This window comes from Pseudooceanicola aquaeponti (assembly GCF_050897975.1).
GTDB lineage: Bacteria > Pseudomonadota > Alphaproteobacteria > Rhodobacterales > Rhodobacteraceae > Pseudooceanicola.
Window position 1 is genome coordinate 278,042 of sequence record NZ_JBPAXY010000006.1, and the last position, 189,610, is coordinate 467,651.

At 68.2% G+C, this 189,610-nt stretch carries 179 protein-coding genes, 1 tRNA gene and 2 pseudogenes (1 of these 182 only partly in view); 94 read left to right on the top strand and 88 right to left on the bottom strand.

What is annotated here, in order from left to right; genetic code table 11:
* From ACRARE_RS16255 to ACRARE_RS16280, 6 genes are all read left to right on the top strand, one after another.
* Positions 1-22 carry the final stretch of an ABC transporter ATP-binding protein gene (locus tag ACRARE_RS16255; RefSeq protein WP_432657505.1) on the top strand. It extends 689 nt beyond the left edge of the window, so only the last 22 of its 711 coding nucleotides appear in the window; its start codon lies beyond the left edge, outside the window; the stop codon is at positions 20-22.
* Positions 23-33: 11 nt separating this feature from the next.
* Entirely contained in the window at positions 34-1,272 is a 1,239-nt protein-coding gene (locus ACRARE_RS16260) for a cytochrome P450 (RefSeq protein WP_432657506.1), read from the top strand.
* Positions 1,273-1,284: 12 nt separating this feature from the next.
* The gene (locus ACRARE_RS16265) at positions 1,285-1,608 is read left to right on the top strand and encodes a 2Fe-2S iron-sulfur cluster-binding protein (RefSeq protein ID WP_432657507.1); all 324 of its coding nucleotides are present in this window, start codon (positions 1,285-1,287) and stop codon (positions 1,606-1,608) included.
* On the top strand, positions 1,608-2,774 hold the full coding sequence (locus ACRARE_RS16270) for an NAD(P)/FAD-dependent oxidoreductase (protein WP_432657508.1): 1,167 nt from the start codon (positions 1,608-1,610) through the stop codon (positions 2,772-2,774). Before ACRARE_RS16265 ends, ACRARE_RS16270 begins: the two co-directional genes overlap by 1 nt.
* A gap of 16 nt (positions 2,775-2,790) precedes the next feature.
* Positions 2,791-3,315: a MarR family winged helix-turn-helix transcriptional regulator gene (locus tag ACRARE_RS16275; protein ID WP_432657509.1), complete on the top strand. Its 525-nt coding sequence runs from the start codon at positions 2,791-2,793 to the stop codon at positions 3,313-3,315.
* Positions 3,316-3,461: 146 nt separating this feature from the next.
* A complete protein-coding gene (locus tag ACRARE_RS16280) occupies positions 3,462-4,142 on the top strand; it encodes a dihydrofolate reductase family protein (RefSeq protein WP_432657510.1) in 681 nt (226 codons plus the stop codon).
* A 63-nt stretch (positions 4,143-4,205) separates the two neighbouring features.
* Here the strand turns inward: ACRARE_RS16280 and ACRARE_RS16285 are convergent, their stop codons facing one another.
* The gene (locus ACRARE_RS16285) at positions 4,206-5,423 is read right to left on the bottom strand and encodes an FAD-dependent oxidoreductase (protein WP_432657511.1); all 1,218 of its coding nucleotides are present in this window, start codon (positions 5,421-5,423) and stop codon (positions 4,206-4,208) included.
* 103 nt (positions 5,424-5,526) lie between these two features.
* On the opposite strand from ACRARE_RS16285, the gene ACRARE_RS16290 reads away from it, so the two are divergent.
* From ACRARE_RS16290 to sthA, 3 genes are all read left to right on the top strand, one after another.
* A complete protein-coding gene (locus ACRARE_RS16290; protein ID WP_432657512.1) occupies positions 5,527-6,147 on the top strand; it encodes a TetR/AcrR family transcriptional regulator in 621 nt (206 codons plus the stop codon).
* Between the two features lie 214 nt (positions 6,148-6,361).
* Positions 6,362-7,465, top strand: coding sequence for a hypothetical protein (locus tag ACRARE_RS16295; protein ID WP_432657513.1), 1,104 nt, complete (start codon positions 6,362-6,364; stop codon positions 7,463-7,465).
* Positions 7,466-7,763: 298 nt separating this feature from the next.
* Positions 7,764-9,155 (top strand): Si-specific NAD(P)(+) transhydrogenase, encoded by a 1,392-nt coding sequence (gene sthA, locus ACRARE_RS16300; protein WP_432657514.1) that lies wholly within the window; start codon positions 7,764-7,766, stop codon positions 9,153-9,155.
* Between the two features lie 139 nt (positions 9,156-9,294).
* Here the strand turns inward: sthA and ACRARE_RS16305 are convergent, their stop codons facing one another.
* A complete protein-coding gene (locus ACRARE_RS16305) occupies positions 9,295-9,609 on the bottom strand; it encodes a DUF6476 family protein (RefSeq protein ID WP_432657515.1) in 315 nt (104 codons plus the stop codon).
* Here ACRARE_RS16305 and ACRARE_RS16310 point away from each other — a divergent pair.
* A complete protein-coding gene (locus tag ACRARE_RS16310) occupies positions 9,608-10,660 on the top strand; it encodes an RluA family pseudouridine synthase (protein WP_432657516.1) in 1,053 nt (350 codons plus the stop codon). The two genes, ACRARE_RS16305 and ACRARE_RS16310, sit on opposite strands and share 2 nt — an antisense overlap.
* 299 nt (positions 10,661-10,959) lie before the next feature.
* Complete coding sequence (rpoH, locus tag ACRARE_RS16315) at positions 10,960-11,856, top strand: RNA polymerase sigma factor RpoH (protein ID WP_432657517.1); 897 nt, start codon at positions 10,960-10,962, stop codon at positions 11,854-11,856.
* A gap of 119 nt (positions 11,857-11,975) precedes the next feature.
* Here the strand turns inward: rpoH and ACRARE_RS16320 are convergent, their stop codons facing one another.
* The 5 genes from ACRARE_RS16320 to ACRARE_RS16340 all read right to left on the bottom strand — a co-directional run bounded on the left by ACRARE_RS16320 (position 11,976) and on the right by ACRARE_RS16340 (position 16,783).
* Positions 11,976-13,151 (bottom strand): dipeptidase, encoded by a 1,176-nt coding sequence (locus ACRARE_RS16320; protein ID WP_432657518.1) that lies wholly within the window; start codon positions 13,149-13,151, stop codon positions 11,976-11,978.
* Positions 13,152-13,223: 72 nt separating this feature from the next.
* Entirely contained in the window at positions 13,224-13,454 is a 231-nt protein-coding gene (locus tag ACRARE_RS16325; protein ID WP_432657519.1) for a hypothetical protein, read from the bottom strand.
* A 1-nt stretch (position 13,455) separates the two neighbouring features.
* The gene (locus ACRARE_RS16330) at positions 13,456-15,306 is read right to left on the bottom strand and encodes a M3 family oligoendopeptidase (protein WP_432657520.1); all 1,851 of its coding nucleotides are present in this window, start codon (positions 15,304-15,306) and stop codon (positions 13,456-13,458) included.
* 102 nt (positions 15,307-15,408) lie between these two features.
* Positions 15,409-16,386 (bottom strand): alpha/beta fold hydrolase, encoded by a 978-nt coding sequence (locus ACRARE_RS16335; RefSeq protein ID WP_432657521.1) that lies wholly within the window; start codon positions 16,384-16,386, stop codon positions 15,409-15,411.
* 100 nt (positions 16,387-16,486) lie between these two features.
* Positions 16,487-16,783, bottom strand: a complete 297-nt coding sequence (locus ACRARE_RS16340) for an SCP2 sterol-binding domain-containing protein (RefSeq protein WP_432657522.1) — start codon at positions 16,781-16,783, stop codon at positions 16,487-16,489.
* 188 nt (positions 16,784-16,971) lie between these two features.
* Between ACRARE_RS16340 and ACRARE_RS16345 the strand changes: the two genes are divergently transcribed.
* The 5 genes from ACRARE_RS16345 to ACRARE_RS16365 all read left to right on the top strand — a co-directional run bounded on the left by ACRARE_RS16345 (position 16,972) and on the right by ACRARE_RS16365 (position 21,943).
* Entirely contained in the window at positions 16,972-17,418 is a 447-nt protein-coding gene (locus tag ACRARE_RS16345; protein ID WP_432657523.1) for a tetratricopeptide repeat protein, read from the top strand.
* Between the two features lie 29 nt (positions 17,419-17,447).
* Complete coding sequence (locus ACRARE_RS16350; RefSeq protein WP_432657524.1) at positions 17,448-20,354, top strand: helicase-related protein; 2,907 nt, start codon at positions 17,448-17,450, stop codon at positions 20,352-20,354.
* Between the two features lie 24 nt (positions 20,355-20,378).
* On the top strand, positions 20,379-20,744 hold the full coding sequence (locus ACRARE_RS16355) for an Hsp15 family ribosome-associated heat shock protein (protein WP_432657688.1): 366 nt from the start codon (positions 20,379-20,381) through the stop codon (positions 20,742-20,744).
* A 50-nt stretch (positions 20,745-20,794) separates the two neighbouring features.
* Entirely contained in the window at positions 20,795-21,133 is a 339-nt protein-coding gene (fdxA, locus tag ACRARE_RS16360; RefSeq protein WP_432657525.1) for a ferredoxin FdxA, read from the top strand.
* A gap of 300 nt (positions 21,134-21,433) precedes the next feature.
* Positions 21,434-21,943 carry a CarD family transcriptional regulator gene (locus ACRARE_RS16365; RefSeq protein WP_432657526.1) on the top strand — a complete coding sequence of 170 codons (510 nt, stop codon included), beginning with the start codon at positions 21,434-21,436 and terminating at the stop codon, positions 21,941-21,943.
* A 99-nt stretch (positions 21,944-22,042) separates the two neighbouring features.
* Here the strand turns inward: ACRARE_RS16365 and cobS are convergent, their stop codons facing one another.
* Positions 22,043-22,780 carry an adenosylcobinamide-GDP ribazoletransferase gene (cobS, locus tag ACRARE_RS16370; RefSeq protein WP_432657527.1) on the bottom strand — a complete coding sequence of 246 codons (738 nt, stop codon included), beginning with the start codon at positions 22,778-22,780 and terminating at the stop codon, positions 22,043-22,045.
* A gap of 67 nt (positions 22,781-22,847) precedes the next feature.
* On the opposite strand from cobS, the gene cobT reads away from it, so the two are divergent.
* Positions 22,848-23,858, top strand: a complete 1,011-nt coding sequence (gene cobT / locus ACRARE_RS16375; protein ID WP_432657528.1) for a nicotinate-nucleotide--dimethylbenzimidazole phosphoribosyltransferase — start codon at positions 22,848-22,850, stop codon at positions 23,856-23,858.
* A gap of 107 nt (positions 23,859-23,965) precedes the next feature.
* Here cobT and ACRARE_RS16380 read toward each other — a convergent pair whose 3' ends face one another.
* The 6 genes from ACRARE_RS16380 to ACRARE_RS16405 all read right to left on the bottom strand — a co-directional run bounded on the left by ACRARE_RS16380 (position 23,966) and on the right by ACRARE_RS16405 (position 32,684).
* The gene (locus ACRARE_RS16380; RefSeq protein ID WP_432657529.1) at positions 23,966-25,843 is read right to left on the bottom strand and encodes a monovalent cation:proton antiporter-2 (CPA2) family protein; all 1,878 of its coding nucleotides are present in this window, start codon (positions 25,841-25,843) and stop codon (positions 23,966-23,968) included.
* Positions 25,844-26,074: 231 nt separating this feature from the next.
* Positions 26,075-28,855, bottom strand: coding sequence for a hypothetical protein (locus tag ACRARE_RS16385; RefSeq protein ID WP_432657530.1), 2,781 nt, complete (start codon positions 28,853-28,855; stop codon positions 26,075-26,077).
* A gap of 198 nt (positions 28,856-29,053) precedes the next feature.
* Positions 29,054-30,049: a GT-B fold glycosyltransferase domain-containing protein gene (locus ACRARE_RS16390; RefSeq protein ID WP_432657531.1), complete on the bottom strand. Its 996-nt coding sequence runs from the start codon at positions 30,047-30,049 to the stop codon at positions 29,054-29,056.
* Positions 30,050-30,239: 190 nt separating this feature from the next.
* Complete coding sequence (locus tag ACRARE_RS16395) at positions 30,240-31,460, bottom strand: CaiB/BaiF CoA transferase family protein (protein ID WP_432657532.1); 1,221 nt, start codon at positions 31,458-31,460, stop codon at positions 30,240-30,242.
* Positions 31,457-31,894, bottom strand: a complete 438-nt coding sequence (locus tag ACRARE_RS16400) for a PaaI family thioesterase (protein WP_432657533.1) — start codon at positions 31,892-31,894, stop codon at positions 31,457-31,459. The genes ACRARE_RS16395 and ACRARE_RS16400 overlap by 4 nt, the downstream gene beginning before the upstream one ends.
* Positions 31,895-31,898: 4 nt before the next feature.
* Complete coding sequence (locus ACRARE_RS16405) at positions 31,899-32,684, bottom strand: IclR family transcriptional regulator (RefSeq protein WP_432657534.1); 786 nt, start codon at positions 32,682-32,684, stop codon at positions 31,899-31,901.
* Between the two features lie 153 nt (positions 32,685-32,837).
* Between ACRARE_RS16405 and ACRARE_RS16410 the strand changes: the two genes are divergently transcribed.
* The 5 genes from ACRARE_RS16410 (at position 32,838) to ACRARE_RS16430 (ending at position 38,529) form a co-directional block, all read left to right on the top strand.
* A complete protein-coding gene (locus ACRARE_RS16410; RefSeq protein WP_432657535.1) occupies positions 32,838-34,403 on the top strand; it encodes an acetate--CoA ligase in 1,566 nt (521 codons plus the stop codon).
* Between the two features lie 33 nt (positions 34,404-34,436).
* Complete coding sequence (locus ACRARE_RS16415; protein ID WP_432657536.1) at positions 34,437-35,573, top strand: FAS1-like dehydratase domain-containing protein; 1,137 nt, start codon at positions 34,437-34,439, stop codon at positions 35,571-35,573.
* 59 nt (positions 35,574-35,632) lie between these two features.
* On the top strand, positions 35,633-36,121 hold the full coding sequence (locus ACRARE_RS16420; RefSeq protein ID WP_432657537.1) for a TRAP transporter small permease: 489 nt from the start codon (positions 35,633-35,635) through the stop codon (positions 36,119-36,121).
* A gap of 32 nt (positions 36,122-36,153) precedes the next feature.
* On the top strand, positions 36,154-37,155 hold the full coding sequence (locus ACRARE_RS16425; RefSeq protein ID WP_432657538.1) for a TRAP transporter substrate-binding protein: 1,002 nt from the start codon (positions 36,154-36,156) through the stop codon (positions 37,153-37,155).
* Between the two features lie 84 nt (positions 37,156-37,239).
* A complete protein-coding gene (locus ACRARE_RS16430) occupies positions 37,240-38,529 on the top strand; it encodes a TRAP transporter large permease (protein WP_432657539.1) in 1,290 nt (429 codons plus the stop codon).
* 94 nt (positions 38,530-38,623) lie between these two features.
* On the opposite strand, the gene ACRARE_RS16435 is transcribed toward ACRARE_RS16430, so the two are convergent.
* The 3 genes from ACRARE_RS16435 to ACRARE_RS16445 form a co-directional block, all read right to left on the bottom strand.
* Positions 38,624-40,606, bottom strand: a complete 1,983-nt coding sequence (locus ACRARE_RS16435; RefSeq protein ID WP_432657540.1) for a sensor histidine kinase — start codon at positions 40,604-40,606, stop codon at positions 38,624-38,626.
* 3 nt (positions 40,607-40,609) lie between these two features.
* Positions 40,610-41,074 carry a response regulator gene (locus tag ACRARE_RS16440; RefSeq protein ID WP_432657541.1) on the bottom strand — a complete coding sequence of 155 codons (465 nt, stop codon included), beginning with the start codon at positions 41,072-41,074 and terminating at the stop codon, positions 40,610-40,612.
* 211 nt (positions 41,075-41,285) lie between these two features.
* Positions 41,286-41,369: transfer RNA gene (locus tag ACRARE_RS16445), tRNA-Tyr, on the bottom strand.
* A 269-nt stretch (positions 41,370-41,638) separates the two neighbouring features.
* On the opposite strand from ACRARE_RS16445, the gene rlmB reads away from it, so the two are divergent.
* The 3 genes from rlmB (at position 41,639) to ACRARE_RS16460 (ending at position 44,129) form a co-directional block, all read left to right on the top strand.
* Entirely contained in the window at positions 41,639-42,418 is a 780-nt protein-coding gene (gene rlmB / locus ACRARE_RS16450) for a 23S rRNA (guanosine(2251)-2'-O)-methyltransferase RlmB (protein ID WP_432657542.1), read from the top strand.
* 316 nt (positions 42,419-42,734) lie between these two features.
* Positions 42,735-43,169, top strand: coding sequence for a CoA-binding protein (locus ACRARE_RS16455; RefSeq protein ID WP_432657543.1), 435 nt, complete (start codon positions 42,735-42,737; stop codon positions 43,167-43,169).
* Between the two features lie 78 nt (positions 43,170-43,247).
* Complete coding sequence (locus ACRARE_RS16460) at positions 43,248-44,129, top strand: DMT family transporter (RefSeq protein WP_432657544.1); 882 nt, start codon at positions 43,248-43,250, stop codon at positions 44,127-44,129.
* Between the two features lie 18 nt (positions 44,130-44,147).
* On the opposite strand, the gene ACRARE_RS16465 is transcribed toward ACRARE_RS16460, so the two are convergent.
* From ACRARE_RS16465 to hisA, 5 genes are all read right to left on the bottom strand, one after another.
* Positions 44,148-44,468, bottom strand: coding sequence for a phosphoribosyl-ATP diphosphatase (locus ACRARE_RS16465; protein WP_432657545.1), 321 nt, complete (start codon positions 44,466-44,468; stop codon positions 44,148-44,150).
* A 9-nt stretch (positions 44,469-44,477) separates the two neighbouring features.
* Positions 44,478-45,239, bottom strand: coding sequence for an imidazole glycerol phosphate synthase subunit HisF (gene hisF, locus ACRARE_RS16470; protein WP_432657546.1), 762 nt, complete (start codon positions 45,237-45,239; stop codon positions 44,478-44,480).
* 128 nt (positions 45,240-45,367) lie between these two features.
* Positions 45,368-45,712, bottom strand: a complete 345-nt coding sequence (locus tag ACRARE_RS16475) for a hypothetical protein (RefSeq protein ID WP_432657547.1) — start codon at positions 45,710-45,712, stop codon at positions 45,368-45,370.
* Between the two features lies 1 nt (position 45,713).
* The gene (locus tag ACRARE_RS16480; protein WP_432657548.1) at positions 45,714-46,073 is read right to left on the bottom strand and encodes a hypothetical protein; all 360 of its coding nucleotides are present in this window, start codon (positions 46,071-46,073) and stop codon (positions 45,714-45,716) included.
* Between the two features lies 1 nt (position 46,074).
* Positions 46,075-46,797 carry a 1-(5-phosphoribosyl)-5-[(5-phosphoribosylamino)methylideneamino]imidazole-4-carboxamide isomerase gene (hisA, locus tag ACRARE_RS16485; protein WP_432657549.1) on the bottom strand — a complete coding sequence of 241 codons (723 nt, stop codon included), beginning with the start codon at positions 46,795-46,797 and terminating at the stop codon, positions 46,075-46,077.
* A gap of 225 nt (positions 46,798-47,022) precedes the next feature.
* Here hisA and ACRARE_RS16490 point away from each other — a divergent pair, with 225 nt between their 5' ends.
* From ACRARE_RS16490 to ACRARE_RS16500, 3 genes are all read left to right on the top strand, one after another.
* Positions 47,023-47,406, top strand: a complete 384-nt coding sequence (locus tag ACRARE_RS16490) for a DUF2147 domain-containing protein (protein ID WP_432657550.1) — start codon at positions 47,023-47,025, stop codon at positions 47,404-47,406.
* A 359-nt stretch (positions 47,407-47,765) separates the two neighbouring features.
* Positions 47,766-48,206, top strand: a complete 441-nt coding sequence (locus tag ACRARE_RS16495; RefSeq protein WP_432657551.1) for a DUF2147 domain-containing protein — start codon at positions 47,766-47,768, stop codon at positions 48,204-48,206.
* A gap of 37 nt (positions 48,207-48,243) precedes the next feature.
* A complete protein-coding gene (locus ACRARE_RS16500) occupies positions 48,244-48,813 on the top strand; it encodes a P-loop nucleotide/nucleoside kinase family protein (protein WP_432657552.1) in 570 nt (189 codons plus the stop codon).
* Here ACRARE_RS16500 and hisH read toward each other — a convergent pair.
* From hisH to ACRARE_RS16515, 3 genes are all read right to left on the bottom strand, one after another.
* Entirely contained in the window at positions 48,797-49,441 is a 645-nt protein-coding gene (gene hisH, locus ACRARE_RS16505; RefSeq protein WP_432657553.1) for an imidazole glycerol phosphate synthase subunit HisH, read from the bottom strand. The two genes, ACRARE_RS16500 and hisH, sit on opposite strands and share 17 nt — an antisense overlap.
* 106 nt (positions 49,442-49,547) lie before the next feature.
* Positions 49,548-50,135, bottom strand: a complete 588-nt coding sequence (gene hisB / locus ACRARE_RS16510) for an imidazoleglycerol-phosphate dehydratase HisB (RefSeq protein ID WP_432657554.1) — start codon at positions 50,133-50,135, stop codon at positions 49,548-49,550.
* A 350-nt stretch (positions 50,136-50,485) separates the two neighbouring features.
* Positions 50,486-51,253, bottom strand: a complete 768-nt coding sequence (locus ACRARE_RS16515; RefSeq protein ID WP_432657555.1) for a sensor histidine kinase — start codon at positions 51,251-51,253, stop codon at positions 50,486-50,488.
* A 220-nt stretch (positions 51,254-51,473) separates the two neighbouring features.
* Here ACRARE_RS16515 and ACRARE_RS16520 point away from each other — a divergent pair, with 220 nt between their 5' ends.
* Positions 51,474-52,178: a response regulator gene (locus tag ACRARE_RS16520; RefSeq protein WP_432657556.1), complete on the top strand. Its 705-nt coding sequence runs from the start codon at positions 51,474-51,476 to the stop codon at positions 52,176-52,178.
* 623 nt (positions 52,179-52,801) lie between these two features.
* Here ACRARE_RS16520 and ACRARE_RS16525 read toward each other — a convergent pair.
* Together ACRARE_RS16525 and ACRARE_RS16530 are read right to left on the bottom strand one after the other, a co-directional pair.
* Positions 52,802-53,218 carry a response regulator gene (locus ACRARE_RS16525; protein ID WP_432657557.1) on the bottom strand — a complete coding sequence of 139 codons (417 nt, stop codon included), beginning with the start codon at positions 53,216-53,218 and terminating at the stop codon, positions 52,802-52,804.
* A gap of 3 nt (positions 53,219-53,221) precedes the next feature.
* On the bottom strand, positions 53,222-54,766 hold the full coding sequence (locus ACRARE_RS16530) for a PAS domain-containing sensor histidine kinase (RefSeq protein ID WP_432657558.1): 1,545 nt from the start codon (positions 54,764-54,766) through the stop codon (positions 53,222-53,224).
* Between the two features lie 302 nt (positions 54,767-55,068).
* Between ACRARE_RS16530 and phnC the strand changes: the two genes are divergently transcribed.
* The 5 genes from phnC to ACRARE_RS16555 all read left to right on the top strand — a co-directional run bounded on the left by phnC (position 55,069) and on the right by ACRARE_RS16555 (position 59,862).
* Entirely contained in the window at positions 55,069-55,890 is an 822-nt protein-coding gene (gene phnC / locus ACRARE_RS16535) for a phosphonate ABC transporter ATP-binding protein (protein ID WP_432657559.1), read from the top strand.
* A gap of 64 nt (positions 55,891-55,954) precedes the next feature.
* Positions 55,955-56,857 carry a phosphonate ABC transporter substrate-binding protein gene (gene phnD, locus ACRARE_RS16540; protein WP_432657560.1) on the top strand — a complete coding sequence of 301 codons (903 nt, stop codon included), beginning with the start codon at positions 55,955-55,957 and terminating at the stop codon, positions 56,855-56,857.
* Between the two features lie 66 nt (positions 56,858-56,923).
* Positions 56,924-57,814, top strand: coding sequence for a phosphonate ABC transporter, permease protein PhnE (phnE, locus tag ACRARE_RS16545; protein WP_432657561.1), 891 nt, complete (start codon positions 56,924-56,926; stop codon positions 57,812-57,814).
* 2 nt (positions 57,815-57,816) lie between these two features.
* Entirely contained in the window at positions 57,817-59,133 is a 1,317-nt protein-coding gene (gene phnE, locus ACRARE_RS16550; RefSeq protein WP_432657689.1) for a phosphonate ABC transporter, permease protein PhnE, read from the top strand.
* Positions 59,134-59,244: 111 nt separating this feature from the next.
* Entirely contained in the window at positions 59,245-59,862 is a 618-nt protein-coding gene (locus tag ACRARE_RS16555) for an LbetaH domain-containing protein (RefSeq protein WP_432657562.1), read from the top strand.
* A gap of 224 nt (positions 59,863-60,086) precedes the next feature.
* On the opposite strand, the gene ACRARE_RS16560 is transcribed toward ACRARE_RS16555, so the two are convergent.
* Together ACRARE_RS16560 and phnF are read right to left on the bottom strand one after the other, a co-directional pair.
* Positions 60,087-61,274 (bottom strand): alpha-D-ribose 1-methylphosphonate 5-triphosphate diphosphatase, encoded by a 1,188-nt coding sequence (locus ACRARE_RS16560; RefSeq protein WP_432657563.1) that lies wholly within the window; start codon positions 61,272-61,274, stop codon positions 60,087-60,089.
* 138 nt (positions 61,275-61,412) lie between these two features.
* Positions 61,413-62,156: a phosphonate metabolism transcriptional regulator PhnF gene (phnF, locus tag ACRARE_RS16565; protein WP_432657564.1), complete on the bottom strand. Its 744-nt coding sequence runs from the start codon at positions 62,154-62,156 to the stop codon at positions 61,413-61,415.
* Between the two features lie 108 nt (positions 62,157-62,264).
* Here phnF and phnG point away from each other — a divergent pair, with 108 nt between their 5' ends.
* Genes phnG through ACRARE_RS16580 form a run of 3 tightly spaced genes read left to right on the top strand, consistent with a single transcriptional unit; the run spans position 62,265 to position 64,440 of the window.
* Entirely contained in the window at positions 62,265-62,729 is a 465-nt protein-coding gene (phnG, locus tag ACRARE_RS16570) for a phosphonate C-P lyase system protein PhnG (RefSeq protein ID WP_432657565.1), read from the top strand.
* Positions 62,730-62,734: 5 nt separating this feature from the next.
* Positions 62,735-63,313, top strand: a complete 579-nt coding sequence (gene phnH / locus ACRARE_RS16575; RefSeq protein ID WP_432657566.1) for a phosphonate C-P lyase system protein PhnH — start codon at positions 62,735-62,737, stop codon at positions 63,311-63,313.
* Positions 63,313-64,440 (top strand): carbon-phosphorus lyase complex subunit, encoded by a 1,128-nt coding sequence (locus ACRARE_RS16580; RefSeq protein WP_432657567.1) that lies wholly within the window; start codon positions 63,313-63,315, stop codon positions 64,438-64,440. The genes phnH and ACRARE_RS16580 overlap by 1 nt, the downstream gene beginning before the upstream one ends.
* Before the next feature lie 83 nt (positions 64,441-64,523).
* On the opposite strand, the gene ACRARE_RS16585 is transcribed toward ACRARE_RS16580, so the two are convergent.
* On the bottom strand, positions 64,524-64,730 hold the full coding sequence (locus ACRARE_RS16585; RefSeq protein WP_432657568.1) for a hypothetical protein: 207 nt from the start codon (positions 64,728-64,730) through the stop codon (positions 64,524-64,526).
* Between the two features lie 16 nt (positions 64,731-64,746).
* On the opposite strand from ACRARE_RS16585, the gene ACRARE_RS16590 reads away from it, so the two are divergent.
* The 10 genes from ACRARE_RS16590 to ACRARE_RS16635 all read left to right on the top strand — a co-directional run bounded on the left by ACRARE_RS16590 (position 64,747) and on the right by ACRARE_RS16635 (position 75,292).
* Positions 64,747-65,613, top strand: coding sequence for an alpha-D-ribose 1-methylphosphonate 5-phosphate C-P-lyase PhnJ (locus ACRARE_RS16590; protein ID WP_432657569.1), 867 nt, complete (start codon positions 64,747-64,749; stop codon positions 65,611-65,613).
* A complete protein-coding gene (locus tag ACRARE_RS16595; protein ID WP_432657570.1) occupies positions 65,610-66,128 on the top strand; it encodes a GNAT family N-acetyltransferase in 519 nt (172 codons plus the stop codon). Before ACRARE_RS16590 ends, ACRARE_RS16595 begins: the two co-directional genes overlap by 4 nt.
* A complete protein-coding gene (phnK, locus tag ACRARE_RS16600) occupies positions 66,125-66,916 on the top strand; it encodes a phosphonate C-P lyase system protein PhnK (RefSeq protein WP_432657571.1) in 792 nt (263 codons plus the stop codon). The genes ACRARE_RS16595 and phnK overlap by 4 nt, the downstream gene beginning before the upstream one ends.
* A 10-nt stretch (positions 66,917-66,926) precedes the next feature.
* Positions 66,927-67,622, top strand: a complete 696-nt coding sequence (phnL, locus tag ACRARE_RS16605; protein WP_432657572.1) for a phosphonate C-P lyase system protein PhnL — start codon at positions 66,927-66,929, stop codon at positions 67,620-67,622.
* 1 nt (position 67,623) lies between these two features.
* Positions 67,624-68,196: a phosphonate metabolism protein/1,5-bisphosphokinase (PRPP-forming) PhnN gene (phnN, locus tag ACRARE_RS16610; protein WP_432657573.1), complete on the top strand. Its 573-nt coding sequence runs from the start codon at positions 67,624-67,626 to the stop codon at positions 68,194-68,196.
* A complete protein-coding gene (locus ACRARE_RS16615; RefSeq protein WP_432657574.1) occupies positions 68,193-69,359 on the top strand; it encodes an alpha-D-ribose 1-methylphosphonate 5-triphosphate diphosphatase in 1,167 nt (388 codons plus the stop codon). The genes phnN and ACRARE_RS16615 overlap by 4 nt, the downstream gene beginning before the upstream one ends.
* A 137-nt stretch (positions 69,360-69,496) precedes the next feature.
* Positions 69,497-71,968, top strand: coding sequence for a heavy metal translocating P-type ATPase (locus ACRARE_RS16620; protein ID WP_432657575.1), 2,472 nt, complete (start codon positions 69,497-69,499; stop codon positions 71,966-71,968).
* A gap of 200 nt (positions 71,969-72,168) precedes the next feature.
* Complete coding sequence (locus ACRARE_RS16625) at positions 72,169-73,179, top strand: C4-dicarboxylate TRAP transporter substrate-binding protein (RefSeq protein WP_432657576.1); 1,011 nt, start codon at positions 72,169-72,171, stop codon at positions 73,177-73,179.
* 78 nt (positions 73,180-73,257) lie between these two features.
* Entirely contained in the window at positions 73,258-73,890 is a 633-nt protein-coding gene (locus ACRARE_RS16630) for a TRAP transporter small permease subunit (protein ID WP_432657577.1), read from the top strand.
* A 1-nt stretch (position 73,891) separates the two neighbouring features.
* Complete coding sequence (locus ACRARE_RS16635) at positions 73,892-75,292, top strand: TRAP transporter large permease (protein WP_432657578.1); 1,401 nt, start codon at positions 73,892-73,894, stop codon at positions 75,290-75,292.
* A 96-nt stretch (positions 75,293-75,388) separates the two neighbouring features.
* On the opposite strand, the gene ACRARE_RS16640 is transcribed toward ACRARE_RS16635, so the two are convergent.
* The 3 genes from ACRARE_RS16640 to ACRARE_RS16650 form a co-directional block, all read right to left on the bottom strand.
* Positions 75,389-75,958 carry a pseudouridine synthase gene (locus ACRARE_RS16640; protein ID WP_432657579.1) on the bottom strand — a complete coding sequence of 190 codons (570 nt, stop codon included), beginning with the start codon at positions 75,956-75,958 and terminating at the stop codon, positions 75,389-75,391.
* Positions 75,959-76,239: 281 nt separating this feature from the next.
* On the bottom strand, positions 76,240-77,169 hold the full coding sequence (locus tag ACRARE_RS16645; RefSeq protein ID WP_432657580.1) for a hypothetical protein: 930 nt from the start codon (positions 77,167-77,169) through the stop codon (positions 76,240-76,242).
* Positions 77,170-77,728: 559 nt separating this feature from the next.
* A complete protein-coding gene (locus tag ACRARE_RS16650) occupies positions 77,729-78,163 on the bottom strand; it encodes an NUDIX hydrolase (protein WP_432657581.1) in 435 nt (144 codons plus the stop codon).
* 224 nt (positions 78,164-78,387) lie between these two features.
* On the opposite strand from ACRARE_RS16650, the gene ACRARE_RS16655 reads away from it, so the two are divergent.
* From ACRARE_RS16655 to ACRARE_RS16670, 4 genes are all read left to right on the top strand, one after another.
* Positions 78,388-79,290: a metal ABC transporter substrate-binding protein gene (locus tag ACRARE_RS16655; protein WP_432657582.1), complete on the top strand. Its 903-nt coding sequence runs from the start codon at positions 78,388-78,390 to the stop codon at positions 79,288-79,290.
* Between the two features lie 84 nt (positions 79,291-79,374).
* Positions 79,375-80,271 (top strand): manganese/iron ABC transporter ATP-binding protein, encoded by an 897-nt coding sequence (locus ACRARE_RS16660; protein ID WP_432657690.1) that lies wholly within the window; start codon positions 79,375-79,377, stop codon positions 80,269-80,271.
* Entirely contained in the window at positions 80,268-81,155 is an 888-nt protein-coding gene (locus tag ACRARE_RS16665; protein ID WP_432657583.1) for a metal ABC transporter permease, read from the top strand. Before ACRARE_RS16660 ends, ACRARE_RS16665 begins: the two co-directional genes overlap by 4 nt.
* A complete protein-coding gene (locus ACRARE_RS16670; RefSeq protein ID WP_432657584.1) occupies positions 81,152-82,000 on the top strand; it encodes a metal ABC transporter permease in 849 nt (282 codons plus the stop codon). The genes ACRARE_RS16665 and ACRARE_RS16670 overlap by 4 nt, the downstream gene beginning before the upstream one ends.
* A gap of 56 nt (positions 82,001-82,056) precedes the next feature.
* Here the strand turns inward: ACRARE_RS16670 and ACRARE_RS16675 are convergent, their stop codons facing one another.
* The 7 genes from ACRARE_RS16675 to ACRARE_RS16705 all read right to left on the bottom strand — a co-directional run bounded on the left by ACRARE_RS16675 (position 82,057) and on the right by ACRARE_RS16705 (position 88,955).
* On the bottom strand, positions 82,057-82,827 hold the full coding sequence (locus tag ACRARE_RS16675; RefSeq protein ID WP_432657585.1) for a cyclase family protein: 771 nt from the start codon (positions 82,825-82,827) through the stop codon (positions 82,057-82,059).
* Positions 82,824-83,798 (bottom strand): fumarylacetoacetate hydrolase family protein, encoded by a 975-nt coding sequence (locus ACRARE_RS16680; RefSeq protein WP_432657586.1) that lies wholly within the window; start codon positions 83,796-83,798, stop codon positions 82,824-82,826. The genes ACRARE_RS16675 and ACRARE_RS16680 overlap by 4 nt, the downstream gene beginning before the upstream one ends.
* A 4-nt stretch (positions 83,799-83,802) precedes the next feature.
* A complete protein-coding gene (locus tag ACRARE_RS16685) occupies positions 83,803-85,002 on the bottom strand; it encodes an alpha/beta hydrolase family protein (protein WP_432657587.1) in 1,200 nt (399 codons plus the stop codon).
* Positions 85,003-85,142: 140 nt separating this feature from the next.
* Positions 85,143-86,315, bottom strand: coding sequence for an MFS transporter (locus tag ACRARE_RS16690; protein ID WP_432657588.1), 1,173 nt, complete (start codon positions 86,313-86,315; stop codon positions 85,143-85,145).
* Positions 86,316-86,497: 182 nt separating this feature from the next.
* Complete coding sequence (locus tag ACRARE_RS16695; protein WP_432657589.1) at positions 86,498-87,631, bottom strand: FAD-dependent oxidoreductase; 1,134 nt, start codon at positions 87,629-87,631, stop codon at positions 86,498-86,500.
* Positions 87,632-87,633: 2 nt separating this feature from the next.
* Complete coding sequence (locus ACRARE_RS16700) at positions 87,634-88,011, bottom strand: Rieske (2Fe-2S) protein (protein WP_432657590.1); 378 nt, start codon at positions 88,009-88,011, stop codon at positions 87,634-87,636.
* On the bottom strand, positions 88,008-88,955 hold the full coding sequence (locus tag ACRARE_RS16705) for a VOC family protein (protein WP_432657591.1): 948 nt from the start codon (positions 88,953-88,955) through the stop codon (positions 88,008-88,010). The genes ACRARE_RS16700 and ACRARE_RS16705 overlap by 4 nt, the downstream gene beginning before the upstream one ends.
* Before the next feature lie 153 nt (positions 88,956-89,108).
* Between ACRARE_RS16705 and ACRARE_RS16710 the strand changes: the two genes are divergently transcribed.
* Positions 89,109-90,032, top strand: a complete 924-nt coding sequence (locus tag ACRARE_RS16710) for a LysR substrate-binding domain-containing protein (RefSeq protein WP_432657592.1) — start codon at positions 89,109-89,111, stop codon at positions 90,030-90,032.
* A gap of 27 nt (positions 90,033-90,059) precedes the next feature.
* On the opposite strand, the gene ACRARE_RS16715 is transcribed toward ACRARE_RS16710, so the two are convergent.
* The 7 genes from ACRARE_RS16715 to ACRARE_RS16745 form a co-directional block, all read right to left on the bottom strand.
* Positions 90,060-90,911: an SDR family oxidoreductase gene (locus ACRARE_RS16715; protein WP_432657593.1), complete on the bottom strand. Its 852-nt coding sequence runs from the start codon at positions 90,909-90,911 to the stop codon at positions 90,060-90,062.
* Between the two features lie 16 nt (positions 90,912-90,927).
* Positions 90,928-91,308 carry a hypothetical protein gene (locus ACRARE_RS16720; protein WP_432657594.1) on the bottom strand — a complete coding sequence of 127 codons (381 nt, stop codon included), beginning with the start codon at positions 91,306-91,308 and terminating at the stop codon, positions 90,928-90,930.
* A 314-nt stretch (positions 91,309-91,622) separates the two neighbouring features.
* The gene (locus ACRARE_RS16725) at positions 91,623-92,633 is read right to left on the bottom strand and encodes an AraC family transcriptional regulator (RefSeq protein ID WP_432657595.1); all 1,011 of its coding nucleotides are present in this window, start codon (positions 92,631-92,633) and stop codon (positions 91,623-91,625) included.
* A 190-nt stretch (positions 92,634-92,823) separates the two neighbouring features.
* Positions 92,824-93,255 (bottom strand): DUF4345 domain-containing protein, encoded by a 432-nt coding sequence (locus ACRARE_RS16730; RefSeq protein ID WP_432657596.1) that lies wholly within the window; start codon positions 93,253-93,255, stop codon positions 92,824-92,826.
* A gap of 153 nt (positions 93,256-93,408) precedes the next feature.
* Entirely contained in the window at positions 93,409-94,422 is a 1,014-nt protein-coding gene (locus ACRARE_RS16735) for an AraC family transcriptional regulator (protein WP_432657597.1), read from the bottom strand.
* Between the two features lie 111 nt (positions 94,423-94,533).
* Positions 94,534-95,841, bottom strand: coding sequence for an NtaA/DmoA family FMN-dependent monooxygenase (locus tag ACRARE_RS16740; RefSeq protein WP_432657598.1), 1,308 nt, complete (start codon positions 95,839-95,841; stop codon positions 94,534-94,536).
* A 75-nt stretch (positions 95,842-95,916) separates the two neighbouring features.
* Positions 95,917-97,995 (bottom strand): TonB-dependent receptor, encoded by a 2,079-nt coding sequence (locus ACRARE_RS16745; RefSeq protein WP_432657599.1) that lies wholly within the window; start codon positions 97,993-97,995, stop codon positions 95,917-95,919.
* A 181-nt stretch (positions 97,996-98,176) separates the two neighbouring features.
* Between ACRARE_RS16745 and ACRARE_RS16750 the strand changes: the two genes are divergently transcribed.
* A complete protein-coding gene (locus tag ACRARE_RS16750; protein WP_432657600.1) occupies positions 98,177-98,971 on the top strand; it encodes an IclR family transcriptional regulator in 795 nt (264 codons plus the stop codon).
* Between the two features lie 10 nt (positions 98,972-98,981).
* Here the strand turns inward: ACRARE_RS16750 and ACRARE_RS16755 are convergent, their stop codons facing one another.
* Entirely contained in the window at positions 98,982-99,770 is a 789-nt protein-coding gene (locus ACRARE_RS16755; RefSeq protein ID WP_432657601.1) for an ABC transporter ATP-binding protein, read from the bottom strand.
* A 185-nt stretch (positions 99,771-99,955) separates the two neighbouring features.
* Here ACRARE_RS16755 and ACRARE_RS16760 point away from each other — a divergent pair, with 185 nt between their 5' ends.
* The 5 genes from ACRARE_RS16760 (at position 99,956) to dusA (ending at position 105,031) form a co-directional block, all read left to right on the top strand.
* Positions 99,956-100,819 (top strand): siderophore-interacting protein, encoded by an 864-nt coding sequence (locus ACRARE_RS16760; protein WP_432657602.1) that lies wholly within the window; start codon positions 99,956-99,958, stop codon positions 100,817-100,819.
* A 16-nt stretch (positions 100,820-100,835) separates the two neighbouring features.
* On the top strand, positions 100,836-101,777 hold the full coding sequence (gene fepB / locus ACRARE_RS16765; protein ID WP_432657603.1) for a Fe2+-enterobactin ABC transporter substrate-binding protein: 942 nt from the start codon (positions 100,836-100,838) through the stop codon (positions 101,775-101,777).
* 14 nt (positions 101,778-101,791) lie between these two features.
* Positions 101,792-102,790, top strand: coding sequence for a FecCD family ABC transporter permease (locus tag ACRARE_RS16770; protein WP_432657604.1), 999 nt, complete (start codon positions 101,792-101,794; stop codon positions 102,788-102,790).
* Entirely contained in the window at positions 102,787-103,827 is a 1,041-nt protein-coding gene (locus tag ACRARE_RS16775; protein ID WP_432657605.1) for a FecCD family ABC transporter permease, read from the top strand. Before ACRARE_RS16770 ends, ACRARE_RS16775 begins: the two co-directional genes overlap by 4 nt.
* A 187-nt stretch (positions 103,828-104,014) precedes the next feature.
* Positions 104,015-105,031 (top strand): tRNA dihydrouridine(20/20a) synthase DusA, encoded by a 1,017-nt coding sequence (gene dusA, locus ACRARE_RS16780; RefSeq protein WP_432657606.1) that lies wholly within the window; start codon positions 104,015-104,017, stop codon positions 105,029-105,031.
* 17 nt (positions 105,032-105,048) lie between these two features.
* Here dusA and ACRARE_RS16785 read toward each other — a convergent pair whose 3' ends face one another.
* Positions 105,049-105,921 (bottom strand): alpha/beta hydrolase family protein, encoded by an 873-nt coding sequence (locus tag ACRARE_RS16785; protein ID WP_432657607.1) that lies wholly within the window; start codon positions 105,919-105,921, stop codon positions 105,049-105,051.
* 427 nt (positions 105,922-106,348) lie between these two features.
* Here ACRARE_RS16785 and ACRARE_RS16790 point away from each other — a divergent pair, with 427 nt between their 5' ends.
* Positions 106,349-107,146, top strand: a complete 798-nt coding sequence (locus ACRARE_RS16790; protein ID WP_432657608.1) for a hypothetical protein — start codon at positions 106,349-106,351, stop codon at positions 107,144-107,146.
* A gap of 52 nt (positions 107,147-107,198) precedes the next feature.
* Here the strand turns inward: ACRARE_RS16790 and ACRARE_RS16795 are convergent, their stop codons facing one another.
* The 3 genes from ACRARE_RS16795 to ccmI are packed head-to-tail and all read right to left on the bottom strand — an operon-like array spanning position 107,199 to position 109,185.
* Complete coding sequence (locus ACRARE_RS16795) at positions 107,199-107,471, bottom strand: DUF1289 domain-containing protein (protein ID WP_432657609.1); 273 nt, start codon at positions 107,469-107,471, stop codon at positions 107,199-107,201.
* Complete coding sequence (gene ruvX, locus ACRARE_RS16800; RefSeq protein ID WP_432657610.1) at positions 107,468-107,944, bottom strand: Holliday junction resolvase RuvX; 477 nt, start codon at positions 107,942-107,944, stop codon at positions 107,468-107,470. The genes ACRARE_RS16795 and ruvX overlap by 4 nt, the downstream gene beginning before the upstream one ends.
* Complete coding sequence (gene ccmI, locus ACRARE_RS16805; RefSeq protein ID WP_432657611.1) at positions 107,941-109,185, bottom strand: c-type cytochrome biogenesis protein CcmI; 1,245 nt, start codon at positions 109,183-109,185, stop codon at positions 107,941-107,943. Before ccmI ends, ruvX begins: the two co-directional genes overlap by 4 nt.
* 217 nt (positions 109,186-109,402) lie before the next feature.
* Between ccmI and ACRARE_RS16810 the strand changes: the two genes are divergently transcribed.
* On the top strand, positions 109,403-110,650 hold the full coding sequence (locus ACRARE_RS16810) for a sarcosine oxidase subunit beta family protein (protein ID WP_432657612.1): 1,248 nt from the start codon (positions 109,403-109,405) through the stop codon (positions 110,648-110,650).
* A 53-nt stretch (positions 110,651-110,703) separates the two neighbouring features.
* On the opposite strand, the gene ACRARE_RS16815 is transcribed toward ACRARE_RS16810, so the two are convergent.
* On the bottom strand, positions 110,704-111,099 hold the full coding sequence (locus ACRARE_RS16815; RefSeq protein ID WP_432657613.1) for a hypothetical protein: 396 nt from the start codon (positions 111,097-111,099) through the stop codon (positions 110,704-110,706).
* A gap of 332 nt (positions 111,100-111,431) precedes the next feature.
* Between ACRARE_RS16815 and ACRARE_RS16820 the strand changes: the two genes are divergently transcribed.
* The 7 genes from ACRARE_RS16820 (at position 111,432) to ACRARE_RS16850 (ending at position 117,410) form a co-directional block, all read left to right on the top strand.
* The gene (locus ACRARE_RS16820) at positions 111,432-111,584 is read left to right on the top strand and encodes a hypothetical protein (RefSeq protein WP_432657614.1); all 153 of its coding nucleotides are present in this window, start codon (positions 111,432-111,434) and stop codon (positions 111,582-111,584) included.
* Between the two features lie 149 nt (positions 111,585-111,733).
* Positions 111,734-112,063 carry a sarcosine oxidase subunit delta gene (locus tag ACRARE_RS16825; RefSeq protein ID WP_432657615.1) on the top strand — a complete coding sequence of 110 codons (330 nt, stop codon included), beginning with the start codon at positions 111,734-111,736 and terminating at the stop codon, positions 112,061-112,063.
* A 37-nt stretch (positions 112,064-112,100) separates the two neighbouring features.
* The gene (locus ACRARE_RS16830) at positions 112,101-115,115 is read left to right on the top strand and encodes a sarcosine oxidase subunit alpha family protein (protein ID WP_432657616.1); all 3,015 of its coding nucleotides are present in this window, start codon (positions 112,101-112,103) and stop codon (positions 115,113-115,115) included.
* The gene (locus tag ACRARE_RS16835) at positions 115,108-115,698 is read left to right on the top strand and encodes a sarcosine oxidase subunit gamma (RefSeq protein ID WP_432657617.1); all 591 of its coding nucleotides are present in this window, start codon (positions 115,108-115,110) and stop codon (positions 115,696-115,698) included. The genes ACRARE_RS16830 and ACRARE_RS16835 overlap by 8 nt, the downstream gene beginning before the upstream one ends.
* A 208-nt stretch (positions 115,699-115,906) precedes the next feature.
* Positions 115,907-116,506 (top strand): superoxide dismutase, encoded by a 600-nt coding sequence (locus tag ACRARE_RS16840; RefSeq protein WP_432657618.1) that lies wholly within the window; start codon positions 115,907-115,909, stop codon positions 116,504-116,506.
* A gap of 203 nt (positions 116,507-116,709) precedes the next feature.
* Positions 116,710-116,940: a hypothetical protein gene (locus ACRARE_RS16845; RefSeq protein ID WP_432657619.1), complete on the top strand. Its 231-nt coding sequence runs from the start codon at positions 116,710-116,712 to the stop codon at positions 116,938-116,940.
* A 14-nt stretch (positions 116,941-116,954) separates the two neighbouring features.
* Complete coding sequence (locus tag ACRARE_RS16850) at positions 116,955-117,410, top strand: host attachment family protein (protein WP_432657691.1); 456 nt, start codon at positions 116,955-116,957, stop codon at positions 117,408-117,410.
* 119 nt (positions 117,411-117,529) lie between these two features.
* On the opposite strand, the gene ACRARE_RS16855 is transcribed toward ACRARE_RS16850, so the two are convergent.
* Positions 117,530-118,108: an LOG family protein gene (locus ACRARE_RS16855; RefSeq protein ID WP_432657620.1), complete on the bottom strand. Its 579-nt coding sequence runs from the start codon at positions 118,106-118,108 to the stop codon at positions 117,530-117,532.
* 110 nt (positions 118,109-118,218) lie between these two features.
* On the opposite strand from ACRARE_RS16855, the gene ACRARE_RS16860 reads away from it, so the two are divergent.
* Entirely contained in the window at positions 118,219-119,628 is a 1,410-nt protein-coding gene (locus tag ACRARE_RS16860; protein WP_432657621.1) for a LysM peptidoglycan-binding domain-containing protein, read from the top strand.
* A 63-nt stretch (positions 119,629-119,691) separates the two neighbouring features.
* On the opposite strand, the gene ACRARE_RS16865 is transcribed toward ACRARE_RS16860, so the two are convergent.
* A complete protein-coding gene (locus ACRARE_RS16865) occupies positions 119,692-120,075 on the bottom strand; it encodes an ArsR/SmtB family transcription factor (protein ID WP_432657622.1) in 384 nt (127 codons plus the stop codon).
* Between the two features lie 137 nt (positions 120,076-120,212).
* On the opposite strand from ACRARE_RS16865, the gene ACRARE_RS16870 reads away from it, so the two are divergent.
* Positions 120,213-122,036, top strand: a complete 1,824-nt coding sequence (locus ACRARE_RS16870; RefSeq protein WP_432657623.1) for an ABCB family ABC transporter ATP-binding protein/permease — start codon at positions 120,213-120,215, stop codon at positions 122,034-122,036.
* Positions 122,037-122,344: 308 nt separating this feature from the next.
* On the opposite strand, the gene ACRARE_RS16875 is transcribed toward ACRARE_RS16870, so the two are convergent.
* Both ACRARE_RS16875 and ACRARE_RS16880 read right to left on the bottom strand, forming a co-directional pair.
* Positions 122,345-125,917, bottom strand: a complete 3,573-nt coding sequence (locus tag ACRARE_RS16875) for an efflux RND transporter permease subunit (RefSeq protein ID WP_432657624.1) — start codon at positions 125,915-125,917, stop codon at positions 122,345-122,347.
* Entirely contained in the window at positions 125,914-127,254 is a 1,341-nt protein-coding gene (locus ACRARE_RS16880; protein ID WP_432657625.1) for an efflux RND transporter periplasmic adaptor subunit, read from the bottom strand. Before ACRARE_RS16880 ends, ACRARE_RS16875 begins: the two co-directional genes overlap by 4 nt.
* Before the next feature lie 321 nt (positions 127,255-127,575).
* Here ACRARE_RS16880 and ACRARE_RS16885 point away from each other — a divergent pair, with 321 nt between their 5' ends.
* The 3 genes from ACRARE_RS16885 (at position 127,576) to der (ending at position 131,515) form a co-directional block, all read left to right on the top strand.
* Positions 127,576-128,226 carry a tetratricopeptide repeat protein gene (locus ACRARE_RS16885; protein ID WP_432657626.1) on the top strand — a complete coding sequence of 217 codons (651 nt, stop codon included), beginning with the start codon at positions 127,576-127,578 and terminating at the stop codon, positions 128,224-128,226.
* Positions 128,227-128,399: 173 nt separating this feature from the next.
* On the top strand, positions 128,400-129,749 hold the full coding sequence (locus tag ACRARE_RS16890; RefSeq protein WP_432657627.1) for an outer membrane protein assembly factor BamB family protein: 1,350 nt from the start codon (positions 128,400-128,402) through the stop codon (positions 129,747-129,749).
* Positions 129,750-129,973: 224 nt separating this feature from the next.
* On the top strand, positions 129,974-131,515 hold the full coding sequence (der, locus tag ACRARE_RS16895; protein ID WP_432657628.1) for a ribosome biogenesis GTPase Der: 1,542 nt from the start codon (positions 129,974-129,976) through the stop codon (positions 131,513-131,515).
* Positions 131,516-131,572: 57 nt separating this feature from the next.
* On the opposite strand, the gene ACRARE_RS16900 is transcribed toward der, so the two are convergent.
* The 3 genes from ACRARE_RS16900 to ACRARE_RS16910 all read right to left on the bottom strand — a co-directional run bounded on the left by ACRARE_RS16900 (position 131,573) and on the right by ACRARE_RS16910 (position 135,945).
* Entirely contained in the window at positions 131,573-132,295 is a 723-nt protein-coding gene (locus ACRARE_RS16900; protein ID WP_432657629.1) for a TspO-related membrane protein, read from the bottom strand.
* A 114-nt stretch (positions 132,296-132,409) separates the two neighbouring features.
* Positions 132,410-133,702, bottom strand: coding sequence for a serine--tRNA ligase (gene serS / locus ACRARE_RS16905; protein WP_432657630.1), 1,293 nt, complete (start codon positions 133,700-133,702; stop codon positions 132,410-132,412).
* A gap of 128 nt (positions 133,703-133,830) precedes the next feature.
* Complete coding sequence (locus ACRARE_RS16910) at positions 133,831-135,945, bottom strand: pentapeptide repeat-containing protein (RefSeq protein ID WP_432657631.1); 2,115 nt, start codon at positions 135,943-135,945, stop codon at positions 133,831-133,833.
* 308 nt (positions 135,946-136,253) lie between these two features.
* Between ACRARE_RS16910 and yajC the strand changes: the two genes are divergently transcribed.
* The 10 genes from yajC to ACRARE_RS16960 all read left to right on the top strand — a co-directional run bounded on the left by yajC (position 136,254) and on the right by ACRARE_RS16960 (position 143,522).
* Positions 136,254-136,547, top strand: coding sequence for a preprotein translocase subunit YajC (gene yajC / locus ACRARE_RS16915; RefSeq protein WP_432657632.1), 294 nt, complete (start codon positions 136,254-136,256; stop codon positions 136,545-136,547).
* 81 nt (positions 136,548-136,628) lie between these two features.
* Positions 136,629-138,272 (top strand): protein translocase subunit SecD, encoded by a 1,644-nt coding sequence (gene secD, locus ACRARE_RS16920; RefSeq protein WP_432657633.1) that lies wholly within the window; start codon positions 136,629-136,631, stop codon positions 138,270-138,272.
* Between the two features lie 2 nt (positions 138,273-138,274).
* Positions 138,275-139,246, top strand: coding sequence for a protein translocase subunit SecF (gene secF, locus ACRARE_RS16925; RefSeq protein WP_432657634.1), 972 nt, complete (start codon positions 138,275-138,277; stop codon positions 139,244-139,246).
* A complete protein-coding gene (locus ACRARE_RS16930) occupies positions 139,243-140,022 on the top strand; it encodes a TSUP family transporter (RefSeq protein WP_432657635.1) in 780 nt (259 codons plus the stop codon). Before secF ends, ACRARE_RS16930 begins: the two co-directional genes overlap by 4 nt.
* Before the next feature lie 22 nt (positions 140,023-140,044).
* Positions 140,045-140,398, top strand: coding sequence for an Mth938-like domain-containing protein (locus ACRARE_RS16935; RefSeq protein WP_432657636.1), 354 nt, complete (start codon positions 140,045-140,047; stop codon positions 140,396-140,398).
* A 344-nt stretch (positions 140,399-140,742) separates the two neighbouring features.
* Complete coding sequence (gene ccmA / locus ACRARE_RS16940) at positions 140,743-141,366, top strand: heme ABC exporter ATP-binding protein CcmA (protein ID WP_432657637.1); 624 nt, start codon at positions 140,743-140,745, stop codon at positions 141,364-141,366.
* Positions 141,363-142,019, top strand: a complete 657-nt coding sequence (gene ccmB, locus ACRARE_RS16945; RefSeq protein ID WP_432657638.1) for a heme exporter protein CcmB — start codon at positions 141,363-141,365, stop codon at positions 142,017-142,019. Before ccmA ends, ccmB begins: the two co-directional genes overlap by 4 nt.
* A 59-nt stretch (positions 142,020-142,078) precedes the next feature.
* A complete protein-coding gene (locus ACRARE_RS16950; RefSeq protein WP_432657639.1) occupies positions 142,079-142,828 on the top strand; it encodes a heme ABC transporter permease in 750 nt (249 codons plus the stop codon).
* Between the two features lie 2 nt (positions 142,829-142,830).
* On the top strand, positions 142,831-142,992 hold the full coding sequence (ccmD, locus tag ACRARE_RS16955; protein WP_432657640.1) for a heme exporter protein CcmD: 162 nt from the start codon (positions 142,831-142,833) through the stop codon (positions 142,990-142,992).
* Positions 142,989-143,522, top strand: a complete 534-nt coding sequence (locus ACRARE_RS16960; RefSeq protein WP_432657641.1) for a DsbE family thiol:disulfide interchange protein — start codon at positions 142,989-142,991, stop codon at positions 143,520-143,522. The genes ccmD and ACRARE_RS16960 overlap by 4 nt, the downstream gene beginning before the upstream one ends.
* A gap of 17 nt (positions 143,523-143,539) precedes the next feature.
* Here the strand turns inward: ACRARE_RS16960 and ACRARE_RS16965 are convergent, their stop codons facing one another.
* Both ACRARE_RS16965 and acnA read right to left on the bottom strand, forming a co-directional pair.
* Positions 143,540-144,292 carry a hypothetical protein gene (locus tag ACRARE_RS16965; protein WP_432657642.1) on the bottom strand — a complete coding sequence of 251 codons (753 nt, stop codon included), beginning with the start codon at positions 144,290-144,292 and terminating at the stop codon, positions 143,540-143,542.
* Positions 144,293-144,470: 178 nt separating this feature from the next.
* Positions 144,471-147,215, bottom strand: coding sequence for an aconitate hydratase AcnA (gene acnA, locus ACRARE_RS16970; RefSeq protein WP_432657643.1), 2,745 nt, complete (start codon positions 147,213-147,215; stop codon positions 144,471-144,473).
* A gap of 314 nt (positions 147,216-147,529) precedes the next feature.
* Here acnA and ACRARE_RS16975 point away from each other — a divergent pair, with 314 nt between their 5' ends.
* On the top strand, positions 147,530-148,312 hold the full coding sequence (locus ACRARE_RS16975) for a DUF1223 domain-containing protein (protein WP_432657644.1): 783 nt from the start codon (positions 147,530-147,532) through the stop codon (positions 148,310-148,312).
* A 92-nt stretch (positions 148,313-148,404) separates the two neighbouring features.
* Here the strand turns inward: ACRARE_RS16975 and ACRARE_RS16980 are convergent, their stop codons facing one another.
* Both ACRARE_RS16980 and ACRARE_RS16985 read right to left on the bottom strand, forming a co-directional pair.
* Positions 148,405-149,340, bottom strand: a complete 936-nt coding sequence (locus ACRARE_RS16980) for a lysophospholipid acyltransferase family protein (protein ID WP_432657645.1) — start codon at positions 149,338-149,340, stop codon at positions 148,405-148,407.
* A gap of 51 nt (positions 149,341-149,391) precedes the next feature.
* A complete protein-coding gene (locus tag ACRARE_RS16985; protein ID WP_432657646.1) occupies positions 149,392-150,336 on the bottom strand; it encodes a DMT family transporter in 945 nt (314 codons plus the stop codon).
* A 153-nt stretch (positions 150,337-150,489) separates the two neighbouring features.
* On the opposite strand from ACRARE_RS16985, the gene ACRARE_RS16990 reads away from it, so the two are divergent.
* Positions 150,490-151,017: a hypothetical protein gene (locus tag ACRARE_RS16990; RefSeq protein WP_432657647.1), complete on the top strand. Its 528-nt coding sequence runs from the start codon at positions 150,490-150,492 to the stop codon at positions 151,015-151,017.
* Between the two features lie 468 nt (positions 151,018-151,485).
* Here the strand turns inward: ACRARE_RS16990 and ACRARE_RS16995 are convergent, their stop codons facing one another.
* The 4 genes from ACRARE_RS16995 to ACRARE_RS17010 form a co-directional block, all read right to left on the bottom strand.
* Positions 151,486-152,547, bottom strand: coding sequence for a flagellar motor switch protein FliG (locus ACRARE_RS16995; protein ID WP_432657648.1), 1,062 nt, complete (start codon positions 152,545-152,547; stop codon positions 151,486-151,488).
* 78 nt (positions 152,548-152,625) lie between these two features.
* Positions 152,626-152,781 carry a hypothetical protein gene (locus tag ACRARE_RS17000; RefSeq protein WP_432657649.1) on the bottom strand — a complete coding sequence of 52 codons (156 nt, stop codon included), beginning with the start codon at positions 152,779-152,781 and terminating at the stop codon, positions 152,626-152,628.
* A gap of 285 nt (positions 152,782-153,066) precedes the next feature.
* Positions 153,067-154,374: an adenylosuccinate lyase gene (gene purB, locus ACRARE_RS17005; protein WP_432657650.1), complete on the bottom strand. Its 1,308-nt coding sequence runs from the start codon at positions 154,372-154,374 to the stop codon at positions 153,067-153,069.
* A 168-nt stretch (positions 154,375-154,542) separates the two neighbouring features.
* Entirely contained in the window at positions 154,543-155,133 is a 591-nt protein-coding gene (locus tag ACRARE_RS17010; protein WP_432657651.1) for an outer membrane protein, read from the bottom strand.
* Between the two features lie 191 nt (positions 155,134-155,324).
* Here ACRARE_RS17010 and ACRARE_RS17015 point away from each other — a divergent pair, with 191 nt between their 5' ends.
* The gene (locus tag ACRARE_RS17015) at positions 155,325-155,747 is read left to right on the top strand and encodes a DUF6314 family protein (protein ID WP_432657652.1); all 423 of its coding nucleotides are present in this window, start codon (positions 155,325-155,327) and stop codon (positions 155,745-155,747) included.
* 188 nt (positions 155,748-155,935) lie between these two features.
* Positions 155,936-156,541 (top strand): biotin transporter BioY, encoded by a 606-nt coding sequence (locus tag ACRARE_RS17020; RefSeq protein WP_432657653.1) that lies wholly within the window; start codon positions 155,936-155,938, stop codon positions 156,539-156,541.
* 62 nt (positions 156,542-156,603) lie between these two features.
* Here ACRARE_RS17020 and ACRARE_RS17025 read toward each other — a convergent pair whose 3' ends face one another.
* Positions 156,604-157,086, bottom strand: a complete 483-nt coding sequence (locus ACRARE_RS17025; RefSeq protein ID WP_432657654.1) for a GNAT family N-acetyltransferase — start codon at positions 157,084-157,086, stop codon at positions 156,604-156,606.
* A gap of 236 nt (positions 157,087-157,322) precedes the next feature.
* On the opposite strand from ACRARE_RS17025, the gene ACRARE_RS17030 reads away from it, so the two are divergent.
* Positions 157,323-158,105 carry a heme-dependent oxidative N-demethylase family protein gene (locus tag ACRARE_RS17030; protein WP_432657655.1) on the top strand — a complete coding sequence of 261 codons (783 nt, stop codon included), beginning with the start codon at positions 157,323-157,325 and terminating at the stop codon, positions 158,103-158,105.
* Between the two features lie 117 nt (positions 158,106-158,222).
* Here the strand turns inward: ACRARE_RS17030 and ACRARE_RS17035 are convergent, their stop codons facing one another.
* The 3 genes from ACRARE_RS17035 to ACRARE_RS17045 form a co-directional block, all read right to left on the bottom strand.
* Entirely contained in the window at positions 158,223-159,227 is a 1,005-nt protein-coding gene (locus ACRARE_RS17035) for a hypothetical protein (protein WP_432657656.1), read from the bottom strand.
* Positions 159,228-159,977: 750 nt separating this feature from the next.
* Positions 159,978-161,384, bottom strand: a complete 1,407-nt coding sequence (gene glnA, locus ACRARE_RS17040; protein WP_432657657.1) for a type I glutamate--ammonia ligase — start codon at positions 161,382-161,384, stop codon at positions 159,978-159,980.
* A gap of 27 nt (positions 161,385-161,411) precedes the next feature.
* Entirely contained in the window at positions 161,412-161,750 is a 339-nt protein-coding gene (locus tag ACRARE_RS17045) for a P-II family nitrogen regulator (protein WP_432657658.1), read from the bottom strand.
* Between the two features lie 156 nt (positions 161,751-161,906).
* Between ACRARE_RS17045 and ACRARE_RS17050 the strand changes: the two genes are divergently transcribed.
* The 3 genes from ACRARE_RS17050 to xylB all read left to right on the top strand — a co-directional run bounded on the left by ACRARE_RS17050 (position 161,907) and on the right by xylB (position 166,121).
* On the top strand, positions 161,907-163,475 hold the full coding sequence (locus ACRARE_RS17050; RefSeq protein WP_432657659.1) for an NAD(P)H-hydrate dehydratase: 1,569 nt from the start codon (positions 161,907-161,909) through the stop codon (positions 163,473-163,475).
* Between the two features lie 149 nt (positions 163,476-163,624).
* Entirely contained in the window at positions 163,625-164,683 is a 1,059-nt protein-coding gene (locus tag ACRARE_RS17055) for an NAD(P)-dependent alcohol dehydrogenase (protein WP_432657660.1), read from the top strand.
* A complete protein-coding gene (xylB, locus tag ACRARE_RS17060) occupies positions 164,667-166,121 on the top strand; it encodes a xylulokinase (RefSeq protein WP_432657661.1) in 1,455 nt (484 codons plus the stop codon). Before ACRARE_RS17055 ends, xylB begins: the two co-directional genes overlap by 17 nt.
* A gap of 13 nt (positions 166,122-166,134) precedes the next feature.
* Here xylB and ACRARE_RS17065 read toward each other — a convergent pair whose 3' ends face one another.
* Positions 166,135-167,133, bottom strand: a complete 999-nt coding sequence (locus ACRARE_RS17065) for a helix-turn-helix transcriptional regulator (RefSeq protein WP_432657662.1) — start codon at positions 167,131-167,133, stop codon at positions 166,135-166,137.
* A 127-nt stretch (positions 167,134-167,260) separates the two neighbouring features.
* Here ACRARE_RS17065 and ACRARE_RS17070 point away from each other — a divergent pair, with 127 nt between their 5' ends.
* Positions 167,261-168,625, top strand: coding sequence for an aminomethyl transferase family protein (locus ACRARE_RS17070; RefSeq protein ID WP_432657663.1), 1,365 nt, complete (start codon positions 167,261-167,263; stop codon positions 168,623-168,625).
* A gap of 135 nt (positions 168,626-168,760) precedes the next feature.
* Here ACRARE_RS17070 and ACRARE_RS17075 read toward each other — a convergent pair whose 3' ends face one another.
* Together ACRARE_RS17075 and ACRARE_RS17080 are read right to left on the bottom strand one after the other, a co-directional pair.
* Entirely contained in the window at positions 168,761-170,602 is a 1,842-nt protein-coding gene (locus tag ACRARE_RS17075) for an ABC transporter ATP-binding protein (RefSeq protein ID WP_432657664.1), read from the bottom strand.
* Complete coding sequence (locus ACRARE_RS17080) at positions 170,599-171,903, bottom strand: glycosyltransferase (RefSeq protein ID WP_432657665.1); 1,305 nt, start codon at positions 171,901-171,903, stop codon at positions 170,599-170,601. The genes ACRARE_RS17075 and ACRARE_RS17080 overlap by 4 nt, the downstream gene beginning before the upstream one ends.
* 118 nt (positions 171,904-172,021) lie before the next feature.
* Here ACRARE_RS17080 and ACRARE_RS17085 point away from each other — a divergent pair, with 118 nt between their 5' ends.
* Positions 172,022-173,557, top strand: a complete 1,536-nt coding sequence (locus ACRARE_RS17085) for a glycosyltransferase family 4 protein (protein WP_432657666.1) — start codon at positions 172,022-172,024, stop codon at positions 173,555-173,557.
* A 21-nt stretch (positions 173,558-173,578) separates the two neighbouring features.
* On the opposite strand, the gene ACRARE_RS17090 is transcribed toward ACRARE_RS17085, so the two are convergent.
* From ACRARE_RS17090 to ACRARE_RS17140, 11 genes are all read right to left on the bottom strand, one after another.
* A complete protein-coding gene (locus tag ACRARE_RS17090; protein WP_432657667.1) occupies positions 173,579-174,337 on the bottom strand; it encodes an SDR family NAD(P)-dependent oxidoreductase in 759 nt (252 codons plus the stop codon).
* Positions 174,334-175,662, bottom strand: a complete 1,329-nt coding sequence (gene hisD / locus ACRARE_RS17095; RefSeq protein ID WP_432657668.1) for a histidinol dehydrogenase — start codon at positions 175,660-175,662, stop codon at positions 174,334-174,336. Before hisD ends, ACRARE_RS17090 begins: the two co-directional genes overlap by 4 nt.
* Positions 175,663-175,714: 52 nt before the next feature.
* Complete coding sequence (locus tag ACRARE_RS17100) at positions 175,715-176,659, bottom strand: 3-hydroxyacyl-CoA dehydrogenase (protein ID WP_432657669.1); 945 nt, start codon at positions 176,657-176,659, stop codon at positions 175,715-175,717.
* On the bottom strand, positions 176,659-177,549 hold the full coding sequence (locus tag ACRARE_RS17105) for an N-acyl homoserine lactonase family protein (protein WP_432657670.1): 891 nt from the start codon (positions 177,547-177,549) through the stop codon (positions 176,659-176,661). Before ACRARE_RS17105 ends, ACRARE_RS17100 begins: the two co-directional genes overlap by 1 nt.
* Positions 177,550-177,574: 25 nt before the next feature.
* Positions 177,575-178,129: a hypothetical protein gene (locus tag ACRARE_RS17110; RefSeq protein WP_432657671.1), complete on the bottom strand. Its 555-nt coding sequence runs from the start codon at positions 178,127-178,129 to the stop codon at positions 177,575-177,577.
* The gene (locus ACRARE_RS17115) at positions 178,126-179,154 is read right to left on the bottom strand and encodes a LacI family DNA-binding transcriptional regulator (protein ID WP_432657672.1); all 1,029 of its coding nucleotides are present in this window, start codon (positions 179,152-179,154) and stop codon (positions 178,126-178,128) included. The genes ACRARE_RS17110 and ACRARE_RS17115 overlap by 4 nt, the downstream gene beginning before the upstream one ends.
* A 147-nt stretch (positions 179,155-179,301) precedes the next feature.
* The gene (locus tag ACRARE_RS17120; RefSeq protein ID WP_432657673.1) at positions 179,302-180,516 is read right to left on the bottom strand and encodes a sugar ABC transporter substrate-binding protein; all 1,215 of its coding nucleotides are present in this window, start codon (positions 180,514-180,516) and stop codon (positions 179,302-179,304) included.
* 75 nt (positions 180,517-180,591) lie between these two features.
* Complete coding sequence (locus ACRARE_RS17125; RefSeq protein WP_432657674.1) at positions 180,592-181,614, bottom strand: ABC transporter permease; 1,023 nt, start codon at positions 181,612-181,614, stop codon at positions 180,592-180,594.
* Positions 181,611-182,603: an ABC transporter permease gene (locus ACRARE_RS17130; protein WP_432657675.1), complete on the bottom strand. Its 993-nt coding sequence runs from the start codon at positions 182,601-182,603 to the stop codon at positions 181,611-181,613. Before ACRARE_RS17130 ends, ACRARE_RS17125 begins: the two co-directional genes overlap by 4 nt.
* Positions 182,600-184,168 carry a sugar ABC transporter ATP-binding protein gene (locus ACRARE_RS17135; RefSeq protein WP_432657676.1) on the bottom strand — a complete coding sequence of 523 codons (1,569 nt, stop codon included), beginning with the start codon at positions 184,166-184,168 and terminating at the stop codon, positions 182,600-182,602. The genes ACRARE_RS17130 and ACRARE_RS17135 overlap by 4 nt, the downstream gene beginning before the upstream one ends.
* A gap of 748 nt (positions 184,169-184,916) precedes the next feature.
* Positions 184,917-185,555 carry a TetR/AcrR family transcriptional regulator gene (locus tag ACRARE_RS17140; RefSeq protein ID WP_432657677.1) on the bottom strand — a complete coding sequence of 213 codons (639 nt, stop codon included), beginning with the start codon at positions 185,553-185,555 and terminating at the stop codon, positions 184,917-184,919.
* A gap of 87 nt (positions 185,556-185,642) precedes the next feature.
* Here ACRARE_RS17140 and ACRARE_RS17145 point away from each other — a divergent pair, with 87 nt between their 5' ends.
* Both ACRARE_RS17145 and ACRARE_RS17150 read left to right on the top strand, forming a co-directional pair.
* Entirely contained in the window at positions 185,643-186,836 is a 1,194-nt protein-coding gene (locus tag ACRARE_RS17145; protein WP_432657678.1) for an MFS transporter, read from the top strand.
* A gap of 586 nt (positions 186,837-187,422) precedes the next feature.
* A pseudogene (locus ACRARE_RS17150) lies at positions 187,423-188,177 on the top strand (IS5 family transposase); the annotation flags it as partial.
* Between the two features lie 240 nt (positions 188,178-188,417).
* Here the strand turns inward: ACRARE_RS17150 and ACRARE_RS17155 are convergent.
* Both ACRARE_RS17155 and ACRARE_RS17160 read right to left on the bottom strand, forming a co-directional pair.
* Positions 188,418-189,038 carry a hypothetical protein gene (locus ACRARE_RS17155; protein WP_432657679.1) on the bottom strand — a complete coding sequence of 207 codons (621 nt, stop codon included), beginning with the start codon at positions 189,036-189,038 and terminating at the stop codon, positions 188,418-188,420.
* 456 nt (positions 189,039-189,494) lie between these two features.
* Positions 189,495-189,610, bottom strand: a pseudogene (locus ACRARE_RS17160) (IS5/IS1182 family transposase); the annotation flags it as partial.

Consider the following 189,610-nt stretch of genomic DNA (forward strand, 5'->3'; position numbering starts at 1 on the left):
GGGTGTCGGCATCGAGGCATGAGGAGGACCGACATGGAAGAGACCACCGCAGAGATGATCGAAGGCCACCGCCGCATCACCCCGCCCCCGGGTATGCCGGTCTGGGATATCGACCCCTTCGACGAGGCCATCCTGGCCGATCCCACACCCTATTACGCCGAGCTGCGCGCGCGCGGTCCCGTTGTCTTTATCCCGCGCTTCTCGGTGCTGGCCTGTGGCCAGTACGAGACCACCCACAAGGTCTTTACAGATCACGAGACCTTCGTGTCGTCGCGCGGCGTCGGCCTGAGCGATTTCAAGGTCGTGCCGCCCTGGCGCCCGCCGTCGATCATCCTCGAGGCCGATCCGCCCGAGCACACCCGCACCCGCCGGGTGATGTCGCGCGCCCTGTCGCCCAAGGTGGTGAAGACCCTGGCGGATATGTTCGCCGAGACCGCCGAGGCGATGGTGGATGCGCTCCTGGCTCAGGGCAGCCTCGAAGGCGTGGTGGATTTCGCCGAACGTTTCCCCGTCTCGGTCTTCCCCCGTGCCGTGGGCCTGCGCGACGTGGATCAGCGCAAGCTGGTGGACTACGGCGCCTGCGTCTTCAACGCCATGGGTCCCGACAACCGCCTGCGCCGCCAGGCGCTGGAGCGCACCCAGGACATCGCGCCCTGGATCATGGCCGCCTGCGCCCGCGACCGGCTGACCCCGGACGGCATCGGCGCGATGATCTATGCCGATGCGGACGAGGGCACGATCACCGCCGACGAGGCCGCGATGCTGGTCCGCTCGCTGCTGTCGGCGGGGGTGGACACCACGGTGACCGGGATCGGCAACGCCCTTTACTGCTTTGCCGAGAACCCCGGTGAATGGGACCGGTTGCGCGCCGATCCCTCGCTGGTGCGCCCGGCCATTGAAGAGGTGCTGCGCTATACCTCGCCCGTCCATACCTTCGGCCGCACCGCCGGTCAGGCGACCGAGATTGCAGGCTTCCCGGTCGAGGAGGGGACGAAGATCCTCTGCACCCTGGGATCGGCCAACCGCGACCCCGAGAAATGGGGCGATGCCGACGCCTTCCGCATCGACCGCAAGCCCGTGGGCCACATGGGCTTTGGCGCGGGCATCCACGGCTGCGTCGGCCAGAACATCGCCCGCGGCGAAATGGCCGCCGTGCTGACCGCCATGCTGCCCCGCGTCGCCCGGATCGAGTTTGACGGCACGCCCGTCTGGCGCCCGAACAACGCGATCCACGCCCTCGACCGGCTGCCCCTGAAACTGATCCCCGCCTGAGGAGGCCCCCCAATGGTCAAAGTGACCTTCATCGACCACGACGGAACCCAAACCACGCTGGAGGCCGCGGAGGGCGACAGCGTGATGGAAACCGCCATCGCCAACGGCATCGACGGGATCGTCGCGGAATGCGGCGGCTCGATGATGTGCGCCACCTGCCACTGCTACGTGGATGACGCCTGGATCGAGCGCACGGGCACCCGGTCGGAAAGCGAGGACGACATGCTGGACAGCGCGGCGTCCGAGGTGAAACCCACCTCGCGCCTCTCCTGCCAGATCCGCCTGGGCGCCGATCTGGACGGTCTGGTCGTCCACCTGCCCGAAGAGCAGATCTGATGCGGGTGGTGATCGTCGGCGCGGGCCAAGGCGGGCTTCAGGCCGCGATGAGCCTGCGTCAGGAAGGCCACGAGGGGCCGATCACCCTGATCGGCGCCGAGCCGGGGTTGCCCTATCAGCGCCCGCCGCTGTCCAAGGCCTATCTGAAGACCGGCGAGGCGGCCAAGCTGACCCTGCGCCCCGAGGCCTTTTTCGACAAGGCCGGGATCGACCTAGTCAGCGATACCCGGATCGACAGCATCGACCGCGCCGCCCGTCAGGTCCGCGCGGGGGATCGGGTCTGGGCCTATGATCACCTGATCCTGGCCACCGGCACCCGCAACCTGCGCCCGCCCATCCCCGGCCTTTCCCGGGCGCTGGATCTGCGCAGCCTGGCCGACGCCGAACGCCTGCGCGCCGCCCTGGCCGGGGCAAAGGCGCCTGCGGTGATCGGCGGCGGTTTCATCGGGTTGGAGTTTACCGCCGTGGCGCGGGGGCTGGGCTATCCGGTCACCCTGGCCGAGGCCGCGCCCCGGCTGATGGCCCGCGCCGTTTCCCCCCAGATGTCGGCCCGTTTCACCGAGAAACACGCCGAGCTGGGCACCGACATTCGCTTGGGCCAGCCGGTGGTCGAGGTGACGGGCGAGGGGCTGTGCCTGGGCGACGGCACCCAGGTGCCCGCCGATCTGGTGCTGCTGGCGGCGGGCGTCCTGCCCAATACCGAACTGGCCGAGGCCGCCGGGCTGACCCTTGACAACGGGATCGCGGTGGATGCGCAGCTGCGCAGCTCGGATCCCGCGATCTCGGCCCTGGGCGATTGCGCCAGCTTCCCCGAGGCCCGCCGTGGCCGCCGGGTGCGGCTGGAAAGCGTGCAGGCCGCCACCGATCACGCCCGCGCCATCGCCAAGCGGCTGGTGAAGGGCGACGACAGCCCCTATGCCGCCGTGCCCTGGTTCTGGTCCGATCAGGCGGATTGGAAATTGCAGATCGCGGGCCTGGCCCAGCCGACCGATGCTGCCGTCACCGCGCCCTCGGGCGCGATCCTGCGCTTTGACGGGCCGAATTTGTCGGCGGTCGAGAGCGTCAACGACGCCAAGACTCACATGACGGCGCGCAAGCTGCTGCGCGATCTGCCGCCCGACCGTGACACCCTGGACGCGATTGGATATGACCTGACGCGGATCTGAGACGAAGAGGCAGGCGATGAACGACACGGCAGGGAAGGCGGCGCGGTTGTCCAGCCCGGTGAAGGACCGGGACGGGGTCACCGTGATCGACATCCGCAACTATGCCCCCTTCCTGATCAACGTCGTCTCCAACGCCTGGCAGCGCCGCACCTCGCCGATCTATCGGGCGCGCTTCGGCCTGGGCATCTCGGACTGGCGGGTGCTGTCGATGCTGAACATCGAGCCGGGCATCACCGCCAACCGCGTCTGCGAGGTGATCAGCATGGACAAGGGCGCCGCCAGCCGTTCGCTGCGGACCCTGCATGAGGGCGGTTATATCACCTACGAGGCCTCGCCCACCGATGACCGCAAGCGCCGCTGGTGGCTGTCGGACAAGGGCCAGGCGACCCATGACCAGATCCTGGCCATCGCCCTGGGCTGCGAGGGCGAGATGCTGGACGGCGTCGCGCCGCAGGATCTGGAGGTGTTCTTGCGGGTCATGCGCCAGCTGGCGGGCAACCTGGACCAGGGCGAAAAGCCGCGGGCCGAGCGGCGCGACTAGGCGGCGCGCGCGCCCCAACCCCGGCCCGGTTTCATGAGCAGGGGTCATCGCTGTCAGAACCCGGCGGCCCTGTCCGCACGGGTCCTTCTGCCCTAGATACCCCTGACGCGGGGCCTGTCCCGCGTGCGCATTGACAGGGGCCGCCCATGACACCTCCGCATATCATCTGCCACATGATCACCTCGCTGGACGGGCGGCTGGCGACCGAGCGCTGGCCGGTCTCGGAAGAGACCTTGCTGGAGATCTACGATCAGGCCGCCGCCGAGATCGCTGCCGATGGCTGGATCGTCGGGCGCGCCACCATGGCCGAGTTCATGCAGACCGGCGCGCCTGGGATCTCCGAAACCCCACGCCCGCGCCCCGATCAGCCGGGGCGGGCGGCGGGGCGGCGTCTGGGGATCTGCTTTGACCGGCTGGGCCGCCTGCGCCCCGAGGGCGAGGATCTGGAGGGCGATCACCTGGTCCTGGTGCTGTCCGAGCAGGTGTCCGACGCCCATGTGGCCTATCTGACCGGGATGGGCATCTCGGTTTTCTTCTCGGGCCCCGAGGGGGACGCACTTGGCCCGGCGCTGGCGCGGATCGGGGCGGCCTTCGGGGTGCACCGTCTGCTGCTGGAAGGGGGCGGGCAGTTGAACGGGGCCTTCCTGGCCGCCGGGCTGATCGACGAGACCAGCACCCTGATCTATCCGGTGGTCGATGGTCAGGGCGGGGTGCCCGCGATCTATGACCACGGCGGCGCCACTACGGCGGGCGCGCTGGAGCTGATCTCGACCCAGACGCGGGACCATGGGGTGGTCTGGCTCCGCCACCGCCTGGCGCGGGGCTGACGCGAAAACCCCGCCCCGCCGGGCAGGCGGGACGGGGCCGAAGATGGGCGCGGCAGGGCGCGCTCAGGCGACGTGCAGTTCCGACAGGGCCAGGGTCTGCACCTCGGAATCCGCCAGATAGTCCTTTTCCATCGTCACCTTCAGGAAGGGCGTGTGGTCGAAGACCAGATCGCGCAGCACCGCCGCCGGGGTCGGCAGGGCGTGGAACATCCGGCCCAGCTTGCGCGCCAGTTCGACGTGATGGTTGCAATAGGTCACCCGTTCTTCGTCGTAGCGGGCAAAGCCCGCCTTGACCGTCTGGGCCGTCAGATCCTGCCCGCCCAGGGCACGCATCAGGTAATAGCCGTCCTCGATGGCCATCCCCATCCCGTAGGCGGCATAGGGCGAGACCGGGTGCACTGCATCGCCGATGCCCGCCGCGCGGCCCTTGGTGTAGCCGGGCAGCGAGGGGCGGTTGTAGACCTCCCAGCGGAACATGTTGTTGGCGAAATCCGTCGCATCGGGGAAGCGCGGCAGCGGGTCGGCAAAGCCCGAGACGATGGCGCGCACATGGGCCTCGGCGTTTTCGGGCACCGGCGCCGTGGGCGAGGATTTCTCGACCACCCACCATTCGAACCCGGGCTTGCCGTCATGCAGCATCGGGAAGAAGGACGCCTGCTTGTGCCGCGAATGGCTGATCGCGCCCAGGTTCGGCGGCACGCCCTCGATCTGGGGGCACCAGGCCAGCCAGACCCGCACGCCGACGTGGAACAGACCGGGATCGCCAAAGGCCTGTTCCGTCACCTTCGAGCGGATGCCATCGGCGCCGATGATGATGTCGCCCTCGACGCTTTCGCCGTTCTCGAAATACGCGGTGACCGTGTCGCCGGTCTCTTCATAGCGGTCCAGGGCATGGCCGGGGATCAGGATCCCCTCGGGCAGCAGATCCAGCATCTTGGCGAAGGCGTTCGAGCGCAGCATCCCGTAGTGCCAGCCCGGAATGCCGGTCTTCTCCTCGACCAGCGGGTTGAAGGGCAGGTTGGCGCGCACCTTGCCGCGGGCATTGCGGAACTCGGTCCGGGTGTAAGACCCGAAACCCTCTAGGTCGATGCCATAGTGGCGCAGCACCGCCAGCACCGGCACCGACAGCAGCACGCCGCCGCCGATCGGCTTGGGGTCGGGGGTGCGCTCGTACAGGCGCACGTCATAGCCCTGTTTCAGCGCCGCCAGCGCGGTGGACACGCCGCCGGGGCCCGCGCCAATGATCACGACCCGACGTCCGGGCCTCCAGGTCTCTGTCATGATGTCTCCTCCAGCCGCCTCCTCTGGCGGTCTGGAAAAACTAGAATACGGATTCTTATTTGTAAAGATGGACCCCGTCGCGCCGCTTGGATAGCCTGCGCCCATGGTGCAGCAATTCATTCAGCCGGTTCAGGCGCGGTCGCGTAAATCCTTCGAGAAAATGGTCTCTGCGGGGGCGGAACTGATCCGCCGCAGCCCCGATGGCAGCTTCTCGATTCAGGAGCTGGCCAAGCTGTCGGGAACCTCTGTCGGCGCGATCTATCAGCGCTTCGGCAACAAGGAGACCGCCAGCGTGGTGATCCACAGCGCGATCCTCGACCGGATGGACGAGGAGGCGGCGGCACTGTTCGCGCCGGGCGATGCCCTGACCCCCGAACAGGCGGTGGAGGAGGCGGTGCGCCGCTTCTGCCAGCACACCAGCACGCATCGTGACGTGCTGCGCGGCATGGTCATGCAGGGCGAGGCGCTGCCCGAGTCGCGGGCGCGGGGCCTGGAAAGCTCGCGCCGGATCGGCCAGCTGTTCCATGGTTTCCTCGCCCATTACTTGGGCCCGGATCCGGCCCGGCACGAGATGGTCTTCCGCATGGTCTATGGCCTGGTCTGGCGCCAGATCTTCGAGGACGAGGGCAACGAATATGTCGTGCCCCTGACCGCCGAGGCGGTGATCGCCGAGACCGCCGAGATGGCGCGCCGCTATCTGCTGGACGGCCCCGGCGCGCGCTGAGGCCCGGGCAGAGACGCGCGCGACGGTCCCGGCAGGCCCGACGGGCCGGGGGAAATAATCAGAACCTGAATTCTTCTTTGTATCACTCCCGTGAATGGCTGGGATTGATGCAATGCGTTTTTCGAATGGTCTATCCCGCCCCTATGTTCAGCCCATCCGCGTAACCCGCCTCGAGGAGGAGGCCGGAGCGCGTCGAGTGGATTGGGAGGACATCATGAAAAGCACCCTTTGGGGCGCCGCGCTTGCCGTGGCCCAAGTATCTTGCGCCGTGGCTCAGGACGGCCCGCCGCCGGGGGCCATGCCGCCGGGCGGAATGCCGCCCCCGGGCGCGATGGCGCAGATCAACCTGGGCAATGCAGGGCTGATGGCCTCTTACTACAACGCCGACTACTTCGGCACGGTGCAGTTCCGCTCGGGCAACGGCCGCGCCGCGATCGGTGCCGCCGATGAGCCCGGCGCGCCGCAGTCGGGCTACAAGGACAAGGCCACCTCGCTGGTGGTGCCGCTGAACCTGATGCACGCGCTGCCCGATGGGCAGTCCTACCTGCGCTTCAACCTGACCGGCACCCTGGCCGATGGCGCCGATGAGCTGGTCGAGATGGACGGGCCGATCACCCGGCTTGAGGCGCAGTATCTGACCTTCCCCGATCCCAACACCATGTATGCCGCCGGGATCTTCGTCGAGAAGACCGACCTCGAGATCATCGGGGCGGGCACCCTGGTGCGCGAAGGCATCGGCCTGCGCTTCGACATGCTGAAGAAGTTCAACGATCATTGGGGCATGTCCGCCCGCGCCGAGTACTCGTGGGGCGAAACGGATCTGTCGCTGGACATCGGCCCGGGCATGGTTCTGCAACACGTCCAGGGCGACGACCGGCTGTATCTGCAAACCGAACTGGTCGGCACCTTCACCGCCGAGGACAGCGGCATGGTGCCCCAGGGTTGGGTGATGCACCCCGCCTTTGGTGCCTTGTTCCAGCGCAGCTATCTGGAAACCACCGCCAACAGCTTTGGCGCGCCGTCGTCGGGCGTTGTGGGCGATACCGAAGACTACGGTCTGATCTGGGGGCACCTGCGCTACGAGAAGAAGGTGGCGCCGGGGCAATGGGCGCCGAACTTCACCCTTGGCCTGGAACATGAGGTGGTCAACGACCTGGACGCCCTGACCCAGGACAGCACCTTTGCGGTGATCGGCGCGGGCGTTTCGCGCCAGCAGATGAACGGCAACCGGGTGGACCTGTCGGTGCTGCGTCACCAGGGGCTGAGCGGCGAAAGCTACAGCCAGACCCTGCTGGCCGCCTTCATCATGAACTTCTGAGCGCCGCCCCAGCTGGGGCGGCCTCTCTGTAGCGGGCTGGACCTCGGCCGGTTCCGTTGCCAGCGCCGCGCGATCGGGGGACGATCGCGCGGCGATTTGCGTTCTGCGCGGCCCTTTGCGCCCGAGGCGTGCCGGTGACGCGCCGGCCGAATTGCCCAATTGATGTGCGCGGCCTGTAACCGCTTCCTAACATCTTTGGCCGCAGGAAAGATCGCGGCCCGTCGCGCCCCCGGCGCGGTTGCGACAAGGCGGCAAAGCCGCTTGGCTTGACCCGGGACAGAGGAAGGATGCGCGTCAGATGGACAGGATCGACATGCTGGTGATCGGCTCCGGCCCCGCCGGGCGGCGGGCGGCGGTGCAATCGGCGAAGCTGGGGAAATCCGTGCTGGTGGTGGACAAGGGGCGGCGCCTGGGCGGGGTTTCGGTGCATACCGGCACCATCCCGTCAAAGACCCTGCGCGAGACGGTGCTGAACCTGTCGGGCTGGCGCGAGCGCGGGTTCTACGGTCAGGGCTACCGGGTCAAGCAGGACATCGGCGCCATCGACCTGATGCAGCGGCTGCACAAGACCCTGGATCACGAGGTCGAGGTGCTGCAACACCAGTTCATGCGCAACATGGTCCGCTCTGGCTTTGGCGAGGTGCGGTTTCTGGATGCCAACACCGCCGAGATCCGCACCGAGACCGGCGAATGCACCCTGGTCGAGTTCGACAAGGCGCTGGTGGCCACCGGCACCCATCCCTACCGCCCCGCCCATATCCCCTTCGACCGCAAACGCGTCTTCGACAGCGACGAGATCCTGGAGCTGGAGCGGATCCCGCGCACCATGACGGTGATCGGCGGCGGGGTGATCGGGGTGGAATATGCCACGATCTTCTCGGCGCTGGACGTGCCGGTGACCCTGATCGAGGCGCGCGACGAGATCCTGAACTTCGTCGACCGCGAGATCGTCGACGATTTCATCCACCAGATGCGCGACCGCGGCATGACCATCCGCCTGGGCGCGAAAGTGAAACAGGTCACCACCGGCACCACCGGGGTGGATGTGGAACTGACCGACGGGCGGCGCATCCGATCCGACACGCTGCTGTTTGCCGCCGGGCGGGCAGGGAACGTAGAGCGGCTGAACCTGGCCGCCGTGGGGCTGGAGCCCGACAGTCGCGGGCGGCTGAAGGTCGATCCCCATACCTTCCAGACCGAGGCCGAGAATATCTATGCCGCCGGGGACGTGATCGGCTTTCCGGCGCTGGCCTCCACCTCGATGGAGCAGGGGCGGGTGGCGGCCTGCCATGCCTTCGGCGTCTCGCCCCCGCCGCCGCCCGCGACCTTTCCCTATGGCATCTATGCGGTGCCCGAGATCTCGACCGTGGGCCAGTCCGAGGAAGAGGTGCGCGCCAGCGGCGAGGCCTATGAATGCGGCATCGCGCGGTTCCGCGAGACCTCGCGCGGGCATATCATGGGGGTCAACACCGGCTTTCTGAAGCTGATCTTTTCGCTGAAGTCGCGGCGGTTGCTGGGGGCGCATATCGTGGGTGAGGGGGCGACCGAGCTGATCCATATCGGCCAGGCGGTGATCAACCTGGGCGGCACGGTGGATTTCTTTGTCGAGAACACCTTCAACTATCCGACTCTGGCCGAGGCCTACAAGGTGGCGGGGTTGGATGCCTGGAACCGGATGGGCGCCAGCTAGGAGGGTGTGCCCGTGGCGGGCGGGGCGGTTGAGTATTTTTAGCCCGGTGAAAGAGCAGGGGGGGAGCGAGGCGGGTGCGGACGGCGCCCTGTGAGGGGCGAGGGGAACCGCCCCTGGCCTACGTCCGGCACCAGGGCGTTCAGTCGGCGAGCGTGACGGGGACGGTCTGGCGCAGGGCGCCCGTGGCGTCGAAGATCAGGATCTCTTGATCGGCGGTGACCACGGCGGTCCAGCCGCGGCCCCGGGTCACGGCCTCGGCGTGGGCGCCTGCGGGCAGGGTGATCTCGGCGGGCATCGCAGGGGCAGGCGGGCGCGCAAAACGGATGACAACCAGCCCGACCAGCGTTATCAGCCCCAGGATCATCACCACCAGAAGCGTTGTCACCAGGCGGCGCAGCAGACGCAGGCCGGGCGGTTCCGCCCCCTCCGCCGCCGCAGGAAGGTCTTTGTCCATGTCCGAGTCCATCTCCGAGATCTCCTCCGGCGCGCCCTTGTCGGTGCGGATCGGGGCCAATCCGCCCGGCCGTCTTGATAAGGCGCTTTCGCGCGATGTGCCAGAGGAGGCGGCCCTGTCGCGCACCCGGCTGGCGCGGCTGATCACCGAGGGGCAGGTCAGCCGCGCGGGTGTGGTGCTGAGCGATCCCAAGGCCAAGGTGGCCGAGGGGGACGTGCTGGAGATCGTGCTGCTGCAGGCGGTGGAGGTCGAGGCGCGGCCGCAGGGGATCCCCCTCGATATCGTCTATGAGGATGACGAGATGGTCATCGTCAACAAGCCCGCGGGGATGGTGGTGCATCCCGCCCCCGGCTCGCCCGATGGCACGCTGGTCAATGCCCTGCTGGCCCATTGCGGCGACAGCCTGTCGGGGATCGGTGGCGAGAAGCGCCCCGGCATCGTGCATCGGATCGACAAGGAGACCTCGGGCCTGCTGGTGGTCGCGAAGTCCGACCGCGCGCATCACGCCCTGGCCGCCCAGTTCGAGGCCCATACCGCCGAACGCGCCTATCTGGCGCTGTGCCACGGGGTGCCCGATCCGTCGGATCCGCGTCTGCGCGGGGTGCGGGGGGCGTCCTTCGAAAGCGGGGGCGTGTTGAAGATCACCACCCAGCTGGACCGGCACCGCAGCGATCGGCAGAAACACGCGGTTTATTTCGACCGCGGGCGCCATGCGATCACCCGGGCGAAACTGTTGCAGACCTTCGGCACGCCGCCCGCCGTGGCGCTGGTGGAATGCCGGCTGGAGACCGGGCGCACCCATCAGATCCGCGTGCACATGGCCCATGCGGGCCATGCGCTGGTCGGCGATCCGGTCTATGGCGGCAAGCGCAAGGTGTCGGAACGCGCCCTCGGCGTCGCGGGCGCCCAGGCGGTCACCCGCTTTCCCCGTCAGGCGCTGCACGCCGCCGTCTTGGGGGTGGAACACCCCGTCAGCGGCGACTGGCTGCGCTTCGAGGCGCCGCTGCCCGAGGATATGCAGGCCCTGCTGGACGCGCTTCCGGCCAATTGAGCGGCCCTTGGCGCCCGGGGCGCGGCGGGGTTCCATGTGCCTCAGCGCGCGCAATGCGGTTTTGCGCACGAAGATGTGCGCCAATGCGAGGGCGCTTTGTCTTGTGCCGACCCGGGCGGCGGCGGTAATCTGATCTCAACAGCGGGCCCTTGCCACCGTTATCCAACGGGATCCGGGGCCTGGAACGTTTACCTCCCGTCAGGGTTTGCATGACAGATGCTTGAACCCGCGGCCCTGCGCTCCCATGTAGATGTTAAGCTCATTTACATGAGGCGGGGAAACCTGGGAAGGACAGAGAGTTGAGTAACTATGCCAATCTGCCGGCTCCGACGCCGGAAGGCGGTCTGAACCGCTACATGCAGGAGATCCGCAAGTTCCCGATGCTGGAACCTGAGGAGGAATACATGCTCGCCAAACGCTGGGTCGAGCAGGAAGACACCGCCGCCGCCCATAAGATGGTCACGTCCCACCTGCGCCTGGCGGCGAAGATCGCCATGGGCTATCGCGGCTATGGCCTGCCTCAGGCCGAGGTGATTTCCGAGGCCAACGTGGGCCTGATGCAGGCCGTGAAGCGCTTTGACCCCGAGAAGGGATTCCGCCTGGCGACCTATGCCATGTGGTGGATCCGCGCCTCGATCCAGGAATATATCCTGCGGTCCTGGTCGCTGGTGAAGCTGGGCACCACCAGCGCGCAGAAGAAGCTGTTCTTCAACCTGCGCAAGGCCAAGGCCCGCATCGGCGCCCTGGAAGAGGGCGACCTGCGTCCCGAACACGTCAAGCAGATCGCCAATGATCTGGGCGTGACCGAGGACGAGGTGACCTCGATGAACCGCCGCATGGCGGGGTCTGATGCCTCGCTGAACGCCACGGTGGGCTCGGATGCCGACAGTACCATGCAATGGCAGGACTGGCTGGAAGACGAGGATGCCGACCAGGCCGGGGATTACGAGGCCCGGGACGAGCTGGACGCCCGCCGCGCCCTGCTGGCCGAGGCCATGGATGTGCTGAACGACCGCGAGAAGGACATCCTGTCGCAACGCCGCCTGTCGGAAGAGACCGTGACCCTGGAAGACCTGTCGGCGAAATACGACGTCAGCCGCGAACGGATCCGCCAGATCGAGGTGCGCGCCTTCGAGAAGCTGCAAAGCCGGATGCGCGAACTGGCCTCCGAGAAGGGGATGATGGCCCAGGCCTGACCTTGTCGCCCGCGACCGAGGGTCCGCTCTCTTTGGACCCTTAGCCCGTGATCCCTCCCATTCACGGAAAAAGGCCGCCCCTCGGGGCGGCCTTTCACGTTTCGGGCTTGTGCGCGCGCTTAGCCCGGCAGGCGGGCGCGCAAGACGCGTTCCATGTTGCCGCCCATGACCTTGGCGATCTGCGCCTCGCTCAGCCCCTGATCCATCAGGGCTTGGGTCAGCGCGGGCAGTTCCGAGATGTCGAAGGCGGTGGCCACCGAGCCGTCGAAGTCCGACCCCAGCGACACCGCATCCTCGCCCAGCTCGGCCACGGCGGCGGCGATCATCTCGGCCACGTTGGTGGGGCCCGCGTCGCCGCAGGTCACATCGGCCCAATAGCCCATGCCGACCACGCCGCCGCGCGCGGCGATGCGGCGCATCAGATCGACGGGGATGTTGCGTTTGACGTCGCAATAGCCCGCAAAGCCGCCATGGCTGACCACCAGCGGGATGTCGGTCATCGCCAGCACGTCCTCGACCACCTGGGGCGCGGAATGGGCCAGGTCCAGCACCATCCCGCGCGCCACCACCTCGGCCACCACGGCGCGGCCAAAGTCGTTCAGCCCGGCCTCGGAATGACCATGCAGCGACCCGCCCAGGGCGTTGTCGAAGAAGTGGTGCAACCCGATCAGGCGGAAGCCTGCGGCCTCGAGCCGGTCGAGGTTGGCCAGGTCGCCCTCCAGGGCATGGGCCCCTTCGATGCCCAGCAGGGCGCCCAGATGCGGCTGGCCCGCGGCGCGGGCGGCCAGAACGGCGTCGAGGTCGGCGACGGTACGGATCAGGGTCACCTGGCCGTCATGGCGGATGAAACCGTCCAGTTTCTCGGCCTGATAGAGGGCCCGTTCGGTCAGATCGTCCCAGGTCCGTTTCGGCCAGAGCGAGACCATGGACAGCAGGGTGATGTTGTCCCCCGCATCGGCCGAGTTTTCCTCGTAATTCTGGCCCTTGGGGCTTTTGGTGACGGTGGTGAAGACCTGAAGCGCGGCATTGCCTTCGCGCATCCGGGGGAAATCGACCTGACCACGGGTGCCGCGCTCTGTCAGGTCACGTTTCCACAGCAGGCTGTCAGAGTGCCAGTCGCCGATCAGCAATCCGTCATGCAGCGCCTGGGCCTCGGTCGAGACCGGGTAGGCGGGATGTTCGGCCACCGGGTTGCGGCTTTGTTCGACGTAGCCGGGCACGTAAAGCAGGATCACCGCCAGCGCGGCGACGGCCAGCCCCAGCAGGACCAGCAGGGTGTTTCGGATGAGTTTCATGGTGTTCCTCCCTCGCGCGCAGCCTAGGAGGGGGAGGGCGCCCCGCCTAGCAGGACGTGACGGCAAGCGGCTCTAGCGCCCGCGCAGGCGACGGATCAGCGGGGCCACGTCCAGCGCGGCCACGGCCAGGCCCAGGGGCAGCATCCAGAAACCGACGATGGGCAGGAAGCCCAGCACGCCCCCCAGCATCAGCAAAAGGCCGACGGGCAGGCGGGTGCCGGGAGGCAGGGTGCGGCGGATGCGGACCAGCGCCCGCCGCGACCAGCGTTTGAAACGTTCACGCCGGGTTGGCATGGGGGACATCTCAGTCCTCCATCGCCTCCAGCTCGTCGATGAAGCCTTCGATCATCGACAGGCCCTTGTCCCAGAAGGCCGGATCGCTGGCATCCAGGCCGAAGGGCGCCAGCAGCTCCTTGTGGTGCTTCGACCCGCCCGCCTTCAGCATCTCGAAATACTTCTCCTGGAAGCCTTCGGGCGCCTCTTCGTAGACGGCGTAAAGGGCGTTCACCAGCCCGTCGCCAAAGGCATAGGCGTAGACGTAGAAGGGCGAGTGGACGAAGTGGGGGATATAGGCCCAGTAGGTCTCGTACCCGTCCATGAAATCGAACGCCGGGCCGAGGCTTTCGGCCTGCACCGACATCCACAGGGCGTTGATGTCCTCGGGCGTCAGCTCGCCATGGCGGCGGGCGTCGTGCAACTTGCATTCGAAGTCGTAGAAGGCGATCTGGCGGACGACCGTGTTGATCATGTCCTCGACCTTGCCGGCCAGCAGGGTCTTGCGCTGTTCCTTGGTCTCGGCCTTGGCCAGCATGGCGCGGAAGGTCAGCATCTCGCCGAAGACGCTGGCGGTTTCGGCCAGGGTCAGGGGGGTCGAGGACAGCATTTCGCCCTGACCGGCGGCCAGCACCTGGTGCACGCCATGGCCCAGCTCATGGGCCAGGGTCATCACGTCGCGCGGCTTGCCGAGGTAGTTCAGCATCACATAGGGGTGCACGTCGGTCACGGTGGGGTGGGCGAAGGCGCCCGGCGCCTTGCCGGGCTTCACGCCCGCGTCGATCCAGCCCTTGTCGAAGAAGGGTTGCGCGATCTCGGCCATGCGGGGGGAAAAGCCCGCGTAGGCCTCCATCACCGTGGTCTGCGCCTCGTCCCAGCCAACCAGCTTGGGCGCTTCGGTGGGCAGCGGCGCGTTACGATCCCAGACCTGCATCCGGTCTAGGCCCAGCCATTTCCGCTTCAGCTCGTAATAACGGTGCGACAGGCGGGGGTAGGCGGCGACCACGGCATTGCGCAGCGCCTCGACCACCTCGGGTTCGACGTGGTTCGACAGGTGGCGGCCGGTCTGCGGGTTGGGCATCCCGCGCCAGCGGTCGATCACCTCTTTTTCCTTGGCGGTGGTGTTGTGGACCCGCGCAAAGGTGCGGATGTTTTCGCCCAGCACATGGGCCAGTTCGCGCGCCGCCGCTTCGCGTTTATCGCGGTCGTGGTCGGTCAGCAGGGTCAGCGTGGCCTCGATGCCCAGCTCGTCGCCGTCGATGCAGAAGGTCAGCCCGGCGATGGTCTCATCGAACAGCTTCTCCCAGGCGTCGCCCACCACGCCCAGGTCGTGCAGGAATTTCTCCAGCTCGTCGGACAGCTGGTAAGGTTTCATGGCGCGGATGCGGTCGAAGACCGGCTTGTAGCGCGCCAGCTCGGCGTTCTGGTCGAAGAGCCCGTTCAGATGATCATCCGGCAGGCGGTTGATCTCCAGCGTGAAGAAGACCAGCGGCGTGGTGAAATTGGTCAGCCGGTCCTGCATGTCCGACATGAACTTCACCCGGTCACCGGCGGTGGTCAGCTGGTAATAGCGCAGACCGGCGTAGGACATGATGCGGCCCGACACGGCCTGGATGCGTTCATTGCGCAGCACGCAGTCCAGGAAGCCCTCGGCGTCCAGGGTGGCCAGCTTGCCCTCGAAATCCTCGGCGAAGCGCGCGCAGGCCTCTTCCAGCCAGTCCAGGTCGCGCTTCAGCTCGGGCGCATCGGGGGAGGCGTAGAGGTCGCTCAGGTCCCATTCCGGCAGGTTGCCGAAGGGGGCCGCCTCGTCCCCGGGGGCGGCGTTGGCGTCGCGCAAGGGCAGGGGGGCGTGAAACGGGGCGGCAAAGGGGAGCGGGCGCATGGATCCTCCAGTTTGGTTCCGGACCTTCGACATAGGCCGCCGGGACCAGCAGGACAAGGCCGGGGTGGGGCCGCGCCGGGCCGCGAGGACCCGCGCCGTGGGTCAGCCGGGCAGATGGGCCTCGAAATGGGCGGCGCAGGCGTCGAAGACATGGGCGCGGATCTCGGGGCCTTCCATCATCACCTCGTGATGGGCGCGGGCGATCTGGTCCAGCCGCCCCTCGGGCCAGCTGGCCATGCGCTGATGGATGCGGTCGCAATCGACGATGGCCTCTTCGCTGCCCAGGAAGGTCAGGCAGGGCACCCGGGGCGCGGGCATCCGTGCCAGGTCGCGGGTTTCGCGCAGGGCCTCGTGCAGCCATTTCATCGTCGGCCCGCCGATCATCAGATCGGGATGCGCCTCGGCCTGGCGGCGCATATAGGCGTACATCTCGGCGTCATGGGTCAGCTTGTTCTTCTCGAAACTCTCGTACAGCACATAGGTCTCGGCCTTGGTGCCGGGGGTGATCGTCTCGACCATGCCCAGAAGATGCGAGGTGCCGGTCAGCAGCCAGGCGATCGGGCGCAGGGGGCCGGGCATCCGGATGCCCCACATGGGCGCGGAAAAGGCGGCGGCGGCGACCGGCAGGCCCTGATGCAGGGCGCGCAGGCCGATGGCGCCGCCCATGGAATGGGCCAGCAGGAACAGCGGCCCGTCGATGCCCAGATCGGGCAGGGCGGCCAGCAGGGCCTGAACATCCTGTTGGTAATCGCCGAACCGGGCCACATGCCCCAGGGCCGGATCGCCCGCCACCCGGTCGGCCAGGCCCTGGCCGCGCCAGTCCAGCGTCACGGTGGCAAAGCCGCGCGCGGCCAGATCGGCGGCGGCGCGGCCGTATTTCTCGGCATATTCGGTGCGTCCGGTGAACAGCAGCACGGTGCCCTTGGCGCCCGCCAGCGGCCAGAACACCAGGCGCAGGCGCAACCCGTCCTGGGTGGCGATCCAGAGCGCGATGCCGCCCTCGGGGCCATCGGCCACATCGGCGTAAAGCGGGGCGGTCTCGGCTTCGGTCTTGGCCGGGGCGTCGGTCGTCAGGGTCACCAGAGGCTCCATGGCAGGTCAGGCAGGTCGGGCGTCAGACCCGCGCCGGGACGCGCGGGCCGGAAGGGCGGGGCGACAGGGGCCGCCCCGCCGCAGCGGGTCAGGCCAGCAGCGAGCCCAGCTTCATGGCCGAGCCCATGTCGCCATCGACGCTCAGCTTGCCGGTCATGAAAGCCGAGGTCGGGTTAAGATCGCCCGAAAGCATGTCCTGGAAGGTGTCCGCCTCGGCGGTCATGGTCACATCGGCCTCGTCACCGGCCTCTGCGGGCTTGGCGCCATCAGAGCCCACAAGGATCTCACCTTCGCCTTCGATGACGAATTTGGCGGTGAAATCAATGCTTTCGTCTGCCAGCTTTGCGTTCAGTGCTGCCACTGCGGCGGTAATCACTTCGCTCATGTCGCGCTTCCTTCAATTTTACATGATTGGGGCTATGCGAGCCCTCTCCTCGCGCTACACTTATAGGCGTCATGCGCAGGTTCAATCGACATCTCAAATCCGCTCTGACGGCTTGTGCCGCAGCGTTATTCCTATCGGTTCCGACTTTAGGGTGGGCCGACGATTCGGTCACGCCCCTGCTGGACGGGTTGGCCGAGGCCGATACGGGCGAGGCGCGCCAGATCGTGCGCGAGCTGGAACTGATCTGGTCGCGCTCGGGCTCTTCCTCCATGGATCTGCTGTTGCGCAAGGGCCGCGATGCCCTGGAGGGGGGCGATGCCCCCGCCGCCATCGGCCATCTCAGCGCGCTGATCGACCATGCGCCGGATTTCGCCGAAGCCTGGCATCTGCGCGCCATGGCGTTCTACACGCTAGAGGAATTCGGCCAGGCGCAATCGGACCTTTTGCAGGCGCTGGCGCTGAACCCGGTGAACTTCCAGGCGGCCTATGGGCTGGCGGTGCTGATGGAGCAGACGGGCCGCATCGACGCGGCCTATGACGGCTACCGCGCGGTGCTGTCGGTCTATCCCGCCCATGAAGAGGCGCAGGCGGGCCGGGATCGGCTTGCACCTGCCGTGTCCGGCAGCGATACCTGACCCGTTAAGAGTTTCAGCGAGGGCAGGGCATGTCCCAAAAGGGCAGGATCACCGCGGTCCTCGGGCCGACCAATACCGGCAAGACCCATTACGCCATCGAACGGATGCTGGGGCATCGGACGGGCATTATCGGCCTGCCGCTGCGCCTGCTGGCGCGCGAGGTCTACGACCGGATCGTCGCCGCGCGCGGTCCCTCTGTCGTGGCGCTGGTCACCGGCGAGGAACGCATCGTGCCGCCGCGCACGAAATACTGGGTCTGCACAGTCGAGGCGATGCCCGAGGGGATGGGCTGTGACTTTCTGGCCGTGGACGAGATCCAGCTTTGTGCCGATCCCGAGCGCGGCCATGTCTTCACCGACCGGCTGTTGCGCGCGCGCGGGCTGACCGAGACGATGTTCCTGGGCTCGCATTCCATGCGTGGCGTCATCGCCGACCTCTTGCCCGAGGCGCAGTTCATCCGGCGAGAGCGCATGTCGCAGCTGACCTATGCGGGCGATCGCAAGATCTCTCGCCTGCCGTCGCGGTCCGCCGTGGTGGGGTTCTCGGTCGATAATATCTATGCCATGGCGGAACTTATCCGCCGCCAGAAGGGCGGCGCGGCGGTCGTCATGGGGGCGCTGTCCCCCCGCACGCGCAATGCCCAGGTCGAGCTCTACCAGAACGGCGACGTCGATTACCTGGTGGCCACAGATGCCATCGGCATGGGGCTCAACCTCGACGTGAAACACGTCGCCTTCTCGGCCACGATGAAATTCGACGGCCGCCGGATGCGCGAGCTGTTCCCCCATGAGATGGGCCAGATCGCGGGCCGCGCCGGGCGCGGCATGTCCGACGGCACCTTCGGCGTGACGGGTGAGGCCGGGCCGCTGCCGCCCGAACTCGCCGAGGCGATCATGGAGCACCGCTTTGCCCCGGTGCGGAAGTTGCAGTGGCGCAACCCGCAGCTGAACTTCGCGGGCATCGAACCGCTGATCGCCTCGCTGGAGGTTTCGCCCAAGGACGAACGTCTGTTGCGCGCCCGCGAGGCCGACGATCAGATCGCCCTGAAAGGCATGTCCAGCGACGCCGAGGTCCGCGCGCGGGCCTCTGACACCGCCTCTGTGCGGCTGCTGTGGGATGTCTGCCGGATCCCCGATTTCCGGGGAATCAGCCATAACGAACATGCGGGGCTGCTAACCCGTATCTTCGGCTTCCTGCACGAGAAGGGCCGGGTGCCCGACGACTGGCTGGCGACCCAGATCCGTCGCATCGACCGCAGCGATGGCGACATCGACGCGCTGTCGAAACGGCTGTCCTTCATCCGCACTTGGACCTATGTCGCGCAGCGCAATGGCTGGGTGAACGACGAAAGTCATTGGCGCGGTGAGACTCGCGCTGTAGAAGACCGCTTGTCGGACGCGCTGCACGCGCGCCTGACCCAGAGATTTGTGGACCGGCGTACCAGCGTGCTGATGCGGCGGCTCAAGCAGAAGGAGGCCCTCTTGGCCGAAGTCAGTGATACCGGCGATGTGACCGTCGAAGGCGAATTCGTGGGACGGCTGGAAGGTTTCCGCTTCCGCGCCGATAAAGAGGCCGAAGGGCAGGAGGCGAAGACCATTCGCCAGGCCAGCCTTCAGGCGCTGATCCCCCATTTCAACCTGCGCGCGGACCGGTTCTATAACGCGCCGGACACCGAGATCGACTTTACCGAACAGGGCGGTCTGATGTGGGGTGACCAGGCGGTCGGCAAGCTGGCCGCGGGCCCCGAGCCGATGAAGCCGCAGGTCGTGGCCTTCGTCGATGACGAGGCGGGCCCGGATGTGGCGCAGAAGGTGCAGCGCCGCCTGCAACACTTCATCGACCGCAAGGTGGCCGCGCTCTTCGAGCCGCTGATGAACCTGCAAAGGGACGAGACCCTGACCGGCCTGGCGCGGGGCTTTGCCTTCCGCATGGTCGAGGGTCTGGGCATCCTGCCGCGCGGCGAGGTGGCCGAGGACGTCAAGCAGTTGGACCAGGAGGCCCGCGGCGCGCTGCGCAAGCATGGCATCCGCTTTGGCCAGTACACCATCTTCATGCCGCTGCTGCTGAAGCCCGCGCCGACCCGTCTGCGCCTGGTGCTGTGGTCGCTGTCGAAGGATCTTCAGGAATTCCCCGAGGCACCGCCGCCGGGCCTGGTGACCGTGCCCGCCGACAAGGGCCTGCCGCAGGGCTATTTCGCCATGGCGGGCTATCGCGCTGCGGGCGAACGGGCGATCCGCATCGACATGCTGGAACGCCTGGCCGACATGCTGCGCGGCGAAGACAGCCGCGGCGGGTTCGAGGCCAAGGCCGACATGCTGTCGATCACCGGCATGACGCTGGAACAGTTCGCCGACCTGATGCAGGGGCTGGGCTACAAGGCCGAGAAGGGCGAGCGGGCCAAGATGAAACTTGCCGAGACCCCCGCCGCCGAGGCTGCGGAGGCCCCCGAAGAGGAAGGCGCGGCAGCCCCCGAGGAGGCCCCCGCCGAAGGCGCGGCCCCCGAGGCTGCGACCGAGGCACCGGCAGAGGCCCCCGTAGAAGCTCCGGCAGAGGCCGAGGCTCCGGCAGAGGCAGAGGCCGAAGCCCCCGCCGAAGCGCCCGCGCCCGAGATGGTGCCGGTGCTGGGCGAGGATGGCACCCCAGAGGTCGAGCTGTTCTTCACCTTCACCTGGGCGGGTCGTGGCGCGCGCCAGGCACGTGATGGCCAGCGTGGCCGTCCCCGGGGCGATCGTCCCCAGGGGGGCGAGCGTCAGGGCAAGGGCGCCCCGCGCGGCGACCGTCCCAAGGGCGGCAAGCCCAAGCGTGGCAAGCCCGAAGGCGGCCGTGGCGGCCAGAAGGCCAAGACCTTCGAATCCGCCCCGCCCAAGAAGAAGGACCGGATCGACCCGGACAACCCCTTCGCCGCCGCGCTTATGGGCCTGAAGACCAAGGACTGATCCTTGGATCCTGCTGCCCCCCGGATGCGCGTGGACAAATGGCTTTGGCAGGCGCGGTTTTTCAAAAGCCGCAGCCTTGCCGCCGCCTGCGTCACCGGGGGCCATCTGCGGGTCAACGGTAACCGCGCCGCCAAGGCCTCGGCCGCTGTCGGCCCGGGCGATGTGCTGACCTTCGCCCAGGGCCGTCTGATCCGCGTGATCAAGATCACCGCCCTGGGCACCCGTCGCGGCCCGGCCCCCGAGGCCCAGGCCCTTTACGAGGATCTGTCGCCCCCGGCCGAGCAAGAGCGGACCCCCGTTCCGCCGATTGCCCGGATCGAAGGCAATTCTCGTCCCACCAAGCGAGACCGCAGGAAACTCGATCTTGATCGACGCGGACCGCTTGAATGATCCGAAGCGCTGGATTAGCTAAGCTCCGGACCGCACTTCGAGAGTAAGCCATGACCTACGTCGTCACCGAAAACTGTATCGCCTGCAAATACACCGACTGCGTCGAAGTCTGTCCGGTGGATTGTTTCTACGAAGGCGAGAACACCCTGGTGATTCACCCCGACGAATGCATCGACTGCGGCGTCTGCGAACCCGAGTGCCCCGCCGATGCCATCCGCCCGGACACCGAGCCGGACATGGACAAATGGGTCGAGTTCAACCGGAAATACTCGGAACTCTGGCCTGTCATCATCTCGAAGAAAGACCCGATGCCCGGCGCCGACGACCGCGACGGCGAAGAGGGCAAGATGGAGAAGTACTTCTCCGAAGCGCCCGGCGAGGGCGGCTGAATCAGACCGCTTTGGGGGCTGTTCAGGGCCGCCCCCGGGGCCGCAAGGGCGGCCCGTTTACACAGGCCCGGGGCCGCGCAGGCGGCCTGTTTGCACGGAAATTCGGCGCCGCTTTGATTCGCGGTGATTCTGTGTTATGTACTGTCGTTACACATGACAAATACTGCCCCATCCGGGTTCGCGGGCGCTGCTGACCGCCGGACCATGATCTGAAGAGTTGGAAATGCACGTTTGGTGCCGCAGGCCGGCGCCGGACGTTTTCGTGCCCTCTGATGGACGGGTATGTGAGGAAGAAGCTCTATGACCAAGACCAAGAAACCCGAATTCCGCCCGAATGACTATGTCGTTTATCCGGCCCATGGCGTGGGGCAGATCGTGTCGATCGAAAGCCAAGAGATCGCCGGTCTCGAACTGGAACTCTTCGTCATCTCCTTCGAGAAGGACAAGATGACCCTGCGGGTGCCGACCCACAAGGCGACCGAGATCGGGATGCGCTCTCTGTCCAGCCCCGATGTGGTCAGCCAGGCGATGAAGACGCTGAAGGGCAAGGCCAAGGTGAAACGCGCCATGTGGTCGCGTCGCGCCCAGGAATACGAACAGAAGATCAACTCGGGCGACCTGATCGCCATTGCCGAAGTGGTGCGCGACCTGCACCGCAACGACGATCAGCGCGAGCAGTCCTATTCCGAGCGTCAGCTGTATGAAGCCGCGCTGGAACGTCTGACCCGCGAAGTGGCCGCCGTCTCCGGTGGGGACGAGGTGGCCGCCGCCAAGCAGGTGGACGAGGTGCTGGTCAGCCGCGCCGCCTGATCGGCGCCGGGGCCACAGCGCTCGACTAAATACGACAGGGCCGTCCCCCGGGGCGGCCCTTTTTTCGTGGCCCGCTGGCCTGTCTCTGCCTCCGCAGGCTCAGGCGATCAGCACGAACAGAACGGCGATCTCGGTCAGCTGCTGCGCCGCGCCCAGCACATCGCCGGTCTGGCCGCCGATCTTTGCCTGCGCCAGCCGTCCCAGGGCCAGGGTCACGCAGGCCACCGCCAGCAGGGCGGGCAGGGCGGCCCAACCCAGCAGGACCAGCGCCAGCCCGGCGCCCAGCCCCGCTGCCCCTCGGGCCACCAGGGGGGCGCAGCGCCCGACCGCGCGCGACAGGCCGGTGTCGCGGGCATGGGGCAGGGCGGCCATCAGCGCGGGCATCGCCGCCCGCGACAGGGCGGCGGCGGCCAGTACCGCCCAGGCCCCGCCCGGCGCGGAAAACAGCAGCGACAGCGCGCTCCACCTTGCCAGCAGCGCCAGCACCAGGGCGATCACCCCATAGGCGCCGATCCGGCTGTCCTTCATGATCTCCAGCCGCCGGGCGCGGTCGAATCCACCCCAGAACCCGTCCGCCACATCGGCCAGCCCGTCCTCGTGCAGCGCCCCGGTCAGCGCCACCGAGGTCCCCAGACAGACCAGCGCCGCCGCTTGCGGTGGCAGCGACAGGGCCAGCGCCGCCAGACCGGCTAGCGCGGCCAGCGCCCCCAGCACCGCGCCCGCCAGCGGATAGGCCCAGGCGGCGGGGGCGCCGCGCCCCTCATGGGCGGGCAGGGGCAGGCGGCTTAGCAGGCCGAGGGCCGACAGAAGGTCGCTCCAGGGGCGGGTCAGGTCCATCTTCGCGGTTGCTCCGGCGGTGGCAGGGAATAGACAGGGGGTGCAGGCGACATACAACGGATCCGACATGAACGACAGCCTTCCCACCCTCGATGCCTTCCGCGCCGCCCTGGTGGCGGCCCCCACCCCCGATGCGCAGGCGTCTGCGGCGGCGACGGCGCGCAACGGCGCGCTGACCAAGCCCCCGGGCGCCCTGGGGCGGCTGGAGGATCTGGCGATCTGGTATGCGGGCTGGCGCGGCGAGGCGCGGCCCCGGGTGCAGGCGCCGCAGGTGGTGATCTTCGCGGGCAACCACGGGGTCACGGCCCAGGGCATCTCGGCCTTCCCGGCAGAGGTGACGGCGCAGATGGTGGCCAATTTCCAGGCCGGCGGCGCGGCGGTCAACCAGCTGGCCGAGGTGGCGGGGGCGCGGATGGATATCGTGGCGCTGGATCTCGACCGGCCCACCCAGGATTTCACCCAAGGCCCCGCCATGACCGAGGCGGAACTGCTGAATGCTCTGAACGCCGGTTGGCAGGCGGTGGATCCGGCGGCGGATCTTCTGGTCACCGGCGAGATGGGCATCGGCAACACCACCTCGGCGGCGGCTCTGGCCCATGCGCTTTACGGTGGGGCGGCGGCGGATTGGGCCGGGCGCGGCACGGGGCTGGACCCGGCGGGCGTGGCGCACAAGGCCGATGTGGTGGCCCGGGCCGTGGCGCTGCACGCCCCCGACACCGGGCTGGCGGCGCTACGCTGTCTGGGCGGGCGCGAAGTGGCGGCCATGGCGGGGGCCATCGCGCGGGCCCGCGCCCTCGGGATTCCGGTGATCCTGGACGGCTTCATCTGTTGCGCCGCCGCCGCCTGCCTGGCGGCAGAGGCGCCGGGCGCGCTGGATCACTGCGTCGCAGGCCATGTCAGCGCCGAGGGTGCGCACCGGGCCCTGTTGGACAGGCTGGGCAAGGCGCCGCTGCTGGATCTGGGCCTGCGCCTGGGCGAAGGCTCGGGCGCCGCGCTGGCGATCAACATCCTGAAGGCCGCGCTGGCCTGCCATTCCGGCATGGCCACCTTCGCCGAGGCGGGCGTCTCCGAGGACTGACGCCCCCCTTTTCTCATTGCCAAAAATATCCCCGCTCGGCAGGCGTCGCCCGGCACGGGCGATAAGGGCGGGCGATACGGGCGGGGCGATACCGAAAGGGCGGGGCCTCAGCCCCGCTCGTCCAACTCGTCCAGCTCGTCGGACAGCTGCGACAGCAGCGCCGCTTCCAGCCCCTTCTCCAGCTCGCGCGACCGGGCGATATAGGCCTCGTTCTTGCTGGTCGGCACCGCCGGATCCCACAGTTCGGCCAGTTCGCGGATCGCGTCGCGGTCGTGGTGGAAGAAGATCTTCTCGGCCTCGGCGGCCTCGAAATCGCTCAGCCCGATGTTTTCCAGCACATAGCGCCCGGCGCGCAGCGAGCTGTCGAAGGTTTCGCGCACGATGTCGTCGGCACCTGCGCGATAAAGCTGATAGACATGGGTCCGGTCATAGGCGCGGGCGATGATATGCAGATCGGGCCGCTGCGCCCGGGCATAGGCTACCAACTGGGTTACCGCGTTGTTGTCATCCATCGCCGCCACCAGCACCCGCGCCTTGTCGAGGCCCGCCGCGTGCAGGATGTCGGGCCGGGTCGGATCGCCGAAATAGCCCTTGAAGCCGAAGCGCCGCATCAGCTCGATCGTGGCCATGGAATTGTCCAGCACGATGGTCTTGCAGCCCGAGCTTTGCACCATCCGGTTGACGATCTGACCGAAGCGACCGATGCCCGCGATGATCACCGGCCCGTCCTCGGCGATCTCGTCCGGCTCGGGCGCGCCCTCTTCGTTCATCCGTCGCGACAGCCGGTCATAGGCGATGAAGAACAGCGGTGTCAGCAGCATGGTCAGGGTGATCGACAAGAGCAGCTGTTCGGCCAGGGTGCCCGGCAGCACGTTCACCTGCTGCGAGAAGGAGATCAGCACGAAGCCGAATTCCCCCGCCTGCGCCAGGCCAAGGGTGAACAGCATCAGGTTGCGGTGGCGCAGCTTGAACAGCAGGCCGAGGGCCAGCAGGATCCCCCATTTCAGGGCCATCACGCCCACGGCGATCCCGAAGATCTTCAGCGGCGCATCCAGGAAGGTGTCGAAGTCGATTCCGGCGCCCACGGTGATGAAGAACAGGCCAAGCAGAAGCCCCTTGAAGGGCTGGATGTCGCTTTCCAGCTCGTGGCGAAACTCGCTGTTGGCCAGGACCACGCCCGCCAGGAAGGTGCCGAGCGCAGGCGACAGGCCGACCAGGTTCATCAGGAAGGCGATGCCGATGACGATCGCCAGGGCCAGGGCGGTGTACATCTCGGGCAGATGCGCGGCATGGATAAAGCGGAAGACCGGGCGGATCGCGTAGATGCCGATCAGGATGACCGCGGCCACGGCACCCAGGGTCACCAGCGTCACCCCCCAGCCCGGCAGTCCCTCGACCAGCGACATCCCCTCATGCGCCACCTCTGCCGTGCCGACCGAGATAGAGCCATCGGGGGCCAACTGCATCAGCGTCGGCATGGCCAGAAGGGGCAGGGCGGCGATCATCGGGATCACCGCGATATCCTGGGTCAGCAACACCGCAAAGGCCGAGCGCCCCCCCTGGGTCTGCATCAGCCCCTTTTCCGACAAGGTCTGCAAGACGATCGCGGTCGAGGACAGCGCCAGGATCATCCCCACGGCCAGCGCCGGTTGCCACTCCAGCCCGAAGGCGATCCCGGCGGCCATCACCGCCAGCATGGTCAGCAGCACCTGCATCCCGCCCAGGCCCAGCAACTTGTGCCGCATGTCCCACAGGGCGCGCGGCTCCAGCTCCAGCCCGATCAGGAACAGCATCATCACCACGCCGAACTCGGCGAAATGCTGAAGGTCGTGGTTGTCATGGCCGATCAGGTGCAGCACCGGGCCGATGATGATCCCGGCGGCCAGATAGCCCAGCACCGACCCCAGACCGAGGCGCGCCGACAGCGGCACGGCGATCACCGCGGCACAGAGGTAGATCGTGGCCTGATAGAGGAAGCCTTCCATGACGTCTCCTTAGGGGGCGCGGCGGCGGGGCAGGCCGACCGGACGGGGCGCGGGGGGACCGGCCGAAACCGGTGTGTCGGATCCATGATAAAGAGCCAGCCGCGCGGGGCGCAACCGGGCGCCGGGGGCAAAGCCCGCGAAATCGGCTGTGGGGCCGGGCGGCAGGGACCGGACTGCGCCCTGCGCAGGCGCCGGGCCCGTGCTGCGTCCCGAAGGGGCGGGCGCCGGGGGTTAGTCGGGCATTTCCAGCAGCAGGTTGCGGTTGCCCTTGACGTAGCGCAGCTCGCCCTCTCCGATGGCCGCCACGCGGCCCCCGTCCAGGCGGTCGCCGACCTGCACCTTGCGGATGCGTCCGTCCGACAGGCGCACCAGCGCGGTGCGTTCCGAGGGGCTGCCCGAGACGCCGATCAGATTGACGTTGTTGAGGTTGATCGCGTTCTCGACCGTGGCCTGGCGTGCGACCGAGGGCTGGACGGGCGCGGCCGGGGTGACCGAGGGGGTCGGCACGGTGATCACCGGCGCGGCCAGGGCGGCGGCCTGGGCGGCGGCGACCAGGGCCTCGAAATCCTCGGGCCGGGGGCGCGGGCGCAGGGCCAGGCTGGCGGCCAGATCGGTGGCGCTCTCGATGGCTTCGGTGTCGATGTCGGCCTCAGGCTCGGCGGCGGCCTCGGCCTCTGCGTCGGTTTCAGGCGTGGCCTCTGCCTCTGCCTCGGGCGCCAGGCCCTCGGGGCGCAGGCGCGGGCGCAGCTGGTCTTCCGGCGCGGTGGCGGTGGCTTCGGTGGCCTCTGCCACGTCTGCCTCAGGGGCCTCGTCCGTCGGGGTGGCCTCTGCCTGCGGTTCGGTCTGTGCCTCGGCCTCGGGCGCCGGGGTCTCGGCACTGTCGGCGGGCGGGGTGGCCAGGGGCAGGGCCACGGGCTGCGCCTCGGCCCCTTCGGCACCCGGTTGCAGCGTCTCGGCGGGGCGCGCGGGCGGCACGACGGGCGGGCGCCCGGCATAGACCATATGGCCTTCGGGGGTGCGCGCGCCCTCTGCGGTGCCCGCGACCAGGCCGCGCGCGTCCAGGGTAAAGCGCTGATCGGCCAGCGGCGGGTTCGGCGGGCTGGTGAAGGTCACCGGCGGGCGGGCGGCAGAGGTGTCGGGCAGGCCGGTCACCGGGGCCACGCGGTCGGTGGGGGTCAGGGCCGCCAGGGCGATCTCGCCCAGGGGGGTGGCCACGGGTGAGACGGGGGGCTGCGGCGCGCGCTGCCAGATCCCGGTGGCGGCATAGCGCGCGGCGGCCTCGGCCGGGGTGGCCGGCGCGGGGCGGATCTCCATCGGGGTCAGCGGCAGGGCCGGGGTCTCGGCGGCGGTCTCTTCCGGCGCGGCGGGCTCTGCAACCTCGGGGGGCGGCGGCGTGGCGGCGGCTTGCTCGGGCGCCTCCTCGGGGGGCAGCAGGGCGATGGCCTCGGGCTGTGTCACGGCGGCGGACTCGGCGGGCGCGGGCTGGGCCTCGGCCTGTTCGGGCGCCTCGGGGGCCGGGTCGGGCTCGATCCCCAGCAGGACCCAACCTGCGACCAGCAGCGCGACCAGGGCCACGCTGCCCAGGGCCAGACGGCGCATCCCGCGGCGCGGCGCGGCGGGCAGATCCTGTTGCGAGGGGCGGGCACCGAAGACGGTCATCTTCTCGGCCTCGCGGGCGCGCAGGTCGCCTTGGGCGGGGGCCTTGCGCGGTGCGGCGGGGGCGCCGTCGCCCGGTTGCGGGACCGGCGCGGTCAGCGAGGCGGCGGCGGCGGTGGGCGAGGGGGGCTTGGCCGGGGCCTCGACCACGGGGGCCTTGGGGGCCTTGGGCGCGGCGCTGCGGCCCTTGGCAGATTTGGGCGCGGTCGACTTTGCGGGGCCGGGCTTGGCGGGGGCCGCCGGGGCCTTGCGCGCCGGGGGCGCTGCGGACCCCTTGGCGGCCGCAGGGGCGGCCGGCGCGGGAGTGTCCGAAGGCGCGCCGTCGGTGGCGGGGGAGGCGCCTTTCTGTGGCGCCTTGGGGGCGGCAGGGCCGCTTTGGGGCGCGGGCGGGGCGCTGCGCACCGAGGCAAAGCCCTTGCCCACATCGCGCGGCGTCTCGTCACGGGCCGCCGGGGTGTCCGCAGGTTTGGCCGGGGTACGGCGCGCGGCGGGCGCGGCAGGCTCTGCCGGGGTGTCCAGGTCGAAGAGGTCGCGCCGGGCGCGGAAGGTGACCTGCGGCGGGGCCTCGGCGGCGGGGGCGCTGTCGGTTGGCGCGTCTTCCTGGGCCGCCTCGGCAGGCCCGGCAGACTCGGGCGGCGCGACAGGGGGCGGCGCGGGCGGTTCCGGGGCCTTGGGAGTGGCCGCCGTTTGCGGCGCGGCCTCGGCTTCCGGGGCGGCGGGTGCCTCGGCTTTTGGCGGTTCCGGGCGCTCGGGCGTCTCTTCGGCGTGCGGCTCGGCGGCGGCGGGCTCGTCGGGCAGGGACGGCAGGCTGGCGTTGCCCAGCACATGGACCTGCACCGCGTCGCGTTCGACCCTCTCGCCCGCCAGCAGGGTGTCCGCCAGGCCGGTCGGGCCGAAGAAGGGCTCGCCCAGATAGGGGGCCTCGCCGGGAATGGCGACATAGCTGACCGGGTTCAGCTGATGTTCGGTGGCGAAGGCCTCGGCCTCTTCCAGGGTCTCGCGGGCCACGGCGGCCACATGGGTGGTGGTGCCGGAAACGGACCAGCAGATCCCCAGGTCTTCCAGCGCATAGGGGGTGGCGCCGTCCAGTTCCGACATCACCAGCGCGCGGCGGTCGGCCTCGGTCGTGGCGCCGGTATAGACCGACAGATACCTGATCTGATCGTTGGGCAGAATCAGCTTGGTGCGCATCGGCGCGGGGTCCAGCGCCTGCCCGAGGCGCCGCAGCCGCGCCAGCGAGGCCGCCATGTCGGGATCGTCGAAGGACACATGGCCGACCCTCTCCCAACCGGGCGAGGCGCGATGCAGAAGGTCCAGCCCGTCGGCCAGGATGTTCAAGGCAAAATTCGGTCGCATTGGTCCCACGGATCTTCGCCTGGCGGGCTGTCTTTTGCGACGGCGGCACGACGGCCACTGCAAGAAAAAGGCATAACCCCCCGATTTTCTGCGAGACAGTAACGCGTTGTGCGCCGCAGGCAAAGGGGGCGCCGCCGGGCTCGGCGGGAAATCGTCACCGGCGCAGGGGGCGCGGGCGTCGCGCCTGCACGGTCCGGCTTAGCGCATCCAGAAGCCTTCGCGTTTCAGGCGATTGCGCAGGGCCTGTTCCTTCCGCGGCAGCGGCTGGCCGTCGAAGAGGGCGCGCACCTTTGCGCCGCGCCCCTGGTAGATCATCCGCTTCATCGGTTCGTACTGCTTCAGCACCTTCTTGATCTTGTTGGGCGCTGCCACCTCTTCCAGCACCTTGACCACCCGGTCGTCCTCGCGGGCGTATAGAAGCGGGAACAGGCGGTAGTGGCAGGTGGTCTGCCCGTCCAGCCAGCCCTGGGGCAGGGCCTCGCGCCCGCCGCCGAAGGAATGGATCACCAGCGGCAGGGCCACCTGATCCAGCCAGGGATCCAGGCTTTGACAGACCAGCGTTTCGGGCGGGTCGTCGCGGATTGCCAGGGCATAGTCGAGGAAGCGTTGCCCGAAGGCCTGTGGATCTTCGTGGTAGAAGAACCCGGCGTTGAAATAGAGGTAGCGGCGCCAGAATTCCTCTGGCCAGGCGGGATCGAGCGAGGTTTCGAAATCAAGCCCGAACTTGTCGTAGAGGCTGCGCCAGGTCTCGGTATAGCCCGGACCGTAGAGCTCGATCTGCGGCCAGGTGCCCTCGCAGCGCAGCGAGGCCGAAGGGCGGGCGAAGTCGAAGGGCACATCGGTCAGCTCGTCCAGCACCAGGGTGTCGCTGTCGAAGAAGATGAAGGGTTCGCCGGGCGGCAGGGCGGCGAGGCATTCGATCTTGTTGCCATAGGGGTAGCCGTCGCCGAAATGGCGGCTCTCGAAGGGCAGGATCTCGGCGCCGAGCGCGTGCAGCGTCTCGCGCACCAGGGCGTTGGTGATGCGCGGATCGCCGGGCCACATCGGCCCGGGCTGGGGTTCGGCCACGAAGAGGCGCCCGGCGAAACCGGGGCTGCGGGCCCGCAGCGAGGCGGCAAAAAGCACCGCTTCGTATTGCAGCCGACCGGATTGGCCGACGATGACGATATTGAAGGGCTTTGCCTGCTGCGTCATGCGCCTCGCTCTGTCTTTGGGCCCGGGGGCCGTCGGGGTCTTTGGGTAGAGTATAGACAGCGGGAGCCGGGGCCGGAAGGGGCGCTGCGCCGCGGCGGCGGAGACGGGCCGGGCCTGCCGTCCGCGCCGCCCGCAAGCCGGGCGGCGCGAGGGCTTTTGCCGCATGGCGCGGCTAGGGCGTGGGGCGCGGTCAGGCCCCGGCCAGCACACCCCGGGCGCGCAGGGCCGCGATCTCTTCGGCGCTCATCCGCAGCTGCTCGCGCAGCACCTCGTCGGTTTCCTCGCCCAGCAGGCTGGGCGGGCGGGCGGGGGCCGCGCCCTGGCCGTCGAAGCGGATCGGGCTGCGCACCAGGGTCATGTCACCCGCCACCGGGTGGTGGACCTGGTCCAGCATCCCGCGCGCCGTCACATGGGGCTGCGTGAGGGCCTCGCCGATCGACAGGATCGGCGCGCTTGGCACGTCGAACTCGGCCAGCCGCTCCAGCCAGGTGGCGGTGTCGTCCTGGCGCATCCGCGCGGCGATCAGCGGTTCCAGCGCGTCGCGATTGGCCAGCCGCGCCTCATAGGCGGCAAAGCGGGGATCGGTGATCAGGTCCTCGCGCCCCAGGCAGCGGGCGAAATTGTGCCAGAACCGCTCCGTCAGACAGGCCACGATGACGTGGCCGTCAGCGGTCGGGAAGGCGCCATAGGGGACGATGCTGGGATGGCGGGTGCCCACGGGCTGGGGGCTTTGCCCGGTCAGGAAATAGATCTGCGACAGGTAGCCCTGCATGGCGATCAGGCTGTCCAGCATGGCCACCTCCACATGCTGTCCGCGCCCCGTCACGCCGCGTTCGTGCAGCGCCGCCAGAAGGCCAAACAGCGAAAAGATGCTGCCCGCCATGTCGCCCAGGGGCAGGCCCAGGCGGTTGGGCGGCTGATCGGGTTCGCGGTTCACGCTCATCACCCCCGACAGGGCCTGGGCCACGATGTCGAAGGCGGGCTTGTCGCCCAGCGGGCTGTCGGCGCCGAAGCCGGTGATCGAGCCGTAGATCAGCCCCGGATTTTCCGCCGCCAGCGTGTCATAGCCCAGCCCCAGCCGGTCCATCACGCCCGGACGGAAGTTCTCCAGCAGGATGTCGCTTTGCGCCGCCAGGGCCCGGGCGATGTCGCGCCCCTCGGGTGCCTTGAGGTCCAGCGCCACGCTTTTCTTGCTGCGGTTCAGGGCGATGTAATAATGGCTCAGCGGCCCCTGATGGGGCGGAAAGCCGCGGGTGTCGTCGCCCCGGCCCAGGGGTTCGATCTTGATCACCTCGGCGCCCAGATCGGCCAGCACCATGCTGGCATAGGGCCCCGACAGGATGCGCGAGAAGTCGAGAACGCGGATCCCCGAAAGCGGGCCCTTGCGGGGCGGGGTCTGGGTCTGGGTCATCCGGGGGTTCCTTTGCGTCTTTGGATCTTCATCACCGCCGTGGCATCGGCTACGGGGCGGTCGGCCACGGTGATCTCTCCGTCCAGAAAGATCAGGCTGCGGGTCAGCTGGCGGATGCGCGGGCGCGCGATCAGCAGATCGCCGGGCCGCGCGGCCCCCAGAAAGCGGGTGTCCATCTGCACGGTGACCGTGGGCTGGCGCTCTGCCGCCTCCCAGGCGATCAACGCCAGGGCCTGATCCAGCAGCGCGGTCAGCACGCCGCCATGGACCAGGCCCAGCGGGTTGGCGTGGCGCGCGTCGGTTTGCAGGGCATAACGCGGCGGCTCGGCCTGCGGGTCGGGCCGGGGATCGGGGCGCAGCAGGGGGCCGATCAGGCCGATCAGGCCCTCGATGCGCATCGGGCGCCATCCGGCGGGGGGCGGTGTCTGGTTCATGCGCTTAGGCCCCCATCACAACCTGGCTGTCCTGAAGATCGTCGCGGATCTGGATCAGTGCCTTGGCCAGTTTCGGTACATCGCCCTTGTCCAGCCGCTCGGTGATGCCGATGGCCACCAGCGAGCGGATCATCTTGCCGCGCGCATCGAAGACCGGAACGGCGATGACCGTGACCCCCGAGATATAGCTGCCCTGATCGACGGCGAAGCCGCGGGCCCGCGCCTCGGCCACCTCGGCCTGCCATTGCTCGAAACTGGGCGGATGATCCCAGACCAACCGGGCAAAGCGCGCTTGCAGGCGCTCGGGGTCCAGTTCGGTAAAGGCCGCGAAAAGCCGCCCCGTGGCGCTGATCAGGGTGGGGAAGCGGCTGCCCATGTCCACCTGAAGGCGGAAGGGCATATTGGAATGGGCCAGGGCAACCACCACCATCTGGTCCGGTTCCGCCAGCTGGGTGGCGATGCCGGTGACGTCGAACTGGGCCGACAGCTGCGACAGGCGCGGCTGCACCAGGGTCGAGAAAGAGTTCTTCTGAAGCGCCGCGCGGGCCAGGGGCAGGATGCCGATTCCCATCGAATAGCGCTTGGTCCGCGAATCGAATTCCACCAGCCCCTCGTCCTGCAACACCCGCAGGATGTGCAGGCAGGTCGAGGGGATCAGATCCAGTTCCCGGGCCATGGGATTGACCCCCACGGGTTCGGGCGAGCGGGCCAGAAACCTCAATATTGCAACGGCTCGCGTCACCGCCGGCACCTGCCGTTTGGTGGTCGTCTTTGCCTCGTCCGTGGTCACGCCAGCCTCCTGATTTCCTTGGATTTCATTGCCTATATACAATGATATAAGCGTATTGACAATAATTCGCCTCGATCCTTACGCTTGTCAACGAGCCGCCTGACGAAAGTCGGGACCGGTCCGAGAGGCCAGAAGCGAGGGAGGGGTTTGCGGATGACACTGCTGACGGAGTTCACGTCCTACGGGGACGCTCAGGCGCAATATGCGAAGGACAAGCTGTGGGCGCTGTTTTCCGGCGACCGCGCGCGGTTCAACATCGCCGAGGAATGCATCGACCGGCATGTCGATGGCGACCGGGTGGCGGTGCGCGTGGCCCATGCCGATGGCCGTGACGAGGTGATCAGCTTTGCCGAGATCGCCCGCCGCTCGTCGCAGATCGCGCATTTCCTGACCGAGCAGGGCATCGGCAAGGGTGACCGGGTGGCGGTGATGATCGAACCCTCGCTGCCCTTCTACTGCGCGCTGTTCGGCGCGATGAAGGCGGGCGCGGTGGCGGTGCCGATGTTCACCCTGTTCGGCCCCGACGGCATCCGCCTGCGGGTCGGCGACTGCGATCCGCAGGTCTTCTTCACCAATGCCGAAAAAGCCCCCGAGGCGCGCGAGGGCGGCGCTCGGAACGTCATCGCCTGCGACCGCAAGTTCCTGGAAAGCCTGGATCATCTGCCCGCGACCTACGACTGGGACACGGCGGGCGACGATCTGGCGGTGCTGCAATATACCTCTGGCACCACCCGCGCCCTTCCGGCGGCGGTGCGCCACAGCCACCGGTCCATCGTCACGCTGATGGTGGCCGCGCTTTATGCCACGGGCATCCGGCCCGGCGATCGCTTCTTCTGCCCGTCCTCGCCCGCCTGGGGCCACGGCCTTTGGCACGGCACCCTGGCGCCGCTGGCCATGGGGGTCTCGACCGGCACCTTCTCGGGCAAGTTCGATCCGGTGCGCCTGCTGAAGGCCTTGCAGGATTTCAAGATCACCAACCTGACGGCGGCGGCGACCCATTACCGGATGATGCGCAACTCGGGTCAGGCGGAAAACTTCACCTATTGCTTCGACAAGCTGTCCTTCACCGGCGAGCCCATCGACAGCGAGACGGCGGCCTATGTGGAGCGCGTCTTCGGCACCAAGGTGCGGTCCATGTACGGGACCACCGAGATTGGCGTGATCATCGCCAACTACCCCGGCGCCGACGACCTGGAGGTGCGCGACGGCGCCATGGGCAAGGCCGTGCCCGGCGTCGAGGTCGAGGTGCAACGCCCCGACGGCAGCCGTTGCGACCCCGGCGAGACCGGCGAGCTGATGGTCAAGAAGGGGGGCAAGTGGTTCCCCACCAAGGACCTGGGCCGGGTCGACGCCGACGGCTATTTCTACCACGGCGGCCGCGCGGATGACGTGATCATCTCGGCCGGTTGGACCATCGGCGCGGTCGAGGTCGAGGATGCGATCCTCAGCCACCCCGCCGTGGCCGAATGCGGCGTCATCGGCAGCCCCGATGCCCTGCGCGGCCTGGTGGTGAAGGCCTTCATCATCCTGAAGGACGGCCAGGAAGGCGGCGAGGCCATGACCCGCGCCATTCAGGAACACGTCCAGGCGCGCCTCGCCCGCCACGAATATCCCCGCCAGATCGAATTTGTCACCGAGCTGCCGAAAACCCCGGCCGGCAAGGTGAACCGCAAGATCCTGCGCGACCAGAATGCTGAAACACTCGCCGCCGCTGATTGAGCCGCGCCGAGCCATCTTTGAAGGAGGAAAAAGATGAACGAGATGACACGGAAGTTTCCGAAGATCACCGAGGAAGGCCTTGATGATCTGCGCAAGCGGATTGGCGTGAAGATTGAACGCACCGTCGAGCCCTGGTGCTATGAGGCGACCCGCGACAATATCCGCCACTACGCCCATGGCATCGGCGACGACAACCCGCTGTGGTGCGATCCCGAATACGCCAAGACGACGAAATACGGCGACGTGATCGCGCTGCCCAGCTTCCTGTTTGCCACCAGCCGCATCATCTCGGGCTATGTCGGCGGCCTGCCGGGCGTGCACGCCATGTGGTCGGGCGCCAACTGGACCTGGCACAAGCCCATCATGCGCAACACCGAGTTCCGCACCGAGGCCTACCTGAAGGACCTGGTCGAGCATCAGACCCGCTTTGCCGGCAAGGCCGTGCAGCAGATCTATCACGTCGACTTCTTCGACGCGAAGACCGGCGACATGCTGGCCGAGGCCGACAGCTGGTGCTTCCGCACCGACCGCGACGCGGCGCGCGAAAATGGCACCAAGTATACCGAGGCCAAGGAGAAGGGCCGCCGCGTCTGGACCGAGGAAGAGCTGCAGGAGTACTACAAGTACTACGAGCAGGAAGAGATCCGCGGCGCCGAGACCCGCTATTGGGACGACGTGAACGAGGGTGACGAGCTGCCCACCATGGTCAAGGGTCCGATGACCGCGACCGGTTTCATCGCCTATGCGCAAGGCTGGGGCGGCCTTTACATCCGTGCCAACAAGCTGGCCTGGCAGCTGCAGCAGAAACACCCCTCGGCGGGCATCAAGAACCGCTTCGGCATCCCCGACTGCCCCGAGCGGGTGCACTGGGAAGAAGAGTTCGCCCTCGAAGTGGGCGCGCCCGGTGCCTATGACTACGGCCCCGAGCGGACCTCCTGGCTGACCCATCAGGTCACCAACTGGATGGGCGATGATGGTTTCCTGCGTCAGGCGAAATGCCAGGTGCGGCGGCACAACCCGGAAGGGGACATCATCCTGATCCACGGCACCGTGGTGCGCAAATACGAGGAAGACGGCCGCTATCTGCTGGAGATCCGCCAGCAGGCAGAGCAGCAGGACGGTGAACTTTCCGCCGCCGGCTCGGCCATCGTCGAGCTTCCGAAACGCTAAGGGCTTTGCGCCCCTGCGGGGGCGCAGCACCCTTCTTGTCAACCAACTGGGAGGTAAGGTTGCAGGTTTTCGGTCAAATCTTGTCGAAACTGGAGGACATCCTGCATCTTGTGGGGTGCCTCTGTCTGGTCGTCGTCGTGGCGCTGATCAATGCGGACATTCTGTTGCGGCTCGGGGTGAATTACCCGGTGCAGTTCCAGTTCGAGTTCACCGAACTCTACCTGATGCCCGCGTTGGCCTGTCTGTCCCTGTCGCGGGTGTTCCGCGACGGCGGGCACCTGGCGCTCGACTTCGTTCCCCATCACCTGCCCGGACTGTTCGGCAAGATCGTGGCGCGTCTGCGCCTGCTCTTGCCCGCGGCCTTCTTTGCCGCGGTGACCTTCATGTCCGGGGGTTTCGCCCTTCATGCCTTCGCGCAGGGAGACGTGGAATTCGGTGTGGTCGATTGGCCGCTTGGGTGGGCCTATATCGTCGTGCCTTTGGGCTGCGGCGTGCTGGTCCTGCGGCTGCTCTATGACGCGATCGGAGGACAAGCGTCGGAGGAGTGAACCCGTCAACATTTCTTTGGGAGGAGAAGACAATGACGATGATGAAAACGGCACTGGCCGCCCTGAGCGGCGTGATCGCCCTGGGCGCCACCCCGGCGCTGGCGGAAACGCTGAGCCTGGGGGATTTCCAGTCCACCAGCCATATCGTGTCGGTGGAAGGCACGACCAAATGGATGGCCGCGGTGGAAGAGGCGACAGGTGGCGCGGTCACCTTCGACCACTTCCCGTCGCAGCAGGCGGCGAAGTCGAAGGCGCAGCTGGACGCGGTGAACTCGGGCATCCTGGACGCGGCGCTTCTGGGCACGCTCTATCATTCCGAAACCCTGCCGCTGAACTCGGTCGTGGGTCTGCCGGGCTATTACGGCACCGCCGTGGAAGGCACCCGCGCGGTCCAGGCCCTGCTGAAAGAGGGCCCGCTGCGCGACGAACTGCTGGCCGCGGGCGTGACGCCGATCTTCGGCTTCGTCCTGCCGCCCTACCAGGTGCTGGCCAAGACCCGTCTGGGGATGCCCGCCGACTGGGACGCGCTGGACATCCGCACCTCGGGCGCCACGCAGGCGATGACCGCCCGCAGCCTGGGCGGTGTCGGCATCTCGATCCCCGGGCCCGAAGTCTACACCGCCGTCGAGCGCGGCCGTCTGGATGCGGTGCTGTTCCCGCTGGCCTCGGTGCCGGGGTACAAGCTGAACGAGGTCGTCAGCCATATCTCGACGAACGGTTCTTTCGGCGGCTACAGCTTCGTCATGGTGCTGCGCACCGAGGTCTTCGACGGGCTGGCGCCGGAGGTGCAGCAGGCGATGATCACCGCCGGTGACGAGATCGCGGCCCATGTGGCCCAGGCCCAGGACGACAGCGTGGGCGATCTGATCCAGCAATGGACCGGCGAGGGCATCGACACCTACAGCTTCACCGACGAGGAACTGGCGACCCTGCGCGACGGCATGGCCCCGGTGACCGAGGACTGGGTGACCCGCATGGGCGGCGAGGCCGCGCAGCAGGTGCTGGACCTCTACCAGGCGGCGATGAGCGAATAAGTCGCGCCCCTTCACCCTTTCGACGGACAACGGCGGCCGGACCTGCGGGCCCGGCCGCCTCACTCAAGGGCTTGCCTTCGCAACATGCTGACTTTCTTTGCCATTCTCCTGCTGCTGGCCGTGCTGATGGCCTTCCGCGTGCCGATCGCCTTTGCCATGGGCATCACCGGCTTCCTGGGGCTGTCGCTGCAACTGGGGCTGAAACCGGCGCTGTCGGTGCTGGAACGCAGCTTCTTCGACAGTTCCGCCAGTTTCATCCTGGTGGCGATCCCGCTGTTCATCCTGATGGCCGAACTGCTGACCTTCGGCGACGTGACCCGCCGCGCCATCCTGGCCTGCCAGGGCTGGCTGGGCCATGTGAAGGGCGGGCTGGCCATGGCCACCGTGGGCGCCTCGGTGATCCTGGCGGCCCTGGTGGGCAGCTCGACCGCCTCGACCGCCGCCATGGCCTCGTCGGCCTATCCCGAGATGCGGGCGCATAACTATTCCCGCCGCCTGGCCGCCGCCGTGGTTTCGGTGGGGGGCACCCTGGCCGTGGTGGTGCCGCCCTCGATCGTGCTGGTGGTTTACGGCGTGCTGACCGAGACCTCGATCGGCAAGCTATTCATCGCGGGCATCGTGCCGGGCCTTCTGACCGCCGCCGGGCTGGCCGTGGTGATCAAGTTGATTGCCCATACCACCGACCAGGCCCCGGCGGGCGAACCCTTCGAGCTGAAGCGTGCCGTCAAGGCCAGCCGCCATGTGCTGCCGATGATCGTGCTGATGGTGCTGGTGATCGGGTCGATCTACGGCGGCATCGCCTCGCCGTCAGAGGCGGCGGCGCTTGGGGTCATGGGCTCGCTGATCATCGTGCTGCTGCAACGCACGATCAGCTTTGCCACCTTCAATCGCTCGGTGTCCGGCGCGATCCGGGCGACGGTGATGATCGTGGCCATCGTGGCCTGTTCGGCGATCTTCTCGAACTACCTGGCCTTCACCCGGATCACCCATGCCCTGCTGGAGTTCGTGGCCGAGACCGAAATGTCGCGCACCGCGATCATGGCGATCATCATCCTGGCGCTGTTGGTCATGGGGATGTTCATGGATCAGCTGGCGATCCTGTCGCTGGCCATGCCGCTGGCCTTCCCCACGGCGATGGCGCTGGACTTTGACCCGGTCTGGTTCGGCATCGTGGTCACCAAGACGGTGGAGATCGGCCTGCTGACGCCGCCCCTGGGCCTGAACGCCTATGTGGCGGCGGGGCAGACCGGGGTGCCGCTGAAGACGATCTTCCGGGGCATCCTGCCCTTCGTTGCGATGGAGATCCTGGTGCTGCTGCTGCTGTTGCTGGTGCCGCAGATCACCCTCTGGCTGCCCAGCCTGATGCTGCGCTAGCCAGGCCCGCGGGCGGCGAGAGAGCCCCGCGTGCCCCCTTGCTCGGGTCCGGTTCGCGGCGCCCACAGGCCGCGGACCGGGGCGGGCAGGGGCCTTAGCGCGGCAGGATGGGCAGGGGCGGCTGGCCCGGGGGCGGTGGCCTCGGCCAGCGCCCCGCTGGCACGGCGGGGGCCGCCCGCCTGGCCACCTCGCCCTGCGGGGGGCCGCGCCCGGCGAAATCCGCCGGCAAGGGCAGGGTCAGGCGCACGATCAGTCCACGTCCCGGGGCATCCAGTAGCTCGACCGTGCCGCCGCGCCGGTCGGCGATCTTGGCGACGAAGGCCAGGCCCAGCCCGGTGCCGCCCCCTGAATCCTTGCTCTTGCCGGTGCGCAACGGCAGCAGCACCTTGGCCTTCATCGCATCGGCAACGCCCGGCCCGTCATCCTGCACCTCGATACGGAAGGCGGCCCCGGCACGGGCCAGCCGCACCACGATCAGGCCGCGGTCGCGGTCGTGATGGCGGATCGCGTTCTGCACAAGGTTGCGCAGGGCGATCTCGAACTCGACCGGGACGCAGTGGATCAGGGGCAGGCCGACGTCCAGTTGCAGGGCGATCCCCGGGGGCGGGTCGCAGGTGCGCAGCACCCGTTCGATCACCGGCAAGGGATCGAAGGCCTCGGGGCTGCTGTTCTCCTTGCCCAGCAGGGAATAGCGCAACAGCCCGTCCACCAGATCCTCCAGCCGCTCCGACTGGGTCTTCAGCTCGTGCAGGTGCTGGGACAGGGGCGGGCCAAGATCCGCCACGTCCTCTTCTATGAAGGTGGGCAGGATGCGCAGGGCGCGCAGCGGCGTCTTCAGGTCATGGGCGGCGGCGCGGGCAAAGCTTTCCAGATCGGCGTTCGAGCGTTGCAGCTCGAGGTTGGTATCCTCCAGCTCGGCCCGGGCGCGTTGTTCCTGGGTCAGGGCCTGTTCCAGCTCGCGGGTCATGCCGTTGAAGGCCAGGCCAAGGAGCGCCACCTCGTCGTCGCCCACGGTCACCACCTGCACGTCGCGGCGCCCGGCGGTGATGTCGCGCGCGGCGCGGGTGATGATCTCCAGCCGCCGGGCCACCCGTTGCAGCGCGTACCAGATCAGCAGCCCCGCCAGGGCCGCCAACAGCCCGGCGGTGCCCGCCAGGGTCAGGATGTCGCGGTAGAGAAGCTGGTTCAGATGGCTTTCGGGCAGGCTGGCCAGGATCAGCCAGCGCAGGGCGGGGTTCGGCCCCAGATCGGTCCATTGATAGGCAGCCAGGGCGCCGCTTCGGCCCCCCTCGGCATCGGGCGGCAGCGACAGGTCTCCGGTGCGCGCCGACAGCCGGTGCAGCGACAGGTTATATTCCGCCCCCGGTCCCGCGCCGCTTTGCAGATCCAGGCCGAAGGTCTGGGTCGGATCGGGGTGGAGCAGATAGTTCCCCTCGGCCGTCAGAAGCCGCAACTCGGTCTCGCCGATCCGCGCGGGCGGCAGCAACAGCCGCCCGTCGAGGTTCAGGACCAGCAGCGCCGCCCGCTGTCCTTGCAGATCGAAGACCGACATCAGGACGCGGATCGTCGGGCGCAGCGGATATTCGATGGCGCCATGTTCGCGGTTCGGCTCCAGTGCGGTCAGGGCCACGGCGCCGGGGGGCAGGCCCTGGGCCAGCCGCACGTAGTCGCGCCCCGACTTGTCCTGCAAGTCCGCCGCGGGCACCAGGCGCGCGGCGCCGCGCAGCCGGTCGACCCGCAACTGCTCGCGCCCCTCGGGGGTCAGCAGCCGGGCCTGCATGATCTGCGGCTGGTTCGCCACCAGCGCCGTCAGGCGCCGGGCCATGACGTCCGGATCGCCGGTGGCCAGGAAGTGCTGCATCGCGGGGCCGCCGGCCAGCCCGCGCAGCAGCTGTTCCGAGGCGTCGATGCGGGTGCGAATCCGGCTGATCTGGGTGCTGGCCTGCGAGGCCAGCGTCTCGACCAGGTGCTGGCGCAGCAGCTTGCGGTGGTTCGAGCTGATCAGCGCCACCAGAAGGGTGGTGACGACAAAGAGGCTCAGCAGGGTGATCCGCTGCGCGCGGCCCGCCAGGCCCATCCGTCAGACCCGCACCGGCAGGCAGCCGTCGGGCAGATCGACCCGTTTCAGATAATCCTTCAGCAGGGTCAACTTGCCCTGAAAATCCTTGAAGTCGGAATCCTTGGTCAGATAGCCCGCAACGTTCAGGGCATAGGCGCGCTGGACATCCGCATAGGCGGTGGAGGTGGTCAGTACGAAGACGATGTGGTCGCGCAGCCCCTCGTCGCGGCGCAGGGTTTCGAGGAATTCGAACCCGGTCATGTTGGGCATGTTCAGATCCAGAACGATCAGTGCCGGACGCGGGCCCTCCAACTGGTTGCGATGCAGGGCGCGCAGATGCGACAGCGCCTCGACCCCGTCCGAGGCGACCTCGATCCGGGCCTGAAGCGCGACCGCCTGGGCCGCGCGTTCGAAGATCTTCACATCCATGCGGTCATCCTCGACCAGCAGGATGCAGGGCGCCTCGATCTGTTCCGTCATGGCCATACTCCGCACCTTCGGGAACTGCCAGATGACGCCGGAAACCTGAAATCTCCGTTACGAACGGCCGCCGGAGTAGGCGTGATTTTACGGATCTTTTGCTTTGCAGCGCGGCGGTTTGGCAGGGGGACGGGGCAAGGAGGGGAAAACGCGTGAGCGCGACCGAAAGGGCGCGTCGGACCGGCTGAAGCGCCGCGTCAAGGATGATGGGGGGGAGTGGTGGGCGACCCTGGAATCGAACCAGGCATGGGTCTCCCCGGCGGAGTTACAGTCCGCTGCCGCACCTTGCAGCTCGTCGCCCGAATTGGCTGTGAGCGTTGCGCCCCGCCAACCGTGAGCGGGTGTTTACGGGCGCTGGCCGGGGGCGTCAACAGGAAAATCGGCCCCTTTTTCACCCCCGCGATCCTTGCGCAGAAATCGGGGGCAGCGTAGGAGGCCCGGACCCTGTAGAAGGGAAGAACGGCCCCTGCCTGCGCTATGGGATCCGGGCGCGACAGCGCCGGGATTGCGCGGGTGCCGGGGGCGGAAATGTGGCGGGGCCGGGGGCGCCCGAGGGGCGGGAGTGACGCGATGAAGAAACCGCAATGGGTGATCGACAAGGAAAAGGGCAAGCGGGCCGCGGCGGCGGAAACGCTATGGCTGTTCGGCCTGCACGCGGTGCGGGACGCGCTGATGAACCCGGCACGCGAAAAGGTCCGCCTGGTGGTGACCCGCAACGCCCTGGACAAGCTGGCCGAGGCCGTGGCCCAGGCCGGGATAGAGCCCGAGATGAGCGACCCGCGCAAGTTCGCCGCCCCCATCGACCCGCAATCGGTGCACCAGGGCGCCGCGTTGGAGGTCAAGGCGCTGGACTGGGGCAGCCTGGAAGACGTGGCCCTGTCGAACCGCGGATCCGGCGCGCCGCGCCTGGTGCTGCTGGACCGGGTGACGGACCCGCATAACGTCGGCGCCATCCTGCGCTCGGCCGAGGTTTTCGGCGCCCTGGCCGTGGTCGCGCCGCGCCACCATGCGGCGCCGGAAACCGGCGCCCTGGCGAAGACCGCCTCGGGGGCGCTGGAACGCCAGCCCTATCTGCGCATTCGCAACCTGGCCGATTCCATCCTGGAGCTGCAAAAGATGGGCTATCTGGTGCTGGGCCTGGACGGCGAGGCGGAACAGACCATCGAAGAGGCGCTGGAGGGCCGCCGCGACCGCCCGGTGGCGCTGGTGCTGGGGGCCGAGGGGCCGGGGCTGCGGGCCCGCACGCGCGAGGTCTGCGACGGGTTGGTGAAGATCGCCTTCGCCAGCGACTTCGGCTCTCTCAACGTGTCCAACGCCGCTGCCGTGGCGCTTTACGCCGCGCGGGGCTGAGGGCGGGGCTGATCTCTGGGCGCCTGCCTGAGCGAAATTTCCCTTTGTGGCGTCCGGCAGGGCGCAACTTAGGGTTTTGTTCACATTCTTATTACAGCCTCTTCATGTCCGGTACGGCGAGCTTACGTATCGTACAGAAGCACCGGCTTGGAACGCCGATGTTTCCTTTCACTGTCCCTCGTTCCGTACTAGCGCCCAGGTAAGCCTGGGCGCTTTTTTCTTTTCGGGCCGCCAGGCATAGGCAGGCGGGGCGGGCATTGCACCTGCCGCGCTTTGGCGCCAGTCTGGCGCGGCGCAAGGACGGAAGGACCCCCAGATGACAATCGAAGACGACGCCGGGTTGCGGCGTATCCTTGGCACGCAGCGGGTAATCGCCATGGTCGGCGCCTCGCCCGACGCCACGCGGCCGAGCCATGGGGTGGGAGAGTATCTGACCGCCAAGGGCTATCGGGTGATCCCGGTGCACCCGGGCCATGTGGGCGAGACGCTGTTCGGCGAGAGGGTGCGCGCCGATCTGGCCGAGGTGGGCCGCGATTTCGGCGCGGCGGTCGAGATGGTCGACATCTTTCGCCGCTCGGACGCTGTGCCGGGGGTGGTCGAGGCGGCGCTGGCGGCCTTGCCGGGGCTGAAGACGGTCTGGATGCAGATCGGCGTGATCAGCCCCGAGGGCCGAGACCTGGCCGAGGCGCAGGGCGTCGAGGTGGTGATGGACCGCTGCCCGAAGATCGAGATCGCGAGGCTGGGCCTATGAGACGGTGCGTTTGGGGCGCCGGCGATTCCTTTGCCCTTGCGGGCCTCCACGGCGGGGCGTCACGCCAAGGGGGAACCGATGCGCGGGGCTGAGCTGGCGGGGTTGATTGCCCTGGTCTTTGCCGCCGTCACCTCTGTGGTGGTGGGCGACACGGCGGGCAAGCTGATGACCGCCTCGGGGGTCGATCCCTTCTGGGTGGCCTGGACACGCTTTGGCCTGGCCACCCTGGTGCTGGCGCCCTTCAGCGGGCTGCGCCGGGCCGAACTGCCCAGCCTGACCGACTGGCGCGTGGTGCTGCGCGGTGTCTTCATCGCCGCCGGGATCAGCTGCATCCTGACCGCGCTGCGCACCGAGCCCCTGGCTAATGTCTTTGGTGCCTTCTTCATCGGCCCGGTGGTGGCCTATGTGCTGGCGATCCTGTTCCTGGGCGAACGCCCCGCGCCGCTGCGCAGCCTGCTGCTGGCGCTTGGCTTCGGCGGCGTGATGCTGGTGGTGAAACCGGGATTCGGCGCCACGGCGGGCATGGGCTTTGCCCTGGCGGCGGGCACCTTCTATGGCGCCTATCTGGTGATGACCCGGGTCGTGGCGGGCAGCTATCGCCCGCGCTTCCTGCTGTTGTCACAGCTTCTGCTGGGCACCTTGATGCTGACCCCGTTCAGCCTCAGCGGTGACTGGCCCAGCCTCAGCCTGCCGCTGGCCGGTCTGGTGGTGCTCAGCGCCGGGGGCTCTGCCTTCGGGAATTTCCTGCTGGTCATGGCCAGCCGCCGGGCCGAGGCCAGCCTGATCGCGCCGCTGGTCTACAGTCAGCTGCTGTCGGCCATGGTGCTGGGCGGGCTGGTCTTCGGCGACTGGCCCGATGCCTGGGCCCTGGCCGGGCTGGCGCTGATCGCGCTGTCGGGGATCGGCTCGCTGCTGGTCAGCCAGCGGCAGGCGCGGCTGGCGGGGCAGGGGGCGGCCTGAGCCTGAAAGGACGGGGGATCAGCCCTTCGGGCGGGCGGCCTTTTCGGCCACGCCCGAGGTGCCCTCGCGCGCCGCCAGCACATCCAGCACCGCCTGGAAGGGCACGTCGCGCGCCGCCAGCATGACCAGCATGTGATAGAGCACGTCGGCACATTCCGAGGCCAGCTTTTCGGGGTCGTTCCGGACCGCCTCGATGATCGCCTCGACGGCCTCTTCGCCGAACTTCTCGGCGCATTTCTCGGGGCCCTTGGCCAGCAGTTTGGCGGTCCAGCTGCTGTCGGGGTCGGCGCCGCGGCGCGCTTCGATGGTGGCGGAGAGGCGGGTGAGGGTGTCGGTCATGGCGGCCTCTTAGTGCAGACGCATCGGGATGCCCGCGGCGGCCATGTGTTCCTTGGCCTCGCGGATGGTGTGATCGCCGAAGTGGAAGATCGAGGCGGCCAGCACGGCGGAGGCGCCGCCCTCGGTCACGCCTTCGACCAGGTGATCCAGCGTGCCCACGCCGCCCGAGGCGATGACGGGCACCGAGACCGCATCCGAGATGGCGCGCGTCAGCGGCAGGTTGAAGCCCGCGCGGGTGCCGTCGCGGTCCATCGAGGTCAACAGGATCTCGCCCGCGCCTTTCTGGGCCACAAGCTTGGCGAACTCCACCGCGTCAATCCCCGTGGGCTTGCGCCCGCCATGGGTGAAGATCTCCCACTTGCCGGGGGCTACGGTCTTGGCGTCGATGGCGCAGACGATGCATTGGCTGCCAAACTGGTCGGCGGCGCGGGCCAGAACGTCGGGGTCGGCCACGGCGGCAGAGTTGAAGCTGACCTTGTCGGCCCCTGCCAGCAGCAGGTTGCGCACGTCCTGCACCGTGCGCACGCCGCCGCCCACGGTCAGCGGCACATAGCAGTTCTCGGCGGTGCGGGTGACCACGTCGAACATGGTGCCGCGGTTTTCATGGGTGGCGTGGATGTCGAGGAAGGTGATCTCGTCGGCGCCTGCCAGATCGTAGGCCTTCGCGGCATCCACCGGATCGCCCGCATCGCGCAGGTCGACGAAGTTGACGCCCTTGACCACGCGGCCATCGGCCACGTCGAGGCAGGGAATGATGCGGGTCTTCAGCATGGGCGGGCTCCGGTGGTTCGGCCCGGGTTTAGCGCGGGGCGCGCGCAAGGGCCAGAGGGAAGCCGGGGCGCGAGGCGCCGGGGTGGCGTCGTCGGGGCAGACGGCGGGGGCGGGCCCCCTCCGCCCTGTCAGGCGGCGTCGGCCTTGTAGCGGCTGTGGATTTCCAGCCCAAGCGAGACCAGCAGCAGCAGCGGGCCCAGCAACAGCGCGGCGGTGGCGCCCAGCTGGATGACCGGCGCCAAGGCGGTGAAGATCTGGCCCAGCACGGCGCTGTCGGCGCATTGCGCAAATCCGCCGCGCAGCGAGCCCTGGCAGATGTTGACCGCCAGCACCGACAGCGCCAGCGACAGCCCGAAGGTCAGCCCGCCGATCCGCAGCAGCTGCGCGGCCAGCCGGTTATGGGCCATGCTACCCAGAAAGAAGGCGCCGGCGGCGATCAGCACGAACAGCGGGCCGATAAGATGTTCGGACATTTCAACGCTCCTTTGGGGGATCCTTGGGGTCGGTCTGGGCGGGGCCGGTCTGGGCGGGGCCGGTCTGGGGCAGGGCAAACAGCAGCATGAGGCGCGTCAGCCCCCAGAGCAAGGCGAAACCGCCCGAGAAAGGCAGCACCAGCAGCCCGCCCCAGGCGGCGAAGACGCCGGTGGAATAGGCGAAATTCGACAGGTCCAGCCCGGCCAGGGTGCAGGGATGGGCCCCGCCTTCGTCGATGGCACAGCCCGCCGCCCCCAGGGCCAGGGCCACCCCCATGGCCAGCAACCACAGCGCCAGCGGCGCCAGCACCAGGATCAGCGCGATCCGGTCGATCCGGCGGGTGGCAGGGCTGCGCGCCATGTCAGCCCTTCATCACCGCCAGGGCCTCGGCCAGGTCGATGGCCCCGTCATAGAGCGCCCGGCCCGAGATCGCCCCGTTCAGCGGCGCACCGCAGGTCTTCAGCGCCCGCAGGTCGTCCAGCGAAGAGACCCCGCCAGAGGCGATCACCGGGATCGACACGGCATTGGCCAGCGCCGCCGTGGCCTCGACATTGGGGCCCTGCATGGCGCCGTCGCGGTTGATGTCGGTATAGATGATGGCGGCCACGCCCGCGTCTTCGAAGCTGCGCGCCAGGTCGGTGACCTGCACATCGGTCTCGGTCGCCCAGCCCTTGGTGGCCACATAGCCGTTGCGGGCGTCGATGCCCACGGCCACATGGCCGGGGAAGGCCTTCGCCGCCTCGCGCACCAGGGCGGGGTTCTCCACCGCCACGGTGCCCAGGATGACCCGTTGCAGGCCCTTCGAAAGCCACATCTCGATGGTCGCCATGTCGCGGATGCCGCCGCCCAGCTGGGCTGGCACCTTGCAGCGCTCCAGGATCTGTTCCACCGGCGCGGCGTTCACCGGACTGCCCGCGAAGGCGCCGTTCAGGTCCACCAGGTGCAGCCAGTCACAGCCTGCCGCGACGAACTCCATCGCCTGGGCGGCGGGGTCGTCGTTGAACACGGTCGCCTTCTCCATGTCGCCCTTGAACAGGCGCACGGCCTGGCCGTCTTTCAGGTCGATGGCGGGGTAGAGGATCATCGCGCAGGCCCTTTCCTTGGTCGCCAAAGCCTATGGCACGGCGGCCCCGCCCAATGCAACGCGAAGGCGCGCCCGCATGGCCGGGAAATTAGGGGGCAAAACGGGCGCCGGGCCGGGTGGGACAGCAAGGCTGACGTTGACGTCAAGTCATACCTCGGCCCCCTTGCGCGGTGGACCTTTGAAGAGTCAGGGTATGCCCAGAGGAGTTCTGAGGGAGGAAATCTCATGTTCAAGGCATTGGTTGCGGCCGCGCTTGTGGCGGTCGGCGCCGGGGCGGCCCTGGCGGATCCGGTCGAGGGGATCTGGAAGACCGAAGTGGATGACGGCAGCTATGCCCATGTCACCTTCGCCCCCTGCGGCGCGGCGCTTTGCGGCGTGATCAGCCGCACCTTCAACAGCTCTGGCGAATACCAGAGCGAGAACCGCGGCAAGCCCATCGTCTGGGACATGCAGGCCGCGGGTGAGGGTAAATATGGCGACGGCAAGATCTGGCAGCCCTCGACCGGCAAGGTCTACCGCTCGAAGATGGAACTGGCGGGCGATGTGCTGCGGGTGGCGGGCTGCGTCGGCCCGATCTGCAAGAAACAGACCTGGACGCGCGTGCGCTGATCCCTGGCGCCGGGCCCCCGGGGTCCGGCCCTGCCGCTTTGGGTCGGGTGGCGCACCCGACCGGCCCAGCCTGATCAGGCGCTGGCCTGACAATCCGCAAGGCGCTCCCCGGACAAGGGCGGGCGCCTCGTTCTGTTGCCAGGGCGGCGCGCCGCTCTGCCCCGATCTGGGCCATTTTCTGCGAATTGGCGCGACTTTCTCGGCCAAATCCTGCCTTTTCCCCGCTTTCCCTGCCGCCCTTCTCCTTTCGCGAAGGATATTTTGCTACGTCCTTGTCGCCGATCATGGCAGCGGCGCCCGGGCGCCCTAGAATTGGCTTTGCAACCTGGGTGGGACCACTCCAGAAGGGAGAGCGAGCAATGTTTGAGGCAAAGAACACCACGCGGGCCACCGGCCCGGCACGTCGGCGCCGTCTGGGCGGGGCCGTCTTGGGGTGTGTGCTGATGGCGCTGGCCGGACAGGCGGGCGCGGCAGAGGCGGTGCTGGGTACCTGGGCCTCGCCGCCCGACCGCAAGGGCCAGACCGGCCATGTGGTGATCCGCGATTGCGGCGGCGCCTATTGCGGCCGCCTGGAACGCGCCTTTGACCCGCAGGGGCAAGAGATTACCACCCGCGCCGTGGGCGAGATGGTCCTGCGCGGCATGGCGCCGGAAACCGCGGGCACCTATCATGGCGAGGTCTACGTGCCGCTGCTCGACAAGGTGGTCGAGGCCCGAGTCGAGGTACAGGGCGACCGGCTGGAGGTGCGCGGCTGCGCCGGGATCATCTGCAACAGCCAAACCTGGCAGCGCGTTCCCTGAGGGCGGGCGGGCCGCGGGGCGAACGAGGTGAGTTGACGTGATCGTCCTGCTGAACGGCTATCCCGGGATCGGCAAGCTGACCATCGGGCGGCATCTGGCCGCCCGCAGCAACGCTGTGCTGCTTGATCTTCACACCCTCTACAACCCGGCCTACGCCCTGGCCGCGCCCAAGTCGCAGGCCTATTTCAATATCATCCGCGAGATCTGGGCGGTGGTGGATCCCCGCGTTCTGGCCTTGCCGCCGGGGCAGCGGGTGATTTTGACCGATGTGATGGCCGGCCGGCCCCCGCATGAGCCTTGGATCGAGGAAAACCTGGCGCGGCTGCACCGGCTTGGCGCGGCCCGGGGCGGGCTGGCGGTGGTCAACCTGTCCTGCGCGCGGGCCGAGAACCGCCGCCGCATCACCGCGCCGGAACGGGCCGGGGCGGGCAAGCCGCGCGATCCGGCCTATGCGGATGCCAAGCACACCGCGGCCAAGCCCCTGCTGTCCTGCGGCGCTGATCACCTGCTGGAGCTGGATGTGACGGAGCTGTCCGCCGAGGCGGCCGCCCTGCGCATCGCCGCCTGGCTGGACGCGCCAGAACGCGCGGTCAGGGGGTCCAGCTAAGGAAGTTGGCGATCAGCCGCAGCCCGTTGGCCTGGCTCTTTTCCGGGTGGAACTGGGTGCCCACCATGGTGTCGCGCCCGACGATGGCGGTCACCGGCTGGCCATAGTCCACATGGGCGATCAGCTGCGCCGGATCGGCGACGCTCATGTGGTAGGAATGGACGAAATAGGCGTGGTGCCCGGTCTCGATCCCCTCCAGTACCGGGTGGGGGCGGTCGATGACCAGATCGTTCCAGCCCATGTGCGGCACCTTCAGCTTCGGATCCTCGGGGATGATCCGGGTCACCTCGCCGTCGATCCAGCCCAGGCCGGGGCATTCCTCGTATTCATGACCCACCCGCGCCATTAGCTGCATCCCGACGCAGATCCCCATGAAGGGGCGGCCCTTCACCTCGACCGCCTCGCGCAGCGCCTCCAGCACGGATCCCGCGCCAGCCCCCGCCAGCGCGGCATGGCAGGCCGGAAAGGCGCCGTCGCCGGGCAGCACGATGCGGTCGGCCCGTGCCACGTCCTCGGGGCGGTCCGAGACGATCACCTCGCCCGCACCGACCTCGCGCGCCATGCGCTGGAAGGCCTTCTCGGCGGAATGGAGGTTGCCGCTTTCGTAATCGATCAGCACGGTCAGCATGTGTCACGTCCTTGTCGGGGGGGGCGTCCGGCTCTTTATCATCGGGCCCGAAATACTCCGGGGGAATTCGCCGCAGGCGAAGGGGGCAGAGCCCCCCAAACCGGGCCTAGAGGGTGCCCTTGGTCGAGGGGATCGCATCCGCCTTGCGCGGGTCGCTTTCCACCGCTACGCGCAGGGCGCGGGCCACGGCCTTGAAGGCCGCCTCGGCAATATGGTGGGAATTCAGCCCGTGCAGTTTGTCCACGTGCAGCGTGATGCCGCCATGGGTGCTGAAGGCCTGGAAGAACTCGCGCACCAGCTCGGTGTCGAAGGTGCCGATCTTCTCGGTCGGGAAGTCGACGTTCCAGACCAGGAAGGGGCGGCCCGACAGGTCCAGCGCGGCGCGGATCAGGCTGTCGTCCATCGCCAGGTGGCAGTCGCCATAGCGGCGGATGCCGCGCTTGTCGCCCAGGGCCTTGGTCAGGGCCTGGCCCAGGGCGATGCCCACATCCTCGACGCTGTGGTGATCGTCGATGAAGGTGTCGCCCTTGCAGGTGACCGCGATGTCGATCAGCGAATGGCGCGACAGCTGGTCCAGCATGTGGTCGAAGAAGCCCACGCCGGTATCGCACTCGTACTGGCCGGTGCCGTCGAGGTCGATGGTGACGTGAATATCGGTTTCCGCAGTCGAGCGGGTGACCTGGGCGCTGCGCATGAAAGCCTCCGGTGTTTCCCGGGGCTTATAGGCCGGGAGGGGAGGATTTGGGAAGGGGGTCTGTCCCGGGGCGCTGCGTCAGGGCGTGGCGCGGTTTGGGCGCGCCGCCCGAAGGGCGCATCCGCAGGACGAAAGGGCGCGGCCCGTCTGTGCGCCTGGCGCTACGTGTATCGGCGCGCGCGAGGGGCCGCAGCGGAGGCAGCCTTTCGCCCTTCACCCCAAGAGCATATCCGCACGATCAGAGGGCGCGGCCCGTTGGCCCGCGTGGCGCCGCGCGTGTCGAGGTCTGCCCTTCGGGCGCGGCGCTGGCGGGGCGTGCCGCCGGGCAGGTGGGCCTCGGGCGCTTGGCCTCAGTTCAGGCGCGGTCGCGGCGGTTCTTCCAGGATTTCGCCCGGCAGGGTGAAGACCAGGGCGGTGCCCCGGTCGGCCCCGGCATCCGCGCCCTCGGGCTCGGGGCCGGTGATGCGGATCGTGCCGCCCAGGCGGGTGACGATCTTGCGCGCGATGGACAGGCCCATGCCCGACCCCTCGCACTGGTCGCGCGGTCGCAGGGTGCGCAGCGGATCGAAGACCACCTCGCGAAAGCGTTCCGGGATCCCCGGCCCGTCGTCGCGCAGCGTCACCTCGACCAGCGGCGGGGACGGGGCCAGGGTCACCTCGATGTGGCACTGGGGGCGGTCATGATGTTTCACCGCATTGGACAGGAGCGCGGCAAAGAGCATGGCCAGCTCATTGCCCGGGCCGGTGAACCGTGCCTGCCCGGCCACATGCAGATGCGCCGTGTCGGGCAGGGCAAACAGATGCGCTGACCGGGCCAGGATTTCCGACAGCGAATGTCGGGCCGTGGGTTCGGCCATGCGACCGACGCGGGAATAGTCGCGCAGATCCAGCAGCATCCGGTCGGCGCGCGCGGCCTGGATCGCCAGCATGTCCAGATGCTCTGACACCAGCGCGGCGCGGTCCGGCGGCAGGGGGCCCATGTCCTCGCGGATCCAGTCCGGGATGGTCTGGAAGGCGCGGAACGAGGCGCGCAGGTCATGGGTGACGATATAGAGGAACTGTTCCACCTCGGCGCCGGGATCGTCCGACCCGGGCGCGACGGGGGGGGCGCCCTGCACGCGGGCGCCGGAAGAGGGAGATCCGTCAGACATGCGTACAGAATGGCGGCGGATCGCCAAGAAGCCGTTAACGGCGCCTGGCGAGCGCGGGGCGGGCTGCGCGGCTTTTGCGGAAAATTGCGCGGGCTTTTCGGCGGGATCGCGGGCCGGGCTTAACAGCTTGGCAAGGCTGTCGCGGGAAGCTTTCCCCGGGGAGCGCTGGCCGAGAAGGAGATGGGAGATGGAGGTGCACCAGGACGAGCCGGAGAAGGCGCGCGTGCCATTGCCGACCACGGGTCTTCACGCGACGCCACCGGAGCCCGAACCGGCGCTGATCGAGGTGCTGGTGCTGGATGACAGCCGGTTCGACGCCATGCAGTTGCAACGCGATTGCCGCTCGACCGACCTGCCGGTGCGGGTCTCGATCGCGACGGGCATCGAGGAATTCCGCCAGATGCTGCTGGCGCGGCGCTATCATGTGGTTTTCATCGACTATCTGCTGCCCGACGGCGACGGGTTGGCGGCGCAGGAGATCCTGCGCGGGATCGAGAAGAACGGCCAGTCGCCGGTGGTGATGATCAGCGGCGAGGCGCGCCATGACGTGGCGGTCGAGGCGATCCGCAGTGGCTGTATCGACTACAAGGCGAAGTCGGATCTGGACCGTGAGGCGCTGAAGACGCTGATCCTGCGCGCGCTGGAGGCGGGCAGTCGGGTGGCCCAGCAGAACCTGCAATCGGCCCTGGAGGCACAGCGCGAAGAGATCGTTCGGGCAATGCGCGCCATCCTGCGCGAGGAATTGGCGCGCGGCGCGGGCGAGGGGGCCGAGGGGGGCGCGGTAACCTTGCAGATGCTGCGCTCCTACGGGTTGATCCCCGAAGACAGTCCGAGCAAGTGGGAGGATCTGCTGGAAGAACCCTCGGTCCCCTTCGTCTTTCGCAAGCATTGAGACGGTGGCCTGCGCCTGGCGCAGGGAAAGACCCATGGGCGGCTCGGGCGCTCATCGGACGCCCTGAGGCTGCGCCTGTCCCCCTCTTCGTGGGGGCGCGGTGCTGAGCATCTATCAGGGCGGGATCTTCGCGGATCGGGACAGATGACCTTCCCTGTCTTCCAAGGATGGCCCGCTTGGTGGCGGGCAGGCGCATCGGGTGCGCCGAACTGCGCCTGTTGCCCCCTTTGCGGCGGCGCGATCTGGCAGATACGATCGGGGGCGGATCCTCTTCGAGCCTGTATCGTTTGCGTACCATCCCGTGGTTTGGGGGGGCTGCCGACAGGGGCGAGGCCCATCGGATGCTCCGGGGCCGCGTCCGTCACGCTCTTCGCTGGGGCGCCTGTGGGCTGACCCAAGGCCGGTTTGGCCAAATTCGTTGCGATCTGGAAACCTGAGGGCGATCGGCCAGTGGCAGGGCACGGCAGTGGTATTCGGCACCAGGCGAAGAGTGTGAGGCACCGGGCAGGGGGGGGCGGGCCGCCGTCCTGGGCGGCGGGGTGCCGCCCGATGCCCGAGGGCGCGGCCCCCCGGGCGGTAGCGTGCCGCGCCTTCCTCTCCTGGCACCGCTTGCCCCTAACGGGTCAGAGATAGCCCCGGGCGCGGTAGGTCTCCAGGATCTGGTCGATGGCCGCATCGCTGATCGGCTTGGTGAAGAAATGCTCGACAATCCCCGAGGTCTGCGAGCGTTCCAGGTCGCGCTCATTGTCCGAAGAAGAGAAGAGCGCGACGATCTGCTTGTGGCTGTCCTCGGGCGCGCGGCGGCGCTTCAGCTCTTCGATGGTCTCGAACCCGTCCAGCTCGGGCATGTTGATGTCGAGCAGGATCAGCTCTGGCGTGTCCCCCTCGGGGGGCGGGCGATCAGGGGCGAAATAGCGCTCGAGGAACTCGGCTCCGTCGGCGGATTCGCTGACCGGGTTGAAATGGCCGTTCTTGGTCAGACGGCGACGGGCGATGTAGCGGTCAGAGGCCACGTCATCGACGATATAGGTTGGGATCATCGCTCAGCTCCCCAGGGGCAGGGTCAGGGTGAAACAGGTGCCCGCAGCCGAACTGTCCAGGGTGATCTCGCCGTTCAGGCGGCGCACATGCTTGTGCACGATGGCCAGGCCCAACCCGTGGCCGGTGCTGCGGCCGGAGCGGCGGAACATCTCGAAGACGCGCGGTTGGTCCGCCGCCGGGATGCCGGGGCCGTTGTCGGCCACTTGCAGGATCAGCTGCCGGTCGCCGGTGGTATCCAGCCGCAGCTCGATCCAGCCATAGGGCTTGGCGGGATCGCGAAAGCGGCAGGCGTTGGACAGCAGGTTCTCGATCACCGTGACCAGGGTCGGCCCCTCGGTGCGGATCCAGCCCGCGCCGCGGCGGCTGATCACGAAACCGGGCCGGGTCGCCGTGCCGGGCGACAGGTCGTCCCAGATGGCCTGGGCCGTGGCGACCAGGTCGATGTGTTCCTCGGGGATGGAATCCAGCCCGGCCCGCGCCAGGGTCAGCACCTGTTCCACCTTGTTGATATTGCGCCGCGCGGTGATCATCGCATCGGTGATGTTGCGCCGGGTCTCGGCGGTTTCGCCCGCCGCCAGATCCTCCAGGCACAGTTCCAGCAGCCCGGCGATGGTGGCCAGGGGAGAGCGCAGGTCGTGACTGGCGGAATAGGCGAACTGGGTCAGTTCCTCGTTCAGGGCCGAGAGGCGGGCGTTGCGCCGCTCCAGCTCCTGCTCCTTGGCGTGGATCTCGGTCAGGTCCACCAGGGTGGCCATGATGCGCTGGCCGCCGACGCCGTTGATCGGGGTCAGGGCGATATGCACCGGGGTGGCGTGGCCATCCAGGCCCACCACCTGCAATTCCCGGGCCGAGGTCATGGCGCGGGGGCGGGGGGCCGACAGATAGCTTTGCCGATAGACCGAATGTTGCAGCCGCGAGCGGCGGGGTACGAAACTGTCGACGTTGCGGCCCACCAGATCGCGCGGTGCCCCGCCCAGCATTTCGCAGGCGCGGGTGTTGACCAGTTCGATCTGCCCGTTGGGCGCCACCAGCACCATGGCCGTGGCTGAGGCATCCAGCGCCTCGCGCAGGCGGCGTTCGTTCAGCCGCCGTTCGCTGATGTCCACCACGGTGGTGAAGGCCAGGGTGTCCATCCCCAAGGGCACGGGCGACAGGCCGATCTCGACCGGGATCAGGCTGCCATCGGTATGCTGGCCAAAGACCTCTCGGCCCTGGCCCATGCCCCGCTGGGCGGGCATCAGGAAGAAGGCGTCGCGCAGTTGCGGATGACGGTCGCGCGAGCTGTGCGGCACCAGAACCTCGACCTTTTCGCCGATCAGGCTGCCCGTGGGGTGACCGAACAGGCGGTCCAGCGCGGCATTGGTCGACAGGATCGCCCCCTGCTGATCGGCCAGCAGCGCGGGCACCGGGCACAGCGCCACGGCCAGCTCATAGCGCGCCAGGGTCTCGGCCTCGGACAGCGGAGGCGCGCCGGGGCTGTCGGGCGGCAGCCACGGCCCGTGCAGCGCGGGGCGTGGCGCGTCAGGCGTGCCGCTGAATAGGGTCATGGCGATCATCCCGTTTCATCCAAGCCCCCCGTTACACGCCGGGGCGGGTCGCAGCCTGCCCGCGGGTGCAGGGCCCCGGCCCGCCAGGGACAGGTCGTTGGGGCAGGGTAGCGGCGGGGGCCTGAAGAAGCGGTTAAAAATCACCTGTCTGGGGGAGGGGCGGGCGCAAAGCCGCCGTAAAATCCCGCAACCATCCCGCGCCGGACAGGCCAGTGCCTGCTGTTACAAAAAGTTAATCGTAACGATACAAATCCGTTTTCCATCCCGCCTAGGACCGGCCCGACGACCTAGGGGATGACTTCGTGCTTCGCATCGAGCAACTGACCAAGAAATTCGGCCGCAACACCGCGGTGGACAGCGCAACCATTCATGTGGACAAGCCGATGATGATCGGCGTGATCGGCCGTTCGGGGGCCGGGAAGTCCACCCTGCTGCGGATGCTGAACCGGCTAGAGGATATCACCGAAGGGACGATCACCTTCGAGGATCGCCAGGTCAGCAGCCTGACCGGCGCCGCCAAACGTGCCTGGCAGGCCGATTGCGCGATGATCTTCCAGCAGTTCAACCTGGTGCCGCGCATGGATGTGGTCTCGAACGTGCTGCATGGCACGCTGAACCGCCGCTCGGCCCTGACCAGCCTGTTCAACCTCTATCCCAAAGAGGACATCCACCGCGCCATCGACATCCTGGAGCGGCTGGGCATCGCCGAACATGCGCCCAAGCGCGCCGAGGCCCTGTCGGGCGGCCAGCAACAGCGCGTCGCGATTGCCCGCGCCCTGATGCAGGATCCGAAGATCATCCTGGCGGATGAACCCATTGCCTCGCTCGACCCGATGAATGCCCAGGTGGTGATGGAGGCCCTGCGCCGCATCCACGAGGAAGACGGCCGCATGGTCATCGCCAACCTGCACACCCTGGATACCGCGCGGCGCTATTGCGACCGGGTGATCGGGATGCGCGGCGGCCGCATCGTCTTTGACGGCCTGCCCGAGCAGCTGACCACCTCGATGGCGCGCGAGATCTACGGCGCCGACGCCAGTTTTTCGGAAGAGGCCACCTCGACCGAGATCGACACCATCGACCGCAGCACCGCCCCGCGGCGCAACGCGCAGATGACCGTCTGACGACCCCAAGTTTCATCTGCCCCGGGGACAAGGGATTGCCGGGGCCAATCCAAGGAGCTGAAAGATGAAAAAACTGATCGCGGCCGCTCTGGCCACCACCGCCCTGGCCGGCGTTGCCCAGGCTCAGGACATCACCGAATTCCGTCTCGGCATCCTGGGTGGCGAAAACGCCCAGGACCGCATGACCTCGAACCAGTGCTTCGCCGACAAGATCGCCGAAGCCCTGGGCGTCGAGGTGAAGGTCTTCACCCCCGCCGACTACAACGGTGTGATGCAGGGCCTGCTGGGCGGCACCATCGACGCGGCCTGGATGGGCGCCTCGTCCTACGCCGGCACCTACATTGCCGACCCCGAAGCGGTCGAGCCCGTGCTGGTCAAGCAGAACCTGGACGGCTCGATCGGCTACTACTCGATCGGTTTCGCCCGTGCCGACAGTGGCGTGACCTCGCTGGAAGACATGGCCGGCAAGAAATTCGGCTTCGGTGACCCGAACTCGACCTCCGGCTACCTGATCCCCTCGATCGAGATCGCCGAAGCGGGCTTCTCGATGGAGCCGGGCGACTACTTCTCCGACGTCGTCTTCACCGGCGGCCACGAGCAGACCATCGTTGCCGTCAACAACGGTGACGTCGACGCCGGCGTGACCTGGGCCGACGGCCAGGGCAACTGGGAAGACGGCTACAACTCGGGCGCCCTGCGCAAGGCCGTGGACGCGGGCCTGGTCGACATGAACGACATGGTCCAGATCTGGCAGTCGAACGTGATCCCCGAAGGTCCCTTCGTCATCCGCAAGGCGCTGCCGCAAGAGGTCAAGGACATCGTGACCGAGCTGACCGCCAACCTGTGGGAAGAAGACGCCGAGTGCGCCTATGGTGTGGCCGCGGGCGACGCCAAGGACTTCGTCCCGGTGACCCACGAGACCTACAAGTCGATCGTCGCGGCTCGCCAGTCGAAAATCGGCGGCTGATCGCCTGACGTCTGAAGGGCCCGCGCCGTGCTGCGCGGGCCCTTCGCCCATTTTGCGGGATCCTCCATGACCGACCTGACCGCGACGCCCCCGGGGGCGCCCTCGACCGCTGACATCCGTGAAAGCTACATGGCGCAGACGCGCCGCAAGCGCCTTTATGGCGGCGTGATACTGGCGCTGTTCGTGGCGCTGATGGCGGGCGGGTTCCTGACCGCCGAAGACCGCAATGCGGGTGGATTCTGGGGCGGTCTGCATCAGCTGGGGGATTTCCCCGCCGCCGTGCTGTCCGAGGCGGCCGAGAAGATCGCCGAACTGCCCACCAACCTGGTGACCTATTTCCCTGCGCTGATCGAGACGCTGAACATCGCCGCCGTTTCGACCCTGATTGGCGCGGCCGGGGGCATCCTGCTGTCGATGCTCGCGACCCGGGGCCTGGCGCGCTGGCCGCGGCTGATCCCGCTGTGGCGCCGCATGATGGACGTGATGCGCGCGGTGCCCGAGATCGTCATCGCCCTGGTGCTGATCTTCGTGCTGGGCGGCGGGCCGGTGCCCGCGATGATCGCCATCGCCTTCCACACCGTCGGCGCCCTGGGCAAGCTTTTCTCCGAGGTGAACGAGAACGCCTCGCTGAAGCCGGTCGAGGGGCTGACCTCGGTCGGCGCCAGCTGGACGCAGCGTATGGTGCTGGGGGTGATGCCGCAGGTGGCCCCCAACTACCTCAGCTATGCGTTGCTGCGGTTTGAGATCAACATCCGCGCCTCGGCCATCCTGGGCTTCGTCGGCGCCGGCGGCATCGGCTACGAGCTGAAGAACGCCATGGCCTGGGGCATTGGCCGCTATGACGAGGCCTTCGCCATCTTCCTGCTGCTCTTCGTCACCATCGTCGCGGTGGACCAGATCGGCAGCTATTTCCGTGACCGGCTGACCCATGGCCGCAAGGAGGAGATCCTGGCATGACCATGACCGCCGACGCCCCCATTTCCGACCTGAAGGCGCAGACCGAACAGCTGTTCCGCGCCAAGCGCCTGTGGTCCTTCGGCCTGCCCGCGCTGGTGCTGGCCTATCTGGCCTATGCCTTCTTCGCCTTCGACGTGGCGGGTCTGATCGACCGCGCCCGGCCCGAAAACGGCGCCACCCTGGTGCGCGACGTCTACAGCTACAAGACCCATGTGGAACGCGACAACCGCTCGGGCGTGGTGGCCTATGCCATCGAGGGCGAGCGCAAGGGCGAATATCCCGAAGGCGCCCATCCCGACTGGGTCAGCGTCGCGGGGGATGTGACCACCATCGCGCTGCCCGGCGGGCAGGAGGTGCGGTATTTCCCCGATCATGTCGAGATGGACGTGCCGGGCTATGGCACCATCAGCGCGGCCCCCGGCAATGGCGGCGCCAATGCGACCTTCCCCGAGGGGCCGCTGCCCGACTATATCAGCGCCTCGAAGAACCGGGTGATGGTGCTTTTGCCCGATGCGCGGCTGACCATCACCCGCAACCGCACCGAGGTCTTCCGCTATGCCTTCGGCTGGGAGCTGTTCTTCTTCACCCTCGACAGCCCCTATCACGGGATGTCGCCGGGCGAGCTGCTGTCGCGCGCCGTGAATGGCGAGGCGTCGGCGATCTGGGATGACTTCTGGCACAATGCCATGTGGCGCCATTCCGATGTGGCCTGGGCCCTGTTCGAGACCCTGCTCATGGCCTTCCTGGGCACCTTCGGTGCGGCCATCGTGGCGTTGCCGCTGGCCTTCCTGGCGGCGCGCAACTTCACGCCGCTGATGCTGGTGCGCCAGCTGTTCCGCCGCATCTTCGACCTGTGCCGCGGGGTGGACGCGCTGATCTGGACCATCGTGCTGGCCCGCGCCTTCGGCCCCGGGCCGATGACCGGGGCGCTGGCGATCTTGCTGACCGACACCGGGTCGTTCGGCAAGATGTTCTCGGAGGCGCTGGAAAACGTCGATGAAAAGCAGATCGAGGGCATCCGCTCGACCGGGGCCAAGCCGGTGCAGCGCTACCGCTTCGGGGTGATCCCGCAGGTGACGCCGGTGCTGCTGTCCCAGGTGCTGTATTTCTTCGAAAGCAACACCCGCTCGGCCACGGTGATTGGCGCCATCACCGGCGGCGGGATCGGTCTGTTGCTGACCCAGGCGATGATCACCCAGAAGGACTGGGAAGAGGTCAGCTATTACATCATCCTGGTGGTGCTGATGGTCTTTGCCATGGACAGCTTCTCGGGCTGGCTGCGCCGCAAGCTGATCAAGGGCGACGAGGGCGGCCACTAGCCCGCCGGTTCCCTTTGCAAACCAGGTGCTTTGCAGCTTTGCTAGGCCGATAGACTGATTTGAAAGGGCGCGGGAGGATCTCCGCGCCCTGCCGCTTCCAAAGGACATCCCATGGCCCGACTGACCGCCGAGACCCCCTATCTGCACCCGGATGTAGAGCTGAGCGAGGCCCGGCTGGGCCGCTATGTCGAGATCGGCCGGGGCAGCCGCATCGCCCATTCCAGTTTCGGCGACTACAGCTATTGCGACCGCTACGCCGATGTGGCCAATGCGACCATCGGCAAATTTGCAAATATCGCCGCCTTCACCCGGATCGGCGCCACCGATCACCCGCTGGAGACGGCGGCCTGCCATCATTTCCTCTATCGCTCGGCGGATTACTGGGACGATGCCGAGAATGACGCGGCCTTCTTCGAGCATCGCCGCGCGCGGCGCTCCTACGTGGGCCATGATACCTGGATCGGCAATGGCGCGATGATCAAGCCCGAGGTCAATCTGGGCGACGGCGCCGTGGTGGCCGCGGGCGCCGTGGTGACCAAGGATGTGGCGCCCTATACCATCGTCGCGGGCACCCCCGCCCGTGTGCTGCGCCGCCGCCAGCCCGAGGCCCTGGCCGACCGGCTGATCGCCCTGGCCTGGTGGGACTGGGATCACGCCACTCTGCGCGACCGGCTGGAGGATTTCCGCGCCCTGAGCGCCGAGGCGTTTCTGGAGAAATACGAGGGCTGAGGGGGGCTACCCCCCCGTCGCCGGATGGCGACACATGGCAGGGGTAAGGGGGCTCTGCCCCCCTTGAGCCCGTGCCGGGTTCAATTCCCCCCGGGATATTTTTGGCAACGAGAAAGGTGGGGCGGGGTGCCCTGAGGGCGAGGGCGCGCGCGGGTGCCTTTGGGAAGATATGCTCTGCGAGGGGGCCGGGCGGCGGGTAGGGCGGGGTTTAGCCCGCCTTCCGCCTATTCCGCCGCCAGGGCGGGGCGCTGGGGCAGGGCGGCGAAGCGATGTGCGGCCTCGCCTGCCAGGTGGGTGATGCGGCCGCCCGAGATCGTGGCCTCGATGGCGCGGGTCTCCTGGTTGATCACCACCATGTCGGCGCGCAGCCCCGGGTGCAGGCGGCCCCGGTCGGGCAGGCGCAGGATCTCGGCGGGGCGGGCCGAGATCATGTCCCAGGCCGCGGGCAGGGGCAGCAGCCCGCTGTCGACCAGGGCGAAGGCCGCCTGGTGCAGCGCCGGGTAGTAGTAATCCGAGACCAGCGCGTCGCAAAGACCGGCGCGGATCAGCTCGATCGCGGCGATATTGCCCGACTGCGAGCCGCCGCGCACCACATTGGGCGCCCCCATCAGGATGGGATCGCCGACCGCCCGGGCCAGGGCCGCCGCCGAACGGGCGGTGGGAAATTCGCAGACCTTGGCGCCGATCATCGAGAAGGTCTCTCGGGTCTCGCCGTCGGGGTCGTCATGGCTGCCGTAGATCACGCCCATGTCGTCGAACTGCTCGGCCAGGCGGCAGAGATAGCGGGGCACCTCGCGCGCCTGACGCTTGGCCGCCTGCACGATCTGCATATGGTCCTGGGCGCTGCGCCCGGCCTTGCGGGCCCAGAGGATCAGCTCTTCCTGGCGGCTTTCCATCATCAGCACCGCCTCGTCGAGGTGGTTGTTGAAAATCACGTAATCCACCCCGTAGCGGCGCACCGCGTCCAGCAGGCGGGCCTCGGTCTCGGCGGTGTGGGTCTCGCAGCGGATCTGCACGCGCAGGTCGGTCAGGGCATGGCCCGCGCCGCGATAGGCGCGCAGCCCCTCCAGCAACGACAGGGCGAAATCGGGGCCGCGGTGGCCGCCCTCCCAGGACCAGCTTTGTGCGAGCCAGGCGGTGGTGATGCCATTGGCGGCCGCGTCGCGGTCGGTGGCGCGCAAGCCGGTGGCGATCGGGAAAGGGGCGGTCGGGCGCGGCGCGATATGCCGCTCGAAGGCGTCGCCGTGCAGGTCGATGATCCCGGGCAGCACCAGATAGCCGGTCAGGTCCACCTCGGGCAGCGGCCCACGGGTGATCCGGCCTTCGGCGAAGGCGATGGACCGCTCCTGAAGGGCGCCGTCCCGCAGGATGGTTGCGCCGGTCAGGCGCAGGCTGGGCAAGGTCTGGGGCATGGCTCTGCTCGAACTTTTGTTCGCTGTGGATAACCTCTGATTGTATCGGCGGCGTGACGTAACGGCGCCCATTCGTTCAAATTGGGCTGAAATCGCCGTGATTACAGCTTTGAATCGCCTTTGCCCCAGAGGGGCGGGTCAGGCCCCCTCGTCCTCGCCCAGGGTCAGGGTGACGCGGTCGCCCGCAAACCAGGTGCGCCCGTATTCCAGCGGCTGCCCCTCAGGGTCGACGTTCAGCGAGGTGGTGCGCAGGATCGGGTCGCCCTCGCGCAGCTGCAACTGCACCGCCTGATGGGCATTGGCCAGCTTGGCGGTGATCCGCGTCCAGGCGCGGGTATAGTCGGGGATGCCATTGTCGCGCAGCGCCAGGGTGATCGACGACAGTCGCGCCAGGCTGTCGGGCAGGCCGGGCAGGCGGGTCACCGGAAAGATCGACCGGAACAGTGCCACGGGCTGGTCATCGGCCAGCGAGATCCCCTCGGTCGCCAGCACCTGGGTCGCCGGGTCGAGGTGCAGCAGCGCCGCCTCTTGCGCATCGGCGGCGCGGGTTTCCACCAGCAGCAGTTTCTTGGTGGGCAGGCGCCCGGCGGCGCGGATGTTCTGGTGAAAGCGTACCCGGCGCCCGATGGGATAATCGGTGGGGCTTTGCGCCACGAAGACGCCCGCGCCGCGCCGGGCATGGGTCAGCCCGGCCTCGGCCAGGGCCGCCAGGCCGCGCCGCACCGTGTGCCGGTTGACGCCGAAACGGGCCGACAGTTCGGCCTCGGTCGGCAGGCGGTCGCCGGGGCGGTAGCGCCCCGAGGCGATGTCATTGGTCAGCGCATCGGCGATCGAGCGCCACAGCGGGGTCTTGCGGGACAGCGAACCATCGGGGGGCGTCATGAAACTTTCACTCTGAAAATGGGGTGCCTGGGCTTGTGCGACTCGGGTCGGATGTCTAAGGATTTGTCTAGTTGTATAGAAATCTAGACAAGTCTGCAAGGATGTCTAATGGCCGATCGGCGGGAATTGACGAAAGAGGAGGCGGCCCGGAAAGCCTGGATGTCGCTTCTGGCGAAGGCCCCTGCGGGGCGTCTGGCGACCCTTTGGGCGGCGGCGGGAACCGAAGTTGGTTTTAGCTGGCTGCGGGCGCCCGAGGTGGGCGGCGTGATGGTCCGGGGCCGCACCGGCGGCACCGGGGCGGCGTTCAATCTGGGCGAGATGACGGTGACCCGCTGTTCGCTGCGCACAGAGGCAGGGGCGGTCGGCCATGCCATGGTGCAGGGGCGCGACCGCAAGAAGGCCGAGATCGCGGCGCTGGTGGACGCGGCGATGCAGGGCCCCGAGGCGGCGCGCCTGCGCGCCGAGCTTCTGGAGCCGCTGGAGGCCGAGATGACGGCGGCCCGCGCCGCCCGTGCGGCCCGGGCCGAGCAGACGAAGGTGGATTTCTTCACCATGGTACGGGGAGAAGACTGATGGTCATGGCAAGCGAAGCCCTGTTGGGCGGGTTCAGCGACGGCCCACGCCAGTCGGCCCGCGCCTTCCGCGCCGCGCTAGAGGCGATGGCGCGTCCGGGCGAGGTGCAGCATCTGGCCGAGACGGGCGCCGCGCCCGCGCCGGTCAGCCCGGCGGCGGCCACCCTGCTGCTGGTTCTGTGCGACCCCGAGACGCCGCTGCATCTGGCGGGCGATCATGACCGGCCCGAGCTGCGCGACTGGATCACCTTCCATTGCGCCGCGCCGCTGGTCGGCGCCACCGAGGCGGCCTTTGTGCTGGGCGATTGGGCGGCCATGGGCGATCTGGGCCAATACGCCATCGGTACGGCGGAATATCCGGACCGGTCGGCCACGCTGATTGTCGACGGCGCCTATGAGGGCCAGCCGGTCAGCCTGAGCGGGCCGGGGATCAAGGACAGCCGCGCGGTCTCCTTGCCTGCGGTCACGCCCTTCCAGGGCAACCGGGCGCTTTTCCCGCTGGGGCTGGATTTCTACTTCTGCGACGGCAGTTCCCTTTGGGCGCTGCCCCGTTCGACCCGCGTGAGCGAAGGGGAGGCTGTCTGATGTATGTGGCAGTGAAAGGTGGCGAAAAGGCCATCGACAAGGCCCATGAGTGGCTGGACGAGGCGCGCCGGGGCGATCTGGCGGTGGCCGAGCTGTCGGTGGCGCAGATCCGCGAACAGCTGGCCCTGGCGGTGAACCGGGTGATGGCCGAAGGCTCTCTCTACGATCCCGATCTGGCGGCCCTGGCGATCAAGCAGGCGCGGGGCGATCTGATCGAGGCGATCTTCCTGATCCGCGCCTACCGGACGACCCTGCCGCGCTTTGGCTATTCCCATCCGGTGGACACCGGCGCCATGGCCTGCGACCGGCGTATCTCGGCCACCTTCAAGGATGTGCCGGGGGGCCAGGTGCTGGGCCCGACCTTCGACTATACCCACCGTCTGCTGGATTTCGCGCTGGAGGCCGAGGGGCTGACGGGCGCGGAAGCCGCGCGCGAGGCCGAACCGCAGGGCGCGGCCGAGCCCCCGGTGATGCCGCGTGTCACCGCCTTTCTGAACCAGGAGGGGTTGATCCAGGACGAGGTGCCGCCCGTGGCGGAAGAGGACCTGCCGGGCGATCTGACCCGCGAACCGCTGGAGCTGCCCGCCAACCGCCCGCTGCGCCTTCAGGCGCTGACCCGGGGCGACGAGGGCTTTGTGCTGTCGATGGCCTATTCGACCCAGCGGGGCTATGCCAAGAACCACCCCTTCGTGGGCGAGCTGCGCATCGGCACCGTTCCGGTCGAGGCCGAGGTGCCCGAGCTGGGCTTTGCCATCGAGCTGGGCGAGATCACCCTGACCGAATGCGAGACGGTGAACCAGTTCCTGGGCTCGAAATCCGAGCCGCCGCAGTTCACCCGCGGCTATGGCCTGGTCTTCGGCCAGACCGAGCGCAAGGCCATCTCCATGGCCCTGGTCGACCGGGCGCTGCGCTGGAAAGAGCTGGGCGAGGACAACAAGGGCGCCCCGGCGCAGGACGAGGAATTCGTGCTGTACCATTCGGACAATATCCAGGCGACGGGCTTTCTTGAGCATATCAAGCTGCCGCATTACGTCGACTTCCAGTCGGAACTGGAGCTGGTGCGCAAGATCCGCCGCGAGGCGGACGAGGCGCGGGCCCAGGGCGCCAGCCGGGAGGCGGCGGAATGAGTGGTCATCCCTCTTTCGACCCGTGCCGGGCCGATGCCTTCGGCGAGAGTATTTTCGGCTATCGGATAGGGGCAGGGGGCGCCTCAGCCCTCGGGCGGGCGCTTGGCCTTCGGCCTGCCATGGCCCGGCGTCGGGCGGATCGCCCGGCCATGGACGCGGGTGCGGCGGGCCGGGCCGGAATTCGGCAGGTCCTTTGCGCTGCCGAAGAAGACGCGCCAGCCGGCGATGCCGACGATCAGCGCCACGACCAGCGCCAGAACGCCGAAGAAGGCGATGAAAACCATGTCCATGCGGGGGGCTCCTGTCATGTCTGAATACAACTTTGCCTATCTCGACGAGCAAACCAAGCGGATGATCCGCCGTGCGCTGCTGAAGGCGCTGGCGATCCCGGGTTATCAGGTGCCCTTTGCCAGCCGCGAGATGCCCATGCCCTATGGCTGGGGCACCGGCGGCGTGCAGATCTCGGCCGCCATCATGGTGCCCGAGGACCGCTTCAAGGTGATCGACCAGGGGGCGGATGACACCACCAACGCCGTGTCCATCCGCCGCTTCTTCGAGAAGGTGGCCCAGGTCGCCACCACCGAGAAGACCGCCGAGGCCACGGTGATCCAGACCCGCCACCGCATCCCCGAACGTGACCTGACCGAGGGCCAGGTGCTGGTCTACCAGGTGCCGATCCCCGAGCCCCTTCGCTTTCTTGAGCCGTCGGAGGTGGAGACCCGCAAGATGCACGCGCTGGAGGAATACGGGCTGATGCACGTCAAGCTCTACGAGGACATCGCGCGGCACGGCGAGATCGCCACCTCCTACGCCTATCCGGTGAAGGTGGAGGGGCGCTATGTGATGGACCCCAGCCCGATCCCCAAGTTCGACAACCCCAAGCTGGAGATGGCGGGGATCCAGCTGTTTGGCGCCGGGCGCGAGCAACGCATCTATGCCCTGCCGCCCTATTGCCAGGTCGTCAGCCTGGATTTCGAGGACTACCCCTTCACCCGGATGAAGGCCCAGCATGGCTGCGATCTCTGCGGCGCCCAGGACAGCTATCTGGACGAGGTGATCACCGATGACGCGGGCGGGCGGATGTTCGTCTGTTCCGACACCGATTACTGCGGCGAGCGGCGTGCGGCGGGGCATCTGGGCCCGCTGGGCGTGGCGGCGGAGGATGCGGCGTGAGCGCCGATCTGCGTGCGCCACGCCCCGAGGATCTGGCCGATCTGGTCGAGATCCTGGGCGGCGCCCAGGTGCGCCTGGGCACCATGCGGCTGCCCTATCCGACCGAGGCCGAGGTCCGCGCGCTGTTCCTGCGCGGCGACGGCGAGGGCACGGCGCGCAGCATCGTGGCGGTGCTGCAAGACAAGGTGGTGGGCCTGGTCTGCCTGATGCCGCGACGTGGCCGTCAGGGGCATATGGCCGATCTCTTCCTGGCGGTGCACGACGATTTCGCCGGGCGGGGCCTGGGCGGCCAGCTGATGACGGCGGTGCTGGATCTGGCCGACAACTGGCTGGGCCTGCGCCGCATCTACCTTGAGGCGGCGGCCGAGAATGCGGCGGCGCTGGCGCTGTATGAGAAACACGGGTTCGAGCGCGAGGGTCTCTTGCGCGGGGACACGATGACCGAAGGCTATCTGGCGGATTCCATCGCCATGGGGCGGATGCGCCCCGGGCTGGAACGGAGAGGCGAGAGATGAAGGATTTCGACAGGGTCACCGACCGCCCGCTGCTGCGGGTGGAAGAGGTGGCGAAATACTACGGCGGGCGGATCGGCTGCGAGGACGTGTCCTTCGATCTGTACCCCGGCGAGGTGATGGGCATCGTCGGCGAAAGCGGCTCTGGCAAGACCACCTTGCTGAACTGCCTGGCGGGCCATCTGGCCCCCGATCAGGGCCGGGTGCTGTTCGATCAGCAGGGCGCCCTGGTGGATACCGTCACCATGAGCGAGCCCGAGCGCCGGATGCTGAGCCGCACCGACTGGGCCTTCGTGCATCAGCACGCCCACGAGGGGCTGCGGATGAACGTCAGCGCCGGCGGCAATGTGGGCGAGCGGCTGATGGGGCTGGGGGCGCGCCATTACGGCGACATCCGCGCCAAGGCCGAGGACTGGCTGGGCCGGGTCGAGATCGCCGCCGACCGCATGGATGACCGCCCGACCGCCTTCTCGGGCGGGATGCGGCAGCGCTTGCAGATCGCGCGCAACCTGGTCACCGGGCCGCGCCTGGTCTTCATGGATGAACCCACGGGCGGGCTGGACGTCAGCGTGCAGGCGCGTCTGCTGGACCTGCTGCGCGGGCTGGTGCGCGAGATGGGCCTCTCGGCGATCATCGTCACCCATGACCTGGCCGTGGTGCGCCTGCTGGCGGACCGGCTGATGGTGATGAAATCGGGCCATGTGGTGGAAACCGGCCTGACCGATCAGGTGCTGGACGATCCGCAGCACGCCTATACCCAGCTGCTGGTCAGCTCGGTTCTTCAGGTTTGAGGAAAGCACGATGACGGATGCGATGATCTCGGTCGAGAATGTGACCAAGACCTTTACCCTGCACAATCAGGGCGGCACCACCATTCCGGTGATGGAAGGCGCCTCGCTGTCGGTGATGCCGGGCGAATGCGTGGCCCTGGTGGGGGCCTCGGGGGCCGGCAAATCCACCCTGATGCGGATGATCTACGGCAACTACCTGGCCGCCAGCGGGCGGATCCTGGTGGGCGGCGTCGACATCGCGGCGGCCGAGCCGCGCGAGGTGCTGCGGGTGCGGCGCGAGGTGCTGGGCTATGTCAGCCAGTTCCTGCGCGTGGTGCCCCGGGTGCCGACGCTGGAGGTGGTGGCCGAGCCGCTGTTGTCGGTCGGCGTGGCCCAGGACGAGGCGCGGGCGCGGGCCGAAGCACTGCTGCGGCGGCTGAACATCCCCGAGCGCCTTTGGGGGCTGTCGCCGCTGACCTTCTCGGGCGGCGAACAGCAGCGGGTCAACATCGCGCGCGGCTTTGCCCGGCAGTACCCAGCCATGCTGCTGGATGAACCGACCGCCAGCCTGGATGCCACCAACCGCGAAGAGGTGCTGGGCCTGATCGAAGAGGCCAAGGCGCGTGGCGCGGCCATCGTCGGCATCTTCCACGACGTCGAGGCGCGCGAGCGGGTCTGCGACCGCGAGATCGACGTGACCGGCTTCACCCCGGTTCGGGCGGCCTGAGATGGCGGGCAGGCTTCTTGGCATCGTCGGCCCCTCGGGCGTCGGCAAGGACAGCGTGATGGCGGCCGTGGCCGCCGCGCGGCCCGGGATCCGGCTGGTGCGCCGGGTCATCACCCGGCCCAGCGAGGCAGGGGGCGAGGAGTTCGACGGCGTGACCGAGGCCGAGTTCACCCGGCGCGCGGCGGCGGGCGACTTCCTGCTGTCCTGGCCCGCCCATGGGCTGCACTACGGCATCCCGCGCGGCGTGCTGGCGGATCTGTCGGCGGGGCAGGACCTGCTGGTCAACCTGTCGCGGGCCGTGCTGCCCGAGGCCCGGGCCAAGGTGCCGGGCTTTACCTGCGTTCTGCTGACCGCGCCTGCGCCGGTGCTGGCGGCGCGGCTGGCGCAGCGGGGCCGCGAAACGGCGGCAGAGATCGAACGGCGCCTGGCGCGGGCGGGCTTTGCCCTGCCCGAGGGCGTCGCGGCCGTGGAACTGGACAATTCCGGCCCGCTGGAGGACACCGTCGCGGCGGTGCTGGCGCTTCTGGATAAGGCCCCGCAGGACGCGGGCGAAGAGATGGGACAGGTGCAATGAAGGACGAAATGGCAACGACGCGGACGGGCGAATGCGTGCTGGCCAATGCCATGCTGGTGCTGCCGGACGAGACCCGGCCCGGCCATGTGGTGATCCGGGATGGCGAGATCGCCGAGATCGGCAGCGGCGCCGTGCCATCGGGCGCGCTGGACTGCGAGGGCGATTTCCTGTCGCCCGGTCTGATCGAGCTGCACACCGACAACCTGGAGCGCCACATCACCCCCCGCCCCAAGGCCCACTGGCCGCATCACGCCGCCATCGTCGCCCATGACGCCGAGCTCTGCGGCTGTGGCATCACCACGGTCTTTGACGCCATCCGCGTGGGTTCGATCGTCGAAGGGTCGAAGGGCGACTACCGCCGTTACGCCCGCCCCATGGCCGATGAGATCGCGGCGATGCGCCGGGCCGGGGCCCTGAAGATCAGCCACAAGTTGCACCTGCGGGCCGAGACCTGTTCCGAGACCCTGATCGAGGAACTCAGCGAGTTCGGCCCCGAGGACAACGTCGGCATCGTTTCCCTGATGGATCACACGCCGGGCCAGCGCCAGTTCAGCGACATCTCGAAATTCGAGGATTACGTTTGCGGCAAGCATGGCCTGTCCAAGGAAGGTTTCGACGACTATTGCCAGTTCTTGTACGACCTGCACGACCGGCTGGGGGCGCGGCACGAAGAGGCCTCGGTTCAGGCCGCCGCGCGCTATGGTGCCGTGCTGGCCAGCCATGACGACACCACCCGCGCCCAGGTCGAGACCTCGGCCGCCCACGGGATCCGCCTGGCCGAATTCCCGACCACGGTCGAGGCGGCCCGGGCCTGCCATGACCACGGGATCAAGACCATCATGGGGGCGCCCAACCTGGTGCGCGGCGGCTCGCATTCGGGCAATGTCAGCGCCATGGAACTGGCCGATCTGGGCCTTCTGGACATCATCAGCTCGGACTATGTGCCCGCGGCGCTGTTGCAGGCCGCCGTCATGCTGGGCGAGCATTGGGGCGACATGGCGCGCGGGTTGTCCACGGTGACGCGCGCGCCCGCGCGGGCCTCGGGGCTGAACGACCGGGGCGCGCTGGAGGTGGGCCAGCGGGCCGACCTGATCCGCTTTGCCAAACGGGGCAATGTGCCGGTGGTGCGCTCGGTCTTCGTCGCGGGTGCGCGGGTCGGCTAGGCAGCGCCTGCTGGCGATTGCAGGCAGGGAAGGGCGGCCATGCGCCGCAGAAGGGGCAGCAGGGCTGCCCCTTGACCTTTGGTGAGCGGCGGACCCATGTATTTGGTCATACCCCATTTGCCAGAAGGTCAAACCCCATGGACCAGATCGTGCCGCAGGATCAGACCCTCACCCTGGAAGTGACCGGATTGAACTGCGGCGGCTGCGTGCGCCGCGCCGAGACCGCCCTGTCGGACATGCCCGGCACCCGGGCCGCGCGGGTGAACCTGGCGACCCGCAAGGCCGAGATCGACCACGACGGCAGCCTGACCCCCGCCGCCGTGGCGGCACGGCTGCAAGAGGCAGGCTATCCGGCGGCGGAAACCACCCTGGTTCTGGATGTCGAGGGCGCCACCTGCGGATCCTGCGCGGCCCGGATCGAAGGCGCGATGACCGCCCTACCGGGGGTCGAAGAGGCCGGGTTCAACCTGGCCAACGGCACCGCGCGGGCCCGCGTCCTGACCGGCGCGGTCAACATGAAAGACCTGGTGCAGGCGATTGAAAAGGCGGGATATTCCGCGCAAGAGGCCGAGGGCGGCGCCAGTGCCGCAGATCAGGCTCAGGCCCGGGCCGAGGCGGAAACGGCGGCGCTGCGGCGCGACACGCTGGTGGCGGCGGCGCTGACCCTGCCGGTGATGGTGCTGGCCATGGGCGGCCACCTGGTGCCCGCCTTCCACCACTGGATCGCCGCGACCCTGGGCCAGACCACCTCCAACGTCATCCAGTTTGTCCTGACCACCCTGGTGCTGGCCTGGCCCGGCGCGCGGTTCTTCCGCCTGGGCCTGCCGACGATCCGCCACCTGGCCCCGGACATGAACGCCCTGGTGGTGTTGGGCACCTCTGCCGCCTGGGCCTATTCCACCCTGGCGACCTTTGGCCCGGCCCTGCTGCCCGAGGGCGCGGCCCATGTCTATTTCGAGGCCGCCGCCGTCATCGTGACCCTGATCCTGGCGGGCCGCTGGATGGAGGCCCGGGCGCGCGGGCGCGCCTCGGCGGCGATCCGGCGGCTGGCCGGGCTTCAGGTGCGCGAAGCCATGCTGCGCGCCCCCGATGGCACCCTGTCGGCGGTGCCGGTCAGTGCTCTGCAACCGGGGGACATGATCGCGCTGAAACCCGGCGACCGCCTGCCGGTGGACGGGGTGGTGGCCGAGGGCGCCTCGGATATCGACGAAAGCATGGTGACGGGCGAGCCGATCCCGGTCACCCGTCGCGCGGGCGATCCGGTAATCGGCGGCACGGTGAACGGCGCGGGCGCGCTGGTGATGCGCGCCACGGCCACGGGCGAGGATACGGTTCTGGCCCGTATCATGCAGGCCGTGGACGAGGCCCAGGGCACCAAGCTGCCGGTACAGAACCTGGTCGACCGGATCGCCGGGGTCTTCGTGCCCGCGGTGATCGTCGCGGCGGCTCTGGCCTTCGCGGTCTGGTGGATCGCCGGGGGCGGGCTGGGGGCGGCGGTGGTCGCCGCCGTGTCGGTGTTGGTGGTGGCCTGCCCCTGCGCCATGGGGCTGGCGGTGCCGGTCTCCATCATGGTGGGCACCGGGCGGGCCTCGGAACTGGGGGTTCTGTTCCGCCGGGGCGACGCCCTGCAACGGATGCAAGAGGCGCGGGTGGTGGCCTTCGACAAGACCGGCACCCTGACCCTGGGCAAACCGGTGCTGGGCGGCATCGCGGCGGTTGGCGACGAGGATACGGCCCTGGCCCTGCTGGCCGCGCTGGAGGCGCAGTCGGAGCATCCCATCGGCCGCGCCATCGTCGCGGGCGCCGAGGCGCGCGGGCTGCCCTTGCCCCAGGCCGAGGGGGTGACCGCCATCCCGGGCGAGGGGCTGACCGGCACGGTGGGTGGCGAAGAGATCCGCATCGGCAACCGCGCCTTCCTGCGCGCCGAACTGCCCGAGGCCCTGGCGGCACAGGCCGAGGACTGGGAAAATGAAGGTGCCACGGTGCTTTATGCCGAGAAGCTCGACCAGCCGCTGGCGGTTCTGGCGATCTCTGACCAGATCCGGGATGAGACCCGGGCGGTGATCGCGGCGCTGAAGGCGCGCGGGCTGCATCCGGCCATGGTGACCGGCGACAGCCCCGCAGCCGCCCGCCATGTGGCCGAAGAGCTGGGCATCGAACATGTTCGCGCCGGGGTCAAACCCACCGACAAGGCCCGCGCCGTGGAAGAGCTGCGTGCCGAGGCAGGGGCGGTGATCTTCGCAGGCGACGGCATCAACGACGCCCCGGCGCTGGCGGCGGCGGATGTGGGCCTGGCCATGGGCTCGGGCACCGATGTGGCGATGGAGGCGGCCGAGGTGGTGCTGATCGGCGGCGACCTGCGCGGTGTGGTCACCGCGCTGGACCTGTCGCGGCGCACCATGGCCAATATCCGGCAGAACCTGTTCTGGGCCTTCGCCTATAACGTCGCGCTGATCCCGGTGGCGGCGGGGCTGCTGGCGATCTGGGGCGGGCCGATGCTGTCGCCGATGCTGGCCTCGGCGGCCATGGCGGCCTCCTCGGTCATCGTGGTCACCAATGCGCTGCGGCTGCGTCGCGTGGCGCCCGCGCTGAAAGCCACCTCAGCCTAAGATGTTGAAAAAGGGAAAGGATGCGGGGATATCCACAACCTGAAAGGGTGGATGCCCCGTATTCCTATTAGTTCCGTCCGGGCGGCGTTCCCGGCTCTACCGGATTTTCGGTAGGGAAATTTACTTGCGCGACGGGTCTCAGCCTTTAGGCTTCTCCCCGCAACCGGCCCCGGAGGAGAGGGCCTGCAAGGGAGGACATCATGAAGACCATTATGACCGGCGCCGCCGTGGCGGCGCTGTGCCTCGGTGCAACCGGCGCTGCCCAGGCGGATGAGTGGAGCGTCTCGCTCTGGGGCAAGCCGCGCGCCTTCACCGCCCATGTGGAAAAGCTGGCCGAGGTGCTGGACGAGACCACCAACGGCGAATTTACCCTCAACATCAGCTACGGCGGTCTGTCGAAGAACACCGAGAACCTCGACGGGATCTCGATCGGGGCCTTCGAGATGGCCCAGTTCTGCGCCGGCTACCACCGCGACAAGAACCCCTCGATCACCGTGCTGGAGCTGCCCTTCCTAGGGGTGAACACGCTTGAGGAAGAGATCGCAGCCTCAATGGCGGTCTATAACCACCCGGCAGTAAAGGAAGATCTGGGCCGCTGGAACGCCATGTTGCTGATGCCCTCGCCGCTGCCGCAGTACAATCTGGTGGGCACCGGCGCGCCGCGCACCACCCTGGAAGATTTCGAGGGGATGCGGGTGCGCGCCACCGGCGGCATCGGCGAGGCCTTCCGCACCGTGGGCGCCGTGCCGACCTCGGTCACCTCGTCCGAGGCCTATGCGGCGCTGGACAGCGGCACCGTCGACACGGTCAGCTTCGCGCCCCATGCCCACCTCAGCTTCCGTACCATCGACATGGCGGACTGGTGGACCACCAACCTGAACCCCGGCACCGTGAACTGCCCCGTCGTGGTCAATACCGATGCCTATGACATGCTGTCGGACGAGCACCGCGCGGCGCTGGACGCCGCCATCCCGGTGGTGATGGAGCATTACCTGGCCGAATACGGCAAGATCTACGAGAAGTGGGACCAGGTCCTGGCCGAACGGGGCGTCGAGAAGGTGACCTTCTCGGAAGAGGATCTGGCGGCCTTCCGCGCCAAGGCGGCCGATCCGATCCGCGAACAGTGGATCGCCGACATGACCGCCCAGGGCCTGCCGGGGCAGGAGCTTTACGATACGATGATGGCCGCGCTGAAAGAGGCGCAGATGTAATCTGAAACCTGAAGGCCGCCGTGCAACTGTCTGGCATGGCGGCCTTTTTGTAACTTTTCGCATGTCAGGGGGGTGGCAATGGCCGGTCTATCGTCGGTATTGGAGGACGGCTCGGCGCTGAGCCGGTTGGATCGCGGGCTATACCGCGTGGAACGGGTGTTGGCGCTGGTCTCGGGGGTGGCGGTCTTCTCGCTGATGGTGCTGGCGGTGGTCAGCGTCGGCGGGCGCAACCTCTTCAACGCGCCGCTGCCGGGGTATGTTGACTGGATTCAACAACTGATGCCTTTGATCGCCTTCATGGGGATTTCCTTCACACAGCGTGACGGGGGCCACATCCGCATGGACATCCTGGTGGGCCGCCTGAAGGGCCGCGCCCTGTGGAGCGCGGAGTTCCTCACGACCTTCTTCATGCTGGTCCTGATAGTCCTGCTGATCTGGGGATCCTGGGCGCATTTCGAACGCAGCTTCGATTTCGCCCGCCCGCTGTGGAGCCGCGACAGCTCGATCGACATCGCCCTGCCGCTTTGGCCCGCCAAGCTCTTGGCGCCGGTGGCCTTCTCGATCCTGTCGCTGCGGCTGGTGCTGCAACTGTGGGGCTATGCCCGGGCCATCGTCACGGGCACGGCGGCGCCGGTGGCGGTGCCGCTTGTGCAATCGGCCGCCGAACAGGCGGCGGAAGAGGCGATGCTGGTTTCGGAAGGAGAGCGCTAAGATGGACCCTATCGACATCGGTATTGCCGTCTCGGGCTTTCTTCTGCTGATCGTGGTGCTGGGGATGCGGGTGGCCTTCGCCGCCGGCATCGCGGGCCTGGTCGGACTGATCTGGATCTTCTGGGCGAAGTTCGGCTACGATCCGGACCGCTTCGGCAAGGCCCTGACCGTGGCGGTGAAGACCGCAGGCCAGGTGCCCCATTCCAAGGTCGCCAGCCAGTCGCTGTCGTTGATCCCGACCTTCATCCTGATCGGTTACCTGGCCTATTACGCGGGCCTGACCAAGGCGCTGTTCGAGGCTGCCAAACGCTGGGTCGGCTGGTTGCCGGGGGGGCTGGCCGTGTCGACCGTCTTCGCCACGGCGGGCTTCGCCGCCGTCTCGGGCGCCTCGGTCGCCACCTCGGCGGTCTTCGCGCGCATCGCCATCCCCGAGATGCTGAAACTGAACTACGACAAGCGCTTCGCCGCAGGCGTCGTCGCCGCGGGCGGCACCCTGGCCAGCCTGATCCCGCCCTCGGCCATCCTGGTGATCTACGCCATCATCGTGGAACAGGACGTGGGCAAGTTGCTGCTGGCGGGCTTCATCCCCGGCGCCTTTTCGGCGCTGATCTACGGGCTGCTGATCGTCGGCCTGGCCCTGGCGCTGCCGAAATTCGGGCCCCCGGTGAAGGGGTTCACCTGGCGGCAGCGGTTCGCGGCGATCCCGCCGGCCTTCCCGATCTTCTTCGTGATCTTCATCATCGTCTTCTTCATCTACAACCCCTTCGGCGGCGACCCCTGGGGCACACCCACCGAGGGCGGCGCCCTTGGCGCGGCGGTGGTCTTTGTCATGGCCCTGCTGAACGGGCTGAAATGGGCCCAGCTGAAAGAGGCGCTGATCGAGACGGCCAAGCTTTCGGCGATGATCTTCACCATCATCTGGGGGGTGCTGATCTATGTCCGCTTCCTGGGCTTTGCCGACCTGCCGCGCGCCTTTTCGGACTGGATCACCGGTCTGGACCAATCGCCGATGCTGACCCTGGTGCTGATCCTGCTGGCCTATGCGGTGCTGGGGATGTTCATGGATGCCATCGGGATGCTGCTGTTGACCCTGCCGGTGGTCTATCCGGCGGTGATGGCGCTGAACGGGGGCGAGTTGGTCTCGGCCGCCGAGAGCACCTTCGGCATGTCGGGGCCGATGTGCGCGATCTGGTTCGGGATCCTGGTGGTGAAGATGGCCGAGTTCTGCCTGATCACGCCACCCATCGGGCTGAATTGCTTTGTCGTGGCAGGCGTTCGCCCCGAAGTCTCGGTGCAGGACGTGTTCCGCGGCGTGATGCCCTTCTTCGTGGCCGATGCGGTGACCATCGCCGGGCTGGTGGCCTTCCCGCAGATCGTGCTTTGGCTACCCAGCCTGGCGTGACGGCGCTGTCCGCCCCTGGGGATATCCGAGAGCCGGAAATACTCCGGGGGAGGCGTGCCGCAGGCGGGACGGGGGCAGAGCCCCCCCCCATACCCTTCAGCGGGTCAGGCGCGCCTCTGGTGCATCGCGCCAGGCGCCGGGTGCCAGATCGCCCAGCTCCCACGGGCCGATGGCGGCGCGGATCAGGCGCAGGCAGGGGTGGCCCACATGGGCGCACATGCGGCGCACCTGGCGGTTGCGGCCCTCGGTGATCTCGATCTGGATCCAGGCATCGGGGATGCTTTGCCGCACGCGGATCGGCGGGTTGCGCGGCCAGAGGCCCGCCGGTTCCTCGATCCGCTGCACCTTCGCCGGGCGCGTCGGGCCGTCCTTCAGGGTGACCCCCTGGCGCAGGGCGTCCAGGGCGGCGGCCTCGGGGATCCCCTCGACCTGGGCCCAGTAGCGTTTGGGCTGCTTGAACTTCGGGTGGCTGATGCGGGCCTGCAACCGCCCGTCCGAGGTCAGCACCATCAACCCTTCGCTGTCGCGGTCCAGCCGTCCGGCGGGATAGACGCCGGGCAGGTCGATGTGATCCGACAGGGTCGGGCGGGCCGAGCCCTCGGTGCCGCGGTCGGTGAACTGCGGCAGGACGCCGAAGGGCTTGTTGAAGAGGATCGTGCGGGTCATCTTCCGCGCTTAGCGCGGCGGGCGCGGGAAATCCAGATGCGGCGGGGCAGGGCGCGGGCGCTGACACGCAGCCTTCACGGCCCTGTCACGCGAATGTCATCCCCGGGGCCTAGGGGATCTGCATCATCTGTGACCATGGATCGGGGGATGCCATGACCGAGATTTCACCGCTGCGTTTCGTCCTGCATTGCCTGGTCGCGCCCCGCAAGGGCGGGGTCACCGAATGGCTGCTGCTGCGCACGGGCGTCCTGCGCGCCTGAGCCCGCCGCGACGGAGCGCGCCTAGCCCGCGATGCTCAGCGGCAGGGCCCCGAGGCCAAGGTCGATCCGGCAACTGCCGTTGCCACAGTCCGTCAGCGTCGCGCCGGCGCTGCACTGGAACAGGCGCTCGGCCCGGCGGCGGGCGATATCGGCCCCGGTCAGCAGGGCACAGCCCCGCGCCCGGGCCACGCGTGTCAGCGGTGTGGCCCCCTCGGTGGCGGCGATATCCACGATCCACAGCGGCGCGGCCAGCCCGCAGTCGGGCAGCACCTGCCCCGGACGTTGCGCGCTGCCCACCGGGGTGGCGTTGACGATGCCATCCAGCCAGCCAAGGGTCACGCCCGGCCGAGACATTTCGTGAAACAGCCCGTCTGTGGTGGCCAGCAGTGCCGCCCGCGCGCCGGTGGCGCGGTGGATCAGGTTGGCCAGGGCGGCGGCGCGGCCCATGTCGTGATCGTAGAAGGTCAGCCGCTCGACCCCGAGCGCGGCCAGGGCCATGGCCACCGACTGCCCCTCGGTGCCCGCGCCGATGATCAGCACATGCTCGGCGCGGCGCCCCGACAGGAAGGGGGCCAGCTGATCCTGAAGGGCGAAGGTGCCCGCGTCGCAGCCCTGGGGCGGGCCATCGGCGCCGAACAGCAAGGTGTCCACCAGCCGCCCTGGCGTCAAGGCAGAGCGCCGGTCGCTCAGCAGGTCGGTGATGTCGCGGCGCAGGGGATCGGCGAAATGCACCGCGTCAAAGCCCCCCTGACGGGCCGAGCTGAACAGCTGGCGCGAGGCGTCGGGGCGGCTGAGGTCGGGCAGGGGGAAGCGCCGGAGACGCAGGTTCATCTTGCGCTGCGCGGTCTCGCTTTCCAGGATGCGAATAACAGGTTCCAGCGCGCTATCCTGCCCGGCGATCCCGATCGTGACCGGGCCGCCTGGCTGCCGCGCCTCAAAGGCATTTGGCATTTCGGTAACTTCTGACACTCAATAAAACACTGACCCCACAGTTATACACAGGGGGCTGTGGGGAAATCCGACTATCGTATGGGTTGTGTGTCAGAGGGGGATGGTCCCGCGCCGGTGGCGGGGTGGTCCCATGCGGCTGGCTGGCGACCTGGCTTGCGGGCCCCGAGGGGCGGCGGGCTGGGCGGCTGGCGGGCAGCGTCGGATGGATCCTTGAGGCTGGCGGCCTGGCGGGCGGGGTCCGGCGAAGGGACCGGGCTGGCGCGGTGGCGAGCGGATCGGATCTGCGATGGTGGGACGGTGCGGGCGGACGGACCTGGCTATGGGCTGGGGCGTCGGCTGGCGTCTGGTGATGGCTTGCTGGCGAAGAGCTGGCTTGCTGTCTTGAACCCTAGATAGCCGCACCGGGGCCGAAGTTCAATAGAAAAAGTGAATAAAATCAAATAGTTGACTGAACTTGTCGGGTTTTGGCGTCCGAGTCTTTTGCTCGGGTTTTGCCCGTTCCCGGGGGCGGCGTGCGCAACCCCTTGGCAAGACGCGACTTTGTCACGCGCTCCCCGGTCTAGCCCCGGGCGGTCCGATGTGCCAGCCGGGCCAGGTCGGCGACGCCCGCGCTGGTCGGCAGCGCCTCGATCTGTTCCAGCGGCACCCAGGCAGCCTCTTGCGCGTCATCTGCGGCCTGGGGGGCGGGGGCATCCTCGGGCAGGGGGCAGAGCAGCGCCAGAAGCACGTAGTGAAACCGCAGCGCACCGTCGGGGCCGTGGTCCAGAACATCGCTGGCGCCCAGCACCGGCCCGGCCGACAGGGCGCTCAGCCCGGTCTCTTCGTGCAGCTCGCGCAGGGCGGCCTGGGCCATAGTTTCGCCCCGGTCGATCTTGCCCCCGGGAAAGCCCCAGAGCCCGGCATCGGGCGGGTTGGCACGGCGCACCAGCAGCACGTCGTCACCGCGCAAGCAAACGCTCAGCACGGCGGGAATCGGGTGGGGCAGAGGGGGCATCGGCGCCTCCTTTCAGAGGGGTGGTTCAGCGATGGATCGGCTGTGCAGCCGCGCGGGCCACGCTAGGGCCTGGGCGCGGCCAAGGCCAGAGGCGGCCAAACGCCTGTTTTGCAGGCGGCCCGGCGGCTTTGATGACATTCCTGCGAATGGTTCGCAACTGCATTGACATGCCCCTTGCCTTCTTTTTAGTTGAGAATAAGTTGCAACAGCGAAAGGGGCCCTTCATGACGACGACATTCAAGGCCATTCTGGGCGGCACGGCTTTGGCCATGGTTCTGGCGCAGGGGGCCGTGGCTGCCGACAAGATGAAGGTTGTGACCACCTTCACCGTCCTGGCCGACATGGCCAGCGTGGTGGCGGGCGAGGCGGCCGAGGTGGTCTCGATCACCAAGCCCGGGGCGGAAATCCACGGCTACGAGCCGACGCCGCGTGACATCGTGCGCGCCCATGACGCCGATCTGATCCTGTGGAACGGGCTGAACCTGGAGCTGTGGTTCGAACAGTTCCTGTCCAACCTGCGCGACGTGCCTGCCGTGACCCTGTCCGAGGGCATCGACCCGATCTCGATCTCGGCCGGGTCCTACGAGGGCAAGCCCAATCCCCATGCCTGGATGGGGCTGGACAACGCCCTGATCTACATCGCCAATATCGAGACGGCCCTGGCCGAGCATGACCCCGAGAATGCCGAGACCTACCACGCCAACGCCGCGGCCTATGCGGATCAGCTGCGCGCCACGCTGGAGCCGCTGCGCGCCGAGATCGCCCAGATCCCCGAGGCGCAGCGCTGGCTGGTGACCTGCGAAGGCGCCTTCAGCTATCTGGCGCGCGATTTCGGCCTGAAAGAGCTGTATCTCTGGCCGATGAACGCCGACCAGATGGGCACGCCGCAGCAGGTGCGCGCGGTGATCGACGGGGTGAAGGCCAACGACATCCCCGTGGTCTTTTGCGAAAGCACGGTGAACACCGACCCGGCCAAGCAGGTGGCGCGCGAGACCGGCGCCGCATACGGCGGCGTCCTCTACGTGGACAGCCTGTCGGAGCCGGGCGGGCCGGTGCCCAGCTACCTGGACCTGCTGAGGGTCACCGCCGAGACCGTTGTGGACGGCCTTGAGGCAGGCCTGAACTAGGGCGCGACCTTTTCGCCGGCCCGCGATCCTTGGGCCGGTGTCACGACACTGGGCCCGAAGGGCGGGCCGATGGAAAGACGCATGATGACAGACAGCCAGTCCCACCCCGCAGATCCCCGCGCCGAGGCGGCGGGGGGCGGCATCCGGGCCAGCGACGTGACCGTGACCTATCGCAACGGCCACACCGCCCTGCGCCACGCCACCTTCGAGATTCCGCGCGGCACGGTGACCGCTCTGGTGGGGGTGAACGGCGCGGGCAAATCCACCCTTTTCAAGGCGATCATGGGCTTTGTCCCCGTCGCGGGGGGCGAAATTCGCCTGCTGGGGATGACGGTGAAAGAGGCGCTGAAGAAGAACCTTGTGGCCTATGTGCCCCAGTCCGAAGAGGTCGACTGGTCCTTCCCGGTGCTGGTCGAGGATGTGGTGATGATGGGCCGCTATGGCCATATGGGCCTGCTGCGCCGCCCCAAACCCGCCGATCATGCCGCCGTGGCCGAGGCCCTGAGCCGGGTCAACATGACCGAATTCCGCCACCGCCAGATCGGCGAGCTGTCGGGCGGGCAGAAGAAACGGGTCTTCCTGGCCCGCGCCTTGGCGCAAGAGGGCCAGGTGATCCTGCTGGACGAGCCTTTCACCGGGGTCGACGTGAAGACCGAGGAACAGATCATCGCCCTGTTGCGAGAGCTGCGCGACGAGGGCCGGGTGATGCTGGTCTCGACCCACAACCTGGGCACGGTGCCCGAGTTCTGCGACCGCACCGTGCTGGTGAAGGGAACCGTGCTGGGCTACGGCCCGACCGAGACCACCTTCACCCACGAAAACCTGGCCCGCGCCTTTGGCGGCGTGCTGCGCCATTTCACCCTGGGCGGGGCCGATCTGCATGACGACGACGACGAACGCCATGTCACCATCCTGACCGATGACGAACGCCCCTTCGTACAATACGGCGACCGGACCCGGGTGGCGGAGGGCGAAAAGTGAGCCACCTGCTGGAACCCTTCACCTACGGCTACATGCTGAACGCCATGCTGGTCTCGGCCCTGGTGGGGGGCGTCTGCGCCTTCCTGTCCTCCTACCTGATGCTGAAGGGCTGGTCGCTGATCGGGGACGCCCTTTCGCACTCGGTCGTGCCAGGGGTGGCGGGGGCCTATATCCTGGGCCTGCCCTTCGCCCTGGGGGCCTTTCTGTCGGGCGGGCTGGCGGCGGCGGCAATGCTGTTCCTGTCAGACCGTTCGGGGTTGAAGACGGATGTGATCATCGGGCTGATCTTCACCAGCTTCTTCGGGCTGGGCCTCTTCATGGCCTCGGTCAATCCGATGGCGGTCTCGATCCAGACCATCACCATGGGCAATATCCTGGCGATCTCGCCCGAGGACACGTTGCAACTGGTGATCATCGGGGCGGTGTCGCTGGTGGTGCTGCTGGCCAAGTGGAAAGACCTGGTGGTGGTCTTCTTCGATGAAAGCCACGCGCGGTCGATCGGGCTGCGGCCGGGGCTGCTGAAGGCGGTGTTCTTCGTGCTGCTGGCGGCCAGCGTGGTGGCGGCGATGCAGACCGTGGGGGCCTTTCTGGTGATCGCCATGGTGGTGACCCCCGGCGCCACGGCCTATCTGCTGTGCGACCGTTTCCCGCGGCTGATCGTGACCTCGGTCTCGATCGGCACCGGCACCAGCTTTGCGGGTGCCTGGATCAGCTATTTCCTGGACGGGGCCACGGGGGGCGTGATCGTCATCCTGCAAACCCTGATCTTCCTGGCCGTCTTCGTCTGGGCGCCGAAACACGGGATGCTGGCGGCGCGCCGCCGCGCCCGGGCCGCCCTGGCCGAGGATATCGGCGCGGATCTGAACGGCGAGGCCGAGGCATGACCGAGACCCTGTTGCTGCCCTTCCAGTTCCCCTTCATGCAGATGGCCTTTCTGATCTGCGCCATCGTTGCGGTGCCGACCGCGCTGCTGTCGTGCTTTCTGGTGCTGAAGGGCTGGGCCCTGATGGGCGATGCGATCAGCCATGCCATCCTGCCCGGCGTGGTGCTGGCCTATATTCTGGGCCTGCCGCTGGTGCTGGGGGCCTTCGCGGCGGGCATGGTCACCGCCCTGGCCACCGGCTATCTGGCCGAGAACAGCCGGGTGAAACAGGACACGATCATGGGCGTCGTCTTTTCCGGCATGTTTGGGCTGGGCATCGTGCTTTATACTTCGATCACGACCAACGTGCATCTCGACCACATCCTTTACGGCAACATGCTTGGCGTCGGGGCGCAGGATCTGTGGACGGCGGGCAGCATCGCGGTGGTGGTGACGGCGGCGCTGCTGCTGAAGTGGAAGGATCTGCTGCTGTTCAGTTTCGACCCGGCCCAGGCGCGGGCCTCGGGGCTGGCCGTGGGGCTGCTGCACTACGGGCTGCTGACCGTGCTGTCGCTGACCATCGTGGCCACGCTGACCGCGACGGGGCTGATCCTGGCGGTGGCGCTGCTTATCGCGCCGGGGGCCATCGCCTTTCTGACCACCCGCAGTTTCGGGCGGATGCTGGGGGTGTCAGTGCTGGTCTGCCTGCTGTCGATGCTGGGCGGCACCTATGCCAGCTTCTGGCTGGACAGTTCGCCCGCCGCCACCATCGTTCTGGTGCTGACCGGGGTCTTTCTGCTGGCCTTCGTCAACCGGATCCGCCTGACCCGCCGCGCCTCGCGCAGCCTGGGCGCGGGGCAGGCCTGACGGCAACAGGGCGCGCCCGGCCGACGCGCCCTGTCTCATCGCCCGGTAAGGGGCGCCTAGTCGGCCAGGATTGCCACCGGGCGGCACCAGCCGGCAGAGCCGCGCGCCACCTTCACCGGGAAGGCCATGACCTGAAAGCCGCTGTCGGGCAGCTGGTCGAGGTTGGCCAGCTTCTCCATGTGGCAATAGACCGTCTTGGCCCCGGCCTTGTGCCCTTCCCAGAAGAGCTCCCACTGGCCGGTCGCCTTGGCCTTCTCGGCCACGCCCTTCAGCGGCGCGTCCCAGCTCCAGGCGTCGGTGCCGCAGACCTTCATGCCGCGTTCGGTCAGCCACAGGGTGGCCTCGCGCCCGATGCCGCAGCCCGCCGCCACATAGCCCGGTGTCCCGTAAAGGGCGCCCGCGCGGGTGTTGACCAGCACGATGTCGCCGGGGCGCAGGTCATGGCCGATGCGGGCGAACTCCGCCTCCATCTCGGCCGCCGTCACCACATGGCCGTCGGGCACCTCGCGAAAGTCCAGCTTCACCCCCGGGCCCATGCACCATTCCAGCGGCACCTCGTCGATGGTGATCGCGCGCTGGCCGTGGTTCATCGTCGGGTGATAATGCCAGGGCGCGTCCATATGGGTGCCGTTGTGGGTGGTCAGGGTCAGCCGCTCCATCGCCGCGCCCGCCTGATCCAGCTGATGTTCGACGGGCACGCCGAACATCTTTTGGTATTCCTCAGCGCCCGCGTCATGGGCCTTGTAGGTGACCTCCGGGCCCATGCCCGGGGGATCGGCGGGGAAATCGTCGGTCAGCGTGACGGACAGGTCGATGATCCGGCTCATGCGCGGCCCCCTTTCACCACTTTCTGGTCGATGGCGCCAAACAGGGCGCCGCCGTCGCGCAGGCGGCATTCCATGCGTACCCGGTCCCCGAAGGACAGGAAGGGGGTGCGCGGCGCGCCCTCGTCCAGCAGCTCGATCGCCCGGCGTTCGGCCATGCAGGACGAACCGATCTCGCGGAAGTTCTCGTTCGACACGGTGCCAGAGCCCAGCACCGTCCCGGCGACCAGGTCGCGGGTGCAGGCCGCATGGGCCAGCAGCTCGTCAAAGCCATAGGACATCGGGTAGCCCTCGGCGCGGCCAAATTCGGCGCCGTTCAGATCCACCGCCAGGGGCAGGTCGACCCGGGCATCGCGCCAGGCCGCGCCCAGCTCGTCCGGGGTCACGGCCACGGGGGCCATCGAGCAGGCGGGCTTGGCATGGATCCAGCCGAAGCCGGTCTTCATTTCGACCGGGGCCACGGCGCGCAGCGACCAGTCGTTGATTTGCACCAGCAGGCGGATATGGGCGCGCGCTTCGGCGGCCGTCGACCCCATGGGCACCGCATCCACGATCACCCCGAACTCGCCCTCGAAGTCGATCCCGTCTTCCTCGCGCGGCAGGGGGATGTCGCAAAGCGGCCCGTAGAAGCGATCCGACAGGCCCTGATACATCAGCGGCCGCCCCTTGGGGTTCGGATCGTGGTTGAAGACCTTCTGCATCAGGTCGCCGTGGCTGTCATAGGCCGATCCGTCCAGCCATTGCCAGGCGCGCGGCATCGGCGCCATCACCGGGGCGGCGGTGAAATCGGGGCCTTCCTCGCTGGCGTTCAGCGCCGCGTATTGCTCTTCCAGAGAGGGGGCCAGGGCGTCCCAGCTCTCGATCAGCTGTTGCAGGGTCTGCACCCCCTCGGTGGGGATGCAGCGCAGGTTGTCGCGGCTGACCAGATGCAGCCGTCCGTCGGGGGTGCCGTCGTGCAGGGTGGCAAAACGCATCGGCTCAGCTCCGCAGCAGATCGGGTTTCGAGATCGGCGCATCGGGGGCGGCGCGCCCGCCCAGCACCTCGACGAACCAGTCGGCGATATAGCCCCGGCCATAGCTCATGTTGTCGGCGCCCACATGTTCCACGCCGCCCTCGCGTTCGGTGAAGATCTTCAGCCGGCGCTTGGGCGAGTTGGTCAGCTGGTCATAGGCCTGATGGGCGTAGTCCAGGGCGATCTGACGGTCCTTCGAGCCATGGGTGACCAGGAAGGGCACGCGGATCTTCTCCATCTGGCCGTTGAGGTTGAAGCCCTCGGCCTTGGCCAGGAATTCGTCCATGTCCTTGGCGCCGAAGACCCACATGACGTGGTTCCAGTAGTGCGGCACCGGGTTCTCGCCCTCGCGGTTCAGGCGCTTTTGCTGCACTTCGGCCCAGTTGTGGTTGGCGCCCCAGACGGCACCGGCGGCATAGCGCGGTTCGTTGGCGCAGACGCGGGGGGTGTAGTAGCCGCCCAGCGAGATGCCGGTGATGCCGATCCGCTCGGCGTCCACGTCGTCGCGCGCGGCCAGCCATTCGTAGATCGGCGTGCCCCATTTCTCGCTGTCATAATGGGCGGGCAGGTCTTGCAGGCGCAGGCTTTCGCCGGTGCCGGGCTGATCGACGCAGAGCGAGGCGATGCCGCGCTTGGCCAGCTCATGGGGCAGGAAGGACCAGTAGAGCAGCTCTTTGCAGCTATCGAGACCGTTCAGATAGACCACTGCCGGGGCCGGGCCCTCGACGCCCTGGGCCGGGGTGTAATAGGCCGAGATTACCTTGTCGCCATAGGGAATTTCGACGCGGGTGACGCTTTCGCCCGCCTGGGAGGTGCCCTTGGCAAAGTTCTCCAGGCCCTTGCGGTAGGTCACCATGCGTTCCGGGTCGCCCTGGCCCTGCATCCGTTCGGCCAGGATGTAGTAGAGCGCCGCGCGCTTGCGCTTTTCGGCGGCGGAAAAGAGGTTGCCCAGCTCTTCTTCCTCTTCGGCGATCGAGACCAGCTTGTCGGCCACGCGCACCCATTCGACCATGAAGTCCTTGGTGCCCGCATCCTCGCCGTTCTTGGATTTCTCCAGCAGGGGTTGGCACATGTCCATGATCTCGCCCATCTCGGCGCCCGAGGCGATGGCGATAGAGACGGTCAGGTTCCAGACATAGTTGGGGAAGTAGTCGAACATAGCCATGGGAAGGCTCCTTGCGTTGGAAAGGCTCTCGGGCGGGGCCCCGGGGGATCCCGCCCGGTGGTATGGGCGCCCTGACCATTGGGAAAATGGAAAGGGGGAATGCCGGACATTCAGCGGGTGAATGCCCGGGTGGGGCCGCGTCAGGCGTGGCGCGTGCCCCGGGCGAAGGCGGTGATCGCCAGGGCGGCGATCAGTACCGCCATCAGGCCCAGGGCGTGGATCGAGAAGGTCTCGAGCAGCAGGCCGCCGACGATCGGGCCGAAGGCCGAGCCGGTCATCAGCATGGCGGGCGTGGCCGCCACGGCGCGGCCCGTGGGGTCCATCCGGGCCAGCAGGCCGAAGGCGAAAGTGTGGGTGAAGATCTGCACGCCGACATAGATTGTCGCCACCGGCGCCCAGACCGCGAAGGCGGTTGCGAAGGTCAGGGTCATGGCCAGCACCGCTTGCAGCGCCGGGCCGGTCAGCACCACGCCGCGCGCGGGCAGGCGTTTTTCCAGCAGCGCCGCCAGGGGGGCGGGGCCGACGAAGTTGACGATGCCCATGACAATCAGCGTCGCCACGATGGCCTGGGGGGCATAGTCGCGGGCATGGGCGATCACCTCGACGAAGGAAAAGACCATGGTCTGGTTGAAGGTCATCAGGCTGACGCCCGCGACCACCGCCAGAACCCCCGACGCCAGCGCCACGCGCGGCGCGCTACGCTCGCTGCGCACCACATCGGGCAGGCGCGGGAAGGCCAGCAGCGAGGCCAGGGTGGCGACACCCATGATCACCCCGAAGGCGAGAAAGATCACATGGCCGCCCTGGGCCTCCAGCAGGGTGGGCACGGCGCCCATGAAGATCACCCCGGTCAGGCCCAGGCCCGCGCCCGCGATGGCAAACAGCCGGTGCGGGTTGGCGGCGCGGCCCATGCTGCCATGGACCAGCGACAGGGCCATGCCATTGGCCAGCCCGCCCACCAGGTGCAGCGCGGCCAGGGGGGCGAAGGCGGTCTGCTGGCTGGCCAGCAGGAAACAGACCATGGCCACCGCATAGCCCGCCACGGTCAGCGTCTTGCGCGGCAGACGGGTAAAGGCGCGGGCGGTCAGCACGCTGGCCAGCACCGCACCCAGCAGGAACAGCGTCACCAGCGCGCCGCCCTCCTTGGGGCTGAAGCCAAAGCGCGCCACCAGGGCGCCGACCCAGACCGGCAGGGCCACCAGGTCGATCAGACCGGCGCAATGGCCGACCACCAGCGCCGCGGCGCCGATGCGTGGCAGGCCGCCAGAGCTTTGCGCGGGCGCGGCGCCCGCCTCGGTTGCGGTATTGGTCATGTCTTGTCCCTCCCTCGGGCCGCATCCTCCGCCAGCCCGTTGTTGTGTTTATTGATCTGGGCCAGGGGTCATTCCGGCCCGGTGCAGCGACGACCGGCGCCCCGAAGGGGCCCCGGCCGGTCTTGCGGCGCCGCGCGCATGGGACAGATCCCGCCCGCGCGACGCGGGATGTCACGCCGGGCTCAGATCGGCTCGGCCAGGGCGCGCATCGAGCGGCCCATGATCTCGTTGTGTTCGCCCTGGTCGCCGCCGGTGATCTCGATCTCGGACAGGCGGCCCGAGTTGTTCACCACCATGGCGCAGCGCTCCCAGCGGCGGGCCTCATGGGCGGCGAAGGCCTCGGCCACGGTGGCGTGGCGTTGCAGCTCTTCGGCGATGACCAGCCCGTCTTCCATGCCGATGCAGGCGCCCGCGCCCAGATGCGGCGTTGTGGCGTGTACCGCGTCGCCGATCAGCAGGACGCGGCCCACATGCCAGGGCTGGGGCAGCAGCATCCCCTTCAGCGGGCGATAGATCAGCTTGCTGTCCTCGCTCAGCCCCTCCTTGACGGCGCTCAGCATGGGCGAGGGGAACGGGTCCAGCAGCGCCTTCATGCGCGGCAGCAGATCGGCGTCCTCGACCCAGATGTCCTCGGGGCAGTCCTCGGTGATGAACATATAGCTGCGGCCGGGCGAGACCGGGTTGATGCCAACCTTGACGCCCTTGCCCAGCCACATGCTGAGGGTCTCCAGACCCTCGGGCGTGGGCAGTTCGGCGCGCCAGACCGCCTGGCCCACATAGGCGGGCTCGGGGGCCTCGGGCAGCAGCAGGGCGCGGGTCTTGGAGAAGAGGCCATCGGCCCCGATCACCGCGTCATAGCGCCCCGAGGTGCCATCGGTGAAGGTCAGCTCGACGCCGTCTTCGTCCTGGGTCAGGGTCTCGAAGGTGACGCCCAGGCGCACGTTGACCCCGGCGGCGCGGGTGGCGCGGGCCAGGATGGCGGCCAGGGCCGGGCGCATGATGGCGGCATTGCCGGGCAGGTCGATCCCCGGCATCGAGGGCGTCGGGATCTCGACGATGACCTGGTCATTGTGCGGCATCCGCACGATCAGCCCGCTGGTCGCGGCGCCCTCGGCCTTGAACTCCTCCAGGATGCCCAGTTCCTGGAACACCCGCAGGGTGGCGCCGTGCAGGCTGATCCCCGCGCCATAGCTGCGCCAGCCCTCGTCGATCTCGACCAGGTCCACCTCGATCCCGGCGCGGGCCATCATGATGGCCGCCGACATGCCCGAGAAGCCCCCCCCGATGACCAGAACCTTCTGTGCTGCTGCCGTCATGGCTATCCCTCCCGTGCGGCGCGCCCAGCCACCTGGGCGGGCACCGTGATGGACCCGTCCGCCTCTTCCGTCAGCGGCACCCGGGTCAGTTTGCGTCCCAGACAGGGGCCCGACACGCAGGCCCCCGTATCAATGTCGAAAAGTGCCCCGTGGGCGTGGCAGGCCAGATGGGTGCCCGCGGCGTTCAGGTAGGCATCCTTGCGCCAGGCCATGGGCGTGCCGCCGCGATAATGCGGGCAGCTGTCCATGTAGGCGTCGAGCCGGCCCGCGCGGTTGACCACGATGACCTGGCGCGGCGCGCCGGGCAGGGGCAGAAAGCCACGGGCGGCGCCATCGGGAACATCGTCGCGATGGCACAGCCGAAGAGGCGGGCGGCTCATGCGCCGCCTGCGTCCTCGGGGCCTCCGCCCGGCGCCCATTTCTCGCGCCATTGCAGCAGGAACATCTGGCTGGCCTCGGGGCCATTGGGCGCGGCGCGCGCCACCCAGCTGTCGTCATGCTTGTCCATGTCGGCGTCATATTCGAAATGCACGCCGAGGGGGCTGTTGAAGTACCAGAACCAGTTCGAGCCGAACTTGTGCCGCCCCGGACCCCAGAAGCTTTGATAGCCCTTGCGGACAAAGCGGTCGCCCGCCACCATCAGCTCGGTCGGGCCGCCCATGTGGAAGGCCAGATGCTCCAGCCCCTGCATGTAAGCGGGGGTGCGGATGAAGAACAGCGTATGGTGATCGTCGTTGGCCGCCGGGCGCAGGAAGGGCCCGGCGCCGGTCAGCTCATCGGTGATGATGAAGCCCAGACGGTCGCGGTAGAAGCCGATGGCCTTGTCGTTGTCGGGGCTGAACAGCACATGGTGGCTAAGGGTGCGGGGCAGGGCGGCCATGTCGTCGCTGACGCCCAGCTCGTTCGGGGCGCGCTGCGCCGGGGCGCCGGGGGCGTTGATCTTTTCGGCGGGCATCGACAGCGGGCGCCGGATCGTCACCTGGAAGCGCAGCGAGAAGCCCAGGTCGTCCTGGCATTCCAGGCCGCCATCGGCCAGGCGGGTGACGCGGCGGTCGCGGCCCAGCTCGGCCTCGATCGCGTCCAGCGTCTCGGCGTCGACCACCCCGTAGATCTGCTGGCGCAGCATGTTCGAGGTCGGCAGCGGCGCGGGCAGTTTCGGGTCGTCGCGGTGCCGGATGATGACGCCGGTGCCGTCCAGCGCCTCGTACAGCCAGCCGGTGGCGTCCAGCTGCACCGGCGTCAGGCCGAAGTCCTCAAGATAGGTCTTGGATCCGTCCAGATCCTCGACGCCGAAGACAAGATAATCAGGTCCGATGATTTTCATCGAATGCCCCCTCCCTCATTTGAAAATCCGCCAGGCGGATTGCGATTCTGCTTGGGAAAGTTGTAAGAGGGGTCGAGGTATTCAGAAAATTGCTTCGATGAATGTGTGGCATTCATCTGGTGAATTGTCGGTCAAGGGGCCGAGGGGGACGGGATGCGGTTCAACAAGCTGGACATGAACCTGCTGGCAGCGCTGGACATTCTGCTGAAGACGCGCAGCGTGACCCGGGCGGCGGAAGAGATGTTCATCACCCAATCCGCCATGTCGAACGCCCTGGGACGGCTGCGCACCTTCTTTGACGATCCGCTGCTGGTCCAGGTGGGCCGCGCGATGGAGCTGTCGCCCCTGGCGCAGACCCTTCAGGGGCCGGTGCGCGACATCATGATGCGGGTCGAAAGCGCCACGCGCATCCGTCCGGCCTTCGATCCGCTGACCGACAGCGCGGTGTTCAACGTGGTGATCTCGGACTACTCGCTGTCGGTGCTGGGGGCGGGCCTCAGCCGGGTGGTATCGGATCAGGCGCCGAACATCCAGCTGAACCTGCGCCCGCAGCACGCCCGGCCCAGTGTCTTGCTGGAACGGGGCGAGGCGGATCTGCTGATCGTGCCCGACTACCTGAGCAATGCCGAACACGAGGGCCAGATCCTTTACGAGGACGATCTGGTGGTGCTGGTGGCCAGCGACGGCCCCCATGCCGGGGTGCCGATGACGCGCGAGCGGTTCTGCGCTGCCCGCCATGTGCTGATGGAGCCCTTCACCGGTCAGGACAGCTATTCCGCCGTGGTGATGCGCGAGGCGGGGGTCACGCCGGTCAAGGTGCTGTCGACCTATTCCTTCTCGTCCATCCCGGCGCTGATCCGGGGCACCGACCGGGTGGCGCTGATCCAGCATCGGCTGGTGGCGCCGGAACTGGCGCGCGGCGGGCTGGCGATCAAGCCCGCGCCCTTCGACTTCGCCCCCCTGCGGCAGTCGATCTGCTGGCAGGCGCACCGGTCGCGCGACCCGGGGCTGCGCTGGCTGCGGGAAAAGATCATCGACTGCGCCCGCGCCGCCCCGGTGCCCGCGCCGGTGGCCTGAGGGGCAGGGGCGAAAGGCGCCGCGCCCTCAGTGGCGGGCCTTCGGCTCCTGCGCCAGGCCGGCGAAGTGATCGGCCAGGTGATGCCTGCCGAAGCGGGGCGCCACCATGTCCATCCCCATGGCCGTCAGGAAGAACCGCGCAGGCCCGCCGATCCGGCGCGGCAGGGCGGGCAGCAGCGCCAGGGCGCCACGGCGCAGGGCGTCGGGCAGATGGGTGATGCGCGGCGTGGTGCCCAGGGCGGCGAAGGCGGCGCGGGCGACCTCTTCCTGGGTCATCACATCGGGGCCGCCGACCTCGACCCAGCCCCGGCGCGCTGCGGTCGCCTCGGCCACGGCCTGGGCCAGATCGGCGCCGTGGATCGGGTTCAGCCGCCCCTGGCCATCACCGAACAGCCAGACCCGGCCCCGGCGCGCCATGGCCAGGATGTCGCCCATGTCCGAGAAATAGCCCGTGGGGGCAATCACGGTGGCGGGCAGGTCCGAGGCCTGAAGGGCCGTGACGAAGGCGGCCTTGGCGGCCACCAGCGGCACCTCCGCCATGGCCTGGGCGTTCAGCACATGCACATAGGCAAAGCGCCCCACGCCCGCCGCCTCGGCTTCGCGCAGCAGGTTCAGGTTGGCCTGGAAATCCACCTCGCGGTAGCCCAGCCCGTCGGCCTGCCGGGTGATCCCCAGCGAGGAAACCACGAGGTCGATCCCGTCCATCACCCCGCGCAGGGTCTCGGGGCGGGTGGCCTCGGCCTCGACGGTCAGGTCGGCGTGGCCGGGGGCGCGGGCGCGGGCGCGCACCAGTGCGGTGACATGCTGCCCGCGCCGGGCATATTCGGCGCAGAGGTGGCGCCCCAGATAGCCGGTGGCCCCGGCGATCAGAACTTTCATGACGTCCCTCCGCTGTTCAGGCCAGACCGACGCCAAGGGCGGCGGCGGCCATCAGGGCGAGGACGGGGGTCCACAACAGGCGCTCGGGGCGCGAGGGGCTGGCGGCATTGGCCGCGAGCGACAGCAGGGTCAGCACCACGGCGGGCCAGAAGAGCAGCGCCAGCGGCACCGCGGCGGGGCCGGTGATCAGTTCCGCCCGGCTCAGCACCGCCCCGGCCATGGTCAGCAGCAGAGCCGCCTGGACCAGCGCCAGAGCCCGCCAGGCGGGCGGCAGCTGGTGCGCAAAGCGGCCGCCCACCGTCCAGCGGCCCAGCGGGGCCCCGGCGGCGAGGGCCAGATGCATCAGCACCGGCAGGCAGGCCAGCGCCGCGTAGGCGAGGGCAAGGGTCTGGCTCATGCGCCGCCCCTCCGCGACCAAAGCCTCAGCCGCAGCGACAGGGCGCGCGCCGGTCTGCGCGGCCGGACCGGGCGAGGGGGGACGGCGCGCGCGGGTGTCTGCCCCTGGGCCGGGGCGTCCCCGCCGGTCAGCAGGCAATGCAGCGCCCCCATGCGGCTGTGCCCGGCCCCGGCGGGCTGGTCCGGATGGGGCGCGGAAAGGGTCAGGGTTGGCATGAGGTCTCTCCTTCGGTGGCAGGCCTGTCCGAAAGAGGGTCTAGCCGGTCGCGCCGGGCGGCGGCATGACCGCAGCGATCAGCCTTTTGACCTCGGGCCTCAATCGGCCAGCCAGGCGGTCGGGCTGGCCCCGGTCCAGCGCCGGAAGGCGCGCACGAAGGCCGAGGCCTCGGAAAAGCCCAGCAGATAGGCGGTTTCACCGACCGAGACCTTGCGGGCGCTGAGGTAATCCATCGCCATCCGGTGGCGCAGCTCGTCATGGACCTGGGCGAAGGTCACGCCCTCGTCCTTCAGGCGGCGATAGAGGGTCTGGCGGCTGACGCCCAGGTCGCGGGCGATGCGGTCCATCGACAGGGTGCCCTTGTGCAGATCGGCCAGCATCCGGGCCTCGACCGCGGCGCGGATGCTGTCGTTGCTGGCCAGTTCCTCCAACAGGCTGTCCGCATGGCGAGTGAAGACCCCGAAGACGTAGTCCTTGCCGCCGTCGAAGGCCTCTTGCAGCCAGACCGGGTTGATCCGCAGCGCATTGCGCGCGGCGCGGAAGGTCACCGGCACCCGGAACAGCTCGGGGTAGCGGTTGGCATGGGGCGGCGGCGCATAGGTGACATCCAGCGCCAGTTCGAACGGATACTCCGGGGCCGAGCGGCGGAATTCCGAGATGAAACGGGCAAAGCCCGCCTCGGTCGACATCCAGTCGCCATCGGCGGGGCGGTGATCCACCAGCCAGACCGCCTCGCCCTCGTGCAGCAGTTCGAACCGGTCGCGCCCCGCCGCCAGCGGCACGTCGGCCATCAGCCGGGCATAACGGTTCAGCTGCTCCAGGCTGTGCGGGAAAGAGGTCGAGGCATGGACGATCTGGCCGACGATCGACATCGTTTCAAGCCGGGTTTCCAGCACATGGCGCAGCAACAGCGAGGTGTCGCCCGTGGCCTCGATCCCGGCGCCGATCAGGGTCTGATAGGCGGTGACGGGAATGCGGTTGTCCTGATCGGCCAGATCCGCATCGCTCAGCCGGGCGGCGGCCATCAGCGGCGCGCGGGGTGCGCCCTGTTCGACCGCATAGTCCAGAAAGGCGGTGGCGAAACCGGCGGCCATGGTCTGTTCGGCCATGCGGCTGTCTCCTCGGATCAACTCGGCTCAATGTCTTTGGGGCCAATACCGCGCCCCGGCCGCGCCGGTGCAGAATCGGCGCCGAGTGATTTTCCTGAGACCATGGCGCAAGACAACCCCTTGCGGGGCTGCTTGCCAGTGGGGATCGCCCTTGATCCATGCGGGGCCAAAGGGGGGGGCGCCGGGGGGCCTAGCGTGCGGGATGCGACAGGGGCGCGCGCGCCGCCGGGTCGGACCAGAGCCGCCGCCGGAAGGCCGCGAGGCAAAGCGCGGCCAGGATCAGCTCGGCAACAAGGGCGCCGATGACGGGGCCAGAGGGCAGGCCATCGACCGCCAGCCCGACCAGCCGCCCGGCGGGAAAGGCCAGAAAGACCACCAGCGCCGTGGCCATGGAGGTGGGCAGCAGCGCCCGGCGCCACAGACCCAGCAGCATCAGCAGGCCGAAGCCCGCCAGGGCCGCGGCGGGGGCGCGCATCTCGCTCAGCAGGCTGGGGTCGGGGCCGAGGGGGATGCCGTAGCCGGCGTAGAAGTCCTGCGGCGCGATCAGGATAGAGGCGCCGATGAAGAGGGCCACGAGGCCAGCAAGGCCAAGGGCGGATTTCTCGAAGAGGGTCGGGGGCATTTCGGGGTCCTTTGTCGGGAAGGGGGGCAGGCCGGGGCGCCTGCCGGTGCAGCCCGGGCATAGGCGGGGGCGGGCGGGGCGGTCTTGACCGATCCGGCCAGGCTTTTGACCGTTGCCGCCAGGGCGTGCCCGCCGCCGCCTCGGGGCGGCGTCTCAGCCCCGGGCCGCTGGGGCCATGTCCCGGCGATAGCTGGCGGGGGTGGTGCCGACCCAGCGTTTGAAGGCGCGGGTGAAGGCGCTTTGCTCGGAAAAGCCGGTCAGGAAGGCGATTTCCGCCAGGGAATGACGCCGGTCCTTCAGCAGCCCCTGGGCCAGTTCCCTGCGGGTGTCCTCGGTCAGGGTCTGGAAATTCAGCCCGTGATCGGCCAGGCGCCGGTGCAGAGAGCGCGCGCTGAGCCCCAGACCGCGGGCGATGTCGGCGACCTTGGGCACCCCCTCGCTCAGCGCCTGGGCGATGGCGGCCCGGGCCTCGGCCACCAGGGCCGGATCGCGGGTCAGGGCCGTCAGATCGGCCTCGAGATGCCCGGCGAGGTAGCCAGAGAGCCCCGCGTCGCCCAGGATATTGGGTCTCGCCATGGCGGCGTCGTCATAGAGGATCGCGTCGAGATCGGCGTCGAACCGCACGGGGCAGCCGAACCAGTCTTCATGGGCCGTGGTGCTGCGCGGGGCGGGGTGGCGCAGGTGCACCTCGACCGGCGACAGGGGCTCTTGGCAGACCTCGCGCGCCAGGGCCAGGGCGCTGGCCAGGGTCGCCTCGTTCGACAGCCGCATCCCCAGGCGCCGGTCGCCCGCCCGGTGCAGGATGAAGAGGGTGCCGCCCCGGGCCGGGCGGCATTCGTATTCCACCACGCTGGTCCACAGCCGGGCATAGCGTTCCACCCGCGCGTGCGCGGCTCCCAGGGTGGTGGCCGCCTTGAAGGCCAGGCCAAGGGCGCCGTAGTCGTCCAGCCGCATCGAGGCGCCGGTGCGCAGGGGCAGGTCGGTCCCGTCGATCTGCCGGGCGATCCGTTCCAGCATGTCGTAATAGCGCTCGGCGGGTACCATCTGCGCCGGATCCCAGGGGGCGGCCGGGTCGAGGCCGACCAGGGCCAGCAGCGCATCCGCATCGACCCCGTCGCCCGCGGCGGCGACCATCTTGCGCGCAAAGAGCGAAGTCACGTGTCCCATCCGGCGCAGTCTAGAACCCCGGGCCGGGGCCGCCAAGCGGAGGATCGGTCTGGGCGCCTTGGCAGGGCCGCCAGACGGGGGGCGCCAGCGGGCAGGCGCCAAGGTCTGGCCTCAGCCCTCGTTCAGGTGCCCGGCCAGGGTGTCGGAGGTGTAGCGCCGCCGGAAGAGGCCCGCCTCGGCCAGGCGCGGCACCAGCTGTTCAAGCGTCAGATGCATCGAGCGGGGGGCGCCCCCGGGCACCGCCACGAAGCCGTCGATCGCTCCGGCCTCGAACCAGTGCGAGATGGTCCGGGCCGCATCCTCGACCGTGCCGATGATCTGCCAGTGCACCGAGGCCAGCAGTTCGGGCCGCGCCAGAAGGCTGTCCACCGTCAGTTCCTCCTGCGCGATCAGCGCGCGCAGCAGCGCCCCGTAGGAGGGAAAGCGCGAGGGCGGCGGCACGGCGGGCAGATCGGCGGCGCGCACCGGGTGGTCGCCGGGCCAGGTGGCCAGGTCGAGGCCCGTCGCCTCGCGCAGCCGGGCCAGCCGGGCGGGGCGGTCGACCCGGGCATGATTGGCCTCGAAAAGATCGCGCGCCTCGGCGCGACTGTCGGCCAGGTAAAGGCTGAGCCCCGGCAGCAGGCGCACGTCCCGGGGTGCCCGCCCGGCGGCCTCGGCCGCCCGCGACAGGGCCTGACGGGCGGCGAGGGCATCTTGCAGGGTCAGGGCCTGGGCAAAGACCATCTCCGCCATCTGCCCGGCCAGGGCGACCCCGCCTGCCGAGGCCCCGGCCTGCATCATCGGGATATGGGGGCCGGGAAAGGCGGGAATGTTCAGCGGCCCCTCGATGTCGAAGGCCGCGCCATGGTGGTCGGCGGGGCGGATCAGGGCGGTGTCGGCGAACTGTCCCGCTGCGCGGTCGATGCGCAGGGCCTCGGCCGGAAAACTTTGCCACAGGGCCTGCATCGCCGCGACGAATTCGGCGGCCCGGGCATAGCGCTCTGCCGAGCTGGGCATCTCGGTCAGGCCGAAGTTCTGCTGCCCCTGCAAGGCGGTGACGATGTTGCACCCGGCGCGCCCCTCGCTCATCCAGTGCAGCGACATCAGCTGCCGGGCGGTCGGGTAGGGGTGGCCGAAGGTGGTCGAGATGGTCGGCACCAGCCCGATGCGCGAGGTGCCCTGCACCAGCGCCGCCATCATCAGCACCGAATCCAGGCTGGCGAAGCCGAAGGAGGTTTCCATCACCGGCACCGGCAGGCTGTGGGTATCGGGGCGGAAGACGAAATCGAGATGTGCGGCCTCGGCCCGGCGCGCGATGTCCAGGGCGAACTCGGCCGAGAACAACCCCTCGATCCCGCTGTCGGGTCGCCGCCAGCCTTCATCGCGCAGCCAGGTGGGGGCCAGGGACATGCCAATGCACAGGGTGTCACGCAGTTTCATCGCAGGGATCCTTGCTGATCGCGAAGGGCCGGCCCCTGACAGGCCGGCCCGGTTTTCTGGTCGTCTGGGCGTCGCTCAGAACTGACCGCGCAGGCCCAGGCCGATCATCCGCGGGGCGGTCATGCTGGCCTGGGTGAAGGGCGCGGCGCTGCCCCGGGCGGCCTGTTTCAGCACCGGCGCGCGTTCGTCGAACAGGTTGTTGACGTAGCCGTAGAGTTCCAGCCCGCCCGACAGCGCATAGCTGGCGTTGAGGTCGACCAGGCTGTAGCTGTCGATCTCGTAGCTGTCGGTATTGCCGATGTCGGACTCGTAGCCCCCGACAAAGCGGGCCTGGCCGCCGATCGTCAGGGCCTCGGTCGCCTGCCAGTCGACCCCCAGGCTGACCATGCCGCCCGGCGCGCGGGCAAAGGCGTTGCCGGTATACTCCGGGGCGGCGGCGAATTTCGTCACCTCGCTGTGCAGCAGGCCCAGCCCGGCGTTCAGGCGCAGATCCTCGTTCGGCTGGTAGGTGGCCGAGATCTCCAGCCCGTAGGCCTCGGCCTCGTCGGCGTTGATGGTGTGGATATTGGCGACCCCGTTCACGATCTGGGTGATCGAGTTCTGCGCATCGCGGTAGTCCATGTAGAACAGGTTGCCGTTCAGATGCAGGCGGCCGTCCATCAGGCTGGCGCGGGCGAAGAGCTCGTAGTTCCAGACGGTTTCGGCATCGTATTCCGTCCAGTCGTTCGATCCGGTGAAGTCGAGCGAGACGCCGCCCGGGTTGTAGCCCTTCGAGATCAGGCCGCCGATGGTCAGCTCGGGGCTGACCTCATAGGCCAGGGTCACCTTGGGCAGCAGCTCTTCGAAGGTCTCGGAATAGTCCAGGTCGCTGTTGGCGAACAGCGGCGAGACCTCGCCGCTGCGGCTGACCTCATCGCGCTGGTAGCGCAGCCCGCCGGTCAGGGTCCAGCGGTCGGCCAGGCGCCAGCTGACCTCGCCATAGACACCCAGGTTTTTCTTGTCGTCGTCGAAGGTCGACACGCCGCCCTGGTCCAGCCAGTCGTCCTGGGTGACATGGGCGTAGTAGAGGCCCGCGACACCGCTGACCAGGTCGCCGGTCTGGCCGAAGGTCAGCTTGGTCTCATTGCTCCAGCTGTCGCGGCTGATGTCGGCATCGCCCCGACCCGCCGCGCCGGTGCGGCGGTGGATGGTCTGTGTCGAGCCCTGCATCTGGTTGGTCAGGGTGAGGCCATTGGCGAAGTCATAGGTGGTGTCCCAGACTAGCGTATCGGTCAGCTGGTGCCAGCCGGGCATCATGGTGGTGATCGTGTCCAGATCGTCATAGGGCGGCGAGGCGCCCTCGGCACTGGGGCGGGTGGTGTCGGTGTTGCTGTAGGTCAGCAGCATTTCCAGCCCCGGCAGTTCCGAGGGTTGCCACAGAAGCTTGGCCCGGCCGTTCAGGGTCTCGAAATCCTCGCCGATCTCGTTCTGGATGAAGCCGGGCTCGACATAGTCGATGAAGGTGTCCCGGGCGCTGTAATCCAGCGTGACGCGGGCGGCGAAATCGCTGCCCAGGGGGGTGTTCCACATCAGCGAGCTGCGGCGCTGGTTGTAGCTGCCGAACTCCAGTCGATAGGCGCCCTCGCGCTCGAAGGTGGGTGCGTTTGTGTTGACGATGATCGCCCCGCCGATGGCATTGGCCCCCTGCGAGGTGGTCTGCGGACCGCGGAACACCTCGACGCTGTCCAGATCCCAGGCCGAGGTCGCGCCGAAGTAGAGCTCGTTATAGTCGAGGTAGTGACCGTCAAGGTTGACGGTGGCGCGCGGCACCGTACCGCCGAAGAAGGCGTTGGCCCCGGTGTGCGGCCCTTCCGAGTTCTGGCCGCGGATGATCGGCGTGCTGACGCTGTCGGTATAGATCACGTTGGGCGTGCCCGCGATGACAGAGGCCACGTCGGACTTGCCGGCCTTGGCCTCGATCTCTTCGCCCGACAGCACGGCGACGGAAGAGGCGGTGTCCATCATGTCGCGATCGACCTTTTCGCCGGTCACGGTGATCGGCGCCAGGGTGATCGCGGCGCCGGTCTGGGCCTGGGCGCTGCCAGCCGCCAGGGCGATGGTCAGGGAAAGGAAGCTCGCATGGCGCGCGAGCCGGGCGCGATTGGTTCTGTGCATTTTGACCCCCGGGTCCTTACGTGGAAACGGCTGGCTTGGAGGGGTCCGGCTGGCGCGATGATGTGTTTCGCATTGCATGACGCATCCCGTATGTCAAACGCATGTCGGTGGAAAACCTTTACCCGGGGCGGGCTGTCGGATTAAGGTCACAACCTGACAGCCAGCCGGGAGGGGACCAGCCATGCAAGAGGCCTTCGCCGATCATACCGCCGAGGAGGGGGCCGAGCCGCGCCGCTCGGCCACGATCCAGTCCATCACAATGGCCGCCCGCTTCCTGCGGCTGCTGGCCAGCTCGAACACGGCGATGCCGCTGAACGAACTGGCACGCGGCGCCGAGACGGGCCGGTCGACGGCGCATCGCTACATGCAGTCGCTGGTGAAAGAGGGGCTGGTGCGCCAGGACCCGGCCAGCAGCCGCTACGAGCTGGGCGCCGAGGCGCTGAGCCTTGGGATCGCGGCGCTGCGGCGGGTGGAAGAGGTGGAACTGGCCGGGGCGCAGATGAAGATCCTGGCCGAAACCCACCCGATGAGCGGCGGCGTGGCAATCTGGACCGAGCGTGGCCCGACCCTGGTGCGCTGGTATCGCAGCGCCGAATTCTCGATCACGCCGCTTGGCCTCGGGGATGTGCTGCCCGTGGACAACACCGCCTGCGGTCTGGTCTTTCAGGGCTATCTTGCCCCGGCCCGGGTCGAGGCGGCGCGGCGGCAGCAGCCGGATCATTTCCGCGGCGAGGCCCCGACGCGGGCCGAGATCGAGCGCATCCGCGCGGCGGGCTGGGCCGAGTTGACCAACCACCTTCTGTCGCAGGTCACCGGACAGGCCGCGCCGATCCTGGATGCCCAAGGGCAGCTGGCCTGCGTGGTGACCACGACGACCGACCTTGGCCGCCTGCGCGCCGCCGATGACCGGCTGGTGCTGCAAGACGTGGCCCGGCTGGTCAATCGCGCCACCGGCGGCCAGGCCTGGCTGGGCTGAACGGGGGGGCTCAGCCTGCGGGCGGGCGGCGGGGAATGATCATCGGGCGGCCGGTTTCGGGGTCGGCCATGACCCGGGCGGGCAGGGCGAAGACCTTTTCGATCAGCGCCTCGGTGACGATCTCTTCGGGCGCGCCCCGGGCCACCACGGCGCCGTCACGCATGGCGATCAGGTGGCTGGCATAGCGGATCGCCAGGTTCAGCTCGTGCAGCACCGCCACCACCGTGCGCCCCTGCCGGTTCAGCCGCGACAGAAGCTCCAGCACCTCGATCTGATGCGCGATGTCGAGGAAGGTCGTGGGTTCATCCAGCAGCAGAATCGGCGTTTCCTGGGCCAGGGCCATGGCGATCCAGACCCGCTGACGCTGCCCGCCCGACAGCTCTGCCATGCGGCGTTCCGCCAGATCCAGCGTGCCGGTCAGCGCCAGGGCGTCGCGGGTGGCGCGCTCATCCTCCGGGGACCACTGGCGCAGAAAGCTTTGATGCGGAAAGCGCCCGCGCGCCACCAGATCCGAAACGGTGATGCCGTCGGGGGCCACGGGCGATTGCGGCAACATGCCCAGACGGCGGGCGACCTCGCGCGAGGGCACCTCGCTGATCGCCTTGCCGTCCAGGATCACGCGCCCCGCCTCGGGCGGCAAGAGGCGCGACAGGGCGCGCAGCAGGGTGGACTTGCCGCAGGCATTGGGGCCGACGATCACGCTGAAGCCGCCATCGGGAATGGACAGCGACAGGCCTTCCGAGATCACCCGCGCCTCATAGCGCAGCGTCAGGTCTTCGGCACTCAGGCGGTCGGTCATCTCCGTCTCCGGTGGCTTCTCCGGCCTGGATGCCGGTCGGACCTCGTATTGCATTGCGGAATGCGCTCTGCAATATGGTTGCAGCCACGTTGAGCGACGCCGCGCGCCTCGCTTTGCGGCAGCCAGCCATCATTTCCATACCTCCACGCGAACCGGGCCCCTTTCCGCCCGGAAGAAAGGCCGCCATGGCAGATTTGCGAAACGAAGTTGTCGAAGACCGGACCAATGCGCTGGCGGGCAAGGATCACATGCGCGACATGACCCGGGTGCAGCTGACCGTGTTGAAGATCGAGCGCCCGTTCCCCACGGTGTCCCGGGTGACGATCCGCATCCACACCGAAGATCCCGCCGCCTGGAGCGTGCCAAACGTCGCCGTCCGGCTGGAGGTGGCCGAGATCGAGGGGCATCGCCCGATCTCGCGCATCTATACCATCCGCCGCTTCGATCCCCAGACCTGCGAGGCCGAGATCGACTTTGTGATGCACGAGGACGACAGCCCGGCGATGCTGTGGCTGCGCGCCGCCCGTCCCGGCACCACGGCGCTGATGATCGGGCCGCGTCCGCATTTCTCGCCCGCCTTCGAGGCGGGGAAAAAGGTGGCGATACTGGCCGATGAAACCGCCATTACCGCCGTGCTGTCGATCCTTGATGCCTGGCCCGAGGGAGAGGTCGCCGAGGCCTGGATCGAGACCGCCGATCGCGCCGCCTTCGACGAGCTGCCCCGCCCTAAAGGCGTGACCCTGCACCACCTGCCGCGCGCGGCCCAGGCGCCCGCCGGCACCACCGGCGCCCTGGCCGCCGCCGCCCGCGCGGCGATCACCGATGGCAACTGGACGGTCTGGGCCGCGGGAGAGCGGCGCGACATGCGCGAGATCCGCGCCGTCTGCGCCGAGCAGGGCATCGGCCGCGAGGGCCAGCAGATCATGGGCTACTGGAAGCTGGGGATGAGCAGTTCCGAAATCGACCGCCACCGCCTGGCCACCTATGAGGCGCTGAAGGCGCGTGGCGCGGGGCTCGACAACCTCAGCGACGCCGACCTCGACATCTGAGCGGAAGGTGAGACGCATGTTCAGACAGACCTTCGCCGCCCTGACCCTTGCCCTGCTGCCCGCGCTGGCCGCCGCCGACGACGGCTGGCCGCGCCGGATCGAGCACGCCACAGGCACGCTGACCCTGGCCGCGCCGCCCGCGCGGATCGTGTCGACCTCGCCCAGCCTGACCGGCACCCTCTTGGCCATCGAGGCGCCTCTGATCGCCACCGCCGCCGCCACCCGCAGCCGGTTATCCGACGAGGCGGGCTTCTTTCGCCAATGGGCCGAGGTGGCCCATGGGCGCGGGGTCGAGGTGCTGTATCCCGACCTCAGCTTCGACATCGAGGCGGTGATCCTGGCCAATCCCGACCTGATCGTCGTCTCGCAGACCGGCGGCGACAGCGCGGTCGAGTTCGTGCCCGAGCTGGAGGCCATGGGCTTTCCGGTCATGGTGCTGAACTACGGCATCAACCCCTGGGAGGCGCTGGCGCAGACCCTGGGCCGCGCCACCGGGCAAGAGGCCGAGGCCCGGGCCGTTACCCAGGCCTTCACCGACCATGCCCGGGCGGCAGGGCGCGCCATCACCCACCCCGAGGGCAGCGTCAGCATCATTTCCTACAACTTCTACGGCTCTTACGGGGTCAGCAAGCCCGAGGGCGCCCAGGCCCGCGTCCTGGCCGAGATGGGTTTTGAGGTGACCGGCGTGCCGCAGGCGGCGCAGGGGCTGGTCCAGGCCTCGCGCGAGTTCGACTTCGTCTCGCATGAGAACCTCTCGGCGGCGATCAGCGGCGATACGATCTTTCTTCTGGCGGCAGAGCCGGAGGATGTGCAGGCGGTGCTGGACGATCCGGTGCTGGCCAACCTGCCGGCGGTGAAGGCCGGGCGGGTCTACCCGCTGGGGGCCACCTCTTTCCGGATGGATTACTATTCCGGGCGGGCGATGGTCGACAGGGTCGCGGCGCAGTTCGCCGAATGACCGGGGCAGGGCGCGTGCAACGGGTCAGAACGGGGGCGTTGGCAGGGCTGGCGCTGCTGGCGCTACTCTTCGGGCTGGGCCTCGCCATCGGGTCACGCCCCATTCCGCCGGTTGAGGTCTGGCGCGCGCTGGTGGCCTATGATCCGGGCAGCGATCTGCATGTCATCGTCCGTGCCCTGCGGCTGCCGCGCGATCTGCTGGCGGTCAGCGCGGGCGCCGCCCTGGGCCTGGCGGGGGCGCTGATGCAATCGCTGACCCGCAACCCGCTGGCGGAACCCGGACTTCTGGGGGTGAACGCGGGCGCGGCGCTGGCGGTGGTGCTGGGCACCATGGCCTTTGGCCTGACCTCGGTTGCGGGCTATGTCTGGTTCGGCTTCCTCGGCGCCGGTCTGGCCGGTGTTGCCGTCTTCGTGCTGGGCCGGGCCCATGACAGCGGCACCGACCCGGTACGGCTGATCCTGGCCGGGGCCGGGCTGACCATCCTTCTGGGCACGCTGAGCAGCCTGCTGATGCTCAACTCGGGGCTCGAGGTGCTGGACATCCTGCGCAACTGGCAGACCGGCGCCCTGGACGGGCGCGGCTACGGGGCGGCGGGCATCATGGCGCTGGCACTGCTGGCGGGGGCCACGGCCAGCCTGGTCGTGGCGCCCGCGCTGGATGCCCTGGCCCTGGGCCAGGACCTGGGCCGCACCCTGGGGCTGGATCCGCGCCGGATCTGGGCGCTGGCCTGCCTGGCGGTGATGCTGCTGGCGGGCGCCGCCACGGCCACCGCCGGACCCATCGCCTTTGTCGGGCTGATCTCGCCCCATGTGGCGCGGATGCTGGCCGGGCCCGCCAACCGCAGTGTGCTGCCCCTGTCGGCCCTGATGGGGGCGATCATGCTGCTGGCCGCCGACATCCTGGGCCGGGTCGTCGCCATGCCGGGCGAGGTGGCCGCCGGGATCGTGGCGGCGCTGATCGGCGGGCCGTTCTTCGTGCATGTGGTGCGGCGCTACCGCCTGGTGCAGCTGTGACGCCGGGGGGGCAACGCCTGCTGCGGGTCGGTGGCGTCAGCCTGCTGTGGCGCCCGCGCGCCCTGGCGGTCGGGCTGGGAGCGCTGGCGCTGGCGCTTGGTCTGGCGCTGCTCTTGCTGGGCACCGGGACGATGCAGTTATCCCCGGCGCAAGTCCTATCGGCCCTGTCGGGCAGTGGCGAGGACCCGGTCGCCAACCGCATCCTGCAATATGTGCGTCTGCCGCGCCTGCTGACCGCCGCATGCGTCGGGGCGGCGCTTGGCATGGCGGGGGCGGCCTTTCAGTCGATCTCGCGCAATGCGCTTGGCTCTCCGGATGTGATCGGCTTCACCTCCGGGGCCGCGACCGGGGCCATTGCCCTGCTGGTCTTCGGCACCCCCGGGGCCTTCGACACCGCCGCCGCGGCAGTGGCAACGGGGATGTTGACGGCGCTGGCGGTGCTGGTCCTGTCGGGCCGGGGCGGGGCGGGCGGCGGTTACCGGCTGGTGCTGATCGGGATCGGCGTCGGCGCGGTGCTGACCGGGCTGAACACCCTGCTTCTGGCCAAGGGCGCGCTGGACCGGGTGATGTCGGCACAGCTGTGGTTGGCGGGCTCGCTGAACGCCCGCAACTGGGGTCATGTCTGGATCGCGGGCAGTGGCCTTTTGCTCTTCGCGCCGGTGCTGGTGGCCCTGTCGCGCCGCCTGGCGGTGCTGGAGATGGGCGAGGACATGGCGCGCCAGTTGGGCCTGCCGGTCGCCACGACCCGCATCCTGACCGTTGTCACCGCCGTTGGCCTGACCTCGCTGGCCACGGCCGCGGCGGGGCCGATCGCCTTCATCGCACTGGCCACACCGCAGATCGCCCGGGCGCTGTCGCGCTCCTCGGACGTGCCGATGGTGACCGGGGCGCTCTGTGGGGCCGTGCTGATGCTGGCGGCGGACCTGATCAGCCAGGCGGCCAGCTTTGGCCTGGTGATGCCCATCGGGCTGGTCACCGGCAGCCTCGGCGGCGCCTACCTGCTGCTGGTGCTGACGCGCCGCGATGGCCTGCGCTAGGCCCCTCTCGGCGCCGTGCGGCCCGCGCTCGATCACGGCGCCGTGGGAATGCGGCCCGCCTGGCGTAAGGGTGGATGACGCCCGCCGCGCAATATGCTATCGCGCCGGTCTTCCGCCGCCATTTGCGCTGACCGCAGGAGTGGTCGAGGGCGAGGAAAGGATCCTGTCTGTGTGTGGGGTGACATAAGTGACTGAGGTCAAAGAAATTTCAGAGGTCGCGCTGGCCGCACGCCTGTCCGTCGCCCCGATGATGGACTGGACCGACCGGCACTGCCGCTATCTGCATCGGCTGCTCTCGGCGCGCACCCTGCTTTACACCGAGATGGTCACCGCGCCCGCGCTGGTGCGTGGCGGCGCGCTGCATCTTCTGGACTACAACCCCGAGGAACACCCCGTGGCCCTGCAACTGGGCGGGTCCGAGCCCGAAGAGCTGGCCCAGGCCGCCCGGCTGGGGGCCGAGGCGGGTTATGACGAGATCAACCTGAACTGCGGCTGCCCCTCGGACCGGGTGCAATCGGGCACCTTCGGCGCGGTGCTGATGAAGCACCCCGAGCTGGTGGCCGACTGCGTCGCCGCCATGGCCGAGGCGCAGCCCGCAGAGGTGACGGTGAAATGCCGCATCGGCGTGGATGATCAAGAGCCGGAAGAGGTGCTGCCCGACTTCCTGGAAAAGATCCGCGCGGCGGGGGTGCGACGGGTGACGATCCATGCCCGCAAGGCCTGGCTTCAGGGGCTCAGCCCGAAGGAAAACCGCGATATCCCGCCGCTGGATTATGACCTGGTGCTGCGGATGCGCGCGGCCTTCCCCGATCTGCATCTGTCGATCAACGGCGGTATCGCCTCGCTGGATCTGGCCGAGGATCTGCTGGCGCGGGGGATGGACGGGGTGATGATCGGCCGCGCCGCCTATCACGAGCCCGCAAACATCCTGTGCCAGGCCGACCGCCGGATCTATGGCGAGGAGGGCGCCGCCCTGACGCCCGAAGAGGCGGTGCGCGCCATGCTGCCCTATATCGAGGCCCATGTCAGCGCGGGCGGCAAGCTGGCGCAGGTGACGCGCCACATGCTGGGCCTGTTCCAGGGCCGCCCCGGCGCCCGCGCCTGGCGGCGGCATCTGTCGGAACAGGGGCATCGCGCGGGCGCCGGCCCCGAAGTGGTGGCCCAGGCCCTGGCCCTGGTCGCGCCGGAGGCCGCCCAGGTCTAGGCCGCGCCGCGCGGGCCTCAGTTCTCCTGGAAGAAGGCGATGGTGCGGGCGATCAGCGCATCCAGCGCCGCCGTTTCGGTGAAGATGTTGAAACTGTGGTCCATCTCGTCGGTGTATTTCACCTCTGGCCCGTCATGCGCCGCCAGCAGGCTGTCGGCAGAGGCGGGCGCCACCAGCACGTCCTGGCTGCCCTGGGCCACCAGCAGCGGGCCCGGGTAGGCGGCGATCTCGGCCAGCGGATCATAGCTCTGGACGCCCTCGAAGAAGGCCGGTTTCAACGCCACCTCGGCGCCCCAGGGTAGGCCGGTGGTGACCGGCTGATCGGGATCCTCGGCCGCGGCGGCGGCATCGAACATCGCCTGGCCCAGCAGGCCGGTATAGGTGGGCAGCGGATCGGCCACGGCGTTCCACAGGGCCACCGCGGCGATCCCGTCGCTGCGCCCGGCGGTGCCGGTGGCGACCAGGCCGCCCTGGCTCCAGCCCAGCAGATAGACGGGGCCGTACCCGGCCTCTTGCAGCCAAGCGAGGGCGGTCTGGGCATCGGCGACCTGCCCCTCGAAGGTGGTATCGGCGTAGGTCATGGTGCCGGTGCTGTCGCCCGAGCCGCGAAAGTCGATGCGCAGGCTGGAGAGCCCGGCCTCGGCCATCAACCGCGCGGTGCGGGAAAAGACCCCTTCGTCGGTGCCGGGAATGGCCAGCTCGTCGCGGGTGCCGGTGAAGCCGTGCAGCAGCAGCACGACCGGGCCGGGCGCCTCGGCCCCGTCGGGGGTTTCCAGGGTGGCGGCGATATCCTGCACCGGCGCGGACAGGGTCAGGGGGCGTTCCATGGCAAGACCGGGTTGGGCGAGGCCCAGAAGGGCGGCGCAGGACAGGGCAAGAGGGCGGATCATGGCAGGTCTCCGGTCAGGGGCAAGGGGGCGCGGCGCGCGCGATGCCTCCACCTTAGGGGCGGCGGTGTGGCCCGCAAGCACGGGCGGCCCTGGTGGGGCGCCCCGGGGCGCGGATGCCTGTCCCGCAGGCGTGCTGGCCGGTTTTCGCCCATCCCCACGCGACCCTGTTCTGACCCACGAAATAGGGCGCATTTTTGCCATTTTTTCCTGCCTGGGCCCCCGCAACATGCTGCGGGGGTCTGATGGGTAACCGCTAGAGCTGGGAAAATATGGGCAATTCTACCGATGGATTGTCATGGATTATAGCAATCTTGCGCGACAATGATTTTCCCGTTCTCAGATCGTTTCCGAAACGTGGATTTTTCCCCGCTGGCCATAGGGCAGCCATATTCACCTGCGACAAAGGGCTCAGCAAAGGGATCAAGCCATGTTGGAGCTCATTTCGGTTGTTGCGCTCGCCGCCATCGGCGTGGCCTTCACCTCGTATCAGGGAGAGCAGGAAAGCTCTTCGGCGGCGCGGCGTGCCGCCCTTCAGGATGCGGATGAGCAGGCGGAACCGGTGGGCATCTTCGGCCATGACGTGGGGCGCCGCCTGCGCGACCGGATGCGGTTCTTCGGGGCGCGCAGCGAAGAGGACCAGGCGGCGCTGGACGAGGCCGAGGCCCTGGCGCAGCGCCTGTCGGCGGAGATGGCGCAGGACACGACCGAGGGGCCGGAGCCGGACGCCCTCCCGACTGCCGCGCCGGTTGCGGCCTCTCATCCCGAAAGCTGGGATCATGACATCACCGATGGCGAGGTCGACGCGGTGCTGGCCACCGAGCCGGACCTGACCGACGAGGGCTTCGAGGCGCCGCTGGAAGAGGCCTGGGCCTCGTCCCTGGGCTCGCTGGTGGCCGAGGCCAATGCCGGGCTGGAGAACGAAGCGGAGGAGGCGCCTGCCATGTCGCTGGATGCCGCTTTCGAGACCGCGACGCGTGCGCCCCTGAACGCGCCGGTGATCCAGGATTTCGACCCGGCGCGCGACCAGATCGTGCTGGAATACCGCCCCGAGGATGCGGGCAATGGCCGCGTCGGCATCATCACCGATGACCGCCATCCCGGCGCCGCGCTGATCACCCTGGGGGGCAAGGTCGTGGCCATCGTCGAAGGCGGCGAGGGGCAGGTGACCGCCGCCCATGTGGAGCTGGTCCAGGAAGAGCCGCGCGGCAGCACCGCCGCCGCCTGACCGGCCGTCCCACTGTCACTCTAAGCTCTCAGGCCGGGCGCTTGCCCCGGGTCTATCCGTCCTCGTCGCGCGCCCGGCGCGACAGCCGCCCGGCGCGTCCGCCCCGGCGGCTGCCGATCAGCGGGCCGCGGGCGGGCAGTTCGGACATGATGCGCCGCCGCTCGTCTTCGCTCAGGCCCGACCAGGCGGCGATCTCGTCGAGCGAGCGCAGGCAGCCGGTGCACAGGCGCGCCTCGGGATGGATCACGCAGATATTGACGCAAGGGGAGGAGACCGCCTCGCGCCGCCAGACCGCCTGGCCCCGGGGATCGTCGCCCGTGCTCATCCCTCGGCCTTGAGGTGGCGCAGCCGGTCCAGCGCCCCTTGCAGGATGTAAGAGGCGGCGACGTGGTCGATCACCTCGGCCCGGCGGCGGCGCGAGGTGTCGGCCTCCAGCAGGGCGCGTTCGGCGGCGACGGTGGACAGGCGTTCGTCCCAGAAGGTGATCGGCAGATCGGTCAACCGGGTCAGGTTGCGGGCAAAGGCGCGGGTCGACTGACAGCGCGGCCCCTCGGACCCGTCCATGTTGCGCGGCAGGCCCAGCACCAGACCGCCCAGGCCACGCTTGGCGATGATCGCCAGAAGGGCCTCGGCATCGACGCCGAATTTCTTGCGCCGGATCGTCTCTAGCGGGGTGGCCACCGACAGGAAGCTGTCAGAGACGGCCACGCCGATGGTCTTGTCCCCCAGATCCAGCCCGGCCAGCGCCTGCATCGGCGGCAGGGCGGCGGCGAACTCGGCGATATCCTCGAAGATCATTGCACCACCCCCGCGTCACGGGCAGCCCCGGCCAGCAGGGCCAGGGCCTCGGGGTCGGCGACGAAGACCTGGCGGGCCTCGTCATAGATCGCGCGGGCCTGGGAGGTCTCGCCCAGCACCCCCAGGGACGAGATCAGCCGCCCCCATTCCTGCGCCGTGCCGCCCTCGTTGGCCAGACGCTCGCTGAGGCGCCCGACCATGCCGCGCACCATCTCCTGGCGGTCGGCATCGGACAGCTCGGCGGCATTGGCGATGTCTTCCTGCGAGGGACCCGCCAGCGGGGCCATCGGTGCGGCAGGGCTGGGCAGGGTATAGTCATCCTCGCCCGCGAGGCTGGCCACTCGGGGCATCTGCGCCCGGATCAGCGGCACCCAGGGGGCATCGGCGGGCGAATTGTGCAGCAGCCCGTCCCAGAGGCGGAAGGCGATATCGGGCCGCCCGGTGCGGGCCATCAGCAGGCCCGAGTAATAGCTGGCGGTGCCGTTGCGCGGATCCAGCCGCAGGGCCTGTTGCAGCGCCGTGCCCGCCTCGGCCGAGATCTGGCCCCCGGCGGCGAGGATCAGCATATCGGCGTAATCGGCATAGTCCTGGCCGCTGGCCGCCGGGCCCGAAAGGCGCAGCAGCGCTTCCTGGGCGCGGGCGGCGGCGGTGAAATTGCCCAGGGCGGCCTCGTTGCGGGCCAGAAGGCGCTGGCCGCGCGGATCTTCGGGGCGTTCGACCACGGCGGTGCGCAGCTGTTCCATCAGCTGGATGAACTCTTCCGAGGGTTGGGGAAACTCCATCTCGAGGGGGCGGGCCGTGGCCTCCAACTCGGCCTGGGCGGGCAGGTCCTGCAACATCTGTTGCGCCTCGACGATGCGGGCCGCGCGGGGCATGTCGCCATAGCCGGGCGCGCCCAGATCGAAGGTGTAAAGGGCAAGCGCCCCCACCACCAGCGTTGCTGCCGCGCCCAGGGGCACCCAGAGGCGCGGGCCCTGGCCGGGGGCGGTGCCGTGCCCCTGGCGCGCGGCGGCATCGGCGGCCAGCAGGCGGCGCGACACCTCGGTGCGCACCCGCGCGGCCTCTTCCTCGGGCAGGGCGCCCCGGGCCAGGTCGCGGTCCACCTCGGCCAGCTGGTCGCGGTAGATCTCGACGTCATAGGCGGCGGCGCTGCCCTCGGCGCGCGGGCCGGTCACCGTCTTGCGCACCAGCACAAGCACGGTGCCGGCAGAGATCAGCAGGGCGAACAGCCAGAAAAGCATCGTCTTCACCTTCTATGCGGCGGGGTTTCCCCGGGTCTATCGCGGGCGGGCACGGGGCAAAAGGCCCTTTCGGCTGCGACGTGCGCCCATGTCGCAAGCGTGGCGTATTGCGGCGGATTATGGCGGGGTTATCCTGCCGAAGGGACTAGGGTCGCTCAAAGGTGCCCCCGGGGGTCCTGTTCTGCGATTCACCTTAGATGAAAGTTGCGAGAGGCCGATGAAACGCTATTCCGCCTTTGCCATTGCCCGCGAAGCCGCCCGTTATCACACCGGCTGGGAACGCGCCTGGACCTCTCCGGTGCCGAAGAAGAAATACGACGTGATCATCGTCGGCGCCGGGGGTCACGGTCTGGCCACGGCCTATTACCTGGGCAAGAACTTTGGCATCACCAATGTGGCGGTGATCGAAAAGGGCTGGCTGGGCGGCGGCAACACCGGCCGCAACACCACCATCATCCGCTCGAACTACCTCGAGGACGACAGCGCGGCCATCTTCGAGAAGGCCCGGTCGCTTTACGAGACCCTGAGCCAGGATCTGAACTACAACGTGATGTTCAGCCCCCGTGGCGTGCTGATGCTGGCCCAGTCCGAGCATGAGGTGCGCGGCTGGAAACGCACCGCCCAGGCCAACGCCTATCAGGGCGTGGAAACCGAATATGTGGACGCCAAGCGCGTCAAAGAGCTGTGCCCGATCATGAACATCGACGGGCCGCGCTATCCGGTGCTGGGCGCCCTGTGGCAGGCCCGGGGCGGCACCGCGCGCCACGATGCCGTGGCCTGGGGCTATGCCCGGGCGTGCTCCGACATGGGCATGGACATCATCCAGAAATGCGAAGTGACCGGTGTTACCTCCGAGGGGGGCAAGGTCACCGGCGTGGAAACCACCAAGGGCGCCATCGGCTGTGACAAGCTGGGGATCGTGGTGGCGGGCCACTCGGGCGTGCTGGCCGAAATGGCGGGCTTCCGTCTGCCGGTCGAGTCGATGGCGCTGCAAGCGCTGGTCAGCGAGCCGATCAAGCCCTGCATGGACGTGGTCGTGATGGCCAACACGGTGCACGGCTACATGTCGCAATCCGACAAGGGCGAGATGGTGATCGGCGGCGGCACCGACGGTTTCCTGAACTACACGCAGCGCGGGTCGTTCCACCATATCGAGGAAACCATCCGCGCCCTGATCGAGACCTTCCCGATGGTGTCGCGTCTGAAGATGCTGCGCCAGTGGGGCGGCATCGTGGACATGACCGGCGACCGCTCGCCCATCATCTCTCCCACGCCGCTTGGCAACTGCTTCATCAACTGTGGCTGGGGCACCGGCGGCTTCAAGGCCATTCCGGGGTCCGGCTGGGCCATGGCCGACATGATGGCCAAGGGCACCCCCGGGCCGCTGGCCAAGGGCTTTGGCCTGGAGCGGTTCCGCGAAGGCCGCTTCATCGACGAAAGCGTCGCCGCAGGCGTGGCGCACTAAGTCCGATGACCTCGCGCTGCCATCCCCTCCTTGCCTCTGCGCGCGCGGGTCGCCTATTCGGCGGCCAGCGGCGCGGCGGGCGTGACGCTCAGCCGGGCGGCCTCGATCGCGCGCAGCGCCGCGCGGCGGGTGTTGATCGGCGCGTCATGGGCCGCGCCCAGGGCGCAGGCCAGGGCCGGACCGTCGGCGCCGTCGGGCAGGGGGGCAATGGCCTGGGTGTAAAGGCCCTCGCGCAGGGCCAGGGCGAACTCTTCGCCTTGCGGCAGGCGGGTCAGGCGGTCGGCATGGCCGAAAACCAGCGGGTGCAGGGCGCCCGCGCGGTCGCGCCCCAGAAGGACGTAAAGACCGGGCTGATCTGGCAGATCCTCGAGCTGATCGAGGCGGGTAAAGCTGATCTGCACGGGCGCGCCGCCGGGCTGGGCGAGCGGGAAGTCGAAGGTCTGGATCATGCTGCTTTGTCTCCGTCGCAGGGTGCAGGGTCGCGCCGTTGTCCGAAAAGCCTAGCACAAAGTCTTGTGGCCCCGTTAACGCCATCACCCTTTCGCTGGGGTGTCGCAGGCCAGGCGCCCGATTCTGCGGCAGCCCGGGGCGAAAGCGCTTTGCCTTCCGCGACTTCCGCCGCATCCCTGCGGGCGCCGGGCGCCCCTGTGGCGCGTCGAAACCGGGCGGATTGCCGCAGCTTTGGTGATTTTTCTTCGATCCCCTCCGGCAAGGGGCATGGGAACCGGACGGCCGACGGGGGCGTTTCTTCTGCAACTGATGCAAGAAGAAAGGACATCCCATGGCAGAGAACTCCGGCAAATCCGGCCTCGCCTTCATCCTGGGCGCCGTCGTCGTCGTGCTGGCGGGCGTCGTCTGGTACGTCTCGACCGGCGGTGACATCCCTGCGGCGGATGAACCCGAAATTCAGATCGACCTTCCCGACGGCGGCTGACGCCAAGGCAGCCCCGTTTTCCCCTGACGGCCAGGCGCCCCGTGCGCCCGGCCTCACTGTCGCAGGCCGGTTGCGCGTCGCAGCGCCCGGCCTGTTGTCTTGCGCGATCCCGGGGCATCCCGTCCCGGGGCTGAAAACTGGAGGCTGCGATGCTGCTGCTTGAATGTCCCTGTTGCGGCCAGCGGGGCGAAGAGACCGAGTTCCACTGCGGTGGCGAGGCCCATATCACCCGCGAAGGCCCCGGCGCCGATGACGCCGCCTTCGAGACCTACATGTTCGAGCGGGTGAACCCCAAGGGCGTGCATTTCGAACGCTGGCGCCATGTGCATGGCTGCGGCAAGTGGTTCCACGCCGCCCGCGACAGTGCCACACTGGAGGTCTTCGGGACCTATCCGGCCGACACCACCCGGCCGCCCGAGGCGCTGCTGGACATCATCCGGGCCAAGCGCCCGGGCTTCAAATGGCGCGAACTGGCATGAGCCGGACCGGATTTTCGACGAAAGGAGCAGGGGCGCGATGAGCAGCAGGCTGCAAAAGGGCGGTCGCCTGATCGACCGTGGCGCAATGCGGGAATTCACCTTCAACGGCAAGCGGATGAAGGGCTATGCGGGCGATACGCTTGCCTCGGCCCTGCTGGCCAACGACCAGGTGATGATGGGCCGCAGCTTCAAGTATCACCGGCCGCGCGGCGTCGTGGCCTCGGGGGCGGAAGAACCCAATGCCCTGATGGGCATCGGCACGGGTGGGCGGTTCGAACCGAACCAGCGCGCCACGCTGCAAGAGCTGTTCAACGGGCTGGAGGCCGCCAGCCAGAACCACTGGCCAAGCCTGGAATTCGACGTGGGCGCCATCAACACCAAGATGTCGCGCTTCTTCCCGGCGGGGTTCTACTACAAGACCTTCCTGTGGCCGCGCAGCTTCTGGGAAAAGGTCTATGAGCCCATCGTGCGCCAGGCCGCCGGTCTGGGCAAGGCGCCCACCGAGGCGGACGCGGACACCTACGAACACCTTTACGCCTTCGCCGATGTGCTGGTGATCGGCGGCGGTGTCGCCGGTCTGACCGCCGCACGCGAGGCGGGCCGGGCAGGGGCCAAGGTGCTGCTGCTGGAGCAGACCGCCCATTGGGGCGGCCGCGCGCCGGTCGATGGCGGCAAGATCGCCGGTGCCGAGGCCGAGGCCCATGTGGCCAGCCTGGTGGCCGAGCTGGAGGCGATGCCCAATGTCACCCTGCGCCTGCGCTGCATGGGGGCGGGCGTCTATGACCACGGCTATGTCCTGGGCTACGAGCGTCTGACCGACCACCTGGCCGACAAGACCGGCCCCCGTCACCGGCTGTGGCGCATCCGCGCCGCGCAGATCGTGGTGGCGGCGGGTGCCATCGAACGGCCGCTGTCCTTCGCGGGCAACGATGTGCCCGGCGTCATGTTGGCCTCGGCGGTGCGTGACTATGCGGTGAACTACGGCGTGGCCCCGGGCGACCGGGTGGTCGTGGTCACCAACAACGACGACGCCTACCGCACCGCCCTGGCGATGAAGGCCGAAGGGCTGGACGTGCCGGTGATCCTGGACGCGCGCCCCGCAGGCGGCGGCGCCCTGGCCGAACAGGCCCGCGCCGCTGGCATCCGGGTCGAGCCGGGCCGCGCCGTGGCCAAGGTGCTGGGCGGCAAGCGCGTCACTGGCGTCGAAATCTGCGCCCAGTCGGGCAGCGGATCGGCGACCGAGACCGTGGCCTGCGACGTGGTTGCCATGTCGGGCGGCTGGTCGCCGGTGGTGCACCTGTGGTCCCATTGCGGTGGCAAGCTGTACTGGGACGAGGCCAACGCCATGTTCCGCCCCGATGCCGACAAGGCCCCCACGGGCGCCGACGGCAAGGGTTTCGTCAGCTGCGCGGGCACGTCGAACGGCGCGCTGCTGCTGTCCGAGGTGCTGGCCGATGCCGCCCGCGCCGGTCTGGCCGCTGCCGAGGCCGCGGGCTTTGAGGCCCCGGTGGCGCAAAGCTGGCAGGTGGACGAGGTGGCCGAGCTGCCGCTGGCCCCGGTCTGGCTGATGCCCGCGGGTGCCAGCTATGACAAACGCTCGAAAACCTGGCTGGACTATCAGAACGACGTGAAGGTCAGCGACATTCAGCTGGCCGCCCAGGAAGGCTACGAGTCGGTCGAACACGCCAAGCGTTACACCACGCTGGGCATGGCGACCGATCAGGGCAAGCTCAGCAACATCAACGGCCTGGCGATCCTGTCGGACAGCCTGGGCGAGGCGATCCCCCAGGTCGGCACCACCACCTTCCGCCCGCCCTATACGCCCATTTCCATGGGCGCGCTGGCGGGGCAGGGCCGGGGGGAAACCTTCCAGCCGCTGCGCCGCACCCCGATCCACGACTGGCACGAAAGCCACGGCGTGGAGTGGGAGCCAGTGGGCTACTGGCGCCGTCCCTTCTGCTTCCCCCAGCCGGGCGAAAGCACCCATGACGCGGTCAACCGCGAGGTGCTGACCGTGCGTGAAAAGGTCGGGCTGCTGGACGCCTCGACCCTGGGCAAGCTGATCGTGAAGGGGCCGGATGCGGGCAAGTTCCTGGATCTGCTCTACACCAACATGATGTCCAACCTGAAACCGGGCCGCTGCCGCTATGGGCTGATGTGCAACGAGAACGGCTTCCTGATCGACGACGGCGTGGTCGCCCGGATCGACGAGAACACCTTCCTGTGCCACACCACCACCGGCGGCGCCGACAGCATCCATGCCCATATGGAAGAATGGCTTCAGACCGAATGGTGGGATCTGAAGGTCCATGTGGCCAATGTGACCGAGCAATACGGCCAGATCGCCGTGGTCGGACCCATGGCGCGGCAACTGCTGGAGGTGCTGGGCACCCCCGAGATCTCGAAAGAGGAACTGCCCTTCATGGCCTGGGCCGACCGGGTCGTGGGCGGCATCCCCTGCCGGATCTACCGGATCAGCTTCTCGGGGGAACTCAGCTACGAGATCTCGGTCCCTGCCGGTCAGGCCCGCGCCCTCTGGGAGGCCCTCTATGAGGCCGGTCACGGCTTCGGCGTGGCGCCCTATGGCACCGAGGCGCTGCATATCCTGCGCGCCGAGAAGGGCTTCATCATGATCGGGGACGAGAGCGACGGGACGGTGATCCCGCAGGATCTGAACCTCGACTGGGCGATCTCGAAGAAGAAGGAAGATTTCATCGGCAAGCGGGGCCAGCAGCGCCAGCATCTGGCGCTGAACCCCGACCGCTGGAAGCTGGTCGGCCTGGAATGCGCGGACGGGGCGGTGCTGGAAGACGGTGCCTATATCCTGGACGCGGGTCAGAACGACAAGAACCAGCGCAACATGCAGGGGCGGATCACCTCGACCTACTGGTCGCCGACGCTGAAAAAGGGCATCGCCATGGCGTTGCTGAAGGGCGGCATGAGCCGCGCCGGAGAGACCGTCGAGGTCACGCGCCTGGGCACCACCCCGGTGCTGGCCACGGTCGTTGACCCGGTGTTCTACGACAAGGACGGAGAGAAGCAGAATGTCTGATCTTTCGGGACCCGCGCCGGTTCTGGCGCTTGGTGGCGCGGCCTTCGACGGCTACGTCCGCGTGGCCGAGGAACCCCTGCGCGCCATGTTCACCCTGCGCGGCGATCTGTCGGCGGCGGCGTTGAAGAACGCGGCCACCGGGCTGGCGGCGGTGGACATGCCGGGGCAGGGCCAGGTGGCGCTGAACGGTGAGCACTGCATCGCCTGGATGTCGCCGGACGAACTGCTGGTGATGACCCCCTGGGCCGAGCACGCCAAGGCGCTGAGCCAGCTTGACGCGACCCTGACCGACCCGGCGCTGAACTACACCGATGTCAGCCAGGCGCGGGCGCTTTTCTCGCTTTCGGGCCCCGACGGTCTGGTGCGCGAAGTGGCGGCGAAACTGGCCCCGGTGGACCTGTCGCCCGCGGCTTTCCCGGCGGGCAGCTTCCGCCGGTCGCGGATCGGGCAGGTCTCGGCAGCGATCTGGATGCCGGCGCCGGGGCGGATCGAAGTGGTCTGTTTCCGCTCGGTCGCCGATTACGTCTTCAGCCTGCTGCGGGACGCGGCACGGCCCGGCAGCGAGGTCGGCCTTTTCGGCTGAATTTCGCGGCCTTCGTTGGCGGATGGAAATTCAAGGGGGCGGCCTGGCCGCCCCTTTTTGCGTGTGTTCAATGGCTTATGCAGCACCGCCCCGGTTTTCAAACAGGCCGATGTGCGCGAAAGCACTGGGATAATCCCTTGACCTTCCCCGCCTTCGGATAACATCTAGGCGCAGACCTTATAATCAATCCAGGAAAGGGGGCCCTCCCATGGCTTTTGAACTTCCCGATCTTCCCTATGCCCACGACGCGCTCGAAGCGCTCGGCATGTCCAAGGAGACGCTGGAATACCACCACGACATCCACCACAAGGCCTATGTCGACAACGGCAACAAGGCCATTGCCGGGACCGAGTGGGAAGGCAAGTCCGTCGAAGAGATCATCAAGGGCACCTATGACGCCTCGGCCGTCGCCCAGAACGGTATCTTCAACAACGCCTCGCAGTTCTGGAACCACAACCAGTTCTGGGAAATGATGGGTCCGAACCAGACCGCCATGCCCGGCGAGCTGGAAAAGGCCATCGTCGAAAGCTTCGGCTCGGTCGACAAGTTCAAGGAAGATTTCTCCGCCGCGGGCGCGGGCCAGTTCGGTTCGGGCTGGTGCTGGCTGGTGAAAGACACCGATGGCGCGCTGAAGGTGACCAAGACCGAAAACGGCGTGAACCCGCTGTGCTTCGGCCAGACCGCCCTGCTGGGTTGCGACGTGTGGGAACACTCCTACTACATCGACTTCCGCAACAAGCGCCCTGCCTACCTGACCAACTTCCTCGAGAAGCTGGTGAACTGGGAAAACGTCGCCTCGCGCCTGTAATCTCGTGACGCGGCGCGGGCCCCATGTGGCCCGCCCTTTCAGACGCCCCCGGCCAGAGATGGTACGGGGGCGTCTTGCGTTTCGGCCCCCCCTGGCGGCGGCGGGCCCCTGCTTGCCGCGCTGCGGCAAGGAACCTGCGGTTTTCCCATGCGTTTTTCTGGTGACCCGCCCGGCTCTCGGGCGGACCACCGAAGGAGGACATCATGGCAGAGCGTGCAAGATCCAAGGATATGAGCCGCGACACCGAAGAGGTTCTGGGCGAGGCCCCTGAAGAGATGGATCCGGCCCCCGGGGCGCAGGGCCGCAAGGGCGGCGAGATCCAGCGCAAGGTTGGCACCCGTGACGAGAAGAAACGCATCAGCGGCGCCGCCACAGGCGCCACCCGTCCCCTGGCCCAGGATCAGGACGGCAGCGGCGACAAGGAGAAGGTGTGATGAGCAACGCGACGATGACCCATATCCCCCATGACGCCTGGGTCCTGGTGGCCGATGGCGAGAAGGCGCTGTTCCTGCGCAACGTGACCGATGGCGAAGATCCCTATCTTCAGGTCGTCAGCAAGCAAGAGCAGGAGAACCCGAAGGACATCGACCAGTCGGCCAACCGGCCTGGTCGGATGCCTGATACCGGGGGGGGCCAGCGCTCGGCCCTGGATGACACCGATTGGCACGAGCTGGCCAAGGAGCGGTTCGCCGACGATCTGGCCGAGCTGCTGTATCGGCGCGCGCATCGTGGCGACTTCGACCGCATCGTGCTGGTGGCGCCGCCCAAGACCCTGGGCGAGCTGCGCAAGAAGCTGCATGGCGAGGTGGAACGCCGGGTGATCGGCGAGGTGCCGAAGACCCTGACCAACCATCCCGTGGATGAGATCGAGACCCAGGTCAGCGCGGCCCTGGCCGAGGGCTGAGCGCCAGGCGCCCGGGGGCGCGGGGCAGGGGGCCTCGCGCCGGGTCTGGCGGTGCCATGCCCGCCCACCCCCTTGCCCCGCTGGGGCCTTCGACCCGCGATGCGAGGGCCTGGGGCCGATCAGGCCCCGGGCGCGGGCTGGTCGAGCTGTTCGAAATGCCGGGCCAGGCTGTCGATGGCGCCATCGGCATCCTCGACCACACGGACGCTGTGCAGCATGGCGGCATCGGCGAACCCATGCGCCGCCATCTGCTCCAGCATCTGCACCAGCGGATCCCAGTAGCCGCCGACATTCATCAGCACGATGGGCTTGTGATGCAGCCCCAGCTGGCGCCAGGTCAGCACCTCGAAGAACTCGTCCAGCGTGCCCGCGCCGCCCGGCATCACCACCGCCGCGTCGCAGTTCATGAACATCACCTTCTTGCGCTCATGCATGGTCTGGGTGACCACCAGCCGCGCCAGGCCGCTGCGTTCGCGCTCGACCCCCAAGAGGTGCTGCGGGATCACCCCGAAGAGATCGGCACCATTGTCGCGCGCCGTGCGCGCCACCTCGCCCATCATGCCCACGTCGCCCGCGCCATAGACCAGGCGCCAGCCCTGTTCCGCCAGGCGGCGGCCGAACTGCCCTGCCTGATGCAGATAGGAGGGCTCCAACCCCGGACGTGAGCCACAATAGACACAGATGGATGCTTTCGTCATGCCGCGACCTCCTCCAGGCGTTGTGCTTTTGACCGGTCTAGTCCGTGTTGATATATGGGCTCAACCTCTTCTTGAGAGGTAAACAAAGGTCATTTTCGGGGGGATTTGGCGTGAAATTGGGGAAACTTGGCGGGACTTCTGCCCTGACGGGCGGCGCGGCGGTGGTCGTGGCTGTGGCGGTGGCTGTCTGGCAGGGCTGGTTCGGCCTGGACGCGGTGACCGGTCTGCGCAGCGGCGCGCCCGAGACCCCGGCACCGGAACCGGCCGCCCTGACGACCCCCGAGGCCGCCCCCGACGCGGCCACCGAGACGGCCCAGGCCGCAGTCGCCACCCCCGAGGACAGCCTGACCGAGGAAGAGGTGGCCGAGATCACCCCGCCGCGCTTCGACGTGGTGCGCGTGGAACCCGATGGCACGACCCTGGTCGCGGGCGTCGCGGCGCCTCTTTGGCGCGTGGCGGTCCTGCTGGACGAGGCGGCGCTGGAGACCCTGGACGCGGGCGAGGACGGCCAGTTCGTCACCTTCCTGGATCTGGGCGTCTCGGATGCGCCCAGGGTGCTGAGCCTGCGCATGACCAGCCCCGCGGGCGATGTCGAGATCCTGTCGGACGCCCAGGTGATCCTGGCGCCCAGCCCGGCCCAGCCTGCGCCAGAGCCTGAACCCGCGCCTGAACCCGAGGTCGTGGCAGAGGCCCCCGCCGCGCCGCAAGAGACGGGCGCCGAGACCGCCGCCGTCTCCGAACCCGCCGAACTGGCCGAGGGCGCCGCCCCCGAGACCGCCGAGCCTGCCGCTGAAATGCCCGCTGGCGATGTCGCCGAGGCCATCGGTGCCGTTGCGGGCGCCCTGGTGGCCGAGGCCGTCGAAGGGGCAGGCGAGGCGGTCGCCGCCCTGACCGAAGCCGTCACGACCTCTGCGCCCACGCCCGAGGCGGCCCCCGTGCCTGCAAAGGTGCCCGAGACCGGCACGGCGGAACCGGCCCCCGCCGCCGCGCCCACGGTGCTGCTGTCGGATGCCGATGGCGTGCGCGTGCTGCAAAAGCCCGGCGCCCCCGAGGTGTTGGACAATGTGGCGCTGGATTCCATCTCGTACAACGATGCGGGCGACGTGGTCCTGTCGGGCCGGGGCACCCCGGGCGCCTTCGTGCGCATTTATCTGGACGATACGCCCATCACCTCGTCGCGCATCGCCGAGGATGGCAACTGGCGCAGCGAACTGCCCAATATCGACACCGGCATCTACCGTCTGCGGGTGGATGAGGTGGACGAGGGTGGCGCGGTGCTGAGCCGGGTGGAAACCCCGTTCAAGCGCGAGGCCTCCGAGGCGGTGGCCGAGGCGCTGGAGACCAGCCCGGTCACCCAGGTGACGGTGCAGCCCGGCAATACCCTTTGGGCGATCGCCCGGGACAACTATGGCGACGGGGTGCTCTATGTGCGCGTCTTCGAGGCCAACCGCGCGCTGATCCGCGATCCGAACCTGATCTATCCCGGTCAGGTCTTCACGGTGCCCCAGCCGTCTGAGTGATCCCCCGAGTAAGGCCCGTTCAGGGCTGCGCGAGGCCCAGGTGGGGCAGCGGACGCGGGCGGCTCAGCTCTGTGGCGGGCACCCCTCGGCGCGGCGCTGGCAGCAGGCGCTGACCTGCGGGTCGCCCCGGCAGCAATCGTTCAGAAGATAGTGGATCAACCCGCCCATGGCGGCGCGGTCCACGGAGTACAGCACCTGGCGCCCGCGACGCTCGGCGCTGATCAGCCCGGCCTGTTCCAACGCGCTGAGGTGGAAGGACAGCCGCGAGGCCGAGACGGCGACGGCCCGAGCGATCTCGCCCGCGGGCATCCCCTCGGGCGCGGCCTCTGCCGCCGCCCGTGCGCCACAGCCCCGTGCCGGGCCGTGCTCGACCAGCAGCCGCACGATCTGCAACCGGGTTTCATTGGCCAGCGCCGAGAGCGCGTCCAGGGCCTGCGCCTGATGCATAGCTTCAATTACTCATGAACTGTTGAACATTCTCCGAGGTAAGATATATGACCGCCCGGGGCAAGCCCCGGCCGCCGCGCCGCCCCGGCGCCGCGACCCGGGCCTGTCCGTCCAGCCGAAACCTCAGCGAGACATCCATGAACCTGCGCAACAAGCCCACCACATCGACGGAATTGCCCGACAACCCGGGCCGGATCCTGATCCGCGTGGCCCCCTATCTGTGGCCGGCCGAACATCCTTGGGTGAAACGCCGGGTGGTGGCGGCGCTGGTGGTGCTGGTGCTGGCCAAGCTGGTGACCGTGGGCACCCCCTTCCTTTACAAGGCGGCGGTGGACAGTCTGGCGGGCGAGGGCGACAGTGCCAGCTGGCTGCTGGCCTATGGCGCCATCGGGCTGACCGTGGCCTATGGGGTGGCACGCGCCGGCGCCGTGGGCTTTCAGCAGCTGCGCGACGTGATCTTCGCCCGCGTCGGCCAGCGCGCCCTGCGGCAGCTGGCGCTGGAAACCTTCACCCATATTCACCGCCTCTCGATGCGCTATCACCTGACGCGCAAGACCGGCGGCCTGAGCCGGATCATGGAACGCGGGGTGAAGGGGGTCGAGTTCCTGCTGCGCTTCATGCTGTTCTCCATCGGGCCGCTGATCCTGGAGCTGATCATGGTCTCGGTGGTGCTGGCCGTGGTCTTCGACCTCAGCTACGTGCTGGTGGTGGCGGTGGTGATCGGCCTTTACATCGCCTTCACCTTCAAGGTGACCGAATGGCGGGTGACCCTGCGGCGTCAGATGAACGAACAGGACACCGACGCCAACCAGAAGGCGATCGACAGCCTGCTGAACTTCGAGACGGTGAAATATTTCGGCGCCGAGGCGCGCGAGGCGCGGCGCTATGACGCCTCGATGGCGGGTTACGAGACGGCGGCGGTGAAGACCCAGAACTCGCTGGCCTTCCTGAACTTCGGCCAGTCGGTGCTGATCACGGCGGGCCTGATCGGGGTGATGGTCATGGCGGCCCTGGGGGTCGAGCAGGGGCGGCTGACCGTGGGCGATTTCGTCATGGTCAACGCCTATATCATCCAGATCTCGATGCCGCTGAACATGCTGGGCACGGTCTATCGCGAGATCCGCCAAAGCCTGGTGGACATGGGCGAGATGTTCCACCTGCTGGACCAGCCCGCCGAGGTGCGCGACGCCCCCGATGCCCGCGCGCTGGCGGTGACCGGCGGCGAGGTGGTCTTTGACGACGTGCGCTTCTCCTACGATCCCGAGCGTGAGATCCTGAAGGGCGTGTCGCTGCGCGTGGCGCCGGGGCAGAAGGTGGCGCTTGTGGGCTCGTCTGGGTCGGGCAAGTCGACCATCGGGCGGCTTCTGTTCCGGTTCTACGATGTTACCGGCGGCGCGGTGCGGATCGACGGGCAGGACCTGCGCGCGGTCACCCAGGACAGCCTGCATGATGCCATCGGCGTGGTGCCCCAGGATACGGTGCTGTTCAACGACACGGTGGGCTACAACATCGCCTATGGCCGCGACGGCGCCACGGCGGAAGAGATCGTGCAGGCCGCCCAGGCCGCGCAGATCCACGATTTCATCATGTCCCTGCCCGAGGGCTACGAGACCCGGGTGGGCGAGCGCGGGCTGAAGCTTTCGGGCGGCGAAAAGCAGCGCGTGGGCATCGCCCGCACCCTGCTGAAGAACCCGCCGGTGCTGCTGCTGGACGAGGCCACCTCGGCGCTGGACACCGACACCGAACGCGAGATCCAGGCGGCGCTGAACCGTGCGGGCGAGGGGCGCACGGTGCTGGTCATCGCGCACCGCCTGTCCACCATCGCCGATGCCGACCGCATCGTGGTGCTGGAAAAGGGCGAGGTGGTCGAGGAAGGCACCCATGCCGACCTGCTGGCCCGTCAGGGACGCTACGCGGCGCTTTGGGCGCGCCAGTCGGCGGAAAGCGAAGAGGCGGCCTGAGGACGCCCGGAAGAGTATCGGCCTGTCGGCCGATGCCTCCGGCGAGGGTATTTTTGGCCAACGAATAGAGAGGGGCGGGGCACAGCAAAGCCCAGGCGGCCCCCCGGCCGCAAAGTCCGCCGACAAGGTGGTCCTTTCCGCCGCGCGCCCGGTTGGCCTACGTCACAGCCGGGGCGCGGGTCGGGCTTTCGAGGGCCAGCCCCTTACCTTTCTCATTTTCAAAAATATCCCGGGGGAGTCGCCGAAGGCGACGGGGGACAGAGCCCCCCGCGTCCTTTCCATTTGTCGCCATCCCGTGACAGGGGCCGCTATTCGGCGGCGTTCAGCGGCGAGACCCGCGGCGCGGCGGGGGCCTTGGGATCCTCTTCCAGCGGCCAGAGGATCTCGGGCGCCTTCAAACGGCGGGCGGCGCGGTTCAGCGCCCAGTCGCGGGCGGCGCGGCTGGAACTGCCCAGGGACAGTTTCGCCAGCAGACGGGCGATCCAGGTGACATAGGTGCCCGCCCAGACCCGAAGCGCCAGCATCGAGGGGGTGAAGACCAGGGTCAACATGGTGGCGATGCCCAGGCCGAAGACCACCGCCGTGGCCAGCTGTTTCCACCACAGCGCCGTCGGGCTGTCGATGGCATAGCCCCCCGCCCAGAAGTCCAGCGACAGCCCCAGCATCATTGGCGCCAGCCCTGCCATCGTTGTGACAGTTGTCAGCAGCACCGGGCGGATGCGGTCCTCGGCGGTGCGGATCACCGCCTCGATCCGGGGCATATAGGCGGCGTATTCCTGGTAGGTGTCGATCAGCACGATGTTGTTGTTCACCACGATCCCGGCCAGGGCCACGATGCCGGTCCCGGTCATGATGATCGAAAAGGCCTGGTCCATGACCAGCATCCCGATCAGCACCCCCGCCGTCGACAGCACCACCGCCAGCAGCACCAGCACCGCATTGTAGAACGAGTTGAACTGCGCCAGCAGGATGATGAACATCAGCGCCAGCGCCGCCGAGAAGGCGGTCATCAGGAAGGTGGCGCTTTCGTCCTGATCCTCTTGGTCGCCGGTCCATTCGGTGCTGACCGAGGCCGGCAGGTCGGCCGTGTCGAGCCAGGTCTGAAGGGTGGCGATCCGTTCCGCCGGGGTCATCGGCACCTGGATTTCCTCCCCGGTGCGCGGGTCGCTGCCGTCGGTCATCCGCCCGGGGGCCACCGCTGCCTTGACGTCGAAATAGCGCTTCTGGTCGACCCGCTTGATCTGCGCCAGCTTGGCCACCGGGGTGCGGGTGATGAAGTTCGACAGCGGCACCAGACCCTGGGCCGTGCGCACCTTCAGCGTGTCCAGCGTCGCCAGCACCCGGTCCGCCTCGGGCAGGCGGACGCGGATCGAGATCTCTTCGTCGGAACTGGGAACCGGCATGGTGTCCAGCTCCAACCCCTGGGTGATCAGCTGCACCATGGCACCCACCGTGGCCACGTTGGCGCCATAGCGCCCGGCCTTCTCGACATCGACGTCGATCTGCCAGTCGATGCCGGGCAGGGGCAGGGTGTCCTCGACCAGGGTCAGGCCGGGGGTGGCGTCGAACTGGGCACGGATGCGGGCGGTGGTCGCCGTCAGCTCGTCCCAGTTGTCGCCCATGATCCGCAGATGCACCGGCTTGGCCGAGGCGGGGCCCATGCTGGCCGAGAGGATCTCGGTCTTGATGCCGGGGATGCGCGCCGTGGCGTCGGTCAGATCGGCGATCACCAGGTCGCCGTCCAGCTCGGGGCGGTCGCGGCGGTCTTCCCAAGGCACGATTTCCAGCTGGATCTGGCCGATGGTGTCCAGGGGCGGCTCGGCGCCGCCGGTATTGGTCGACAGCCCACCGTCGCCCGCAAAGGCGAAGGCGTTCAGCACGCCGGGATGGGCCAGCACGATATCCTCGACCTGGCGCACCAGATCGTCCTTCTGGCCCAGCGACAGGTTGCCGCGCGCCCGGACATAGACGATGGCCTGTTCCGGCTCGCTTTCGGTGAAGAACTCGGTGCCGTTGTTGTTGGCCCCGTAATAGCCGAAGGTGGCGACCACAAAGGCGATGACGGCGGCGATGGTCACCAGCGGCATCACCGGATTGGCGGTAATGGCCCAGATCACATAGCCGAAGGGGCTGCGCCGGTTGCCCGCGCGCAGGCGGCGACGCCGGGGGATCTTGGCCGCGCCCAGGGTGATCGAGGCGGCAAAGCTGGCGGCCAGGAACAGCACCGCGCCGGGCAGCACTGCCGCTGAACCGGGCAGGGGCGCCCAGCTCAGGAAGCCCGGGTTCAGCACCAGCATGGCGCCCAGATACATCCCCAGCAGGGCGGGCGGCACCAGTAGGGCGCGGACGACCCAGGGCAGCCGGGCGCGCAGCGCGTCCGAGCTGTTCGCGAAGACGCGCGAGATGCGCCCCGTCACGCCCCCCATCACCGGCAGATAGATCAGCGCCACCACCAGCGAGGCGGCCAGCACGAAGATCAGGGTGACGGGCAGCATCCCCATGAACTCGCCCGGCACCCCGGGCCAGAAGAGCATCGGCAGGAAGGCGCAAAGCGTCGTGGCGGTCGAGCTGACCACCGGCCAGAACATCCGCTTGGCGGCCTCGACATAGGCGCGCATCGGCCCGACCCCGTCGGAAATCCGCTTGTCGGCATATTCCACCACCACGATGGCCCCATCCACCAGCATCCCCACGGCCAGGATCAGGCCGAACATGACGATGTTGGAAATGGTGATGTCCATCAGCCCCAGCAGGACGAAGCACAGCAGGAAGGACGTCGGGATGGCAAAGCCGACCAGCAGGGCGGGGCGGGGGCCGAGGGCCGCCAGCACCACGATCATCACCAGGGCGATGGCGGTCAGCACCGAGCCTTCGAGCTGATCCACCATGGATCCCACCACGCGGCTTTGATCGTTCGAGGTGCCCACGTTCACCGCGGCGCGCAGCTCGTCCGGCCAGTCGGCGGCGGCCTCGGCCACGACCTGTTTCACCTCTTCGGCGGTGTCGATGATGTTGAAGCCCTTGCGCTTGACCACCTGCAAGGCCACCGTGGTCTCGCCGTTGAAGCGCGCGGTGCCGTCGCGATCCTCGAAGGTCAGGCGGATGGTGGCCAGCTCGCCCAGGGTCACCACGCGATCGCCGTTCATCTTCACCGGCAGGGCGTAGATGTCGCGCACATCGTCGAAACTGCCCGGGATCTTCACCGAGAAGGCCCCGGACTCGCCCTCGACCTCGCCCGCGGCGATCAGCTGGTTGTTGTTCTGCACGACCGAGATCAGCTCATCCGCCGTGACGTTGTAGCTTTCCAGGCGCAGCGGGTCGATCAGCACCTCGACCATCTCGTCGCGCTTGCCGGCAATGCCCGCCTCCAGCACCGCCTCGATGCCTTCCACCCGGTCCTGAAGATCCTCGGCCACCCGGGCCATGGTGCGTTCGGGCACGTCGCCGGTCAGGTTGACGATGATGATCGGGAATTCCGAGAAATTGATCTCGTTCACCGAATAGCTGTCATAGCCTTCGGGGAACTTGGCCTCGGCCCGGCCCATGGCGTCGCGCACCTCGGCCATGGTCTCGGTCTTGTTCCAGCCGAACTCGAACTCCAGCGCCAGGCCGGCATAGCCCTCGGCCGCCGTGGCGGTCATCTGTTTCAGCCCGTCGAGATCCGACAGTTCGGTCTCCATCGGCTTGACCAGCAGGGTTTCGCTGTCCTCGGCGGAAATGCCCCGGAAGGGGACCGAGACGAAAAGCGCCGGGATCTCGATATCCGGCTCGCCCTCCTTGGGCAGCGAGACATAGGCAAAGCCCCCCGACAGCAGCGACAGGGCGATGAAGGCCAGGATCATGCGGGCGCGGGCGGCGGCCCAGTCGATGAGGCCGGTCATTGGGTGGCCTCCGTGGCGGCGGCCTCTTCGGCGAAGCTGGCGATCACCGGCACCCCGGCAATGACGTATTCCTGGCCGATGATGATCACGTCGGCCCGCTCGGGCAGGCCGGTCAGCCAGATGCCCTCGACCTCGTCGCGCAGCACGGCGACGGGGGCAAATTCGGTCAGGCCACCCGCACCGACCAGACGCACCCCCAGGGTGCCCTCATCGTTCAGGGTCAGCGCGGACTGGGGCAGGAAATGCGCCATCAGCCCCTCGGCCTCGATGGCGATCGCGGCGGTTTGTCCCTCGCGGATGGCCAGATCGGGATTGGGCACCGAGACCTCGACCTTGAAGGTGCGGGTGGTGGCATCGGCAGAGCGCGACAGGAAGGTGACCTGGCCCATGACCTCGCGCCCCGAGGCGGTCAGCCGGGCACCTGCGGGGGCGCCGATCTCGACCCGTTCGACCTCGGTCTCGGGCAGGTAGCCGGTCAGGCGGATCGGATCGAGGGCAATCAGGGTGGCGCATTGCCCGCCCACGGGCAGGAAGGCGCCCAGCTCGGCGGTGTCGTCCTCCAGGATCCCGGCGAAGGGGGCGTGGATCTGCAACCGGGCGATTTCCTTCTCGGCCGAGGCGATGGCGGCGCGGGCCGACAGGATCCCGGCCTCGGTGGTGGCCAGCCCGGCCTGGGCGGCGGCCACGCCCGCCTCGGCGGCGCGCACCGTGGCGCGGCGGGACGCCAGGGTGGTGGTCGAGGCAAAGCCCCCTTCCGACAGTTTCTCAGACGCCGTCAGGTTGATCTGGGCCTCTTCCAGCCGCGCCTCGGCCTCGGCCAGCGAGGCGGCGGCGGTGGGACGGGCGGCCTCGGCCTCGGCCAGGCGGGCGCGGGCCTCGGCCAGGGCGGTGTCACGGGTGCCGGGGTCCAGCTGGCACAACAGCTGGCCTTCGCGGATCAGGCTGCCCTTGGGCAGCGGGTCGGACATCACGGTCGAGGCGGTCTCGGCCAGCAGGGTGACGCGCCGCGCCGCCTCGGTCTGGCCGCGCAGGCGCACCGCGCTGTCGACCATCTGCGCGGCAGAGTGCAGCGCCAGCACGCGCACCGCGCGGGGGTCTTCGCCCTTGGCTTCGGCGGCGGTGTCGGCTGCGGCCTCCGCGGCGCCCTCTGGGGTCTCCTCGGCGGGGGACAGCGCGGCCAAGACCGCGGCCGAGGGCTCGGCCTCGCCACGCGCCACTGCCAGGGCCTGATCAAACCCCTCGCCATAGGCGAAGGTCAGTAGCGCCGGGCGTTGCAGCAGGACCAGGTACAGGGCGCAGACCACGAGGATGGCGGAAAGGATGGAGAAGATGCGCATATGGGAACCCGGTGCGTTTGCGTTGCTCTGCGATCGGCTTAGAGACGGTAGGGAATGTTGCAAGCCTCGGGCCGCTGTCGGCCCCTGTCAGCGGCAAGCCTGCGGGGAACGGGGCCTTTAGGCAACAGATTTCGCGGCGCCGCGGCGACGGGGCGCGGTCCGGGGCAGGGCGCCCGGGGCCGGGTTCGCCGGATCAGCCCGGGGCGAGGGGGGCCGCATCGGGGCCCGCCATCCGCTTGCCGCGCCGCCGGGCCAATGGACGCCCTTGGCACGCCCCGGGGGACCGGGTAAGGAGGGGCCAAACGCCAAGGGAGGCCGAACGTGAGCGACGCCGACAGTTTCATCGAAGAAGTCAATGACGAGGTCCGCCGCGACCGCCTGTTCGCGCTCTTGCGCCGCTACGGCTGGATTGCCGTGGTCGCCGTGGTGCTGATCGTCGGCGGGGCCGCCTGGAACGAATGGCAGAAGGCGCAGGCCCGGGCCGAGGCCGAGGCCTTCGGCGATGCCATCCTGGCCGCGCTGGACGAGGGCGACAGCGAGGCGCGGATCGCCGGGCTGGAGGCGGTCGCCGCCGCCACCCCCGAGCAGCAGGCGCTGCTGGCCTTCCTGACCGCCTCGGAAGCGGCCGCAGGGGCCGAGGATCCGGCCCGCGCCGCCGATGCGCTGGCCGATACCCCGGCCACCGGCATCTATGCCGATATCGCCCGCTTCAAGCGGCTGCTGCTGGAAACCGGCCGCATGGCCCCTGCCGACCGGCGCGCCGCCCTGCTGGAGCTGGCAGTTCCGGGCAACCCCCTGCGGCTGCTGGCGGAAGAGCAGATCGCGCTGACCCATGTGGCGGAAGGCGACAGCGCGCAGGCGATTGGCGTGTTGCGCACGATCCTGGGCGACGCCGAGGTGACGGAAGGCTTGCGTCAGCGGGCAAGTCAGTTGATGGTGGCCCTGGGCGGCGACCCCGCCGAGGCGGGCTGACCCCGCTTGGGCCCTGGGGCCCGGTGACGAGAGACAAGTCGAGAGACAGGGGTGGGGCGTCAAGTCCCTGACCCGGCAAGAAAAGGCCAGGGCGCAGCAGGCGTCGGGGCCGGGACAGGCGGAAGGTGATGCGCGGCATGACGAAGCAGGGCAGCTCGGTCGGAAATCGGATCATGGCAGCAGGGAAGCAGCGCGCAGGCGCGGCCCGGTGGTTGCCGCTGGGACTGGCCACGGTGCTGGCGCTGTCGGCCTGTGCCGAGCGCGAGGTGACGCTGATCGGCGAGCGCGAAGAGCTGCGCTCGGTCCTGAGCGAGCAGGTGCCCGGGGACATCCCCGAAGCGCCGGTGAACCAGGAGGCGCCGATTGCGCTGCCCGCCCAGGTCAGCAATGCCAACTGGACCCAGGGCAGCGGCACCCCCTCGACCCGGGTGGCCCATGCCGCCCTCGGCGCCGCGCCGCAGCTGATCTGGCAAGCCAAGATCGGTGAAGGCGACGGGCGCAAGGTCTTCATCACCTCCGATCCCGTGGTCGCAGAGGGCCGTATCTTCACCCTGGATGCCACCGGCCATGTGGCCGCCACCGCCCCCTCGGGCGCGGCGCTGTGGATGACCGATCTGGTGCCGCCGCAAGACCGCGTGGGCCAGGCCTCGGGCGGCGGCATCGCCTATGGCGCAGGGCGGGTCTTCGTCACCACCGGCTTTGGCGAACTCTCGGCGCTGGATCCCGAAACCGGCGCGGTGCTGTGGCAGCAGAAACTGCTGGCGCCCGCCACCGGCGCGCCCACCGTCTACGATGGGCTGGTCTATGTGACCTCTGGCGAATCCCAGGCCTGGGCGCTGGATGTGGAAACCGGCCGGGTGAAATGGCAACTGTCGGCCACCCCCGACGTCAACAACTTCTCCGGCGCGCCCAGCCCGGCGCTGACCGATCAATTCGCGCTCTTCGGCTTCGGCTCGGGCGAGGTGCAGGCGGCCTTCCGCCAAGGCGGCATGTCCGTCTGGTCCACCGTGATCACCGGCCGCCGCCCGGGCTTCGCCCGCGCCAATGTCAACGACATCACCGGCGACCCGGTTGTGGTAGGTGACACCGTCTATACCGGCAACCAGTCGGGCCGTTTCGTGGCGCTGGACCTGGCCTCGGGCACCCGCCAGTGGACCGCCGACGAAGGCCCGATGGGCCCCGCCTGGGTGACCGGCGGCGCCGTCTTCCTGGTCAGCGACCGCAACCAGCTGGTGCGCCTGGATGCCGAAACCGGCGCCCGGGTCTGGGGCGTCGATCTGCCCTATTTCCAGAAGGCCCGCCCGCGTCGCCAAAGCGCGGTCTACGCCCATTTCGGCCCGGTCCTGGCTGGCGGTCGCCTGGTGGTGGCCTCCTCCGACGGTTACCTGCGCTTCTTCGACCCGGTGTCTGGCGCCCTGACCGGCACGGCCGAGCTGCCCGCGGGCGCCGCCTCGGCCCCGGTGGTGGCGGGGGGCGTCCTCTACGTGCTGAACAAGAAGGGCCAGCTGCTGGCCTATCGCTAAGCCGGACCGGCCCCTGGCCGGTTGCCTCCGGCGGGAGTATTTAGGGCCGTCGAATGACAAGGGCAGGGCGTCCCTTCCATTCGACGGCTGAAAATACTCCTGGGGAGTCTCCGGCACGGAGACGGGGGCAGCGCCCCCTCTTGGCGCCCGGCGCGTTGCGATCAGCCTTTACGGCGGCCCCCATTCCGCGCTATGCGGCGCTTTCGCAACCCTGAGAGGCGTTCATGTCCTTCACCCTGGCCATCGTGGGCCGTCCCAATGTCGGCAAGTCGACGCTGTTCAACCGCCTGGTCGGCAAGAAGCTGGCCCTGGTGGATGACCAGCCCGGCGTCACGCGCGATCTGCGCGAAGGCGCGGCGCGCCTGGGGGATATCGACTTTACCGTCATCGACACCGCCGGTCTGGAAGACGCCACCGACGACAGCCTTCAGGGGCGGATGCGGCGCCTGACGGAACGGGCCGTGGAAATGGCCGATGTCTGTCTTTTCATGATCGACGCGCGTACCGGCGTCACGCCCACCGATGAGGTCTTCGCCGAGATCCTGCGCAAGAAGGCCGATCACGTGATCCTGGCCGCCAACAAGGGCGAGGGGGCTGCCGCCGATGCGGGCGTGCTGGAGGCCTGGAACCTGGGCCTGGGCGAGCCGGTGCGGCTGTCGGCCGAACATGGCGAGGGGATGGCCGATCTCTTCGGTGCGCTGCTGCCCCTGTCCGAGACCTTCTCGGAGCGCACCGCCGTGGCGGTGGCCGCCGCCCCCGCAATGGACGTGGCCGTGGCCGAGGAAGACGGCGGCGAGGCCGAGGCCGAGGCCGCCTGGGTGCCCAGCGAAGAGCGCCCCTTGCAGATCGCCGTGGTGGGGCGCCCCAATGCGGGCAAGTCCACCCTGATCAACAAGATCCTGGGCGAGGATCGCCTGCTGACCGGGCCCGAGGCGGGGATCACCCGCGATTCCATCTCGTTGCGGATCGACTGGGCGGGCACGCCCACGCGGATCTTCGACACCGCGGGCATGCGCAAGAAGGCCAAGGTGCAGGACAAGGTCGAGAAACTGTCCGTGGCCGATGGCCTGCGGGCGGTGAAGTTTGCCGAGGTCGTGGTGGTCCTGCTCGACGCCGCGATCCCGTTCGAGCAGCAGGATCTGCGCATTGCGGATCTGGCCGAACGCGAGGGGCGCGCGGTGGTGATCGCGGTCAACAAATGGGATGTCGAGGACGAAAAGCAGGAGAAGCTGAAGGCCCTGAAAGAGGCCTTTGAACGGCTTCTGCCGCAGCTGCGCGGCGCGCCGCTGATCACCGTCTCTGCCAAGACGGGGCGCGGGCTGGACCGGCTGCATGATGCGATCCTGCGGGCCCATACGACCTGGAACCGCCGCGTGTCCACGGGCAGGCTGAACCGCTGGCTGACCGGCATGCTGGAACAGCACCCGCCGCCCGCGCCGGGTGGCCGCCGGATCAAGCTGCGCTACATGACCCAGGCCAAGACCCGGCCCCCGGCCTTCGTGGTGATGTGCAGCCATCCCGACAAGATCCCGGAAAGCTATTCGCGCTATCTGGTCAACGGGCTGCGCGCCGATTTCGACATGCCGGGCACCCCCATTCGCCTGACCATGCGCGGGCAGGGGGACAAGAACCCCTACAAGGGCAAGACCAAGTCGACCCCCTCGCGCCTGCGTAAGCACCTGGGCAAGGCTCCGGCCAATGAAAAGCCCAAGCGCGGCAGCCGCCCCTCGGGCGGGCGCCCCCTGGGCCGCAAGCCGGTGAAGTGACAAGATAGGAAAGGGCGCCCCCCGGCGCGCCCTTTTTGCTGGGTCAGAGGGGCGGGCCTAGGCGGCGCGGAAGCGCCGCAGGTGGCCCGCGAAGATCGGCAGCAGAACCACCATGATCACAGCGGCAAGGCCTGCGAAGATCCAGCGGCCCGCGTCGGCGTTGTCGATCACGATCCCCAGCACGGCCCAGAGCATGGCGCCCAGGTAGAAGGGCCGCGCCCCCGGCGACAGCCGCGCCACGGCCACGGCAATCCAGCTGGCCAGCAGCAGGAAGGCCCCATGCACCCAGAGCACCGGCGCCGCGCCATAGCCCGTGGCCAGCACCCCGGTCCCCACGCAGCAGGCCGCCGTCAGCCAGCCCGCGTAAAGGCCAAGGGGCGCTTGCAGCCACAGCCGGTCGCGCCCGGGCACCCGCCACAGCGCCCAAAGGGCGGTGGCCCACATGATCCAGATCAGCACCGTCGCCCAGATCGGCGTCAGATTGGCCACCGGGATCCAGGCCGCCCCGACCACCAGCGAGGCGAAAAGCGGCCAGCGCCCGGCGTCCCAGCCCGCGTCGTCGGCGCGCTTGATCAGCCCGTAGACCGCCATGACGATCAGCCAGCCATAGATCACCGTCCAGATCACCGCGAAGGTCAGCCCCATGGGCTGGATCGGCGGATCGACCTGGGGCACCGGGAACTGATCGGCGGTAAAGCCCGAGAAGCCGGGCGAGAGGACCGGCGACAGGGCAAAGGCGATCGTGGCGCAAAGCACGAGAATGGCTTTCATGCGGAACATGGGGAACCTCCGTTTGTCATAAGACAAACGCATGAGGCCCCGGTGTGGTTCACCGGGGCCTCGCCTTTTGTCATTTTGTCGCAGGCCTTTGGCCGCTGGCACCTAGGCCCGCGCTCAGGCCAGCACACCTTCGGCGGTCAGGGTCAGCTTGCCGCCCAGGTAGGGCGCCAGCACCTCGGGCAGCTTGACCGAGCCGTCTTCCTGCTGGCCGTTTTCCAGCACGGCGATCAGGCAGCGGCCCACGGCCAGGCCAGAGCCGTTCAGCGTGTGCACGAACTGCGGCTTGCCGCCATCGGCGGGCTTGAACCGCGCGTTCATCCGCCGTGCCTGGAAATCACCGCAGACGGAAACCGAGCTGATCTCGCGATAGGTGTTCTGCCCGGGCAGCCAGACCTCGATGTCATGGGTGCGCCGCGCGCCAAAGCCCATATCGCCGGTGCAAAGGGCCACGGTGCGATAGGCCAGGCCCAGCTTTTCCAGGATCCCTTCGGCGCATTTGGTCATCCGGTCCAGCTCGTCGCGCGAGCTGTCGGGATGGGTGATCGAAACCATCTCGACCTTCTCGAACTGGTGCTGGCGCAGCATCCCGGCGGTGTCGCGGCCGGCGGAACCGGCCTCGGAGCGGAAGCACTGGGTGTGGGCCACGTAGCGGCGCGGCAGGTAGCTTTCTTCGACCACCGCACCGTTGACGATATTGGTCAGCGGCACCTCGGCGGTCGGCACCAGCCACCAGCCATTGGTGGTCTGATAGCTGTCTTCGCCGAACTTCGGCAGCTGGCCGGTGCCCAGCATCATCTCTTCGCGCACCAGAACCGGGGTCCAGGTCTCGGTCAGGCCGTTCTCGTCCACATGGGTGTTGACCATGAACTGCGCCAGCGCCCGATGGATCCGCGCCACGGCGCCCGACAGCACCACGAAGCGAGAGCCCGAAAGCTTCGCCGCCGTCTCGAAATCCATGCCCGGGACGACGCCCGCCAGCTCGTAATGCTCTTTTGGATCAAAGGCGAAATTGGGGATCGAACCCCAGCGGTGGATCTCGACGTTGTCGTCCTCATCCTTGCCGTCCGGCGTGTCGTCGAAGGGCAGGTTGGGAATGCCCATCAGGGCCTCGGTCAGCTGCGCGTCCAGTTCTTTGGCCTCGGCCTGCATGGCGGCAACCGCCTGTTTCTTCTCGGCCACCAGGGCGCGCAGCCGCTCGAACTCGGCCTCGTCGCCCTTGGCCTTGGCGGCGCCCACCTGCTTGGAGGCGGCGTTCTGCTCGGCCTGGGCGGCCTCGGCGGCCTGGATCTTGGCGCGGCGCTCTTCATCGAGGGCCAGCAAGGAGGACGACACGGGCGAGGCGCCACGGCGGGACAGGGCGGCGTCGAAGGCGGCCGGATTGTCGCGGATGGTGCGGATGTCATGCATGTCGTGCACTCCTGGAATGGGGCGGCGCGGGGCCGCGTTGAGTCGGGGGCCTTATGCCGCAAAAGCCCGCGAAAGGGTACAGGGGAGTGCGGGGGCGGGCGCGGCAGGCGCGGAGTGTGGCGCGGGGGCTAGCGGAGGTGGTCGGGCAGGGTGTCCGGGTGATGCGCGCGCTGCCAGGCACGCCAGGCTCGGTTGAGGTCGCCAAACTCAAGAACGTCCCGACGGTCCTCGTAGGGCCACTTCGGCATGTCGCTGGTGATCACGCCGGGGAGGGTGATGGAGCCGTCGAAGAAGACCTGATCGGGGTCGAGATGCGCGTCGATCTGTGGGACGTTGGTAAAATCGACAAAGCGCAGCAGCGCACCTCGGAGAGTAGCGCTGCTGAGCTTTGTCGCGGCGTCGAACTCCGCGCCCATGAGGTTCGCCCCCTGCAACTTCGCGTCCCCGAGGTTCGCCCCCTGCAACTTCGCGCCCCCGAGGTCCGCCCCCTGCAACTTCGCGGCCCCGAGGTTCGCCCCCTGCAACTCCGCGTCCCAGAGGTTCGCCCCCTGCAACCCCGCGCCGAAGAGGTTCGCCCCCTGCAACTTCGCGCCCCTGAGATCCGCGTCCTGCAGCCCCGCGCCCATGAGGTCCACCCCCTGCAACCCCGCGTCCCCGAGGTTCGCCCCCTGCAACTCCGCGTTCCTGAGGTGCGCCCCCTGCAACTTCGCGCCCCCGAGGTTCGCCCCCTGCAACTCCGCGTTCCAGAGGTGCGCCCCCTGCAACTCCGCGCCCCCGAGGTGCGCCCCCTGCAACTTCGCGTCCCAGAGGTGCGCCCCCTGCAACTTCGCGTCCCCGAGGTGCGCCCCCTGCAACTTCGCGCCCCCGAGGTCAGCCCCCTGCAACTCCGCGCCCCCGAGGTGCGCCCCCTGCAACTTCGCGCCCCCGAGGTGCGCCCCCTGCAACTCCGCGTCCCTTAGGTCCGCCCCCTTCAACTCCGCGTCCCCGAGGTGCGCCCCCTGCAACTTCGCGCGCCTGAGGTCCGCCCCCTGCAACTGCGCGAACCCAAGGTCCGCCCCCTGCAACTCCGCGCCCCGGAGAACCGCCTTTTCCAACGCCCGCCCTCGCAGGTCCAGCCCTGTTCCCGCGAGCCGTTCCAGCCCCAGCTGGAACGCCGGCTCCTGTGCGGCCTCCGCCGCCTTGCGCCCCGCCCCGCGCCGTTTGATCACCTTCAGCGCCATGTCGATGTCAAGCCGGGGTGCTGTGCGCTCCGCTTTTCCCCATGCGCGCCAGCCGTCAGGTGTCTGATCCTCTGGCAGGGGTGGGATGGGCCGGTTGCCGATATTCTCCCGGATATAGGCGCAGAGGATTTCCATGATCTGGATATGGTCTCGCGCACTGTCCTGCGCGATCCGCTCCAGCGAGAGGATGGCGCCGATGCGTACCTCGAGATTCGGTTCGCTGCGGGAAAAGACCTGCCAGTCGCCCTTGCTCGCCAGATGCTCGTCGGAGGCTAGTGATAGGCTGTTGTCCTCCCACTCGATGCGGGTTTCCTCGTCGGTCCAGGTGGTGACCTCGCGCGACCAAAACCCGTCACCGTCGCGACCGTCTGAGGTGTTCTCGACCCATTTCTCCCGCTTTGCAGTAGAGCGAGGGGGAAGGACAAAATCCTGTTTGCTCTTGTGCAGGTCGTCATAAACGTCCTGTTCGCCAAAGTAGATCGTCAGCGGCCGACCGATCTGATCTACCTTCTTCTCTGCCCCCAGCCCCTCGACCGCCTTATTGATCCGGTCGGTGATCAGCCCTTCTTCGGTCGCTCGCGTCGTCCGTTCGTTGGTCCAGACCCGGATCAAAGAGAAGATCAGCGTGGCGGTTGCTGCCAGAACGCCGATCAGCACGGCGGCGGTGTAGCCGATGTTGCGGAGGTCTTCGTAGCTGGCGAAGGTGATCTGGCCGGTTTCGGGGTCGGTATAGTCGGCACGCTCTAGCGCCGCGCGTTCGCGCAGCAGGTCCACGAGGTCATGAATCGAAAGGCCGACCTCGAGCAGGTAGAACCAGAGCGCTCCGGCAAAGAGGGTCAGGGCGGCGGCGGTCAGGAAAGAGACGTAGTGGCGGCGCAGGTGGTCCATCGGGGATGTGCGGTTGGTCTTGCGCTGTGTGCCGTCCTTGGTCGAGTTCGCCCCCTGGATCAGGAAGACCAGCACGGTGAACCCTGCCGCGATCCATAGAAACGGATGCGTCACCACTTGCAGATAGCTGTCCATCTTTTGCCTGTCCCCCGCGTCCCAAGATCCCCACCCGAATGGTTAACGCCCTGACGCCAGAGCGCAACAGCGGCGACGGGATCCCGGGGCGTTTCCCGGGGGCAGGGCGGCGCGATGCCCGAAAGACGGTCACCCTACGGGGCCCAACCTCACACCGCACCCCGCCGCACCGCCGCACGCCCCCCGCGAATGTGTGCGCCACGACCCCGCCCGCGCCCCTTCTCACCTTGCAATCCCCCAGCACCGCACATAGGTTCCGGCCAAATTCCGCGGGGCAGTCTCGCGGGTGGCCAAAAGAGGGGAGCCCCATGGAAGGCAACGCACTCGCGCAGTTCCTGCCGCTGATCCTGATCTTCGCGATCATGTATTTCCTGCTGATCCGTCCGCAGCAGAAGAAGATGAAGGAACACCGCGCCATGGTCGAGGGCGTGCGCCGGGGCGATCAGGTGATCACCCAGGGCGGGCTGATCGGCAAGGTCTCGAAGGTCAAGGAAGACGGCGAGGTCGAGGTCGAGATCGCCGAGGGCGTGAAGGTGCGCGTGGTGAAATCCACCCTCGCCAACGTGGTCTCCAAGACCGAGCCCGCCACCGAGGCGAAGTAAGGCCCCGGCCCCCGGGTGTGGCGCCAGACGGCGCCCGCCGCTGCGGGGGCGTCCGGCACATGCCTTCAGGAAAGGGCCGACATGCTGCAAATCGAAACGTGGAAACGGGTCCTGATCTGGGGGCTTGTCGCCCTCGGTCTGCTGCTGGCCCTGCCCAATCTCTTCTACCCCCGGGTCGAGCGCTATAACGACGAGGTGGCGGCCCAGGCGGGCGATACGACCGGCGTCAGCGGTTGGCCCGGTTTCCTGCCCTCGGGGCTGGTGAACCTGGGCCTCGACCTGCGCGGCGGCGCGCATCTGCTGGCCGAAGTGCGGGTGGAAGAGGTCTATCAGACGCGGATGGAGGGCCTGTGGCCCGAGGTGCGTAACCTGCTGCGCGATCATCGCGACGAGGTCGGCACGATCCGCCTTCTGCCCTCCGAGGACGGCACCCTGGTGGTACGCATCGGCGATGCCGCTGGTCTTGACCGCGCGGTCGAGCTGGTCCGCAGCCTGGCACAGCCGGTCGCCTCGCTGACCGGGGCGGGGGCAAGCGACATCGTGGTTTCGGGCGAGGGGGACACGATCACCGTGCAGCTGTCGGAGGCCGAGCGCCTGGCGACGGACGACCGCACGGTGCGCCAATCGCTGGAAATCATCCGCCGCCGGATCGACGAGGTCGGCACCCGTGAACCCACCATCCAGCGCCAGGGTAGCGACCGCATCCTGATCCAGGTGCCGGGCATCGGCTCGGCGGCCGAGCTGAAAGAGATCATCGGCACCACCGCCCAGCTGACCTTCCAGCCTGTGGTCACCTCGACCACCAATGGCGACACCCGCCCCTCGGCGGGGCAGGAGGTGCTGCCGTCGCTGGACGACGAGGGTCTGTTCTATGTGCTGGAAACCGCCCCCGTCGTCTCGGGCGAGGAACTGGTGGATGCGCAGCCCAGCTTCGACCAGAACGGGCGGCCTGCGGTGTCCTTCCGCTTCAATCCCTCGGGCGCGCGCAAGTTCGGCGATTACACCGCCGAGAACATCGGCAACCCCTTCGCCATCGTGCTGGATGACGAGGTGATCTCGGCCCCGGTCATCCAGGCGCATATCGCCGGTGGCTCTGGCATCATCACCGGCAACTTCAGCGTCGAGGAAAGCACCCAGCTGGCGGTTCTGCTGCGCGCAGGCGCCCTGCCAGCGGGCCTGGATTTCCTGGAAGAGCGGACCATCGGCCCGGAACTGGGCGCCGACAGCATCCAGGCGGGCAAGATCGCCTGTATCGTGGCGGGCATCGCCGTGCTGGTCTTCATGTTCGCTAGCTATGGGCTGTTCGGCGTCTTCGCCAATATCGCCCTGGTGCTGAACGTGGGGCTGATCTTCGGCCTGCTGTCGATGATCGGCGCCACGCTGACCCTGCCGGGGATCGCGGGGATCGTGCTGACCATCGGCATGGCGGTGGACGCCAACGTGCTGGTCTTCGAACGCATCCGCGAAGAGCTGAAGACGGCCAAGGGCCCGGCCCGGGCCATCGAGCTGGGCTATGACCGGGCGCTGTCGGCGATCATCGACGCCAATATCACGACCTTCATTGTGGCGGTGATCCTCTTCGTGCTGGGCTCTGGCCCGGTGCGCGGCTTTGCCGTGACCCTGGGGATCGGCATCCTGACCTCGGTCTTCACGGCCATCTACATCACGCGACTGATCGTGGTCATGTGGTTTGAACGGGCGCGGCCCAAGACGCTGGAGATCTGATCATGCGGCTGAGACTTGTTCCCCAGGATACGAAGTACGACTTCTTCAAGTACCGCTTCCTGACCTTCGGGTTCTCGGCGGTGGCCATGGTCGCCTCGGTGATCCTGTGGCTGGTGGTCGGGCTGAACTTCGGCATCGACTTCCGCGGCGGCACCACGCTGCGCACCGAAAGCACCAGTTCCGTGGACGTGGGCGCCTATCGCGACGCGCTGGACCCGCTGGGGCTGGGCGACGTGGTGATCTCCGAGGTGTTCGACCCCTCCTTCGGCGAGGGCAAACACGTGGCGATGATCCGCATCCAGGCCCAGGACGACCAGGAGGCCGTCGCCGCCGATACGGTGGCAACGGTCGAGGCGGCGTTGCAGGAGGTGGATCCTTCGATCCGCTTCACCAGCGTCGAAAGCGTCGGGCCGAAGGTCTCGGGCGAGCTGATCCGGACCGCCGTTCTGGCGGTCTCGGCGGCGCTGGCGGCGATCCTGTTCTACATCTGGCTGCGCTTCGAATGGCAGTTCTCGCTGGGGGCGGTCTTCGCGCTGTTCCACGACGTGATCCTGACCATCGGGATTTTCAGCCTGCTGCAAATCCGCTTTGACCTGGCGACCATCGCGGCGCTGCTGACGATCATCGGCTATTCGATCAACGATACCGTGGTGATCTTTGACCGGCTGCGGGAAAACCTGCGCAAGTTCAAGACGCTGCCCCTGATCGACGTGATGAACCTGTCGGTGAACGAAACGCTGAGCCGGACAATCATGACCTCGGGCACCACCCTGCTGGCGCTGATCGCCCTGCTGGTGCTGGGCGGCGACGTGATCCGCAGCTTCGTCTTTGCCATCACCTGGGGCGTGGTCATCGGCACCTATTCCTCGGTCTATGTGGCCAAGAACGTGGTGCTGTGGCTGGGGGTGAAACGCGACTGGTCGAAGAACTCGGGCGGTGGCGCGGGAACCAAGTTCGCCAATATCGACGCATGAGCAGCACGCTTTTCGAGACGCTGATCCAAGGATTGACCGGGGCTTTCACCAGCCCCGGTCTTTTCGTTCTGCTGGGCACCTGCCTGCTGGCGGGGGTGGTGCGGGGCTTCTCGGGCTTTGGCTCGGCCCTGATCATCATGCCGGTGGCGGGGATCTTCCTGCCCATCCCCGAGGCCATCGTGGTGGTCATGGGGATGGGGGTGCTGACCTGGCCGGTGATCGTGCCGCGCGCCGCGCGCGAGGCGGACCGGGGGCAGGTGGCGGTGCTGGCGGGGGCGGCCATCCTGGCCGCGCCGCTTGGCCTTTGGTTGCTGGGCTGGCTGCCGCAGTCGACGCTGCGCTGGTGCGTCAGCGGGGCGGCGGCGCTGACCCTTGCCGCGCTGGTCTCGGGCTGGCGCTATGGCGGGCGGGTGCGCTGGCCGGGCCTGGCCGGGGTCGGCGCGGCGGCGGGCGTGCTGGGGGGCACCACCGGGCTGACCGGGCCGCCGGTGATCCTGTTCTACCTGGCAGGCCCCGCGGGCGCTGCCGTGGTGCGGGCCAATACGATCCTCTTCCTGGCGCTTCTGGACATCGCCATCATCGCCGGGCTGTTCTGGCAGGGGCGGGTCACCGCAGGGGCCCTGTGGCTGGCGCTTCTGCTGGCGGTGCCCTATGCTTTGGGCATCACCCTTGGCCAGCGTCTGTTTGCGCCCGAGCGCGAGCGCGCCTACCGGCTTTTGGCCTATGGGGTGATCGCCCTGGCCATCGCCTCGGGCCTGCCGATCTTTCATTCCTGAGCCCCTCTGACGGAGAGACCCCATGGAGCTTGTCGAAATTTCCTATGACGATGCCCGGCCGATCGACGGCTACGGGCCCGGGCTCTTCCGCGTCGGCGGCAAGGTGGTGGACGCGCCGGTGCTGGTGCTGGCCAATACGACCCGGGTCTGGGGCGGGGTGGAGGATGCCGCCCCGCTGACCGCCCTGGCAGGCCAGGTGGACGTGATCCTGCTGGGCACCGGCGCCACGATGACCCCGGTGCCCGCCGCCCTGCGCGAGGCGCTGGACGAGGTGGGTGTGGGGATCGAGCCCATGGCCTCGCCCTCGGCCTGTCGCAGCTTCAACATCCTGCTGTCCGAAGGCCGCCGGGTCGCCGCGGCGCTGCTGTCGGTCTGAGGGGCGGGGGCTCTGCCCCCTCCGTCGCCGGAGGGCGACATATGGAAGGAAAAAGGGGGCTCTGCCCCCCTTGAGCCCTCACGGGCTCAATTTCCCCCCGGGATATTTTTGGCAATGAGAAGAATGGGGGCCGGGCCCCGGGCAGGGGCGGGGCGCCCCTTGAGCGGGGGTGGCCGGGGCCCTTTGGTGAAAGTGGGGCACGCCGGGGGCGTGGGCTGTTCCCATTCGACGGCCATAAATACTCCCGCCGGAGGCGGCGGGGCAGGGTGACCTGACCCATGTCAAGGACGGGGCGGGGCGCATCGGTTCTTTTGTGCGTCGCGTGAACGGGTTATGGATTTCCCATGGAGATGAAAGTGACCGATCTGGCCGTCGCCCGGGGGGGCGTGCCGCTGTTGGCGGGGGTGAGTTTCACCCTGGCGCCGGGGCGGGCGCTGATCCTGCGCGGCCCGAACGGATCCGGCAAGACAACGCTGTTGCGGGTGCTGGCCGGGTTGCAGCCGCCCCAGGGCGGAACCATGTCCTTTGACCGCGAGGCGGTGGCCTATGGCGCCCATGCGGACGGGCTGAAGGCGCAGATGTCGGTGGTCGAGAACCTGACCTTCTGGGCCGCCGTCCATGGGCTGCGCGATATTGCCCCGGCGCTGGCGGCCTTCGATCTGGAGGGGCTGGGCGACCGGCTGGCGGGCACCCTGTCGGCCGGGCAGAAGCGGCGCCTGGGGCTGGCGCGGCTGATGGTGACGGGGCGGCCCCTGTGGCTGCTGGATGAGCCCACGGTGTCGCTGGATGCGGCCTCGGTCACGCTGTTTGCCGAGGCCGTGCGGGGGCATCTGGCGCGGGGCGGTATGGCGGTCATCGCGACCCATATCGACCTCGGCCTGCCCGAGGCCGAGGTGCTGGATGTGGGGCCATTGAAGGCCGCCTTGCCCCTGGGCGGGCTGGATGAGTTCGACGAGGCCTTCCTGTGATCGCGCTGCTGGCAAGAGACCTGAAACTGGCGGTGCGCGCGGGCGGGGGCTTTGGCCTCGGCCTGGCCTTCTTCCTGATCCTGGTGGCGCTGGTGGCCTTTGGCGTCGGCCCCGAGGGGGCGCTGCTGGCGCGGATCGCGCCGGGGATCCTGTGGGTCGGCGCCCTGCTGGCCTGCCTTCTGTCGCTGGATCGGATCTTTGCGCTGGACCGCGAGGATGGCAGCCTGGACCTGCTGGCCACCGCGCCCCTGCCGATGGAGGGGATCGTCACCGTCAAGGCGCTGGCGCACTGGATCACAACCGGGCTGCCGCTGGTGGTGGTGGCGCCCCTTCTGGGGCTGATGCTGAGCCTGCCGGGGCCGGGCTATCTGTGGCTGTTCCTGTCGCTGCTTCTGGGCACGCCGGCCCTGTCGGTGCTGGGCACCTTCGGCGCGGCGCTGACCGTGGGGCTGAAACGGGGCGGCTTGCTGATGTCGCTGATCGTGCTGCCGCTTTATGTGCCGACGCTGATCTTCGGCGCCGAGGTGGCGCGGCGCGGCGCGGCGGGACTGGCGGTGGAAGTGCCGCTGTTGCTGCTGGCGGGGATCACCTGCGGCACCCTGGCCCTGCTGCCCTTCGCCAGCGCGGCGGTATTGCGGGTGAACCTGCGGTGATCTGTCCGCTGTCTGGAAATTTACTGTCCCGAGGGGGCGAAAGGGGATAGGCCGGAGCCATGAAATCCATCTGGGAATATGCCAATCCGAAGAAGTTCACCGAGACCGCCCAGGCGCTGCTGCCCTGGGTGACCGGGCTGACCGTGATCTGCATGGGGGTGGGCCTGATCTGGGGCTTTTTCTTTACCCCCGAGGATTACCGGCAGGGCTCCACGGTGAAGATCATCTATCTGCATGTGCCCGCCGCGCTGATGGCGATCAACGCCTGGTTCATGATGCTGCTGGCCTCGCTGATCTGGCTGATCCGGCGCCACCATGTCAGCGCCCTGGCGGCCCGCGCCGCCGCCCCGGTGGGCGCGATGATGACGATCATCGCCCTGGTCACCGGCGCCATCTGGGGCCAGCCCATGTGGGGCACCTGGTGGGTCTGGGATCCGCGGCTGACCAGCTTTCTGATCCTGTTCCTGTTCTACCTGGGCTATATCGCGCTGTGGTCCGCGGTCGAGGATGACGACACGGCCGCCGATCTGACCTCGATCCTGTGCATCGTCGGCTCGGTCTTTGCGGTGTTGTCGCGCTATGCGGTGAACTTCTGGAACCAGGGGCTGCACCAGGGGGCCAGCGTGATGCGCGCGGGCGCCCTGGCGGGCGACACCGAAGAGCGGGTGAGCAATGTCTTTGCGGTGCCGCTTTTCATCTCGATGGCGGGCTTCGTGCTGTTCTTCCTGGCGCTGGTGCTGCTGCGCACCCAGACCGAGATCCGGGCGCGGCGAATGCGGGCCCTGGTGGCACGCGAAAGGAGGGGCTGAGGATGATGCCGGAACTTGGAAAATACGCGGGCACGGTGTTGTCGGCCTATGCGGTGTCGCTGGTGCTGATCGTGGTGCTGGCGCTGTGGTCGATCTGGCGCGCGCGCCGGGTGCGGGCCGATCTGGCCCAGGTCGAGGCGCGGGTGAAAGGGGATCGGGGATGAAGATCAAACCGCTGATGCTACTGCCGCCGCTGGTCTTCATCGGGCTGGGGGCGCTCTTCTACACCGGAATGCAGCGCGACGATCCCGACCAGCTGCCCACGGCGCTGGCGGGCCAGCCCGCGCCGCCGGTGGTGCTGACCCCGATGGAGGGGCTGGCCCCCTTCGATGACGCCACCCTGCGCGACGGCCAGGTGAAGCTGGTGAACTTCTGGGCCAGCTGGTGCGCCCCCTGCCGGGTCGAACATCCCAACCTGCTGGCCCTGGGGCTCGAGGGGATCCCGATCTACGGGGTGAACTACAAGGACAAGGCCCCCGCCGCCCTGGCCTTCCTGGCAGAGCTGGGCGATCCCTATACCGCCGTCGGCGCGGATGCCGAGGGGCGCATGGCCTTGAACTGGGGCCTTTATGGTGTGCCCGAAACCTATGTGATCGACGGCGACGGCCAGGTGGTGACCCGCTTTGCCGGGCCGATCACCGAAAGGGTTCTGGAAAGCACCATTCGCCCGGCCATCGAGAAAGCGCGGCGCTGAGGCGCGCCCGGGGGCGCCTACTCGGCCAAGAGGTCGGGCAGGGCGTCCGCGCTGCGCCGCAGGTAGTTCTGTAGCCCCACGTTGCCCGCATCTTCGCGCAGGCGGTCACGGGCGAGGCGTCGCGCCGCCTCGCGGTGGCCCGCGAGCTCTTCGGCCCAGACGCGGACCACCCAGATCCGGCCCGAGCCGGGGTATTCCTGGGTGGCAAAGCGGGTGAAGTTCACCGCGTTCACCGGGTCATCCACCATGACGAAGGCGCGCGACAGGAAATACAGCAGATCCTCGCCCCGCTGCTGCATGTCATAGGCGCGGCGGCAATCGCCGATCGAGGCGCGCCATTTCTCCTGCTCTTGCCGGACCACGCAGCGCGCCAGCCAGGCGTGTCGCATATGCGGGTCAGCCTTCAGCGCCGCATCGTAGAGCCGTTCCGCCTCGGCCGGATAGCCCGCGCCATAGAGCGCCCAGGCGGCGCGGGTGTCGTCCAGCGGCGCGGGGAACAGTTCGGCGGCGTGCAGCAGCTCGGCCCGGGCCTGATCGGTCAGGCCCAGGGCGCTATGCGCCTTGCCGATCACCAGCCAGGCCTCGCCCCGTTCCCGCCCCGCCCAGCGACCATCGCGCGCCAGCGGCGTGCAGGCGTCGATGGCGCCCCAGCTGTCGGCCTGGGGATCGGCCTCGAAACAGGGGGTGACGATGTCGGCGCGGGCGCCCTCGGGGGCAGGCAGGCCCAGCAGTACCAGGGTCAGGGCGGCGGCAAGGGACAGCAGGCGCATGGAACCTCCGGGGGATGCGATGCGACCAGCCTAAGCGGCGGGGCTACGCCCGCCAAGGGGCGGGGGAGAGGTGACGGAATATGTCACGGACCCGGCTGCGGGCGCGCCCCAGGGCAAGAGGGGGGCAAAAGAAAAGGGCGCCCGAAGGCGCCCTTTCCCGATCAACTGTCGAGACGGATCAGGACTTGGCCAGATCGCGCAGCACGTAGTGCAGAACGCCGCCGTGCTCGATGTACTCTTTCTCGATCGCGGTATCGATGCGGCACTTCAGGGTGATGTCCTTCTTGGTGCCGTCGCCCATGGTGATGGTCGCGGTGACCTCTTGCAGCGGGGTGACGCTTTCCAGACCTTCGATATCGACGGTTTCGTCGCCCTTCAGACCCAGGGTCTTGCGGGTGTCGCCACCGGTGAATTCGAAGGGAATGACGCCCATGCCGACCAGGTTCGAACGGTGGATCCGCTCGAAGCTTTCGGCGATCACGGCCTTGACGCCCAGCAGGTTGGTCCCTTTGGCCGCCCAGTCACGGGACGAGCCCGCACCGTACTGCTCGCCGCCGAAGACCACCAGGGGCGTGCCCGCTTCCTGGTATTCCATCGAGGCATCGTAGATCGAGGTCTGTTCGCCCGAGGGAGACAGGGTGTAGCCGCCCTCGACGCCGTCCAGCATCTCGTTCTTGATGCGGATGTTGGCGAAGGTGCCGCGCATCATGACTTCGTGGTTACCGCGACGCGACCCGTAGGAGTTGAACTCGCGCACGGGCACCTGACGTTCGATCAGGTACTTGCCGGCCGGGGTGGTGTCCTTGAAGGAACCGGCGGGCGAGATGTGGTCGGTGGTGATCATGTCGCCCAGGATCGCCAGGACCTTGGCGCCCTTGATGTCCTTCACCGTGCCCGGCTCGGCACCCATGCCGCGGAAGTAGGGCGGGTTCTGGATGTAGGTCGAGGAGGCGGGCCAATCGTAGGTTTCGCCCCCCGAGACTTCCACCGCCTGCCACTTTTCGTCGCCTTTGAAGACGTCGGCGTATTTCGACAGGAAGGCTTCGCGGGTCACGACTTTCTCGACCAGCTCGGCGATCTCGGCGTCGGTCGGCCAGATGTCCTTCAGGTAGACGTCCTTGCCGTCCGGGGTCTGGGCGATCGGGTCGTTGGCCATGTCGATGTTCATGTCACCGGCCAGGGCGTAGGCGACGACCAGCGGCGGCGAGGCCAGGTAGTTGGCGCGCACGTCGGGCGAGATACGGCCTTCGAAGTTGCGGTTGCCCGACAGGACCGAGGTCGCGACCAGGTCGTTGTCGTTGATCGCCTTCGAGATCTCGGGTTGCAGCGGACCGGAGTTACCGATGCAGGTCGTGCAGCCATAGCCCACCAGGTTGAAGCCGACGGCGTCCAGATGCTCGGTCAGACCGGCGGCATCCAGATACTCGGTCACCACCTGAGAGCCGGGGGCCAGCGAGGTCTTGACCCAGGGCTTGCGGTTCAGGCCCAGCTCATGGGCCTTCTTGGCCACCAGGCCCGCGCCGATCAGCACATAGGGGTTCGAGGTGTTGGTGCAGGACGTGATCGAGGCGATCACCACCGAGCCGTCCTTCAGCTCGTAGTCCTCGCCTTCGACCGCGGCGGTCTTCAGCGGCGACTTGGCCAGCACCGGGGCGGGGCCTTCGTCGGCCATTTCCTGGGCTTCCTCGGAAATGTCGATGCCGCGCATTTCGGCCACGGTCTTGACGAAGGCCGGGGCGGCGGTGTTCAGCGCCAGGTAGTCCTGCGGACGTTTCGGGCCCGAGATGGCGGGCACGATGTCGCCCATGTCCAGCTCCAGCGTCGAGGAGTAGACGGGGCTGTAGTCGGCGTCACGCCAGAAGCCGTTTTCCTTGGCGTAGGCTTCGACCAGGGCGATGCGGTCCTTGTCGCGGCCGGTCTGCTCCAGGTAGCGCAGGGTTTCGCCGTCGATCGGGAAGAAGCCACAGGTGGCGCCGTATTCGGGGGCCATGTTGGCGATGGTGGCGCGCTGTGCCAGGGGCAGGTTGTCCAGGCCCGGGCCGTAGAATTCCACGAACTTGCCGACCACGCCGTGTTTGCGCAGCATCTCGACGACCTTCAGCACCAGGTCGGTGCCGGTGGTGCCTTCGACCATGGCGCCGGTCAGCTTGAAGCCGACGACCTCGGGGATCAGCATCGAGATCGGCTGACCCAGCATCGCGGCCTCGGCCTCGATGCCGCCCACGCCCCAGCCCAGGACCGCTGCGCCGTTGACCATGGTGGTGTGGCTGTCGGTGCCGACCAGGGTGTCGGGGTAGGCCACTTCGTCACCGTTCTGGTCCTTGTCGGTCCAGACGGTCTGGGCGAGGTATTCCAGGTTCACCTGGTGGCAGATGCCGGTGCCCGGGGGAACGACGCGGAAGTTCTCGAACGCGGTCTGGCCCCACTTGAGGAAGGTGTAGCGCTCCATGTTGCGCTCGTACTCGCGGTCCACGTTCATCTGGAAGGCGCGCGGGTTGCCGAATTCGTCGATCATGACCGAGTGGTCGATGACCAGGTCGACGGGGACCAGCGGGTTGATTTTCTTGGCGTCGCCACCCAGGGCCTTGATGCCGTCACGCATGGCGGCCAGGTCGACCACGGCGGGAACGCCGGTGAAGTCCTGCATCAGAACGCGCGCGGGACGGTAGGCGATTTCCTTGGGGTTCTTGCCGCCCATCTTGCCCCAGTCAGAGAAGGCCTTGATGTCGTCGACGGAGACGGTCTTGCCGTCTTCGAAGCGCAGCATGTTTTCCAGCACCACCTTCAGGGCGGCGGGCAGTTTCGAAAACTCGCCGAGCCCGGCAGCTTCGGCCGCGGGGATCGAGTAATAGGCAATGCTCTTGTCACCAACCGTCAGCGTCTTGCGCGTCTTGGCGGTGTCCTGTCCGACTACGATGGGCATGGAGATGGCTCCCTTCCGATGAGAATGAGGGGTTCGTGCTGTGTTCAGCTTCTGCCCCAAAGGGGAAAGGCGATCAAGGGGGCATCGGCGATTTATGTATACCTTTGCACACAAAAAGCCGTGTCCCCGGGGGACCTGGGGCGCACAGGCCGGGCGGGGCCCTGCCGAAGGGGCGGCAGGGCGGGGGCGCAAGGTTGACCAAAGGGTCACAGATCGCGACCCTTCCGCCCCCTCTCGCAAAACGTTGATTGGCAGGTGAGCGCCGCCTTGGCTAGGTATCGTTCAACGGGATGTTTGCAGAAGAGATGAACGGAATGGTCGCAAGCCGCAGGGACGTATTGCGGGCGGGGCTGGTATCCGCCGGTGGCGTGCTGGCCGCAGGGCCCGCCTGGGCCCAGGCGGCTGGTCCGTCGGTTGGCCAGGGCGTGGCCGTGCCGGGGCAGGACGCGGCCCAGGGGCTGTCGCCCGTGGTGGTCGAGCTTTACACCTCGCAGGGCTGTTCCTCTTGTCCGCCCGCCGACCGGATGCTGACCCAGATGATCGACAATCCCCAGGTCCTGCCGCTGTCGCTGCATGTGGATTACTGGGATTACCTGGGCTGGAAGGATGGCCTGGCCGATCCGATGTTCACCCGGCGGCAGAAGGCCTATGCCCGCGCCCAGGGCTCGCGCATGGTCTACACGCCGCAGATGGTGGTCGATGGCCAGGGCTTCGTCAAAGGCGCCCATGAGGGCGAGGTGGCCGAGGAGATCGCCCGCGCCCGCCTGCGCCCCAAGGCCGTCCGGCTGGAGGTCGAACCGGCGGGATCGGGCCTGCACCACCTGCGCGCGCTGCCCGCCCCCGACCTGGCGGCGGGGCCGATGCAGGTGACCCTGGTGCATTATCTGCCGCATAAACAGGTCGAGATCCTGCGCGGCGAGAATGCGGGCGCGCGGATCGACTATGTCAATATCGTCACCTTCTGGCGCCCGGTTGCCGAATGGGACGGGCGCGCGCCGCTGGAGATGCTGATCGAGCCGGTGCAGGACCGCCCGGCGGCGGTGCTGATCCAGCGCGCCGGGCTGGGACCGATCGAGGCCGCCGCCCGGCTGCCCTGATCCCGGTATCTTTCGCGTTGCGATAGCACGAAGGCGCGGGCTATGGGGCCACGCGCCTTTTCTCTGTGTGCCAGGCTGTGTGTCGGGCGGTCTCAGCTGTCCTTGGGCCGCCGCGCGCCTTTCGGCTTCTTCTGCTTCCAGCGCCGATGCACCCAGAACCATTGCTCGGGATGGGCGCGGGTCATCTCTTCCAGCGAGTCGTTCAGGGCCTGCGACATCGCCTCGGGGGTGGAATGGGCCAGCGGCGCCTCGATATGGATGTGGAAGGACAGGCCGTCGGGCTGGCGGATGCCGTAGATCGGAAAGATCTCGGCGTCGTATTTCAGCGCCATCTCGGTGGCCGAGGTGGCGGTCTTGGCGGGTCGCCCAAAGAAGGTCAGATCGGCGCCCTTGCCGAAATACTGATCCGACAGCAGCGCCACGATATGGCCGCCGCGCAGGTATTTCACCATCTCCGCCAGGCCACGGCGGCCGCGCGGGAACAGCGGCGTGGCGATCGAGCCCATGGCGCGCACGTAGTGGCGGTTGAAGTAGAGGTTGTTCAGCGGGCGATAGAGCGCGCCCACATCGCCATAGCGCGCCGCCATCTTGGCGCGGAAGGCGTCGTAATTGCCGAAATGCCCCGAGACCAGGATGACCGGGCGGCCCGCCGCGCGGGCGGCATCCAGCGCCGCCAGCCCGGGCCCGTCGAGGGGGGCGTCGGCCAGCCGGGCCTTGAACTCGGGCCCCGAGTAGATCTCGATCAGGGTGCGCCCGGCATTGTCGGTGACCGCGCGCTCCATCTGCCGCACCTCTTCGGGGCTCAGATCGGGGCGCACCAGGGCCAAGTTGTCACGGATGCGGCGGTTGTAGCCCGCCAGGGGCGCCACCAGGCGCGACACCACCCAGCCGACCAGCGGCACCCGCAGCCGGTAGGGCAGTGCCAGCCCAAGCCGCACCAGACCGCCCAGGCCCAGGTTGACCAGGTACTGGCCCAGACGCTGGGCCGGGGGCAGCTCTGCGGGATCGGTGATGGCGGGTTTGGCCATGGGGCAGGGGGTCTCTTGCTTTCTCCGGTACGGCGCCAGCGTGGCGCCGGGTCAGCGACGCGGCTCTGGCGGATCCGGCAGAACCGGGGTTTCCGGTGCCGGGGCGGCCTTGACCTCGGCCAGGGCAGGGGCGCGGGCGGCGCGGGTTTCGCGGTGCCAGACATAGACCCCGGCGCTGACGATCACAAGCGCACCGATCACCGTCGCCCGGTCGGGGTATTCACCGAAGACGACGATCCCCCAGAAGGTGGCCGAGATCAGCCCGGCGTAGGAGAAGGGCGCCAGCATCGCCGCCTCGCCCAGCGACAGCGAGCGGATCAGCAGCAGCTGCGCCGTGGTGCCCAGCCCCGCCAGCGCCAGCATCAGCAGCGCCACCTTGAGCGACGGCAGATCCCAATAGGCCGGCAGCAGTGCCGAGAGCACCACCGAGCCCAGCAGGGCCGAATAGAGCAGCGAGGTCCAGGGATCCTCGCGGTGGCCGATATAGCGGGTGGCCAGCGAGAAGCCCGCATAGGCCAGCGCGGCGGTCAGCGGAAAGAGGGCGGCGGGAGAGAAGACCGCGCTGCCCGGGCGGATGATGATCATCGCCCCGATCAGCGCCGCCCCGATGGCCATCAGGCGGCGCGGGCCCAGCCTTTCGCCCAGAAACAGCGCCGCGCCCAGGGTGATCAGCAGCGGGTTCACATCCATGATCGCCGTGCTTTCCGCCAGGCCCAGGTGGTTCAGCCCCAGGAAGAAGGCCGAGGTGGCGGTCAGCTGGCAGACCGAGCGGAACACCTGCAACTTCGGGAACTGGGTGCGCGCCACCTGGCGCAGCCGGGGCGCGACGATGGCCAGTACCAGCACCACCTGGCCGGTGTAGCGCGCCCAAAGCGCCATGACCGTATTGCTTTCGGCCGCGATGGCCTTGGCGCAGGCATCCATCGAGGTGAAGCAGAAGATGGCCATCAGCATCAACAGGATGGCACGGCCGGTCTGGGGCTGGGCGTGGGACATGGGGGCCTCGGTTTGCAGGTTCGGCGGACGGTAGGGGCCCGGTGCGGGACTGTCCAGAGCACTGCGGCGGGCGACGTCGCGCGAGGTGGGCGAAACCGCTTGCCCCGGGCCGGGGCGACGCCAGTCTGCGTCCAGGACTTGGGACCAATTGAAATGTCGAGATTTTCTCTTTGCGCCGCCGTGCTTCTGCTCGGCGCCCTCGGGGGCTGCAAGCCGGTGGCGGTAGTGGTCGAAAGCCTGTTTCAGGGCAGCCTGCGTGGCCTTGATGCCTGTATGGAGGCCAACGCCTCGTCCTTTCTGGACCGGGAGGACGTCCGGGCGATCTGCGTCAGCAAACACCAGCAGCCGATGACCCCCCGGGAGCTGGAGCATCTGCAAGGCGTGGCGCGCTCGCAGGGCCGGACCATGACGGCGACGATCTCTTCGACCTTCTCGGATCGGATCATCTCCCAGGTGAACCTTATGGTATATCGCTACGACGAGGCAGGCGAGGTGGCCACTGCCCGCAGCAATGCCAGCACCTGGTTGCTGCCGGGCGAGCGCGTCGAGGTCTCGGCCGAACTGATGGACCTGTCCACGGAAGATCAGGCTTTGGGCTGGTGCGATGATGCGCTGGCTTTTGATGCGCGTCGGTCCTGCAAGACCTGGGACATCTTCTATGCCCGGGCGATCTCTTTCTAGGGCGTGACCCGGCGGCGCGGTTTGTCGCTGCTGTGCCGGGAACCGCCTGGTCCGAGACCGGCTGCGCGCCAGGGTCTGATCCGCCGGAAAATTCGCGGCGCGCTGCCTGTTTCGCATGACATGCCACGGGGCGGCGCCTGATGGCGGCAAAGCCTGCCTCCCATGAAGACCGCTGCACCCGCCGGGCGCCCCCGCCTGTTTCGCCGGAACCGGCCCGGCCCGCTGCCCGTTCATCGCAACACCCCCCGGGACATTGTCCGCTGGCCGCCGATCCCCGCACCACAGGATGGCCGCTGCATCCGTCGGGGGCTTTGCCCCGCCGTCCGGCCAGCCCCGGGGTCCGCCTCGTCCCGGGGCTATCGCCCTTGACCGGTTGCGCCCATGGCGCTGTCGCGCCCCTCGGGTCAGGTGTCACCGGGCGCTGCGGGTAATCCGTGAACCCGGCCTGTTCCGTGGCCCGCCGTCCGCTCAGCCCTCCTCCTCGTCGTCACCCGCCAGCAGCAGCAGCTCGCCCGCGGCCTCCAGGTCGCGGATGGCCGAGACAACGGCATTCATCGCCTCTTCGGCGTCTTTTGGTTTCACCTTGCCCCGGTCGTTCACCTCTTCGCGCAGGCTGTCGGCCAGGCGGGCCGACATATTGCCCAGCACGTACTCTGCCGTCGCCGTTTCCTCGGCGCCGTTACAGGCCGCCAGGGCGGTGACCAGCATGATCGGATCCACCTGGCGCACCACCTTGGGAATGTCGCGCGGGGCGACGCGGGCGGGAATGTTGGTGAAGGTGAAGATCGCCTTGCGCACCCTTTCGGCGAAATCGCTGTCGGTCTCGTCCAGGCCTTCCAGCACGTCGTCGCGGGTGGCGGCGGTGGAAAAGTTCAGGATCGCGCCCACCCGTTCCACGGGATCCTTGTCGAAGACGCTGTCGGGCTGGGCGTCCAGCTGGCTGGCTAGGGACAGGCCGATGCGGTCCAGCGCCTCGGGCGAGATGCCCGAGGTCAGCGAGATCGCATAGGTGATGCGCCGCGCCCGTGGCCCGGGCAGTTTCGACAGCAGTTCGGCGGCCTTGCCGGTGTCGAGCTTCGACAGCATCACCGCGGCGATCTCGATCGATTCGGCCTCGGCGATCGGCAGCAGCTTCTTCAGATCCAGCGCGCGCACCCGGTCCCAGGGGTCACCGGTCTGGCGCACCCCGGCCTCCTTGCGCAGCCGCGCGGCGGTATGGGGGGAAATCTTGCCGTCCAGCACCGACAGGGCGCCCGCCACGCCGCGCGGGAAGGTCAGCCCCAGGGCCTCCAGCTCTTCGACGAATTCGTCCACCACGCCAGACAGGGTGCTGCGGTCGATATGGCGCATGGTGCCCAGAAGCAGCGTCAGCTCGGCCTGAACCTCCTCCGGCAGCTCTTTCAGCGGCACGTCCAGGCCGCGGCTGAGCAGCAGGCGCACGATCACCGCCGCCTTCTGTTTGCGTGTCATCCGCCCCGGTGCGCCCGAGGTCGGCGGCGCGAACTGCGCCAGCGGTGCCAGATCGCCCATAATCCCCTCATGTCGCGTCCGGGACGCAGCTAATCAGGGAAGGGTGAAGAAAGGCTGAAATCGCCCCCGTCGCCGGGGTCAGCCGGTCACAAGCGCTTCGCAGCTCTGGCTTTCGGCGTTCCAGGTCGTGCCCTTGGCGCAGGCGCTGGCCTGCTGGTCCTTCCAGGCGCAACTGGCCTGAAGGGGGGCGGAAAGGGTGAGGGTCAGGAAGGTGGTGACGAGCAGGGTCTTCATGGCAAATCCTCCGTCTGATGGCCCCAGCATAGCACGAAGAGGCCGAAACCCGAAATTCCGGGCGCGCCGCCCCTTTTTCCATCCTGAAGGCTGAAAATACTCCGGGGGGCGCCGCGCCGCAGGCGGGGCGGGGGGCAGAGCCCCCCGCTGTGCTTTCCATGCCGCCGTCCGGCGGCGGGGGGCAGAACCCCCTTTGCCCAACCCTGGCCGCCCCCGCACCGGCGCCGCAAAAGCAAACGGCGCCCCCGAGGGGGCGCCGCCGTATGTCGCATCCTGTCGCGGGGATCAGCTCTCGCCGAAGACCCGTTTGAAAATCGTGTCCACGTGCTTGGTGTGATAGTCCATGTCGAACTTGGCGTTGATGCCGTCGACACCCAGGGCCGCCACGACCTCTTCATCGGCCAGCAGCAGCTCGCGGAAGTCCAGGCGCTCTTCCCAGACCTTCAGGGCGTTGCGCTGCACCATGGAATAGGCGTCCTCGCGGCTGACACCGGCCTGGGTCAGGGCCAGCAGCACCCGTTGCGACATCACCAGACCGGGGAACTTGTTCATGTTGTCCAGCATGTTGTCGGGGAAGATCAGCATCTTTTCGACCACACCGGCCAGGCGGTTCAGGGCGAAGTCCAGGGTGATGGTGGCATCCGGGCCGATGCCGCGCTCGACCGAGCTGTGCGAAATGTCGCGCTCGTGCCAAAGCGCCACGTTCTCCATCGCGGGCACCACGGTCATGCGCACCAGGCGCGCCAGGCCCGTCAGGTTCTCGGTCAGCACCGGGTTCTTCTTGTGCGGCATCGCCGAAGAGCCCTTCTGACCCATCGAGAAGAACTCTGCCCCTTCCAGCACCTCGGTGCGCTGCATGTGGCGGATCTCGATCGCCACGTTCTCGATCGAGCTGGCGATGACGCCGAGCGTGGCAAAGAACATCGCGTGACGGTCGCGCGGGATCACCTGGGTGGAGATCGGCTCCGGCTTCAGGCCCAGCTTGGCGCAGACGTGTTCCTCGACCGCGGGGTCGATATTGGCGAAGGTGCCGACGGCGCCCGAGATGGCGCCGGTGGCGACCTCTTCACGGGCAGCCAGAAGACGGGCCTTGTTGCGGTCCATCTCGGCGTAGAAGCGGGCGAAGGTCAGGCCCATGGTGGTGGGCTCGGCATGGATGCCGTGGCTGCGGCCGACGCGCACGGTCATCTTGTGCTCCATCGCGCGTTTCTTCAGCGCGGCCAGAACCTTGTCCATATCGGCCAGCAGGATGTCGGCGGCGCGCACCAGCTGCACGTTCAGACAGGTGTCCAGTACGTCCGAGCTGGTCATGCCCTGGTGCACGAAACGGGCCTCTTCACTGCCCACATGTTCGGCCAGGTGGGTCAGGAAGGCGATGACGTCATGCTTGGTGACGGCCTCGATCTCGTCGATGCGGGCCACGTCGAACTCGACATCCTTGGCTTTCCAGACGGCATCGGCGTTCTCGCGCGGGATGACCCCCAGATCGGCCTGGGCGTCGCAGGCGTGGGCCTCGATCTCGTACCAGATGCGGAACTTGGTGGCGGGCTCCCAGATGTCGGTCATCTCTTTGCGGGCATAGCGGGGGATCATCGGCAGCGTCCTTTTGGCCAGGCAAGGTTTGGGGCCTCATAAGCGAGGCGGGGCTTGCAGACAAGGTCGCAGGAAGGGGGCGGCTCTCTTCCCGGGGGCGGAAGAGAGCCTGCACCGGGGGCGGGGCTGCGGGACGGGACGCCGCCCCCGGTATTCCGGGCGCGCGCGTCAGAAGGCGTAGCGCAGGCCGGTGGCCAGGGTGGTGCGGCGGAACTCGGCCTCGACGTCACTGGTGGTGACCCTGGCGGCGCCGAAGGCGCGCTGATACTTCGCTTCGGTGAAAAGCGAGGCCGCGGGGCTCAGCTCGTAGCGCAGACCGGCGCTAAGCTGGCCGCCCGTCACACGCTCGCTGTCTTCCAGGACGGACCAGGGGCCGTCGCTGCGCCAGGCCACGTCGATCACCCCCAGACCGGCGCCGAGGTAATAGTCCACCGGGCCTGCGGTCTCGAAGACCTTCCGCGCCACCGCCATCAGCGAGGTCGAGGAGATCCGGTTGGGGCCGGGCTGGTCGAAATCGGCCTCGGAATACATCAGGTCGGCGCCGAATTCCCATCCTGCGACGCCGGTGTAGTAGACCCCCAGCCCGTAGGCCTGGCCGGATCTGAAATCCAGGTGTTCGTTTGTCATGAACATGGAGTTGGGCGCGGTCAGCCCGGCGTAGCCTTCGACGGCCAGGTCGCCCGCCCGGGCGGCGGGGGCGGCGGCGATCAGCGCGGTGGTCAGGGTCAGGGCGGTCATCAGGGTCGTGGGGCGATACATGCAATGTCCTTTCGGGGTCGGGAAGGGGCCGGGCTAGGGCGGTCTCTGAGCGGTAGTCGGACGGGCGAGCACGCCGGTTCAAAGAGGGCGCAAGTTTTTTCCCCGTTCTTCGGCCTGTCGCGCGCGGTGCGCTTTGCCGGGGCGGGCGGCTGCGCTAGACAGCGGGTCGAATGCAAAGAGGAGGGGGCGCCATGACCGCCCGCAGGATCGAGGCCTTCGCGGGCCGCTGGCAGATCACGCGACAGATCACCGACCGGCGCGGCGGCGCGCCGGGGCGGTTCACCGGCGCCGCGCTGTTGCATGCCGATGGCGCGGGCGGCTGGATCTGGGAAGAAAGCGGCCAGCTGCGCCTGGGCGAGGGGGCGCCGCTGACCGCCACCCGCCGCTACCTCTGGCAAGAGACGGGTGCGCGCATCACGCTTCTGTTCGAGGATGGGCGCTATTTCCACAGTTTCGATCCGAACGCGGCGCGGGCCACGGCCCAGCACGATTGCCCGCCGGATCTTTACGATGTGACCTATGATTTCTCGTCCTGGCCCGTCTGGCGCAGCCACTGGGAGGTGCGCGGGCCGCGCAAGGATTACCGCATGGACAGCTGGCACCGACGCAGCTGAGGGCCGGCCCGGGCGATTCCGGGCGTCGCGGGGGCAAGCGAACTTTGCAGAATTTGCAGTTTTCCACCCCTTTGCGCCGGGGGCTTTGCAATTTGCAGGGCGCGGGGGGCTGCTGAAATCTTGCGCTGCGGCGCCGCTTCGGGCATCACTGACGGGATGACACTGGAGGCAATGGAGAGGACGAACCCATGTCCCACGCAATGAATGAACAGGTGCTGAGCGAAACCTTCGGCCCGACCGAAGGCGCCGCGCTGCGTCTGAAACAGGCCGTGCTGGTCGTCATGGGCATCGCCCTGCTGACGATGATGGCCAAGATCCAGGTGCCGGTTCCCGGCTCGCCCGTCGCCATCGGCATGGGCACCTTCGCCGTTCTGGGTCTCGGCGCCGCCTATGGCCCGCGCCTCGGCCTGGCCACGATCATGGGCTACATGCTGATCGGGATGCTGGGCTTCGACGTGTTCCAAAGCTCGACCGCCGATCTGAACGGCGTCAGCTACATGATGGGCTCGACCGGCGGCTACCTGCTGGGCTACGTGATCGCCACCGTGGTGCTGGGCGTTTTGGCCCGTCGCGGCTGGGACCGGTCGGTTCTGTGGATGGCGCTGGCGATGCTGATCGGCAATGTCGTGCTCTATATCCCCGGCCTGGCCTGGCTGGGCGCCCTCTACGGCTGGGACAAGCCGATCCTGGCCTGGGGCCTGACCCCCTTCATCTTCGGCGACGCGCTGAAGCTGGCCCTGGCCGCCCTGGTGCTGCCGCTGGCCTGGAAGCTGGTCGGTCGCGCCCGCGGCTGATCCACGCCGGATCACGAGATCTGCAAGGGGCGTCCTTCGGGGCGCCCCTTTTGCGTGGGGCTTTAAGAGGTTTCCAGCCGGAACTTCAGGAAGTCCTGGCCCTCATAGCGGATCTGGCCCAGGGACCGGGCCCCCAGGCGTTTGAACGCGCCCAGGTGGCGGCGCGAGGGGGGCAACAGGAAGGTGACGAAGGGGATGCGCGGATCGGCGCGGGCGACCTCCAGCGCCTGGCGCGCGATGCGCCGCCCGGCGCCGAACTGTTCGGGCCGCAGGACCAGGCCGAAATCCCATTCCGCGCCTTCCTTCTGGAACCCGCCCCAGCCCAGATAGCGCCCGTCGCCCAGAAAGGCCCAGTGGCCCAGCCCGTCGCGGGTCCAGCAGGCCTCCTTGGCGGCGACGAAGGCGCGCGCGGTCTGCGCGTCCCAGGGGGCGCCGGACAGCAGCGGCATATGTTCGGCCAGACGCGGGTCCGACATATGGGCGGCGACCTCGGCCAGGGGCACCTGGGGCAGGCGGGCGAAGGTCAGGGTCTGGAAATCGGGCATCTGGCATCGCTGGTGGCAAAAGGGGGCCTGCGATCCATGGGCTGGCGGTTGGCCTGGGGTCAAGCGCGGGCACGCGCCGTCCCGATCAGAAGGGCGTGAGGCGCACGCGCCTCGCCTTTGGCCTGCACGCAACGTCGCGGGGCCGAATGGCCCGGGGCGCGCGCACCGGGGCTGGTCCCCGCCCGCGCCTGCGCCTAGCCTGCGGCAGCACAGCAGGGATCAAAAGGGCAGGCGGCATGAGCGGCGAGACGATGGCGACACATTCGGGCAACCTGACCGCGCCCGAGATCCTGCAAGGGCATCTGCCCTTCGACGTGCAGGCGCGGCTGCCCGGCACCGGGCCGCTGGATCCGGCGGACTGGATCCTGGTGGACGATGCCTTTGCCGCCCAGATGGCCGAGCGCGAGGCGCTGCTGGCGCGCTGCCCCGAGAAGGTGCTGGCCTGCGAGGCCAGCGCCCGCCCGGCCGCCGAAGAGCTGCTGGCCGAGGTCCTGCGCGCCCTGGAGGCGCGGCCCGACTACCTGGTGGGCCAGGCGGAGGTCACCCGCCCCGATGGGGTCACCGTGCCCCTGGCGGCGGCGGCGGATCCCGATCCCGCGGCGCCCCTGGCCCTGCTGGGGCGGCTGGTGCAGCAGGACTTCTGCCTGATGGAGAAGCGTGGCGAGGAGCATGTGTTGACCGGCGCGGTGCTGTGCTTCCCCGCCAGCTGGACCCTGGCCGAGAAGATCCACCAGCCGCTCTTGCGGATCCATGTGCCGGTGCCGGTCTATGACGAGATGCTGGCGCGCCGCGTCCAGCGCCTGTTCGACGGGATCCAGCCGGGCCGCCCGCTGTGGCGCGCCAACCGCCTGCGCTATGCCCTGCCCACGCTGCACGCCCCGGTGTCGGAAACCGCGCCCCCGGCAGAGCGTCACCCCGATGACGGCCCCTATATCCGCAGCGAACGGCAAAGCCTGTGGCGCCTGCCCGAGACCCGCGCCGTGGTCTTCGGCATCCACACCTTCATGCTGCGCGCCTGAGGCCCGCGCCGGACCGCTGGACAAGAAAAAACCGCCTGCCGAGGCAGGCGGTGTCCGAAGGTCGGGAAGGGAACGATCGAGAGCGGGCCCACCGGGGCCCGGGTCTTTGCGCCTGCCTCAGAGCAGGGGCAGCCAGGCCAGGGTATCGGCGACAGCCTGGGACGCGCCGGTGCCCACTATGGCGAAGACGGTCGACAGGGTCATGGCATGGGTGGAGATGCGGAAATCCTCGCCCTTGATCATGTTGTAGGCCAGCAGGGCCCCCGCAACCGGCGGGTTGATCAGCGCCACGGTGGCATTGACCGTATAGGTCGCCACCTTGTGTTCCAGCCGCTTGGGATCCTCGTCCTCCAGCTCCAGATCGGCGCGGAAGACCTCGCGCAGCTCGTCCTCGGTCGCCATCGAGCGGCCGGTGACCCCGGCGGGATCGGTGCCGACCCAGGTGTTCTGGCGGCGCGCCTTCAGCTCTTCGCGCAGGGCGTCGAAACGGGCGTCCAGGTGGCCGGTTTCCGACTGGATCTCGGGGAAGACGGCGGCGGCGACGCTGGGCCGGACCGGGGTCGAGGCCATGGAACTGGCCAGGCCGCCGGCGCGGTCGGGATGCATCGGGTGATCCAGCGGGCTGAGGTCGGTCTCGCGGGTCGAGATCGGGGTAAAGGCCGACTGGAAGCGGGCCGAGGTCAGCACGGTCTCGCGGTCGAGCCATTGCACGAAGGGCGCACCGGTCTCGGCGATCAGGCGGTGCACCACCTCGGCCAGCATCGCCTTCGAGGCCTCGGGGTGGCGACCGTCGTCATAGGCGGTGTCGCAGACCGAGACGTGGATCCAGAAGGTCGGGCTTTCCAGCGCCTGGCGCGAGGCCTCGCTGAGATGGGTGCGCGGCCCCGAGGAGAGGACACGCAGGGTATCGGGGTCGGCCTCGGGGGCGTCGAAGATCTGCAACTCGACCAGCACGGATTGCGAGGCGACGGCGGCCTGGTCGAAATCGACCTGCACGACATCGCCCTGCTGACCGAAGGCCTTCAGCACGGCTTTGACCGGGTCCAGCAGTTGTTCGACGGTCACGTCACTGTCGTCAGTGAAGATCAGGCCAGCTTGGTGGCATTGGGCGGAGTGAGACATGGGACTGTCTTTCGGTGGTTTGCTCTCGATGTGTGTCACTCTGCGCGGCGAATCAGGAGGAAGTTGGACGGAAACCCGGGAAATTAAGGTTTGGTTAGGAAATTTCGTGGCGCATGGCCCAGGTTGCGCCACAGTGCGGCGTTTATGGGGCGGTTATGCCCTGATTTTGCCGCAATCCACCTGGAAAGCCTTGTATACAGGGGCTTAGGCCAAAGATGTGCCCCCGAAGTGCGATTCCCGCTAGTTTTGGTCACCCGTTCAACGGGTGAATTGCGACCTGTCTGGGCGGGTTGAGGCCCTCAACGCGCCCGAATGCGCCGGAATAAGGCGGAAATGGGGCGGCCATGTTAACGAATTTGTCGGGTTTGGCGCTAAGGCGCATCGGCTTTTTCGGGCCCTGACGCCATCGGGCATCGCAAGAGCGCGGAGGGAGCGGGGCCCTATCCATAGGGATAGGAAGGCCCCCTCCGCTTGCGCCCGCGCTGTCCGAAGGGCGAGACGGGCGGGCGCCCCGGTTCGGCGTCAGACGCGCGCTGCCTGGGTCGCACGGCGGCCTGCATCGGCCTGCGGGCGTACCGGCCCTCTGACGGGCTGTTGCAGCGGCGTCAGCGACCGGCAGGGCAGCCCTTGACGCGTGTCCTGGGCGCAGCAGAGCCTCAAAGGGCAGGGGGGCCGCAGCGCCCCCGAGGGGCCACAAGCAAAAGGGGCGCCCGATGGGCGCCCCTTCCGTCACTGTCCCGGTCAGAGGGATCAGCAGGAGTAGTACAGAGCGTATTCCACCGGGTGCGGGGTGTGCTCGTACATTTCCAGCTCTTCCATCTTCAGGCCGATGTAGCCTTCGATCTGGTCCTTGGTGAAGACGTCGCCGGCCAGCAGGAAGTCCATGTCGGCTTCCAGCTCTTCCAGGGCTTCGCGCAGCGAGCCGCAGACGGTCGGGATGTCGGCCAGCTCTTCGGGCGGCAGGTCGTACAGGTTCTTGTCCATGGCTTCGCCGGGGTGGATCTTGTTCTTGATCCCGTCGAGGCCAGCCATCAGCAGGGCTGCGAAGCACAGGTAGGGGTTGGCCGAGGGATCGGGGAAGCGAGCTTCCACACGTTTGGCCTTCGGCGATTCCGCCCACGGAATACGGACGCAACCGGAACGGTTACGGGCCGAGTAGGCGCGCAGAACCGGGGCTTCGAAGCCGGGGATCAGGCGCTTGTAGGAGTTGGTGGACGGGTTGGTGAAGGCGTTCAGGGCCTTCGCGTGCTTCAGGATGCCGCCGATGAAGTACAGGGCTTCGTCGGACAGGTCGGCATATTTGTCACCTGCGAAGAGCGGCTTGCCGTCCTTCCAGATCGACATGTTCACGTGCATCCCGGTGCCGTTGTCGCCGGCGATCGGCTTCGGCATGAAGGTGGCCGACTTGCCGTAGGCCTGGGCCACGTTGTGGATGACGTACTTGTACTTTTGCAGCTCGTCGGCCTGTTTGGTCAGGCTGTCGAAGATCAGGCCCAGCTCGTGCTGGCAGGACGCCACTTCGTGGTGGTGCTTGTCCACCTTCATGCCCAGACGCTTCATGGTCGAGAGCATTTCGGCGCGGATGTCCTGGCCGTCGTCGATCGGGTTGACCGGGAAGTAGCCGCCCTTGACGCCGGGACGGTGGCCGGTGTTGCCCATCTCGTAGTCGGTGTCGGTGTTCCAGGCGGCGTCCAGCGCGTCGACCTCGTAGGAGACCTTGTTCATGGTGTTCGAGAACTTGACGTTGTCGAACAGGAAGAATTCAGCTTCCGGGCCCATGAAGGCGGTGTCGCCGATGCCCGAGGCCTTCAGGTAGGCTTCGGCCTTCTGGGCGGTGCCGCGCGGGTCACGCTCGTAGGGTTCCATGGTGTCGGGCTCGACCACGGTGCAGTGAATGCACAGGGTCTTCTCGGCGTAGAACGGGTCGATGTAGGCCGACTCGGTGTCGGGCATCAGTTTCATGTCGGAAGCTTCGATCGACTTCCAGCCGGCAATCGAGGACCCGTCGAACATGAAGCCTTCTTCGAGGAAGTCTTCGTCGACCTGGTCGGCCATCACGGTGACGTGCTGCAGCTTGCCGCGCGTATCGGTGAAGCGGATATCGACATATGCGATGTCCTCGTCAGCGATCAGCTTCAGAACAGTGTCCTTGCTCATTCCCTTTTCCCTTCGGTTTTGAGTCTCTTAAAGTGCGTCCGTACCGGTCTCGCCGGTGCGGATGCGAATGGCTTGCTCGACCGGCGAGACAAAGATCTTGCCGTCGCCGATTTTCTCGGTCTTGGCTGCATCAATGATTGCCTGGATCGCACCATCCACCTGGTCGTCGTCGAGAACCGCTTCGATTTTCACCTTCGGCAGGAAATCGACGACATATTCTGCACCGCGATAAAGCTCGGTATGGCCCTTCTGGCGACCGAAGCCCTTGACCTCGATCACGGAGAGGCCTTGCACGCCCACGTCCTGAAGCGCCTCCTTCACTTCATCAAGCTTGAACGGCTTGATGATCGCTTCGATCTTCTTCATGGGATACTCCTCACAGTAACGTCGCATCGGTCAGACCACTTTCGCAGCGCCCTCACAATTGGCTAGAGTGAAACGGCGGGAGTGGCCAGAGATGGCGCGAAAATGCCGCGCGAAAAAGTGGCGATGCGCCTAAAATTTGCGCAGTTTGGGGAAATCATGTCAAACCTGCTGACCGGATCTCAGATGCGGGCCGTCGAAGGGGCGGCCATGGCGGCGGAGGAATGCCGCGGGCTGGACCTGATGGAACGCGCCGGTCGGGTCGTGGTGGACGAGGTTTTCCGTTTCTGGCCAGAGCTTTACGATGCAGAGCGCCCGCGGGCGGCGATTCTCTGCGGCCCGGGCAACAACGGCGGCGATGGCTTTGTCGTGGCAAGGCATCTTGCCGCGCGGGGCTGGCAGGTGGATCTGGCCCTTCTGGGCGATCCTGCCCGCCTTTCAGGCGATGCGGCGCAGATGCACGCGCAATGGGCAGAGCGGGGGGCGGTCCTGTCGCTGCCCGATCTTCTGGCGCGGGTCGCCACACGGGCGCCGGATCTTGCGGTGGATGCGCTTTTTGGCACCGGGCTGGCGCGGCCCCTCTCGGGCGATCTGGCCGCAGGCCTGGCCCAGGTGCTGGGCGCGGCACGGCGGCGGGTGGCGGTGGACATCCTGTCAGGCCTCGATGCCGACAGCGGGCGGATGCTGGGTGGGGTGGATTGCGGCGCGGTGGATCTGACCGTCACCTTTCACACCGCCAAGCCCGGCCATGTGCTGGGGCAGGGCGCGGCCCTGAGTCCGGCGTTGGTGGTGGCCGACATCGGTCTGGACGGGGCGTGCGATGCGGCCCGCGCAGGCGGGCCGCTGGCGCGCCTGGTGACGGCGCCCGAGGTGCGACAGGCGGCCTGGAAGGATCCGGCGGGGCATAAATACGGGTCGGGCCATGCGCTGGTCCTCTCGGGCGGGCCGGGGCGCACCGGCGCCGCCCGGCTGGCGGCCCGCGCAGCCCTGCGTGTGGGCGCGGGCCTGGTCACCCTGGGCGTGCCGCCCTCCGCCCAGATGGAGGTGGCCGCGCAGATCACCGCGCTGATGCTGACCCGTCTGCCTGATGCCGAGGCGCTGGCCAACCTGCTGGCCGATGATCCGCGCTACAACACCCTCTGCCTCGGCCCCGCCCTGGGCACCGACGCCCGCGCGCGCGCCCTGGTGTTGGCCGCGCTGGAGGCCCGCCGGCGGGTGGTGCTGGATGCCGATGCGCTGAGCCTTTTCGAGGGCGATCCCGAGACGCTTTTCGCCGCCACCCGGGCCCAGGCCGTGGTGCTGACCCCCCATGGGGGCGAGTTCGCCCGGCTGTTCCCCGATCTGGCCGAGGCGCTGCGGGCGCCCGCCGAAACCGGCCCGGCCACCTCGAAGATCGACGTCACCCGCGCCGCCGCCGCGCGGGCGGGTTGCGTGGTGCTGCTGAAGGGGCCCGATACGGTGATCGCGGCGCCCGATGGTTCGGTGCGCGTCCATGCGGCCCTGCGCGACCGGGCTTGCCCCTGGCTGGGCACCGCCGGGGCGGGGGATGTGCTGTCGGGGCTGATCTGCGGCCTTCTGGCGCGCGGCTTCGCCCCGCTGGAGGCCGCCGCCATGGCCGCCTGGCTGCATGCCGAGGCCGCCCGCGCCTTCGGCCCCGGCCTGATCGCCGAAGACCTGCCCGAGGCCCTGCCGCAGGTGCTGGCCCGCCTGGCCGCCGAGGCGGGCTGAGCGGCCCCGCCTTGGGGCGGGCCGGGGGACAATATGCCCCCGGCCGCAGCTTTTCATTTACATTGCCGTCCCTTGGGGCCAGCAACGGGGGGCGGGCCCGGGGAGGGGGCCGCCATAAGAGGCGCCATGGCAGGGAGGAGGCCAGAAGGATGACGGCACTTGTGCTGGAGGAAGCGGGCAGGCTGTCCCTGCGCGCCATCGACATCCCCGAGGAGATGGGGCCGGGGGATGTGCGCATCGCCATTCACACGGTGGGGATCTGCGGCTCGGACGTACATTATTATACCCATGGCCGCATCGGCCCCTTCGCGGTCGAGGCGCCCATGGTGCTGGGCCACGAGGCCTCGGGCGTGGTGCTGGAGTGCGGATCGCAGGTGCAGGGCCTGAAACCGGGCGACCGCGTCTGCATGGAGCCGGGGATCCCCAATGCCCGCTCTCGCGCCGCCAAGCTGGGGATCTACAACGTCGACCCGGCGGTGCGGTTCTGGGCCACGCCGCCGGTGCATGGCTGCCTGCGCGCCGAGGTGGTGCATCCCGCCGCCTTCACCTATCGCCTGCCCGACAGTGTCAGCTTTGCCGAGGGCGCCATGGTCGAGCCCTTCGCCATCGGGATGCAGGCCGCGCTACGGGCGCGGATCCAGCCGGGCGACGTGGCGGTGGTGACCGGCGCCGGGCCCATCGGGATGATGGTGGCCCTGGCCGCCCTGGCAGGCGGCTGTGCGCGGGTCATCGTCACCGATCTGGCGCAGCCCAAGCTTGACATCATCGGCGCCTATGCGGGGATCGAGACGGTGAACATCCGCCAGACCCCGGCGGCCGAGGCGGTGGCGAAGGCGACCGGGGGCTGGGGCGCCGATGTGGTCTTTGAATGCTCGGGCGCGGCGCCCGCCATCCTGGGCCTGCCGGCCCTGGCGCGCCCCGGTGGCGCGGTGGTGCTGGTGGGAATGCCGGTGGACCCGGTGCCGATGGACATCGTCGGCCTTCAGGCCAAGGAACTGCGGGTCGAGACGGTGTTCCGCTACGCCAATGTCTATGACCGGGCGATCGCGTTGATCGCCTCGGGCAAGGTGGATCTGACGCCGCTGATCACCGCCACGCTGCCCTTCGCCGACAGCATTGCCGCCTTTGACCGCGCGGTCGAGGGGCGGGACAGCGACGTGAAACTGCAAATTACCCTGACGGAGGACGGCCATGTATCTGGGGCTTGATCTGGGCACTTCTGGCCTGAAAGCCATGCTGGTAGACGACGATTTCGCCACCGTGGCGGTGGCCCATGCGGCGCTGACGGTGACGCGCCCGCATCCCGGCTGGTCGGAACAGGATCCGGCCGAGTGGATCGCGGCGGCGGAAGATGTGCTGGGCCAGCTGCGCGCCCGTCACCCTGATGCGCTGGCGCGGCTGCGCGGCATCGGCCTGTCGGGGCATATGCATGGCGCCGTGCTGCTGGACGCCGCAGATCAGGTGCTGCGGCCCTGTATCCTGTGGAACGACAGCCGCGCGGCGGCCCAGTGCGAGACCCTGACCGCCCGCGCCGATTTCCACCGCATCGGCGGCAACCTGGTCATGGCGGGGTTCACTGCGCCGAAACTGCTGTGGGTGGCCGAGCAGGAGCCCGAGATCTTCGAGCGCACCGCCCGCGTCCTCTTGCCCAAGGACTACCTGCGCCTGTGGCTGACCGGCGAGCATATGAGCGAGATGTCGGATGCGGCGGGCACCCTGTGGCTGGATGTGGGCGCGCGCGACTGGTCCGACGACCTGCTGGCGGCCACGGGGCTGAGCCGGGCGCAGATGCCGGGGCTGGTCGAAGGGTCCGACGTGTCGGGCCATCTGCGCGGCGATCTGGCCCGCGCCTGGGGCACGCCCGCGCGGGTGCCGGTGGCGGGCGGGGCGGGCGACAATGCCGCCACCGCCTGCGGCATGGGGGTCATGACCCCCGGCACCGGCTTCCTGTCGCTGGGCACCTCGGGTGTGCTCTTTGCCGCCAGCGATCACTACCAGCCCAATACGGGCGACGCGGTGCACAGCTTCTGTCACGCGGTGCCCGAGACCTGGCACCAGATGGGGGTGATCCTGTCGGCCAGCGATTCCCTTAGCTGGCTGGCCGAGGTCACCGGCACCACGGTGCCCGATCTGGCCGCCGCCATGCCGCAGCAGATCACTGCCCCGGCCCGGCCGACCTTCCTGCCCTATCTCTCGGGCGAGCGCACGCCCTTGAACGATCCGGCGGCGGCGGGCGCCCTGCTGGGGCTGCGCCGCGACGTGGACCGGGCCGAGCTGGTGCAGGCGGTGATGGAGGGGGTGGCCCTGGCCTTTGCCGATTGTGTCCGCGTCCTGGGTGTGGCGGGCAGCGGGCTGGAGGCGGCCTATGCGGTCGGCGGCGGTGCCCGTTCGCGCCCCTGGCTAGAGCTGATGGCGGCGATCACCGGGCTGCGCCTGCTGCTGCCGCAGGATGGCGATTTCGGCGCCGCCTTCGGGGCGGCGAAACTGGCCGCCGCCGCCGCGCTGGATCGCACCGATGCCGAGCTGTTCTCGGCCCCCGCAATCGCCGCAGAGATCGCCCCCGATCCGCAGCTGGCGGCGCGCTATGCCGAGAAGGCCGCCCTCTACAGGGCCGCCTATCCGGCGCTGAAGGGCATCGGGGCCTAAGGGCGCGGCGCCCCTAGGCCCCGGGCCGATAGCGGCTGGGTGGGGTGCCATAGCGGGCGGCGAAGGCGCGGCTGAAATAGGCCATGTCGTTGAACCCCAGCGACATGGCCAGATCGGTGACCCGGCCCGGCGCCGTGCGATCCTCCAGTTGGCGCGCGGCGCGGGCCAGGCGGGCCTCCAGGATGGTGGCCTGCACGGTGGTCTGCTGCGGGCGAAAGGCCCGTTGCAGGGCGCGCGGACTGACGCCAAGGGCCTGGGCGACCCGGGCCGGGCTCAGCTCCGGGTCGGCCAGGTGGCGGGTGATGTGCAACTGGGCGCGACGATGCAGCGAGAGGGCCGAGGGGGCGGGCAGGGCCGCGGCGCCCGGGCGCCCGGCCTCCAGCGCATCCTCGCGGTCGGGCGCCAGCAGTTCCAGCGCGTCCAGCACATTGCGCGCCAGGATCCGGCGGCGGCCGTCCGAGGGGCCGGTGCGCAGCATCGTCACCGCCGAGCGCAGCAGCGCGCCCAGATGGGCCACCTCCGGGCGGCGCCCGTCGAAGCGGCGCCCGGTCAGGGCGCGGGGATCGCCCAGCCGGGCGGCGAAATCGGCAAAGGGCAGGCGCAGGGTGATCAGCGCGCTGTCGCCCGCCGTGGCCGCCGACCAGGGCCGCGTCAGATCGCGCAGGTAGATGTCGCCACGCGCCACCGGCACCGCCGCCCCGCCATCGCAGGCATAGGCGAAACGCCCGCGCTGCGGCAGGCTTAGCACGATGGCATCCTCGCTTTCGGGTGCGTCCTCGTCGGGCAGGCAGTTCACCGCCTGGGCGGGGGTGAAGGTCATCACCGACAGCACGGCGGGGCCGAAGCGCAGCCGCGCCGCCTCTCCGGCGAACCCCGCCGGATCGGAGGGGAGCACCGTCAGCCCGGCAAAGTCGCGCTGGCCCCATTCGGTCCAGCGGCGCAGCCCGTCGCGCGGCCGGAATCCGGCCGTGGTGAAGGTGTCCCAACCCGGCATGGGCAGCCCGTCGCGCATCTGATCCTCCCTGCGGGCGGGGCGCCTGGGCGTCTCCGTCCAAACCGCTGTCGCCTTCCTCCAAGGCGCCGCCCTGGGTCCAGCCTAGGCTTGGGCCTAGCAAGATGACAAGAGGAGGAGACTTGCCATGACCTCGCTACAGGAGAAACTCGATCAATACGCCTCGCCGCTGGAGATGCTGCGGACGTCCCAGATGGGCCCCTATCAGTTCCCGATCGCGTCGGAATTTTCCAACTGGCGGGAAGAGCAGCGCGCCTGGCGCGAGGGGGTGGCCCTGATGGACCAGTCCTTCCACATGACCGACCTTTATGTCGAGGGCCCCGACGTGGTGGCCTTCGTCGCCAGCCTGGCGATCAACGGTTTCACCGGCTTTGGCGAGGGCAAGGCCAAGCAGCTGATCTGCTGCGCGCCCAATGGCTATGTGATCGGCGACATGGTGATCACCGCGCTCAGCGACACGCTGGTCAACATCATCGGGCGGCCCACCGTGGCCAGCTGGGTGCAATACAACGCCTCGCTGGGTAAATACGACGTCACCTGTGACCGCGACGAGCGCAAGCTGGACAGCGACAGGCCCAAGAAGACCTTCCGCTTCGAGGTGCAGGGCCCCGACGCCTGGGCGCTGCTGGAAGAGCTGAACGGCGGGACGCTGGACAGCACCGGCTTCTTCCGCATGGGCCAGATCACCGTGGGCGGCGAGACCTACCGCACCCTGCGCCACGGTATGGGCGGTGCGCCCGGCCTGGAATTCTGGGGGCCGGTCGAGCATTACGACCAGGTCAAGGGCCTGCTGCTGGAGGCGGGCGCGAAATACGGCATCCGCCAGGTGGGCGCCCGCGCCTATGGCTCGGCCACCGTGGAAAGCGGCTGGTGGGGCTGCGTCTTCCCGGCGATCTACAGCGACGAGGCGATGCGCCCCTACCGCGAATGGCTGCCCGCGCTCAGCTATGACGGCATGGCCTCGCTGGGGGGCAGCTTTACCTCGGACCGGATCGAGGACTACTACTTCACCCCCTGGGATCTGGACTATGGTCGGCTGATCCGCTTCGACCATGACTTCATCGGTCGCGAGGCGCTGGAGAAGATGGCCGATGGCCCGCATCGCAAGAAGGTGTCGCTGGTGATCGACCCGGCCGATGCGGCTGCGGTCTATGCCAGCCAGATGGGCGAGGGTCCGAAGGGCAAGGCGATGGAAGAGCCCTCGGCCCATTACGCGGCCTATCCCTTCGACACGGTCAGCACGGCGGACGGGCGCGCGGTCGGCGTGTCCTCCTACCTGAACTTCATCGCCCCCGACCGGACCTGGGTCGCCCTGGCCTGCGTCGAGGAAAGCGTGGCCGCCGAGGGCACGCCCCTGACCCTGACCTGGGGCGAGCCGAACGGCGGGTCGAACCGCCCGACCGTGGAACGCCATGTGCAGATGCCCCTGCGCGGCGAGGTCACCGGCTGGCCCTTCTCGAAATCGGCCCGCGCCAGCTATCGCGCCGCCTGAGCCTGGTTCCCGGGCCCGGGCACGCGTCGCGCCCCGCTCCCGGGCGCGGCGGGCCCGGGTCCGGGGGCCTTGCCTGCCGTCCGCTGCGCCCCCGCGCGGGCGGCGATCCCTCCGCCCGGTTCCGGGCTCCACCTCCTAGCCAGAGGCCACGGGACGGGCGGAGGCGGGGCGCGGTTCGTGGTATCCCTGCCGCTGCGCCCCGTACATTCCGGCATAAAGCCCGCCTGCGGCCAGCAACTCGGCATGGGTGCCACGTTCGACCACCCGGCCGTCGTCCAGCACATAGATCAGATCGGCATGGGTCACCGCCGACAGCCGGTGCGCCACGATCACCGTCGTCTTGCCCTGGGACAGCACGTCCAGCGCCTGGCGCACCTTTTCCTCGGTGCGCTGGTCCAGCGCGCTGGTGGCCTCGTCCAGCAGCAGGATCGGGGCGCTGCGCAGGAAGGCGCGGGCGATGGCCACCCGCTGTTTCTGTCCGCCCGACAGCTGCGCCCCCTTGGGGCCCAGGGGCGCGTCGCCACGTTCGCGGATCAGTGCGTCGATGCCGACCTTGGCGGCGGCATCCCAGATCTGTTCGTCCGTGGCCTCGGGGCGGACATAGCGGATGTTTTCCCAGATCGAGGCGTTGAAGATCACGATATCCTGCGCCACCACCGAGAAGCTTTGCCGCAGGGCGGGCACTGCGATCTGGTTGACGGGTGTGCCGCCGATGCGGATCTGGCCGCCCTCGACCTCGTAAAGGCGCGCCATCAGGCTGAGGATCGTGGTCTTGCCCGAGCCGGTGGCGCCGACGATCGCCGTGACCTTGCCCCGCTCAAAGGTCAGGTCCAGCCCCTGGAACAGCTGCGGCTTGCCATCATAGTGGAAATCCACCGCGTCAAAGACGATGTCGCCCCGGGCATCGAACCGCGTCACGGCGCCGGGGCGCGAGGTGATGGCGGGGCGTTCGCGCAGCAGGCTGTGCACCCCGTCCAGCAGGACCAGACTGGCCTGAAGCTCGACAAAGAAGCTGGCGACGCGGCGCGCCGGGTCGAAGATCAGCGCCACGCCGATCATGAAACCGACGATCGAGGCCCCGTCCAGCGCGATACTATCGTTCAGCGCCAGATAGCCGCCGCCGCCGATGATCAGCACGAAGACCAGGGCCGACAGGATGTCGACCACCGGCAGGATCAGCGACTGCGACAGTTTCAGCCGGATCGACAGATCCTTGATCTCGGAGATGGCGCGCAGCAGGCGGGCGCGTTCGACCGGCTCCTGGTTGGCGATCTTCACGGTGCGCATCCCGTTCGACATCTCTTCCAGCCCGGTCATATAGGCGCCCATGGCATTCTCGGCGGTCTGCTGCACCCGCTTGATGCGGTTCGACACCAGCCGCACCACCAGCGGAATGATCGGCAGCACCACCACCGCCGCCAGGAACAGCGCCGGGGATTTCCACATCAGATAGCCCGAGATGATCGCCACCGTCGCCGCATCGCGCACCGCGCCCACGGTGGTCTGGCCGACGAAATTGCTCAGCCCGTCGGCCTGGTTCACCAGCCGCAGGATGATGTCCCCCGGCGCGGTGCGTTCGAAGAACGCCAGGTCGAGGCCCATCATGTGGTCGATCAGGTCGCGGCGCATCCGCATCACCGCGTCACTGGCCAGCCAGATGGACAGCCAGGGCACCAGCAGCGACATCAGCGCCCGCAGGCTGAAGATCCCCAGCACCAGCAGGCAGACCCGCAGCAGGCCGCCGTAATCGGCATTGTCGAAGATGATCCGCAACCCGGTCTCGGTCAGGCTGAGGAACTGCTGATAGGCCAGGCCCTGAAGGGTGACCATGGCCAGCACCAGAAGCAGCCACCAGGATTTGCCCCTGAGGTAGCCGCGCCAGAACCAGGCCAGGTTGCGCCGGTCCTGGGCCGAGAAAAGCGGCACCCGCTCGGCGCGGGGCCGCGGGCGCAGATCGCGCAGAGAGGGGCGTCTCATTCCGCCGCCCGCTGATGATGCGGGGCGCTGGCGGTGGCGCAGGTCACCGCCGCCAGCAGATCCTCGGCCACGTCCCGCCAGCGGCGCAGGCGCGGCCGGGCGGCGCGGATCCGGGCCTTCAGCGCCGCCCGCGCCGCCGGGTCCGATTGCAGATCGTCGATCAGTCGGGCCAGGGCGCACGGGTCCTCGGCGTCGAAATATTGCGCCAGGTCCAGACCCACCTCGTGCAGCGCGGCGTTGCCCTCGGCCGCCAGGCCCGGGGTGCCCAGCCACAGGGCCTCGGCCAGGGGCAGGCCCCAGCCCTCCATCCGCGAGGGCATGGCCAGGGCCAGGGCGCCCTCGTAAAGGGCGCGCAGCTCGGCCTCGTTGGGATTGATCACATGGTGGACCCGGTCGCGGATCGGGGCGAATCGGGCCTCGTTCAGGTAGCTTTCGGTGCGCTTGCGCGGGGCGCCCGCCAGCACCAGCGGCGGCACCGGGCGGCCCTGGTCGTGCAGGGCCAGCAGGGCCTCGACCACGCATTCCAGGTTCTTGCGCCCGCGCTGGATGCCGACGCAGAGGATATAGGGTTCGGTCGGGCCGGTCTTCGAGACCGGCTCGTCAGTGACGCGCAGCTCGTGGCACAGCGGCACGGTGCGGATCGGCGGGGGCGGGGGCAGATAGCCCGCGTCGCACATCTTCAGGATCTCGCCCCGGGTGAAGGCGGAATTGGCCAACAGCATCTCGGCCCGCGCCAGCACCACCGCATTGTCATGGCAGAAGGTGCTGGTGAAGCCGGGCGAGGAGGAGAGGGCGAACTCGTGCAGCGGGATCATGTCGTGCAGCAGCGGGATCAGGCGGGGATAGACCCCGTGGCGCGCCAACCCGGTCAGGTAATCGGCCATCAGCTTGGGCCGCCCGAGCGAGACCAGAACCTGGCCCTGCATGTCGACCTTGCGCACCAGGCCCTCGGGGATATGGCGCCAGCGCCGCAGGTTGATGGCGCGCACGGCGCGGCGCACCAGCGGATGCAGCGCGTCGCGCAGCCCGTGGGCGGCGGGAAAGCTGTTGCGGATCCGATAGGGGGTCGCCGCATCGGGCAGGCCGGGGTCCAGGATGCCGGTCGGGCTGTCGGCCCCCAGCCGAGGCGTGACCTCGAAAAAGGCCTCATGGGCAGGTGAATAGACCACGAAGCGCACATCGACCGGCATCCGGGCCAGTTCATGGCCGACATCCATCACCGTGCGCGCGATACCGTAGTATTTCAGCTTCAGACCAGACGACAGGAACTGCTCGGAAAGGTCATAGAAGATCGTCGGCATCGCTGTCCCTCGCGCCGTCGTGGTAATCTGCTCTTAATTCCCCTAGGCTGCGGGTATAGGGATGCGGAAAACCCGTCAAGGACGCCCCTACCAAAGTCGATAGGCCCGCCCCCCGATCATGATCCGCTACTTCGACATCACCGATGTGCTGCTTTACGTCGAGAAGGAAAGCACGGTTTCGGGCATCCAGCGGGTGTCCTTCGAGGTGATCCGCAGCATGGTGCAGCGCTTTGGCCCCGAGGCGGTGCGGATCGCCTACTGGGACCGGAAGCGGCGCGAATACCTGGGGATGCCCTCTGATTTCATTGCACAAATGGAAGAGTTCGATCCCGACATCCTGAGTGCGGTTTTCTTCGGTGCCCGCGCCCGGATGCTTAGCGATACGCCCCCCTCGCTGGAGCGCTACCGCAACCGCCCGGCGAAATACTGGTTCCACTACGCCCGCCGGATGGTGAATGCCTACAAGGGCAACGAACGGCATTTCGAACGTGCGGGCACCACGCTGGCCGACTGGCAGGCCTTCCGCGCCGGCGTAACCCCGCCGGAGAAGTCGCAGGGCTTTGGCGGGATTCCGCGGGTGCCGGTCGCCCAGACGGCCCAACCCGGCGACCCGCTGATCGTGCTGGGGGCCACCTGGGCCATCGACGGGCTGGAAGACAGCCTGCGCGCGCTGAAAGAGCGGAACGGGGTGGTCATCACCCAGATGATCCACGACCTGATCCCGCTTCGGGTGCCCGAGCATGTAAACGGTGATTTCATTGCCGCCTTCTATCGCTGGCTGCGTGCCCTGCCGGAGTATTGCAGCCACTTCCTTGCCAATTCGCAGAACACCGCCCGCGACCTGGCCGCCTTCCTGGCAGAGGTGGACCGCCCGCGCCCGATCGAGGTCGTGCCGCTGGCGCAGGAGTTCACCGAGGTCTCGGTGGCGCCGGCCGAGCAGGTGGTAGGCCCCGATGGCCCCTTCAAGCAGGCGGTCGAGCGCAGTCTGACCCTGCGGCGCGAGATCCTGAACCTGACCAAGGTGCCCTATGTGCTGGTGGTGGGCACCATCGAGTCGCGCAAGAACGGCTGGCGTCTGGCCCAGGCCTGGCAGCGCCTGGTGCGCGAAGAGGGGCTGGAGATGCCGCGCCTGGTCTTCGCTGGGCGGCCGGGCTGGTTGAACGAGGATTTCGACGGGCTGATGGCGGCCACCGGCAACCTGGGCGGCTGGGTGCAGTTTGCCCTGCGTCCCAGCGATGCGGAACTGGCCTATCTCTATCGCAACAGCCTTTTTACCGCGACGGTCAGCCTTTACGAGGGCTGGGGCCTGCCGATCGGCGAAAGCCTGCATTTCGGCAAGACCGCCGTGGTGGCCGAGAATTCCGCCATGCCCGAGGTGGGCGGCGACATGGTGGAGTATTGCGACGCCCATAGCCTGCGGTCGATCCAGGCGGCCTGCCGCAGGCTGATCGCCGATCCCGAACATCGCCGCGCGCTGGAGGCCCGGATTGCCGCCACCCGCCTGCGCCGCTGGGACGACGTGGCGGGCGATATCGTCGAGATCCTGAGCCGCGAGGGGCGCGTGGGGGGGCAGGCCCTGGCCGAGGTCCCGCCTGGGGCGCGCCCGCCCGGACGGGGGCAGCGCGACGCCCTGGTCGAAGAGGGCGCCGACTAGGCGCCGTTGCCCGCGCGCCCGTCAGTCCGCGGTCCAGCCGCCATCCAGCATGACCGCGCTGCCGGTCATCAGCGCCGAGGCGCCCGAGGCCAGGAAGACCGCCGCGCCGGTGATGTCGGCGACCTGGCCGATGCGCCCGAGCTTGATCTTCGACAGCACCGAGGCGGTAAAGGCCGGATCCTCGAAGAAGGGTTTGGTCATCGGGGTTTCGATGAAGGTCGGGCAGATCGTGTTGACGCGGATGCCCTGCGGGCCCAGCTCGACCGCCAGGGCCTTGGTGAACCCCTCCAGCGCCCATTTCGAGGCACAGTAGAGGGTGCGGTTCGCCGCCCCCACGTGGCCCATCTGCGACGAGATGTTGATGACAGAGCCTGGCACCCCTTCGGCCAGCATCCGCCCCGTCACCGCCTTGGCGCAGAAGATCGCGGCGCGCAGGTTCAGGCTCATCACCGCGTCATGATCTTCCTCGGTGACCTCGGCCAGGGGCTTGGGCCGGTTGGTGCCCGCGTTGTTGACGAAGATGTCGAAGGCCGGGCGGGCCTGCATGGCCGCGTCGAAGCCCGTCACGTCGGTCACGTCCAGGGTCAGGGCCTCGGCGGCCAGCCCCTCGGCGCGCAGCGCGGCGGCGGCGGCCTCGATCTCGGCCGCGGTGCGGGCGCAGAGGGTGACCTCTGCGCCTGCCGCGGCATAGGCCTGGGCGATGGCCAGACCGATGCCGCGTCCCGCGCCGGTGACCAGCGCTCGCTTGCCGGTCAGGGAGAAATCCGGCGCTGCGCTCATTCCGCCGCCTCGTGCCAGGGGGCGGCCTCGCCATAGGGCACGTTCACCCCGCCGAAGCGGCGCACGCGGATGTTGCATTGCTCGGCATGGCCGACGAAGCCTTCCAACATGCACAGGCGCGAGCCGTATTCGCCGATCTGCACGGCGGCGGCGTCGGTGGTGATCTTCTGGTAGGAATGGGTCTTGAGGAACTTGCCGACCCAAAGCCCGCCGGTATAGCGCCCGGCCTTCTTGGTGGGCAGGGTGTGGTTGGTGCCGATCACCTTGTCGCCATTGGCCACATTGGTGCGCGGCCCGAGGAACAGCGCGCCGTAGGAATGCATCTTCTCCAGGAACCAGTCGTCGCGGTCGGTCATCACCTGGACGTGCTCGGAGGCAATGTCATTGGCCACCTCGAGCATCTCGTCATAGCTGTCGCAGAGGATCACCTCGCCATATTCCTCCCAGCTGACCCGGGCGGTGCCGGCGGTGGGCAGGATGTCGAGGATGCGGTCGATCTCGGTCAGGGTCGCCTCGGCCAGGGTCCTGGAGTTGGTCACCAGCACGGCGGGCGAGTTGTAGCCATGTTCGGCCTGGCCCAGCAGGTCGGTGGCGCAAAGCTCGGCGTCGACGGTATCATCGGCGATGACCATCGTCTCGGTCGGCCCGGCGAACAGGTCGATGCCGACGCGCCCGAACAGTTGGCGCTTGGCCTCGGCGACGAAGGCATTGCCGGGGCCGACCAGCATGTGCACCGGCTCGATCGTCTCGGTGCCGATGGCCATGGCGCCGATGGCCTGGATGCCGCCCAGCACGTAGATCTCATGGGCGCCGCCGAAATGCATTGCGGCGATCACCGCCGGGTTCGGCTTGCCCTGGAAGGGCGGGGTGCAGGCGATGATGCGCGGCACCCCCGCCACGGCGGCGGTGGCCACCGACATATGGGCCGAGGCGACCATGGGGAACTTGCCGCCGGGCACGTAGCAGCCCACCGATTGCACGGGGATGTTCTTGTGACCCAGGATCACGCCCGGCAGGGTCTCGACCTCGAGGTCGAGCATGGTGTCGCGCTGCGCCTGGGCGAAGTTGCGCACCTGTTCCTGGGCGAACTTGATGTCGGCGATCTCGCGGTCCGACAGCTGGGCGATCAGCGCGTCGATCTCTTCCTGGCTGAGGCGGAAGGCGGCGGGGGTGTATTTGTCGAATTTCTCGGACAGCTCGCGCACGGCGGCGTCGCCGCGCGTTTCGATATCCTTCAGGATCGCCTCGACGGCGGCGCGGGTCTCGGCGTCATCCTCGGCGCGGGCGGCCTCGGGTTTGCCGGTTTTCAGGTAGGTCACGGACATGGGAATTCCTTTCGCGAATGGGGGCGTGCGGGGAGGGGGCTCGGGCGAGCCGCTATTGGGTCGGGAAGGCCTCTTTCTTGAAGGCGGCCAGGCGGGCCAGCCCGGCATCGCGCCAGGCACGGCGCGCGGCCAGCCCCTCGGCGGGCAGCCGGGTCCGGCGTTCCGCCTCGGCCCGGTCGATCACCGCGTCGGGCCAGGGGCCGGGGGGCGGCATCCGAACCATCCCGGCATAGAGGCCGCGCAGACGGGCCGCGTAATCGGCGATGCCGCCCGGCGCGTTGAGGTCGATGGTCTCGAAGGGTCCCATGAAGGACCAGCGCAGCCCCAGCCCGTGGGCGATGGTGGCGTCGATGTCGGCCAGGCTGGCAATGCCGTCTTCGTACAGCGCCCAGGCCTCGTTCAGCAGCACGCCCTGAAGGCGGTTCAGCACGAAACCGTCGATCTCGCGGGTCAGGCACACCGGCACCTGGCCCACGGCGGTCATCAGGGCGCTGACCATCTCGACCGCTTCCGGGTCGGTCCAGGGGGCGGGCACCAGTTCCACCACCGGCACCAGATGCGGCGGGTTCACCGGGTGGACGATCAGGAAGCGCCCGCGCTGGCCGCAGCCTTCGGTGAAGCGCGAGGCGGGGATCCCCGAGGAGGAAGAGCCGACGATGACCTCGGGGCCGATCAGCGCGTCCAGCTCGAGGCTGACGGCGCTTTTGGCCTCGACCGTCTCGTAGACGGATTCCTGCACGTAAGAGACGCCCGCCACGGCCTCGGCCAGGCTGTCATGGACCGAAAGCCGGGCGAAGATCGCCTCGGGCTCTTCCTCCAGCAGGCCTGCGGCCTTCAGCTCGGCCAGGCTGTCGCGCGCCCAGGGCAGGATCCGGTCGCGGACCTCTGCCGAGGGGTCGTAGGCGCGCACGGTGTGACCCGCCCGGGCGAAGACCAGGGCCCAGCCAGAGCCGACCAGGCCCGCGCCGACAATGGCGATATCTGCCTTGCCCGCCATCATGCCACCTTCGAGCTTTCGCCATCGGCCAGGCAGATTTCCGAGATCCGCAGGCCTTCGCCCGAGATCCGGCAGGGGAAGGTGTCGGCCAGGCGTTCCTCGTGGATCGGGATCACGCGGCGGGATTCATAGCCCACCTGCGACATCATCTCTTCGGTGGCCAGGACCAGGTTTGCCTGGCTGCCCACGGCCAGGCCGACGGGGGTGTACATCGGCCCCTGGGCATCGACCACGGCGCCGTCGCCTTCGAGGTTGTCGAACTGATAGACCAGATCGCCCGCCAGCACCCAGCTGTCCTGCGACTGTTCCTTGCCGTCATTGCGCACGGTCACCCACATCGAGCCCCAGGTGTGGCTGTCAGGCGCGGCGTGCAGGTCGATGCCGGGCAGCACGTCCTGCATGGCGCCGTCGACGGTCACCAGGCGGCGTTCGCGCGCCAGGTCGATGCCGCGCACGATGTCGCCGGGATCGACGGCCACCATCATCCAGCGCATCCGGTCAGGCAGGGACATGGCCCAGACCCATTTCGAGATCTCGCGTTCCTGGATGTAGAACTTGGCGTTGGGGAAATCCTCGACATTGCCGAAGTGGTCGAAGTGGGCATGGGTGACAAAGACGGTGTCCACGTCTTCCGGGGTCAGGCCGACCTCTTTCAGAACGGTCTTCGGGTCGCGCCAGTTCTCGACGCCGAACCGATCGCCCAGGGTCTTGCCGTAATCCTTGTCGGCATAGCCCACATCGACCATGGCCACATGGTCGCGGCCCTTGATGACCACGTAGCAATAGGGCAGCTTCACGTAGCCCTGGTTGTGCGCGCCATAGAGGACGCCGCTTTTGTGGTAGTTCGGCACATAGCAGTACTCGAGCACCCAGATGGAATAATCGCTCATTTCGGTTCTCCTCCGATCGTGTTGGTCAGTGGGCGCCCTGGCCGCAGCAGCAGGCCTGGGACAGATCCACCATTTCAAGGCCCGCCTTGGGCGCCGTGGCGCCGCGCAGATGGGCATAGGCGCGTTTCACCTGCTGCCCGGCCAGATCCAGCGCCGCCTCGAAACCGGGTTCGCGCGCCTGCGTCAGCGTGCGCAGGGCCAGGCGCGAGAAGCCGAGGGCGGCCTCCAGCTGGTCCCGGTGGGCGGTGCTGCCCGGCACCGGGGCGATGGCGTCGAAGCGGGTCTGGGCCTGGGCCATGCGGGCCAGGCAGGCGGCATGTTCGGGCAGGTCGGCGACCTGGCGCTGTGCGGTCAGCCGCGCCAGGATCAGCAGGCCCGAGATTTGGCCGATGATCCGTCGCAGGTCCTCGTAGACGGGGCGGCAGTCGGCGGCGTAGCGGGCCATGTCCTGGGATCCCAGGGTCGCGGCCAGGGTCTCGGGGCAGGGCGCGGCCTCGGGCAGGGGGCCGTCCAGGGCAAATTCGCAGCCGGCCTTGTGGGTTTCGGCCAGGCGGGTGAAGAGGCGGGTCTGATGGGTCATTTGCTCCTCCGGTCCGTGACGGTGCTGCGCTCGATCAGGGGGCCGGGCGCGATATGCTGGATGCGGGGCGGGGCGTCCTTGGTGGCGGCCAGCTCGGCCGCCAGGGAGACGGTGGCGGCCATCATCTCGTCCAGGGGCTGGGCCACGGTGGTCAGCTTGTGCGAGGGCCAGGCGGCCATGGCGATGTCGTCATAGCCGATGACCGAGATGTCCCGGGGCACTGACAGATGGACCCCTTCCTGCACCCCTTCGATAAAGCCGATGGCGACGATGTCGTTGGCGCAGAGCACCCCGTCGGGGCGGCGCGGCAGATCGCGCACCGCCAGCCCGGCCTCATAGCCCGCCTCGTAGGTGAAACGCCCGGCCTCGATCACCTGCGGTTCCGGCAGGCCGCGCGCCACGGCCTCTTCGCAGAAGCCCCGGCGGCGCTCGACATTGGTCGAGGCATCGGGGAAGGCCGACACATAGAGCAGCTCGCGGTGACCCAGGTCGGCCAGATGGGCGGCGGCGCGGCGCCCGCCCTCGACATTGTCGCAGGAGATGCCGAAGCCCAGCCCGTCTTCGGAGAGGCGGTTGAAGAAGATCACCGGGGCGCCGGCCGCCTCGCAGCGTTCGCGGGCATGGGATTTCAGGTTGGTGGCCAGCACGATCATCAGGTCGGGCTGATAGGTCAGCAGCAGCTCGACGGCCTCGTCTGTGCCATCGGATTGCTGCGCCGAGGCCAGCATGACGTTCATGCCGTGCTTTTGCAAAAGCGCGGTCAGCTGGGTCATCACCTCGGGGTAGAAGGGGTTGGTCAGGTCCGAGACCACCATGCCGACGATCTGCGTCTTCTTGGTGATCAGGCTCTGGGCAAAGGGATTGGGCCGATAGCCGATCTCATGGGCGCGTTCCAGCACCGCCTTGCGGGTGGCATCGGCGATCACCGCATCGGGATAGAAGGCGCGCGAGACCGTCGAGACGGACATGCCGAGGTCCTTCGCCAGGTCCTTTACCGTGATCCGGGGCTGTTTCTTTCTGGGCATCTCTTGATCCATCTTCGTCAGTCTGATGTCAGACAACTTTCCCGGAAGCGGGGCTGGTTACCAGCGGCTGTTTCGGTTTCGGGCGGGGCGCCTGCGCGCGAAGGGTGGGTCCGGCGCCCGCCACGGGGGACGGGCGCCGGGTCGGGATCAGGGCTGAACCGTGGGTTCGATCTTGGTCAGCTTGTAGAGATCCTCGGGCGCGTCGCAGCGCATGCAGTTGATCCCCGGCTCGTTGCCGGCCACGACGACCTCGGCGGGCAGGGCCTGGATCGTGGCGCCGGGCACGGGGGTGCCGTTCAGCGCGGATTCGCGGTTCACCTCGGGCAGCAGCTCAGGGTTCAGCACTTCCGAGACGAAGGACGAGGGGACCTTCTCGGGCGGGAAGACGTTGCAGCCGTCTTCATAGCTGTCGCCTTCGCAGACCTTGACCATATCGGCGGGGACCCAGGGCAGGGGGTATTCGATATTGGTCGGCTCCAGCTCGCGGGCGCCGGTCAGGATCTCCATCGCCAGCTTGAAGGCATAGCCGGACTGGGCGGGCGGCGAGCCTGCCGAGACGCCGGAAAGGCCCATTTCCTGCATCGCCGGATCGGCCAGGGCCAGTCGGAAGCCCGCAGAGTTCTCGCCGGTCATCGGCACCAGGCGGTCGCCTGCGTCCATCATCGCCTGGATGGCGCCGTATTCCCCGGCCTGGGCCCAGATGCCGTCGACATCGGGGTGGGCGGTCAGGGCCTTGGCGGTTTCCTGCTGTGTGGTGCGGTCATCCCAGTAGGAATAGTATTCGGCCACGACCTCGATGCCCGGGTACTGGTTGAAGATATGCATGGCGCCGTCGGTGTGGCGCTGATCGACCGAGTTGCCCGGCACGCCGCGCGACAGGAAGATCTTGCCCTTGCCGCCCAGCTCGTTGACCAGGGCCTGGGCGCTGTTCTCGCCAAAGCCCGAGGACAGGTAGCTGACGTTGTAGGCGCAGCTTTCGGTGACGGTCGCGTCATACATGAAGAACAGAACGCCCTCGTCGCAGCCGCGCTTGATGGTGCGGTTCAGTGCGGTCGAGGAGATCGGGAAGCTGATGATGGCATCGGCGCCTTCGTCGATCATGCTTTCATAGGCCGAGATCTGCGCCTGGGGGTCGGTGCCCGAGATCACCTCTTTCAGCTCGACCGTCTCGTTATAGGGCGGGGTCTGGGCCAGGGCCTTGACGATGTTGGCGGCTTCCGACTGCCATGCGTTGCCGGAATAGGACAGGCTCAGGTAGACCTTGAACTTGTCCTGGGCCTGGGCGGCGGTGCCGGTCAGCCCGGCGCCTGCTACGGCCAGCGCCAGAATGGCGGCGGTGGATTTGTACCCTGTCGTTTTCATTCTCTTGTCTCCTCCTGACAATTTTGGAATGGCCCGGCCGGTTTCAGGTCCGGGCAGGTGGGATGCCCGACGGCCCTAGCGGCCGAAAGAGCGCAGTTTCTGGAACAGTTCCTCGCGCAGCAGCAGCAGGGCGAGCAGGATGATCGAGCCCTCGATGATGGTGCGCAGGCCGAATTCGAGGCCCAGGGCGGCGATGATCGTGCCCAGGATGGTCAGCAGCAGCGCCCCGCCCACGGTGCCCAGGAAGGTGCCGCGGCCGCCCAGGATCGACGAGCCGCCGATCACCACCGCCGCGATCGAGGGCAACAGGTAGTCATCGCCCATGCGCAGGGTGGCGCCGTTGGAATAGCCCGTCAGGGCGATGCCCACGAAGCCCGCGCAGATGGCGCTGAAGACATAGGGCAGGATGCGGATCAGGGTCACCGGCACGCCGGCGGTGCGCGCCGCGTCGACATTCTCGCCCACGGCATAAAGGTAGCGCCCCCAGACCGAGCGGCTTTGGAACAGCCAGCCCGCGACGGCGACGATCAGCAGGGCGATGACCGGGGTCGGCAGGCCGAAGAGGTGGCTTTTCATCAGCGCGACGGCGGCATCGGGGGCGGCGCCACGGGGCGTGCCCTTGGTATAGCCCAGCAGGCCCGAGGCGACGATGATCGACATCGCCATGGTCATGATGAAGGGCGGCACGCGCAGCCAGATCACCCCGGCGGCGGTGGCCAGCCCGACCAGGCCGCAGACCCCCAGAACGGCGGGCAGCAGGATCCATTCGGCGCCATTGCCGGGCCCGACCCAGCTGGTCGACAGGATCCCGCCCAGGGTGATCAGCGCGGGCAGCGACAGATCCAGCCCCCCGGTCAGGATCACCAGGCCCTGCCCGAAGGACAGCACCACCAGGAAGAAGCCCAGCACCAGCACGGTTTCCACCTGGCTCCAGGACCCGAGGGCGGGGTTGATGAGGCGCGCGCTGAGCAGCAGCAGGATGCACAGGATGGCCACGGTCACCGTGCTGATCGTTTCACGGCTGATCCGGGCGCTGCCGCGGGTGTCGCCGGTCTGGGTAAAGCTGGTATCGCTGGCGGTCTTGGTTTCGGCGTTCATTTTCTGTCTCCCAGGCCGGTCAGGAAGGAGCTGAAGACAACCGCCAGGATCAGGACGACGCCCTGGAACATGCCGGTGTAGAAGGAAGAGATCCCGCTGGAGAAGAGGACCTTTTGCAGCAGGGTCAGCGTGGCCGCGCCCATCATCGTGGCGAAGACACCGCCCCGGCCGCCCGACAGCGAGGTGCCGCCCAGGGCCACCGCCGCGAAGGTCAGCATCAGCAGCGGCGTGCCCGAGGTCGGGTTGCCCGTCGCCGTCTGGGCGCTGAGCATGAAGCCCGCCAGCCCGTAGGCGCAGCCCGCCACCACATGGGCCAGGAAGCGCACCCGCACCGTGTTGATGCCCGACAGCCGCGCCGAGGGTTCATCCGCGCCGATGGCATAAAGCGAGATCCCGAAGGCCGAGCGGCGCAGCCAGAACCAGACCAGCAGGGTGGCCCCCAGCACCAGGCCCGAAACCGGGATGACGCCCGCGATCCGGTCGGTCATCTCGTAGGAGATCCACTCGGCCACCCAGCCCCCGGGGGCCTTCAGGATGACCAGGGCGATCCCCTGGCAGATGATCATCGTGGCCAGGGTCGCGGCGATGGATTGCAGCTTCAGCACCGCCACCAGATAGCCGTTCACCGTGCCTACCAGGGCGCCGATGGCCAGGCAGATCAGCACCGAGGCGGCGGCGCCGCCGGGCCCGTCCAGCGGCCAGACCGCCAGCACGACATTGGTGATCGAGATCACCCCGGCGACCGACAGATCGAAGCCGCGGCTGATCACGATCACGGCCTGCCCTGCGGCGGCCAGGGCCAGGGGGGCGGTGTTGTTCAGCAGCGCCGCGATGGAATAGGAGGTCAGCGCCTTGGGCTGCTGCACCGCGTAAAGCGCGTAAAGCGCGACATAGACCAGGACGATCAGCCCCGCCCCGGTCAGGAACCGGGTGCCGATCCCGGGTCGTGTGGCGCGGAAGGTCCCCGCATTGGCTTGCGTATCGGTCATGCCGCGCTTCCTTCTGCCTGTTGCGGGGCGCCATGGCCCAGCATCGCGGCCACCAGGGCCTGTTCGGTGATCTCCTCGCCCTCGAAGCGCCGGGTGACGCGGCCGCCGTAAAGCGCCAGGCAACGGTCGGCCAGCTGGGCGATCTCGGGCAGTTCGGAAGAGTAGAAAAGCACCGCGCCCCCGGCTTCGGCGAAGCTGCGGATCGCGGCGTAGATGCTTTGCTTGGTGCCCACGTCGACGCCACGCGAGGGATCAAACAGCAGCAGCGTCTTGGCCCCGGTGGCCAGGGTGCGGGCGATCAGCGCCTTCTGCTGGTTGCCCCCCGACAGGTCGCCGATGGGAAAGCTCAGGTAGCGCGGGTTCATCTCGACCCGGTCGGCCGAGGCGGTGGCCACGGCCATCTCGCGGGCGGTGCTGATCAGCGTGCCCCGGCTGGCCTGGCCCATCACCGGCAGCACCACATTGGTGGCGGCGCTGAGCCCGGGCAGGATGCCCTCGGTCTTGCGCTCTTCGGGCAGGTAGGCAATGCCGCTGCCGGTGCGCAGCGCGGCGCGCGGACCCGAGAGGCGGACGGGGCGGCCGTCGACCTCGATCTGGCCCGCCTCGGGGCGTTCGAGCCCCGCCAGCATCCGAAACAGCCCGTGTTGCCCCTGACCCTCCAACGCGGCCAGGCCCAGGATCTCGCCGGGGCTGAGGCGGAAGCTGATGTCGTTGAGCCCGTGACCTGCCAGGTTGCGCACCTCAAGGCGCACCGCGTCGGTCTGCGGGGCGTGGCGGCGGGGGATCCGCTGGTGGCTGGCCCTGCGGCCCACCATCATCTCGAAGATGTCCCCGTCCGAGGCATCCGACAGTTCGACCGAAGCGATGGAGGCGCCGTTGCGCAGCACGGTGGCATCGGTACAGATCTCGCGCACCTCGGCCAGGCGGTGAGAGATGTAGAGGACGGCGACACCGCGCGCGGTGGCCTCGGCAATGCGCGCAAACAGCCAGTCGGTTTCCGCCAGCGAGGCCGTGGGTTCGTCGAGGATCAGCACCTCTTGCGCCGCGTCGATGGCGCGGGTGATCTCGATCCGCTGGCGGTCGGCCAGGGGCAGCTTGCAGATCTCGGCGGCGGGGTCGATCCGGTCCAGCCCGTGGCGCGCCAGGATCTCGGCGCCGCCCTTCAGGGTCTGCCGGGCCGAGACCAGCCCGGCCATGCCGCGCGGCAGATGCGGCAGCAGCAGGTTCTGGGCGACCGTCAGATTGGGCACCAGGCTCAGCTCCTGGAAGGCGGTGGCGACCCCGGCGGCGCGGGCGTCGATCAGCGAATGCGGCGCATAGGCCCGGCCCTTCAGCTGCATCTGCCCGCCATCGGGCGCGACCGCGCCGGTCAGGATCCGTACCAGGGTGGATTTCCCGGCGCCATTCTCGCCCAGAAGCGCGTGAACCTTGCCCGGGCGCAGCGCGATATCCGCGTGTTCCAGCGCCACGGTGGCGCCATAGGCCTTGGTCAGGCCGCGGCCCTGAAGCGCAGGAATGGCCTGCCCCGGAGGCCCCGCGGGGACCTCGGATTCTCGGTCGAACATAGTCTCTCCTCCCAGTTCCCTGTCGGCGTGCCCAGTCATGAGAACGTTCTCAGGGAACGTTCTCATTAGTCTGGTCAGTGTGGTTTCGGTCAACGAAGATACGCGCAAGGGCGGTATTGCAGAACTGCATTTCGCCGAAAAATCCATACGTGTCCGGTATTGTTTGGGCGCGGATCTGTCAGGGATTGCAGGGGCTTGCGGGATCGGTTTTCGGGGCATTCGCGGCGGCGTTGGAGATGGTCCCGGGGGTGCCGGAGGCGGTGCTCCTTGGGCTGCCGCGCCCGGGTCCGCAGGGCGAAACCCTGCGGTGGCGACGGGAATCACCGGCGGTCGGCCAGTCGGTTGCGGCAGGGTGGGGGGGCTCAGTCCCCGGGCCCGATCAAAGCCGGGGCACGGGGGCAAAATCTGCCCGGCGGAGGTCGTCGCCTTGGGGAGCGGGGGCAAGGACGCCCCGTCCGCGTCCATCGCGCGGAGGACCTGCGTCGCGCCCTGGGGCGCCTGAACTGTTCTGAGATCAAAGTGGTGCGGGTGACCGAGACCGACCGAATGCGCGCGACCTTGTTGAGTTGCGCCGTCTATCCCGCGCTCCACTCTTCTGGCGTGTCGGCGGGTGCGATGATTGGGGTGTCACGCAGGTTCCTGATGCCTCGGCAGGTGCTGAGCTTGTAGAGCGTGATAGGGCTGCCCGGCGCAACCACTGCATCCAGTATCGTCAACAGAGTGGAACGAATTTCACACATCGCCTCCTTCAGACTTGCGGCGAAAAGGGGGTCTTCAGATAGGAGAGCATCAATCGCCGCGACTGTTCGGCGATGACCGGCGCTTGCAGGCTGACCGGATGCTCCAGCAGGGCCCGGTGACCAAGCGTTTCAAGAAGCGTCTCAATCATGGTGGCCGCATCGGCAAGGTCCAGGTCCGAGGCGATCTCGCCCCGATGATCCGCCAGGGCGCTGTAGATCAGGTTGGCAACCTCGCGACTTGCCGCGGCCGAAAAATCCGACAGCCCGAGACGCGGCGCCAGCTCGACCAGCATCCTGTGGCGTCCGGGCATGTGGGGATGACGGACCAGCGTCACGTCGACCAGAGTGTCGATCGTGTCCGCAAGCGTGCCGCCCCGGCGTGAGGCAAGAGCGGTTTCAAAGCTCTGGACAAACTCGCGGATCATCTCACGTATCGCGGTCGCCGCCAGCGCGCGCTTGTCGGGGAAATACTGATAAAGCGACCCGATGCTGACCCCCGCGCGGTCGGCGACGTTGGCCGTCGTCATGGCCTCAAAACCCTCGACTTCGAGAATGTGAGTGGCCGCCATGACGATTGCCTCGACCGTGGCCTTTGCCCGGGCCTGTCTTGGGATTTTCCTAGGTTCATCAGGTGCTTGCTGCGCCATGGGTTCGCCTGACCTTATGCGAATAGAAAACATGAGAAATTCGTCACATATTCGGCCTCATTCTGCAATCACCCACTCGGAGACCGTATGATGGAAATGAAATCAGTGATCGCGCTGAGCGCTGCTTTGGCCGTAATCGCATCGACATTGATCCTGCCATTGCTCGCACCGCTCGTGCGGGAAATGGGGCTGTCCTCGACACAGGGCGGTTTGATGCTGTCCATCGGCTCTGTCGCGATGGTGCTGGCTGCCCCGATCTGGGGGCGCATCAGCGAGCGTTTTGGCCGAAGGGTGGTAATTGTGGCCGGTTTCCTGGGCATCCTGCTTGGCTATCTGCTTTTTGCGTTTGCGGCAGAGGTCGGGCTCTCGGGCCAGATCGCAGGCCCTGCTCTGTTCGCCGCGCTCACGGCATCGCGGGTCACAATGGGGCTTTTCCTCCTCGCCGTTCCGGTTGGAGCCCAGGCTCTGATGGCCGACGTAACGCCGCCAGAAGAGCGAGCGGCGGGTATGGCGTTGATCGGTGCAGCGACCGGGGCTGGCATGATTGTTGGTCCCGCGCTGAGTGGCTTTCTGGTCGGGTTTGGACTGACATGGCCTTTGTTTTCGGCAGCGGTGCTTTGCGCTCTCGGCGCGTTTGTCGGCTGGTTTGCGCTGCGTGATCATGTGCATGTTCAGGTCAAGAATAGATCGAATGCAGGCCGTTCCGGCAGGTCGCTCTGGCCCTGGCTGGTCGCGGGCGTGGTGCTGTGGACGATGATTGCGACGATCCAGATTTGCGGTGGTTTCTGGTTCAAGGACAAGCTTGGTCTGCCAGCACCGACCGCAGCGCAGCTGATCTCGGCCGCTCTGGCCATCGTCGGTGCGGCGATGTTCGCGGCGCAGATTTTGCAGTTGAAGGTGTCTCTGCTTAGCCCCCGGTTTCTGGTCGTTTCCGGAGCGGCGATGATGATCCTTGGCAATCTGACATTGCTGGCGACAGCCGAGGCGTCCTGGTTTCTGCTCGCCTATGGATGCATGGGGCTGGGCGCCGGCTGGCTGATGCCGGGCATCATGGGCGGAGCCTCCCTTGCCGTGGACGCCGATACGCAGGGGGCTGCGGCCGGTCTCGTCGCTTCAACCCAGGGAATTGGCTTCATCATTGGTCCGGTGTTGAGTACGGCGCTTTATGACGCTGAGGCTGCATTGCCCTTCCTGGTGATGTCCGTCGTTCTGGCGATCTGTGCGCTTTTCTTCACCTTGCGGCGCGCCGCTGGCGTCGCACCCGGGACAGCTGGATCATAGGTGGCGATACGTAAACGTGGGTTGCCGCACGGAGTAAACAGCATCTTCCAGATCGGCACTTTCGCGGTCACGCTGCATTGGGAACCCAAACTAGTTTGATGGCCCGATGCTTTGTAGACGGCAGGCTGATGATGGAACTCTTATGGACGACCGGGTGCTAGAGGCCATAACGAATGGCCGCTTAGCGCAGGGAGCGGACGCGCTAACCGTGCTGTCTCCAGCCGCGCCTCTGGGCGCTTCCGGCTCTGAGCCGACCTTCGCGCCAGGCGCAGCCGATGGTCGATTTATTCCAAGAGCCGACCTTCGTGCCAGACGCAGCAGATGACCGGACACCAGATCGAAGCGGCCGTTTGAGCCAAGCGTGCCTTGGGCTTTGCTCTGCCTTCAATTACAGGTACTCGCACAGGTACGATGGTCGAACACGTAGCTCGCTTATGACGTCAGAGTGTCCGAGGCTAGCGATCCGTTAGAAATATGATAGACATACGCAAAACATGAGCGTGCGCAGCTCTTTCCTCACTTAGGCTCAGGACCCATTGATTTCCCCTTAGCAGCGTGATTCAGCGTTCGGAAAACGAGCGGTGACATGTCTGATCTCTTCTGGCTGAGCGACGCGCAGATGGCGCGTCTTGAACCCTATTTTCCGAAGTCCCACGGCAAGCCTCGCGTCGATGACAGACGTGTACTGAGTGGGATTATTTTCATAAACCGTAATGGCTTACGCTGGCGGGATGCGCCGAAAGAGTATGGCCCTCACAAGACGCTCTACAATCGTTGGAAGCGATGGAGCGACAAAGGCATCTTTGCTCAGATGATGGCCGGGCTGGCTGCCGAACACGGCGAGAAGAAAACAGTAATGATTGATGCGACTTACCTGAAAGCACATCGCACCGCGTCCAGCCTGGGCGCGAAAAAGGGGGGCGTGGCCGCCTGATCGGTCGCACCAAGGGCGGCATGAACACCAAGCTGCATGCCATTTGCGACAGCAACGGCCGCCCGATCAGTTTCTTCGTCTCCGCTGGCCAAGTCAGTGACTACATCGGGGCGCGAGCGTTGCTCAGCAGCCTGCCCGATGTCGACTGGCTGCTCGGGGATCGGGGCTACGACGCCGATTGGTTCCGAGAGGCGTTGCAAGACAAAGGGATACGCGCCTGCATCCCGGGCCGGAAGCAACGCAAGACAACCGTGAAATACGACAAACGCCGCTACAAACGCCGGAACCGTATCGAGATCATGTTCGGCAGGTTCAAGGACTGGCGCCGTGTCGCAACCAGATATGACAGATGCCCAAACGCCTTCTTCTCTGCCATCGCTCTCGCCGCAACCGTCATCTATTGGCTATGCGTCCAGAGCCTAGCGGTCATCCATGCCAAGAACACCGAGCGGCGGCCCCCCGCCCAGTCTCAACGCGAGCCAAATGCGGTCGAGTTATTTAGTAGGTTATTGCGTCTTGCCTTGATACCGAGAGGCGGAGTGTGTAGCTGAAAAAAGGTAGGGTCATCTGCTTTCTCCCTACTGGTTTCGCTTTCAAATCCAGCTATTGGTATGAGGTGCCCCTAGTTTCCCAGACACCTGCCTTGTTCAGTATCTTTCGCAAACAACCTCCAGATCCCAAGTAACCTGAGAGCCAGTCTCAAGGTTGAAAACTAGCTCGAATCCAGCTGTCAAGTTGAGAACCAATTCCGTAGGCCTCGCGCCCTGGGCACACAGCTCCTGCGCTATATAGTCTCCAGCAGCCGAAATCGTACTAACGACTCTCCCAATGTCACCAGATGGAGCGTTCACCCTCGTTCTCTCAGCAATCTCGATCGTTGCGTCTGCCCAACCCGCCGGGCCCACCGTGCGAATAGTATAGCCTGTAGGAAGCTTGTATCCAGTGACCGATATATTTCCGTCGATAGTCTCGAAGGGAGCCGTTCCACTGAGGATCTCAACCGGGATTCCTTCGGGGTCATCTACAACAAAACCAAATTCTGGCGCATCTGCAGCGACACTACTTGCCCAACTTTCACGCAACGCACTGAGCGCGGAGCCGGAAAAGTTTGGTGTATCTCCAAGATCGACACTCACGCCCGGAGTGCTGGCCAAGGCTTCGTTGATTTTACGTTCAAATACTGTGGGGTCAAAGTCCTGAGCCACCACATTCGAAGCTACGAGGCATGAAGCACATGCGACATTGAGAGTTTTTATCAACATGATCATCTTTCAATTTGAAAACACGCTTATTTGAAAGCGAAGCTAACCTTACTTCTACCATTAGATGTCCATTACCTAAGTATGTCAAAGTCCAATGTTGCTTAGCGGGTCACATGCGCGGTTGCACACGACAGGTCTGCGCGCCTAGCAGATGCTCAGGAGCGCCATTACGAACGGTCTCTTTTTGCGCATCACTGCCGTTCGTCCAGGTCGCAGCGAAAGTCGGCTCCCCGCCCTTCGTGTCCGTGCTTATCGTCATGCTGCGGCTTGCACGAATGTCCTGGAAGGGCTGGCTGCGGTCATTCGCTGCACGATGCATGAACGTCCGCTCCAGCGCTCGGCGCCCGCCCCCCGGGCGGGGTATCTGAAAATCAGGGCAAAATGCTCCTTACCGGTGGGCTAATGGGAACATTCGTGCGCGGCTAATTGGAGAAAAAAAGCCCACTCTGATTGGGGTCTAGGTCATGTTGACAAATGGCGGATCCAGAGACGGATCGACGTGATGTCAATGAAGCCGAGGAAGCTTTCCGCCGTCTTGTCGTAGCGGGTCGCGACACGCCTGGCGTTCTTGAGCTTGT

What these genes read in the sequence shown, in the direction of transcription:
- hisD (WP_432657668.1), bottom strand. Translation starts at nt 175,662, where the DNA reads ATGTCCGTGACCTACCTGAAAACCGGCAAACCCGAGGCCGCCCGCGCC.
- ACRARE_RS16350 (WP_432657524.1), top strand. Translation starts at nt 17,448, where the DNA reads ATGTCCCAAAAGGGCAGGATCACCGCGGTCCTCGGGCCGACCAATACC.
- hisB (WP_432657554.1), bottom strand. Translation starts at nt 50,135, where the DNA reads ATGCGCAGCGCCCAGGTCACCCGCTCGACTGCGGAAACCGATATTCAC.
- fepB (WP_432657603.1), top strand. Translation starts at nt 100,836, where the DNA reads ATGTTCAGACAGACCTTCGCCGCCCTGACCCTTGCCCTGCTGCCCGCG.
- ACRARE_RS16865 (WP_432657622.1), bottom strand. Translation starts at nt 120,075, where the DNA reads ATGCATCAGGCGCAGGCCCTGGACGCGCTCTCGGCGCTGGCCAATGAA.
- ACRARE_RS16440 (WP_432657541.1), bottom strand. Translation starts at nt 41,074, where the DNA reads ATGGCCATGACGGAACAGATCGAGGCGCCCTGCATCCTGCTGGTCGAG.
- ACRARE_RS17050 (WP_432657659.1), top strand. Translation starts at nt 161,907, where the DNA reads ATGTCAAACCTGCTGACCGGATCTCAGATGCGGGCCGTCGAAGGGGCG.
- ACRARE_RS16910 (WP_432657631.1), bottom strand. Translation starts at nt 135,945, where the DNA reads ATGGACAGCTATCTGCAAGTGGTGACGCATCCGTTTCTATGGATCGCG.
- fdxA (WP_432657525.1), top strand. Translation starts at nt 20,795, where the DNA reads ATGACCTACGTCGTCACCGAAAACTGTATCGCCTGCAAATACACCGAC.
- ACRARE_RS16475 (WP_432657547.1), bottom strand. Translation starts at nt 45,712, where the DNA reads ATGTCCGAACATCTTATCGGCCCGCTGTTCGTGCTGATCGCCGCCGGC.
- acnA (WP_432657643.1), bottom strand. Translation starts at nt 147,215, where the DNA reads ATGCCCATCGTAGTCGGACAGGACACCGCCAAGACGCGCAAGACGCTG.
- ACRARE_RS17000 (WP_432657649.1), bottom strand. Translation starts at nt 152,781, where the DNA reads ATGAAGACCCTGCTCGTCACCACCTTCCTGACCCTCACCCTTTCCGCC.
- purB (WP_432657650.1), bottom strand. Translation starts at nt 154,374, where the DNA reads ATGATCCCCCGCTATGCCCGCAAAGAGATGACCGACATCTGGGAGCCC.
- cobS (WP_432657527.1), bottom strand. Translation starts at nt 22,780, where the DNA reads ATGGACCTGACCCGCCCCTGGAGCGACCTTCTGTCGGCCCTCGGCCTG.
- glnA (WP_432657657.1), bottom strand. Translation starts at nt 161,384, where the DNA reads ATGAGCAAGGACACTGTTCTGAAGCTGATCGCTGACGAGGACATCGCA.
- ACRARE_RS16555 (WP_432657562.1), top strand. Translation starts at nt 59,245, where the DNA reads ATGGCCCGACTGACCGCCGAGACCCCCTATCTGCACCCGGATGTAGAG.
- ACRARE_RS16495 (WP_432657551.1), top strand. Translation starts at nt 47,766, where the DNA reads ATGTTTGAGGCAAAGAACACCACGCGGGCCACCGGCCCGGCACGTCGG.
- xylB (WP_432657661.1), top strand. Translation starts at nt 164,667, where the DNA reads ATGTATCTGGGGCTTGATCTGGGCACTTCTGGCCTGAAAGCCATGCTG.
- ACRARE_RS17020 (WP_432657653.1), top strand. Translation starts at nt 155,936, where the DNA reads ATGTCCCACGCAATGAATGAACAGGTGCTGAGCGAAACCTTCGGCCCG.
- ACRARE_RS16720 (WP_432657594.1), bottom strand. Translation starts at nt 91,308, where the DNA reads ATGAGCCAGACCCTTGCCCTCGCCTACGCGGCGCTGGCCTGCCTGCCG.
- ccmA (WP_432657637.1), top strand. Translation starts at nt 140,743, where the DNA reads ATGGAGATGAAAGTGACCGATCTGGCCGTCGCCCGGGGGGGCGTGCCG.
- ACRARE_RS16330 (WP_432657520.1), bottom strand. Translation starts at nt 15,306, where the DNA reads ATGCGCCCGCTCCCCTTTGCCGCCCCGTTTCACGCCCCCCTGCCCTTG.
- ACRARE_RS16990 (WP_432657647.1), top strand. Translation starts at nt 150,490, where the DNA reads ATGTCGAGATTTTCTCTTTGCGCCGCCGTGCTTCTGCTCGGCGCCCTC.
- ACRARE_RS16840 (WP_432657618.1), top strand. Translation starts at nt 115,907, where the DNA reads ATGGCTTTTGAACTTCCCGATCTTCCCTATGCCCACGACGCGCTCGAA.
- hisA (WP_432657549.1), bottom strand. Translation starts at nt 46,797, where the DNA reads ATGATCCTCTACCCCGCCATCGACCTGAAAGACGGCCAGGCCGTGCGC.
- sthA (WP_432657514.1), top strand. Translation starts at nt 7,764, where the DNA reads ATGGACAGGATCGACATGCTGGTGATCGGCTCCGGCCCCGCCGGGCGG.
- ACRARE_RS16700 (WP_432657590.1), bottom strand. Translation starts at nt 88,011, where the DNA reads ATGAGCCGCCCGCCTCTTCGGCTGTGCCATCGCGACGATGTTCCCGAT.
- ACRARE_RS17085 (WP_432657666.1), top strand. Translation starts at nt 172,022, where the DNA reads ATGATCCGCTACTTCGACATCACCGATGTGCTGCTTTACGTCGAGAAG.
- ACRARE_RS16430 (WP_432657539.1), top strand. Translation starts at nt 37,240, where the DNA reads ATGCTGACTTTCTTTGCCATTCTCCTGCTGCTGGCCGTGCTGATGGCC.
- ACRARE_RS17140 (WP_432657677.1), bottom strand. Translation starts at nt 185,555, where the DNA reads ATGGCGCAGCAAGCACCTGATGAACCTAGGAAAATCCCAAGACAGGCC.
- ACRARE_RS16390 (WP_432657531.1), bottom strand. Translation starts at nt 30,049, where the DNA reads ATGACGCAGCAGGCAAAGCCCTTCAATATCGTCATCGTCGGCCAATCC.
- ACRARE_RS16625 (WP_432657576.1), top strand. Translation starts at nt 72,169, where the DNA reads ATGAAGACCATTATGACCGGCGCCGCCGTGGCGGCGCTGTGCCTCGGT.
- secD (WP_432657633.1), top strand. Translation starts at nt 136,629, where the DNA reads ATGCTGCAAATCGAAACGTGGAAACGGGTCCTGATCTGGGGGCTTGTC.
- ACRARE_RS17155 (WP_432657679.1), bottom strand. Translation starts at nt 189,038, where the DNA reads ATGATCATGTTGATAAAAACTCTCAATGTCGCATGTGCTTCATGCCTC.
- ACRARE_RS16615 (WP_432657574.1), top strand. Translation starts at nt 68,193, where the DNA reads ATGAAGGACGAAATGGCAACGACGCGGACGGGCGAATGCGTGCTGGCC.
- serS (WP_432657630.1), bottom strand. Translation starts at nt 133,702, where the DNA reads ATGCATGACATCCGCACCATCCGCGACAATCCGGCCGCCTTCGACGCC.
- ACRARE_RS16660 (WP_432657690.1), top strand. Translation starts at nt 79,375, where the DNA reads ATGACAGACAGCCAGTCCCACCCCGCAGATCCCCGCGCCGAGGCGGCG.
- ACRARE_RS16830 (WP_432657616.1), top strand. Translation starts at nt 112,101, where the DNA reads ATGAGCAGCAGGCTGCAAAAGGGCGGTCGCCTGATCGACCGTGGCGCA.
- ACRARE_RS17125 (WP_432657674.1), bottom strand. Translation starts at nt 181,614, where the DNA reads ATGAACGCCGAAACCAAGACCGCCAGCGATACCAGCTTTACCCAGACC.
- ACRARE_RS17045 (WP_432657658.1), bottom strand. Translation starts at nt 161,750, where the DNA reads ATGAAGAAGATCGAAGCGATCATCAAGCCGTTCAAGCTTGATGAAGTG.
- ACRARE_RS16385 (WP_432657530.1), bottom strand. Translation starts at nt 28,855, where the DNA reads ATGCGACCGAATTTTGCCTTGAACATCCTGGCCGACGGGCTGGACCTT.
- phnN (WP_432657573.1), top strand. Translation starts at nt 67,624, where the DNA reads ATGGCGGGCAGGCTTCTTGGCATCGTCGGCCCCTCGGGCGTCGGCAAG.
- ACRARE_RS17035 (WP_432657656.1), bottom strand. Translation starts at nt 159,227, where the DNA reads ATGTCTCACTCCGCCCAATGCCACCAAGCTGGCCTGATCTTCACTGAC.
- ACRARE_RS16590 (WP_432657569.1), top strand. Translation starts at nt 64,747, where the DNA reads ATGTCTGAATACAACTTTGCCTATCTCGACGAGCAAACCAAGCGGATG.
- ACRARE_RS17100 (WP_432657669.1), bottom strand. Translation starts at nt 176,659, where the DNA reads ATGGCGGGCAAGGCAGATATCGCCATTGTCGGCGCGGGCCTGGTCGGC.
- ccmD (WP_432657640.1), top strand. Translation starts at nt 142,831, where the DNA reads ATGATGCCGGAACTTGGAAAATACGCGGGCACGGTGTTGTCGGCCTAT.
- ACRARE_RS16985 (WP_432657646.1), bottom strand. Translation starts at nt 150,336, where the DNA reads ATGTCCCACGCCCAGCCCCAGACCGGCCGTGCCATCCTGTTGATGCTG.
- ACRARE_RS16265 (WP_432657507.1), top strand. Translation starts at nt 1,285, where the DNA reads ATGGTCAAAGTGACCTTCATCGACCACGACGGAACCCAAACCACGCTG.
- ACRARE_RS16880 (WP_432657625.1), bottom strand. Translation starts at nt 127,254, where the DNA reads ATGCGCATCTTCTCCATCCTTTCCGCCATCCTCGTGGTCTGCGCCCTG.
- ACRARE_RS16995 (WP_432657648.1), bottom strand. Translation starts at nt 152,547, where the DNA reads ATGGGCGATCTGGCACCGCTGGCGCAGTTCGCGCCGCCGACCTCGGGC.
- ACRARE_RS17025 (WP_432657654.1), bottom strand. Translation starts at nt 157,086, where the DNA reads ATGCCCGATTTCCAGACCCTGACCTTCGCCCGCCTGCCCCAGGTGCCC.
- ACRARE_RS16960 (WP_432657641.1), top strand. Translation starts at nt 142,989, where the DNA reads ATGAAGATCAAACCGCTGATGCTACTGCCGCCGCTGGTCTTCATCGGG.
- ACRARE_RS16490 (WP_432657550.1), top strand. Translation starts at nt 47,023, where the DNA reads ATGTTCAAGGCATTGGTTGCGGCCGCGCTTGTGGCGGTCGGCGCCGGG.
- hisH (WP_432657553.1), bottom strand. Translation starts at nt 49,441, where the DNA reads ATGCTGACCGTGCTGATCGATTACGAAAGCGGCAACCTCCATTCCGCC.
- phnE (WP_432657689.1), top strand. Translation starts at nt 57,817, where the DNA reads ATGACCGCCGACGCCCCCATTTCCGACCTGAAGGCGCAGACCGAACAG.
- ACRARE_RS17080 (WP_432657665.1), bottom strand. Translation starts at nt 171,903, where the DNA reads ATGCCGACGATCTTCTATGACCTTTCCGAGCAGTTCCTGTCGTCTGGT.
- ACRARE_RS16745 (WP_432657599.1), bottom strand. Translation starts at nt 97,995, where the DNA reads ATGCACAGAACCAATCGCGCCCGGCTCGCGCGCCATGCGAGCTTCCTT.
- ACRARE_RS16325 (WP_432657519.1), bottom strand. Translation starts at nt 13,454, where the DNA reads ATGTCCCCCATGCCAACCCGGCGTGAACGTTTCAAACGCTGGTCGCGG.
- ACRARE_RS16365 (WP_432657526.1), top strand. Translation starts at nt 21,434, where the DNA reads ATGACCAAGACCAAGAAACCCGAATTCCGCCCGAATGACTATGTCGTT.
- ACRARE_RS16410 (WP_432657535.1), top strand. Translation starts at nt 32,838, where the DNA reads ATGACACTGCTGACGGAGTTCACGTCCTACGGGGACGCTCAGGCGCAA.
- ACRARE_RS16585 (WP_432657568.1), bottom strand. Translation starts at nt 64,730, where the DNA reads ATGGACATGGTTTTCATCGCCTTCTTCGGCGTTCTGGCGCTGGTCGTG.
- ACRARE_RS16710 (WP_432657592.1), top strand. Translation starts at nt 89,109, where the DNA reads ATGCGGTTCAACAAGCTGGACATGAACCTGCTGGCAGCGCTGGACATT.
- ACRARE_RS16655 (WP_432657582.1), top strand. Translation starts at nt 78,388, where the DNA reads ATGACGACGACATTCAAGGCCATTCTGGGCGGCACGGCTTTGGCCATG.
- ACRARE_RS16305 (WP_432657515.1), bottom strand. Translation starts at nt 9,609, where the DNA reads ATGGACAAAGACCTTCCTGCGGCGGCGGAGGGGGCGGAACCGCCCGGC.
- phnK (WP_432657571.1), top strand. Translation starts at nt 66,125, where the DNA reads ATGAAGGATTTCGACAGGGTCACCGACCGCCCGCTGCTGCGGGTGGAA.
- ACRARE_RS16705 (WP_432657591.1), bottom strand. Translation starts at nt 88,955, where the DNA reads ATGAAAATCATCGGACCTGATTATCTTGTCTTCGGCGTCGAGGATCTG.
- phnG (WP_432657565.1), top strand. Translation starts at nt 62,265, where the DNA reads ATGGCCGATCGGCGGGAATTGACGAAAGAGGAGGCGGCCCGGAAAGCC.
- ACRARE_RS16845 (WP_432657619.1), top strand. Translation starts at nt 116,710, where the DNA reads ATGGCAGAGCGTGCAAGATCCAAGGATATGAGCCGCGACACCGAAGAG.
- der (WP_432657628.1), top strand. Translation starts at nt 129,974, where the DNA reads ATGTCCTTCACCCTGGCCATCGTGGGCCGTCCCAATGTCGGCAAGTCG.
- cobT (WP_432657528.1), top strand. Translation starts at nt 22,848, where the DNA reads ATGAACGACAGCCTTCCCACCCTCGATGCCTTCCGCGCCGCCCTGGTG.
- ACRARE_RS16750 (WP_432657600.1), top strand. Translation starts at nt 98,177, where the DNA reads ATGCAAGAGGCCTTCGCCGATCATACCGCCGAGGAGGGGGCCGAGCCG.
- ACRARE_RS17120 (WP_432657673.1), bottom strand. Translation starts at nt 180,516, where the DNA reads ATGAAAACGACAGGGTACAAATCCACCGCCGCCATTCTGGCGCTGGCC.
- ACRARE_RS16320 (WP_432657518.1), bottom strand. Translation starts at nt 13,151, where the DNA reads ATGAAACTCATCCGAAACACCCTGCTGGTCCTGCTGGGGCTGGCCGTC.
- ACRARE_RS16645 (WP_432657580.1), bottom strand. Translation starts at nt 77,169, where the DNA reads ATGCCAAATGCCTTTGAGGCGCGGCAGCCAGGCGGCCCGGTCACGATC.
- ACRARE_RS16735 (WP_432657597.1), bottom strand. Translation starts at nt 94,422, where the DNA reads ATGGGACACGTGACTTCGCTCTTTGCGCGCAAGATGGTCGCCGCCGCG.
- yajC (WP_432657632.1), top strand. Translation starts at nt 136,254, where the DNA reads ATGGAAGGCAACGCACTCGCGCAGTTCCTGCCGCTGATCCTGATCTTC.
- ACRARE_RS16270 (WP_432657508.1), top strand. Translation starts at nt 1,608, where the DNA reads ATGCGGGTGGTGATCGTCGGCGCGGGCCAAGGCGGGCTTCAGGCCGCG.
- ACRARE_RS16715 (WP_432657593.1), bottom strand. Translation starts at nt 90,911, where the DNA reads ATGAAAGTTCTGATCGCCGGGGCCACCGGCTATCTGGGGCGCCACCTC.
- ACRARE_RS16560 (WP_432657563.1), bottom strand. Translation starts at nt 61,274, where the DNA reads ATGCCCCAGACCTTGCCCAGCCTGCGCCTGACCGGCGCAACCATCCTG.
- ACRARE_RS16620 (WP_432657575.1), top strand. Translation starts at nt 69,497, where the DNA reads ATGGACCAGATCGTGCCGCAGGATCAGACCCTCACCCTGGAAGTGACC.
- ACRARE_RS16290 (WP_432657512.1), top strand. Translation starts at nt 5,527, where the DNA reads ATGGTGCAGCAATTCATTCAGCCGGTTCAGGCGCGGTCGCGTAAATCC.
- ACRARE_RS16465 (WP_432657545.1), bottom strand. Translation starts at nt 44,468, where the DNA reads ATGACCGACACCCTCACCCGCCTCTCCGCCACCATCGAAGCGCGCCGC.
- ACRARE_RS16525 (WP_432657557.1), bottom strand. Translation starts at nt 53,218, where the DNA reads ATGATCCCAACCTATATCGTCGATGACGTGGCCTCTGACCGCTACATC.
- phnH (WP_432657566.1), top strand. Translation starts at nt 62,735, where the DNA reads ATGGCAAGCGAAGCCCTGTTGGGCGGGTTCAGCGACGGCCCACGCCAG.
- ACRARE_RS16400 (WP_432657533.1), bottom strand. Translation starts at nt 31,894, where the DNA reads ATGAACCAGACACCGCCCCCCGCCGGATGGCGCCCGATGCGCATCGAG.
- ACRARE_RS16380 (WP_432657529.1), bottom strand. Translation starts at nt 25,843, where the DNA reads ATGGAAGGCTTCCTCTATCAGGCCACGATCTACCTCTGTGCCGCGGTG.
- ACRARE_RS16855 (WP_432657620.1), bottom strand. Translation starts at nt 118,108, where the DNA reads ATGACGAAAGCATCCATCTGTGTCTATTGTGGCTCACGTCCGGGGTTG.
- ACRARE_RS16760 (WP_432657602.1), top strand. Translation starts at nt 99,956, where the DNA reads ATGGCAGATTTGCGAAACGAAGTTGTCGAAGACCGGACCAATGCGCTG.
- ACRARE_RS16520 (WP_432657556.1), top strand. Translation starts at nt 51,474, where the DNA reads ATGGAGGTGCACCAGGACGAGCCGGAGAAGGCGCGCGTGCCATTGCCG.
- ACRARE_RS16425 (WP_432657538.1), top strand. Translation starts at nt 36,154, where the DNA reads ATGACGATGATGAAAACGGCACTGGCCGCCCTGAGCGGCGTGATCGCC.
- ACRARE_RS16285 (WP_432657511.1), bottom strand. Translation starts at nt 5,423, where the DNA reads ATGACAGAGACCTGGAGGCCCGGACGTCGGGTCGTGATCATTGGCGCG.
- ACRARE_RS16355 (WP_432657688.1), top strand. Translation starts at nt 20,379, where the DNA reads ATGCGCGTGGACAAATGGCTTTGGCAGGCGCGGTTTTTCAAAAGCCGC.
- ACRARE_RS16900 (WP_432657629.1), bottom strand. Translation starts at nt 132,295, where the DNA reads ATGTTCCGCATGAAAGCCATTCTCGTGCTTTGCGCCACGATCGCCTTT.
- ACRARE_RS17075 (WP_432657664.1), bottom strand. Translation starts at nt 170,602, where the DNA reads ATGAGACGCCCCTCTCTGCGCGATCTGCGCCCGCGGCCCCGCGCCGAG.
- ACRARE_RS16580 (WP_432657567.1), top strand. Translation starts at nt 63,313, where the DNA reads ATGTATGTGGCAGTGAAAGGTGGCGAAAAGGCCATCGACAAGGCCCAT.
- ACRARE_RS16480 (WP_432657548.1), bottom strand. Translation starts at nt 46,073, where the DNA reads ATGGCGCGCAGCCCTGCCACCCGCCGGATCGACCGGATCGCGCTGATC.
- ACRARE_RS16650 (WP_432657581.1), bottom strand. Translation starts at nt 78,163, where the DNA reads ATGCCCCCTCTGCCCCACCCGATTCCCGCCGTGCTGAGCGTTTGCTTG.
- ACRARE_RS16295 (WP_432657513.1), top strand. Translation starts at nt 6,362, where the DNA reads ATGAAAAGCACCCTTTGGGGCGCCGCGCTTGCCGTGGCCCAAGTATCT.
- ACRARE_RS16455 (WP_432657543.1), top strand. Translation starts at nt 42,735, where the DNA reads ATGACAATCGAAGACGACGCCGGGTTGCGGCGTATCCTTGGCACGCAG.
- phnD (WP_432657560.1), top strand. Translation starts at nt 55,955, where the DNA reads ATGAAAAAACTGATCGCGGCCGCTCTGGCCACCACCGCCCTGGCCGGC.
- ACRARE_RS17030 (WP_432657655.1), top strand. Translation starts at nt 157,323, where the DNA reads ATGAGCGGCGAGACGATGGCGACACATTCGGGCAACCTGACCGCGCCC.
- ACRARE_RS16640 (WP_432657579.1), bottom strand. Translation starts at nt 75,958, where the DNA reads ATGACCCGCACGATCCTCTTCAACAAGCCCTTCGGCGTCCTGCCGCAG.
- ACRARE_RS16870 (WP_432657623.1), top strand. Translation starts at nt 120,213, where the DNA reads ATGAACCTGCGCAACAAGCCCACCACATCGACGGAATTGCCCGACAAC.
- ACRARE_RS17010 (WP_432657651.1), bottom strand. Translation starts at nt 155,133, where the DNA reads ATGTATCGCCCCACGACCCTGATGACCGCCCTGACCCTGACCACCGCG.
- ACRARE_RS16280 (WP_432657510.1), top strand. Translation starts at nt 3,462, where the DNA reads ATGACACCTCCGCATATCATCTGCCACATGATCACCTCGCTGGACGGG.
- ACRARE_RS16530 (WP_432657558.1), bottom strand. Translation starts at nt 54,766, where the DNA reads ATGACCCTATTCAGCGGCACGCCTGACGCGCCACGCCCCGCGCTGCAC.
- ACRARE_RS16670 (WP_432657584.1), top strand. Translation starts at nt 81,152, where the DNA reads ATGACCGAGACCCTGTTGCTGCCCTTCCAGTTCCCCTTCATGCAGATG.
- phnL (WP_432657572.1), top strand. Translation starts at nt 66,927, where the DNA reads ATGACGGATGCGATGATCTCGGTCGAGAATGTGACCAAGACCTTTACC.
- ACRARE_RS16815 (WP_432657613.1), bottom strand. Translation starts at nt 111,099, where the DNA reads ATGATCCAGACCTTCGACTTCCCGCTCGCCCAGCCCGGCGGCGCGCCC.
- ACRARE_RS16685 (WP_432657587.1), bottom strand. Translation starts at nt 85,002, where the DNA reads ATGGCTATGTTCGACTACTTCCCCAACTATGTCTGGAACCTGACCGTC.
- ACRARE_RS16785 (WP_432657607.1), bottom strand. Translation starts at nt 105,921, where the DNA reads ATGATCCGCCCTCTTGCCCTGTCCTGCGCCGCCCTTCTGGGCCTCGCC.
- ACRARE_RS16260 (WP_432657506.1), top strand. Translation starts at nt 34, where the DNA reads ATGGAAGAGACCACCGCAGAGATGATCGAAGGCCACCGCCGCATCACC.
- ACRARE_RS16795 (WP_432657609.1), bottom strand. Translation starts at nt 107,471, where the DNA reads ATGAGCACGGGCGACGATCCCCGGGGCCAGGCGGTCTGGCGGCGCGAG.
- phnF (WP_432657564.1), bottom strand. Translation starts at nt 62,156, where the DNA reads ATGACGCCCCCCGATGGTTCGCTGTCCCGCAAGACCCCGCTGTGGCGC.
- ACRARE_RS16965 (WP_432657642.1), bottom strand. Translation starts at nt 144,292, where the DNA reads ATGCGCCTGCTGTCCCTTGCCGCCGCCCTGACCCTGGTACTGCTGGGC.
- ACRARE_RS17130 (WP_432657675.1), bottom strand. Translation starts at nt 182,603, where the DNA reads ATGACCGATACGCAAGCCAATGCGGGGACCTTCCGCGCCACACGACCC.
- ACRARE_RS16740 (WP_432657598.1), bottom strand. Translation starts at nt 95,841, where the DNA reads ATGAAACTGCGTGACACCCTGTGCATTGGCATGTCCCTGGCCCCCACC.
- ACRARE_RS16435 (WP_432657540.1), bottom strand. Translation starts at nt 40,606, where the DNA reads ATGGGCCTGGCGGGCCGCGCGCAGCGGATCACCCTGCTGAGCCTCTTT.
- ruvX (WP_432657610.1), bottom strand. Translation starts at nt 107,944, where the DNA reads ATGATCTTCGAGGATATCGCCGAGTTCGCCGCCGCCCTGCCGCCGATG.
- ACRARE_RS16695 (WP_432657589.1), bottom strand. Translation starts at nt 87,631, where the DNA reads ATGACGGCAGCAGCACAGAAGGTTCTGGTCATCGGGGGGGGCTTCTCG.
- ACRARE_RS16730 (WP_432657596.1), bottom strand. Translation starts at nt 93,255, where the DNA reads ATGCCCCCGACCCTCTTCGAGAAATCCGCCCTTGGCCTTGCTGGCCTC.
- ACRARE_RS16935 (WP_432657636.1), top strand. Translation starts at nt 140,045, where the DNA reads ATGGAGCTTGTCGAAATTTCCTATGACGATGCCCGGCCGATCGACGGC.
- hisF (WP_432657546.1), bottom strand. Translation starts at nt 45,239, where the DNA reads ATGCTGAAGACCCGCATCATTCCCTGCCTCGACGTGGCCGATGGCCGC.
- ACRARE_RS17105 (WP_432657670.1), bottom strand. Translation starts at nt 177,549, where the DNA reads ATGAGCGATTATTCCATCTGGGTGCTCGAGTACTGCTATGTGCCGAAC.
- ACRARE_RS16310 (WP_432657516.1), top strand. Translation starts at nt 9,608, where the DNA reads ATGTCCGAGTCCATCTCCGAGATCTCCTCCGGCGCGCCCTTGTCGGTG.
- ACRARE_RS17090 (WP_432657667.1), bottom strand. Translation starts at nt 174,337, where the DNA reads ATGAGCGCAGCGCCGGATTTCTCCCTGACCGGCAAGCGAGCGCTGGTC.
- ACRARE_RS16675 (WP_432657585.1), bottom strand. Translation starts at nt 82,827, where the DNA reads ATGAGCCGGATCATCGACCTGTCCGTCACGCTGACCGACGATTTCCCC.
- ACRARE_RS17065 (WP_432657662.1), bottom strand. Translation starts at nt 167,133, where the DNA reads ATGCGCGACGGGCTGCCCATGCCGGGTTGGGACACCTTCACCACGGCC.
- ACRARE_RS16930 (WP_432657635.1), top strand. Translation starts at nt 139,243, where the DNA reads ATGAGCAGCACGCTTTTCGAGACGCTGATCCAAGGATTGACCGGGGCT.
- ACRARE_RS17110 (WP_432657671.1), bottom strand. Translation starts at nt 178,129, where the DNA reads ATGACCCATCAGACCCGCCTCTTCACCCGCCTGGCCGAAACCCACAAG.
- ACRARE_RS16850 (WP_432657691.1), top strand. Translation starts at nt 116,955, where the DNA reads ATGACCCATATCCCCCATGACGCCTGGGTCCTGGTGGCCGATGGCGAG.
- ACRARE_RS16680 (WP_432657586.1), bottom strand. Translation starts at nt 83,798, where the DNA reads ATGCGTTTTGCCACCCTGCACGACGGCACCCCCGACGGACGGCTGCAT.
- ccmI (WP_432657611.1), bottom strand. Translation starts at nt 109,185, where the DNA reads ATGCTTTTCTGGCTGTTCGCCCTGCTGATCTCTGCCGGCACCGTGCTT.
- ACRARE_RS16825 (WP_432657615.1), top strand. Translation starts at nt 111,734, where the DNA reads ATGCTGCTGCTTGAATGTCCCTGTTGCGGCCAGCGGGGCGAAGAGACC.
- ACRARE_RS16415 (WP_432657536.1), top strand. Translation starts at nt 34,437, where the DNA reads ATGAACGAGATGACACGGAAGTTTCCGAAGATCACCGAGGAAGGCCTT.
- secF (WP_432657634.1), top strand. Translation starts at nt 138,275, where the DNA reads ATGCGGCTGAGACTTGTTCCCCAGGATACGAAGTACGACTTCTTCAAG.
- ACRARE_RS17070 (WP_432657663.1), top strand. Translation starts at nt 167,261, where the DNA reads ATGACCTCGCTACAGGAGAAACTCGATCAATACGCCTCGCCGCTGGAG.
- ACRARE_RS16950 (WP_432657639.1), top strand. Translation starts at nt 142,079, where the DNA reads ATGAAATCCATCTGGGAATATGCCAATCCGAAGAAGTTCACCGAGACC.
- ACRARE_RS17145 (WP_432657678.1), top strand. Translation starts at nt 185,643, where the DNA reads ATGATGGAAATGAAATCAGTGATCGCGCTGAGCGCTGCTTTGGCCGTA.
- phnE (WP_432657561.1), top strand. Translation starts at nt 56,924, where the DNA reads ATGACCGACCTGACCGCGACGCCCCCGGGGGCGCCCTCGACCGCTGAC.
- ACRARE_RS17015 (WP_432657652.1), top strand. Translation starts at nt 155,325, where the DNA reads ATGACCGCCCGCAGGATCGAGGCCTTCGCGGGCCGCTGGCAGATCACG.
- ACRARE_RS16630 (WP_432657577.1), top strand. Translation starts at nt 73,258, where the DNA reads ATGGCCGGTCTATCGTCGGTATTGGAGGACGGCTCGGCGCTGAGCCGG.
- ACRARE_RS16980 (WP_432657645.1), bottom strand. Translation starts at nt 149,340, where the DNA reads ATGGCCAAACCCGCCATCACCGATCCCGCAGAGCTGCCCCCGGCCCAG.
- ACRARE_RS16810 (WP_432657612.1), top strand. Translation starts at nt 109,403, where the DNA reads ATGAAACGCTATTCCGCCTTTGCCATTGCCCGCGAAGCCGCCCGTTAT.
- ACRARE_RS17135 (WP_432657676.1), bottom strand. Translation starts at nt 184,168, where the DNA reads ATGTTCGACCGAGAATCCGAGGTCCCCGCGGGGCCTCCGGGGCAGGCC.
- ACRARE_RS16790 (WP_432657608.1), top strand. Translation starts at nt 106,349, where the DNA reads ATGTTGGAGCTCATTTCGGTTGTTGCGCTCGCCGCCATCGGCGTGGCC.
- ACRARE_RS16725 (WP_432657595.1), bottom strand. Translation starts at nt 92,633, where the DNA reads ATGGCCGAACAGACCATGGCCGCCGGTTTCGCCACCGCCTTTCTGGAC.
- ACRARE_RS16460 (WP_432657544.1), top strand. Translation starts at nt 43,248, where the DNA reads ATGCGCGGGGCTGAGCTGGCGGGGTTGATTGCCCTGGTCTTTGCCGCC.
- ACRARE_RS16875 (WP_432657624.1), bottom strand. Translation starts at nt 125,917, where the DNA reads ATGACCGGCCTCATCGACTGGGCCGCCGCCCGCGCCCGCATGATCCTG.
- ACRARE_RS17055 (WP_432657660.1), top strand. Translation starts at nt 163,625, where the DNA reads ATGACGGCACTTGTGCTGGAGGAAGCGGGCAGGCTGTCCCTGCGCGCC.
- ACRARE_RS16395 (WP_432657532.1), bottom strand. Translation starts at nt 31,460, where the DNA reads ATGACCCAGACCCAGACCCCGCCCCGCAAGGGCCCGCTTTCGGGGATC.
- ACRARE_RS16340 (WP_432657522.1), bottom strand. Translation starts at nt 16,783, where the DNA reads ATGAGCGAAGTGATTACCGCCGCAGTGGCAGCACTGAACGCAAAGCTG.
- ACRARE_RS16635 (WP_432657578.1), top strand. Translation starts at nt 73,892, where the DNA reads ATGGACCCTATCGACATCGGTATTGCCGTCTCGGGCTTTCTTCTGCTG.
- rlmB (WP_432657542.1), top strand. Translation starts at nt 41,639, where the DNA reads ATGAAGAAACCGCAATGGGTGATCGACAAGGAAAAGGGCAAGCGGGCC.
- ACRARE_RS16275 (WP_432657509.1), top strand. Translation starts at nt 2,791, where the DNA reads ATGAACGACACGGCAGGGAAGGCGGCGCGGTTGTCCAGCCCGGTGAAG.
- ACRARE_RS16755 (WP_432657601.1), bottom strand. Translation starts at nt 99,770, where the DNA reads ATGACCGACCGCCTGAGTGCCGAAGACCTGACGCTGCGCTATGAGGCG.
- ACRARE_RS16835 (WP_432657617.1), top strand. Translation starts at nt 115,108, where the DNA reads ATGTCTGATCTTTCGGGACCCGCGCCGGTTCTGGCGCTTGGTGGCGCG.
- ACRARE_RS16890 (WP_432657627.1), top strand. Translation starts at nt 128,400, where the DNA reads ATGGCAGCAGGGAAGCAGCGCGCAGGCGCGGCCCGGTGGTTGCCGCTG.
- ACRARE_RS16975 (WP_432657644.1), top strand. Translation starts at nt 147,530, where the DNA reads ATGGTCGCAAGCCGCAGGGACGTATTGCGGGCGGGGCTGGTATCCGCC.
- ACRARE_RS16690 (WP_432657588.1), bottom strand. Translation starts at nt 86,315, where the DNA reads ATGACCAATACCGCAACCGAGGCGGGCGCCGCGCCCGCGCAAAGCTCT.
- ACRARE_RS16820 (WP_432657614.1), top strand. Translation starts at nt 111,432, where the DNA reads ATGGCAGAGAACTCCGGCAAATCCGGCCTCGCCTTCATCCTGGGCGCC.
- ACRARE_RS17115 (WP_432657672.1), bottom strand. Translation starts at nt 179,154, where the DNA reads ATGCCCAGAAAGAAACAGCCCCGGATCACGGTAAAGGACCTGGCGAAG.